The organism is Ralstonia flatus, from assembly GCF_958439105.1.
Lineage (GTDB): Bacteria > Pseudomonadota > Gammaproteobacteria > Burkholderiales > Burkholderiaceae > Ralstonia > Ralstonia flatus.
In genome coordinates this window covers 224,049-403,422 of sequence record NZ_CAUDLI010000005.1, presented here as the reverse complement: position 1 = coordinate 403,422, position 179,374 = coordinate 224,049, and the positions used below count along the sequence as shown (strand labels likewise).

Annotated in this window: 160 protein-coding genes, 1 tRNA gene and 1 other RNA gene; 69 read left to right on the top strand and 93 right to left on the bottom strand. The window is 65.0% G+C overall.

Annotated elements, in window-relative coordinates; genetic code table 11:
* Positions 1 to 453: 453 nt before the first annotated feature.
* Together R2676_RS14695 and R2676_RS14690 are read right to left on the bottom strand one after the other, a co-directional pair.
* Entirely contained in the window at positions 454 to 1,866 is a 1,413-nt protein-coding gene (locus tag R2676_RS14695; protein WP_102064600.1) for a methyl-accepting chemotaxis protein, read from the bottom strand.
* Positions 1,867 to 2,029: 163 nt separating this feature from the next.
* On the bottom strand, positions 2,030 to 4,762 hold the full coding sequence (locus R2676_RS14690; RefSeq protein ID WP_206272675.1) for a sensor domain-containing protein: 2,733 nt from the start codon (positions 4,760 to 4,762) through the stop codon (positions 2,030 to 2,032).
* A 170-nt stretch (positions 4,763 to 4,932) separates the two neighbouring features.
* Between R2676_RS14690 and R2676_RS14685 the strand changes: the two genes are divergently transcribed.
* Positions 4,933 to 6,108, top strand: a complete 1,176-nt coding sequence (locus R2676_RS14685; protein WP_316857230.1) for an alpha-D-ribose 1-methylphosphonate 5-triphosphate diphosphatase — start codon at positions 4,933 to 4,935, stop codon at positions 6,106 to 6,108.
* Positions 6,109 to 6,116: 8 nt separating this feature from the next.
* On the top strand, positions 6,117 to 6,905 hold the full coding sequence (locus R2676_RS14680; RefSeq protein WP_206272679.1) for a DUF1045 domain-containing protein: 789 nt from the start codon (positions 6,117 to 6,119) through the stop codon (positions 6,903 to 6,905).
* Here R2676_RS14680 and R2676_RS14675 read toward each other — a convergent pair.
* The 3 genes from R2676_RS14675 to R2676_RS14665 all read right to left on the bottom strand — a co-directional run bounded on the left by R2676_RS14675 (position 6,895) and on the right by R2676_RS14665 (position 9,501).
* On the bottom strand, positions 6,895 to 7,707 hold the full coding sequence (locus R2676_RS14675) for a hypothetical protein (protein WP_206272682.1): 813 nt from the start codon (positions 7,705 to 7,707) through the stop codon (positions 6,895 to 6,897). The genes R2676_RS14680 and R2676_RS14675 overlap by 11 nt on opposite strands.
* A 19-nt stretch (positions 7,708 to 7,726) precedes the next feature.
* Positions 7,727 to 8,116 (bottom strand): hypothetical protein, encoded by a 390-nt coding sequence (locus tag R2676_RS14670; protein ID WP_206272684.1) that lies wholly within the window; start codon positions 8,114 to 8,116, stop codon positions 7,727 to 7,729.
* Positions 8,117 to 8,316: 200 nt separating this feature from the next.
* Positions 8,317 to 9,501, bottom strand: a complete 1,185-nt coding sequence (locus tag R2676_RS14665; protein WP_206272689.1) for an MFS transporter — start codon at positions 9,499 to 9,501, stop codon at positions 8,317 to 8,319.
* Positions 9,502 to 9,657: 156 nt separating this feature from the next.
* Between R2676_RS14665 and ku the strand changes: the two genes are divergently transcribed.
* The 4 genes from ku to mobB all read left to right on the top strand — a co-directional run bounded on the left by ku (position 9,658) and on the right by mobB (position 15,397).
* Complete coding sequence (gene ku, locus R2676_RS14660; RefSeq protein ID WP_206272697.1) at positions 9,658 to 10,572, top strand: non-homologous end joining protein Ku; 915 nt, start codon at positions 9,658 to 9,660, stop codon at positions 10,570 to 10,572.
* Positions 10,573 to 10,590: 18 nt separating this feature from the next.
* Entirely contained in the window at positions 10,591 to 13,194 is a 2,604-nt protein-coding gene (gene ligD / locus R2676_RS14655; RefSeq protein WP_206272705.1) for a DNA ligase D, read from the top strand.
* Between the two features lie 140 nt (positions 13,195 to 13,334).
* Positions 13,335 to 14,873, top strand: coding sequence for a D-alanyl-D-alanine carboxypeptidase/D-alanyl-D-alanine endopeptidase (gene dacB / locus R2676_RS14650; protein ID WP_316857232.1), 1,539 nt, complete (start codon positions 13,335 to 13,337; stop codon positions 14,871 to 14,873).
* On the top strand, positions 14,870 to 15,397 hold the full coding sequence (mobB, locus tag R2676_RS14645; RefSeq protein ID WP_206272724.1) for a molybdopterin-guanine dinucleotide biosynthesis protein B: 528 nt from the start codon (positions 14,870 to 14,872) through the stop codon (positions 15,395 to 15,397). The genes dacB and mobB overlap by 4 nt, the downstream gene beginning before the upstream one ends.
* 179 nt (positions 15,398 to 15,576) lie before the next feature.
* Here the strand turns inward: mobB and R2676_RS14640 are convergent, their stop codons facing one another.
* The 11 genes from R2676_RS14640 to R2676_RS14590 all read right to left on the bottom strand — a co-directional run bounded on the left by R2676_RS14640 (position 15,577) and on the right by R2676_RS14590 (position 26,630).
* Positions 15,577 to 16,623 (bottom strand): SGNH/GDSL hydrolase family protein, encoded by a 1,047-nt coding sequence (locus tag R2676_RS14640; protein ID WP_206272726.1) that lies wholly within the window; start codon positions 16,621 to 16,623, stop codon positions 15,577 to 15,579.
* 162 nt (positions 16,624 to 16,785) lie between these two features.
* On the bottom strand, positions 16,786 to 17,790 hold the full coding sequence (locus tag R2676_RS14635) for an L-threonylcarbamoyladenylate synthase (RefSeq protein WP_206272728.1): 1,005 nt from the start codon (positions 17,788 to 17,790) through the stop codon (positions 16,786 to 16,788).
* Positions 17,791 to 17,804: 14 nt separating this feature from the next.
* On the bottom strand, positions 17,805 to 19,040 hold the full coding sequence (locus tag R2676_RS14630) for a 5-(carboxyamino)imidazole ribonucleotide synthase (protein WP_206272730.1): 1,236 nt from the start codon (positions 19,038 to 19,040) through the stop codon (positions 17,805 to 17,807).
* Between the two features lie 19 nt (positions 19,041 to 19,059).
* Positions 19,060 to 19,569: a 5-(carboxyamino)imidazole ribonucleotide mutase gene (gene purE, locus R2676_RS14625; protein ID WP_012761264.1), complete on the bottom strand. Its 510-nt coding sequence runs from the start codon at positions 19,567 to 19,569 to the stop codon at positions 19,060 to 19,062.
* A 15-nt stretch (positions 19,570 to 19,584) separates the two neighbouring features.
* Positions 19,585 to 20,520 carry a phosphoribosylaminoimidazolesuccinocarboxamide synthase gene (locus tag R2676_RS14620; protein WP_206272732.1) on the bottom strand — a complete coding sequence of 312 codons (936 nt, stop codon included), beginning with the start codon at positions 20,518 to 20,520 and terminating at the stop codon, positions 19,585 to 19,587.
* A gap of 125 nt (positions 20,521 to 20,645) precedes the next feature.
* Positions 20,646 to 21,710 carry a class II fructose-bisphosphate aldolase gene (fba, locus tag R2676_RS14615; protein ID WP_027678119.1) on the bottom strand — a complete coding sequence of 355 codons (1,065 nt, stop codon included), beginning with the start codon at positions 21,708 to 21,710 and terminating at the stop codon, positions 20,646 to 20,648.
* 87 nt (positions 21,711 to 21,797) lie between these two features.
* A complete protein-coding gene (gene pyk, locus R2676_RS14610) occupies positions 21,798 to 23,237 on the bottom strand; it encodes a pyruvate kinase (RefSeq protein WP_027678120.1) in 1,440 nt (479 codons plus the stop codon).
* 48 nt (positions 23,238 to 23,285) lie between these two features.
* Positions 23,286 to 24,497 carry a phosphoglycerate kinase gene (locus R2676_RS14605; RefSeq protein WP_027678121.1) on the bottom strand — a complete coding sequence of 404 codons (1,212 nt, stop codon included), beginning with the start codon at positions 24,495 to 24,497 and terminating at the stop codon, positions 23,286 to 23,288.
* Positions 24,498 to 24,616: 119 nt separating this feature from the next.
* Positions 24,617 to 25,513, bottom strand: a complete 897-nt coding sequence (gene rarD, locus R2676_RS14600; RefSeq protein WP_206272734.1) for an EamA family transporter RarD — start codon at positions 25,511 to 25,513, stop codon at positions 24,617 to 24,619.
* 2 nt (positions 25,514 to 25,515) lie between these two features.
* Complete coding sequence (locus R2676_RS14595; protein ID WP_024976546.1) at positions 25,516 to 25,839, bottom strand: AzlD domain-containing protein; 324 nt, start codon at positions 25,837 to 25,839, stop codon at positions 25,516 to 25,518.
* Positions 25,836 to 26,630 carry an AzlC family ABC transporter permease gene (locus tag R2676_RS14590; RefSeq protein WP_206272736.1) on the bottom strand — a complete coding sequence of 265 codons (795 nt, stop codon included), beginning with the start codon at positions 26,628 to 26,630 and terminating at the stop codon, positions 25,836 to 25,838. The genes R2676_RS14595 and R2676_RS14590 overlap by 4 nt, the downstream gene beginning before the upstream one ends.
* Positions 26,631 to 26,957: 327 nt before the next feature.
* Between R2676_RS14590 and R2676_RS14585 the strand changes: the two genes are divergently transcribed.
* The 5 genes from R2676_RS14585 to R2676_RS14565 are packed head-to-tail and all read left to right on the top strand — an operon-like array spanning position 26,958 to position 30,381.
* On the top strand, positions 26,958 to 27,155 hold the full coding sequence (locus R2676_RS14585) for a zinc-finger domain-containing protein (protein WP_206272738.1): 198 nt from the start codon (positions 26,958 to 26,960) through the stop codon (positions 27,153 to 27,155).
* Between the two features lie 49 nt (positions 27,156 to 27,204).
* A complete protein-coding gene (gene waaF / locus R2676_RS14580) occupies positions 27,205 to 28,230 on the top strand; it encodes a lipopolysaccharide heptosyltransferase II (protein WP_027678124.1) in 1,026 nt (341 codons plus the stop codon).
* A gap of 25 nt (positions 28,231 to 28,255) precedes the next feature.
* Positions 28,256 to 28,696 carry a YybH family protein gene (locus R2676_RS14575; RefSeq protein WP_009239042.1) on the top strand — a complete coding sequence of 147 codons (441 nt, stop codon included), beginning with the start codon at positions 28,256 to 28,258 and terminating at the stop codon, positions 28,694 to 28,696.
* A gap of 34 nt (positions 28,697 to 28,730) precedes the next feature.
* Positions 28,731 to 29,807, top strand: a complete 1,077-nt coding sequence (locus R2676_RS14570) for a YheT family hydrolase (RefSeq protein WP_206272740.1) — start codon at positions 28,731 to 28,733, stop codon at positions 29,805 to 29,807.
* Entirely contained in the window at positions 29,800 to 30,381 is a 582-nt protein-coding gene (locus tag R2676_RS14565) for a DUF2946 family protein (protein ID WP_206272741.1), read from the top strand. Before R2676_RS14570 ends, R2676_RS14565 begins: the two co-directional genes overlap by 8 nt.
* 20 nt (positions 30,382 to 30,401) lie before the next feature.
* Here the strand turns inward: R2676_RS14565 and R2676_RS14560 are convergent, their stop codons facing one another.
* Complete coding sequence (locus R2676_RS14560) at positions 30,402 to 32,099, bottom strand: beta-barrel assembly-enhancing protease (RefSeq protein ID WP_206272743.1); 1,698 nt, start codon at positions 32,097 to 32,099, stop codon at positions 30,402 to 30,404.
* Between the two features lie 105 nt (positions 32,100 to 32,204).
* Here R2676_RS14560 and moaC point away from each other — a divergent pair, with 105 nt between their 5' ends.
* Positions 32,205 to 32,681, top strand: a complete 477-nt coding sequence (gene moaC, locus R2676_RS14555) for a cyclic pyranopterin monophosphate synthase MoaC (RefSeq protein WP_206272745.1) — start codon at positions 32,205 to 32,207, stop codon at positions 32,679 to 32,681.
* A 46-nt stretch (positions 32,682 to 32,727) separates the two neighbouring features.
* Here moaC and R2676_RS14550 read toward each other — a convergent pair whose 3' ends face one another.
* From R2676_RS14550 to recA, 10 genes are all read right to left on the bottom strand, one after another.
* On the bottom strand, positions 32,728 to 33,252 hold the full coding sequence (locus tag R2676_RS14550; RefSeq protein ID WP_206272747.1) for a pilin: 525 nt from the start codon (positions 33,250 to 33,252) through the stop codon (positions 32,728 to 32,730).
* Between the two features lie 180 nt (positions 33,253 to 33,432).
* Positions 33,433 to 35,169: a PglL family O-oligosaccharyltransferase gene (locus tag R2676_RS14545; RefSeq protein WP_206272749.1), complete on the bottom strand. Its 1,737-nt coding sequence runs from the start codon at positions 35,167 to 35,169 to the stop codon at positions 33,433 to 33,435.
* Between the two features lie 75 nt (positions 35,170 to 35,244).
* The gene (locus tag R2676_RS14540; protein WP_206272928.1) at positions 35,245 to 35,739 is read right to left on the bottom strand and encodes a pilin; all 495 of its coding nucleotides are present in this window, start codon (positions 35,737 to 35,739) and stop codon (positions 35,245 to 35,247) included.
* A gap of 255 nt (positions 35,740 to 35,994) precedes the next feature.
* Positions 35,995 to 36,516, bottom strand: coding sequence for a pilin (locus R2676_RS14535; RefSeq protein ID WP_206272751.1), 522 nt, complete (start codon positions 36,514 to 36,516; stop codon positions 35,995 to 35,997).
* Positions 36,517 to 36,701: 185 nt separating this feature from the next.
* A complete protein-coding gene (locus R2676_RS14530; RefSeq protein ID WP_206272753.1) occupies positions 36,702 to 37,397 on the bottom strand; it encodes a TerC family protein in 696 nt (231 codons plus the stop codon).
* A gap of 156 nt (positions 37,398 to 37,553) precedes the next feature.
* Positions 37,554 to 38,435, bottom strand: a complete 882-nt coding sequence (gene sucD, locus R2676_RS14525; protein WP_009239052.1) for a succinate--CoA ligase subunit alpha — start codon at positions 38,433 to 38,435, stop codon at positions 37,554 to 37,556.
* A 94-nt stretch (positions 38,436 to 38,529) separates the two neighbouring features.
* On the bottom strand, positions 38,530 to 39,696 hold the full coding sequence (sucC, locus tag R2676_RS14520; RefSeq protein WP_027678134.1) for an ADP-forming succinate--CoA ligase subunit beta: 1,167 nt from the start codon (positions 39,694 to 39,696) through the stop codon (positions 38,530 to 38,532).
* Positions 39,697 to 39,762: 66 nt separating this feature from the next.
* On the bottom strand, positions 39,763 to 40,389 hold the full coding sequence (locus R2676_RS14515; protein ID WP_206272755.1) for a DUF2889 domain-containing protein: 627 nt from the start codon (positions 40,387 to 40,389) through the stop codon (positions 39,763 to 39,765).
* Between the two features lie 290 nt (positions 40,390 to 40,679).
* Positions 40,680 to 41,159, bottom strand: coding sequence for a recombination regulator RecX (gene recX / locus R2676_RS14510; RefSeq protein ID WP_206272757.1), 480 nt, complete (start codon positions 41,157 to 41,159; stop codon positions 40,680 to 40,682).
* 96 nt (positions 41,160 to 41,255) lie between these two features.
* On the bottom strand, positions 41,256 to 42,314 hold the full coding sequence (gene recA, locus R2676_RS14505; protein WP_027678137.1) for a recombinase RecA: 1,059 nt from the start codon (positions 42,312 to 42,314) through the stop codon (positions 41,256 to 41,258).
* Positions 42,315 to 42,579: 265 nt separating this feature from the next.
* Between recA and R2676_RS14500 the strand changes: the two genes are divergently transcribed.
* From R2676_RS14500 to R2676_RS14480, 5 genes are all read left to right on the top strand, one after another.
* Complete coding sequence (locus R2676_RS14500) at positions 42,580 to 43,293, top strand: response regulator (protein WP_206272758.1); 714 nt, start codon at positions 42,580 to 42,582, stop codon at positions 43,291 to 43,293.
* A complete protein-coding gene (locus R2676_RS14495; protein WP_206272760.1) occupies positions 43,286 to 44,866 on the top strand; it encodes a sensor histidine kinase in 1,581 nt (526 codons plus the stop codon). Before R2676_RS14500 ends, R2676_RS14495 begins: the two co-directional genes overlap by 8 nt.
* Positions 44,863 to 45,174, top strand: a complete 312-nt coding sequence (locus tag R2676_RS14490) for a DUF4212 domain-containing protein (RefSeq protein ID WP_206272762.1) — start codon at positions 44,863 to 44,865, stop codon at positions 45,172 to 45,174. The genes R2676_RS14495 and R2676_RS14490 overlap by 4 nt, the downstream gene beginning before the upstream one ends.
* A 213-nt stretch (positions 45,175 to 45,387) precedes the next feature.
* The gene (locus R2676_RS14485; protein ID WP_206272764.1) at positions 45,388 to 47,091 is read left to right on the top strand and encodes an MFS transporter; all 1,704 of its coding nucleotides are present in this window, start codon (positions 45,388 to 45,390) and stop codon (positions 47,089 to 47,091) included.
* Between the two features lie 48 nt (positions 47,092 to 47,139).
* A tRNA-Met gene (locus tag R2676_RS14480) sits at positions 47,140 to 47,216 on the top strand.
* Between the two features lie 75 nt (positions 47,217 to 47,291).
* Here the strand turns inward: R2676_RS14480 and R2676_RS14475 are convergent.
* Both R2676_RS14475 and R2676_RS14470 read right to left on the bottom strand, forming a co-directional pair.
* Complete coding sequence (locus R2676_RS14475) at positions 47,292 to 48,248, bottom strand: alpha/beta fold hydrolase (protein ID WP_206272765.1); 957 nt, start codon at positions 48,246 to 48,248, stop codon at positions 47,292 to 47,294.
* Positions 48,249 to 48,271: 23 nt separating this feature from the next.
* Positions 48,272 to 49,822 carry a flavin-containing monooxygenase gene (locus tag R2676_RS14470; protein WP_206272767.1) on the bottom strand — a complete coding sequence of 517 codons (1,551 nt, stop codon included), beginning with the start codon at positions 49,820 to 49,822 and terminating at the stop codon, positions 48,272 to 48,274.
* 107 nt (positions 49,823 to 49,929) lie between these two features.
* Here R2676_RS14470 and R2676_RS14465 point away from each other — a divergent pair, with 107 nt between their 5' ends.
* The gene (locus tag R2676_RS14465) at positions 49,930 to 50,598 is read left to right on the top strand and encodes a TetR/AcrR family transcriptional regulator (protein WP_206272768.1); all 669 of its coding nucleotides are present in this window, start codon (positions 49,930 to 49,932) and stop codon (positions 50,596 to 50,598) included.
* Here the strand turns inward: R2676_RS14465 and R2676_RS14460 are convergent.
* The 3 genes from R2676_RS14460 to R2676_RS14450 all read right to left on the bottom strand — a co-directional run bounded on the left by R2676_RS14460 (position 50,595) and on the right by R2676_RS14450 (position 54,010).
* The gene (locus R2676_RS14460) at positions 50,595 to 51,581 is read right to left on the bottom strand and encodes a M14 family metallopeptidase (RefSeq protein WP_206272770.1); all 987 of its coding nucleotides are present in this window, start codon (positions 51,579 to 51,581) and stop codon (positions 50,595 to 50,597) included. The genes R2676_RS14465 and R2676_RS14460 overlap by 4 nt on opposite strands.
* 31 nt (positions 51,582 to 51,612) lie before the next feature.
* Positions 51,613 to 52,947 (bottom strand): MFS transporter, encoded by a 1,335-nt coding sequence (locus R2676_RS14455; protein ID WP_206272772.1) that lies wholly within the window; start codon positions 52,945 to 52,947, stop codon positions 51,613 to 51,615.
* 139 nt (positions 52,948 to 53,086) lie between these two features.
* The gene (locus R2676_RS14450; RefSeq protein ID WP_316857238.1) at positions 53,087 to 54,010 is read right to left on the bottom strand and encodes a LysR family transcriptional regulator; all 924 of its coding nucleotides are present in this window, start codon (positions 54,008 to 54,010) and stop codon (positions 53,087 to 53,089) included.
* A gap of 121 nt (positions 54,011 to 54,131) precedes the next feature.
* Between R2676_RS14450 and R2676_RS14445 the strand changes: the two genes are divergently transcribed.
* Together R2676_RS14445 and R2676_RS14440 are read left to right on the top strand one after the other, a co-directional pair.
* Positions 54,132 to 55,340, top strand: a complete 1,209-nt coding sequence (locus tag R2676_RS14445; protein ID WP_206272774.1) for an FAD-dependent oxidoreductase — start codon at positions 54,132 to 54,134, stop codon at positions 55,338 to 55,340.
* Between the two features lie 19 nt (positions 55,341 to 55,359).
* Positions 55,360 to 55,935: a hypothetical protein gene (locus tag R2676_RS14440; RefSeq protein WP_206272776.1), complete on the top strand. Its 576-nt coding sequence runs from the start codon at positions 55,360 to 55,362 to the stop codon at positions 55,933 to 55,935.
* Here the strand turns inward: R2676_RS14440 and R2676_RS14435 are convergent.
* The 3 genes from R2676_RS14435 to R2676_RS14425 all read right to left on the bottom strand — a co-directional run bounded on the left by R2676_RS14435 (position 55,919) and on the right by R2676_RS14425 (position 58,444).
* Positions 55,919 to 56,251 (bottom strand): cupin domain-containing protein, encoded by a 333-nt coding sequence (locus R2676_RS14435; protein ID WP_206272778.1) that lies wholly within the window; start codon positions 56,249 to 56,251, stop codon positions 55,919 to 55,921. The genes R2676_RS14440 and R2676_RS14435 overlap by 17 nt on opposite strands.
* Before the next feature lie 76 nt (positions 56,252 to 56,327).
* On the bottom strand, positions 56,328 to 57,068 hold the full coding sequence (locus tag R2676_RS14430; RefSeq protein WP_206272780.1) for a response regulator transcription factor: 741 nt from the start codon (positions 57,066 to 57,068) through the stop codon (positions 56,328 to 56,330).
* A 458-nt stretch (positions 57,069 to 57,526) separates the two neighbouring features.
* Complete coding sequence (locus R2676_RS14425; RefSeq protein WP_027678156.1) at positions 57,527 to 58,444, bottom strand: LysR family transcriptional regulator; 918 nt, start codon at positions 58,442 to 58,444, stop codon at positions 57,527 to 57,529.
* Between the two features lie 149 nt (positions 58,445 to 58,593).
* On the opposite strand from R2676_RS14425, the gene R2676_RS14420 reads away from it, so the two are divergent.
* Positions 58,594 to 59,499: a pirin family protein gene (locus R2676_RS14420; RefSeq protein ID WP_206272782.1), complete on the top strand. Its 906-nt coding sequence runs from the start codon at positions 58,594 to 58,596 to the stop codon at positions 59,497 to 59,499.
* Between the two features lie 33 nt (positions 59,500 to 59,532).
* Here R2676_RS14420 and R2676_RS14415 read toward each other — a convergent pair whose 3' ends face one another.
* The 3 genes from R2676_RS14415 to R2676_RS14405 form a co-directional block, all read right to left on the bottom strand.
* Positions 59,533 to 60,567 (bottom strand): serine/threonine protein kinase, encoded by a 1,035-nt coding sequence (locus R2676_RS14415; RefSeq protein WP_206272784.1) that lies wholly within the window; start codon positions 60,565 to 60,567, stop codon positions 59,533 to 59,535.
* A 5-nt stretch (positions 60,568 to 60,572) separates the two neighbouring features.
* Positions 60,573 to 62,252 carry a DEAD/DEAH box helicase gene (locus tag R2676_RS14410; protein ID WP_206272786.1) on the bottom strand — a complete coding sequence of 560 codons (1,680 nt, stop codon included), beginning with the start codon at positions 62,250 to 62,252 and terminating at the stop codon, positions 60,573 to 60,575.
* A gap of 131 nt (positions 62,253 to 62,383) precedes the next feature.
* Positions 62,384 to 63,388, bottom strand: coding sequence for a LysR family transcriptional regulator (locus R2676_RS14405; RefSeq protein ID WP_063392806.1), 1,005 nt, complete (start codon positions 63,386 to 63,388; stop codon positions 62,384 to 62,386).
* Between the two features lie 131 nt (positions 63,389 to 63,519).
* On the opposite strand from R2676_RS14405, the gene R2676_RS14400 reads away from it, so the two are divergent.
* From R2676_RS14400 to R2676_RS14275, 26 genes are all read left to right on the top strand, one after another.
* Positions 63,520 to 64,827 (top strand): MFS transporter, encoded by a 1,308-nt coding sequence (locus R2676_RS14400; RefSeq protein WP_206272787.1) that lies wholly within the window; start codon positions 63,520 to 63,522, stop codon positions 64,825 to 64,827.
* A gap of 25 nt (positions 64,828 to 64,852) precedes the next feature.
* Positions 64,853 to 65,887 (top strand): histone deacetylase family protein, encoded by a 1,035-nt coding sequence (locus R2676_RS14395; RefSeq protein WP_206272789.1) that lies wholly within the window; start codon positions 64,853 to 64,855, stop codon positions 65,885 to 65,887.
* Between the two features lie 257 nt (positions 65,888 to 66,144).
* On the top strand, positions 66,145 to 67,209 hold the full coding sequence (locus R2676_RS14390; RefSeq protein ID WP_027678163.1) for a TetR/AcrR family transcriptional regulator: 1,065 nt from the start codon (positions 66,145 to 66,147) through the stop codon (positions 67,207 to 67,209).
* A 117-nt stretch (positions 67,210 to 67,326) separates the two neighbouring features.
* Positions 67,327 to 69,837, top strand: a complete 2,511-nt coding sequence (locus tag R2676_RS14385; protein WP_316887263.1) for an acyl-CoA dehydrogenase — start codon at positions 67,327 to 67,329, stop codon at positions 69,835 to 69,837.
* Positions 69,838 to 69,869: 32 nt separating this feature from the next.
* Positions 69,870 to 71,282 carry a 3-oxoacyl-ACP reductase gene (locus tag R2676_RS14380; protein ID WP_206272793.1) on the top strand — a complete coding sequence of 471 codons (1,413 nt, stop codon included), beginning with the start codon at positions 69,870 to 69,872 and terminating at the stop codon, positions 71,280 to 71,282.
* Positions 71,283 to 71,289: 7 nt separating this feature from the next.
* Positions 71,290 to 72,210: a MaoC/PaaZ C-terminal domain-containing protein gene (locus R2676_RS14375; protein ID WP_206272795.1), complete on the top strand. Its 921-nt coding sequence runs from the start codon at positions 71,290 to 71,292 to the stop codon at positions 72,208 to 72,210.
* 4 nt (positions 72,211 to 72,214) lie between these two features.
* Complete coding sequence (locus R2676_RS14370; RefSeq protein ID WP_206272797.1) at positions 72,215 to 73,534, top strand: acetyl-CoA C-acetyltransferase; 1,320 nt, start codon at positions 72,215 to 72,217, stop codon at positions 73,532 to 73,534.
* An 87-nt stretch (positions 73,535 to 73,621) separates the two neighbouring features.
* The gene (locus R2676_RS14365; protein ID WP_206272799.1) at positions 73,622 to 75,361 is read left to right on the top strand and encodes an AMP-binding protein; all 1,740 of its coding nucleotides are present in this window, start codon (positions 73,622 to 73,624) and stop codon (positions 75,359 to 75,361) included.
* 20 nt (positions 75,362 to 75,381) lie between these two features.
* Positions 75,382 to 76,299: a DUF1571 domain-containing protein gene (locus R2676_RS14360; RefSeq protein WP_206272801.1), complete on the top strand. Its 918-nt coding sequence runs from the start codon at positions 75,382 to 75,384 to the stop codon at positions 76,297 to 76,299.
* Between the two features lie 211 nt (positions 76,300 to 76,510).
* Positions 76,511 to 77,431, top strand: coding sequence for an OmpW/AlkL family protein (locus R2676_RS14355; RefSeq protein ID WP_206272803.1), 921 nt, complete (start codon positions 76,511 to 76,513; stop codon positions 77,429 to 77,431).
* Positions 77,432 to 77,567: 136 nt separating this feature from the next.
* Positions 77,568 to 78,566, top strand: a complete 999-nt coding sequence (locus R2676_RS14350; protein WP_206272805.1) for an NAD(P)/FAD-dependent oxidoreductase — start codon at positions 77,568 to 77,570, stop codon at positions 78,564 to 78,566.
* 90 nt (positions 78,567 to 78,656) lie between these two features.
* On the top strand, positions 78,657 to 79,070 hold the full coding sequence (locus R2676_RS14345) for a hypothetical protein (protein ID WP_012761215.1): 414 nt from the start codon (positions 78,657 to 78,659) through the stop codon (positions 79,068 to 79,070).
* Between the two features lie 52 nt (positions 79,071 to 79,122).
* Positions 79,123 to 80,493, top strand: a complete 1,371-nt coding sequence (gene miaB, locus R2676_RS14340; RefSeq protein WP_027678172.1) for a tRNA (N6-isopentenyl adenosine(37)-C2)-methylthiotransferase MiaB — start codon at positions 79,123 to 79,125, stop codon at positions 80,491 to 80,493.
* A 21-nt stretch (positions 80,494 to 80,514) separates the two neighbouring features.
* A complete protein-coding gene (locus R2676_RS14335; protein WP_027678173.1) occupies positions 80,515 to 81,507 on the top strand; it encodes a PhoH family protein in 993 nt (330 codons plus the stop codon).
* A 12-nt stretch (positions 81,508 to 81,519) separates the two neighbouring features.
* Positions 81,520 to 82,332 carry an rRNA maturation RNase YbeY gene (gene ybeY / locus R2676_RS14330; protein ID WP_206272807.1) on the top strand — a complete coding sequence of 271 codons (813 nt, stop codon included), beginning with the start codon at positions 81,520 to 81,522 and terminating at the stop codon, positions 82,330 to 82,332.
* 374 nt (positions 82,333 to 82,706) lie between these two features.
* On the top strand, positions 82,707 to 83,999 hold the full coding sequence (locus tag R2676_RS14325; RefSeq protein WP_316857242.1) for a hypothetical protein: 1,293 nt from the start codon (positions 82,707 to 82,709) through the stop codon (positions 83,997 to 83,999).
* A 162-nt stretch (positions 84,000 to 84,161) separates the two neighbouring features.
* Positions 84,162 to 85,055 (top strand): HlyC/CorC family transporter, encoded by an 894-nt coding sequence (locus R2676_RS14320; protein WP_041667943.1) that lies wholly within the window; start codon positions 84,162 to 84,164, stop codon positions 85,053 to 85,055.
* A gap of 64 nt (positions 85,056 to 85,119) precedes the next feature.
* Positions 85,120 to 86,631, top strand: a complete 1,512-nt coding sequence (gene lnt, locus R2676_RS14315) for an apolipoprotein N-acyltransferase (protein ID WP_206272930.1) — start codon at positions 85,120 to 85,122, stop codon at positions 86,629 to 86,631.
* Between the two features lie 176 nt (positions 86,632 to 86,807).
* Positions 86,808 to 87,794, top strand: coding sequence for a glycine--tRNA ligase subunit alpha (gene glyQ, locus R2676_RS14310; protein WP_206272932.1), 987 nt, complete (start codon positions 86,808 to 86,810; stop codon positions 87,792 to 87,794).
* Positions 87,791 to 88,450 carry a hypothetical protein gene (locus R2676_RS14305; RefSeq protein ID WP_206272809.1) on the top strand — a complete coding sequence of 220 codons (660 nt, stop codon included), beginning with the start codon at positions 87,791 to 87,793 and terminating at the stop codon, positions 88,448 to 88,450. The genes glyQ and R2676_RS14305 overlap by 4 nt, the downstream gene beginning before the upstream one ends.
* 86 nt (positions 88,451 to 88,536) lie before the next feature.
* Positions 88,537 to 90,630, top strand: a complete 2,094-nt coding sequence (gene glyS, locus R2676_RS14300; RefSeq protein ID WP_206272811.1) for a glycine--tRNA ligase subunit beta — start codon at positions 88,537 to 88,539, stop codon at positions 90,628 to 90,630.
* Positions 90,631 to 90,661: 31 nt separating this feature from the next.
* Entirely contained in the window at positions 90,662 to 91,240 is a 579-nt protein-coding gene (gene gmhB, locus R2676_RS14295; RefSeq protein WP_206272813.1) for a D-glycero-beta-D-manno-heptose 1,7-bisphosphate 7-phosphatase, read from the top strand.
* A gap of 12 nt (positions 91,241 to 91,252) precedes the next feature.
* Positions 91,253 to 92,005, top strand: coding sequence for a lysophospholipid acyltransferase family protein (locus R2676_RS14290; protein ID WP_206272815.1), 753 nt, complete (start codon positions 91,253 to 91,255; stop codon positions 92,003 to 92,005).
* Positions 92,002 to 92,880 (top strand): M48 family metallopeptidase, encoded by an 879-nt coding sequence (locus R2676_RS14285; RefSeq protein WP_027678184.1) that lies wholly within the window; start codon positions 92,002 to 92,004, stop codon positions 92,878 to 92,880. Before R2676_RS14290 ends, R2676_RS14285 begins: the two co-directional genes overlap by 4 nt.
* Positions 92,881 to 92,998: 118 nt before the next feature.
* Positions 92,999 to 93,406, top strand: coding sequence for a lactoylglutathione lyase (gene gloA, locus R2676_RS14280; protein WP_206272816.1), 408 nt, complete (start codon positions 92,999 to 93,001; stop codon positions 93,404 to 93,406).
* Complete coding sequence (locus R2676_RS14275; protein WP_316857243.1) at positions 93,390 to 94,295, top strand: DMT family transporter; 906 nt, start codon at positions 93,390 to 93,392, stop codon at positions 94,293 to 94,295. Before gloA ends, R2676_RS14275 begins: the two co-directional genes overlap by 17 nt.
* Here the strand turns inward: R2676_RS14275 and rsmA are convergent.
* From rsmA to R2676_RS14255, 4 genes are all read right to left on the bottom strand, one after another.
* Positions 94,282 to 95,127, bottom strand: coding sequence for a 16S rRNA (adenine(1518)-N(6)/adenine(1519)-N(6))-dimethyltransferase RsmA (rsmA, locus tag R2676_RS14270; protein WP_206272820.1), 846 nt, complete (start codon positions 95,125 to 95,127; stop codon positions 94,282 to 94,284). The genes R2676_RS14275 and rsmA overlap by 14 nt on opposite strands.
* A 31-nt stretch (positions 95,128 to 95,158) precedes the next feature.
* On the bottom strand, positions 95,159 to 96,175 hold the full coding sequence (gene pdxA / locus R2676_RS14265; protein ID WP_206272822.1) for a 4-hydroxythreonine-4-phosphate dehydrogenase PdxA: 1,017 nt from the start codon (positions 96,173 to 96,175) through the stop codon (positions 95,159 to 95,161).
* 88 nt (positions 96,176 to 96,263) lie between these two features.
* Entirely contained in the window at positions 96,264 to 97,766 is a 1,503-nt protein-coding gene (locus R2676_RS14260; RefSeq protein ID WP_316887261.1) for a peptidylprolyl isomerase, read from the bottom strand.
* Positions 97,759 to 100,188, bottom strand: coding sequence for an LPS-assembly protein LptD (locus tag R2676_RS14255; RefSeq protein ID WP_206272936.1), 2,430 nt, complete (start codon positions 100,186 to 100,188; stop codon positions 97,759 to 97,761). Before R2676_RS14255 ends, R2676_RS14260 begins: the two co-directional genes overlap by 8 nt.
* Positions 100,189 to 100,364: 176 nt before the next feature.
* Here R2676_RS14255 and R2676_RS14250 point away from each other — a divergent pair, with 176 nt between their 5' ends.
* The 4 genes from R2676_RS14250 to murU are packed head-to-tail and all read left to right on the top strand — an operon-like array spanning position 100,365 to position 103,187.
* Positions 100,365 to 101,426, top strand: a complete 1,062-nt coding sequence (locus R2676_RS14250; protein ID WP_206272824.1) for an aminoglycoside phosphotransferase family protein — start codon at positions 100,365 to 100,367, stop codon at positions 101,424 to 101,426.
* Positions 101,426 to 102,154 (top strand): AzlC family ABC transporter permease, encoded by a 729-nt coding sequence (locus tag R2676_RS14245; RefSeq protein ID WP_206272825.1) that lies wholly within the window; start codon positions 101,426 to 101,428, stop codon positions 102,152 to 102,154. The genes R2676_RS14250 and R2676_RS14245 overlap by 1 nt, the downstream gene beginning before the upstream one ends.
* The gene (locus R2676_RS14240; RefSeq protein WP_206272827.1) at positions 102,151 to 102,477 is read left to right on the top strand and encodes an AzlD domain-containing protein; all 327 of its coding nucleotides are present in this window, start codon (positions 102,151 to 102,153) and stop codon (positions 102,475 to 102,477) included. The genes R2676_RS14245 and R2676_RS14240 overlap by 4 nt, the downstream gene beginning before the upstream one ends.
* Before the next feature lie 17 nt (positions 102,478 to 102,494).
* The gene (murU, locus tag R2676_RS14235; protein ID WP_206272938.1) at positions 102,495 to 103,187 is read left to right on the top strand and encodes an N-acetylmuramate alpha-1-phosphate uridylyltransferase MurU; all 693 of its coding nucleotides are present in this window, start codon (positions 102,495 to 102,497) and stop codon (positions 103,185 to 103,187) included.
* A 4-nt stretch (positions 103,188 to 103,191) separates the two neighbouring features.
* Here the strand turns inward: murU and R2676_RS14230 are convergent, their stop codons facing one another.
* Positions 103,192 to 105,249, bottom strand: coding sequence for a putative bifunctional diguanylate cyclase/phosphodiesterase (locus R2676_RS14230; protein ID WP_206272829.1), 2,058 nt, complete (start codon positions 105,247 to 105,249; stop codon positions 103,192 to 103,194).
* Between the two features lie 225 nt (positions 105,250 to 105,474).
* Between R2676_RS14230 and R2676_RS14225 the strand changes: the two genes are divergently transcribed.
* The 11 genes from R2676_RS14225 to R2676_RS14175 all read left to right on the top strand — a co-directional run bounded on the left by R2676_RS14225 (position 105,475) and on the right by R2676_RS14175 (position 116,949).
* On the top strand, positions 105,475 to 106,863 hold the full coding sequence (locus R2676_RS14225) for an aminopeptidase P N-terminal domain-containing protein (RefSeq protein WP_206272831.1): 1,389 nt from the start codon (positions 105,475 to 105,477) through the stop codon (positions 106,861 to 106,863).
* On the top strand, positions 106,860 to 108,095 hold the full coding sequence (locus R2676_RS14220) for a UbiH/UbiF/VisC/COQ6 family ubiquinone biosynthesis hydroxylase (protein WP_316857244.1): 1,236 nt from the start codon (positions 106,860 to 106,862) through the stop codon (positions 108,093 to 108,095). The genes R2676_RS14225 and R2676_RS14220 overlap by 4 nt, the downstream gene beginning before the upstream one ends.
* A gap of 3 nt (positions 108,096 to 108,098) precedes the next feature.
* Positions 108,099 to 109,382 (top strand): NAD(P)/FAD-dependent oxidoreductase, encoded by a 1,284-nt coding sequence (locus R2676_RS14215; protein WP_206272834.1) that lies wholly within the window; start codon positions 108,099 to 108,101, stop codon positions 109,380 to 109,382.
* 195 nt (positions 109,383 to 109,577) lie between these two features.
* Complete coding sequence (dusB, locus tag R2676_RS14210) at positions 109,578 to 110,645, top strand: tRNA dihydrouridine synthase DusB (protein ID WP_027678199.1); 1,068 nt, start codon at positions 109,578 to 109,580, stop codon at positions 110,643 to 110,645.
* A complete protein-coding gene (locus R2676_RS14205) occupies positions 110,642 to 110,875 on the top strand; it encodes a Fis family transcriptional regulator (RefSeq protein WP_004635563.1) in 234 nt (77 codons plus the stop codon). Before dusB ends, R2676_RS14205 begins: the two co-directional genes overlap by 4 nt.
* A gap of 96 nt (positions 110,876 to 110,971) precedes the next feature.
* Complete coding sequence (gene purH, locus R2676_RS14200; RefSeq protein WP_027678200.1) at positions 110,972 to 112,546, top strand: bifunctional phosphoribosylaminoimidazolecarboxamide formyltransferase/IMP cyclohydrolase; 1,575 nt, start codon at positions 110,972 to 110,974, stop codon at positions 112,544 to 112,546.
* 83 nt (positions 112,547 to 112,629) lie between these two features.
* Positions 112,630 to 113,175: a crossover junction endodeoxyribonuclease RuvC gene (ruvC, locus tag R2676_RS14195; protein ID WP_045785821.1), complete on the top strand. Its 546-nt coding sequence runs from the start codon at positions 112,630 to 112,632 to the stop codon at positions 113,173 to 113,175.
* Between the two features lie 87 nt (positions 113,176 to 113,262).
* Entirely contained in the window at positions 113,263 to 114,405 is a 1,143-nt protein-coding gene (locus R2676_RS14190; protein ID WP_206272836.1) for a glycerophosphodiester phosphodiesterase, read from the top strand.
* A 99-nt stretch (positions 114,406 to 114,504) separates the two neighbouring features.
* Complete coding sequence (gene ruvA / locus R2676_RS14185) at positions 114,505 to 115,086, top strand: Holliday junction branch migration protein RuvA (protein ID WP_206272838.1); 582 nt, start codon at positions 114,505 to 114,507, stop codon at positions 115,084 to 115,086.
* Between the two features lie 63 nt (positions 115,087 to 115,149).
* Positions 115,150 to 116,226, top strand: coding sequence for a Holliday junction branch migration DNA helicase RuvB (gene ruvB / locus R2676_RS14180; RefSeq protein ID WP_206272840.1), 1,077 nt, complete (start codon positions 115,150 to 115,152; stop codon positions 116,224 to 116,226).
* A gap of 12 nt (positions 116,227 to 116,238) precedes the next feature.
* The gene (locus R2676_RS14175) at positions 116,239 to 116,949 is read left to right on the top strand and encodes a queuosine precursor transporter (RefSeq protein ID WP_206272842.1); all 711 of its coding nucleotides are present in this window, start codon (positions 116,239 to 116,241) and stop codon (positions 116,947 to 116,949) included.
* A 5-nt stretch (positions 116,950 to 116,954) separates the two neighbouring features.
* On the opposite strand, the gene R2676_RS14170 is transcribed toward R2676_RS14175, so the two are convergent.
* Genes R2676_RS14170 through tyrS form a run of 3 tightly spaced genes read right to left on the bottom strand, consistent with a single transcriptional unit; the run spans position 116,955 to position 119,428 of the window.
* A complete protein-coding gene (locus R2676_RS14170) occupies positions 116,955 to 117,635 on the bottom strand; it encodes a histidine phosphatase family protein (RefSeq protein WP_206272844.1) in 681 nt (226 codons plus the stop codon).
* 18 nt (positions 117,636 to 117,653) lie between these two features.
* The gene (gene dtd / locus R2676_RS14165; protein WP_206272845.1) at positions 117,654 to 118,166 is read right to left on the bottom strand and encodes a D-aminoacyl-tRNA deacylase; all 513 of its coding nucleotides are present in this window, start codon (positions 118,164 to 118,166) and stop codon (positions 117,654 to 117,656) included.
* On the bottom strand, positions 118,163 to 119,428 hold the full coding sequence (gene tyrS / locus R2676_RS14160) for a tyrosine--tRNA ligase (protein WP_206272847.1): 1,266 nt from the start codon (positions 119,426 to 119,428) through the stop codon (positions 118,163 to 118,165). Before tyrS ends, dtd begins: the two co-directional genes overlap by 4 nt.
* 175 nt (positions 119,429 to 119,603) lie before the next feature.
* Here tyrS and R2676_RS14155 point away from each other — a divergent pair, with 175 nt between their 5' ends.
* Positions 119,604 to 120,758 (top strand): anhydro-N-acetylmuramic acid kinase, encoded by a 1,155-nt coding sequence (locus tag R2676_RS14155; protein WP_206272849.1) that lies wholly within the window; start codon positions 119,604 to 119,606, stop codon positions 120,756 to 120,758.
* 68 nt (positions 120,759 to 120,826) lie between these two features.
* On the opposite strand, the gene erpA is transcribed toward R2676_RS14155, so the two are convergent.
* From erpA to rplM, 5 genes are all read right to left on the bottom strand, one after another.
* Positions 120,827 to 121,201 (bottom strand): iron-sulfur cluster insertion protein ErpA, encoded by a 375-nt coding sequence (gene erpA, locus R2676_RS14150; RefSeq protein ID WP_004633183.1) that lies wholly within the window; start codon positions 121,199 to 121,201, stop codon positions 120,827 to 120,829.
* 127 nt (positions 121,202 to 121,328) lie between these two features.
* On the bottom strand, positions 121,329 to 121,733 hold the full coding sequence (locus tag R2676_RS14145; protein WP_206272851.1) for a bactofilin family protein: 405 nt from the start codon (positions 121,731 to 121,733) through the stop codon (positions 121,329 to 121,331).
* A gap of 43 nt (positions 121,734 to 121,776) precedes the next feature.
* Entirely contained in the window at positions 121,777 to 122,532 is a 756-nt protein-coding gene (locus R2676_RS14140; RefSeq protein ID WP_206272853.1) for a DUF6776 family protein, read from the bottom strand.
* 231 nt (positions 122,533 to 122,763) lie between these two features.
* On the bottom strand, positions 122,764 to 123,156 hold the full coding sequence (gene rpsI / locus R2676_RS14135; protein ID WP_004633190.1) for a 30S ribosomal protein S9: 393 nt from the start codon (positions 123,154 to 123,156) through the stop codon (positions 122,764 to 122,766).
* A gap of 12 nt (positions 123,157 to 123,168) precedes the next feature.
* A complete protein-coding gene (rplM, locus tag R2676_RS14130) occupies positions 123,169 to 123,597 on the bottom strand; it encodes a 50S ribosomal protein L13 (protein ID WP_009239122.1) in 429 nt (142 codons plus the stop codon).
* A 701-nt stretch (positions 123,598 to 124,298) separates the two neighbouring features.
* Between rplM and R2676_RS14125 the strand changes: the two genes are divergently transcribed.
* Positions 124,299 to 124,745, top strand: coding sequence for an OsmC family protein (locus R2676_RS14125; RefSeq protein ID WP_206272855.1), 447 nt, complete (start codon positions 124,299 to 124,301; stop codon positions 124,743 to 124,745).
* 1 nt (position 124,746) lies between these two features.
* On the opposite strand, the gene rnpB is transcribed toward R2676_RS14125, so the two are convergent.
* From rnpB to R2676_RS14105, 4 genes are all read right to left on the bottom strand, one after another.
* Positions 124,747 to 125,088, bottom strand: an RNA gene (gene rnpB / locus R2676_RS14120) — RNase P RNA component class A.
* A 13-nt stretch (positions 125,089 to 125,101) separates the two neighbouring features.
* Positions 125,102 to 125,902 (bottom strand): DUF3025 domain-containing protein, encoded by an 801-nt coding sequence (locus R2676_RS14115; protein WP_206272940.1) that lies wholly within the window; start codon positions 125,900 to 125,902, stop codon positions 125,102 to 125,104.
* 4 nt (positions 125,903 to 125,906) lie between these two features.
* A complete protein-coding gene (gene pyrC / locus R2676_RS14110) occupies positions 125,907 to 126,941 on the bottom strand; it encodes a dihydroorotase (RefSeq protein ID WP_024976641.1) in 1,035 nt (344 codons plus the stop codon).
* A 33-nt stretch (positions 126,942 to 126,974) separates the two neighbouring features.
* Positions 126,975 to 128,273, bottom strand: a complete 1,299-nt coding sequence (locus tag R2676_RS14105) for a glycerate kinase type-2 family protein (RefSeq protein WP_206272857.1) — start codon at positions 128,271 to 128,273, stop codon at positions 126,975 to 126,977.
* Positions 128,274 to 128,440: 167 nt separating this feature from the next.
* Here R2676_RS14105 and R2676_RS14100 point away from each other — a divergent pair, with 167 nt between their 5' ends.
* Positions 128,441 to 129,271, top strand: coding sequence for a class II glutamine amidotransferase (locus R2676_RS14100; protein WP_024976643.1), 831 nt, complete (start codon positions 128,441 to 128,443; stop codon positions 129,269 to 129,271).
* A gap of 189 nt (positions 129,272 to 129,460) precedes the next feature.
* Here R2676_RS14100 and R2676_RS14095 read toward each other — a convergent pair whose 3' ends face one another.
* The 7 genes from R2676_RS14095 to R2676_RS14065 form a co-directional block, all read right to left on the bottom strand.
* On the bottom strand, positions 129,461 to 130,195 hold the full coding sequence (locus R2676_RS14095; RefSeq protein ID WP_027678214.1) for an amino acid ABC transporter ATP-binding protein: 735 nt from the start codon (positions 130,193 to 130,195) through the stop codon (positions 129,461 to 129,463).
* The gene (gene gltK, locus R2676_RS14090; RefSeq protein WP_027678215.1) at positions 130,192 to 130,875 is read right to left on the bottom strand and encodes a glutamate/aspartate ABC transporter permease GltK; all 684 of its coding nucleotides are present in this window, start codon (positions 130,873 to 130,875) and stop codon (positions 130,192 to 130,194) included. Before gltK ends, R2676_RS14095 begins: the two co-directional genes overlap by 4 nt.
* Positions 130,876 to 130,893: 18 nt before the next feature.
* On the bottom strand, positions 130,894 to 131,622 hold the full coding sequence (locus R2676_RS14085) for an amino acid ABC transporter permease (RefSeq protein WP_027678216.1): 729 nt from the start codon (positions 131,620 to 131,622) through the stop codon (positions 130,894 to 130,896).
* Between the two features lie 99 nt (positions 131,623 to 131,721).
* The gene (locus R2676_RS14080; protein WP_027678217.1) at positions 131,722 to 132,630 is read right to left on the bottom strand and encodes a glutamate/aspartate ABC transporter substrate-binding protein; all 909 of its coding nucleotides are present in this window, start codon (positions 132,628 to 132,630) and stop codon (positions 131,722 to 131,724) included.
* Between the two features lie 523 nt (positions 132,631 to 133,153).
* Positions 133,154 to 134,455: a Glu/Leu/Phe/Val family dehydrogenase gene (locus R2676_RS14075; RefSeq protein ID WP_206272859.1), complete on the bottom strand. Its 1,302-nt coding sequence runs from the start codon at positions 134,453 to 134,455 to the stop codon at positions 133,154 to 133,156.
* Positions 134,456 to 134,606: 151 nt separating this feature from the next.
* The gene (locus R2676_RS14070; protein WP_206272861.1) at positions 134,607 to 135,551 is read right to left on the bottom strand and encodes a LysR substrate-binding domain-containing protein; all 945 of its coding nucleotides are present in this window, start codon (positions 135,549 to 135,551) and stop codon (positions 134,607 to 134,609) included.
* A 15-nt stretch (positions 135,552 to 135,566) separates the two neighbouring features.
* Positions 135,567 to 137,408, bottom strand: a complete 1,842-nt coding sequence (locus R2676_RS14065; protein ID WP_206272863.1) for an ABCB family ABC transporter ATP-binding protein/permease — start codon at positions 137,406 to 137,408, stop codon at positions 135,567 to 135,569.
* Between the two features lie 90 nt (positions 137,409 to 137,498).
* On the opposite strand from R2676_RS14065, the gene R2676_RS14060 reads away from it, so the two are divergent.
* A complete protein-coding gene (locus R2676_RS14060; RefSeq protein WP_037026264.1) occupies positions 137,499 to 137,936 on the top strand; it encodes an acyl-CoA thioesterase in 438 nt (145 codons plus the stop codon).
* A gap of 64 nt (positions 137,937 to 138,000) precedes the next feature.
* Here R2676_RS14060 and R2676_RS14055 read toward each other — a convergent pair whose 3' ends face one another.
* The 27 genes from R2676_RS14055 to R2676_RS13925 all read right to left on the bottom strand — a co-directional run bounded on the left by R2676_RS14055 (position 138,001) and on the right by R2676_RS13925 (position 171,895).
* Complete coding sequence (locus R2676_RS14055) at positions 138,001 to 138,765, bottom strand: enoyl-CoA hydratase (RefSeq protein WP_206272865.1); 765 nt, start codon at positions 138,763 to 138,765, stop codon at positions 138,001 to 138,003.
* A 26-nt stretch (positions 138,766 to 138,791) separates the two neighbouring features.
* Positions 138,792 to 139,757 carry a DegV family protein gene (locus R2676_RS14050; RefSeq protein ID WP_206272867.1) on the bottom strand — a complete coding sequence of 322 codons (966 nt, stop codon included), beginning with the start codon at positions 139,755 to 139,757 and terminating at the stop codon, positions 138,792 to 138,794.
* Between the two features lie 218 nt (positions 139,758 to 139,975).
* Positions 139,976 to 141,175, bottom strand: coding sequence for an acetyl-CoA C-acyltransferase (locus R2676_RS14045; protein ID WP_206272869.1), 1,200 nt, complete (start codon positions 141,173 to 141,175; stop codon positions 139,976 to 139,978).
* A gap of 33 nt (positions 141,176 to 141,208) precedes the next feature.
* Entirely contained in the window at positions 141,209 to 143,689 is a 2,481-nt protein-coding gene (locus R2676_RS14040) for a 3-hydroxyacyl-CoA dehydrogenase/enoyl-CoA hydratase family protein (protein ID WP_206272871.1), read from the bottom strand.
* Between the two features lie 190 nt (positions 143,690 to 143,879).
* The gene (locus tag R2676_RS14035; protein ID WP_206272873.1) at positions 143,880 to 145,667 is read right to left on the bottom strand and encodes an acyl-CoA dehydrogenase C-terminal domain-containing protein; all 1,788 of its coding nucleotides are present in this window, start codon (positions 145,665 to 145,667) and stop codon (positions 143,880 to 143,882) included.
* A gap of 51 nt (positions 145,668 to 145,718) precedes the next feature.
* Positions 145,719 to 146,309, bottom strand: coding sequence for a TetR/AcrR family transcriptional regulator (locus tag R2676_RS14030; RefSeq protein WP_021196492.1), 591 nt, complete (start codon positions 146,307 to 146,309; stop codon positions 145,719 to 145,721).
* Positions 146,310 to 146,713: 404 nt separating this feature from the next.
* Positions 146,714 to 148,378 (bottom strand): acyl CoA:acetate/3-ketoacid CoA transferase, encoded by a 1,665-nt coding sequence (locus R2676_RS14025; RefSeq protein WP_206272875.1) that lies wholly within the window; start codon positions 148,376 to 148,378, stop codon positions 146,714 to 146,716.
* A 44-nt stretch (positions 148,379 to 148,422) separates the two neighbouring features.
* Positions 148,423 to 149,691: a cardiolipin synthase ClsB gene (gene clsB, locus R2676_RS14020; protein ID WP_206272877.1), complete on the bottom strand. Its 1,269-nt coding sequence runs from the start codon at positions 149,689 to 149,691 to the stop codon at positions 148,423 to 148,425.
* A complete protein-coding gene (locus R2676_RS14015; protein ID WP_206272879.1) occupies positions 149,688 to 150,434 on the bottom strand; it encodes an endonuclease/exonuclease/phosphatase family protein in 747 nt (248 codons plus the stop codon). Before R2676_RS14015 ends, clsB begins: the two co-directional genes overlap by 4 nt.
* A gap of 1 nt (position 150,435) precedes the next feature.
* Complete coding sequence (gene nudB / locus R2676_RS14010; protein ID WP_027678229.1) at positions 150,436 to 150,921, bottom strand: dihydroneopterin triphosphate diphosphatase; 486 nt, start codon at positions 150,919 to 150,921, stop codon at positions 150,436 to 150,438.
* Positions 150,922 to 151,023: 102 nt separating this feature from the next.
* Entirely contained in the window at positions 151,024 to 151,884 is an 861-nt protein-coding gene (locus tag R2676_RS14005) for a hypothetical protein (RefSeq protein WP_206272881.1), read from the bottom strand.
* 149 nt (positions 151,885 to 152,033) lie between these two features.
* A complete protein-coding gene (gene aspS / locus R2676_RS14000; RefSeq protein ID WP_206272883.1) occupies positions 152,034 to 153,860 on the bottom strand; it encodes an aspartate--tRNA ligase in 1,827 nt (608 codons plus the stop codon).
* Between the two features lie 95 nt (positions 153,861 to 153,955).
* Complete coding sequence (locus tag R2676_RS13995; RefSeq protein ID WP_012761157.1) at positions 153,956 to 154,693, bottom strand: DUF502 domain-containing protein; 738 nt, start codon at positions 154,691 to 154,693, stop codon at positions 153,956 to 153,958.
* A 31-nt stretch (positions 154,694 to 154,724) separates the two neighbouring features.
* Complete coding sequence (locus R2676_RS13990) at positions 154,725 to 155,072, bottom strand: FmdB family zinc ribbon protein (protein WP_102064500.1); 348 nt, start codon at positions 155,070 to 155,072, stop codon at positions 154,725 to 154,727.
* Positions 155,073 to 155,318: 246 nt separating this feature from the next.
* Positions 155,319 to 156,758, bottom strand: a complete 1,440-nt coding sequence (locus R2676_RS13985) for a high affinity choline transporter 1 (RefSeq protein ID WP_206272885.1) — start codon at positions 156,756 to 156,758, stop codon at positions 155,319 to 155,321.
* Positions 156,759 to 156,989: 231 nt separating this feature from the next.
* The gene (locus R2676_RS13980) at positions 156,990 to 157,619 is read right to left on the bottom strand and encodes a methyltransferase domain-containing protein (protein WP_206272887.1); all 630 of its coding nucleotides are present in this window, start codon (positions 157,617 to 157,619) and stop codon (positions 156,990 to 156,992) included.
* Between the two features lie 23 nt (positions 157,620 to 157,642).
* Positions 157,643 to 159,220, bottom strand: a complete 1,578-nt coding sequence (ubiB, locus tag R2676_RS13975) for a ubiquinone biosynthesis regulatory protein kinase UbiB (protein WP_206272889.1) — start codon at positions 159,218 to 159,220, stop codon at positions 157,643 to 157,645.
* A complete protein-coding gene (locus R2676_RS13970; protein WP_206272891.1) occupies positions 159,217 to 159,873 on the bottom strand; it encodes a ubiquinone biosynthesis accessory factor UbiJ in 657 nt (218 codons plus the stop codon). The genes ubiB and R2676_RS13970 overlap by 4 nt, the downstream gene beginning before the upstream one ends.
* A 146-nt stretch (positions 159,874 to 160,019) precedes the next feature.
* Entirely contained in the window at positions 160,020 to 161,069 is a 1,050-nt protein-coding gene (locus tag R2676_RS13965; RefSeq protein ID WP_027678238.1) for a Tim44 domain-containing protein, read from the bottom strand.
* Between the two features lie 127 nt (positions 161,070 to 161,196).
* The gene (gene ubiE, locus R2676_RS13960; RefSeq protein WP_012761151.1) at positions 161,197 to 161,928 is read right to left on the bottom strand and encodes a bifunctional demethylmenaquinone methyltransferase/2-methoxy-6-polyprenyl-1,4-benzoquinol methylase UbiE; all 732 of its coding nucleotides are present in this window, start codon (positions 161,926 to 161,928) and stop codon (positions 161,197 to 161,199) included.
* Between the two features lie 52 nt (positions 161,929 to 161,980).
* Complete coding sequence (locus R2676_RS13955) at positions 161,981 to 162,397, bottom strand: gamma-butyrobetaine hydroxylase family protein (RefSeq protein WP_206272893.1); 417 nt, start codon at positions 162,395 to 162,397, stop codon at positions 161,981 to 161,983.
* Positions 162,398 to 162,430: 33 nt separating this feature from the next.
* A complete protein-coding gene (locus R2676_RS13950) occupies positions 162,431 to 164,275 on the bottom strand; it encodes an ABC transporter ATP-binding protein/permease (RefSeq protein ID WP_206272895.1) in 1,845 nt (614 codons plus the stop codon).
* 97 nt (positions 164,276 to 164,372) lie between these two features.
* A complete protein-coding gene (locus R2676_RS13945; protein ID WP_206272897.1) occupies positions 164,373 to 164,825 on the bottom strand; it encodes an HIT family protein in 453 nt (150 codons plus the stop codon).
* Positions 164,822 to 168,859 (bottom strand): FAD/FMN-binding oxidoreductase, encoded by a 4,038-nt coding sequence (locus R2676_RS13940; RefSeq protein ID WP_316857254.1) that lies wholly within the window; start codon positions 168,857 to 168,859, stop codon positions 164,822 to 164,824. Before R2676_RS13940 ends, R2676_RS13945 begins: the two co-directional genes overlap by 4 nt.
* Positions 168,860 to 169,059: 200 nt before the next feature.
* Positions 169,060 to 169,641 (bottom strand): YqaA family protein, encoded by a 582-nt coding sequence (locus R2676_RS13935; RefSeq protein ID WP_206272901.1) that lies wholly within the window; start codon positions 169,639 to 169,641, stop codon positions 169,060 to 169,062.
* A gap of 57 nt (positions 169,642 to 169,698) precedes the next feature.
* The gene (locus tag R2676_RS13930) at positions 169,699 to 170,946 is read right to left on the bottom strand and encodes a nucleoside recognition domain-containing protein (protein ID WP_206272902.1); all 1,248 of its coding nucleotides are present in this window, start codon (positions 170,944 to 170,946) and stop codon (positions 169,699 to 169,701) included.
* Between the two features lie 31 nt (positions 170,947 to 170,977).
* Positions 170,978 to 171,895: an ion channel gene (locus tag R2676_RS13925; protein WP_206272904.1), complete on the bottom strand. Its 918-nt coding sequence runs from the start codon at positions 171,893 to 171,895 to the stop codon at positions 170,978 to 170,980.
* Positions 171,896 to 172,037: 142 nt separating this feature from the next.
* On the opposite strand from R2676_RS13925, the gene ilvA reads away from it, so the two are divergent.
* From ilvA to R2676_RS13910, 3 genes are all read left to right on the top strand, one after another.
* Positions 172,038 to 173,558, top strand: a complete 1,521-nt coding sequence (gene ilvA, locus R2676_RS13920) for a threonine ammonia-lyase, biosynthetic (protein WP_027678246.1) — start codon at positions 172,038 to 172,040, stop codon at positions 173,556 to 173,558.
* Complete coding sequence (queF, locus tag R2676_RS13915; protein ID WP_206272906.1) at positions 173,558 to 174,394, top strand: NADPH-dependent 7-cyano-7-deazaguanine reductase QueF; 837 nt, start codon at positions 173,558 to 173,560, stop codon at positions 174,392 to 174,394. The genes ilvA and queF overlap by 1 nt, the downstream gene beginning before the upstream one ends.
* 223 nt (positions 174,395 to 174,617) lie before the next feature.
* On the top strand, positions 174,618 to 175,928 hold the full coding sequence (locus tag R2676_RS13910) for an acetate kinase (RefSeq protein ID WP_206272908.1): 1,311 nt from the start codon (positions 174,618 to 174,620) through the stop codon (positions 175,926 to 175,928).
* 1 nt (position 175,929) lies between these two features.
* On the opposite strand, the gene R2676_RS13905 is transcribed toward R2676_RS13910, so the two are convergent.
* The 4 genes from R2676_RS13905 to R2676_RS13890 form a co-directional block, all read right to left on the bottom strand.
* On the bottom strand, positions 175,930 to 176,466 hold the full coding sequence (locus R2676_RS13905) for a hypothetical protein (RefSeq protein WP_206272910.1): 537 nt from the start codon (positions 176,464 to 176,466) through the stop codon (positions 175,930 to 175,932).
* Between the two features lie 45 nt (positions 176,467 to 176,511).
* A complete protein-coding gene (locus R2676_RS13900) occupies positions 176,512 to 177,195 on the bottom strand; it encodes a C39 family peptidase (protein ID WP_062739083.1) in 684 nt (227 codons plus the stop codon).
* A gap of 16 nt (positions 177,196 to 177,211) precedes the next feature.
* Positions 177,212 to 177,646, bottom strand: coding sequence for a hypothetical protein (locus R2676_RS13895; protein ID WP_045785770.1), 435 nt, complete (start codon positions 177,644 to 177,646; stop codon positions 177,212 to 177,214).
* A gap of 123 nt (positions 177,647 to 177,769) precedes the next feature.
* The gene (locus R2676_RS13890; protein ID WP_206272912.1) at positions 177,770 to 179,056 is read right to left on the bottom strand and encodes a hypothetical protein; all 1,287 of its coding nucleotides are present in this window, start codon (positions 179,054 to 179,056) and stop codon (positions 177,770 to 177,772) included.
* Positions 179,057 to 179,374 lie beyond the last annotated feature (318 nt).

The window sequence follows — 179,374 nt, the reverse complement described above, 5'->3', positions numbered from 1 at the left end:
CTTCCAACTTGAAGCTCGCGTCAAACTGCCGTCTCTCTCTTGCCATTGCTTTTTCCTCGTCGTGGCTCATTGTCCGCCTATCGACTTGTCCGAGGAAATTGGACCACTACAAGACAAAGAAAGTAAGTCGGCCCCGGCAGGGGACGAAACAAGGGTTGCACCATCAACACCAAAAACCCCACAAGCAAGGTCCCAAACCCCACCGACGAGGTTCGAAACCCCACCCCTCGACGTTCCGAACCCCATCAAAGCAGTCCCGAACCCCACCGCTGAGGTTCCGAAGCCGTCCAAAGCAGTCCCAAACCCCATTCACGGCGTTCCAAACGCCAAGAGCGCCAAGGTCCGACCCAGCAAATGCCGTTCTGAACAACACGGATGGAGTTCCGAACCTCAGCAATGCCGTTCCGAGCGCCATCAAAGAAGTTCGGAACCCCACCCCCACCATTACGAACCTTAACCGGCCACCTTGTAACCCATCCGGAACCCACCCCAGTGGCGGCCCCTGACGTAAATCGGCGCCGACACATCCTTCATCATCGCGAACGTCCCGTTCCCCATATCGCGACGATAGGTCTGCAACAGGAACGCCTCGGTATTGCGCGCCGCCCCCAGCCCCGTGCGATCGGTGAACAGCCGGCGGTTCCGGCTGTTGGCCGCATTCCAGACCGGGTCGCTGCCCTGCGGCTGCGAGAACTTCAGGTTGTGCGTCGGCAGATAGCCATTGGTGTCGACCGCCGCACAGAACACCACGCGCGGATCCAACTGGAGCAGCGGTTCCTGCACCGCAGGCAACACGCGGTCCGTGAACGCCGTGAACCGCGCCATATGCTGCGGCGGGTCGGTATTCGGCACGGGCACATAGGCGCGATCAAACAAATCCCCTTCGCTGATATCGCCGCGCGCCAGCGCCGATTCAAACAACGCACTGATCTTGCCGGCCGCCGCTTGCACCGCTTCGATGAACGGCGTATCGGCACTCTGCACACCAGTTGAAGCCGTCAGGCGGATCAACGTTTCCGACGCGCCCAGCAAGCCCGACAATTGCCGCTGTGCGTTGTCGATGTTGTGGCTCGATTGCTTCACGCCCTCGGCCATGGCATCCACCTCACGCGCGAGCGACGCACATTCGTCTTCGATGGCGGCAGTGGATTCCGCAATGCTCGTCGCCTCGACATCGAAGCGCGCGATCGCCTCGCCCGCCACGCCAATTACCGCACCAATCGCCTGCGTGCCGGCATCCACGCGCTGCGCGCGCGCCACGTTGGCGCTGCTGTCGCCGATGAGCTTGTCGGTCTGGCCGGACAAATCGGCCAAGGTGGTTTCGATCCGCTGCGTCGCTTCGGCGGTCTGCCCGGCGAGCTGCTTCACTGCGCCCGCCACCACGGCAAAGCTGCGGCCCGATTCCCCCGCACGGGCAGCTTCAATGGCGGCGTTGATCGCCAGCAGATTGGTCTGCTTGGCAATCTGCGAAATCTGTTCAGACGCCTGCGCCACCTGGATCAGCGCTTCACGCAGTGCAGCAATCTGCTGCTCCATGCTCGCCACGCCCACGGCCAGCTCGCGAATGTCGCGCAGCGATGCATCGACCGTTGCACGCGACCCGCTCACCTCTTCGCTGGCATGCGATGCGACTTCGCGCGCATGCCGCGCGGCGACGGCGATATCGTGGTTGCCGCGCATGGTCACATCGGCGGCGTTGCGCAACTGGTCGAACACGCTGGCCTGCCGGCGCAGGCGCACGGCCACATCTTCCACGTTGCCGGAGACTTCACAGATGCCCATGCCGACGCGGCCGGCCTCTTCGGCAATGCGGGCAACAAGGTCAGGAGAGGCTTTCGGGCCGCGGCCCCAGGCGAATGGCTTCACGTGCGGTTGTCTCCGGTTGTTCGTTGTTGTGTGCGCCCTCGCACGGATGGCGAGCCGGCCCTCTACGGGGTGTATCGGCACGGGTGAATGCGCGCTTGAGCGACGCTACCCGCACAGACTTACGCGGGCATTACAGGCGCTTTGCGCGCCGCCACGTCGAGGCCTAGGCCGGCGCGGGGCGGTTGCGGCGCAGCCGCGCCTCGTAGGCGCCGGCCGTCATGGGCGGGCCAAACAGGAAGCCCTGCAACTTGTCGCACCCGGCGGCCTGCAGGAATTCGGCCTGCTCCAGCGTCTCGACCCCCTCGGCGGTGACCGTCATGTCGAGCGATGCGGCCATGGCGACGATGGCGCGCGAAATCACCACCGAATCGCGGTGGCGCGGAATGCCCGAGACGAACGAGCGATCCACTTTCAGGTTGTCGATCGGGAAGCGCTGCAGGTACGACAGCGACGAATACCCCGTGCCGAAATCATCGATCGAGATGCGGATGCCCAATGCCGTGAGCGCATCGAGCACCGGCATCACCGCAGCGGTGTCGCGCATGAGCAAGCCTTCGGTGATCTCCATCTCCAGCGCGCTCGCGGGCAGGCCCGCTTCGGCCAGGCAGCGCGAGATGGTCGGCACCAACCCCTCGCCAAACTGGCGCGGCGACAGGTTCACGGCGACGAAGAAATCCGGCATGCAGGTGGCGCGCCAGTGCGCGGCCTGATGACACGCCTGCGCCAGCACCCATTCACCGATGTCGCCGATGAGCCCGGCGTCTTCTGCCACCGGAATGAACTCGGCGGGCGACACCTCGCCCAGCTCGGTGCTGTGCCAGCGCAGCAGCACTTCAGCACCGACGATGTCCATCGATGTGGCGTCGACGATGGGCTGGAAGCGCAGCGACAGCTCGCCCGCCGCCAAGGCACGGCGCAGGTGGTACTCCAGCTGGAAGCGTCGCTGCGCCCGCTGCGACAGGCGCGCGGTGTACACGCGATGCTGGTTGCGGCCGTTCTGCTTGGCGTTGTACATGGCGGCATCGGCACAGCGCAGCAGCGTGGCGGCATCGTTGCCGTGTTCCGGGTACACCGCAATACCGATCGACGCGCCCAGGTAGTACTCGGTGCCGCCCGTCGAAAACGGCTGCGCGATCGAATGGACGATGCGCTTGGCCAGGCGCTCGGCCTCGCCCAGCGAGCGCACGTTGTCGAGCAGCACGACGAACTCGTCGCCGCCGAGGCGCGCCAGCGTATCGCTCTGGCGCACGCAGGCCGACAGGCGTTGCGCGACGATGCGCAGCAGGTGGTCGCCCGCCTCGTGGCCGGCCGTATCGTTCACTTTCTTGAAGCCGTCCAGATCCAGGAACAACACGGCGACTTGGCGCGCCTCGCCGGCGTGGCTGGCCTCACTGGTAGCCTGTTCCATGACCGCCTGCATGCGTTGCGAGAAATACGCACGGTTGTACAACCCGGTCAGCGCATCACGCTGCGCAAGAAACGTGAGCTGTTGCTGTGCGGCACGCGCCGGCCCGATGTCGTTGAACGAGATCAGCACGGCCGAGGGGGCATCGTCGCCGGGGCGCACGATGGGCAGCACGTTTTCATGCACCCACACCACGTCGCCGTCCACCAGTTCCAGGCCGACGGTCAAGCCGAGCAGCGGGCGGCCCGTCGTCAACACCACGCGTGTCGGGCGCTCGTTGAACGGGATCTCGCTGCCGTCTTCGCGCAACGAGCGCCGCATCAGCGCCAGGTGGCTGGTGCCCACGGGCGACAGGTTGCCGGCGCGGAGAATGCGCCGCGCGCTCGGGTTGCACGCGAGGATGGTGCCGTCGGCGGCCTGCACGACGATGCCTTCGGTCAGGTTGTCGACGGCCAGGCGGTAGCGTTCTTCGCTCTCCTGCAGCTCGCGCGCGATATGGGCTTTCTGCACCGCCACGCCGATGATGTCGGTAATGCCGTCGAGCAGCCCCATGGCGTCGCGCGTGGGCGCACGCGGGGTGTCGTAGTAGATGCCCATCGCGCCGATCATCTGCGCGTTGTCGCCGCGGATGGGCGTCGACCAGCACGCGCGCAGGCCCAGCGGCGCAACGATGTCGCGGTAGCCGTCCCAGAGCGGGTCGGCGTCGATGTCTTCCACCACCACGGTCTTGTTCAGGAACATGGCCGTACCGCACGAACCGACCGCAGGGCCGATCGCGATCCCCACCAGCACCTGCGAGAGCATGAACGGCAGCGACGGCGCCACGGCGTGCGTAATGTGCTCGCCGTCGCTGCTGAGCAGGACCGAACACATGGCGCCGTCGTCGAGCAATGCCTCGACGAGCCGGCACACCTCGGCCAGCAGGTCCGGCAGCGGCACGTTGCGCGAACTGAGTTCGAGCACGGTCTTTTCGCAGCGCAGCAATTCCTTGGCGCGTGCGGTTTCGGCGGCCAGGGCGCGGTAATTGGCTTCGGATTCGCGCAGCGCCTGTTCGGCCTGCTTGCGCTGGGTGATGTCGCGTGCCACTACCTGGATGGCGGTGCGCCAGCCAAGCTGCACCGGCGCGGAAAGCACCTCGACTTCCACGGGCGTGCCATCGCAACGCAGCAAGGTCTGCTCGACAGGCGGCAAACCCGCCCCGTGCGCGACCATCCACTCGCGGCGCTGCCGGGCGAGGTGCACGGAGTTGTCGTGCACGAACTCGTCCAGCTCGTGGCCGACGATGTCGCGCGCGGATTGCGCCCCAAACAGGCGAACGCCGGCCTCGTTGACGAAAACGATGATGTCGTCCGCCACGATGTACAACGCATCCGGCATTTGCCGGACGAGCGCTTCGTAGCGGTCGTCAGCGAGCGGCAGCGGCCTTGGGTTGTCCTGGTCGATCACATCCGGTTCCGGACGGTCAGGCCGCTCAGCAGAGGTGGCGTCCATATTTGGGTTGTTTTTCACGATATCGACCATCGTGTCGGGAAAGTTAAGGCGTTTGGCTGCCTTTCCCCACTTCAGAGTGGGGCAAATGGCCGATGTGCGGATAAGCGGCACGCAGGTTGCGGCACAATGCCCGCACAACGTTTCTGCGCATCTGATCGCACATTGGCCTTATGCAATCGTTTTCGTCTTCCGTCGGCCACGTGGCTGGCCTGATTTCGCGACGCACCCTGCTGCCGGGCGGCCTGGCTGAGGCCGCCGTGCAATTTCGCGACGGGCATATTGCTGCGTGTGACGCCGACCCCACGCCCGGAATGATGGACTGCGGCGACCTGCTCGTCCTGCCCGGCATCGTCGACTTGCACGGCGACGCCTTCGAACGCGCCGTCATGCCGCGCCCCGGTGTGGCCTTTCCCTACGAGACCGCCCTGGCCGATGTTGACGGCCAATTGCTTGCCAACGGCATCACCACCGAATTCCACGGCGTGACGTATTCCTGGGAAGGCGGCTTGCGCGGCCACGCCTATGCGCTGCGCATGCTGGACACCCTCGATGCGATGCGTCCGCACCTCGGCGCGCAGCACCTGATGCACCTGCGCTTCGAACTGCACCACGCCGACGGCGTTGCCGATGCGCTGGCCTGGATGGACGCCGGCCGCGTGCACTTCCTGTCGTTCAACGATCACCTGCCGATGATGCGCGACAAGCTGGGCGACGCGCGCAAGCTCGCACAATACGCCGATCGCGCCGAGTGCGACATCGACACATTCCTCGCGCGTATGAATGCGGCCGCGGCCAACACGACGAAGCTCGCCGAGGTGACCGGCACGCTCGCGCGTGCGGCGCAGCAACGCGGCATCTGCATGGCTTCACACGATGAACCCGACATCGCCACGCGCAACACCTTCCACGCACACGGCTGCACCGTCACGGAATTTCCGTTGACCGAGGAGGTTGCGCGGGCAGCGCGGGCGCATGGCGGACATACCGTCTTCGGGGCGCCCAACGTGGTGCGCGGCGGCAGCCATAACGGCGCGCCGAATGCGGCGGCCATGGTGGCGGCGGGGCTGGGTACCGTGCTGGCGTCGGACTATTACTACCCGGCGCTGCTGGCCGCGCCGTTCAAGCTGGCCGAGCGCGGCGTGGTGCCGCTGCACGAGGCCTGGGCGCTGGTGGCAGCCAACCCCGCCGAAGCCGCAGGCCTGACGGATCGTGGCACGCTCGCGACCGGCCTGCGCGCCGACGCCATCGTGGTGGATGATCGCCGCCCGGGCCTGCCGCGCGTGGTGGCGGCCGTGGTGGGTGGGCGGCTGCGCCATGCCGCCGCACAGTTGCCGTTGATCGGCTGACCCGCGCCATGGAGCCAGCGCCGGCACCCTTATCGTCGTCTACGCCGCCCGCCTGGCGATACGCGCTCTACCTGCTGCCGCCTGAGCCCTGGTACGGGCTCGGCACACGCTGGCTCGGCCGCTGCGCCCGCACCAACACCGCCATCTCAGCCGATCAACGCGAGGCGTTTCTGCGCGAAGCCGGCATCGACCTTGCCACGCTCGACCGCTGGACGGAAGCGCCGCGCCAGTACGGCCTGCACGCTACGTTCAAACCGCCGTTCCGCCTGGCAGGCGATCGCACGGTCGATGAACTGGACGCCGCGCTGCGCCGTTTTGCACTGCAGCAGCACCCCTTCACCATCGAGCCGGCCCTGCAGACGCTGCGCGGCTTCCTGGCCTGGCGGCTGCGTCATGGCGATCCTGCCCGCGACACGCTCCACGCATTCGCCGATGCGTGCGTCAGCGAATTCGACGGCTTCCGCGCACCGCCACCGCCCGCAGAACTCGCGCGGCGCCGTCGCGTCGGCCTGTCCGATGCGCAGGAGCGTCATCTGCAGCGCTGGGGCTATCCGTATGTGTTTGGCACGTTCACGTTCCACATCACGCTGACGGGCCGGCTCGACCCTACCGAGCAGCTTGCCTGCTATCGGGCGCTAGAGGCCACGAGCGTGGTGCTGCCCGCCGCCATGCCGGTCGACCACATTGCGTTGTTCTCGCAGGCTGCGCCGGAAGCGCCGTTCAACGTGGCGCGTGTGTACCGGTTTGACGGCAGCACGGAAGACTTCGACGCGGCCCAGAGTGCGCTTAGCGCTTGAGTTCGACCACGTCGATCACCTGCGTCTGGCCGTGCTGCTCAACCTCCTGGCGCATCACGACGGCCGCTTCGGGGCAATACCAATCGGTAATGTGCGCCACGGTGGGATCGGGCTCGAGCGTTTCATTGCCCAGCCGCAGCACCCCGAGGCGCGCCGTGCGCGTGTAGCGGATCGGCCGGCACTGCAGCTCACCCACCACGGTGTTCATCGGCTGCGGGGGCCCGACCTCGCGCTCCGAGACCTCCACCTTGGCGCGCTCGGCCCGCATGCGCCCGACCGAAATGCCAAGCCGCGGCGACACCACATCGAAATCGAAACTGGATTCGTACGTATCGCCGGGCAGCATCTGCGCTTCGGGCGCCAGCCCCGCGCCGTACAGGAACATGCCCGAGATGGCGGTGCTGACGGTGCCGACCAGATCGGCATGTTCGCTTTGCGCAAATACGCGGCCATTGATGCTGACAATGCGCGTGACGACGCCGGCTTCGTCCACCAGCAGCTGGTGCTCCTGGACCGTCTCGATCGGGCGGCCGCCCAGCGCCACGAGGCCCGATTTGGCGTAGATGTGCAGGCCGATTTCGCAGCCGTCCTGCATGTCGCGATTGACATCGTGCAGCGTGAACTCGACGATCATCGGCGTCTTGCCGTTGCCGTCCAGGCGCACGCGACTGCCGTCATGCACCCACGGCGCGGAGCACAGCCCCGCCGCATGCGCGGGTAGCGCCAGCGCAAACACCGCCACAGCGGCGGCGTTCCACAAAGAAAAACGCCGATGCATCCGGCGATGCATCAGCGTCTTCATGAACCCGATCGGCACGGGCTTACTGCTTGGGCGCGTCCTTCTTGTTGGCGCCCTCGCTGTACGGGTCGAACTTGCCGCCAGCCTTGGCACCCTGGCTATACGGATCGAACTTCTCGCCGGCCTTGGCGCCCTGGGTGTACGTGTCGTACTTGCCCTTCTCCACATTGGCAGGCTGGGCGCCGGGGTTGAGCGCGCTGGCAGTGCTGTCGTTCTTGTTGGCGCCTTGCGAATACGGATCGAACTTGTCGCCGGCCTTCGCACCCTGTTGGTACGGATCAAACTTGTCGCCGACTTTTGCGCCTTGGCTATAGGGGTCGAACTTCTTCTGGTCGGTCTGCGCGAGGGCCGCGGTGCCGACGGCGGCTACGACAGCGACCGCTGCCACGAGGGTAAGACGTTTGTACGGCATCTGAAGCTCCTTTCCTATGGGTCGTTTGGGCTGGCTGACAGCACAGCCTCGTTTTGAACGCATCCCGATGCCGTGCGCAACTGGCACGTTGGCGCCGGGAAACCCCCTCTCCTCGTCGTACGCTATGGCAAGCGCACAGGAAAGTCAACGCACAGCAACTGCATATTTTTTAGGCAGATTCGTGCTGCAGCGCGGGGCAATCAGCGACGGTCCGGCGGGCGGATCGCCCGGGGCCCCGCCACCGCAATCAACGCCATGGTGAGCGCCACCACCGACAGGCCCCAGCGCAGGTCTGAGCGATGCGCGATCAACCCGATGATGACCGGGCCGATCAGCAAGCCCACGTAGGCAAAGCGCGCCACGGCGGCGATGCCTTCGGCGGCCGGCACACCGGGCAGGCGCGACGCGGTGATGAAGAAGATCGGGACCATGTTGGCGGCGCCCACGCCCATCAGCGCAAAGCCTGTCAGGACAGCCATCGGCGCGGGCCACAGCAGCGCAAGCAGGATCCCGCCCGTGGCCAGCACGCCACTGGCGCCGAGCACACGCATGTTGCCCCAGCGCCCGCGTGCAAAGTCGCCGCCGAAACGCGCCAGCGCCATCCCGCCCGAAAACGCTGCGTATCCCGCGCTGGCAACGGCTTCGGGCGATTGCGCGATCTCGCGCATGTACACGGTCGTCCAGTCGTACATCGCGCCTTCGCCGACCAGCCCGAAGAACGCCAGCACGCCCAGCACCAACAGCGTACGGCCCGTGGTCGGATGTGCGGATTCGCCTTCCGCATGCACGTGGTCCGGCAGCATGAACGGCCCGGCACATAGCGCTGCCGCCATGGTGACGAGCGCCATGCCGCCGCAATGCACGGCCGGCGGCACGCCCAGTTCCAGCAGCACGCCACCCACCGCCGCGCCCACCATGCCGCCCAGGCTGAACATGCCGTGCAGCGAGGAAATGATCGGCTTGTGATGATTGGCCTCGACCGTGGCCGCTTGCGCATTCATGGCGACATCGAAACCGGCGTTGGTGATGCCGAACAGCAGCAGTACCGCCAGCAGTGCCGGGTAGGTCGGCATCAGCATGATGAGCGCGGTCATCACGCCAAATGCCACGCCGCCCTGCACGCTCGCGCGGCGCGTGCCGACGCGCGCCGCCCACTGACCCGCAAACTTCATCGCGACGATGGCGCCGGCCGCCACCATGAACATCGCCAACGACAGCGACGCCTCGGACAGCCCGAAGCGCGCCTTCACCGTCGGAATGTGAATGCCCCACGTCGCAAACGTTGCACCGTTGGCGAAAAAGAGAGCCATCGTGGCCGCGCGGGCCGACAGGGGAAGCCGGCGGGGCCGCAGCGCGCCGGCAGATTGGACGTATTCGGAAGACATGAAGGACAGCTGGGAAAAACGCGCAGCGCGAACGGGTCACGCCGCAAAGGCCTCATGCTACCGCGCTCTGCTGATGAACGTATGACGCCGCCCCGCGCCACGCAGGTATGCGGCTTGCGTCACCACGCTCGAATCCACCGCATCGGGAGACCTGCCATGCCCCGCGTGATCTGGAAGGGCGCCGTGAGCTTCGGCCTCGTCCATATTCCCGTTGCGCTGTATCCGGCCACCCGCAGCGACGACCTCGACTTCGACTGGCTCGACCGTCGCACCATGGACCGCGTCGGCTACAAGCGCATCAACAAGACCACCGGCAAAGAAGTGCCGCGCGAGCAGATCGTGCGCGGCTATGCCTACGAGAAAGACCGCTACGTGATCCTCACCGACGAGGACATTCGCGCCGCCAACCCGGTCTCGACGCAAACCGTCGATTTGCTGACCTTCGTGGATGCAGCGGAGATCCCGTTCCTCTATCTCGATACGCCGTACTTTCTTGCGCCCGACCGGCGCGGCGAAAAGGTCTACGCGCTGCTGCGCGAGGCGCTGACACGGTCGCAAAAGATCGGTGTCGCCAACGTCGTGCTGCACACCAAGCAGCATCTGGCTGCGCTGATCCCGATGGGGCCGGTGCTCGTGCTGCATACGCTGCGCTGGTCCAACGAAGTGCGCGACTGGTCCGAACTCGACTTGCCGGAAGAAGGGGCCAAGGCGGCCAAGCTCACGGCCAAGGAAATCGACATGGCCGAAAAGCTGATCGACGACATGAGCGGCAAGTGGGACCCTGCCGAGTATCACGACACCTTCCGCGACGACATTCTCACGCTGGTCGATCGCAAGGTGCGCGAAGGCCGCACGGAGTCCGTCGAGCCGATGGAAGCCGAAACCGCCGCACCGCGCTCCGGCAACGTGATCGACCTGACCGACCTGCTGCGCCAGAGCCTTGCCAAGCGCGGCAAGGGTAAAGCTGCGTCAAACGACGAAGCGGAAGACGAACCCGCCCCGCGCAAGCGGGCACCGCGCAAGACGGCCGCCAAGACGGCGCGCAAGACCGCCACACGCAAGCGCGCATAACACGACGGAGCCGACGCCATGCCACGCCATCTCGCCGACTACCGCCGCAAGCGCGATTTCACGCAGACCCAGGAACCGGCCGGCGCGCGGCGCAAAGCCGACGAGCAGCGTGAAAACGGCGCCCTGCACTTCGTGATCCAGAAGCACGACGCCACGCGGCTGCATTACGACTTCCGGCTCGAACTCGACGGTACGCTCAAGAGCTGGGCTGTCCCCAAAGGCCCGAGCCTGGACCCCGCCGACAAGCGCCTCGCCGTGCATGTTGAAGACCACCCGCTCGACTACGCCGATTTCGAAGGCCACATCCCCGAAGGCCAATACGGCGGTGGCGATGTGATCGTGTGGGACCGCGGCACGTGGCATCCGCATGGCGATCCGCGCAAGGCGTACCGAGACGGCAAGCTCAAATTCGACCTCGACGGCGAAAAACTGCACGGCGCGTGGGCGCTGGTGCGCACGCACTTGCATGGCACCGGCAGGCATCCGAAAGAACAGTGGCTGCTGATCAAGGAGCGCGACGATCAAGTCCGGCCATCCAGCGACTACGACGTGACGCAGGCACTGCCCGCGAGCGTGATCACCGGAGAGAACGTCGGCGCGAAACCCAAGGCCAAAGGAAAAGCCAAGGCCGACGATGGCAAGACGGAGGGCTCCGAACCGGCGCAAGTCCAACCGCCCGCCGGCGCCGTGCCCGCCACGTTGCCCAGGACGCTGGAACCCCAACTCGCCACGCTCGTCGATGGGCCGCCCACGCAGGGCGAATGGGACTACGAAGTGAAGTTCGACGGCTACCGCATCCTCGCGCGCATCGACGGCAACACCATGCGCCTGTTCAGCCGCAACGGCCGCGACTGGACAGCGAAGCTGCCGCGTCAGGCGCGCACGCTGCAGGCGCTGGGCCTGCGCGAGGCGTGGCTCGACGGCGAAGTCGTGGTGATGGGCGAGCGCGGCGTGCCCGACTTCCAGGCGCTGCAGAACGCCTTCGAAACCGCGCATGCCGAACACATTGCCTATTACCTGTTCGACATCCCGTTCTGCAACGGCATGGACTTGCGCGGTGTGCCGTTGCGCGAGCGGCGGGCGCTGCTGCAACGCATTCTCGAGGCGGCCCCCGGCGATCTCGACCGCGATGCGGTGCTGTTCTCAGGCACGTTCAACGCGGCGCCCGAAGACCTGCTGTCTTCCGCGTGCAGCATGTCGCTCGAAGGCGTGATCGGCAAGCGCGCCGATGCGCCGTACCGCGCCGGCCGCAGCCCCGCGTGGATCAAGCTCAAATGCGGGCAGCGGCAGGAGTTCGTCATCGGCGGCTACAGCGCACCCAAGGGCAGCCGCAGCGGCTTCGGCGCGTTGCTGCTCGGCGTTTATGACGACGCGGGCAAGCTGCGCTATGCGGGGCGCGTCGGCAGCGGCTTCAACGAGACGAGCCTGCACGCTTTGCATCACGAATTGACAGGGCTGACCGTCGACACGCCGCCCTTTGCGAACCCGCCCACCGGCAGCGATGCGCGCGACGTGCAATGGGTCAAGCCGGAGCGCGTGGCTGAAATCGCGTTTGCCGAATGGACGCGCGAAGGCATCGTGCGGCAAGCCGTCTTCCAAGGTTTGCGCGACGACAAACCTGCGCGCAACATCGTCCGTGAACAAGCCAAGCCGCCCAGCGCTGCCGCTCGCAAGGAGACCCGCGCCGTGAATGCTGCCGAACGCAAGGTGCGCCCCGGTGCCGAACGCATCGCCGATGTGGACGTCACGCATCCGGATCGCGTGATCGAGAAAGCGAGCGGCACCACCAAGGCGGATCTGGCGCGGTATTACGCGAGCGTGGCCGAGTGGATGCTGCCGCATCTGCGCAACCGGCCGACGTCGCTGGTGCGCGCGCCCGATGGCATCGACGGCGAGCGCTTCTTTCAAAAGCATTCCGCGGCGCTCAAGCTGCAGGGCATCACGCAGCTGGACCCATCGCTTGATCCGGGGCATCCGTCGCTGCTGGCGATCAACTCGGCCGAAGCGCTGGTCGGCGCAGTGCAGATGGGCACGGTGGAGTTCCACACGTGGAATGCGCTGGCCGACCGCATCGAACAGCCCGACCGCATCGTCTTCGATATCGACCCAGACCCGGCGCTGCCTTTCGCACGCGTGATCGAGGCCACCCAACTCATGCTGGCGATGCTCGATGAACTTGGCCTGAAGGCCTTCCTGAAGACCAGCGGCGGCCACGGCATGCACGTGGTGGTGCCGCTCACGCGCCGCGAGGCCTCGGGCTGGGACACGCTCAAAGCATTCGCGCAGGCCGTGGTGCAGCACATGGCCGCGACCTTCCCCGACCGCTTTGTCGCCAAGATGGGCCCGCAGAACCGCGTGGGCAAAATCTTCATCGACTACCTGCGCAATAACCGCGGCGCGAGCACGGTGGCCGCCTATTCAGTGCGCACTCGGACGGGCCTTCCGGTGTCGGTGCCGATCCGCCATGACGAACTCGAAGGGCTGCAGTCGTCTGCCCAGTGGACGCTGCGCACGCTGCCGGATCGGCTCGCCAAGCTCAAGCGCGACCCATGGGCCGACTATGCCGGCACGCGCCAATCGGTGACGGCCGACATGCGCAAGCGCGTCGGCGCCAAGGACTGAGCCGTCACACCTGCGGAATTCCCAGAGAATTGGGCGGTGAACGCCCCACTGCTTGTCGGCCGAAGTGTGGGGTCGCTGCGTTAACATGCCTGCGTCTGCACTTGGCGCACGCGTGTGCGCCCCACTCTGCCCCCCCGCCGATGGCCCGAACTCGTCCGACCCGTTTGTTGAACCTGTCGCGCGGCGCGCTTGCCTGCGCGGTGCTTCTCGCCATTGCGGCCTCGCCGCTGGCGCATGCCAAGAAGGCCAAGGCCAACGCGACCCCGCGCGCGAGTGCCGCCCAGGCACGCCAGGCGGCGCACAACCCTGCCGGGTTGCCTGCCAACGTGGCGCTGGCCTTTGCGCGCGCGCATATCCCGCTGGATGCAGTGAGCGTGTTCGTGATCCGCACCGGCACCGCCACGCCCATCCTGCAATGGAATGCCGACGCCGGAATGAACCCCGCGTCGACCATGAAACTGCTGACGACCTTCGCGGGGCTGGACCTGCTCGGCCCGGATTTTCGCTGGAAGACCACCGCCTATGCCGACAGCGCTCCCGTCAACGGCACGCTCAACGGCAACCTGTACCTGCGTGGCCAGGGCGATCCGAAGCTGATTCCTGAAGAACTCGTCAAGCTGGTGACCGACGTGCGCCGCGCCGGCGTGGATGAACTGGCCGGCAATATCGTGCTGGATCGCACCTACTTCGAGGGTGGTCTGTCTGAAGCGCCGCCGCTGGACGGCGACAGCGCGCGTGCCTACAACGTTGCGCCCGACGCGCTGCTGTATTCGTTCAAGACGCTGACGTTCACGCTGTCGCCGGATGCGGGCAATGGCGCGGTCAACATCGATGTCTCTCCGCCACTGGCGCAATTGCAGATCGACAACCAGCTGCGCACCACGCGCGGCGGCTGCGGCGACTGGAAGACCGCCGCCGGCGCCAACATCTCCACGCAGACCGACGGCCGCGTGCTCGCCAGCTTCGATGGCCGCTATGCCGCCGCGTGCGGCGAACGCGTTTTCAATATCGCCGCGCTCACGCATGCCGACTTCATCTGGGGCGGCTTCCTCGCGCTGTGGCAGCAGGCCGGTGGCACGACGCGGTTCACGCCAGGCCTGCGCGAAGGCAAGGTGCCGCGTCAGGCCGTTCTGCTGGCCACGCACTACGGCCCGCCGCTGTCGGAAGTCGTGCACGACATCGACAAGTATTCGAACAACGTGATGGCGCGGCAGCTCTTCCTGACCATCGGCGCGGAAATCGGCCGCAAGCCGGCATCGGTACGGCAGTCGACCGAGGTCATCAACCGCTGGCTCGCCAAACAGAACCTGACGATGCCGGAGCTGGTGCTGGAAAACGGCTCGGGCCTGTCGCGTGTGGAGCGCATCAGCGCACGCAACATGGGGCGCCTGCTGCAGCAGGCTGACGCCAACCCGAACGGCGGCGTGCTGCGCGATGCGCTGCCCGTCGTCGGCGTGGACGGCACCATGCGCAACCGCCTCACGCGTGCGGGCGTTGCCGGCAATGCCGAGATCAAGACCGGCACGCTCAACGACGTGCGCGCCATCGCCGGGTATGTCGAAGGCGAAGGCGGCCAGCGCTTCGTGGTGGTCAGCATGATCAACCATCCGAACGCCAGCGGCGGCCAGGCCGCACACGATGCACTGCTGCAATGGATTTACCAGGGCGCACAGCGATGATTTCACGCAAGGCATTGCTTGGCATCACCGGCACGTCGGGCAGCGGCAAGACCACGCTCGTCGAGCAGCTCATCTCGCGCTTCGTGCGCGACGGGCGCCGCGTGGCCGCCATCAAGCACACGCATCACGGCTTCGATCTCGATTCGCCCGGCAAGGATTCGCACCGCATGCGAGAAGCCGGCAGCGCCGAAGTCGTGCTCGTGGGCGGTGAACGGCTGGTGCTGATGCGCGAATACGCCAACGCGCTGGAGCCTGAACTCGACGACGTGCTGGCGCTGCTGTCACCGGGCACCGACCTCGTCCTCGTTGAAGGCTACAAGCGCAGTACCTTTCCGAAAATCGAAGTCTTCCGTCCTTCGCTTGGCCGCCCGCCGCTGTGGCCGGAAATTGGCGGCGTCGTCGCTGTCGCAACCGATGGCCCCGATGCCGTACATCCCCCGGAAGGCGTGGCCGTACTGGATTTGAACGACATCGATGCGGTCTATAAATTTGCCGTACAGCAACTCGCCAGCGCAGCCATATGAAGCGCTCTTAACCTCCGGGCGAGGCAGCTTGGCTATGATGGGGCGACCCAGTTTTCGCCAGCCCCCTCCCAAGAATATGTAGTCCCGTCGATCGGCCGCGCTGCTTGGCGCGGCTTTTTTTCGCCTCGCCATAACAAAAACGCCCGCTTCGCGCGGGCGTTTTGCTCGGTGGTGCACGATCAGTGCGTGACGCCGTCGGCCAGCAGGCGTTGCAGCACGTTGCTGGAGATCAGGCGATGGCCGCCGGTGGTGGGGTGCACGCCGTCGGCAAACAGGTAAGATGTGTCTGCACCTGCAGTCACCAGCGTGTTGGCGGAGCAGAACAGCGAGCTGCCGCCAGCGCCCGGGACCAGCGTGTTGATCTTGGTCGCATTGCAAGCCGGCACGCTGGTATTGCTGAAACCGAACGTCGCACCGTTCTGAATCACTGCCGTCAATTGCGAATTGAAATCGATCACGCGGGCACCGGTACCGGCAAGCCCAGCCTGCAGCGTGGTGTTGAACGCGCCCACCAGCGCATGCAGCAACGCCTGGCCTGCCGCACCGCCCGCCACGCCTTGCGGCGTCAGGCTGCTGTCGGGCAGGTTGAACACGTAGAGCTGCGTCGCGTTCTTGCTGATCATGTCCTTTACGTAACCGACCAGCTCAGTCGCGGCCTGCTGCACCTGTGCGGTGGCGATGGCGGGCGTCACACCCGAATTGGGTGTCGCCACGGCGGCAGCCCAGTAGAAGATGTCGTTGTTGCCGCCAAAGACGAACACCACGTCGTTGTTGCCGTTGAACGTGTTGTTGCTGGCCGCGTAGAAGTTGGCGAGCTGTTGCTTGACCGGATACGTGAGCGCCCCGGCGCCACCGTTGTGACCGATACCGTTCGGATCGGTCACGCGCGAACCGCCTTGCGCGTAGTCGAAGCAACCGGGTTTCGGGCAGCTCTGCACCGAGTTGGCATAACCCATCACGGCCGGTGTGAGCGCCACACCGAGTTGCGCCGCCACCGTTTCCGCCCAGACCGGGCCGGGGTTGGTGGTGAACTTGCCGCCGCCCACGGCAGCCGCCGCCGGCGTGTAGGTCCCGGCGTCGCTCAGGCTGTCGCCGAACACCACCATGCGCTGCACTTTGGCGACGTTGGGGTTGCCGCTCTGATCGCTTTCACCGCCGCCACATGCGGCGAGGCTCAAGGCCAGGGTCGCCGATGCGACGACGCCCATCCATTGACGCAACTTCATGATGTCTGTCTCCGTGTGGAATTTTTATGGTTTGTGGTGCCGCGGTGCGTAACCTCGCCGTGCGCGTTTGAAGCACGCGGAACGACACAACGCCCAAGTGTAGCGAGGTTGCCGGGCGCACGGCGAACGCGCGGCCCGTAAGAATTAGAGGTCCGACTCGAACTACGCGGTGAACGCGGCGGCCGCGCGACGCAGGCGATCGTTGACCGCAGCCCAGGCGGGCGTGTCGGCTAGGGTTTCCACCCAGATGGCGTCGTAACCGCCGCGATCGAGTTCGCGCAACAGCGCGTAGAGCGCATTGGCATAGGCGGCGGGGGTGGCGGGGGCGACGCGCTGGTCGCAGCCGTCACGCAGTGCCACGGGGGCACCGAGCCACACGATGCGCTTGTCCGCGGGCAGTGCGGCCAAGCGCGCAGGCACATCGGCGGACGACAGCAGATACAACGGCGTGCGCGGCGCGTAATGCGCCTTCAATGTGCCAGAAGCACGCGGTGCAGCGGCATCAGGAAGCGCCGGCAATTCGCCGGTCACACGCTCGATGTCTTCAGGCGTGATGGCGCCCGGGCGCAGCAGCACGGGGCCAATACCCTGATCCAGCCGCGACAGATCGATGATGGTCGATTCGATGCCCACGTCCACGCCGTCCCCTTCGAGCACGAAGACGGCATCGCCGAATTCGTCCCGCACATGCTGCGCGGTGGTTGGGCTGACCTGGCCGAACTTGTTGGCCGACGGCGCCGCAATGCCGCCGCGCCCACGCTTGAAGCGCGACAGCAACGCCTGCGCCACCGGGTGCGAGGGGCAACGCAGCCCGATGCTGTCCTGTCCGCCTGCCACGGCGGCCGGGATGTGCGGCGCACGCTTCAGGATCAGCGTCAGCGGCCCTGGCCAGAACGCTTCGATGAGCTGCAACGCGATGCCGGGCACCTCGTCGGTCCAATACGAAATATCGGCGCCATCCACCACGTGCACGATCACGGGGTGATTGGACGGCCGGCCCTTGGCCGCATAGATCTTGGCGATGGCCTGTGGGCTTTCGGCATCGGCGCCGAGTCCGTACACGGTCTCGGTCGGGAAGGCGACCAGCTCGCCCGCCTCCAGCCTGCGCGCGGCCTCTTCGAGGCGTTCGCGCGATGGCATGACGTAGGGGTTGGTCGAGTTGTGCATGATGAAGCCCGCAATCAGTCCGGCTGCAAACCGAGCACGTGCGCGGCGTGGCGGAACGCTTCGTCCACCACTTCCGGCGAGGTGCCGACGCAGTTCACGTGGCCCATCTTGCGGCCCGGGCGCGCATCGGCCTTGCCATACAGGTGGACCTTCGCGCCGCTGTGGCCCATCACCTCGTGCCACGCGGGCGTACGTTCCAGGCCGTATTCGAACCACACATCGCCCAGCACATTCAGCATGCGCCCCGGTGAATGCTGCCGCGTGCTGCCCAGCGGCAGGCGGGCCATGGCGCGCACCTGCTGCTCGAACTGGCTCGTCTCGCACACATCCATGGTGATGTGGCCGGAGTTGTGCGGACGCGGCGCCATTTCGTTGGCGACCAGCGACCCGTCCTGCAGCACAAAGAACTCGATGCACAGCACGCCGACGTAGCCCATTTCTTCGGCAATCATCGCGGCGGCGGCGCGGGTGCGCGTGGCAATGTCGTCCGACACGCTGCGCGACGGCATGATCGTCGAAAACAGGATGCCGTCACGGTGCGCGTTCTCTGCCAGCGGCCACGTGGCCGTGCTGCCATCGGCGCCGCGGGCGGCCAATACAGACACTTCGTAGGCCAGCGGCAGCATCTTTTCCAGCACGCACGGCACGTGCTGCATGGCGGCCCAGGCTGCGCGCAGCTCTTCCACCGTCGAGACGCGCGCCTGGCCCTTGCCGTCGTAGCCCATGCGCGCAATCTTCAGAATGCCGGGCAACAGGTCGGCGGGCAGTTGTTCGATGTCGGCTTCGTGCTCGATCACCCAGCTCGGTGCGGGGTGGATGCCGGTGCGTGCGGCGCACAGCGCGAAGAATTTTTTCTCGGCGATGCGGTTCTGCGCGATCGAGACGCAGTTGGCACGCGGCGCAACGAACGCGCCGAGCTGCTCCAGGCGGTCGAGCGCCATGGCCGGCACGTTCTCGAATTCGGTCGTGACGGCCGGACAGAGCGCAGCCATCTCGGCCAATGCGGCTTCGTCGGTATAGCCGGCGCACAGGTGGCGCTCGGCGATGGTGCCGGCCGGGCTGTTCGGGTCCGGATCGAGCACGCAGACCTTATAGCCCATGGCCTGCGCGGCGTGCGTGAACATGCGGCCGAGCTGGCCACCGCCGAGCATGCCAAGCCAGGCATCGGGCAGGATCGCGTTGGGAACGTTCAGCGCGCGGGATTCCGCGGTGTGGGCTTGCGCCAGGCGCGGGTTCAGGTCGTCGGCCATGAATCGGGTCGTAGGTTACTTAGGCGCCGTGCACAGGGAGCGTCATGCCGCGTGCAACTTCGGTCTGCTGCGCGCGGAAGGCTTCGAGCTTGTCGGCCAGGGCCGAGTCGGTGGTGGCGATGGTGGCGATGGCGGCCAGCGCTGCGTTGGCCGCACCGGCTTCGCCAATCGCGAATGTCGACACCGGAATGCCCTTGGGCATCTGCACGATGGAGAGCAGCGAGTCTTCGCCGCGCAGGTACTTGGACGGCACCGGCACGCCGAACACCGGCACGATCGTCTTCGCGGCGATCATGCCCGGCAGGTGCGCTGCCCCGCCAGCACCGGCAATGATGGCGCGCAGACCGCGGCCGCGTGCGGCTTCGGCGTAACGGAACATGTCGTCCGGCATGCGGTGCGCCGAGACGACCTGCGCCTCGAACGGAATGCCGAACTGCGTGAGCATGTCGACAGCGTGGCGCATCACTTCCCAGTCGGAGCTGGAGCCCATCACCACGCCAACGAGCGGAGCGGATTGCTGTGCGGTCATTGTCATCGCTCCGGTTTAACGCAGGGATTCACCGGTCAGGCAGGTCAGCGCTTCGCGGTATTTGTCAGCGGTTTTTTCGATCACGTCGGCAGGCAGCTGCGGCGCCGGCGCAGTCTTCGGCCAGGGCTTGCCGTCAATGCGCACGGCTTCGAGCCAGTCGCGCACGAACTGCTTGTCGAACGACGGCGGGTTTGTGCCGACCTGGTACGAATCGGCCGGCCAGAAGCGCGACGAGTCTGCGGTCAGCGCCTCGTCCATCAGCGTGAGCGTGCCGTTTTCGTCCAGGCCGAACTCGAACTTGGTGTCGGCGATGATGATGCCGCGCGTGGCGGCAAAGTCGGAGGCTTCCTTGTACAGGCGGATGCTCACATCGCGGATCTGCGCGGCGAGGTCCGGGCCGATGCGGCGTTCGACTTCGTCGAAGGAGATGTTCTCGTCGTGCTCGCCCATCTCCGCCTTGGCGGCGGGGGTGAAGATCGGCTCGGGCAGCTTCTGCGCGTTCTGCAGGCCAGGGGCCAGATGCACGCCGCAGACGGCGCCGGTCGCTTGGTAATCCTTCCAGCCGCTGCCGGCCAGGTAGCCGCGCACCACGGCTTCCACCAGGATCGGCTTCAGGCGCTTGACCACAATCGCGCGGCCGCGCACCTGGTCGACTTCATTCGGGGCCACCACGGTTTCCGGGGCGATGCCGGTCTCGTGCGTTGGCACGATGTGGCGCAGCTTGTTGAACCAGAAATCCGACATCTGCGCGAGCACACGGCCCTTATCCGGAATCGGCTGGCCGAGAATCACGTCAAACGCCGAGAGGCGGTCGGTGGTGACCATCAGCAGCTTGTCGTCGCCGACAGCGTAGTTCTCGCGCACCTTGCCGCGGCCGAGCAACGGCAGGCTGGTGATCGACGATTCGTAAAGGGCGGAGGATGCAGCGGGGTTGTTAGATGCGGCGGACACGGCGGAACCCGGGAGGAGATAAGAAAACGTGGAAGGCCAGCATTATACGTGGCCCATGCGGTGACCCATGCAATGCAAAACGGCTGGCGCAGTGCCAGCCGTTTGCTAAATGTGACGCGAAATGCTTATTGCACCACTTGCGCCAGATCGCCGCTTTGGTACTTCTGCGCCATCACCGACAGGCCGATCGGCTTGATCTTGCCGGCCTGACCTTCGCAGCCGAACTGGATATACCGCGCCTTGCAGATTTGCTTGGCGGCTTCGCGCGCCGGCTTGAGCCATTCGCGGGCGTCGAACTTGTCCGGGTTTTCGGCCAGGAACTTGCGCACCGCGCCCGTCATTGCCAGGCGGATGTCGGTGTCGATGTTGATCTTGCGCACGCCGTACTTGATGGCTTCCTGGATTTCCTCGACGGGCACGCCGTAGGTTTCCTTCATCTTGCCACCGTACTGGTTGATGATGGCCAGCAGCTCTTGCGGCACGCTCGACGAGCCGTGCATCACCAGGTGGGTGTTCGGGATGCGCGCGTGGATTTCCTTCACACGGCTGATCGCCAGGATGTCGCCGGTGGGCTTGCGCGAGAACTTGTAGGCGCCGTGGCTGGTGCCGATGGCGATGGCCAGCGCGTCGAGCTGCGTCGCCTTGACGAACTGCGCCGCTTCTTCCGGATCGGTCAGCAGGGCCGAGTGGTCGAGCTTGCCCTCGGCGCCGATGCCATCTTCCTCGCCAGCCATGCCGGTTTCCAGAGAGCCCAGGCAGCCGAGTTCGCCTTCAACAGTCACGCCGACCTTGTGGGCCATCTCGACCACGCGGCGCGTCACGTCGACGTTGTAGTCGAAATCGGCGGGCGTCTTGCCGTCTTCGCGCAGCGAGCCGTCCATCATGACCGAGCCGAAGCCCAGGTCGATGGCGCCCTGGCAGATGGCCGGGCTTTGGCCGTGATCCTGGTGCATGACCAGCGGGATCTCCGGATAAGCCTCGACAGCGGCCTGGATCAGGTGCTTGATGAACGATTCGCCGGCGTATTTGCGGGCGCCTGCGCTGGCTTGCAGGATGACGGGTGCGCCGGCTTCCTTGGCAGCTTCCATCACGGCCTGGACTTGCTCCAGGTTGTTCACGTTGAATGCCGGCAGGCCGTAGCCGTTTTCAGCGGCGTGGTCCAGCAGTTGGCGCATCGAGACGAGTGGCATGGTTTTCTCCTATGGATCGATCTGTATTCGGTCTCTGGAACGCGTGGGCATCTGAAAGACGTAGCAAACGGCGTTCCGTCGTGGGCGTCAGTGCATGCCGACGCGAACAATCTTGAGCGTGTTGGTGCCGCCAGCCTGGCCCATCGGCTCGCCGACGGTCAGGACGATGAAGTCGCCGCGCTGCACGACGCCGCGCGCGACCAGCAGTTCTTCGGCCTGGTGCAGCGCTTCGTCGCGATCGGTGCTGTTCGCCAGCGGGAGCGACTGCACGTTGCGGTACAGGGCCATCTTGCGCTGCGATGCCACGTTGGGCGTCATCGCATAAATGGGAATGTTGATGCCGTGGCGGCTCATCCAGAGCGCCGTGGCGCCCGAATCGGTGAGCGCGGCAATCGCCTTGACTTGCAGGTGGTGCGCCGTGAACAGCGCGCCCATGGCGATCGACTGGTCGATGCGGCTGAACGTCTGGTCGAGGAAGTCCGCATCCAGATGCACGGTTTGCGACTTCTCGGCTTCCACGCAGATGGCCGCCATGGCTTCGATGGTCTCGACCGGGTAGCGGCCGGCCGCCGTTTCCGCCGACAGCATCACGGCGTCGGTGCCGTCGAGCACGGCGTTGGCGACGTCCGACACCTCGGCGCGCGTCGGCACCGGGTTGACGATCATCGATTCCATCATCTGCGTGGCGGTAATGGCCAGCTTGTTGGTTTCACGGGCCAGCTTGATCATGCGCTTCTGCAGCGCCGGCACGGCCGCGTTGCCGACTTCCACGGCCAGGTCGCCACGCGCGACCATGATGCCGTCGGAGGCGGCCAGGATCTCTTCGAGCACGCCGGGGCGAATGGCCTCGGCACGCTCGATCTTGGCGATCATGCGGGTCTTGTGGTTATGCGGCGCGCCGGCCACAGCGGCCAGTTGGCGCGCCATTTCCATGTCGGTCGCGTTCTTGGGGAAGCTGACCGCGACGTAATCGGCGCCCAGCGCCATCGCGGTCTTGATGTCTTCCATGTCCTTGGCGGTCAGCGCCGGTGCCGACAGCCCGCCGCCCTGGCGGTTGATGCCCTTGTTGTTGGACAGATCGCCGCCGATCTTGACGATGGTCTCGATCTCTTCGCCCACCACGCGCTCGACTTGCAGAACGATCAGGCCGTCGTTGAGCAGCAGCAGATCGCCGGGGCCCACGTCGCGCGGCAGTTCCTTGTAGTCGAGGCCGACGCGCTCCTGGTTGCCCAGCTCGCAGCGGGCGTCGAGCGTGAAGCGATCGCCCGGTTCGAGCGTGATCTTGCCGTTCTCGAACTTGCCGACACGGATCTTCGGGCCCTGCAGGTCGGCCATGATGGCCACCTCGCGGCCCACCGAGCGCGCGACTTCGCGCACCAGCTGCGCGCGATCGATGTGGTCTTGCGCCGCGCCGTGCGAGAAGTTCAGCCGCACCACGTCGACCCCCGCAGCGATCATGCGGGTCAGGACTTCCTGCGTGCTGGACGCGGGGCCGAGCGTTGCGACGATCTTGGTAGCGCGGGTCATGGGCGGCAGTGTCTCGTTGTTGTGGTGGGGATGTTGGCGGCGTTTGCGTCAGGCCACAGCGGCCTGGTTCTGCGCGCGTTGCTCCAGGATTTCGACGGCCGGCAGCGTCTTGCCTTCCAGGAACTCGAGGAACGCACCGCCGCCGGTGGAGATATAGCCCACCTTGTCGGCAATGTTGTACTTGGCGATGGCCGCCAGCGTGTCGCCGCCGCCGGCAATCGAGAAACCCGACGAGGCAGCAATCGCCTCGGCCAGCACCTTGGTGCCATTGCCGAACTGGTCGAACTCGAACACGCCGACCGGGCCGTTCCAGACGATGGTGCCGGCGCTCTTCAGTTGTTCGGCCAGTTGCGCAGCCGTCTTCGGGCCGATGTCGAGGATCATGTCGTCGTCGGCCACATCGGCCACGTCCTTGACGGTAGCGGCCGCGGTGGCGCTGAATTCCTTGGCGCACACCACGTCAACGGGAATGGGTACCGACGCGCCGCGCGCCGCCAGCATCTCGATGATGGCCTTGGCATCGCCCACAAGGTCGGCTTCCGCCAGCGATTTGCCGATCTTCAGGCCGGCGGCCAGCATGAACGTGTTGGCAATGCCGCCGCCCACGATCAGGTTGTCGACCTTGTCGGCCAGCGATTTCAGGATGGTCAGCTTGGTCGACACCTTCGAGCCGGCCACGATGGCCACCAGAGGACGGGCCGGCTGGCCCAGCGCCTTGCCCAGCGCGTCCAGTTCGGCAGCCAGCAGCGGGCCTGCGCACGCGACGGGAGCGAACTTGGCGATGCCGTGGGTGGTGGCTTCCGCGCGGTGCGCGGTGCCGAAGGCGTCGTTGACGTACACGTCGCACAGCTTGGCCATCTTCTGGGCCAGTTCGTCGCTGTTCTTCTTCTCGCCCTTGTTCACGCGGCAGTTTTCCAGCAGCACGACCTGGCCGGGCGCGACCTCCACGCCATCCACCCAGTTCTGGACGAGCTTCACGTCACGGCCGAGTAGTTCGGACAGGCGCTTGGCAACCGGTGCGAGCGAATCTTCCGGCTTGAATTCGCCCTCGGTCGGGCGGCCCAGGTGCGAGGTCACCATGACGGCGGCGCCGGCGTCCAGCGCGGCTTTGACGGCCGGCACGGAAGCGCGGATGCGCGTGTCTTCGGTGATGTTGCCGGCATCGTCTTGCGGCACGTTGAGGTCGGCGCGGATGAACACGCGCTTACCGGCAAGCTTTCCTTCGGAGATGAGATCGGACAGACGCAGGACGTGAGGCATGGCAGCTTCGGAAGAAATCGCGGAAAACAACGATTTTACCCGATGCGCCTGGTCAAAACGTGCGTTTCTCGGCGGAGTCCTCCGGGCTCGGCCGTCTTGCCGAGGCCGATTGGCGGGGTCTACGCCGGCAGCGGCGTGCGGCGGCGCAGTTGCATCCAGCTTTCGGCCGAATACACGGCCAGACCTGCCCAGATCAGCACATAGCCGGCCACCTTGGGGCCCGCAAACGGCTCGTTATAGAGCCAGACGCCGAGCAGCAGCTGCAGCGTCGGGCTCACGTACTGCAGCAAACCCAGCAGCGACAGCGGGATACGCCGCGCGCCGGCACCAAACAGCAGCAGCGGCAGCGCCGTCAGCGGGCCGGCCAGCGCCAGGAGCAGCTGCGTGCCCGGCGATGCGGCCAGGAAGGCGTTCTGATGCTGCGAAGCCAGCCAGCCGAGGTAGGCCAGCGCCAGCGGAAACAGCAGCAGCGTTTCCAGCGTCAGCCCTTCCAGCGCACCCAGCGGCGAAGTCTTGCGCAGCAAACCGTAGAACCCAAACGAAAACGCCAGCGCCAGGGCGATCCACGGCAGCGTGCCAGCCTGCCACGTCAGCCATGCCACGCCCGCGGCGGCCAGCGCCACCGAGACCCACTGCACCGGCCGCAGCCGCTCGCCCAGCACCAGCGCGGCCAGCATCACCACCACGAGCGGGTTGATGAAATATCCGAGGCTGGCTTCCAGCACATGGTCGTGATTGACCGCCCAGATGTAGGTCAGCCAGTTGGCGGCCAACAGGCTGGTGCTGGCGGCGTAGCGCCCCACCACCCGCGGTTGCTTGCGCAACGCCCACAACCAAGCGCCGTGCCGCTTCACGAGCAGGATCACCACCATCACCGCCAATGACCAGATCACCCGGTGCGAAAGAATCTCGACCGGCGACACCGCCTTGAGCAGCTTGAAGTACAGCGGAAACAGGCCCCACATCGTGTAGGCCAGAAACGCGAAGATCACGCCGTTGCGATTGGAAGCCGACATGTTCATCCCCAGAGACGCAGCACGGTAAAAACGCCCATGCCGACGAAGATCATGCCGAGCATGCGCCGCGTCGCAACGTAGAACGCGGTGGCGGCAACGCCAGCCATCAGGCGCGGGTTGGTCCAGCTCGCGTCGAAGTGCCCCTGATTCCAGAGGAGGTCGGGCAGCACGATGGCGACGAGCGCGGCAGCCGGCGCAAAGCGCAGCGCGTGCTGCACGCGGGTAGGCAGGGTCATGCGGTTGCCCACGATCAGGAACAAGGAACGCGTGACGATGGTCACCACGGTCATGCCGGCAATGACCAGCCAGATTTCCAGCGCGCTCATGCGTCGTCCTCGTCAGCTGTCGCCTGCGCGGCCCGTCGGCGCTGCCATTGCAGGCGCGCGGCCGCTTCGTCTGCCGCCAGGCCGGCGGCCATCGCGCCGGTGACGGCAATCACGAGGCTCAATCGATACGGCAGCTTGAAGGCAACCAGCGCCAGCACCGCCGCCACAGCCACCGCCATGAGCGTGGCACGGCTACGAATGGTCGACACCATGACAGGAATGAGCGCAAGCGTCCCGGCCAGCGCCAGGCCCCACGCATCAGGAAACAGGCTCGCCGCGACGATGCCCAGGATGGACGACACCTGCCAGCCCACGAAGCTCAGCAGGACCATGCCCCAGTAATAGCCCTCCTTGCCCGCCTGAGGCGCGGCCGAGGGGTACTGCTGAGTGAACAGCACGAACGGCAGATCGCCGTTGAACACACCCAGAACCACGCGCCGCATGAACGGCAGATGCCCGAAATGCTGCATCAGCCCGGCGCTGAAGATGATGAAGCGCACGTTCACAATGAACGCCGTCAGCAGCACCGTCCAGATCGGCAATCCCGCTGCCAACAGCGGCAGCACCGCCAGCTGCGACGACCCGGCATACACGAAGATCGTCATGCCGATGGCCTGCGGGATGGTGAGCACCGACTTGCTCATCGCCACGCCAGTCACCAGCCCCCAGGTGAGCACCGGCGGCATCGACGGCATATAGGCGCGCACGCCGGCAAAGAAGCCCGCGCGTTCTGCTGGATCAATGGCCTCCCAGCGGCGCTGCAATGCCGCCGCCCAGCGGACTAGCGCCATGGCGCCCCCAAAAGTGGCGAATCAGACTCTTTTTGAGGCGCCGGGCAGGGGCAGCCGGCAGCGCGGGCGCGCAGGAACGTCGGGGGCGACATGGGTGGCTCGTAGGAAACACACGATTATACTTTTGATGTTAAGCATCCGCTTAACGACAAAGCGCGCGCGTCGGACCAATGGAACGATTCATGCCGGGCGCCACGCACTGCAACAATCGGCGTTGGCGCGCCTGCGCCCACCCCTTACAATTTCGCCTTTGTCGGTTCTTGAACCTGCGGCCCATATCACGGCGTGGCTGACCTGCTCAGACCGCGCCGGCATTCCTCACTCACCATGACCACGCAAACCGCACCCACGATCGAAATCGGCGCAGACGACCTGCCGCTGCACTGCCCGACCGCCAAAACGCCGGCCTGGAACTATCACCCGCGCGTGTTCCTCGACATCGCCGACACTGGCGAAGCCAAGTGCCCGTACTGCGGCACTGTCTACAAGCTCGCTGCCGGCGTTGAACTGAAGGGCCACCATTGAGCCCGATTCACCTGCAGTACACCGGTCGCCGCACTCGCCTGGCGATTCGATGATGCGCAAGATTCTCGTCGTCGCCCCCAACTGGATCGGTGATGCGCTGATGGCGCAGCCGCTGTTCGCGCAACTCAAGGCGCGGCACCCGCGCGCGCAGATCCACGCGATCGCCCCGAAATGGGTGGCGCCCGTGCTCGCGCGCATGCCGGAAATCGCCCGCGTGCTGCCGACCGAACTCGCCCACGGCAAGCTGCAGCTCGGCAGCCGCACGATGTTCGCCCAGCAGCTCAAGGGCGAAACGTTCGATGCAGCGTACGTCCTGCCGAATTCGTTCAAGAGCGCGCTGATCCCGTGGCTGGCCGGCATTCCGCTGCGCATCGGCTACAAAGGCGAGTCGCGCCTGGGCGTGCTGAACGTGCGCTACCCGAATCCGCCCAAGAACGCGCGTCCGCCGATGGTGCAGCACTACGCGGCGCTGGCTTTCAAGCCGCACGCCAAGCTGCCCGACACGCTGCCCGATCCGAAGCTGGACGTCGATGTGCAGCGCGTGGCCGCCACGTCCGCCAAGTTCGGCATTCCGGGCAACGCGCGGCTGATTGCCTTCTGCCCCGGCGCGGAATACGGCCCGGCCAAGCGCTGGCCGGCCGAGCATTTCGCAGAGCTGGCGCAGATGCTGCGCCGCTCGTTCCCGTACGCGCAGATCGTTGCGCTCGGTTCAGGCAAGGACCGCGACATGGCCAACGCCATCGTCGAGCGCGCGCCGTTCGTGCGCAACCTGTGCGGCGAAACCTCGCTCGACGAGGCGATCGAACTGCTTGCCCGCGCCGAAGCCGCCATCTGCAACGACTCCGGCCTGATGCACGTAACGGCTGCCCTGGGACGCCCGCAGGTGGCCGTATTCGGCTCCAGCGACCCCCGCCACACGCCGCCGCTGTCGCCCGCTGCGAGTATCATGTGGCTCCATCTGGAGTGCAGCCCGTGCTTTGCACGCGAATGCCCGCTGGGCCACTTGCGCTGCCTGCGCGACATCGGCCCCGAGATGGTGTTTCATGAATTGCGCCGGCTGCTGCAGCCGCAGTAACACGCTCTCCTCAACTTTCATCGCCATGCCACGATTTGCCCGCCTGTTCGAAGCCGCCGAGGACATCCTCGAAGCCTATCGCGATGCGCTTAAGCGCCGCGATGCCGATGGCGCGCTCAAGCTGTGGCTCGACGAGGATTCGGTGAGCTTCATCCTGCCGGACGGCCAGCGCCTGCACGGCCACGAGCAGCTGCGCGGCTGCCTCGATGCGCTGGTCGAGAAGAACCCGGTCTGGATCGAATGCCTTTCGCAACAGGTGCATTCGTCCCTGGGCGTGTCGATCTTCGAAGCCACGGAAGCGCTGCGCTTCTCGGCCACCGCCACCGAGGCTGATCTTTACGTGCACACGACCTACGTCCTGATGCAGAACCACGAAGGCTGGCGTATCGCCCATGTGCATTCCAGCCAGGCCGCCGAAGAACGCGTGGCTGCGTCCATCGCAAGCGTCACGCACTCTCTGCACTAAGCTGCCGCGCTCGGCGTGGCCGCCGTCTCTTTCGATGACCCATCCGTCTCGCCACGCCACTCCCCTTGAACTGAATCTGAGCGCCCTGCTGGCAGGGCCGTTCGAGCCGCACGCGTTCCGCTCGCCGTGGTGGCTGATCGGCGGCAATGCGCAGACGATCGTGCCCGCGCGCCTGTGGCGCTTTCCTCGGATTGCGTATCGGCGTGAACGCTGGGACACGCCCGACCACGACTTCATCGACCTCGACTGGACCACACACGAGACCGACGCGCACGCGCCGCTCGTCGTCATGTTCCACGGCCTGGAGGGCGATTCACGCAGCCATTACGCGCGGCTGCTGATGGACGCGCTGCGCGGCCGCCGCTGGCTGGGCGTCATTCCGCACTTTCGCGGGTGCTCGGGCGAGATGAACCTCGCGCCGCGCATGTACCACTGCGGCGATGGCGCCGAGATCGCGTGGATCCTCGAACGCCTGTACCGGACGGTTTGCCAGCCGCAGGGCCGCAAGCTGCTGGTTGTCGGCATCTCGCTGGGCGGCAATGCGCTGCTGCGCTACCTGGGCGAACACGGCACCGATGCCCGCTACGTGACCGCGGCTGCGACGGTTTCCGCACCGCTGGACATGCGCGCCGGCGGCGCAGCGCTGTCCAAAGGCTTCAACATGGTCTACACGCGCATGTTCCTGCGCACGCTCAAAGCCAAGGCCAATGCGAAGCTCGACCAGCACCCCGGCCTGTACGACCGCGACGCCATGATGGCCACGCGCACGTTGGGCCAATTCGACAACCTCGTCACCGCGCCGCTGCACGGTTTTCGCGACGTGCTCGACTACTGGACGCGCGCCTCGTCGAAGCCCGTGCTGCGTGACGTGCGTGTGCCGGCGCTGGTGCTGAACGCACGCAATGATCCGTTCCTGCCCGGACAGCATCTGCCGGGCGTGGCCGACGTGTCACCCGACATCACGCTGGACCAGCCGCTGCACGGCGGCCACGTCGGCTTCCTGCTGCGTCATGGCAAGACGGGTCGCGTCGATTGGATGCCTGCACGCGTCCTGCGCTTTTTCGATGATGTGCTGGGCCGCCAAGCCAACGCGGAGGATGCTCATGGATGACATCGTCCGCCAGGCCATGGCCAAGTGGCCGAACGTGCCGAATTGCTTTGGCTGGCTGGCGCTGGATCGGCGCGGCCAATGGCGCATGCGCAACGAATATGCGCAGGCCAACAAACTCTCCGGCGAGCCGATTCGCCACACGGCGCTCATCGACTTCATCGTGCGCAACTACGCGCATGACGATGCTGGACGCTGGTTCTTCCAGAACGGGCCACAGCGCGTGTTTGTCGAACTCGATTACACGCCCTGGGTGGCGCGGCTGTCGGCCGATGGCGCGCTGCCAGCGTTCACGACCACCACAGGCGCTGCGTTCTCGCCGACCGGCTGCTTTGTCGACGAACAAGGCAGCGTGCTGCTGCCCGGTTACGTGGGCGGATACGAAGCAGAGGAAACCATCGCCCTGCTGCACGACCATGACCTGGAGCCGTTTTCTTCGTTGGCCCACTGGCACGGAGAGGCGTGCGGAGCCGCGCTGGGACCGCTGACGCTGGGTGACCGGACATTCGACATTGAGCCGATTGCGCGCGCGGAAGTCGCAAAGCGCTATGGCTTCGTTGCGCGGCCAGCGGAATAGCCGCGATAGGCCCACCGGCTCTACTTCGGCAGCGCCTTGTCTTCCGCCTTCTCTTCCCGGTATTGCCGCTCCATCTGGTGCAAGCGCGCATCGACTTCGGATAGCGTGTAGAAATCCGCATCCCCCGCATCGCGGGCGAGCTTCAGTTGCTCCACAGCCGATCCCCACGCCCCATCCCGCGCGTATTTCTCCGCCAGCGCGCGATGCTGCTCAACGCGCTTGCCCTTGTCGGCGTAAGCCCGGGCGAGCATGTCCCACCAGATCGGCTGGGCAGTGTCTTCGCGGGTCTTGTCTTTCAGATAGGGAATCGCGTCATCGGTCCGGCCGGCCGAGAGCAGCGTTTGCGCATAGGTGATGCCCACCGCGCGCGACAGCGGATACGCAGCCAGCGCCGCGCGTGCCAACGTCAGCGCCTCGGGCGCACGGTTACGCGCGCGTGCCAGTTCGATGGCGGTGACATCCAGCTCGACGCTGCCCGACGTGATGCCGGGAATGTTGCCGTACAGACGTCGCGCTTCCTGCAGCGCTTGTTCAGCGTCATCCAGCCGCCCCGCCATCTGATTGGCAACTGCCACGCCGTACCACAAGGCTGCGCGCTTCTCGACCGGCGCATCCGGCGCTGACGACAGCTGCGAGCGCATCGCGTTGCGCACGTCGATATAGCCGCTCGTCGACGTTTCCTGCAGCACGCGCGCACGCACCTTCGCAAAACCAAATTCCGGGCGACGCGGTTGGCGCGGATGCGGCAAGCCACGCGCGCGGTCCTCCATGTCGGCGATGCGCTCGCCGGTCAGCGGGTGGGTGCGCGCATAGCCGGGAATCACGCCCGTATCGGCAATGTTCGTGACGCGCTGCAGGCGACGGAAGAAGTCCGGCATGCCGTCCGGGTTGTAGCCCGCGCCCGTGAGCAGCGTGAAACCGACGCGATCGGCCTCGCGCTCCGCGCCGCGCGAGAACGCGAGCTGGTTCGACACCGCCGCCGCCTGCCCGCCCATCGCCAGGGCCTGCGCGGCGTCACCGCTCTTGGTGGCCGCCAGACCGGCCAGCAGGATCGACGCCAGCGCAATCCACATCGACTCGCCCGATTTATCGATACCGCGCGCAATATGCCGCTGCAGCACGTGACCGATTTCGTGGCCGAGCACCGAGGCCAGCTCCGATTCACTCTCGGTCGCGACCAACGTACCCGTGTTCACGCCGATGTAACCGCCCGGCAACGCAAACGCGTTGATGCCCGGATCCCGCACCGCAAACAACTCGAAGCTCGACGCCGACGTGCTGCCCGCCACATGCTGACGGCGCGCCGCTTCGATCAGCTTGTAGCCGATGGTGTTGAGGTAGTCGGTGATAAGCGGATCGGGTACGAAATCCGGATCGCGGCGGATCTGGCGCATCACGCGGTCGCCCAGGCGCCGCTCCATCTCGGGCGACAGCGACGCCGTCGACGGATCGCCCATATCCGGCAACTCGTACGTCGGCGCGTCAATGACGCTCGGCTCCTTCGGCAAATACGGAGACTGCCGGCCGATCTGTACGCTGCGATTCAGGTTGCTCTGCACCTGATCGGCTGCCCCGGCAGAACCCAGCCCAGCGTTGATCGAAGCCGCCGGCGCGGACGCCTGCGCCAGCACAGGCAACGGCAGGGGCGCCAGCCACGTCGACAACAACACAGCGGCCGTCAGCTTGCGGACGCGCGGCCGAAAAAGGGAAAGCGTCATACGGAAAGCACGGAGAGCGGAATCAGCGCGGCAACATCGCCGCAAGCCGGGTGCTTGCTATCATAAAACGCTTCGTACCCTGCCCCGCAAAACGCGCTGTCACTCATGTCGCAACTCACCCACTTCGATTCCGCCGGACAAGCCCATATGGTCGACGTCGGCGACAAGGCCGTCACGCACCGCGTGGCCGTGGCCACCGGCACGATCCGCATGCTGCCCGAGACGTTTGCGCTGGTGCGCGATGGCAATGCCAAGAAAGGCGATGTGCTGGGGATTGCGCGCGTTGCTGCGATTCAAGGCTCAAAGCGGACGTCGGATTTGATTCCGTTGTGTCATCCGTTGGCGTTGACGAAGGTGGGGGTCGAGTTTGCCTTGGATGAGGCCGCAAGCACTGTCCGCTGTACGGTTCGGGCTGAGACGCGCGGGCAGACTGGCGTTGAGATGGAGGCGCTGACTGCGGTGCAGGTGGGACTGCTGACGATCTACGACATGTGTAAGGCTGTGGATCGCGGGATGGTGATTGGGGATGTGCGGCTATTGGAAAAGCATGGGGGGAAGTCGGGGGATTGGGTGGCGGATTAGAAAGAACAGAGAGCGCCGACGGCGCTCTCATGATTTCGCGATTAAATTAGCGGCATTCTGCAGGAGCAACGTTTGCCGCCAGCGACGGCTTCGTCTCAAGGTCCGCCGTCCCGGCTCTGACAGTGGCGTCCTTTGCATAGCAATCCCAGCGAATCGGACCTATGGGCCGAACGCTGCTCGCGCTTGATCCGCTCATAGCCTCGTCATGGGTTGTCGGCTTAAGTACCAAGACGTTTTCACCGTCTTTCGCCACCGAATCCGTGTATTTGATCTGAATTTCGCCAGTCTTTTGACTGATCACGATGCCCTTGGCCTGGACGTAGCGAGTGGCTTTTGTATCGGAAGCGAAACCTTGGTCGAACGGCACACCTGCGCTGGCGTTCTCTGCCACAGTGGTCTTGGCCGAGGCGGCTAGGGCCAATCCCTCGCTGACGCGCGCGCGTGTGACGTAGTCTTGATAGGCCGGCACAGCGATCGCGGCCAGAATACCGACAATCGTGACGACGATCATCAACTCGATCAAAGTAAAACCGCTCTGGTGTCGCACGTTGAGCTGGCAATGTAACTGCATTTCTCTCCTCCGGAAGCAAATAACACCTCATTGAAATCAATGAGGTGGAAAGAGAGTAGCGAATCAATTGCCTATTGCCTTGAGCTATAACTCATTTTCACAAAATTCGTCTATTTTATTGCACACGCCAAAAAGACACCTCAGTGAGGCATCTGATTCATTCGGCCATTGCAGCAGATATCAATTGGCACCGACAAGTAAACCCTCTGCTCTGAGTTGAGTACAAAATGCCTTTAGATGATCAACATTTCGAGAGCACGCTTGAGTAAGCACCGATGACTGCGACGCATAGTCGATCCAGTATTGATTGTGGAACCGACGTACCTGTACCACGGCCTCTGCGGTTTTCCCTTGCATTGCCAACGCTAAGGCATACCGCTGCGAGGTACCGGCACCAGGATAGAACTGCGTCGCCTGGCGCTCCAGGGCGGCCATTACAGGTGCCATTTCTGGTGTAATTACCGAATTGATGGCAATGGCCAAAGTAGCATACGGAACCAAGAGCATCTGACCGCTCTGCTGATAAATCGGCAGTTCCTTGCTTAAGCCTTGGGGTGCGTAGTAAAGTCGCTCCACAGAGCTATAGTCGGCCCACATACGTGGAAGCAACGCGCTAGCGCACACTACGACCACACCGCTCAAAACCCACGCCATGCTCGGGGAAGGGAAGCGCATCGCTCGGGTGTCGAGATAGCCCAGCACAAAAGAAAACGGCAACAAGAAATAGAGGTAATGCAGTGGGTATTCAAGCATCGCGTGGATACCCAATACCGCAACCAGGGACCACAGAAAAGCGGGCCCAGGCGCCATCTTGGATTTCCATACAAGTCGGATCAACCCCACAGCTGGCAGCACGACCGCCAATAGCCCAGCCACGCCGACTTTGGCCAGCAGGTCCAGCACGATGTTGTGCGCGTTCAATGACATCTCGACATGGCCGAGCAGGTCAGTCTGAACGTACTGGTTCCACGCGTAGTCACCCCACCCTGCACCAAGCCACGGATGAGAGAGGAACATGTGCCATGCGTGGTTCCACAGGAGTGGGCGTAAACCAGCGCCTTGCTGCATACGCTCGCCCAACGAGGTCGGCAGCCCCCATTGAAAAATGACGTTGCCATAGTCCATCAGCCAATTGCATAGCTGATAGGCGATTGCCAATGTCACCGCTGGCAAAACAAGACTAAGCCAGCGACGATGCCCAAACTTTGAAGATGCCCTGTACCAACCAGCAAACGCCCCGATGGCAATGACGTGCAGCCAGGCCATACGAGACACCGTGAGAGCCATTCCGAACAAAAAGATAAAAATCAGAACGCTCAGAAAACTACGCCGACCAAGTGATCGCGCGCCATGCTGAAAGAAGAGGCATGCGGCAATGCTGCATGACAGGTAGGAAGCTACGTGATTTGGTTGATTCAGATTGCCCCACATCCGACGCGCGGCTCCCTCGGGCGCCATGCCAAAAATGGCTTCAGGAAGCCCGGAGACACGAAACAGGTGAATCAACTCGATCGCGAATGTCGCCAGGCCCCCAAGGATCAGGCCCCCTGCGATGGCTTCCAATACGCCTGGGACCGCCCTGCAACGCGCGCCCAAACCGCAAGCTACGGCTGCCGCGAGTAGGAAGACACATGCGACAAATGAGAAAAAGGGATTGAGCGGTGTCGCAACCACCAGTTGCACCAAAAGCACCAAACTCAGCGCAATGGGAGCCAGAGCGATACGTGGCAGCCCTTCTTTGCTTTTCCAACTGAACCCCAGGGTGTTCAAAGCGAGCAAGATCCAGCAACACGCGGCCACAAACTCACTGTAGAACGTGGGGATTGGATACGTGTGGCGAGCAACAAGAAAAGGGATGACCCAACACCCTGCGGCGGCGAACCACACGAGCAGTAGTAAAAATTTTGACCGGGGCATTTGGAAACGAAAGCGGTAACCGGAGAAATAAAAAGAGCGCCCGAAGGCGCTCTCACACTACTTACAAATACTCGCTTAACGGCATTCAGCCGGAGCGTACTTGCTTTGCAGGGTACCAGCCGTAGCATTCGTAACGGCCGTCGACTGCGCGGTCAGACACACCCACTTGATCGGATTGGCCGGCGGCGTGGTTGCGCTGACAGCGCTCGTACCATCCAACGGGGTCAGGATAACGGTGTTTGCGGTGGCGGGTGCCACATTCGAATTGTACGCAATCGTGATTGCGCCAGTACTCGAAGCAATCGAGATGGTACTCACGTTCTTCAGATTGGACGGCGCAGTATAGCCGGTCGACAAATTGCCGGTGGCGTTTGCCGCGTTGTCAGCAACCGTGATCTTAGCTGCCGCAGCCAGTGACAGACCTTCCGTCACGCGAGCGCGGATCGTGTAATCCTGATACGCCGGAATAGCGATAGCAGCGAGAATACCGATAATCGCGACCACGATCATCAGTTCGATCAGCGTGAAACCCTTTTGGACACGCTTGTTCAGACGACGCATCGACTTCATGGATTTTCCCCCGGAAAAATTTTGGTTAAGGATGATGCGAGGTTCATAGAGCAGGGACCGTGCCAGCCAAATTTCCATCCTTTCGCCAAGAAAACTGACGCGATCCGCTGTCATAGCAACCTCGCCCTTGACAGTTTTTGACACCATATGACGCGTTTGGTCAAAATATGCGCGCCAAAGCCACAAATGGCTTTCGCTCTCAATAAAAGGGAAAAGCGCCCCTCAGGGCGCTTTGATTCGACGAGCAGCCCCCATTCAACGACACTCTGAGGGCGCGTACTGGGCCGGCAAGGTGGCAGCCGATATTGTCACGGTAGCTGCTGGCGACTGCTTCCCCGCCGCGGAACAAACCCATTCGACAACGTTCGGCGGCGGCATGTTGGCCTGCAAGTTTGCAAACGGCGATGATCCACCGCCTGAGTAGGGGGTCAACACCAGCGTATATGTGTTTGCTCCACTCACCGCGGAGGCGTACGTGATGGTGATTTCACCAGTGCCTCCGTTGATGCTCAAGCTACTTACGTTCTTACTGGCAGGAATCGAGGCGGAACCCGTTGATAGACTACTCTGCGCGTTGGCAACGTTCTCCACCACCAATGCCTTAGCCTGGGCGGCCATCACCAACCCCTCCGTCACCCGCGACCGAATCGTATAGTCCTGATACGCCGGAATCGCCAACGCCGCCAGAATCCCAACAATCGCCACCACGATCATCAGCTCGATCAGCGTAAAACCGCCCGCCCGCCGCCTTGTTCCCTTGCTGTGCTTGAAGCCCATGACCTCTCCCCAAAAGGCATTTTGTTGTTGGGAGGCCACCGTGCACGGACTATGCCAAGGCACACACCATATTTCGGGGAAAAAACTGGCGCGCTTTGTCGAAATTTGCGGCGCAAATCTGACCGTTCTTGACAGAATTCCGGACAGAACCCGTCATCACCTACTTTCGAGGGGATCCGTTCGGATTAGGCCTGGCGCAACGTTCGCCGGCTGAGCCACCGGCCTACGCCCACGACGAGCAGCGCCCCTACGCACCCCACCACCACGTCCGGATACGGCACCGAGCGCTCAAACCACGCCGCATCGATCGGATCGGTGACGAGCATGTCGCCCGCCAGATAGCCAAGCAGCGCCGCCCCGAGTGTGATGATGACGGGAAAGCGCGCCATGATGCCCACCAGCAACGTGCTGCCGAATACGATCAGCGGTACCGACAACCCAAGCCCCAGCGCCAGCAGCAGAAACGTCGTGCCCGGCGGTCCCTTCTCGGCCGCGGCGGCCACGGCGACGACGTTATCGAGCGACATCACAAAGTCGGCGATGAGGATGGTTTGGATGGCCGCCCATAGGCCGGCACGCTGATGGCGATCGGCGGCCTCCTCGTCGGCTTCCGTCAGCAGCTTCACGCCGATATAGACCAGCAGCACCGCGCCAATCGTTTTCAGGTATGGCAACGCAAGCAGCTTGACGGCCAGCACGGTCAACACCACGCGCAGCACAATGGCCCCGGCGCTGCCCCAGAAAATGGCCTGCTTCTGCTGACGCTTGGGCAGGTTGCGCGCGGCCAGCGCGATGACCACCGCGTTGTCGCCCGACAGCACGATGTTGGTCAGGATGATGGAGCCAAGAGCGAACCAGAATGCGCTTGAGGTGAGCGCCATAGTGTTCTCGAAGATGTCCTTGCGGGTTGGCGGGAAATCGGTTTGCAGCGTCTTGTGTGCTTATACACATGTCATACCTGGATCGCATGCTGCATCGCGATCAAACAAAAACGGGAGCCGAAGCCCCCGTTCTCGCACAACCTCGAACCTTGTCGATTACAGCATCGCCTTGAGCAGACGTGCCATTTCCGACGGGTTCTTGGTGGTCTTGATCCCGCACTCTTCCATGATGTCGAGCTTGGCTTGCGCGGTGTCGGCACCGCCCGAGATCAGCGCGCCGGCGTGGCCCATGCGCTTGCCCGGAGGCGCGGTCACGCCAGCGATGAAGCCCACCACCGGCTTCTTCATGTTGTCCTTGATCCAGTAAGCCGCGTTGGCTTCGTCCGGACCGCCGATCTCACCGATCATGACCACGGCGTCCGTTTCCGGATCGTCGTTGAACATCTTCATCACGTCGATGTGCTTCAGACCGTTGATCGGGTCGCCGCCGATACCGACTGCCGACGATTGGCCCAGGCCCAGCGCGGTCAGTTGACCCACAGCTTCGTACGTGAGCGTGCCCGAGCGCGACACCACGCCGATGCGGCCCTTGCGGTGGATGTGACCCGGCATGATGCCGATCTTGATTTCGTCCGGCGTGATCAGGCCCGGGCAGTTCGGGCCCAGCAGCAGCGTCTTGCTGCCGGCCTTACGCATCTTGTCCTTGACCATCATCATGTCGCGCACGGGGATGCCTTCGGTGATGCAGACCACGAGGTCCAGCTCGGCTTCGACAGCTTCCCAGATGGCATCGGCGGCGCCTGCGGGCGGCACGTAGATCACCGACACGGTTGCGCCGGTTTGTGCCTTGGCGTCCTTGACGGTTGCGTAGATGGGAATGCCTTCGAAGTCTTCGCCGGCCTTCTTCGGGTTCACGCCGGCGACGAAGCAGTTCTTGCCGTTGGCGTAGTCGCGGCAGCCGCGGGTGTGGAACTGGCCGGTCTTGCCGGTGATCCCCTGAGTGATGACCTTGGTGTCTTTGTTGATCAGAATCGACATGCTGTAATCCTTTTATGCAGCGAGCCGCGCCGTCGTACGGTTGCGTACTTCGAGGCGCCGCCCGCGTTCGCGTATGGTTGGGTCAGCGGGCGGCTTACTTGCCGGCGGCTGCGGCCACGACCTTCTCGGCGGCCTCTGCCATCGTGTCTGCGGCGATGATGGGCAGGCCCGACTCGGCCAGCATCTTCTTGCCGAGGTCTTCGTTGGTACCCTTCATGCGCACGACCAGCGGCACCGACAGCGACACAGCCTTCGACGCAGCGATCACGCCTTCGGCGATCACGTCGCAACGCATGATGCCGCCGAAGATGTTGACCAGAATGGCCTGCACGTTCGGGTTCTTCAGCATCAGCTTGAAGGCTTCGGTCACCTTCTCGGTGGTGGCACCGCCGCCCACGTCGAGGAAGTTGGCCGGCTCGCCGCCGAACAGCTTGATGGTGTCCATCGTGGCCATGGCCAGACCGGCGCCGTTCACCAGGCAGCCGATGTTGCCGTCGAGCGAGATGTAGGCCAGGTCGAATTTCGAGGCTTCGATTTCGTTGGCGTCTTCTTCATCCAGATCGCGGTAGGCGACGATTTCCGGGTGACGGAACAGCGCGTTCGAGTCGAAGTTGAACTTGGCGTCCAGTGCGATGACCTTGCCGTCGCCGGTCAGGATCAGCGGGTTGATTTCAGCTTGCGAAGCGTCGGTTTCCCAGAACGCCTTGTACAGGCCTTGCAGGGCTTGGCGAGCTTGCGCGATCGAAGCATCCGGCACGCCGATCTTGCGGGCGATGTCGTCAGCCTGCGCGTCTTGCAGACCGGCTTGCGGATCGATCAGCAGCGTGTGGATCTTTTCCGGGTGCGATTCGGCGACTTCTTCGATGTCCATGCCGCCTTCGCTCGAGGCCATCAGCGCCACTTGCTGCGACACACGGTCCACCACCAGCGACACGTACAGTTCCTTCTTGATGTCCGCGCCTTCTTCGATCAGCAGGCGGTTGACCTTCTTGCCTTCCGGACCGGTCTGGTGCGTCACCAGCGTCATGCCCAGGATGCTGCTGGCGTATTCCTTGACCTGCTCCATGCTCTTGGCAACCTTCACGCCGCCGCCCTTGCCACGGCCACCCGCATGAATCTGCGCCTTCACGACCCACACCGGGCCGCCCAGGGTTTCAGCAGCCTTGATGGCCTCGTCGACCGAGAAGGCCGGAATGCCGCGCGGAACCGGCACATTGTATTTGCGCAGGATTTCCTTGCCTTGGTACTCATGGATATTCATGCGTGTTTCCTTTGCTAGGCAGAGTGAGTGTGATGAGTATTGAAAACGCGAACGGCGCGGTGCCCTTCAGGACGAGGGCTCAGGCGTGAGTTCGGTGGGTGGCGGTTGGATCTTGGCTTCGGGCTGGTATGCAAACCAGCGCGGGTAATGCTTGCGGACCACCTCGCCCTCGAGATGCAGGGCATGGCAGCCATGGAGTTGATACGGCGGCTTCTCGCCGGGCTCGATCGGACGCAGGTCGTCGGAGTTATCGCGCACCGGAAAGACATCGCCGGCGAAGGCCTGGATGGCGGCGGTCGGCAGCACGCCACACAGCTCAGTCAGATGCGTACAACCCGCCACGCCGCCGAGTCTCTCACGCGAGGCCTTTCGAAATCCCTTCATCAGGTTCAGGCCGATGAGTTTGCGGTAGGCCGGGCCAATCGTGTCGCAATGTGTGGGGTACGGCACCCAGTCGGAACACGCTTCGGCATCCACGACGTTCATGCGGGTATCGATGGTCACGCGCAGCCACAGGTCATGCAGCGGCTGGCCTTCGGGACGCACGCCGCCGCTGGCCAGGGGGATATCGCGAGGCTTGGTGTCGGTCAGGTGCGCTTCAATGTCCCACAGGCCGTCTTCCCGCAAATAGGCCTCCACCGTGATGGCACGGCGGTGGCGCATGACGCGCGGGACGGGGGCAGACAGAGGCATGGACCAGACAGACCGATAGGACCGATGGAGGCGGCACACGCGGATCGCGCGCATCGCCTACGGGACGTATGCGACAGCGCATCAGCCGCCACACACGAACATACCGCCCTGCAACCGAAAATAAGGTAGGGGCGGTATCAAAGACCGGTATTTTAACACGTCGTCACGACCAAGCCGGTCGCCTGCTGCAATGCAGTGTGAAAGCGGTTGCAACAACCGCGTGAGGTGCAACCAACGCGATTCGTGCGCAGCCGGATTGTCCGAGCGAATTGTTGGGAGATCGACGGCATTCAGACCGACTCGTCGCCATCTTCCAACAGTTCATCAGCCCCGGCGATGATGCGCGATACGACGGAACGAGAGAAACCGCGGGCCATCATGTAGCGCACCTGCTTGGCGCGTTCGGCCAGGTCCGCCGGCGGGCGGCCGAAGCGCTTTTCCCACAAGGCTTTGGCTCGCGCCGCCTCCGTACTTTGCAGTAGCGCCTTGACCTCGCCCAGGGTTTCTTCGCCGAGTTGATGGGTTTTCAGCTCCTGCATCAGACGAGCCGTACCGTAACGGCCAGCGCGGCGGTGCACCATGCTCTCGGCAAAGCGCGTGTTGGAGAGCCAATTCTCGCCTTCCAGCCAATCCAGCAGCGCGTCGACCTCTTCGACGGACTCGGCGTGCGGCACCAACTTACGGCGCAATTCGACGCGACTGTGCTCGCGCCGAGACAGATAGCCCAGCGCACGAGCCTTCAGCGATAACGGTGGGCGCGGCAACGGCATACGATTTCAGGCTCAAAAAGAAAACGCCCGCCGTTGGGGGACGGCAGGCGTATGAAGCTCGATAGAGCCGTCGATCTGCGCCGACGGCCAACCCAATTACTCTTCTCCGATTTCCTCGGCCACTGCGACGGCGCCCATCGGCGTCACGCCCAGTGCTTCGCGGACCTTGTTCTCGATGTCACGGGCGAGGTCCGGGTTCTCGCGCAGGTATTCACGGCAGTTGTCACGGCCTTGGCCGATGCGCTCGCCACCGTAGCTGTACCAGGCGCCAGACTTTTCAACGATCTTGGCTTCCACACCGAGGTCGATGATTTCGCCTTCGCGCGACACACCCTGGCCATAAAGGATGTCGAAAATGGCTTCGCGGAACGGCGGCGCCACCTTGTTCTTGACGACCTTGACCTTGGTTTCGTTGCCAACGACGTCGTCGCCCTTCTTGATCGAGCCGATACGGCGGATGTCCAGACGCACCGAAGCGTAGAACTTCAGTGCGTTACCACCCGTGGTCGTTTCCGGCGAGCCGAACATCACACCGATCTTCATGCGGATCTGGTTGATGAAGATGACCATGCAATTGGTCTTCTTGATGGTGCCGGTCAGCTTGCGCAACGCCTGGCTCATCAGACGTGCCTGCAGGCCGGGCAGCGCGTCGCCCATTTCGCCTTCAATTTCAGCCTTCGGCACCAGCGCGGCCACCGAATCGATGACGATCAGGTCGACCGAGCCCGAGCGCACCAGCGCGTCGGCAATTTCCAGAGCCTGTTCACCCGTATCCGGCTGGGAGATCAGCAGGTCCGGCACGCTGACGCCAATCTTGTCGGCGTAAGTGACGTCGAGCGCATGTTCTGCGTCGATGAAGGCACAAGTGCCGCCCAGCTTCTGCATCTCGGCAACCACTTGCAGTGTCAGCGTGGTCTTACCCGACGATTCCGGACCGTAGATTTCAATGACGCGGCCGCGCGGCAGACCGCCAACGCCCAGCGCCACGTCCAACCCGAGCGAACCCGTCGACACGACCTGGACCGGCTCGACCTCGGCGTCGCCCATCTTCATGATGGAGCCCTTGCCGAACTGCTTTTCGATCTGCGCGAGCGCGGCAGCCAGCGCCTTCTGCTTTTCTGCGCTCATCGCGGCTGCCTTCTTACCGTCTTCCATGGTCGTCCTTCGTGCAAATTGGTGTATAAATGGGCCGCAAGGGCTTGCGATTCCAGCGGTTGCCTGCAACAACGGGCCGCTGGCTGATTGCCCCGACGCGACCCATTCCATGACTTTAGCGCCGCCAAGACTACAGCACCGCGAATTCGGAGTACTGTATAAAAAACCAGTGGTTTTGACAAGTCTCCAGATCAGTTGTCGCGCGAAAACAATGTAGCGGGCGGGATGGGCAAGACATCTTGCCCGGCATCGCGGGGAGACACGCATGCGCATCCTGATTGCCGAAGACGACGCCACGCTGGCTGACGGGCTTACACGCTCGCTGCGCCAGGCGGGCTATGCCGTCGACCAAGCCTCCGACGGGGCGACTGCCGACGCGGCGCTGTCCGCGCAGACGGCCCAGACCTATGACCTGCTGATTCTCGACGTGGGCCTGCCCCGTATGTCGGGGCTGGAGGTCCTCAAGCGCCTGCGTTCGCGGGGGGCCATGCTGCCGGTGCTGATCCTGACCGCCGCGGACAGCGTGGAAGAACGCGTCAAGGGCCTAGACCTGGGCGCCGACGATTACATGGCCAAACCGTTCGCGCTGTCCGAGCTGGAAGCACGCGTGCGTGCGCTGGTGCGACGCGGCACGGGCGGCGGCGCCACACTCGTGCGCCACGGGCCGCTGGCATTCGACCAGGTCGGGCGCATTGCCTATATCCATGACCAAGTGGTGGAACTCTCGGCGCGCGAGATCGGGCTGCTGGAGATTCTGCTGGCGCGCGTCGGCCGCCTGGTGTCGAAAGAGCAGCTGGTCGACCACCTCTGCGGCTGGGGCGAGGAAGTGAGCAACAACGCCATCGAGGTCTACATCCACCGGCTGCGCAAAAAGATCGAAGTGGAAGGCATCCGTATCGCGACCGTGCGCGGGCTGGGCTATTGCCTGGAACGCATGGCCACGCCAGCGACCACCACCGCAGCCGCTGCCCATGGGTGATCGGCTGGCCTGGCCGTGGCGTCGGCATCGCGCATCGCTGCGCGAACGTGCCGGCACGGCGCCAGGGGCAGACGACCGCGATGACGGAGGCGATGGCGGCGGCAGCCTCACCGACACCCTCCCCCACCTCGAAGACGACGCCACGCGGCCCGTCGCCCGATCCCTCTTCGGCGAAATTCTCGACTGGATGCTCGCGCCGCTGCTGTTGCTGTGGCCGATGAGCATTGCGGTGACGTACCTGGTGGCCAAGTCGATTGCGAATGCGCCATACGATCGCGCGCTGGAATCGAGCGCGATCGTGCTCAGCCAGCAACTGCGCGAAGTCAACGGACGCGTGACGCTGCAGTTGCCGATCTCGGCGCGTGAGATTTTGCGTGCGGACGAAACCGACAACATCTATTACCAGGTGCTCGGCACCAACGGCGAGTTTGTCTCCGGGGACCGCGACCTCCCGCTGCCGCCCGAAGAAGACGCCAACGCGGGCGGCCTCGTGCAGCTGCGCGACGACCACATCCACGGCACAGAGATTCGGGTCGCGTATACCTTCGTGCAGCGGCCGGGCTCCGGCGACAAGCCCGCGCTGGTGCAGGTGGCGGAGACGCTCGACAAGCGCGCGCAACTGGCCAACGAAATCATCAAGGGCGTGATCCTGCCGCAGTTCGTGATCCTGCCGTTGGCGGTGATCCTGGTGTGGTTTGGACTGACGCGCGGGCTAGCGCCGCTCAACGCGATTCAGGAACGCATTCGCGCGCGCAACCCGGGCGACACCAGCCCCATCGACGAAGGCGCCGCGCCGCAGGAACTGACGCCGCTGGTGGCGTCGTTTAATGATTTGCTCGGGCGGCTGGAGCAATCGGTGCATACGCAGAAGCGTTTCATTGCGGATGCCGCGCATCAGATGAAGACGCCGCTGGCGGGTCTGCGCATGCAGGCCGAGCTGGCACAGCGCGAACAGTCGCCCGACGAACTGCGCCGCACGCTCGCGCACATCGCCGACAGTTCGGATCGCACCGCGCACCTCGTCAAGCAGCTGCTTTCGCTCGCGCGCATGGAAAACATGGGCACCACCGACGGTATGGTGCCGCTGGATATCTGCGCGCTGTCGCGCCAGGTGGTGGCCGACTGGCTGCCCAAGGCGTGGGCCAAGCAGATCGACCTCGGCTTCGAAGAGCCGGGGCCGCCCGTCACGATTTCGGGCAACGCGACGATGCTCGCTGAGATGCTCAACAACTTGCTCGACAACGCGATCCGCTACACGCCGGACGGCGGACATGTCACCGTGCGCGTGACCACCGCGCCGTTCGAGCCGTTCGTCTTCATCGACGTGGATGACACCGGCCCCGGCATCCCCGTGGCCGAGCGCGAACGCGTGATGCAGCGCTTTTACCGCATCCTCGGCACGCAGGCCGAAGGCAGCGGGCTGGGTCTGGCCATCGTGCGCGAAATCGTGCAGCAGCACGGCGGCGACATCGAGGTGCTCGACAACGTGTATCAGGCGTCGCCGCGGCTGGCGGGGGCGCGCTTTCGCATCACGCTGCACCGCGCCTCGTCCGGCGAAGAGGCCACCGCATGAGCATCACGCCCGGAACGCCGGCGCGCCGCCGGTGGATTGCCAACATGCGCTGGATCACGGCGCTGCTCGCGGTGTGGTTTGTGGTGACGTTCGTGATCGCGTTTTTTGCACGCGACCTGTCGATGCACGTCTTCAACTCGGACTGGACCTTCGCGTACTGGGTCGGCGCGCAGGGTGCGCCCATCGTCTATGTGCTGATTACGGTCGTCTATGCATGGCGCACGAATCGCGCCGCGGATGCTGCATCGCGGGATGCCGATGCGCCGCGCGAAGGTGCCTCTCCGCCTCCCGCGCCACCCTCCATTTGATGCGCCGAAGCATACGAGTCGTGCTGTCGCGCTAGGCGCACATCTGAGCGTATACCCCGATGCAATTGGGTCGTTTGCCGGGTGTTTGTGTCAGAACGCAGTAAGTTTCGCTTTCCACAATCGCTCACAATTCCGCGGGCAAAGGGGCGGTGATGCGTTGCCTTGTCATGTCCATGCCCAGCGGGACGACCTACGAAAAGAACAGGAGACAACATGGCAACCGTGCAAAGTGCACCGAACACGCCTGTCGGGCGTGTGCAGCCCGCGCCCATGACGAAGGAGGAGAAGAAGGTCATCTTCGCCTCGTCGCTGGGAACGGTGTTCGAGTGGTACGACTTTTATCTCTACGGCTCGTTGGCGGCCATCATCGCCAAGCAGTTCTTCTCGGGGCTGGACCCCACGGCGGGCTTCATCTTTGCGCTGCTGGCGTTTGCCGCCGGCTTCCTGGTGCGCCCGTTCGGCGCGCTGGTGTTCGGCCGTCTGGGCGACATGATCGGGCGCAAGTACACGTTCCTGGTCACCATCGTCATCATGGGTACGTCGACGTTCATCGTCGGCCTGCTTCCGTCATACGGCACGATTGGCGTTGCCGCGCCGATCATCCTGATCGCGCTGCGCATGCTGCAAGGCCTGGCGCTGGGCGGTGAGTACGGCGGCGCTGCCACGTATGTCGCCGAGCATGCCCCGCACGGCCGCCGCGGCGCGTACACGTCGTGGATCCAGACGACGGCCACGCTGGGCCTGTTCCTGTCGCTGGTCGTCATCCTGGCCGTGCGCGAGCTGACCGGCAAGGCGTTCGACGACTGGGGCTGGCGCATTCCGTTCCTGGTCTCGATCCTGCTGCTCGCCACGTCGGTGTACATCCGCCTGTCGATGAGCGAATCGCCGGCATTCCAGAAGATGAAGGCCGAGGGCAAGACCTCCAAGGCTCCGCTGACGGAAGCGTTCGGCCAATGGCGCAACCTGAAGATCGTGATCCTGGCGCTGATCGGCCTGACCGCCGGCCAGGCTGTGGTCTGGTACACGGGCCAGTTCTACGCGCTGTTCTTCCTCACGCAGGTGCTGAAGGTCGACGCCTTCACGGCCAACGTGCTGATTGCCGTGGCGCTCGCCATCGGCACGCCGTTCTTCGTGTTCTTCGGCTCGCTGTCGGACCGCATCGGTCGCAAGAAGATCATCATGGCCGGCTGCCTGCTGGCGGTGCTGACCTACTTCCCGCTGTTCAAGGCGCTCACGCACTACGCCAACCCGGCGCTGGAGCGTGCCCAGCAGACCGCGCAGATCACCATCACGGTCGATCCGAAGGAGTGCTCGTTCCAGGGCAGCCCGATCGCCCGCGAGGTGGACTTCCGCTCGTCGTGCGACATCGCCAAGCGTACGCTGGCGCAAGCGTCGGCCAGCTATGAGACGGTCGAAGGGCCGGCCGGCACGGTGGCCTCGGTGTCGATCGCGGGTAAGCAGATCAGCTCGCTCAACGCCACGCGCACGGCAGACGGTCAGAGTTTCGACGCCGACAGCAAGACGAAGATCGCCGACTTCAAGAAGCAGGTGAGCGAGTCGCTCAAGGCGGCCAACTACCCCGCCAAGGCCGATCCCGCCCAGATGAACACGGTCATGGTGCTGGTGATCCTGGTGATCCTGGTGATCTACGTGACCATGGTCTACGGCCCGATCGCGGCAATGCTGGTGGAGATGTTCCCGACGCGCATCCGGTACTCGTCGATGTCGCTGCCGTATCACATCGGCAACGGCTGGTTCGGGGGCCTGCTGCCGACCATCTCGTTCGCCCTGGTGGCCCAGAACGGCAATATCTATCACGGTCTGTGGTACCCGATCTGGATCGCGGCCATCACCTTCGTGATCGGGGTGCTGTTCGTGCGCGAGACCAAGGATGTGGATATTTATCGCAACGACTGACGCAGGGGGTTGACATATTCGCCGAAGACGGTAGAATCCCGCTTCTTCGGCGAATTAGCTCAGTCGGTTAGAGCGACGGAATCATAATCCGCAGGTCCGGGGTTCGAGTCCCTGATTCGCCACCAAATACCAAAAAGCCCTGCTTCGGCAGGGCTTTTTGCTTTTCTGCTGTAGCCCTGGCAGCCGCCAGGGTCATCACATTACGCAAGCGCCTCGGCTTGCACAGGCGCCTCGGCGGCCACCGCCAACACCCAATCCGTCGTCAACACCGGTTGCGTCACGGGCAGCATATGGCCGCCGTCGATGATGCGCAGGTTCACACGATCCAGCTTCTGCTTGAGCGCTTCGCCCTGGCGCTTGACGTTCAGGATGCGGTCTCCGCGGCCGTACAACACGTCGACAGGCACCGTCATCGAGGCATAGCGGCGCTCCATGTCGGGCAGATCTTCCGGGGCGGCGACCAGATCCGACGACGCCGCATAGAACACGTGCGGACGCAGCCCCAGCAGACCGCCGCCCTTGAACGGGAAATCCTTCGGCATGGCCTCGGGCGCGAACACCGCAGCGATGGCCTTGCGGGAGTTGATGATCGACAGGGGAATCGCCAGCGTCCATGACACCAGCCTGCGCACCAGCGGCGACGGCAACACCAGGCCTCCGAACGCACCCGGAGGCGCGCTCTCTGCATGCGTGAGCGGCGCGATCAACGCAAGCCGGCGAATGACTTGCGGATGGTTCAGCCCCACCGCCAGTGAAATCGCCCCGCCAAGCGAATGCCCCACCAGCACGGGCTTGTCGAGCCCGAGCTTCTCGATGCACTGCGCGACCATCCGTGCCTGCGCGTAGATGTTGGCCGGCGAATCCGCACCGCGCACGGATCGCCCTGCCCCGGGTCGGTCGATCACGATCACGCGGTGTGAGCGCGCCAGCCGATCCATATCCAGGTAGGCAAAGTTGCGCAGATTCCCGCACAGGCCGTGCACGAACACGATGGCCGGCCCCTTGCCCCGATCGGTGTAATGCACGCGATCTGCCCCGACATCGAGGAACTTGCCTTCGGGCGGAAACCCCTTGGTGACGCGGCGAGCGATGAAAAACGTGAACGCAACAGGCGCCAGGATGGCAAGCGCGATGACGCCAAGAACGATGCTGGTCATAGTGTCCCCAAAGCGGGAGGCGGTTAGGCGGGCTGCGCCGCGCCGATCGGCTGAGCGCGACGCTCGAACTGCATGGCGCTGTCGGCCAGTGTGCCGAACTTCAGCATCATCAGATCGCGTGCGTAGTTCTGATACGACTTCCACGGCTGCTTGTCACCCTGTTTGGGCAGGATGGCCGCCGCGCGTTGGATGTAGCCGGACGTCAGATCGACGGCGGGCTCGCGGCTCATGGCTTCGTCATCAAGACGCGGCATGCAGGTATCGAAACCGTTGGCCTGCATGTGGTTGAGCAGCCGGCAGACGTACTGCGCGATCAACTCGGCCTTCAACGTCCACGACGCATTCGTATAGCCGAACGACGACGCCAGGTTCGGCACGCCGCTGTACATCATGCCCTTGTACGACACCGTCTCGGCCAGATTCACGGCACGTCCGTCGACGGTGATGGCCGCCCCGCCCAGCACCTTCAGCTTGAGCCCCGTGGCCGTGACGATCACGTCGGCGTCGAGATGTTCACCGCTCTTGAGCTGCAGACCGGTCGGCGTGAAGCGTGCGATTTCGTCCGTCGCAATCGAGGCCTTGCCCGCGCGGATCGTCTTGAACAGATCGCCATCCGGCACGAGACACAGGCGCTGGTCCCACGGGTTGTAGCGCGGGGTCAGGTGTTTGCGCACGTCGAAGCCGGGGCCGATCTGCTTGCCGGCCATGCGGATGATGAAATCTTTGAATGCCTTGGGCTTGCGACGCGCGAGGCTGTAGAAGTACATCGTCAGCAGCACGTTCTTCGTACGCACCAGCCGGTGAGCGAGGCCCGACGGCAACCAGCGGCGCAACGTGTTGGCCACGGCATCCTGCTCGGGCCGTGACACGATGTACGTGGGCGAGCGCTGCAGCATCGTCACGTGCTGCGCGGTGCCGGCCATCGCGGGCACCAGCGTGACGGCCGTGGCGCCGCTGCCGATCACCACCACGCGCTTGCCCGCGTACGACAGATCGTTCGGCCAGTGCTGCGGATGGACGATGCGGCCCTGGAACGTATCCATCTCGGGCCACGTCGGCGCGTGGCCCTCTTCGTAGTCGTAGTAGCCGCTGCACATGTAGAGGAACTTGCAGGTGAACTGCACCGGTTCCTCGCGCGTGCCATCGCTGCGCAGCGCCTGCACGGTCCAGCGCGCGGCGGTGGAATCCCAGCTCGCGCCCGTCACCTTGTGGCGGAAGCGGATCGACTTGTCGATGCCGAACACGCGCGCGGTGTCGCGGATGTAATCGAGAATCGTCTGACCGTCGGAGATGGCCTTGTTGCTGTGCCACGGCCTGAAGCTGTAGCCGAGCGTGAACATGTCGGAGTCCGAGCGGATGCCCGGATAGCGGAACAAGTCCCACGTGCCGCCGATGGTTTCACGCCCTTCAAGGATGGTGAAACGCGCCGACGGGCAGCGCTCGCGCAGGTGATACGCCGCGCCAATACCCGAAAGGCCCGCGCCGACGATGAGCACGTCGAGGTCGGTATCCGGCGCGGCTGCCCGGTTGCGGGGCGCGGCCCGGCTGGCGCTGTGCTCCATCGTCGTGTCCATGCGATCTCCTGTTCGCGGCCCGGCTGCGGGCGTGGCAAATTTCGCCTTAAATGTGGTGTGATTCGTCACCACTTTAATTTTCGAGCGTCCTGACGTCAAATAGCGAAATGGAGAAAACACTTGAAACAGCCGACGCACCCGCCAGAAAAGGCCGCCCGTATGGCGGTGTGGCGCCGGAAGCACGCGCAGCTGAGCGCCGCGATGCGTTGATCCGCGCTGGCACGCGCGTGTTCGGCACGGTGGGCTTTCGGAAGGCCACCGTGCGCGCGATCTGCCAGGAAGCGAAGCTCAATGACCGGTACTTTTACGCCGCGTTCGACAGCACCGAAGCCCTGCTGCGTGCGACCTACCAGCAACATGCCGAAGACCTGCGCACGCAGGTGTCGGAGGCCACCGCCGCTGTCAGCGGCACGCTCGAGGCACGTGTCGACGCTGGCCTGCACGCGTTTTTCGCGTTCTTGCGTGACCCGTGCGCGGCGCGCGTACTGCTGCTGGAAGTGATGGGCGTGAGCCCCGAAACGGATGCGACCTACCAGCGCAACCTGCTCGAGTTTGGCAGGCAGATCATGGCGAATGCCCAACTGCCCGGCGTCCACAATGACGACGACGCAGAGCTGCGCGCCGACCACCGCATCATCGGCCTGGCGCTGGTGGGCGCCTTGACCAACGTCGGTGCAGCGTGGCTTCTGACCGGCTATCGAGACCCCGAAGAGAAGATGGTGCGCAACTGCCGCCAGGTCGTGCTCGGCACGTTGCGCGCCATGCTCGGCGCTTAAGCCCCGCCTTCCGGTTTGCCGAGCCGGACCACGGTCACGCCGGGCGCCAGGTGCCGCAGCGACGGCTGCAGCAGCACGCAGTTGTCGTATGGCGTGACGATGTTCGATTCACCATCGGTGGCGATGACGGTGCCGGCGCGCGCGATGGTTTCCATGCCGCGATAGTCGTCCACAAAGCGGAACGCCGTGGAGTTGGCGACCACCGGATCGGTCACGCGAATGCAGCGCACGTCCAGCGCAGGCGCCACGCCCAGCCATTCCGATACCGCAGACGCATCGACGGTACCCAGCGCCACCAGGAAGCGCGCGCACGCATCCAGCGCCACATCGCGGCTCACGCGCTCGAAGTGCTGACCGCATTCGATCAGCAACGCGTTCTTGGGACTGGCGGCATCGCCAAAGCCGCCGTAGTCGCGCAGGCGGCGGCCGGCAGCATGGCCGGCATCGATCATCAGATGCGAAGGCGCACCGACCTGCCGACCCAACGCGACGCCTTTCGGATGCGGACCGGTCAGCATCAGCGGCTCGGCCTTCTCGTGCATCGAGTGGATATCGAGCAGGTAATCGACCGTGTCGATCACCGGGCGCAACTCGCGCGCGCGGCGCAGTTCCAGCGTGTTGCCGGGGCCATCCAGCTTGTCCGCAGACCACACGCGATTCAGGTCTTCGTCGATGAAGCGCGTGGCATCCGGGTCGTTGATATCGAAGCGCTCATACGCCTCGACGTTGGCGAATGACAGCGTAAGCCTGCCACGTGCCGGACGCACGCCGGCAGCCAGCAGCGCATCCACGGCAATCGCACCGCACAGCTCGTTGCCATGCGTGAGCGCGTTGATCATGACGTGCGGGCCGGGCATTCCGCTGTCGAACGTATGGACGTAATCAATACCGTGCGTACCGGTTTTCCAACGGCGGATATCAGGCTTGTGCAACTCGATCGGGTAGACCGGGAGCGTGGCGCGCAGCGCCTCCAGGGTCATCATGCGAAATCCTTCGGTGTGACGAGAAGTCTGTTCAGGTTCGAACCGCACGAGCGCGCCCGCGCAGCATCCACAGCGAGGCCAAGCTGATCAGCGTGGTCGCAAACACATAAAAACTTGGCGACGTCTTGATGTGCGTGACACCGATCAGCCAGGTGACGATCAGCGGCGAGAATCCGCCGAAGATTGTTACCGACAGGTTGTAGCTCAGCGCCAGGCCCGTGCCGCGTGTACGCGTCGGGAAAATGTCGGCGAGCAACGCAGGCAGCGGCGCCAGGATGGCTGCGAGCAATACACCAACGATGGCCTGCATGACCAGCAGCGTCCAGAACGTCGGCTGTGCGACCAGCGTGGCAAACATCGGATACGTCGACAGCGCAATCACCACCATCGCAATCGACACCACGCGGATGCTGCCGAAACGATCTGCCAGCAGGCCGAACGTCGGCGCCATGATCATCAGCATCGCGCCCGTGATCATCGTGCAGACCAGCGATGCACTGGTCGCGATGTGGAGTTGATTGATGGCATAGGTCGGCATGTAGACCTTCTGCACATAGTTGAATGCAGTGACGGCCACGACCACGCCCGCGCCCAGCAGCAGCCCCGGCAAACCCTGCGTGAGCGTGTCGCGCAGCGGCGAGCGCGCTTGCAGCGCGGCCGGCGCTTCCGCCTGCATGGCGACGAACTCCGGCGTTTCCGGCGTATGGCGGCGGATATAGACGCCGATCGGCCCGATCAGCAAACCGAACAGGAACGCCACGCGCCAACCCCATGACTCCACCTGCGCGGTGGTCAGCGCGTAGGTGATCCACGCGCTCAGGCCTGCCGCCAGCAAGGTGGCGAGACCCTGCGTGGCGGCCTGCCAGCTTGCGTTGTAGCCCATGCGCTTGCCGTTGGCGTGCTCGATCATGAACGCCGTGGCCGAGCCGAATTCACCGCCGGCCGAAAAGCCCTGCAGCAGTCGCGCCACGATCACGATGGCCGGCGACCACAGACCGATCGACGCATAGGTCGGCGCAAACGCGATCATCGCCGTGCCCAGCATCATCAGCAGGATCGACCACGTCAGCGCGGCCTTGCGGCCCACGCGGTCGGCATAGCTGCCGAGCACCATCGAGCCGAGCGGCCGCATGATGAACGACACGCCAAACGTGCCGACAGAGAGCATCAGCGAACTCCACGCATCGCCCGTCGGGAAGAACAGCTTGCCGATGGTGATGGCGAAATAGCCGTAGATCAGCAGATCGTAGTATTCGAGCGCGTTGCCGACGCTGGCAGCCAGAACGGCACGCCAGGGCGCGGGGTGTCGATGGGTGTCGGCGGCGCGTGCTGCTGCGCCGCTCGCGTTGAGGGTGTGGGCTGGCATGGTTGTCTCCCCGTGGTCTGTGCCGATCCGCCTGTTTTGCCGAACGGCGCTGGCGGGCGAAGGTTGCGGAGGAGTCTAGGTGCCGCGCCGCGGCGGCTTGTGCCGTTTCGGCACAAGGTTGGGCTTTTTGCGATGCGCGTCAGGCGAGATCGGCGCGGACGTTGGCATTGGCGTTTTCGACGGCCCGTTGCCACACCTCGTCAAGCAGCGCGCTCTGGTTGCTGCGCACGCGCATCATGCGGATGTTGACGTGGATGTGCCAGGCGTCGTCGCCGGCGGGGCGCAGTTCACCCGCGTTCAGGTGCGGCCTGGCCAGCCGATACGGCAGCCACGCCATGCCGAATCCACGCAAGGCCATCTCTTCCACCGCTTCGTAAAAATCGGCTTGGAACACCGGCTGCAGATGCGCCTTGCGATCGGCGGCGGCCAGATGGCTGTCCAGCATCTGCCGCAACGTCAACCCCCGCGCAAAGGCCAGCCACGGCAGCGGTGCGGCGGCTGAACCCGGCAGCGTGAAGCGCGGGCGGCCGCGCTTGTCGGGGGCGCTCACCGGCACGAGCGTCTCGCTGCCCAGGAGGCAATGGTCGTACTTGCGCGGATCGAGCAACGCATCGGCCTGCGGGCTGGCGTAGGCGATCAGCAAATCGACGGTGCCATCGGCAAGTGCCAGCACGCCTTCCTGCGTGCCGCCCGTCGTCACGCTGAGCGGAAAGACGCCGCGCTGGCGCGCCAGCGTCTCATACCACCCGGGGACAAACGTGCGCGCCAGCGTGCGCCCCGTGCCGATCTTGAGCGCCACGGGCAATTGCGCCTCCCGCAGCAGCAAGCGCGCATCGTTCAGGCCGTCGACGGCATTGGCCGCTGCATCCAGAAACAGGCGCCCTGCCGCCGTGAGCGTGACCGGGTGCTCGTTGCGCTCGACCAGCGCGGTGCCCACCCATTCTTCCAGCGCCTTGATCCGCCGGCCGAATGCGGGGTGCGTGACGTTGCGGTTCTCGGCGGCGCGGCTGAAGCTGCGCGTCTTGGCCAGTTCCTTGAAGTCTTCCAGCCATTTGATCTGCATGGCGCGTCCGGTCTTGTGGGGTGGGCGGGAGGTCTGCGCATTATCTCCGCAGCCTGCGCGAACAGCCTTAACGTGCGTGCCGTATCGTTATCATCTTGAGCAAACGATCCGCCACGCCTTCATGACCGCACCCCGTCCGCTGTCCATCGGCATTGCCGGCGCCGGTAACGCCGGCCTCGCCGCCGCCATCGCGTTTGCCCGCCAGGGGCACGACGTGCACGTCTTCGAAAAGCACCCGCAGCTGACCGCCATGGGCGCGGGCCTGCTGATCCAGCCGCAGGGCATCCGCGCGCTGGAAGCGCTCGGCGTGGGCCGCGAGCTTGAGGGCATCGGCGCGCCGATCGATCGGCTGATCGGTCTGAGCCATCGCGGCTGGCGTCTGCTCGACATCGACTACGCCGAGACGCCCGGCCGCGCCGTCACGCGGCATGCGCTGTCGTCCATGCTGTACGGCGCCGCCTTGCACGCGGGCGCAGCATTCCACTTTGGTTGCGCGATCCAGCAATTGCTTGGTGATGGCCCGCGCGCGCGGGTCGTGCACACGCAGGGCGAATCCACCTTCGACCTGTTTGTGATTGCCGATGGCGCGGCCTCTGCGCTGCGTGAGCCCGCAGGCCTGGCCGGCCCGTCGAGCACCTACCGATGGGGCACGCTGTGGTTCCAAGGATGGGTGGATGGCTGGAACCCGCGCGTGCTGCAGCAGCGCTTTCGCGGCACGCGCGAGATGATGGGCCTGCTGCCCACCGACGTGGATGGCAGCCGCACGCGCCTGTCGATGTTCTGGAGCCTGCCCAGCGATGCCGTCGACGCCTGGCGCCAGACCGACATCACACAGTGGAAGGCGCATGTGCTCAGCCTGTGGCCGCAAGCCGCGCCCATGGTCGAGCAGATCGGCTCGCACGACGATATGCCTTTCGCCGTCTATCGCCACACATGGCCGCGCGCGTTGGCCAAACCGCCCTACTGCGTCATCGGCGATGCCGCGCATGCCATGAGCCCGCAACTCGGCCTGGGGACCACGCTGGCCGCGCAGGATGCGCTCGCACTGGCGGCCTGCGTGCAAGTCCATGGTGCCGCCGACGGCGCGCTCGCCTACCACGCCCGTCGTCTGCGTACCGTGCAGGCCTACCAGACACTCAGCCGCGCGCTCACGCCATGCTTCCAGGCGCAATACGGCGGTTGGGTGCGCGACGTGGTCTTTGCGACCGGCTTGCGCGTACCCGGTGTCGCATGGCTGATGAAACGCAGCCTGGCAGAACCGCCCGCTCGCGATGCTGCATTCGCTCCGGCTGCGGCTTCCACGGCTGCGAGCGAAAAGCCCCAGGCATGACACCACACCCTCCATCCGCATGAGCCTGTTGCACACCTTCCTTCCTGAGCATCAGTTCAGCGAGCAGCACCACATACGGGTCAATGCATCGCCGGCGCGCGTGCTCGACATGGCGTCGCAACTTGACGTCACGGATTTCGCGGTGGCCCGGCTGTTCCTGCATCTGCGTGGCATCCCGGCGCGCATTGCCGCCGCGCTGGGCAGGCCCAGTGCGCGACGGATCGACGCCGGATTCGGACTACACGATTTCACCGTTCTAGGCAGAAACGGAGATCACGAATTCGCGCTCGGCCTGGTCGGCCGCTTCTGGGAATCGGCCGGCGGGCTCATCCACGTTGAAGCCAGCGCATTTCGCACGTTCTCCGCACCCGATATCGCCAAGCTGGTCATGACGTTCGTCGCTCAGCCCGAGGGTGCCGGCACGCTGCTGACCACGCGCACGTGCGTGCATTGCTCCAGCACCACGGCGCGCCGCCGCTTCACGCCTTACTGGATACTGATCCGCGTGCCCAGCGGGCTGATCCGCCGGATGATGCTGCAGCGGATCAAGCAGCTCGCGGAGTCGGACGACGCTGCGCTTACACGTCCAGAATGACCAGCGTGCCCCCGCTGCCGGCGTCCACGCTGTGCGGCACGCCGGCAGGCACCACGTACAGCTCGCCGCGCGAGACCGTCACCGCTTCGTCGCCGATGCGCAACCGCAGCTGCCCATCGATGACCAGCAGCCCTTCGGCATAGTCGTGCACCTCGCTGGGATACGACGTGCCATCCATGCGCAGCACCTTAAAGTTGCCGCCACCAAACCGCTCCAGCACGCGAGACGACCACGCGCGCGGCAGCGCTTCGGCCTCTGCATTGAGATTGACAAGCGGCACACCGGCCTCGCCCAAAGATTGAGAAGCGCTGAGCATACCAGCCGGTGACCACAAAAAAAGAGCGCTGCCGCGTTCCCACGGTAGCGCTCCTTCTGCACGCCGGTCAGTGCGTTTATAGGTCGTACGACGCGATTTCCATCTCGGACAGGCTTCCCATGTCATCCGCAGGCTTCAGGTGGTCCACCCGATAGCCGTGCTTGTACACCGCCACCAGGCGCACCTCGTTCTCCGGTTCGACATTCAGCTTCATACGGATGCGCGATACATGGCTATCGATCGTGCGGGTGTACTCCGACGAGTCACGGCCCCACACCTGGCCGAAGATGTGGTCTCGCGACAGCGTGCGGCCCACGTTCGAGAACAACATCAGCGCCAGTTGGAACTCGATGCCCGTCAGCGTGACCGGCTCGCCGTGCAGGGTGACCTGCTGGCGCTGGGGGTTGAAGTGATAGGGCCCTACCGCAAATGGCAGGCGTCCATACGGGACGGGATATGCACGGCGCAGCAGCGCATCGACGCGCGCCCGCAGCTCTGCAATGCGGAACGGCTTGGCGATGTAGTCATCGGCGCCGTGCGTGAGCGCGCGCACGAGGCTTTTCTCGCCTTCTTCAGCCGTGACGAACAGCACCGGCAATACATCCTTGTGGCGGCTGCGCACGACGCTCAGCACGTCGATACCGAGCATGCCCGGCGTATGCCAGTCGAGAATCAGCATGTCGTACGACGATCGGCCCAGCATGCGCAGCAAGGTGGCGCCGTCGGTGTAGGTCACCACGTCGTGGCCGGACTGAGACAGGATCTGGACGATGACTTCGCTTTGGAAGGGATCGTCTTCAAGCAAGGCGATACGCATGTTCGGCTCCATGAAAATTCGCACATGCGTCGCGGGTGGGCGCCGGAATTGATGGCGCTTATTCAGGCGCGGGCAGCGCGTTCCGTTGCATGTGTTACGTGGCTGCAATTTTCATGGCGAGGTGTGCTACGAACCATGAGAAGAGTCCTAATTTGTGAAGGCCGTTGAAGCACAGTTGGGACACGCGTTCGTGAAACAGGCAAAAAAAAGCCCGGACAACGAGGTCCGGGCGGCGGTGCTTCCCACAACTGTGTGACGGGATCAGAAACACCCAAGGGTCGCATGTGCCAGACACATCGCAGCGCACCGGGGGGAAGCACTGCAACGCTTACGGGGTGACGTCATGGAGGGTCAGACGTACTAGTCCGGCACACGTGAATCGCATGATGCCGTGCGATACGTGCAACGGGCGCAGTCGTGACAACATTTAACGTGCCCAGCGTCTTTGCCGCGACAATTCAGGTGGGATCGGCGTTTTCCAGCTCTTGCCGAATCGACTCGGTCAGCATGTCGATCAGCAGGCGAACGCGTTTGGGAACGAACCGAGCGGATGGCGTGACGAGGTTGATCGGCTCTCCGCTGGTCGCATAGTCGGGCAGCACGCGCACCAAGCGGGGCAGCGGCGCGTTGGCACGCGCGACGGCACTCGCATACAACGGGAGCGGGCCGATCCCGGCGCCCGACGCTATCAACGTTTCCAGGTAGATCAGGCTATCGGCATTCAGGCGAGCGCGCACGGCCACGGTTTTGAGGCCATCGGGACCGACGAGGCGCCATTGCGTTTCGCCACGGCCGGTGCCGCGAAAATCGAGGCAGCAATGGTCGGCCAGCCCTTGCACGGAGTCGGGCGCACCGCGGCGCTGCAAGTAATCGGGCGAGGCGAACAGGCCGATGCGCAACACGCCCAGCGACCGTGCCACCAGCGAGCTGTCGGCCAAGCGTCCGACGCGGACAGCGAGGTCAAACCCTTCCTGCACGAGATCGACATTGCGCGGCGTCAGCACGACGTCCAGATCGATCTCTGGATACTGCTGCATGAAGCGCGCCGCCACCGGCGCTACCAGCAGACGGCCGACGTCTTCGGAAGACGTGATCCGGACCTTGCCGCGCGGCAGGTCCTGGAGTTCACCAGCGCAGGTCGTGGCGCGTTCAATGTCTTCCAGCGCATGCGACGCCACCTGGTACAGGCTCTGGCCCGCGTCCGTCAGATGGAGCGTGCGCGTGGTGCGCTGTAACAGTCGCACGTTCAAATCCTGTTCAAGTGCGGCAATGCCGCGGCTGACGGACGATTTCGGCAAATCGAGCCGCGTTGCCGCTGCCGTGAAGCTCCCCGCTTCGACCACGCGCACGAACAGCGCCAATTGGTTCAGATCCATGGTTTCCTCCTCTTATCGTGATGCGCGCTGGCCGGAATGGTTATTGTCTCGCCAGGAGCAACATTTTTTCCCACAATAACCGACTAGTGCAAACGAAGCAACTACCCTACATTTGGCGTATGACAAATGCCGAATTTCAGGAGAACAACATGGAAACCCTCGTGCAACCGCAAGTGCAGGCCGTGCAACGTGGCCGCCGCGTGGAACGCATCATCACCGGCCGTCCCACCTCGGACGGCGCGGGCGTGAAGCTCACCCGCGTGCTGACGAACAATCTGCAACGCCGGCTCGATCCGTTCCTGATGCTGGACGCATTCCGCAGTGACGACCCGAACGACTATCTGGCCGGTTTTCCCGACCATCCGCACCGCGGCTTTGAAACGGTGACGTACATGATCGCGGGCCGCATGCGCCACCGCGACAGCGCCGGCCACGAAGGCTTGCTGCAACACGGCGGCGTGCAGTGGATGACGGCCGGCAGCGGCGTCGTGCACTCGGAAATGCCGGAACAGGAAGACGGCGTGATGGAAGGCTTCCAGCTGTGGCTGAACCTGCCCGCCCGCGACAAGATGACGACGCCGTGGTACCGGGACATTCCGTCGAACGAGATCCCCGAGTTCACGACGGAAGACGGCGTGGCCGTGCGCGTGATCGCCGGTGAATCGCACGGTGTGCAAGGCGCGATGACGCGGGAAGCGACACAGCCGCTGTACCTCGACATCACGCTGCCGGCGGGCGCGTCGTTTGCGCAGGTACTGCCGGCCGGACACAACGCATTCGTCTATGTGTTCCGTGGCAGTGCGCTGGTGGGCGACGCCGAAGCGGTCGGCAACGCCGCGCTGCAGCGCGTGGAAGACAAGCAGATGGCCATCCTCGCCAACACGGAGGGCAGCGACGGTGTGGTCATCCGTGCAGACGATGCTGAGGCGCGCGTGCTGCTGGTGGCCGGCAAACCGCTGAACGAGTCGATCGCGCAATACGGCCCGTTCGTGATGAACACGCAGGAAGAAATTTTCCAGGCCGTGCGTGACTTCCAGGCCGGCAAGTTCGCCTAAACCCAAGCCTCAAAGAAAAACCGCCGCTCGGTTTCACCAGAGCGGCGGTTCGTCCAACAGCGCGATCTGCTCGCGCAATTCCAACACCCGGTCCTGCCAGTAGCGTTGCGTGTTGAACCACGGAAACGCAGCAGGAAACGCCGGATCATTCCACCGGCGGGCCAACCACGCGCTGTAGTGCAGCAAGCGCAGCGTGCGCAGCGCTTCCACCAGATACAGCTCGCGCGTGTCGAATTCGCAGAAGTCCTCATAGCCGGCGAGCAGGCTGGCGAGCTGCGATTGCATCGATGCGCGATCCCCCGAGAGCAGCATCCACAGGTCTTGCACGGCGGGGCCAGTGCGGCTGTCGTCAAAGTCGACGAAATGCGGGCCGGCGCTGCGCAGCGGATCGCCCTGCTTGGCGTCGGCCTCTTCGATCCACAGCACGTTCGAGGCGTGGCAATCGCCGTGCAGGCGCAGCAGCGAAACGTCGCCCGCGCGGTCGTAGCAGCGGCGCACGCCGTCGAGTGCGGCGTCGGCCACGCTGCGCCACGCCGGCAACAAATCGGGCGGAATGAAATCGTGTTCGAGCAGCCAGTCGCGCGATTGCACGCCGAACGTGTCGATGTCGAGCGCCGGACGGGCCATGAACGGCCGCTGCGCGCCGACGGCGTGGATGCGGCCAAGAAAGCGGCCCATCCATTCGAGCGTGTCGTCCTGGTCGATGGCGGGCACGCGGCCGGCGCAACGCGGGAAGACCGCGAAGTGCCAGCGTTCGAACGCATGCAGCGTGCGGCCATCGATTTCGAGCGGCGCAATCACGGGGATTTCCGCCGCTGCCAGTTCCGCCGTAAAGGTGTGCTCTTCGACGATCTGCGTGTCGGTCCAGCGGCCGGGGCGGTAGAACTTGGCCACCACCGGCGCGCTGTCTTCCACGCCGACCTGGTACACGCGGTTTTCGTAGCTGTTGAGCGCGAACATGCGGCCGTCCGGCATCAGCCCGACCTCCGCCAGTGCATCCAGGATGCTGTCTGGCGTCAGGCCGTCGTAGGGCGCGTCAGCTGATGCGGGTTGGCCGTCGTCGTGCATGAACGTCAGGCTTTACGACCGCCGAGCAACGCAGCCGCCTTGGCGAACAAACCATTGAACGGCTGCTTGGCCGGCTGTCCCTTGTGGGCCGGCTGCGCGGCTTGCGTGTTCGATGCGCGGCGTTGTTGACCGCCCTGCCCGCCTTGTCCATTGCCATTGCCTTGGGCCTGGCCTTGACCGTTGCCCTGTCGCTGGCCGCGCGCTTGCGATTGGCCGTTGCCGGCACCGTGGCCATTGCGCGGCTTCGGCGCGGCTTGACCGTCGCGCTGGCCTTGCGCCTGGCGCTGGCGGCTGCCGCCACCATTTCGACCCTGGCCTTGGCCTTGATTCTGTGCCTGCCCCTGACCGTTGCCGCTCGACTCGCGACGCGGTTCGCGAGGCTCACGCGGAGCACGCGGCTCGCGCGGGGCAGCGTTGCCGCTGGCCTGGCGTGGCTGCTGGCTGCGGCCACCACCCGGACGGCCACCGCGCGCGTTACCACCACGGCCCGCCGAATTGCGCCCGTTCGGAATCGGCTCCGCCGCGATGGTCGGGTCCGGCTCGAAACCTTCCAGCACGGTACGCGGCAGTTCGCGCTTGATGAGGCGCTCAATGTCGCGCAGCAGGCCATGCTCGTCCACGCAGACCAGCGAGATCGCCTCGCCCTGCGCACCCGCGCGGCCCGTGCGGCCGATACGGTGCACGTAGTCTTCCGGCACGTTCGGCAGGTCGAAGTTCACCACGTGCGGCAGTTGGTCGATGTCGATGCCGCGCGCGGCGATGTCGGTGGCAACCAGCACGCGCAGCGTCCCGGCCTTGAACTCCGTCAGCGCGCGCGTGCGTGCCGATTGGCTCTTGTTACCGTGAATGGCCAGCGCGGGGATGCCGTCGCGGGTGAGCTGCTCGGCCAGGCGGTTCGCGCCGTGCTTGGTGCGCGTGAAGACCAGCACCTGGTGCCAGTCGTTGTCGCGCACAAGCTTGGCGAGCAGTTCGCGCTTGCGCTCGCGGTCGACCGGATAGATGCGTTGCTCGACCGTCTCGGCCGTCGTGTTGCGGCGCGCGACTTCGATCAGCGCCGGCTTGTCGAGCAGACGGTCGGCCAGTTCGCGAATGTCGTCGGAGAACGTTGCCGAGAACAGCAGGTTCTGACGCTTCGGCGGCAGAATGTTGAGGATCTTGCGGATGTCGTGGATGAAGCCCATGTCCAGCATGCGATCGGCTTCGTCCAGCACCAGCAGTTCAATGTGCGACAGGTCGATGGTGCGCTGACCGACGTGGTCGAGCAGGCGGCCCGGCGTGGCCACGACGATATCGACGCCGCGCTTGAGCGCATCGATCTGCGGGTTGATGCCGACGCCGCCGAACATCACCATCGACTTCAGCGGCAGATATTTGCCATAGGCGCGCACGCTTTCTTCCACCTGCGCGGCAAGCTCACGCGTGGGCGTCAGCACCAGCGCACGGATCGGGAAGCGCATGCCCTGCGGCGTCTGCACCTTGTTGGGCTGCGAAGCAGACAGGCGGTGCAGCATCGGCAGCGTGAAACCGGCGGTCTTGCCGGTGCCGGTCTGTGCACCGGCGAGCAGGTCACCGCCCTTGAGGATGGCGGGGATGGCCTGGCGTTGAATCGGAGTGGGTTCTGCGTAGCCGAGTTCGGCCACGGCACGTACCAGCTTGTCTGACAAGCCGAGTTCGGAAAACGACATGGAAAAGCGATTGGACCGGCGTGCCCCGCGCATTCGTTCGTGCGCCAATCGTGGACAAAGCCTGGGTAGGTGACGGGGCGACTGGACCCCGGGGACTGCAAGAAGGGCGCTAGTTTAACAGGTGATGGTGTTTACCCCACCGGTGCCCGCAATGCCGCCAAGGGCGCATTCACCACATCGCCCAACCGTTCCGCCAGCGAATACCGCGCCATATACCGCCGGAAATGCGCCAGGAACGCTTCTTCGGCCGGGGCCAGACGGCGCTCCCTGTGCCACATCAGGTACAGGTCGATGTCGGCGACGCCCTCTTCTGGCGGCAGCCGCCACAAGCGCTGCTGGGCCAAATCGTCCGCCACGATGTGCTCCGGCAGGCAGCCGATCCCATAGCCCGCAAACACGAGCCGCTTGATCTCGTCCAGGCTCGGCGACGTGGCGACGATGCGGCCGGTGAATCCCTGCTGATCGCGAAACACCGCGAGCGGCGACAGCGCATCGCCCAATTGGTCGCTCATGAACGAGACAAAGTTTTCGCCGAGCAAGTCACTGATCGACAAGCCCGTCCGCCCGAACAACCGATGGTGCCGCCCGCAGAACACGGCGTAGCGCTGGCGCAGGAACAGTTGCCGCTCCAGCTTTTCGCTCGGCGTGCGGCACAGGCTGAGCCCAATGCCGGCGCGCTTTTGGGCGAGGGCATCGAGGATGTCCGTGCTGCGCATGACTTCCACCTGCAGATCCACGCGCGGGTGATGTCGGTGAAACGCCGCCAGGCATTCGTCGTACACGCCCGATTGGATGCGGCTGACGGTCAGCAGATGCAGCACGCCGCTCACATCGTCTTGCGGTTCGCCAAGCTCCGAGCCGAGCCGCGCGACATTGCCATAGACGTCGGTGGCGATGCGCAATACGTCTTCGCCGACGCGCGTGAGGCGAAAGTGCGAGCCACGCCGCTCGATGAGCGTGTGGCCAAGCTGATCTTCGAGCCGCCGCAGCGCGAGGCTGACCGCCGGCTGCGTGATGTGCAGCCGCACCGCCGCACGGCTGATGCTGCGCTCGTGGACGATGGTGAGAAAGGTGCGCAGCAGGTTCCAGTCAAGCCTGTCGCTGACGAGGGCGGGATCAAGAGCGGACGGGTCCATGGCGGGGAATATGAGTCCAACTTATACAAACAATAAGTATTCAGAATTTGACTAATACCCGTCAACCGGCAATAAACACGCATCGTCGCCTTGAAGCGGCGGGCTAAAAAAAACCTGTGAGGAGCTACACCATGCAACCGTCTCAACCTGGCGGGCGCCAGCCTGCGCGTGCGGCCACCGCCGCCTTTGTCGGCACCATGATCGAGTGGTACGACTTCTACATCTACGCCACCGCCGCTGCGCTCGTGTTCGGGCCGCTCTTCTTTCCGGGTGGCGATCCGTTCCTCAGCACGCTCGCTTCGTTCGGCACGTTTGCCGTCGGCTTTTTCGCGCGGCCGCTGGGCGGCATCGTGTTCGGCCACTGGGGCGACCGCATCGGCCGGAAGAAGGCGCTGATGATCACGCTCACGATGATGGGCCTGGCGACGATCGGCATCGGCCTGCTGCCGACGTATGCCACCGCCGGTGCGCTTGCGCCCGTGCTGCTGGTGCTGCTGCGTGTGGTGCAGGGCGTTGCGGTCGGCGGCGAATGGGGCGGCGCGGTGCTGATGGCAGGCGAACACGCGCCCAAGGGCCGTCGCACGTTCTTCGCGTCGTTCGCGCAACTCGGCAGCCCGGCTGGCTTGATTCTCTCGTTGCTGGCCTTCCGCCTCGTCACGTCGATGGAGAAAGACGCATTCATGGACTGGGGCTGGCGTCTGCCGTTCCTTGCCAGTGCGGTGCTGCTGCTCGTGGGCGTGGCGATTCGCCTGGGTGTGAACGAGTCGCCCGAGTTTGCGCAGGTGCAGGCGCAGCGCAAGACGGCCAAGCTGCCGATCGCAGAAGTCTGGCGCACGGCGCGCGTGCCGGTGCTGCTGTGCATTGGCGCCAACACCATCGGCATTGCGGGCGTGTACTTCACCAACACGTTCATGATCGCCTACACGACGCAGTACCTGTCGCTGTCGAAAACGCTGATTCTCGATTGCCTCTTCGTGGTGGCGTTCATCCAGTTTCTCGCACAGCCGCTGGCGGCATGGCTGGCGGAGAAGCTTGGCGGCGCGCGCTTCCTCAAGCTGATGGCGTTGATGGCGATGGCATCGCCCTACCCGATGTTCCTGCTGGTGCAGACGCGCCAGGCTCCGCTGATGGTGCTGGGGATTGCCCTGGCCGTGGTCTGCATGGCGAGCTTCTATTCGGTGATTGCGGGCTTCGTGTCGGGCGTGTTCGAGACGCGCGTGCGGTACTCGGCGATCTCGCTGTCATACCAGGTCTGCGGCGCGGTGGCGGGCGGGCTCACGCCGCTGGTCGGCACCATCCTCGCGCAGCGCTTCCATGGCGAATGGTGGCCGCTGGCGGTGTTCTACACGCTGCTCGCCGGTATCTCGCTGCTGTGTATCGCGGCCATCGATGGGCGCCAGCGCGGTCGCGCAACGGCCGGCGACACCGTCGGCGCATAACGGTTTTCCCCACCCTGTTTCACCCATGCTGACGTTCTTTCATCCTGAACAGCTTCTGCACCATCCGCAGAGCTACTACTCGCGCGGCAAGATGCGCACGCCGCAGGAAGTGCCCGAGCGCGCGCTGAATTTGCTGCAGGCGGCGCGCGATCTCGGCTTCACCATTGCGCGGCCCGAAGACCACGGCATTGCGCCACTCACCGCCGTGCACGGCGAGCCCTATCTGCGCTTCCTGCAGGACGCCCATGCCGAGTGGCAACGCCTGCCCGAAGACTGGGGCGACGAGGTCATGTCCAACATCTTCGTGCGCGAGCCGAATGCGCTGCGCGGCGTGCTGGCCCAGGCCGCGCGCTATCTGGCAGACGGCAGCTGCCCCGTCGGCGAGAACACATGGCGATCGGCGTATTGGTCGGCGCAAAGCGCGGCGGCCGGCGCCCTGGCCATCCTCAATGGCGAGCGCATGGCCTACGCGCTGTGCCGCCCGCCCGGCCATCACGCGCGCCGCGAGGCAGCGGGCGGCTTCTGCTACCTGAACAACGCCGCCGTGGCCGCGCAGGCGCTGCGGAGCAAATTCAAGCGCGTCGCCATCCTCGATACCGACATGCATCACGGTCAGGGCATCCAGGAGATTTTCTACGACCGTGCCGACGTGCTGTACGTCTCCATTCATGGCGATCCGACCAACTTCTATCCGGTGGTTGCCGGCTTTGACGACGAGCGCGGCACGGGCGACGGCCTCGGGCTGAATGTGAACCTGCCGATGCCGCACCGCTCGCCCGAATCGGTGTTCTTCGACAAGCTCGGCGATGCGATTGCCGCACTCGAAAGGTTTCAGCCCGACGCGCTAGTGCTGTCGCTCGGCTTCGACATCTATCGCGAAGATCCGCAATCGCAGGTGGACGTTTCGACGCAGGGCTTCGGCCGACTTGGCCAAGCCGTCGGCGCGATCGGCCTGCCGACGCTGGTCGTCCAGGAAGGCGGCTATCACCTCCCCACCCTTGCACAAAACGCTGCCGCATTCTTCGGCGGCCTGAAGACGCCCCATCAGCCGGCAGGCTGACTCCGCCCCCCGGCGCAAACCTCCCTTCAGGCTGGGGGATGTTTGCGCCCACTCACCTCTGAGCCCCGGCGTTTTATACGCTGCCGGGGCAACCTCCTCGTCTCTAGAGTCGTTGCTCGAATTGGGCACTTGGCGTTTTCAAACGTCTGTTCCTAACATGCCCGGGCAACCCCATACACATGTTTGAATCGTACGTTCGAGCGCTGCACCGCAGCAATCGCGCCCGATATCAGGCCTAAAAAAACGAGGTAGGAGACATGGGACGTCCTGGAGCAGGAGACACCAAGGGCCGCATTCTGGAAGCCACCGAACTGCTGTTCATCGAGTTCGGCTACGAGGCGATGTCGTTGCGGCAGATCACGGCGCGCGCCAAGGTCAATCTGGCAGCGGTCAACTATCACTTCGGCAGCAAGGAAGCGTTGATGCAGTCGGTGCTGGGCCGGCGGCTCGACCCGCTCAACACGCGCCGGCTGGCGCTGCTGACCGCGTGCGAAGAACGCTGGACGAAGGAACAGCTGACCTGCGACCACGTGCTCGGCGCGCTGTTTGTGCCGGCGCTGCAGATGGCGCGCAACCCCGACACCGGCGGCCCCGCGTTCCTGCGGTTGATGGGGCGCGTGTATTCCGACACCTCGCCGTTTGTGCAGAACTATCTGCTCGGCCACTACGCGCTGGTGTTCGATCGCTTCTTCGAAGCCTTCTCGCGTGCGCTGCCGCACCTGCCGCGCGCTGAACTCGGCTGGCGCCTGCACTTTGCGCTCAAGGCGCTGGCCGGCGTGCTGGCCGGCGACGACCTCAACAACCTGCTGCCGCTGTTCACGCAGGGCAAGACGATGAACGATGCCTCGCTGCTGGCGCGCCTGACGGCGCTGGTGGTGGCCACGCTCAACGCCCCGCTGCCCGGCGAGGCCGGCGCGCTCGACCAGGTGGTCGAACTGGCCGAAGCACAGGTGCCCACACCCGTGGCCGTGGCGGACGACGCGCCCAGCGGCAACGACAGCGGCCACGGCGGCTCGGGTCGCCACGCCGGGCACGGCAACGGCCGCAGCACCGAACGCAGCGCGACGCCTGCCACGGCCTCGCCCTTTGCCGGTGACCTGTTCGGCCGCACGCCGGGTTCTCGCGCAAGCGCAGACGATGCCGCGGACGACCACGACGACCTCAGCGCCGACGAGCACGACGATCACCACGGCGCCGACAGCGATAGCGACGGCCCCGCGCCGTCTGCGCGCACCCGGGCATTGGCCATTCGCCGGAGCAACGCAGCACGCGCCATCTTCCCGGCCAACCCGATGCGCCCCTGGCGCAGCCCCAGCGCCTGACAACGCAGGCGCCGCGCGGCGCTCCCGTGTGCAGGCACGGGAGTCGCTCCGGCATTCGGCAGTTGCCGCCGCATGTTCGAGACATCCGGCACATCAACGCATCGAATGGAGACCCTCATGACGACGATCTGGATCGTCCTGCTTTGCATCGGCGGGCTCGCCCTCGCCAGCATGGAAGCCTCGGCATTCGCCTGGCTCGTCGCAACCGCTGTGTGGCTTGTGGCCGGTGCCTGGCTCGGCCTTGTTGGGCCGGTGATGACCACGGTGCTTGCCATCGTCTTTGTGCTGCCCGCGCTGGTGCTGGCGCTCAAGCCGCTGCGCCGGGCGATCATCACGCGCCCCGTGCTAGCGATGTTCCGCAAGATCATGCCGGAGATGTCGCAAACGGAGCGCGACGCCATTGAAGCGGGCACGGTCTGGTGGGATGCGGAGCTGTTCTCAGGGCGGCCGAACTGGTCGCGGCTGCTGTCTTCGCCGCCGCCGCGGCTGTCGGCGGAAGAGCAATCCTTCCTCGACGTCGAAACCGAAAAACTCTGCGACCTTGCCAACGATTGGGAAAGCACGCAGATCTGGCAAGACCTGTCGCCCGAGGCTTGGGACTATGCGAAGCGCGCCGGCTTCCTGGGCATGATCATCCCGAAGGAATACGGCGGCAAAGGGTTCTCGGCATACGCGCATTCGCAGGTGATCATGAAGCTGTCGACGCGCTGCTCTGCGGCGGCCGTGTCGGTCATGGTGCCCAACTCGCTCGGGCCCGCCGAGCTGCTGCTGCACTACGGCACCGAAGCGCAGAAAAACCATTACCTGCCGCGCCTCGCACGCGGTGAAGAAATCCCCTGCTTCGCGCTGACCAACGCGTATGCCGGCTCCGATGCTGCTGCCATTCCCGATGTGGGCGTGGTCTGCCGCGGCATGCACGAAGGCCGCGAGACGCTCGGCTTTCGCGTGACATGGAGCAAGCGCTACATCACGCTCGGCCCCATCGCCACGGTGTTGGGGCTGGCCTTCCGCGCAGTCGATCCGGACGGCTTGCTCGGCGGCGACAAGGAGCCCGGCATTACCTGCGCGCTCATCCCGACGAAGCATCCGGGCGTGAACATCGGACGCCGCCATTGGCCGCTCAACGCGGTGTTCCAGAACGGCCCGAACTCCGGCAAGGACGTGTTCATCCCCATCGACTGGGTGATCGGCGGCCAGGCGCAGGTCGGCCGCGGCTGGCGCATGCTGATGGAGTGCCTTGCAGCCGGCCGCGCGATTTCGCTGCCCTCATCCAACGTGGGCATGGCCAAACTGGCCGTGCGCAGCACCGGCGCCTATGCCGCCGTGCGACGCCAGTTCCGTACGCCCATCGGCAAGTTCGAAGGGATCCAGGAAGCGCTGGGCCGCATGGGCGGCAACCTGTACATGATGGATGCGGCGCGGCGTTTGTCTGCGCTGGCCGTGGACCTGGGCGAGAAACCTTCGGTCATCTCGGCCATTGCCAAGTACCACGTCACCGAACGTGCGCGCGACGTGGTCACCGACGCGATGGACATCGTCGGCGGAAAGGGCATCTGCATGGGCCCGAACAACTTCCTGGCGCGCGCGTATCAGCAGGTGCCGATCGCCATCACGGTGGAAAGCGCGAACATCATGACGCGCTGCCTGATCATCTTCGGGCAGGGCGTGATCCGCTGCCATCCGTATGTGCTGCGCGAGATGACGGCCGCGCAAGGCACCGATTCACCCGAGACGCTGCGCGCGTTCGACGCGGCACTGTTCGGCCACGGCGCGTTCATCGCGGGCAACCTCGTGCGCGCCTTCCTGCATGCGCTCACGGGCGGGCGCGTGGCAAGCGCGCCGGGCAATGCCGCTCCGGAAATGCAGCGCTATTACCGCGCCGTGAATCGCTTCTCGACAGCGCTGGCACTGCTGTCGGATGTGTCGATGTTCACGCTGGGCGGCACGCTCAAGCGCCGCGAAAGCATCACCGGGCGGCTGGGCGACATCCTCTCGCAGATGTATCTGATTTCGTCCACGCTCAAACGCTTTGAAGATGAAGGCCGCCCTGCAGAGGACGCGCCGCTCGTGCATTGGTCCGTGCAGGACGCGCTGGTGAAGGCGCACGATGCGCTCGACGGCGTGCTGGCCAACTTCCCGAACGCGGGCATCGCGGCGCTGCTGCGCGCGCTGATCTTCCCGTTCGGTACGCCGTATCGCAAGCCGTCCGATGCGCTGGCCGCGCAGGTGGCCGAGCTGATGCAGACACCGGGCGCCGTGCGCGATCGCCTGCTGGCCGACTCGTACTGCCCGACGCCCGAGGTCGACCCGATCGCCTATGGCGAAGCGGCCTTCCGCCTGCAGCCGGCTGTGGATGCAATCGAGCAACGCTTGAAACCGGCCATCCGCGCAGGCAAGCTGCCGCCCGTGCCGCAAAGCCTGCCCGACTTCGAAGCCTGGACAGCGCAAGCCGTGGCACAAAACCTCATCGACGAAAGCGAACGCAAGCAGCTGTGCGATTACGCACGCTACGGCGAACACGCGGTCGCCGTGGATGACTTCCCGCCCGACTTCAACCTGATGGCCGACCTGCAGCGCCGCAAGGATGCGCTCGATGCCCTGCAGGCCGCCGAGCGCCGCGCAGCCTGAAGGTCCGGGCCTGACCAACGACAACAACAACGATGCAAGACAAGTACCTCGATTTCGTCGGCTCCGGTTTCGGCAAGTGGCTGTCGGCCAACCTCGGCCTGCCGCAGCCGGTGCCGTTGCGCCGTTATGTGCCCGGCGAACCGGAATTTGTCGGGCCGTTCCTGGTGGGCGCGGCGCCGGGCGGCTCCATGCGCGAAACGCTCGCCGCGCTGTTTGCCGAGACCGGCGTCCCCACGCGCTTTCATGAAAGCGATCCGGAATGGCTTGGCGCCGCCAACCGGCACGGGCAGATCACGGGCCGCTTTGTCGCCCCCACTGGCAAAGAAGGCGAAGCGTTTGATCGCATTGGCGGCATCGTCTTCGACGCAACGGGCATTGCGACGGTCGACGGCCTCGATGCGCTGTATCACGTGTTCCACGATGGCGTCCGGGCCATCGGCCGTTGTGGGCGCGTGGTCGTGATCGGCCGCCCGCCGGAGGGCTGCAAGACACCCGAGGCCGCGATCGCGCAGCGCGCGCTTGAAGGGCTGACGCGATCGCTCGGCAAGGAAGTCCGGCGCGGCTGCACGGCGCAGCTCGTCTACGTGGCCGAGGGTGCGGAAAACGTAGCGGCATCAACGCTGCGCTTTCTGTTGTCGGCACGCTCGGCGTATGTCTCGGGGCAGGTGGTGCGCGTGCATCGGGCGCCCGCGGTTTCGGTGGACTGGCAGAAGCCGCTGGCCGGGCGCACCGCGCTGGTGACCGGCGCGTCGCGCGGCATCGGCGCGGCCATTGCGCACGTGCTGGCGCGTGACGGTGCGCGCGTGCTGTGCCTGGATGTGCCCGCCGCGCAGGAAGCGCTGAACGCGGTCGCGCAGGATATCGGCGGTGAGGCCATGGCCTACGACATTGCCGCGCTTGAGACGCCCGCTTTGCTCGCGCAGCAACTTGCTGCCTTGGGCGGCATCGACATCCTCGTGCACAACGCCGGCATCACGCGCGACAAGACCATCGCCCGCATGACCGAACCCGCGTGGCGCAGCGTGCTCGATATCAACCTCGCCGCGCAGTTGCGCATCAACGACGCGCTGCTTGCCGCCAATGCGCTGCTTGCGGGGGGCGCCATCGTGTGCGTGTCGTCCATCAGCGGCATTGCGGGCAACCTCGGGCAGACCAACTACGCGACGTCCAAGGCCGGCGTGATCGGGCTCGTGCAGGCAGGCGCGCCGCTGCTGGCCGAGCGCGGCATCACCCTCAACGCTGTTGCGCCGGGCTTTATCGAGACGCAGATGACCGCGGCCGTGCCGTTTGCCATCCGCGAAGCCGGCCGCCGGATGAATGCGATGAGCCAGGGCGGCCAGCCCGTCGACGTGGCCGAGACGATCGCCTGGTTCGCCAACCCCGCGTCGAATGGCCTGACGGGCAACATCGTGCGCGTATGCGGACAAAGCCTGCTCGGAGCCTGAGACGACCATGCGCACGTTGGCCCTGTCCTGTCCGATGACCGCAACCCAGACGCTGGTGACCGAGCCGCCATCGCCGGGGACGCTGGCCTGGCGCGCGCTGCTGTCGCAACGCAAAGGCAGGCGCGGGGGCCCGCTGCCGCGCCACACCCTGGTGCGGCAGGAAGTGCCGCTCGACGCCGAACACATCGCCAAGTACGCGGCGGTGTGCGGATTCTCGGCTGCGCATGGCGTACCGATGACGTATCCGCACCTGCTCGGCTTTCCGCTGCAGCTCATGCTGATGACGGAATCGGCGTTTCCCTATCCGGTGATCGGCCTGGTGCATCTGTGCAACACGATCCGCCAGCACCAACGCTTGCAGGCCGGCGAGCGCGTGCGTGTGGAAGTGCGCCCGCGCCGGCTGTTCCAGCATGCACGCGGACAGGCGTTCGCCATCGAAACCGCGATCGTCAAGGCCGGCGCGGTGGTGTGGGAATCGCTGTCGACCTATCTGCGCGTGGGCGTGCCGTCTCCGCAAGGCGCACCGTTGATCGCGCTGCCCGGTGCGCACAACTTGTCGCCCGACGGCCAATGGGATGTGCCCGCCGATACCGGCCGACGCTACGCCGGCGTGTCGGGCGACTGGAACCCCATCCACGTATCTGCCATCGGCGCGAAGCTGTTCGGCTTTGCGCATCCCATCGCCCACGGCATGTGGACGAAGGCGCGTGCGTTGGCCGCGCTGCTGCCCGCCGCACCGCTCACGCAAGGCGAAGTGGTGGCCGAATTCAAGACGCCGCTGTCGCTGCCGGGGGCGGCAACGCTGTGGCAGGCCCACGAGGCCGCGCCCGGCCGCGCATTTGAAGTGCGCAACGCCGCGGGCGACAAACCCTATCTGCGCGGCATGCTGACGTTGCCGCAGGCACAACAAGAAAACTCGGGAGATTGAATCCATGCTCGTCAACGCGCAGCTGCGCCGCGTCGCCATCCTCGGCGGTAACCGCATTCCGTTTGCCCGCTCGAACACGGCCTACGCCACGGCGTCGAACCAGCAGATGCTGACCGCCGCGCTGCAGGGCCTCATCGACCGCTTCAACCTGCACGGCCAGCGCCTGGACGAAGTCGTGGCCGGCGCGGTCATCAAGCATGCGCGCGATTTCAACCTGACGCGGGAGACGGTGCTCTCCACCACGCTGGCCAAGCAGACGCCCGCTTACGACATCCAGCAGGCCTGCGGCACGGGGCTGGAGGCCGCCATCCTTGTCGCCAACAAGATCGCGCTCGGGCAGATCGACGTGGGCATTGCCGGCGGCACGGACACCACCTCCGATGCGCCCGTCGGCCTGAACGAGAAGATGCGCAAGATCCTGCTGGAGGCCAACCGGGCCAAATCCACCGGCGCGCGTGTCAAGGCGCTGGCCGGGCTGCGGCCGTCGATGTTCGTGCGCCCGCTCCTGCCGCGCAACAGCGAACCGCGCACCGGCCTGTCGATGGGCGAACACTGCGAGCTGATGGCCAAGCGTTGGGGCATCCGCCGCGAAGATCAGGACGCGCTGGCCCTGCGCAGCCACCACAACCTCACGGCCGCCTACGCGCGCGGCTTCTTCACCGATCTGATGACCGCGCACCTGGGGCTCGATCGCGACAACAACCTGCGCAGCAACCTGACCCTCGAGCAACTGGCGAAGCTGCAGCCGGTCTTTGATCGCAGCGCGGCCGGCACCATGACGGCCGGCAACTCCACGCCGCTCACGGATGGCGCATCGTGCGTGCTGCTCGCGAGCGAGGACTGGGCCCGCGCGCACAACCTGCCCGTGCTCGCCTACATGACCTGCGCGGATACGGCTGCCGTCGATTTCTTCAGCGGCACGCCCGAGCAAAACGAAGGGCTGCTGATGGCGCCGGCCTATGCCGTCTCGCGCATGCTGCAACGCGCGGGGCTCACGCTGCAGGACTTCGACTACTACGAGATCCACGAAGCCTTTGCCGCACAAGTCCTGTGCACGCTAGCGGCGTGGGAGTCGCCAGAATACTGCCGTGAAAAGCTCGGCCGCAGCGCCCCCATGGGCAGCATCGACCGCAGCAAGCTGAACGTGAATGGCAGCTCGCTGGGCACGGGCCATCCGTTTGCCGCCACCGGCGGGCGCATTGTCGCGACGCTGGCCAAGATGCTGGCGCAACGCGGCAGCGGACGCGGTCTGGTGTCGATCTGCGCGGCAGGCGGCCAAGGCGTGGTCGCCATCCTGGAGCGCCCCGAAAACATGTCGCACTGAACCGACGGGCCTACGGGAACGGCCCGCTCATCCAACCCGCGCGGCACATAACAAAACCACGCCGCGTCTTTCATGGACGGAGACACCATGAACACCGTTGCCGACCGCAGCAATCTGACCGATCGCATCTGGCTGAAGTCGTACCCCGAAGGCGTGCCCGCCGAAATCAACCCCGACCGCTATCACTCGCTGGTCGAGGTGTTTCGCGAATCGGTGGAGAAGTACCGCACCCGCGTCGCCTACGTGAGTGTCGGCACCGAAATGACGTACGGCGAGTGCGAGCGCCAGGCCAAGCAGTTTGCGGCGTGGCTGCAGTCGCGCGGCGTGAAGAAGGGCGACCGTGTGGCGATCATGCTGCCCAACAGCCTGCAGTACCCCGTGTGCCTGTTCGGCACGCTGCTGGCCGGCGCCATCGTCGTCAACGTCAACCCGCTGTACACGGTGCCGGAGCTGGCCCATCAGTTGCGCGATTCCGGCGCACAAACGATCGTCGTGCTGGAGAACTTCGCGCGCACGCTGGAGCAGGCTTTGCCCGGCAGCCAGGTGCGCAACATCGTCATCACCGGCATCGGCGACCTGATGGGCGGTGCGCTCAACCTCAAGGGCCGCGCGCTGAACTTCGTGATGCGCCACGTGCAGAAGCAGGTGCCGCCGTACAAGTTGCCCTCGCCGGTGTGGCTGCGCGATGCGCTGGCCGCCGGAGGCTCACGCGCGCTGCAACCGGTACAGCTGACGCCGGAAGACATCGCCTTCCTCCAATACACCGGCGGCACCACGGGCGTGGCCAAGGGCGCAATGCTCACGCACCGCAACATCATCGCCAACCTGCTGCAGGCCGAGGAGTGGTCGAAGAGCATGCTCAACGGCGGCGTGGAAACCAACGTCACGCTGCTGCCGCTGTATCACATCTTCTCGCTCACGGTGAACCTGCTGATGTTCATGACGCTGGGCGGGCGCAATATCCTGATTGCCAATCCGCGCGATACCAAGCGCGTGATCTTCATCCTGCGCAACGAGCGTTTTTCGGGCATTGCCGGCGTCAACACGCTGTTCAACGCGCTGCTGGAAGATCCGGACTTCGCCAAGCGCGATTTCTCGGCCATGAAGATCACCATCGGTGGCGGCATGGCGGTGCAGCGTGCGATTGCGCAGCGCTGGAAAGAAGTCACGGGCCACACCATCGTCGAAGGCTACGGGCTGACGGAATGCTCACCTGTCGTGTCGATGAACCCGCCGCACGTGACCGAATTCAGCGGCACGATCGGGCTGCCCGCGCCGTCCACCGAGGTGCGCTTCAAGCGCGACGACGGCACCATCGCGCCGCTGGGCGAACCCGGCGAGCTGCAGGTGCGTGGGCCGCAGGTCATGCGCGGCTACTGGCAGCGGCCCGATGAAACCGCCAAATCCATCGACGCCGAAGGGTGGTTCTCCACCGGCGATATCGGGGTGATGGACGCCAACGGCTACATCCGCCTGATCGACCGCAAGAAAGACATGATCCTGGTCTCGGGTTTCAACGTGTACCCGAACGAGATCGAAGACGTGGTGGCCCTGCATCCTGAGGTGCTGGAGGTGGCGGCCATTGGCGTGCCCGATCCGGTGGCCGGCGAGCGCGTGAAGATCATCGTGGTACCGCGCACCGGCGCCTTGACAGAGGCCGCGCTGCTCGAACACTGCCGCGCTCATCTGACCGGCTACAAGATGCCGCGCATCGTCGAGTTCCGCCACGAAGAGCTGCCCAAGTCGACGGTGGGCAAGATCCTGCGCCGCGAACTGCGCGACGCCGACCCCGACATCAAGCGCGCCCGCGCGCAAGCGCAGCAATAACGCCAACACCGGAGACCCGTATGCATTTGCGTACCCTCGCCCTGGCCACGGTGCTGGCCGGCACCGCGCACGCCTGGGCCCAGCCTGCAGCGCCGGAGGCTTCCGCGCCTGCCGCGGCCGCACAGACCACCGCACCGACCACCGCACCGCAATCGGCGGCCATCGGCAGCTTTGCTTCCATGGACATCGCCAGGCAGACGGCGTGGCTCACCAGCCAGGTCAACGCCAACGCGTTTGCGGCCTGGTCCGACGAAGACGTCCTGGCCATGGCGCAGGCCATGAAGCCCGAAACGCTGGTGCGTTGGCTCAAGGCCGAAGTGGCCAAGCTGCCCGAGTATGAATACCGCATGCGCCGCCAGGAACGCGTGAAAGACCAGTGGCAAAGCCAGCCGGCGCTCATGCTGATCCGCTACCGCAACGCACCGCGCCAGGTCTACGCGCGCTGGCTCAAGGGCGGTGCGCACGCCGGCCAGGAAATCATCTACGACGAAACCGTGCGCAAAGACGAGATGTACGGCCACCTTGGCGGGCTCGTCGGTTTCGTCGCGATCTGGAGCGCGCTGGATGGCTCGCTGGCCAGATCGCAGTCGAACCACACGGCGCGTGAGCTGGGGCTGCAGTTCATCGTCGATACGGTCGAGCGCGACGGACGCGCCCACGTGGCGGCCGGCGGCAGCGGCAAGTTCAACGAGGCCAAGATGGTGACCGAAGACGGCGAGCGCATGTTGCGGCTCACCTGGGACGCGCCAAGCGGCCCGCCCACGTTTTACGCCAAGCGCGTGCGCCTGTATTTCGACCTGAAAAACCCGTGGGTGCGCATTGAAGAAGCGTGGGACGAATCGGGCAATCAGCTCGAGAAAATCGTCATTGAAAGCGTCACGCGCAAGACCTGGAACGACCAGACTTTCAATCCCAAGAATCCGGAATACAAGTTTTAGACTGCCGCCCGTAGACCGTTGTGGGCCAAGGCTCCGCCGACCGGTGGAGAGTATGAAACGAGACTAGGGGAAACCCCTTGTTGCGTGCGTACACGCTAGAGGAAAACTTCGGTCATCGCAGCGCAACCGAACAAAAGCGCTGCGTTATGCTGCCGAAACACAAATCGCCACACCAAGGCGTGATAACAATCCAATCCAGAGAGACAACCACATGAACCGCACTGCCCGCCGCTTTGCTGCAGCCCTTGCCTGCGCTGCCGCCAGCACCCTTGCTGCCCCCCTCGCCCAAGCCCAATCCACCGCAGAGGCCAACGTGGCCGCAAGCGCCAGCAGCGGCAGTAGCACCGGCGGCGGTGGCGGCTTCAGCGGCTTCATGGACAACTACGTCTGGGGCCGCAACGTCATGGCGCTGGGCTGGTTCTACATCCGCCCGATGGATTCCGCCACGCCGCTGACGACCACCACCAGCGCGCTCGGCCTTGGCACCTATCAGTCGCCAGGAACTGACGTGAAAGTCAGTAACGCGAATACGCTGTCGCTCACGTTCACGCACTTCTTTAACGACAACATCGCCGGCACGTTCGTGGGTGGTGTTCCGCCCAAATTCAACCTGTATGGCAGCGGCAATGTGATCGCCCCGGTGCCGGTGGTCGGGCCGCTGACGCTCATCAACCTGGGCCTGCCGCAAAACAACCCGGTTGCCACTGTGCGTGAATGGAGCCCGGCGATCGTCGCGCAGTACTACTTCGGCACCAAGGAAAGCAAGCTGCGCCCGTTCCTCGGCGCTGGCGTCAGCTACAACTTCTTCACCAATCTGCGCCTGAATTCCAACTTCGTGAACGCGCTGCAAAACCTGGGGCAGGTGCTGCAGCTGGGCATGGGACAGGTGCCGACGGGCCCGGCCAAGGTGACGGCGGAGACGTCCAGCTCCTGGACGCCGGTCGCCAACGTGGGCGTGTCGTATGAGTTCGCCAAGAACTGGACCGCCATCGGCACGGTGTCGTACCTGCCGCTGAAGACGACCTCCACCATCACGATCCGCAGCCAGCAAGGCCAAGTGCTGGCAGTCAACAAGACCGACATCAAGGTCGACCCGATCGTGTTCGGGCTGGCAGTGGGTTACAAGTTCTAAGCGGCAGAATTGCTCCATCGCAAAACGCCACCTTCGGGTGGCGTTTTTCATTGGGGCGCGACCCGATATCATGGCGGACTGTTACCCGCCGATCACCGCGCCGATTTCCGGATTCCTGCCCCACACCCACACATCCATGACCCAGCCTTCCATCGCCATCGTCGGAGCCGGCATTGCCGGCGTTGCCTGTGCCAACGCGCTTGCCGCCGAAGGCATTGCCGCCACGGTCTATGAGCAGGCCGCAGGCGTAGGCGGCAGGCTGGCGACTACGGTATTGCCCGAGGCCGCCCCGGCGTATGCGTTCGACCATGGAGCGCAGTCGTTCAACGTGCGCAGCGAGGCCTTCCGCCGCGCGGTGGACGCCGCTGGCCGTCAGGGCTCGGTGTTGCCGTGGCCCGCGCGCTGGGGCCATCGCACCGCCGATGCGCTGGAAGCCGACTCGCGCGATGAAGCCCGCTATGTCGGCCTGCCCGGCATGGGCGCGCTGGTGCGCAGCCTGGCAGCACCGCTGGATGTGCGCTTCGGCCACGCCGTCACGCGCGTCGCGCACGACGGCCGGCGCTGGACGATCGACCGCAACGGCACGGACGCCGCCCACGCCGACATCCTCGCCCTGGCGCTGCCCGCGCCGGAACTGCCGGCGCTGTTTCACGGCGCGACGCCGGCTTCGCTGCAGGAGACCATCGCCCGGGTGCGTTACGCCCCCTGCTGGGCGCTGATGATGGGCTTTGCGCAACCGCTTAGCTTGCCGTATGACGGCATCCGCGTCGACGACGACATGCTGGCGTGGGCCGCCCGCGACAACACCAAGCCCGGCCGCGTCATGGTCGATGAATCGTGGGTCGTGCATGCATCGCCGGACTGGTCAGCCGCCCATGCCCACGACACCCCCGAGCAGGCGCTGCACGCCATGCACGCCCGCTTTGCGGAGGCCTTCCCGGGGACGCCGGAGCCCGATCTGATGGCCGCGCACCTGTGGCCGCATGCGCTGGTCGAGCAGTCTGCCGGCATGCCCTGCCACTGGGACGCGGCCGACCGCCTGGGCGCCTGCGGTGATTGGTGCGAAGGCCCGCGCGTGGAAGCCGCGTTCCTGAGCGGTGTTGCCCTGGCCGCCAGGATTGCCGAAGCGCTATAAGAGTTCGGCGCGGAACGTTACAATATCGGGTTGTCTCGTGTTTCGTGTGCCGGGTCGCTCACCCGGCGGTGGCTTTCTCCTGACGACGCCATGCGCACCCGACGCCAAGTCCTCGCCCTAGCCTTTGCTGCCGTTGCTGCGGCATCGGCGCCGTTGCTGTCTCATGCGCAAGTCCTGCGCAACATTCCGGCAACGGCCCCGGCGGCCCAATTGACCGTCAATTCGGCCAATACCGGCACGCTGAGTACCGGCAGCACCGGCATCGTCCGCATCCTGCTGCTGGGCTTCGGAAGCAGCAGCGCCGATATCCGCTTTGCCCCCGGCGTGCGGATCCTGTCCCTGGACGGGCGGCTGCTGCCGCCGGGTTCGGTGGTCGGCCAGACGTTCAAGGTGCGCTATCAGCTCGACCTGTATCAGCAGTTGCTGACGGCCTGGGTTGTCAGCGATGACGACTACAAGGCTGCGGTGGCCGCACAAAGTCAGGCGCAGGCGCAGTCCCAGTAGTCAGAACACCCCACGAAGCACGTGCCCCCAGGTCAACCACTGTGAACGGCACATGAAAAAAGTCTTCATCAAAACCTACGGCTGCCAGATGAACGAGTACGACTCGGACAAGATGTCCGACGTGCTCAATGCAGCCGAAGGTCTCGTCCCCACCGACACGCCCGAAGACGCGGACGTGATCCTCTTCAACACCTGCTCCGTGCGCGAGAAGGCGCAGGAGAAAGTGTTCTCCGAACTCGGCCGTGTGAAGGCGCTCAAGGCGCTCAAGCCTGACCTCGTGGTCGGCGTGGGCGGCTGCGTGGCCAGCCAGGAAGGCGCATCCATCGTGGCGCGCGCTCCTTACGTGGATGTCGTGTTCGGCCCGCAGACGCTGCACCGCCTGCCCGACCTGATCGCCGCGCGCCGCCGCACGGGCCGCTCGCAGGTCGACGTGTCCTTCCCCGAGATCGAGAAGTTCGACCACCTGCCGCCCGCGCGCGTGGACGGCGCCAGCGCCTTCGTATCGATCATGGAAGGCTGCTCGAAATACTGCAGCTACTGCGTGGTGCCCTACACGCGCGGCGAAGAGGTCTCGCGCCCGTTCGACGACGTGCTGGCCGAAGTGGCCGGCCTGGCCGAACAGGGCGTGCGCGAAGTCACGCTGCTCGGCCAGAACGTCAACGCGTACATCGGCAAGATGGGCGACACGAGCGAGCGGGCGGATTTCGCGCTGCTGCTCGAATACGTGGCCGAGATTCCGGGCATCGAGCGCATCCGCTACACGACCAGCCACCCGAAGGAATTCAGCTCGCGCCTGATCGAGGCCTATGCCACCAACCCGAAGCTCGTCGACCACCTGCACCTGCCCGTGCAGCACGGCTCCGACCGCATCCTGATGGCGATGAAGCGCGGCTACACGGTGCTCGAATACAAGAGCAGCATCCGCAAGCTGCGCGCGATCCGGCCGAACATCTCGATCGCCACCGATTTCATCGTCGGTTTCCCGGGCGAGACGGACGCCGACTTCGCCAAGACGATGGACCTGATCCACGAGATCGGCTATGACACGTCGTTCAGCTTCATCTACAGCCCGCGCCCCGGCACGCCGGCCGCCAACCTGCCCGACGATACGCCGCAGGCCGTCAAGCTCGAACGCCTGAAACATTTGCAGGCCACCATCGAAGAAAACGTGGCGCGCATCAGCCAAGGCATGGTCGGCAGCGTGCAGCGCATTCTGGTGGAAGGCCCGTCACGCAAGGATCCGACGGAACTGCACGGCCGCACCGAGAACAACCGCGTCGTCAACTTCGCGCTGCCCGATCTGCCGCAGGCGCGCCGCGACCAGCTGATCGGCCAGATGCTGGACGTGCGCATCGTGCACGCCTTCCCGCATTCGCTGCGTGGCGAAGTGGCGGAACAGCGCACGGCCAGCACGACTCACTGATCATCAACACGACCCGATTTGATGAAACCCACCATCGCAGAATTCACGGCGCCCAAGAACGACAACACGCGCCTGCAGAACCTGTGCGGTCCGCTGGATGAAAACCTGCGCCAGATCGAGCAGGCGCTGGATGTGACCATCAACCGGCGCGGCAGCAAGTTCACCGTGCGCGGCGCCAACGCACAGGGCGCAGCCAACGCATTGGAGACGTTCTATAACGCCGCGCGCGACCCGCTGTCGGTGGATGACATCCAGCTCGGCCTGGTGGAAACGCGCCAGGTGGCTGCACACGGCGCGTATCTGCCGGAATCGAGCGCGGACGTGCCGGACGGCAATGATCTGTCGCCCGTGCTGCATACGCGGCGCACCGATCTGCACGGCCGCACGCCGATGCAGCGCGCGTACCTGCGCAACATCCTGTCGCACGATTTGTCGTTCGGCATTGGCCCGGCGGGGACGGGCAAGACGTATCTGGCCGTGGCCTGCGCGGTGGACGCCCTCGAGCGCGACGCCATCAAGCGCATCGTGCTGACGCGCCCTGCCGTGGAAGCCGGCGAACGCCTGGGCTTCCTGCCCGGCGACCTCGCCCAGAAAGTCGACCCATACCTGCGTCCGCTGTACGACGCGCTGTACGACCTGCTCGGCTTCGACAAGACGCAGAAGATGTTCGAGCGCCAGATGATCGAGATCGCGCCGCTGGCCTACATGCGCGGACGCACGCTCAATCACGCGTTCATCATCCTGGACGAAGCCCAGAACACCACGCCGGAACAGATGAAGATGTTCCTTACGCGGATCGGCTTCGGCTCCAAGGCGGTGATCACCGGCGACACCACGCAGATCGATCTGCCGCGCGGCCAGAAGAGCGGCCTGATCGAAGCGCAGCACGTGCTGCGTGACGTGCGCGGCGTGGCGATGACGCGCTTCACCAGCGTCGACGTGGTGCGGCACCCGCTGGTGGCCCGCATCGTCGAGGCCTATGACGAATTCCATGCCCAGCATAAAGATGCATAAGGACGCCTGAACGTGGCTAAAGCAAAAACCCAAACCAAAGCAAAAACCAAAAAGACCCAGGCCGCGGCCGCCGAGTCATTCAGCCCGCGCGTCGACGTATTCGACGCCCAAGGCAAACCCAAGACGGTGGATGCAAGCGCCCTGCGCATTGCCTTTGCCGATGGCCGCAGCCTGATCCTGGGCCTGCCGAATACCGTCGATGGTGCGATCACCCTGGTTGCCGAACATGCCGACGCCGACATGCACGCCATGCTCGCGCTGCGCCCCGAGCACCACGACAGCATCACGTTGCGCATCGAAACCCAGCCTGCCGAATTGGCCGACTCCACGGAAGAAGCCTTCGATGACGACACCGCCGGCGCCGAGATGCTCACGCTGGATCTCACGGTGCAGTACGGCGATGAACTGAAGGCTGCCGCTCGCAAGGCGCTGCCGAAAGAACGCGACATCGAAGGGTGGATTGCCCCCGCATTGTTTGCCGACGCGCAGCTCAACGTGCGCTTTGTCGGCGAAGAAGAAGGCCGCACGCTCAACCGCACCTACCGCGGCAAGGACTACGCCACCAACGTGCTGACCTTCTCCTACGCCGAGAGCGCGGAAGACCCGGTCTCGGCCGACATCGTGCTGTGCTGCGCGGTGGTGGAAAAGGAAGCGAAGGAACAGAAGAAGCCGCTGCTCGCGCATTACGCGCATCTGATCGTGCACGGCGCGCTGCACGCCCAGGGCTACGACCACGAAGACCCGGCCGATGCGAAGGAAATGGAAGGCATCGAAACGGAGATCCTCGGCGACCTCGGTTTTGCCGATCCGTACGCAGATCGTTAAAGCGCAACGCACTTGCTGCTCAAACGCCGGCCTCGCGCCGGCGTTCTGCTTTTTGCATGTTCCATTCCTGCAGCACGCTGTTTCAACGATGAATCAACCCGCATTGACGCAAAACCAGTCCTGACAACGGTTTGCGGGTTTCCCTCCGCCATTTGGCGCAGGCTCGCGCCGTTCGAACCGCGCATACCCATCGCACAGGCCGTCCGCCATCCGGCACCCCCGCCGCTCTCCGTATGGCGCATGGGTTTTGCCGTAGCGATTTCTATCCTCGACGCATAAGCCGCCACGCGAGCGCGCTTAGCGAACTCGGCGCAAACGAGCGCCATTGGCCAAATCCGCGCACAGACGGGTCCGGCCACTCCGGGGAGGTCATCATGCGTCAACGCTTCATGGACAGCATTCCGTGGACCACGCTGCTGGTTGGCGTGGGTGTCGGCACGGCGCTCGCGGTCACGCCGCGCCTCGCCCACGCGGATCACAAACAATCGTGCTATGCCGGCATCGTCGTCGTATTCGACGGCGCGTGGCATCCGGGCGCGGTGGTGGGCTGCCGGACCGTCAACATCTCCGACAACAACAACGTGGTGGGCGCCGAGGTGAACCTGATGATCGCGCAAGGCACCCTCCGGCCGCGCGTGCAGGCAGTCGTCGGCAGCACGAGCGTGCAGGCGCTCATTGGCGGCGGCTACGACTTTGCAAGCAGCAAGGCACTGGTGGGCGTCGGCGCCACAGGCGACCACTGGCTCGCCGGTGTCGATAGGGAAATCGCCGGACGCTGGACGGCCTACGGCGGCGCCAGCACGCTGGGCCGGTATCACAGCAATTCGCATCCCGCAGACCCGGCACCGGCGGCAACCACGCAGACCAGCAACAACGACGCGCCGCCCCCGAACGGCAACAACACGCCGCCGTCCAAGCCCAGCCCGACACCGGCGCCTGCACCCGGTGCGTCGCCCAGCCCTGGCCCGACTCCAGCCCCAACACCGAGCCCCGGGCCCAGCCCGTCGCCGACTCCGTCGCCGAGCCCGGCGCCAAGCCCAACGCCGACACCCGCCCCGACGCCGACGCCAACGCCGAGCCCATCGCCCGTCCCGTCGCCGTGCGGAAGCTGCCACGGAGGCGGTCACCATCACGGGCACCACCATGATCACGACCACGATCATGACCACGGCGGAAACCACGGCGGCGATCACGACCACGGCGGTGACGGACACCACGGCGGCGACCACGACCACGGCGGCGACGGACACCACGGTGGCGATCACGACCACGGCGGCGACGGACACCACGGCGGCGATCACGACCACGGCGGCGACGGAAACCACGGCGGCGAGCACGACCACGGCGGCGACGGACACCACGGCGGCGATCACGACCGTGGCGGTGACGGACACCGCGGTGGCGATCATGGCCACGGCGGTAACGGACACCACGGTGGCGATGACAACCACAGCAACAACGGCCATCACGACGGCGAGGGCCACGGGCGTGGCAACCCCGGAGCGGATCACGATCGCGGCGGCGAGGGCGACGACTCGGGCGGGCATGGTCAGCATCATGATCAGGGCGACGCCAACCCAGGTCGGAACGACAATCACCCAGGCAACGAAGGCAGCAACGCGCACGACAACGGCCAGCAACGCGGCGGCGAAGGCGGACACGACTGACCGCTTCCCCCTCGGCAGATCGTCCGTCTCAACGCGCCCGAACCCGACCTCCAGATGTGAAATAGAAGCCACTTCTGGAGGCTGGGCGGCCACCCCGCGTCATCGGGACGGCAGGGCTTTTGGTGTATCCTGGCCCGATGTTTAACGACGCGCGACCGCGCCATGAATGATCCGTATCCCAGTCCGAAGCCAGCCGACAAACCCCGCTCGCTGCTGGAACGCCTGACCGACCTCATCTCGCCCGAGCCCGAATCGCGGGCCGAGCTGCTCGAAATCCTCCAAGACGCCCATGCGCGCAGCCTGATCGACGCCGACTCCCTGTCGATGATCGAAGGCGTCTTCCAGGTCTCGGACCTGTGTGCGCGCGACATCATGATCCCGCGCGCGCAGATGGATGCGCTGAACATCGCCGACGCGCCGTCAGAATTCATCCCGTTTGTGCAGGAAGCCGCGCATTCGCGCTTCCCCGTCTACGAAGGCAGCCGCGACAACATCATCGGTATCCTGCTCGCCAAGGATCTGCTGCGCTTCTACACCGACGAAGGCTTCGACGTGCGCGACATGCTGCGCCCGGCCGTGTTCATCCCCGAATCCAAGCGGCTGAACGTGCTGTTGCGCGACTTCCGCGTCAACCGCAACCACATCGCCATCGTCGTTGACGAATACGGCGGCGTGGCGGGCCTCATCACCATCGAAGACGTGCTGGAGCAGATCGTCGGCGACATCGAAGACGAATACGACTTCGACCAGGAAGAAGACAACATCCTGCCGACCGCCGATGGGCACATGCGCGTGCGCGGGCTGACCGAAATCAGCCAGTTCAACGAAGCGTTCGGCACGCATTTCTCCGACGAAGACGTCGATACCGTGGGCGGGCTGCTGTCCAACCACCTGGGCCGCGTGCCGCACCGCGGCGAGAAGATCGTCATGGGCACGCTGCAATTCGACGTGCTGCGCGCCGATGCGCGCCAGGTGCAGGTGCTGCTCGTCCGCCGCCTCACCACGCCGGCCGGTGGCAATGCCACGGCCGACACCTCTGGTTCTCACCCCGCCTGATCCCTCCGTGCCCGCTCAGTTCTCTTCCCCTGCCGCACCGTCCCCTCGGCAGGATGCCCAAGCTGTGCCGCTCGCGCGGTTGCGTCTTGCGATGCCGCTGGCGGCATTGCTCGGCGTCATGCATACGCTGTCGTTCGCGCCGAACCACTGGTGGTGGCTGCAGATCCTCTCGCTGACGGGGCTGGCTGCGCTCGTACAGCGCGCGCCGCGCCTGCGTGATGCGGCGTACGTTGGCTACGCCTTCGGGCTCGGCTGGTTCCTGTCGGGCGTCTGGTGGCTCTATATCAGCATGCACGTCTACGGCGACATGCCGGCATGGATGGCCGCGCTGGCGGTGCTGCTGTTTGCCGGGTACCTGGCGCTGCATCCGGCGCTGGCGGTGTGGGCATGGCAGTGGCTCACGAGACGCGGGCGGTGGTCCGGTACCGCATCCGCGCTGGTATTCGGCGCGGCATGGGCCGTTACGGAATGGCTACGCGGCACGGTCTGGACGGGCTTCCCCTGGATCAACGGCGGCTACGCGCATACCGATGGCCCGCTGGCCGGCTACGCGCCGCTGGTGGGCGTCTACGGCATCGTGCTGATCGCCGCCGTGCTGGCCGGCCTGCTATGCGTCGCAGCCGAGCGCCGGCTGCATTGGCTGGCGGGCCTCGCCGGTGCTCTTGTGCTGGTGGCCGGCTGGCCGCTGCACGGCATTGCGTGGACGCAGCCGAGCGGCAAGCCGATCTCCGTGCGCCTTCTGCAGGGCAATGTGCCGCAGGACGTGAAGTTCCAGCAGACCGGCATCGAGCGCTCGCTGGAGCTGTACACGAAGATGGTCACCGAGAAGCCCGCGCAACTCGTGGTCACGCCCGAGACGGCCTTCCCGATCATGATTCAGGAGATGCCGCAGGAGATCGCGCTGGCCATCCGCACCTATGTGGATACCACCGGTTCCAGCGTGCTGTTTGGCGCAGCCAGCGAGGACTCGCGCGTCGACTACACCAACAGCGTATTCGGCGTCGGCCCGCAATTCCAGGGCGTGTACCGCTACAACAAGCACCATCTCGTGCCCTTCGGCGAGTTCATCCCCTTCGGTTTCCACTGGTTCGTCAACATGATGAACATGCCGCTGGGCGACTTCCGGCGCGGCCTGCCCGTGCAGCCGGCCATGGCGGTGGCCGACCAGCGTATCGCGCCCAACATCTGCTACGAGGATTTGTTTGGCGAAGAAATTGCCGCCTCGCTGCGGCACGCAGACCAGCCCGCCACGATGCTCGCCAACGTGACGAACCTGGCATGGTTTGGCGACACGATCGCGCTGGACCAGCACCTGCAGATCTCACGCATGCGCGCGCTCGAAACGGGCCGGCCGATGCTGCGTGCCACCAACACGGGCGCGACCGCCGTAGTGCGGCCGGACGGCAGCGTTCAGGCGCGCCTGCCGGTCTTCACGCTGGGCACGCTGCAGGTTGACGTGCAGGGCACGCAAGGCCTCACGCCTTTCGTGCGGGCCGGCAACGCGCCCGCGCTGGGCCTGGGCGCGCTGGTTCTGCTGCTGGCATTCGTGCGCCGGCGCCGGGCTACGGCGGATTGATCGTTCAGCGCCCGGAGGGCTTTCGAGCCACTTTCCGGAGTCGCTGACAAAAAACGCTAAAATTCAACGTTTTACGGCGGGCAGGGAGCCAGGCGCTTCCCGTGCCCGCCGCTGCATTCCACCGTCGCGCGGCGCAACGCATCGTTCCGTGCCGCCGCGGACCAACGGGTACCACCATGCTCACCTTCCAGCAACTCATCCTCAAGCTGCAGTCGTACTGGGACGCCCAGGGCTGCGCCCTGCTGCAACCGATCGACCTTGAAGTCGGCGCCGGCACGTCGCATGTGCACACCTTCCTGCGCGCGATCGGCCCCGAGCCGTGGCGTGCCGCCTACGTGCAACCGTCGCGCCGCCCCAAGGACGGCCGCTACGGCGAGAACCCGAACCGCTTGCAGCATTACTACCAATACCAGGTGGTGCTCAAGCCGGCGCCGGAAAACATCCTCGACCTGTACCTCGGTTCGCTGGAAGCGCTGGGCCTGGACCTGAAGCAGAACGACGTCCGCTTTGTGGAAGACGACTGGGAGAACCCCACGCTCGGCGCCTGGGGCCTGGGCTGGGAGGTCTGGCTCAACGGCATGGAAGTGACGCAATTCACCTACTTCCAGCAAGTCGGCGGCCTGGACTGCAAACCCGTGACCGGTGAGATCACCTACGGCATCGAGCGCCTGGCGATGTACCTGCAACAGGTCGAAAACATCTACGACCTGGTCTGGACCGAGTGGGAAGAGCCGGGCCCGAACGGCCCCGTGAAGCGCCGCCTGACCTATGGCGACGTCTATCACCAGAACGAAGTCGAGCAATCGACCTACAACTTCGAGCAGGCCGACACGACCGTGCTGTTCCGCCGCTTTGCCGAGCACGAAGCCGAAGCCAAGCGCCTGATGGGCGTGCGCGCAGAAGGCGAAGCCGCGGCCGAGGGCGACGCACCTGTCGTGCAACTGGCCCTGCCCGCCTACGAGCAAGTGCTCAAGGCCGGCCACACCTTCAACCTGCTGGACGCGCGTGGCGCGATTTCGGTGACGGAGCGCGCAGCCTACATCGGCCGCATCCGCAACCTGTCGCGCCTCGTCGCGCAGGCTTACTACGATTCGCGCGAACGCCTCGGCTTCCCGATGTGCGGCACCAACGCGGCGGCCGCCAAGACCACGGAGGCCGCATGACGGCCAACCGAGCACGGCGTGGCCTGGCGCTGCTGACGGCAGCGTCCATCGCCGCGCTGGCGCTACCGGCGAGCGTTGCGCAAGCGGCACGGCATCGCACGTCCAAGGCCGCATCGACAGAGAAGGTTTTTGTCGTGCCCAACACTTTGACGCAGCTTTGCGTGGCCGACTCCAAGCCGCTCCAGCAAGCGCTGAGCACGGCGTGGACGCCGCCTCCGCCGTCGCTCGATCAATGGACGAGCCTCGTGCGCACGATGGCCTGCGACCTGTCCGGCGCGCGTGACCTCGGCTGGCATCGCGTGCCGCTGCGCACGTATGCGACGGCCCTGCGCTTCCCGCTCACGTGGGTCGAATGGCAAGGCACGGGCGCCAAGGCACAGCGCCGTGCGCGCGTGTTCCGCTCGGCCGGCCAACTGCCCAGCCGCTTGGAATTCAACGTGTCGGGCACGCTGCAAGAGGTGCGCTACGACGCGCGACGCGGCTTGCTGTCTGCGCGATTCCTGCGCCGTGATGCCGCTGCGCCAGGCACCACGCCCGCCCCGATTGCACCGCCTCCGCCGCCGGGCCAGTGCGCCGGCACGCAATTGCAGTTCCAGCAGCAGAACGGCGTGTGGCTGCTCTCGGGCGTGGAACCCGTGCCCGGCTCGCCCTGCTGATCACTGAACCGAACCACACAACGTACCGCCGCACCTGATCTGAATACCGCGCGGCGCAGAACAACGACGTCACCGATTCAAACGCTATGTCCACCCTCCTGATCGAACTGCTGACCGAAGAACTGCCGCCCAAGGCGCTGGCCCGCCTGGGCGAGGCGTTTGCGCGCGGCCTGTTTGACGGTCTGTCGGCGCAAGGCCTGCTCGAAGAGGGCGCCGCCGTGGAAGGTTTTGCCACGCCGCGCCGCCTGGCTGCATCGATCACCGGCGTGCGCCGCACCGCGCCTGATCGTGAATTGCGCGAGAAGGTGCTGCCCGTGACCATCGCCTTCGATGCCGAGGGCAAGCCCGCCGCGCCGCTCGTCAAGAAGCTGGCCGCGCTGGCCAAGACCGTGGGCGTGGACGCCATCGCCCCCGAATCGCTCGAGCGCGCACCCGACGGCAAGGCCGAAGCGCTGTTCTATCGCTATACCGCGCGCGGCGCCGTGCTGGCTGACGGCCTGCAGACTGCACTGACGCAGACCATCGCCAATCTGCCGATTCCGAAGGTGATGACGTATCAGCGCCCGAACGGCGATAACGTGCAGTTCGTGCGCCCGGCGCACAAGCTGATCGCCCTGCTCGACAGCGAAGTCATCCCCGTCAGCGCATTCGGCCTGCAAGCGGGCAACGTGACGCTGGGCCACCGTTTCCTGTCGGCTGGTGAGATCGTCATCCAAGACGCTACGTCGTATGCCAGCACGCTGGAGTCGCAGGGCAAGGTCATGGCCGGCTACGGCAAGCGCCGCGAAGCCATCCGCGCCGAGCTGCTCAAGACGGCCGGCGCCGATACGGTGGTCATGCCCGAAGCGCTGCTCGACGAGGTGAACGCGCTGGTCGAATGGCCCGTGGTCTACCCCTGCCATTTCGAGGAAGCGTTCCTCGCCGTGCCGCAGGAGTGCCTGATCCTGACCATGCAGACGAACCAGAAGTACTTTGCGCTGACCGATGCACAGGGCCATCTGCGCAACCGCTTCCTGATCGTCTCGAACATCGCCACGAGCACGCCCGAGGCCATCATTCAAGGCAATGAGCGCGTGGTGCGTCCGCGCCTGGCCGACGCCCGCTTCTTCTTCGAGCAGGACAAGAAAAAGCCGCTGGCCGACCGCGTGCCGCTGCTTTCGCGCGTGGTGTATCACAACAAGATCGGCACGCAGCTTGAGCGTGTGTCGCGCCTGCAGGCCATCGCGGGCCAGCTGGCCGAGAAGCTCGGCGCGGATGTTGCCCACGCCTCGCGCGGCGCGCTGCTCGCCAAGGCCGATCTGCTGACCGACATGGTGGGCGAGTTCCCCGAGCTGCAAGGCACGATGGGCACGTACTACGCCCGCCACGACGGCGAACCCGACGACGTGGCGCTGGCCTGCTCCGAACACTACCAACCGCGCTTTGCCGGCGACGCGCTGCCCAGCACCGCCACCGGTACCGTGGTGGCGCTGGCCGACAAGCTGGAAACGCTGGTCGGTATCTGGGGCATCGGTCTGCAACCCACCGGTGAGAAAGATCCGTTCGCGCTGCGCCGCCACGCGCTGGGCATCCTGCGCATGCTGATCGAGAAGCCGCTTGCGCTCACGATTGACGATGCGCTGCAGATTGCCGCCGCCAGCTTCGATGGCATCGCCGCCGTCAAGCCGGACCTGGCTGCCATCTCCGACTTCCTCTACGACCGCCTGCGCGGCTACCTGAAGGACAAGGGCTACAGCAGCAACGAGGTGGAAGCCGTGGTCAGCCAGCGCCCGCAGCGCCTGGACGACATCGTCGCGCGCCTCGACGCCGTGCGCGCCTTCGCCGCCCTGCCGCAGGCCGAAGCGCTGGCTGCCGCCAACAAGCGCATCACCAACATCCTGAAGAAGACGGACGCAGCGGTTGGCGCAGTGCAGCCGCAACTGCTCAAGGAAGACGCCGAGCGCGCGCTGCATCAGGCCGTGGCGTCGTCGGAGCCGCAGGTGCACGATGCCTTCGCACGCGGCGATTTCACCACCGCGCTGAAGACGCTGGCCGGCCTGCGCGAAGCGGTCGACACCTTCTTCGACGGCGTGATGGTGATGGCCGACGACGCCGCGCTGCGCGACAACCGCCTGGCGCTGCTGGCTGAACTGCACGGACTGATGAACCGCGTGGCGGACATCTCCAAGCTGGCCGCCTGATCGGCACCCCAAGCACCGTTCGGAGCCCACCATGCCCCACGTTCCCAAACTGGTGATTCTCGACCGCGATGGCGTCATCAACCACGACAGCGATCAGTTCATCAAGTCGCCTGGCGAGTGGATCGCCCTCGACGGCAGCCTGGAAGCCATTGCCGAACTGAACCAGGCCGGCTACCAGGTGGTGGTGGCCACCAACCAGTCCGGCATCGGACGCGGCCTGTTCGAGGCTGCGGCGCTCAACGCCATGCACGAAAAGATGTACAAGGCGCTCGCCACCTACGGCGGACGCGTCGATGCGGTCTTCTTCTGCCCGCACACCGCCGCCGATGCCTGCGACTGCCGCAAGCCCAAGTCCGGCATGCTGCGCGAAATCGCCCGCCGCTTCGACGTGGACCTCACCGGCGTGCCGGTCGTGGGAGACTCGCTGCGCGACTTGCAGGCCGGCGTGGAAGTCGGTGCCGTGCCGCACCTCGTATTGACCGGCAAGGGCATCAAGACCCGCGATGCCGGCAACCTGCCCCCGGGCACCCAGATTCACGAGGACCTGCGTGCGTTCGCGCGTGCGCTGCTGTCCCCCGTGCCCCAGGGCACGCCCACGCGCGCCCCTTGAATTCGCCCCCCAATGACTTTTATCCGTTCGCTGCTGTACCTGGTTTTCCTGATCGTCTGGACGCCGATCTACGCGGTGGCCTGCTTCATCGTGTTTCCGTTCATGAATCCGGCACGCCGGTTCTGGATGGTGTCGGGCTGGACCAAATCCGCCATCTGGATGGCGCGCTGGCTGCTTGGCATCCGCTGGCAATACCAGGGCTGGGAACACATCGAAGACGCCGTCGCGACCAACAAGCGCGTGGTGCTGCTCTCCAAGCATCAGTCGGCATGGGAAACCATGGCCTTTGTGGCGACCATGCCTAGGCCGCTGTGCTACGTGTTCAAGCGCGAGCTGCTGTATGTGCCCTTCTTCGGCTGGGCGCTGGGCATGCTGAAAATGGTGCACATCAATCGCAAGGACGGCGCCAACGCGTTCGCCTCGGTCGCCCGCCAGGGCAAGGAACGCCTGGCCGAAGGCGCCTGGGTGATCATGTTTCCCGAAGGCACCCGCACGCGCTCGGGCGACCCAAAGCCACGCTACAAGAGCGGCGGTGCGCGGTTCGCCGTGGACACCGGCGCATGGGTCATCCCCATCGCGCACAACTCCGGCCGCGTGTGGCCGCGTAACTCGTTCCTGAAGCATCCGGGCCTGATTACGCTGTCGGTCGGTCCGGCCATCTCGACGGCCGGCAAGACCAGCGACGAACTCAATCGCGAAGTCGAAGCGTGGATCGAAACAGAAATGCGTAGAATCGACGCCGATAGCTACCGCGAGCACGCATGAAACTGCTGCGCCCACCGACTTCGCCCACCACCGCCGACAGCGTCCAGCTCGAGCTGCCGCTGCTCGCGCCCGAAGCCGCGTCGCCATCGCAGCCGCCTGATGCGTCCCTCCTCGCCCCGCCCGCACTCGATTTTTCCACCGCACCGCTCGGCCCCAACCAGCGCCGGCTGACGCTCGGCGAGCGCGCGCTGATCTATAACCTCAAGCGTTCGTCGCGGCGCACCATCGGCTTTGTCATCGATGACCGCGGCTTGTCGATCACGGCTCCGCGCTGGGTGACGCTCGCCGAGATCGAACACGCCATCGCCGAAAAGCAGAAGTGGATTTTCGCCAAGCTGGCCGAATGGCGCACGAGCGCCGCACGCCGCATGCTGCCGCCGATGGAGTGGCAGGACGGCGCCGCGCTGCCCTTCCTCGGCAAGACGATCACGCTCAAGCTGGAATCGCCCATCGGCGCATTGATGTTTGATGCCGACACCAGCGTGCTGCACCTGGGCCTGCCGCCCACCACCACCGAGCAGCAGATCAAGGACCGCGTGCAAGGCTGGCTGCAGACGCAGGCTCGACGCCTCTTCGGCGAGCGCCTTGAGGTGTATGCCGAGCGCCTGGGCGTGCGGCATAGCGCGTATGCGCTGTCCTCCGCCGCCACGCGCTGGGGAAGCTGCACCGCCGACGGCAAGATCCGCCTGAACTGGCGCCTCGTGCATTTCCCGCTGAGCTTGATCGACTACGTGGTTGCGCACGAGCTGGCGCATCTCAAGGAGATGAACCACAGCCCGCGCTTCTGGGACACGGTGGAGTCGATTTTTCCTGAGTTTCGTGAGGCGCGCGAGCAATTGCGCTCGCATCCGCCGGAATACTTGCCGGCGTTCTGACGCGTCCCGCCGACGCCGCTGCGACGGATGCGTCGGCGGCAGAACATGCCTGCCCTGCAGGCTCCGCCACACCCCCCTACAATATTGCCTTCCCGCAGTTCTCCAGGAAGGAAACCCCATGCGAATGCTCCACACCATGCTGCGCGTTGGCGACTTGCAGCGCTCGATCGACTTCTACACGAACGTGCTCGGCATGCAGCTGCTGCGCACGAGCGACAACCCCGAATACAAGTACTCGCTGGCATTCGTCGGCTACGGCCCGGAAGCCGGCAACACGGTCATCGAACTGACCTACAACTACGGCGTGAGCGAGTACGAACTCGGCACGGCATTCGGGCACTTGGCCATCGAGGTCGACAATGCCGCGCAGGCCTGCGACCAGATCCGCAACGCCGACGGCAAGGTCACGCGTGAGGCTGGCCCGGTCAAGGGCGGCAGCACCATCATCGCGTTTGTGGAAGATCCGGACGGCTACAAGATCGAGCTGATCCAGGCACGCTCGATGCCCGATGGCAACCGCCACTGACGCGATCCGCCGGCCGCTGGACGGCACCGCCATCGGGCTGATGGTGGTGCTGTGCATGTGCTGGGGCTTTCAGCAGGTCGCCATCAAGGTGGCCGCGCACGACGTGGGCCCCGTCATGCAGGCCGGAGTGCGCTCGGCCATCGCGTCGGTCCTGGTGTTCGCGTTTGCGCTCTGGCGCGGCACGTGCCTGTCGTTGCGCGACGGCACGCTGACGGGTGGCCTGATGGCCGGCGTGCTGTTCGGCGTCGAGTTCCTGTGCATCTTCATCGGGCTGGGCTACACGACCGCCTCGCGCATGGCGGTGTTTCTCTACACCGCGCCGATCTTCACGGCGCTCGGCCTGCACTTCTTTGTGCCCGGCGAGCACCTGCGGCCGCGCCAGGGGGCCGGAATCGGCATTGCATTTGCGGGGATCGTGCTGGCGTTCGCCGACGGCGTCCTGCACCCGGCGGCGGGGCCATCGACGTCATTGGGCGACGCGCTGGGCGTGGTGGCCGGCGCGCTGTGGGGCGCGACGACCATCGTCGTGCGGGCAAGCAAGCTTTCCGAAGCACCGGCGGCGAAGACGCTGCTGTACCAGCTGGCCGTCTCAGCCGTGCTGCTGCTGTTGATGGCCGCCGGCACTGGCCAGGCCTTCACCGCCAACCTCACACCGACCGCGCTGGCCAGCCTCGCCTACCAGTCCGTGCTGATTGCGTTCGCCAGTTACCTGACGTGGTTCTGGCTGCTGCGCCGTTATCTGGCGTCGCGGTTGTCCGTGTTCTCGTTCCTGACGCCGCTGTTTGGTGTGGCGTTTGGCGTGCTGCTGTTGCACGAGCCGGTGGGCCTGCGGTTTGCGCTGGCGGCAACGCTCGTGCTATCGGGCATCCTGCTCGTCAATCTTCGCTGAGATCGGAAGTGCTGCCGGCAATGCGGTTGGCCGGCAGCGCGTTCGCCACGGCCACGAAGTCTGCCACCGGCACTTCCTCTGCGCGGCGGCCCAGGTCAAAGCCAAGCGCTTCAAAATCGATCACATCGCGCAGTGCGCCGAGGGTGTTGCGCAGCACCTTGCGCCGCTGCGAAAACGCCATCGTCACCACCGTGCCCAGCGCGCGCATGTCGACCGGCGCATACGGCGACTTATCAGCCGGCCACGGAATCATCCGCACCACCGCCGAATCCACCTTGGGCGGCGGGTTGAACGAGCCCGGCGGCACATCCAGCACCAGCTCCATGTAATAGCGCACCTGCAGCATCACCGAGAGCCGGCTGAACGCCTTGCTGCCCGGCGCGGCAACCATGCGTTCGACCACTTCTTTCTGGAGCATGAAATGCTGATCGCGCACGCGGTCGGCAAACGTGGCCAGATGGAACAGCAGCGGGCTCGAGATGTTGTACGGCAGGTTGCCGACGATGCGCAGCGGCCGATCCGCCTCCAACAGCGAACCGAAATCGAACGCCAGTGCATCGCCTGCATGCACGATCAGCCGATCGCCGAAACGCTTCTGCAAGCGTGCAACAAGGTCCCGGTCCAGCTCGACCACCTGCAACGTGCGCACGCGCTCCATCAGCGGCACCGTGAGCGCGCCCAGCCCCGGGCCGATCTCGACGAGCACATCGTCGGGCTTTGGGTCGATGGCGGAAACGATGGCGTGGATCACGCCGTCATCGACCAGGAAGTTCTGGCCGAAGCGCTTGCGGGCCTGATGCCCCTGGTGAACGCCGGTCGTGGATCGTGCCATTGCGAACTCGAAATCGAAAAGGTGAAGAAACTCAGGAACGCGCCGTGTGCCGTGCCATGGCGATGGCGGTATCGATCGCCTCAATCATGCTGCCGAACTCGGCGCGGCCCGTGCCCGCCAAGTCCAGCGCCGTACCGTGATCCACCGACGTGCGCACGAACGGCAAGCCCAGCGTGATGTTCACGCCATGGCCGAACGTGCCGTACTTGAGCGGCGCCAAACCCTGGTCGTGGTACATCGCCAGCACGCAATCGGCGTCGGCCAACAGGCGCGGTTGGAACAGCGTATCGGCCGGATACGGGCCGCGTGCATCGATCCCGCGCGCACGCGCACGCGCGATGGCAGGCTCGATCACTTCGATCTCTTCGCGGCCGAGGTGGCCGGATTCGCCCGCATGCGGATTCAAACCGGTCACGAGAATACGCGGAGCCTTCAGCCCAAAGCGTGCGCGCAAATCACGCTGCACGATGTCGAGCGTTTCGTCGAGCACCGTGGGCGTGATGGCGTCCGGCACCTCGCGCAGCGGCAAATGCGTCGTCGCGAGCGCCACGCGCAGCATGGCGTGGTCGTGCGCCGGCTGCGGGCCAGCGAGCATCATGACTACGCGCGGCGTGTGGCTGCGCTCGGCCAGATACTCGGTGTGGCCGGTAAACGGCACCCCGGCGTCGTTGATCGTGCTCTTCTGCACCGGCGCTGTGACCATCCCGTCGTAACGGATGCCGTCTGCCGTGCCGATCAGGCAGCCGTCGATGGCCGCGTCGAGCAGGTCCAGCACATAGCGGCCGTTGGCGGCATCAAGCACGCCGGCGCGCACAGGCGCACCCAGCGGGCGCGCCACGACAGTCAGCGCCGTAGAGACAACGCGCCAGAAATCGCCCTGCCCGATCGCATCAGCGCGCGCCTGCAGCAATGCCGCGTCGCCCATCACATGCCACTGCACATCGGCGTAACGCGGCGACGCCTGGCGCGCCAGATGCAGCAGCGCAGCCACGGTGATGTCGGGGCCGATACCGGCAGGTTCGCCGGTGGTGATGGCAATGTTCAGCATGCAGCGCTTTCCTGCGATGGTTTTCGAGGCGATCTAGAAACGCCACGGCCGCCCGCAGGCGGCCGTGAGCGATGCGGATGTCCGTAGCTTACTGCTGACGGTTCACGCGGTATTCCACGTGTGCCGAATCGCGCAGCTCACGCAGCCAGTCTTCGTAGGCGGCCTGGACCTTCTGCTCGCGAATCACCGAGCGTGCGTAGTCGCGCTGGCGGTCGCCGGACACCTCGGCTTCGCGGCGGCCTTCCACCTGGATCAGGTGCACACCGAACTGGCTCTGCACCGGCTGCGACACATCGCCCGGCTTGAGCTGGTTCATCGCCTGCTCGAATTCCGGCACCAGCTGGCCCGGCGATACCCAGCCCAGCTCGCCACCCGCACCGGCCGAGCCGTCTTGCGAATACCGACGTGCCGCATCGCCAAAGTCGTAGCCGTGAACGATACGATCACGCAGGCCCGTCAATTGGCGGCGCGCGTCGTCCGCCGACATCGTCGGACCGGTCTTGATCAGGATGTGGCGCACTTGCGTCTGCTGCACCTTGGCGGCAATCGCGGTGCCCGGTGCGCGCTTCTCCAGCAGCTTGATCACGTGATAACCGGCCGGGCTTTCCACCACTTGGCTCGCCACCTGGCCGGCCTTCATGTCGACCACGGCGTTGGCAAACACCGCCGGCAGGCGACCGATCGGACGCAGCCCAAGCTCGCCGCCTTGCGATGCATCCTGCGCGCCCGAATTGTCACGCGCCAGCTTGGCGAAATCGGCGCCGCCCTGCGCTTGTTTGAGGAGGCTTTCGGCCTTGCTGCGCGCTGCGGCCTTCTCGGCGTCCGAGGCGCCTTCGGCCACCGGCACGAGAATCTGCGCGACGTTGTATTGCTGCTCGCCGGCCGGGGCCGCGCCGCCGCCCTGCTGCGCCAGATAGTTGTCGATCTCGCCGTCGTAGACCTGCACCTTGGAGTCGACCTCGCGCTCACGCAGGCGCGCCAGGAGGATTTCCTGACGCAGGTCGTCGCGGTACTTGTCGTACGTCATGCCGGCGTCCTTCAGCTTGCTCTTGAGCTGCGGCACCGACAGGTTGTTGCGCTGGGCCACGCTTTCCACCGCGCGGTCCACATCGGCGTCGGACACGCGGATGCCGCTCTCCTTGGCGGTCTGCGCCTGGACGCGCTCCAGGATCAGCTGCTCCAGCACTTCACCGAGCAGATCCGCACGCGGCGGCAGCGGGCGGTTCTGTGCACGGAACGTGCGTTCAACCAAGTCGGCGCGGTTGAGCAGTTCCCGGCGAGTGATGACGTCGGTGTTGACCACGGCCACCACCTCGTCGACGAGTTGGCTACGCGGTGCACCTGGCGCCGTCGGCTCGGGCAGCGTGCCCTGCAGCAACGGCTGGCTCGGCGACGAACCCGGGTTGGCAAAGATGCCGCGCACCGGTGCGGTCTTCTTTGCCGATTGCGCCTGCTGCGCGTGGACAGCGGTCGACAGCGTGGTCCCTGCCAGCAGCGCAAGCAGTACGCCGGTGGCAACCCGCAAGCGGCCCAGAGGAGCCACACGCGTGGCGAAAGCGGTCGATTGGAAAGCCATGATGTCGTTATTCATATTGATCCAGCACGGACGGCGTGATCGGCTGCGCGGTCACCGGCTGATAGCCAGGCACGTTCAGACGAATCACGTCGATCGGATTGTTCCCCACCTTCGACAAACCCTTGAATTCGATCTGGGCAAAGATATGCGTCGTATAGCCCGAAACCGCATTGCTGTAGCGCTGCACCGCCAGTCGACCGACCCAGCAGTCCGCCACATATTCGAGGCCAAGCAGCATATCCGACGGCTTGCGCGCATCCAGGTCGTAACCAATGCGGCCCAGGCCGTAGAGGCGCCGCGTAATCGGCCACTGCGTGGAGATATCGGCCTGTTCCAGCGGCAGCTGACCGGTATTGGCATCTTGCCGGTAATAGCGGTAGCCGAGGTTGATCACCTTGTTGGCTTCAGGCTTCCAGCTGAACGCGACCGTCGACCGCATGATGCGGTCGATGTCCTGATTGTACTGAAGGTTCGTATCGAAAAAGATGCCGCGGAACATCTGGATCGTGGTCGCACCCAGAAGGTCCGAATAGCGGCGCACCGACGTCGGCGCCGCACCCGCCAGCGTCACGCGCTGGCCGTCGAGATCGATGCGCTGTGCGATCGTGGCACGCAGGCGCTCGATGCCTGACTCGGCCTCGATGAAACGCGTGGTCACACCTGCCGTCACCTTGTTGTTGTCGGCAATGCGGTCGTAACCGGTGTACGGGTTCTCGGTAAAGATCTGGCCGAGGTTGTAATCGGACTGGCCGGTATCGAACAGCGGAATCTGCGACTGGTCGCGATACGGCGTGTACACGTAGAACACGCGCGGCTCCAGCGTCTGGATGTAGCTCACACCAAAAAGTTTGGAGACCAGCGGGGCATCACGCTCGAAGGTCATGCCCGAATCGAGCGAGAACGTCGGAAGCGTGCGATTGATCTGCGTGTCCTGCGTATCGCCAGCTGGGCGGTCCAGGCGGTATGCGGTGGTGTTCAGGATGAACTTCGGCGTGACGTACCAGCCGGGGCGGACGATCGGGTAGCTGATCGTCGGCTGCATGAATAGGCGCTCGCCCTGCACGGTATTGGCCGTCGGGATCGAGAACCGCGTGTAATCGGTCACGAAATTGACGTCAAAGCCGCCAACGTCGTACCGGTTATACGTCAGGCTCAACTGCGGCAAACGCTCGTATGGTGCCGAGAGCGGCGTGGTGGCCGTCGACAATGTTTGGAACTTCTGTACGCGCGCCTGGGCCACCCAGTCGCCGATCGAGTACGTGACGCCGCCTTCCTGCGTGTACTGCCGCTGCGTCGCCGTGACGATGCTGCGGCCGAGGTCATCCGGGTAGGTATTATCGGAAACCTTGTTGTAGTTGATGTAGCCGGTCAGGCCCGGCGCCAGGCGCTGGGTATGTACCGCCGAAATCGACCAGCGGTTGCGGCCTGCCTCACGATCATCGGGCAGGAATTCGCCACGCAGAACGCCGCTGTACGACGCATCGAGATAGCGGTATTCGGCGCCGAGCTGCAAGCCGCGCTGGCTCAGCAGACGCGGATACAACGTCAGATCGCGGTTCGGCGCGATGTTGAAGTAGTACGGCAGCGTGACGTCGGCCCCGCTGCGGCTGTTATAGCCGAACACCGGCGCAAGGAAACCGCTGCGCCGATCGTCATTGAGCGGAAAATCCATGACCGGCGCGGCAAACACCGGCACGCCGAAGAAGTGCAGCACGCCGTTGCGGCCGGTGCCGACCTGGCGGTCGCTGTCGATGTCGATGCGGCTCGCGCTGAAATACCAGTCGACATTGTCCGGCGAGCACGTGGTGTACGTGCCGCGCGTGATGCGACTGTTGTCCTTGTCGATGAAATCGATGCGCTCCGCGGTGCCATGGCCACCGGTCGAGTGGAACTCGTACGTGGGTGTGCTGATGGTGCCTTCGTTGGCGGTGACCTTCAGCTTGGCGTCCGGGCCGGTGACGAGCGTGCCGCCCTTGAACAGACGCACGTTGCCAGTGGCGGTGGCAACGTCGGTGTCCTGGTTGTAATCGAGCGTGTCGCCCTTCAGCACCGAACCGTTGCGGCGCAGTTCGCCATTTCCGCGCAGGTGGATGTCTTCGTTGGTGCGGCCGTCCATCCTGTCGGCCGCGGTAAATGTGGGGACGGTGTTGTCCGGGCGCTGGACGGGCTCGGCCATCTTGGGCACCAGCGGGCTGCCGCCGGGCGTGGTCGGACCGGACGTCGCCAGCGCCGTGACCGACGAGGCCGGGGTGACAGCAGGCGCTGTCGCCTGTGCAGTGCCCGCGCTCTGCGCCGCGGACGTCGCCGTCCAGACACCGGCCACCGCAAATACCAGCGGGCGCAATGCCAGCGTGCCACGCCGGTTGGCGGGCCGCTGATCGGGCGCGGCAACAGCAGCGCGCTGCCGGTTTTTCCTGGCTCGGTTCGGTTCGGTCATGCAGATCGGGAACAGGGCCGCGCGCGCAACGGCACGCACAGGCACAAAATCAGTCAGTACTGCGGTCAATCCCGCCGCCGGACGCGGCCTGGACAAGGCCGGCGCTCGTTCGCGGCGAAACTCGGTCGGGTATTATACGGGGCTTCCTTCCAGCCTCATTCCAGCATTCTCTCAGCATGGCTTCGACCCCTGGCGCCGCAGCAGGCGCAACCGACGCACGCCTCAGCCAATTGCGCGACTGGCTCGGCACATTGCCCGCCGCCCACGGCCTGCGCATCGACACGCTGCAACCTGCCTCGGCCGATGCCAGCTTCCGCCGCTATTTCCGTCTGGACAGCTCCAACGGCACGCTGATCGTCATGGACGCCCCGCCGCCGCAGGAAGACTGCCGCCCGTTCGTTCATGTGGCTGGCCTGCTCAACGGTGCGGGCGTGCGTGCGCCGCAGGTGCTGGAGCAGGATCTCGCACAGGGCTTCCTGCTGCTGACCGATCTGGGCCCGCAAACGTATCTGCAATCGCTGCGCGAGCGCAATTTCGACCTCGCCTACGCCAATACGCTGTTCCGCCCGGCCATCCATACCCTGGTGCGCTGGCAGTCGGCCTCGCGCGAAGGCGAACTGCCGCCGTACGACGAAGCGCTGCTGCGCCGCGAGCTGTCGCTGTTTCCCGACTGGTATGTCGACCGCCACCTGCAACGCCCGTTGGACGCCGCGCAGCGCGAATCGCTCGACAAGGTGTTCAAGCTGCTGGTCGACAGCGCCTTGGCCCAGCCGCGCGTGTACGTGCATCGTGACTACATGCCGCGCAACCTGATGATCAACGCGGCCGACCCGTCGCAGCCGGGTGTGCTGGACTTCCAGGACGCCGTCTACGGGCCGATCACCTACGACGCCGCCTCGCTGCTGCGCGACGCCTTCCTGTCATGGGATGAAGAACAGGAGCTGGATTGGGCCGTGCGCTACTGGGAAGCCGCCCGCGCCGCCAAGCTGCCGGTCGATGAAGATTTCGGCGAGTTCTACCGCGCGCTCGAATGGATGGGCGCGCAACGCCATCTGAAGGTGGCCGGCATCTTCGCGCGCCTGTGCTACCGCGACGGCAAGACCGGCTACGTGGAAGACACCCCGCGCTTCATCGCCTACCTGCGCCGTGTGTGCAGCCGCTACAACGCGCTGGCACCGCTGGCCCGCCTGCTCGATCAACTCGAAGATCGCGCGCAGCAGATCGGCTACACGTTCTGATGGCCTCCCCCCGCGCCGTTGAGTTTCGCGCCGGCATGCTGGCGCTCGCGCCCATGCTGCTGGGCGTGGTGCCGTTCGGCATGATTTACGGCGTGCTCGCCACGTCGGCCGGCATGCCCGCGTGGCTTGCCGTGGCGATGAGCGCCATCGTTTTCGGTGGCGCCTCGCAGATGATCCTCGTGCAGTTGTGGACCGGTGGCGCGCCCGCGCTGGTCATTGCGGCGACCGTCTCGATGGTGAACCTGCGGCACGCGCTGTATTCGGCCAGCATTGCGCCGGCGCTGGCGCACCTGCCGCGCCGCTGGAAATGGCTGATCGCCTATCTGCTGACCGACGAAGCCTTCGCCGCCATGAACCGCCGCGTTGTCACCGCGCAGCCCGGCAGCGCGGAAGCGGCCTACCGTCATTGGTATTTCCTCGGCGCCGGCGTGGCGCTGTGGTCGAGCTGGCAGGCGTCGACGATCGTCGGCGTGGTGCTGGGCGCGCAGGTGCCGACCTCGTGGCCGCTTGATTTCTTCCTGCCGCTGACGTTCATCGCCATCGTGGTGCCGGCACTGCGCACACGCGCACAACTGGCCGCGGCCCTGACCGGCGCCGCGCTGGCCGTGGCGTGGACGGGCTGGCCGCACAAGCTCGGGCTGATGAGCGCGGCGTGCGTGGGCATTGCCGTCGGTGCGCTGGTTGAGCGCTTGCTGGCCCGGCCGTCCGACAAGGGGGCTGCCGCATGAAAGCCCTCATCCTCTTCGGCGTGCTGCTGATTGCCGGCGCGGCGACCTACCTGATCCGCCTATCGTTCATCGCGCTCGAAGGGCGCATGAACCTGCCGATGTGGTTCCGCAACGCCCTGCCGTACGTGCCGGCCGCGATGCTGACCGCGCTCATCGCGCCCGACCTGCTGATGCGCGACGGCGCGCTCGCGGTGTCGATCGACAACCCGCGCCTGCTTGCCGGCATCGTCGCCATCGTCATCGCACGGGTGACGAAGAGCGCGATGTGGACCATCGTCGGCGGCATGGCTGTGCTGCTGATTCTCATGAAGGTGATGGCTTGAATTCGACGACGCGCGCCATGATTTTCGCGGCGGGCCGCGGCGACCGCATGCGCCCGCTGACCGATCACACGCCCAAGCCGCTGCTCACAGTGGGCGGCAAACCGCTGATCGTTTGGCAAATCGAGCGCCTGGCTGCGGCCGGCGTGCGCGACATCGTCATCAACCACGCATGGCTGGGCGCGCAGATCGAAGCCGGGCTGGGAGATGGCAGTGCGTGGGGCGTGCGCCTCGCGTATTCGCCGGAAGGGCAGGCGCTGGAAACGGCGGGCGGGGTCGCGCAGGCCATGTCGCTGCTGCATGCCGGCGAGGGCCACAGCGTATTCATCGCCGTCAGCGGCGATGTGTTCTGCGATTACGACTACGCCTTGCTGCGCGACCGGGCGCCGGCAATGGCCGCGCAAGTGGCACCCAGCATGCACCTGGTGATGGTGCCGAACCCGCCGTACCACCTGCGCGGCGATTTCGCGCTGGATAGCGAAGGCGTGCTCCACGCCGACGGCGCCGAGCGCCTCACGTTCGGCAACATCGGCTTGTACGACACGCGCCTGTTTGCCGGCATCACGCCCGGCACGCGGCTGGCGATGACGCCGCTGTACCACCAGGCCATCGCCGAAGGCCGCGCTACGGGCGAGCGCTTCGACGGTCGCTGGGAAAACGTCGGGACGCCGGCCCAGCTGGCCGCACTCGACGCAGAACTCGCGTCGCGCTAGGCGCTTACGCCATCGCGGCGCTCAACGATTCCGCCGTCATCGGGCGGCCCAGCAGGTAGCCCTGCAGCGAGTGACAACCGAGCCGCGTGAGAAATGCCTGCTGCTCGGCCGTCTCCACACCTTCTGCGACGATGCGCAGGTTCAGCGTCTGACCCAGCGCCACGATGGCCGAGACGATGGCCGCATCTTCCGTGTCGTGCGCCAGGTCGCGCACGAAACCGCGGTCGATCTTCAGCTCGCTGGCAGGCAAACGCTTGAGATACAGCAGGCTCGAATAACCGGTGCCGAAATCGTCGATCGAAATCCGCACGCCCATCGCGTCGAGCTGCTGCAGGATCTGCAGGCTGGCATCGACGTCGCGCATGGCGGTCGATTCCGTGATCTCCAGCGTCAGGCTGCGCGGGTCCAGCGCGTGGCGCGCAAGCGTGTCGCGCACGGTGTCGATGAGCGCGGCGTGGCTGAACTGCAGCGCGGAGAGATTCACTGCGACGGTCCAGCCGGTGTGCCCCTCGCGGTGCCATTGCGCCATCTGGCGGCAGGCCTCGTCCAGCACCCACGCGCCGAGCGGCACGATGAGGCCGGTCTTTTCGGCCAGCGGGATGAATTCATCGGCGGGCACCAAGCCGCGTTGCGGATGCTGCCAGCGCACCAGCGCCTCGACGCCCATGATCGGCCCGTTGGGCGCGTTGAATTTCGGCTGGTAATGCAGCACGAGTTCGTGCCGCTCGACCGCGCGGCGCAAGTCCTGCACGAGCTGCAACTGCTGATGCACGTTGGCGTTCATCGAGGGCTCGAAGAAGCTGTAGGCATTCCGGCCCAGGCCCTTCGCGTGGTACATCGCCGCATCGGCATTGGTCAGCAGATCGTGCTGGTTGCCGCCGTCGCCGGGGTAGACCGCGATGCCGATGCTGGTCGAGACGCGCAGCTCGTGACCGCCGGCCATGAACGGCTCGCGCACCACTTCCAGAAGCGCGTCGGCCAGGGTGCCGGCATCTTGCGGATCGTCCACGTAGGCGAGCACGACGAATTCGTCGCCGCCGACACGCGCCACGGTGTCCTGCTGCCGCACCCGCGCGCCGATGCGCTGCGCGACATCGATCAGTAGCAGATCGCCCACGTGGTGGCCATAGACATCGTTGACGGCCTTGAAGCCGTCGAGGTCCATGAACATGAGCGCGAAGCGGCGCTTCTCGCGGTCAGCCGTGCGGATCGCCTGCGCCAGGCGGTCTTCGAGCAGCACGCGGTTCGAAAGTTTGGTGAGGTTGTCGTGCAGCGCAAGGTAGGCCAGCTCCTTGTTGGCCGCCGCCAGCGAGTTCGCCAGCAAGGCGGTGCGCGCCTCCATGCGCAGGTCGAGCACCGAGATGATGAGCGCGATAGCCAGCACCGCCAGCGTGACGATGATGATGACCAGCGCCAGCCATTCAGCACTCGCGCCGGTGTGCGCAGCGCCACACACGCTGCCAAATGGAAACGCCGCCGCGGCCATCCCCGTGTAGTGCATGCCGACGATGGCCACGCCCATCACCACCGCCGAACCGGCACGCAGCGCACGAACGCGTCGCGACTGCCGCCGCAGGCGAAACGCGATCCACAGCGCTACGCCCGAGGCCAGCACGGCAATCACGATCGACAGCCCAAATCTGGCGGGGTCGTATTGAATGCCGGGGTTCATGCGCAAAGCCGCCATGCCGGTGTAGTGCATACCCGCCACGCCCGCACCCATCAGAAGGGCGCCGCCCACCAGGCGTGGCCAAGGCAATTCGCGCCGGCTGACGAGCCACAACGCAAACATCGACGCCCCGATGCCGATGGCGAGCGAGGTCAGCGTGATTCCCACGTCATATCCAACCGGGATCGGCAGGCTCAGCGCCAGCATGCCGACAAAGTGCATCGACCAAATGCCCAGTCCCATGGCCGACGCACCGCCGATGAGCCACCACAACGCCGCGCGGCCTTGCGCTGTAACGACACGTCCTGCCATGTCCAGCGCCGTATACGACGCCAAGATGGCCACGAACAGGGAAAGCAGGACGAGAAGAGGGTTGTAACTGGTGGCGAGCATCGGTTCTCCTGGGCAGGCCGATCCAATGCGGCCAATCCACTGCAGGCGGAGGTCGCAACCGGGATGCATACAGCTCCGTATTAACGGCGGCGGCCGCCCGAGACTTTAGGAGAGGCCGTCCGGACCGCACAAGTCTCCTTTCGGGTGTGGCCATGCCCCTCCCCGAATCCCTGCCAGGCGCGGCGTTACAATCGACGCATCCTTTCTGCTGCTGGAAAACACGCCATGTCCGCCACCGAACTCGCTTTCCTCCAGACCTATCGCCAGCGCCGCGAGCGCGTCGCGCAGTGGCTGCGCACGGCATCGGGCGGTCGTGGCGGGGTCGCCATCGTGCCGACCGCACCCGAAGCAATGCGCAACCGCGACAGCGACTACCCCTACCGGCACGACAGCTACTTCTATTACCTGACCGGCTTTACCGAGCCCGAAGCGGTGCTGGCCATCGTGGTACCCGCGGGCAACGCGCCGGCGCGCAGCGTGCTGTTCTGCCGCCCCAAGCATGAAGAGCGCGAAATCTGGGACGGCTTCCGCTTCGGCCCGGAAGCCGCGAAGGAGGCCTTCGGGCTGGACGAGGGGCACTCCGTGGAAGACATCGACGCGACGCTGCCCAAGCTGCTCGCCAACGCCGGTGCCGTGGCCTATCCGCTCGCCGATAGCAGCGCGTTCGACCGCCGCATGCGCCGCTGGCTCGATGCGGTGCGCATGCAAGGCCGCGCCGGCGTGTCGTCGCCCCACCAGGCGCTGGACGTGCGCGCCATCCTCGACGAGATGCGGCTGTTCAAGGACCCGAGCGAACTCGACATCATGCGTCGCGCCGGCCGCATCTCCGCCGGAGCGCACGTGCGCGCCATGCAGGCCTCGCGTGCCGGCTTGCGTGAATACCATCTCGAAGCCGAACTGCTGTACGAATTCCGCCGCCATGGCGCGCAAAGCGTCGCCTACAACTCCATCGTCGCCACGGGCCCGAATGCGTGCGTGCTGCACTACCGCGCCGGCAACGCCGAACTGCGCGACGGCGATCTATGCCTCATCGATGCCGGGTGCGAGCTGGACGGCTACGCGTCGGACATCACGCGCACGTTCCCCGTCAATGGCCGCTTTACCGGCCCGCAACGCGAGCTGTATGAGCTTGTGGTTGCGGCGCAGGAAGCGGCCCTTGCCGAAACACGCCCCGGCGTGCCTTACAACGTGCCGCACGACGCCGCCACGCGCGTGCTGGCGCAAGGCATGCTCGACACCGGCCTGCTCGACGCCAACAAGGTCGGCACGCTCGATGACGTGATCGCCGGCGGCCAATACCGTCAGTTCTACATGCACCGCACCGGCCACTGGCTCGGCATGGACGTGCACGACGTGGGCGAATACCGCACGCCCGGCACCGCCGCACCGGCCGAAGGCGAACGCCCGTGGCGCCCGCTGCAAGCCGGCATGGTGCTGACCGTCGAACCCGGAATCTACGTGCGCCCCGCGCCCGGCGTGCCGGAACAGTATTGGCACATCGGCATCCGCATCGAAGACGACGCCATCGTCACGCCGCAAGGCTGCGAAATCATCACGCGCGACGTGCCCGTGGCCCCGGACGAAATCGAACTGGTGATGCGGAGCCAGGCATGACCGACAGCCTCACAGCGAACAGCGCGGCGCCGGACTTCGACGTCGCCATTGTCGGCGCGGGGCCTGTCGGGCTGGCGCTGGCGAACTGGCTGCTGCGCGACACCGACTGGCGCATCGCCCTGTTCGATGCGCGCGATAGCGAAGCCGCCGCGCGCGACCCGCGCGCACTGGCCCTGTCGCACGGCTCGCGCGTGCTGCTGCAGGAGATTGGCGGCTGGCCCACGCGCGCCACGCCCATCACGCACATCCACGTCTCGCAGCGCGGCCACTTCGGGCAGGCGCATATCCGCCGCGAAGACTACGATGTCCCCGCGCTCGGCCACGTCGTGCAATACGGCGACCTGAGCGCCGCGCTCAACGCCGCGCTCGCCACGCTGATGGCGCGTTACCCGAACCGCCTCACCCGCTACGACCACACGCCCGTGGAGCGCGTCGAACAACTGCCGCGCGCCGACGGTACGGTCGCCCCGGCACGGGTGCGCGCGCTACGCGAGGGTCGCCATCCGCTGGCCATCGAAACGGAAGTCGTCATCCAGGCCGAAGGCGGGTTGTTCGACGACGCACGCAAGCAGCAACGCAGCATCGCCCAGGCGCGCCGGCGCGATTACGGCCAGACCGCCATCGTCGCGCACGTGCGCTGCAGCGCCCCGCTGGACGGCTGGGCATGGGAGCGTTTCACGCCCGAAGGCCCGCTCGCCTTGCTGCCGCAGGATGACGCGCAAGGTCCCGGCTACGCGCTCGTATGGTGCTGTGCGCCCCACGAAGCGCGCCGACGCGCAGCGTTGCCAGACGACGCCTTCCTCGCCGAACTGGGCGCTGCCTTTGGCGAGCGCATGGGCCGCTTCACGCACGCCAGCCCGCGCCACACGTTCGCGCTCGGGCTGCACGCTCAGCGCATTCCGGTCGACCGCCGCGTCGCGGCCATCGGCAATGCCGCGCAGACGATCCACCCCGTGGCAGGCCAGGGCTTCAACCTCGGCCTGCGCGATGCGTTCGAAATGGCGCGCGCGCTTCGGGATGGGGCAACGGCGGCGACCCTCGCCCGTTTCGCCCGCGAACGCGCGTTTGACCGCGCCGTCACCATCGGCCTGACCGATTTGCTGCCACGTGCGTTTGCCGTGCCCGGCCGGCCGTTTGGCCACCTGCGCGGCGCCGCGCTCACGCTGCTGGAATGCCTGCCGCCGCTCAAGCACGGCCTGGCCCGGCAGATGATGTTCGGGCAGCGAGGCTAGCGCGTGTCGACTCCCGAGGTCAGCGCTGCGGGCGATCGTCAGCAGATCACCGTGGTGGGCGCCGGCATTGTCGGCACGGCCTGTGCGCTGCAGCTGCAGCGGGAGGGCCACCAGGTCACGCTGCTCGATCAGGCGGGCATTGGCGAAGGCTGCTCGTTCGGCAACGCCGGCTGCCTGAGTGTGGCGTCGGTCGTGCCGATGGCGCTGCCGGGCATGCTGAAGCAGGTGCCCAAATGGCTGGCCGATCCGATGGGCCCGCTGACGGTCCGCTGGCCCTATCTGCCGCGCGCGCTGCCGTGGCTGCTGCAATGGGTGCTTGCGGGCAACGAAGCGCAGGCCCGTGCGACGGCGCAGCCGCTGGCGAGTCTCTTTAGCGCGACCTTCCCCGGCTATCGCAACCTGCTCGACGCCGCGCAATATGACGACCTAATCCGCCAGACGGGCCACCTGTATGTATGGCGCACGCTGGCGCGTTCGTCGGGCGATGTGCTGGCGCAGTCCATTCGCGATGCGACGGGCGTGCGCTCGCAAGCCCTGAGCGGCGGTGAAGCGCGCGAACTGGAGCCTGCACTGGCCGCCGACATCCAATCCGGTCTGCTGCTGCCCGACAACGGCTTCACGATCAACCCGGAACGACTGGTCAAAACGCTCGCAGCCAACTTCATGGCCGCGGGTGGCACGTTCCTGCGCCGCAAGGTGCTGGACGTGGAGTTGGGCCGCAGCGACTACGGCGGCCCGACGCGGCTGCACACCGATTGCGGCACGCTGCCGGTGTCGAAACTGGTGCTGTGCGCGGGCGCGTGGTCGATGCGGCTGGGCGCGAAACTCACCAGCATCCGCATTCCGCTCGACACCGAACGCGGCTATCACGCCACGCTGCGCGCCCCTACCATCCAGCCCTCTCGGCCGATCATGGATTGCGAGCGCAAGTTCATCGCCACGCCCATGGAAGGCGGCTTGCGCATTGCCGGCACCGTGGAGATCGGCGGGTTGGACGCGCCGCCCGACTACCGCCGCGCCCGCATCCTCATGCAACAGGGCCAGCAGCTCTTCCCGGGCCTCAGATTCTCGGATGACAGCCAATGGATGGGCCATCGCCCCTCGTTGCCCGACAGCTTGCCCGTCATCGACCGCTCTGAGCGCTACCGCAACGTGTTCTTCGCGTTCGGGCACGGCCATCTGGGCATGACGGGCGCGCCCGGCACCGCCCGACTCATCGCCGATCTGCTCAGCCAGCGCACGCCTTTCATCGACGCCCGCCCCTACGGCCTGCAGCGGTTCCGCTAGCGCCAGCCACGGCAAGAACCCGACCGCCGACCGCACTGCCGCATAGTTTGTGCACAACATTTAGGCAATCCGGCGGTTTGGCGGTAAAATGCCGTCCTCGCATTTTTCACTCCCGTCGCTCCGCCCGATCGTCCTCCGACGCTGGGCGGAAGGGGTGATTTTTCGTTTCTTTCAGCCGCTTCTTCCTCGCCAGCCTTGCAGATCGGACCGCATACCCTTCGCAACAACCTGTTCGTCGCCCCCATGGCGGGTGTGACGGACCGCCCGTTCCGCCAGCTCTGCAAGCGGCTGGGCGCGGGCTATGCGGTGTCCGAGATGGTCGCGTCCAACGCGCAGCTCTGGAAGAGCGAGAAGACCATGCGGCGCGCCAACCACACCGGCGAGGTCGAGCCGATCGCCGTGCAGATTGCCGGCGCCGAGCCGATGATGATGGCCGAAGCCGCACGCTACAACGTCGATCGCGGCGCGCAGATCATCGACATCAACATGGGCTGCCCGGCCAAGAAGGTGTGCAACGTCGCCGCCGGTTCTGCCCTGCTGCAGAACGAGCCGCTGGTCCAGCGCATTGTCGAAGCCGTGGTCGGCGCAGTTGGCGATCGCGTGCCGGTGACGTTGAAAATCCGCACCGGTTGGGATCGCGAACACCGCAACGCATTGAGCGTGGCGCGCATTGCACAGGACGCCGGCATCAGCATGCTGACCGTGCACGGCCGCACGCGCGCCGATCTGTATCACGGTGAAGCGGAATACGACACCATCGCCGCGGTCAAGGCGTCGGTGCGCATTCCGGTGGTGGCCAACGGCGATATCACCACGCCGGCCAAGGCCAAGCACGTGCTGGCCGTGACCGGCGCCGACGCCATCATGATCGGCCGCGCGGCGCAGGGGCGCCCGTGGCTGTTCCGCGAGATTTCCCACTTCCTGCAGACCGGCACGCTGCTGCCCGCGCCGGAAGTGGAAGAGATTCGCGGCATCATGAACGCGCATCTGGAAGAGCACTACGCGTTCTATGGCGAATACACCGGCGTGCGCACCGCGCGCAAGCACATCGCCTGGTACACGCGCGGGTTGGCGGGGGCCAACCTGTTCCGCCACCGCATGAACACCATCGAGGACACCGCGGCCCAGCTGGCCGCTGTCAATGCGTTCTTCGACGAGCAGCGTGCGCTGTCCGACCGCCTGGTCTACGAAGACCAGGCGACCGGTGGCGACCACCCCACGACGGGCAACAACGACAACAACAAGGAACTGCTTGCCGCATGAGCCGCAACCCCATCGAACGTTGCATCCGCGACAGCCTGGATGCGTATTACCGTGACTTGGACGGAGAGAACCCGTCCAACGTCTACGACATGGTGCTGCAGGCCATTGAACGGCCGCTGCTGGAAACCGTGATGGAATGGGCTTCCAACAACCAGTCGCAGGCGGCCGACTACCTCGGCATCAACCGCAACACGCTGCGCAAGAAGTTGCAGCAGCACGGCCTCATCTGAGGTTGCGGGCCGGCCTTTGAACCGATTTCCTTTCTGACGGCGCCTCCTGCCAGTTCGGCAAACCCAGCGCCACACCCGCCCACCGGCGTTTCCACCATGATCCAGCAAGCCCTGCTTTCCGTTTCCGACAAGACCGGCATCGTCGACTTTGCCCGTGCCCTGCACGAGCGCGGCGTCAAGCTCCTCTCCACCGGCGGCACCGCCAAGCTGCTCGCCGAATCCGGCCTGCCCGTGACGGAAGTGGCGGACTACACCGGTTTTCCGGAAATGCTCGACGGCCGCGTCAAGACGCTGCACCCGAAGGTGCACGGCGGCATCCTGGCCCGCCGCGACCTGCCCGAGCACATGGCCGCGCTGTCCGAACACAGCATCCCGACCATCGACCTGCTGGTGGTGAACCTGTACCCGTTCCAGCAGACGGTGGCCAAGGACGAATGCACGCTGGCCGACGCCATCGAGAACATCGACATCGGCGGCCCGACCATGCTGCGCTCGGCGGCCAAGAACCATCGCGACGTGACGGTCATCGTTGACCCGGCCGACTACGCCACCGTGCTGGCCGAAATGCAGGCCAACAACAACACGGTCGGCTACGAAACCAACTTCATGCTGGCCAAGAAGGTGTTCGCGCACACCGCGCAGTACGACGGCGCGATCACCAATTACCTGACGAGCCTCGGCGCCGACAAGTCGCACAGCACGCGCAGCGCCTATCCGCAAACGCTGAACCTGGCCTTCGACAAGGTGCAGGAGATGCGTTACGGCGAGAACCCGCACCAGTCTGCCGCCTTCTACCGCGACCTGAAGGCCGTCGACGGCGCGCTCGCCAACTACACGCAACTGCAAGGCAAGGAGCTGTCGTACAACAACATCGCCGACGCCGATGCCGCGTGGGAATGCGTGAAGTCGTTCGACCCGGCCAAGGGCGCCGCGTGCGTCATCATCAAGCACGCCAACCCCTGCGGCGTGGCCATTGGCGGCACCGCGCAGGAAGCGTATGAGAAGGCCTTCAAGACCGACTCGACCTCGGCCTTCGGCGGCATCATCGCCTTCAACGTGCCGCTGGATGAAGCAGCCGCACAGGTGGTGGCCAAGCAGTTCGTGGAAGTGCTGATCGCCCCGGGCTTCTCGGAAGGCGCACGGGCGGTGTTCGCCGCCAAGCAGAACGTGCGCGTGCTAGAGATTCCGCTAGGCAAGGGCGTAAATGCGTACGACTTCAAGCGCGTGGGCGGCGGCCTGCTGGTGCAGAGCCCGGACGCCAAGAACGTGCAGCCGAGCGAGCTGCGCGTGGTGACCAAGCGTCACCCGACCCCGAAGGAAATGGACGATCTGATGTTCGCCTGGCGCGTCGCCAAGTTCGTCAAGTCGAACGCCATCGTCTTCTGCGGCAGCGGCATGACGCTGGGCGTGGGCGCCGGCCAGATGAGCCGTGTGGACTCGGCCCGCATCGCGAGCATCAAGGCGCAGAACGCGGGCCTGACGTTGGCCGGTTCGGCTGTGGCGTCGGATGCGTTCTTCCCGTTTCGCGATGGCCTGGACGTGGTGGTCGACGCTGGCGCCTCGTGCGTGATCCAGCCGGGCGGCTCGGTGCGCGACGATGAAGTCATCGCCGCTGCCGACGAGCGCAACGTGGCGATGATCTTCACCGGCACCCGGCACTTCCGCCACTAATCGGCACGGTCGTTCGACCGATCAGCGGGGCAAGGCGTAGACTGGCGCCTGCCCCGTTTTTCTTTTCTGCTCCGCTCCATTTCATGCGCATCCTCGGCATCGATCCCGGCCTTCGCACCACGGGTTTCGGCGTGCTCGAACGGCACGGCCACAAGCTCGTCTACGTGGCCTCGGGCACGATCAAGAGCAACGGCAATGCCGACCTGCCCAGCCGTCTGAAGACGCTGTACGACGGTGTCTCCGAACTGGTGAGCACCTACCGGCCGGACTGCGCTTCCATCGAAAAGGTGTTCGTCAACGTCAACCCGCAATCGACGCTGCTGCTCGGCCAGGCCCGCGGCGCGGTGATCTGCGGCCTGATGAGCGGCAACCTGCCCGTGTTCGAATACACCGCCCTGCAGCTGAAGCAGGCCGTGGTCGGCTACGGCCGCGCCAACAAGGATCAAGTGCAGGAAATGGTCGTGCGCCTGCTCAACCTCGAAGGCAGGCCGGGCGCCGATGCGTCCGACGCGCTGGGCGTGGCGATCTGCCATGCGCACGGCGGCGAAACGCTGGCCGCCATGGCCGGGCTGGCGCCGCAGCTTGCGCAAAAGGGGCTGCGCGTGCGGCGCGGGCGCCTCGTCGGCTGACAGGATTCTCAAAGCCGGCAGGTAGCTGCACCAACGCACGGCGACTACCATGCGGGGTACCCGTCTTCAGGATTCAGGAGCCCCCCGATGCTGCGCCGTCTCATCCTGCTGAGCCCGTTCGTCTTGAGTGCCTCGCTGGCGTTATCCGCCTGCCGGCTGGAATACCACCACGGTGGCGGCAACGGCGGTGGCAACACCACGCCCATCGCGAGCGTGCAGGTGATCGGCCATCGCGGTGCCTCCGCATTGCGGCCGGAGCACACGCTGGCCTCGTACCAGAAAGCCATCGACGACGGCGCCGACATCATCGAGCCGGATCTCGTCTCCACCAAAGACGGCGTGCTGGTTGCGCGCCACGAGAACGAAATCTCCGGCACGACGAACGTGGCCGACGTGGCAGCATTTGCCGGCCGCAAGACCACCAAGACCATCGACGGCCAGAGCGTCACCGGCTGGTTCACCGAGGACTTCACGCTCAGTGAATTGAAAACGCTGCGCGCACGCGAGCGCATCCCCAGCATCCGCCCCGACAACGTCGCCTACAACGACCAGTTCGACATCCCAACGCTCGACGACATCATCGCGCTGGCCCGGGACCAATCCGCCAGGCTCGGCCGCAACATCGGCATCTATCCCGAGACGAAACATCCGACGTACTTCCAGTCGATCGGTCTGCCGCTCGAAGACAGGCTGATCGACGGCCTGCGCCGCGACGCTTTCACGGCCAGTCGCACGACGGTCTACATCCAGTCGTTCGAGGTCGCCAACCTCAAGGCCATCCGCAACAAGATCGGCAACAGCCAGCCGAACTGGAAGCTCGTGCAGCTGATGGGTACATCCGGACGGCAGCCCTACGACTTTGTTGTTGCCAAAGACCGCCGCACCTTCGGCGACATGATGACGAGCCAGGGTATGCGCGACATCGCCGCGTACGCCAACGGCGTCGGCCCGGACAAGAGCAGCATCATGGGCCTCGACGCGAACGGCAAGCTGACCGATCCGACCGACTTGATCCGCAACGCGCACAACGCTGGGCTGGTCGTTCATCCGTACACCTTCCGCCCGGAGAACACCTTCCTGCCGCCGTCGCTGCGCAGCGGTGCCGATAACACGCGCAACGTCAACGGCTCGATCGCGGAGATCCAGACATTCCTGCGCGCGGGCGTCGATGGCTTCTTTACCGATGATCCGGCGGTGGGACGGCAAGCCGTGTCGACCTTCAAGCGCTAGTTGTTGCGCATCGGAACCGTAGCGCGCGGCTGACCCTGGATCGGCCGTGCAGTGGGTTTCGGCTACACTGCGTCCCGTTTTGGAGGAGGAACCCCACCCATGATCGGACGCATCGCCGGGACGCTGATCGAAAAGAACCCGCCGCACCTGCTGGTCGATTGCCACGGCGTCGGCTACGAGATCGACGTGCCGATGAGCACGTTCTACAACCTGCCCGCCACCGGCGAAAACGTCGTGCTGCTGACCCAGCAGATCGTGCGTGAGGACGCCCATCTGCTCTACGGATTCGGCACCGCCGCCGAGCGTGAAACCTTCCGCCAGCTCATCAAGATTTCCGGCATCGGCGCGCGCATTGCGCTGGCGGTGCTGTCGGGTATGTCGGTAGCCGAACTCGCGCAGGCCGTCACGCTGCAGGAAGCCGGGCGGCTGACGCGCATCCCGGGGATCGGCAAGAAGACGGCCGAGCGCCTGCTGCTCGAACTCAAGGGCAAGCTGGGCGCCGACCTCGGTGCCGTGCCCGGCGGCCCGGCCGTCTCGGACGACGCGGTCGACGTGCTCAACGCCTTGCTGGCGCTGGGGTATTCCGACAAGGAAGCAGCGCTCGCCATCAAGCAGGTGCCGGCCGGCACGGGCGTATCCGACGGGATCAAGCTGGCGCTCAAGGCGCTGTCCAAGGGCTGACGCCCCGGCGCGGCAAGACGGTAGAATGGCCTGCTCGCGCCTTCCCGGCGCCGTCTGCCCGTCATGATCGAAACCGACAAGCTCGCCGCCAAGGCTGTCTCTGCTGAGCGCATCATCTCAGCCTCCCCTGCCTCCCCCAACGAGGAGGCCTTCGAGCGCGCGCTGCGCCCCAAGCTGCTCGACGAATATGTCGGCCAGGAAAAGGTGCGCGGCCAGCTCGACATCTTCATGACCGCGGCCAAGAACCGCAGCGAAGCGCTGGACCATGTGCTGCTGTTCGGCCCGCCGGGTCTCGGCAAGACGACGCTGGCGCACATCATCGCGCGCGAAATGGGCGTCAACCTGCGCCAGACTTCCGGCCCCGTGCTGGAGCGCCCGGGCGACCTGGCCGCGCTGCTCACGAACCTCGAAGCCAACGACGTCCTCTTCATCGACGAGATTCATCGGCTCTCGCCCGTGGTGGAAGAAATCCTGTACCCGGCGCTGGAGGACTACCAGATCGACATCATGATCGGCGAGGGCCCGGCGGCGCGTTCGGTCAAGCTCGATCTGCAGCCGTTCACGCTGGTGGGGGCCACCACGCGCGCCGGCATGCTGACCAACCCGTTGCGCGACCGCTTCGGGATCGTCGCGCGGCTGGAGTTCTATACGCCGGCCGAACTGGCGAAGATCGTCACGCGCTCGTCGGGCCTGCTGAACGCCCATATCGTGGACGAAGGTGCACTGGAAATCGCCAAGCGCTCGCGCGGCACGCCGCGTATCGCCAACCGCCTGCTGCGCCGCGTGCGCGACTACGCCGAGGTCAAGGCCGACGGCGTCATCACGCGCGAAGTCGCCGATGCCGCGCTGGCGATGCTGGATGTGGATGCAGTCGGCTTCGACCTGATGGACCGCAAGCTGCTCGAAGCGATCCTGCACAAGTTCAACGGCGGGCCGGTCGGCATCGACAACCTGGCGGCAGCCATCGGCGAAGAGCGCGACACGATTGAAGACGTGCTTGAGCCCTACCTGATCCAGCAGGGCTACCTGCAGCGCACGCCGCGCGGGCGGGTGGCTACGGCTTCTGCGTACCAGCACTTCGGAGTGGGCGCACCCAAGAGCGGCCCGGTCCCAGACCTCTGGGATGACAACAACAACTGACGAGCCGCCGCCATGACCGTCCAAAGTCCGCCGCGCAACTTCCGCTATTACGACTTCGTCATGGCCGCCTTCGTCACGGTGCTGCTGTGCTCGAACCTGATCGGTGCGGCCAAGGCGGCGCAGATCACGCTGCCGATCCTCGGGCCGGTCACATTTGGCGCGGGCGTGCTGTTCTTCCCGATCTCGTACATCTTTGGCGACATCCTCACCGAGGTGTACGGCTACGGACGCGACCGGCGCGTGGTGTGGGCGGGTTTTGCTGCGCTGATCTTCGCGTCGTTCATGTCGCTGGTCGTGCTGGCGCTGCCGGTAGCGCCGTTCATGGCCGGTTATCAGAAGAGCCTGAACGACGTGTTCGGCAACACGCCGCGCATCGTGGCGGGGTCGCTCATCGCATTCTGGTGCGGCAGCTTTGCCAACAGCTACACGCTGGCGAAGATGAAGATCGCGACGGAAGGGAAATGGCTGTGGACGCGCATCGTCGGGTCCACGGTGGTGGGCGAGGCGGTCGATTCGTCGCTGTTCTACGTGATCGCCTTCTATGGCATCTGGCCGCACGAACAGGTGCTGCACGTGGCTATCGCGCAATACATCCTCAAGACCGGCTGGGAAATCGTCGCAACGCCGCTCACCTACCGCGTCGTCGCGTTCCTGAAGCGTGCCGAGAACGAGGATTACTACGACCGCGATACCGACTTCACGCCGTTCCGGCTGAAGGTGTAGCGCGTTCAGGGAACGCGGCGGTCCACCTCGTCGAGCACCAGCAAATCGAGGTGCGCGACATCGCCCCACTGCAGCACGGTCAACTGATGACCGTCGGATGAAAGCCGGTTGATGCTCGCGTTGCGCAGCTCATGCCGGCGTGGCTCCGTGAGCGTCATGGCGTTGGCGTGGCGATACAGGCAATCCAGCACGCCGCCGTGGCTGACCAACGCGATGCGTTCGCCGGGGTGACGGCGGATCAGGCGCAACGCAGTCTCGACAGCGCGTTCATGGAATGCAGTGAGGGTTTCGCCGCCGGGCGGCGCAAATTCCGGCACGCGGTTTTGCCAGGCATCAAACTCCGCCGGATGCTGGGCAGCAACTTCAGCGTACGTCAGGCCTTCGAACTGGCCGTAGCAGCGCTCGCGCAAACCCGCGTCATCCCGCACCGTCACACCGACTTCATCTGCAAGCGCCTGCGCCGTCTGCCTGGCGCGCGACAGATCGCTCGCATAGACCGCATCGAACTGCTCGCGCGCGAGTGCCTTGCCCAACTGCGCAGCCTGCTCCAGCCCTTGCGTGTTCAGCGGCACGTCGAGCTGGCCTTGCAGGCGGCGCTCACGGTTCCAGTCGGTCTCGCCGTGGCGGATGAGCACGATGTGCGTGATCTGCGGCATCGGCAGGGGAATGGCGGCGGCGCGTGGCATCTCAGGGTCCTGGACGAATCAGACGGATTTGGCCGCTTCCGGCGTGGCAGTCTTGGCAACAGCTGCAGCGGGTTGCGGCGCAATCTGCAGCCAGAACGTGACCGGACCATCGTTGACGAGCGACACCTTCATGTCGGCGCCAAACTCGCCGGTCGCCACGATGGGATGCTGGGCACGCGCGCGCGCCACGAAGTGTTCGTACAGGCGGCGGCCATCTTCGGGCGCGGCGGCAGGCGTAAAACTTGGCCGCGTGCCGGACTTGGTATCGGCCGCCAGCGTGAACTGCGACACGACCAGCAATCCGCCCGCCTGTCCGTTGCCGTCGATGTTGCGCAGGGGCAAATTCATCTTGCCCTGCGCGTCGGAAAACACGCGATAGTTCAGCAGCTTCTCGAGCAGACGATCGGCCTCGGCGGCGGTGTCCCCACGTTCGGCACAGACCAGTGCGAGCAAACCCGCGCCGATCTCGCCGACGACGCGGCCGTCCACACGGACAGCCGCCTCGGACACACGCTGGATCAGTCCGATCACTTCAGCACCACGCGCGCAAAGCGACGCTTGCCGACCTGCATCACAAACGTGCCGGCGTCGATCTTCAGGGCCTTGTCGCTGATGACGGTGCCGTCGATCTTCACGCCGCCCTGCTCGATGTTGCGGTTGGCGTCCGACGTGGATGGGCAGAGCCCAGCCTGCTTGAGCAGTTGCGCGATGCCCAGCGGCGCACCCGACAGCTCGATCTGCGGAATGTCGTCCGGCACACCGCCGCGTGCGCGGTGGTTGAAGTCTTCCAGTGCGCGCTCGGCATCGGCCTGACTGTGGAAGCGGGCAACGATCTCCTGCGCCAGCAGCACCTTGCAATCGCGCGGGTTGCGGCCCAACGCGATCTCTTGCTTCATCAGGTCGATCTCGGCCAGCGGGCGGAACGACAGCAGCGTGTAGTACGTCCACATCAGGTCGTCAGAGATGCTCATCAGCTTGCCGAACATTTCGTTGGGCGCCTCGCTGATGCCGACGTAGTTGCCCTTGGACTTGGACATCTTCTCGACGCCGTCCAGGCCCACCAGCAGCGGCATCGTCAAGATGCACTGCGGCTCTTGGCCGTATTCCTTCTGCAGTTCGCGGCCGACCAGCAGGTTGAACTTCTGGTCGGTGCCGCCCAGTTCCAGATCAGACTGGAGCGCGACCGAGTCGTAGCCCTGCATCAGCGGGTAGAGGAATTCGTGCACCGAGATCGGCACGCCGGCCTTGTAGCGCTTGGTGAAGTCGTCGCGCTCCATCATGCGGGCGACGGTGTACTTGGCGGCAAGCTGGATGATGCCGCGCGCGCCCAGCGGGTCGCACCATTCGCTGTTGTAGCGGATCTCGGTCTTGCTCGGGTCCAGCACCATGCTGGCCTGGCGGTAGTACGTCTGCGCGTTCGCTTCGATCTGCTCGCGCGTCAGCGGCGGGCGCGTGGCGTTGCGGCCGGACGGATCGCCAATCGTCGACGTGAAATCGCCGATCAGGAAAATCACCTGATGCCCCAGGTCCTGCAGCTGGCGCATCTTGTTGAGCACCACGGTGTGGCCGATGTGGATATCGGGCGCCGTCGGGTCCAGGCCCAGCTTGATGCGCAGGGGCACGCCGGTGGCAGCGCTTTTGGCCAGCTTCTGCTCCCACTCGGCGGCGATCAGCAGTTCGTCGCAGCCGCGCAGCGACACTTCCATCGCGTGCGCCACCTCCGGGGTGACCGGATACTTGGGTTTGCCCGGCGTGGCGTTGTCGGAAGCGGCGGAAGTGGCAGATGCAGTCATGGCAAAAGGAAAGGTCACCGCGCCGCACATGGAAAACGGCGCGAACGGATCAACAATCGGGGAAACGGTGCGTGCGCGATGACCGACATCGATGCAGGCGTGCCGGCAGCGCAATCCCGCGATTTTACCGTGATGTGTCCATTTGGCCCGCCATTGCGCTGGTAAGCTGTCGTGCATGAGCCATCCCAACCACACCGCACTCCCCGCCGATCGCTACATCGGCCTGATGTCGGGCACCAGCCTGGACGGCGTCGACGGCGTACTGGCGGACTTTTCCGGCGAATACCCGGCCGTCCTCGCCGACGCCTACGTGCCTTTCTCGCCCGAACTGCGCCAGCGCTTTCTGGACCTGCAACACGCCGGCCACGACGAGATCCATCGCGAAGCGCTGGCCGCCAACGCGCTGGCCGAGGTCTATGCCGAATGCGTTGCCAAGCTGCTTGCCGCCGCCGGCCTGGTCGCGTGCGACGTGCGGGCCATCGGCGCGCATGGACAAACAATCCGTCATCAGCCCGGCGCGCATGACGGCATCGGCTACACCCGCCAGAGCCAGCACCCTGCGGTGTTGGCCGAACGCACCGGCATCGATGTCGTCGCCGATTTCCGCAGCCGCGACATCGCCGCCGGGGGCCAAGGGGCGCCGCTCGTACCGGCGGTGCATCGCGCGCTGTTCGGTCTGCCGCATGCATGGCGCGTGGTGTGCAACATTGGCGGCATCGCCAATCTCACCGTCTTGCCGCCGCAGGCTTTGGCCGCGCGCGACGCCGTGCTCGGCTTCGATTGCGGCCCGGGTAACGCGCTGATGGACTATTGGGTCCATACGCACCGCGACACCCGCTACGACGCCGACGGCGCCTGGGCCCGCACCGGACGCATCGACGAAACCCTGCTCACGCGTCTGAAGGCCGAGCCGTTTTTTGCGGCGCCACCGCCCAAAAGCACCGGCCGCGACCTGTTCAACCCGGCGTGGCTGCAACAAACCCTCGGGGATGCGTTGAACGCCGCCCGCCCCGAAGATGTTCAAGCCACGCTGCTCGCACTCACCGCTGACACCATCTCCGATGCCGTACGTGCCCATGCGCCACAGGCGGAATCGGTGTTGATCTGCGGCGGTGGTGCCCGCAATGGCGCGCTGATGGCACGTATCGCGCAGCAATTGCCAGGCGTGCGGGCCGCGCCGACCGATGACTTCGGCGTGCCCGCGCATCAGGTCGAGGCATTGGCCTTCGCGTGGCTCGCGCGACAGTGCGTGCTGCGCGCCCACGGCAATCTGCACACCGCAACCGGCGCATCGGGTGGCCGCATCCTCGGCGCGATCTACGCGGCGTGAGCATCATCCATCTGCAGGCAACAAAAAAGCGCACCGAAGTGCGCTTTTTCTTTTACAGCGATGCGGCGTCAGACCGAGAACGACGAGCCGCAACCACACGTGGTCGAAGCATTCGGGTTCTTGATGACGAACTGCGCGCCGTTGATGTCTTCCTTGTAGTCGATCTCGGCGCCCACCAGGTACTGGTAGCTCATCGAGTCGATCAAGAGCGACACGCCATTCTTGGTCATGGTCGTATCGTCTTCGTTGGTCTCTTCGTCAAAGGTGAAGCCGTACTGGAAGCCCGAGCACCCGCCGCCTTGCACGAACACGCGCAGCTTCAATTCCGGGTTGCCTTCTTCTTCAATCAGTTGCTTGACCTTGTCCGCAGCGCTGTCGGTAAAGACCAGCGGAGCCGGAACCTCGTTCACATCGGGCGTGGCTGCCTGCGCGACTGCGTTCATGAAAATCTCCTGTGGGAACGTCTGAAACTTGCCTGTATTTTAAGCGCAAGCTGCAAATCGTGCCGAAGCCCCGCGTTTCAAGTGGGCATTGTGCGGTGCGCCAGCAACGGGCCGGCGCGGGATGTGATCAATCCTGATTGGATGCCAGCTTGAGGTTGGGCAGCAACTTCACATCGCCGGGCGCTGCGTGCGTCAGCGTGCCCATGACGACGGCACCCTGATGCATTTCCAGCGCCGCATATTGAACGTTGCCCTCGATGCGCGCCTTCGGCTGCAGCTCCAGCAGCTCCGCAACATGCACGGGGCCGACTACCGTGCCGTTCAGGATCAGGTGCCCGACGTGCACTTCACCTTCCACGCGTGCGCTGTCGGTAATCACCAACATGCTCGGCTTGTCCGCATCGCCGTAGACGTTGCCTTTGATCTCGCCGTCGATCCGCAGACCGCCCGAGAAGCGCAGATCCCCCTCCAGCTTGGTGCGGGCGCCAAGTAGCGTTTCAATCGCCAGCCCTTTCTTTTTGCCAAACAGCATCGTCGACTCCTCTGTGTACGGATCCTCGACAGGACAGCGCCCGTCAGATGGAAAAACTCTGGCTCGCTTTGATCTTGCCGTTCTGCAGCACCTTCACCAACACCGATTGCACCGTGGTACCGGGAGGCACGTCCACCCAGCCCTCGAGGCGCTGGTAGTGCGTGAGTTTGACGCGGGCACTGGCGGCGGGTGATCCGCTGGCCGCTGAACCCGGGAAATCGATCGTAGCAGGTTTGCCACCTTGCACCACGTTCAGCGTGAGCGCCAATTGCCCCTCGAATTCTGAGACCGGTGCGAAGGCCTTGCCGCCGCCCTGCATCAGCAGAACCCGGAAGCGCATGCGCGTCGGTTGCGCCTCGTCCGGTGCGATGCGGAAGCTGCGCACGTAAATCCCGGCGGAATTGGTGGGCGCAGGCAAGAGGCTGTCAAAGAAGGCCAGATCCTCCTTCAACTGTGCGTTTTCAGTCTCCAGCGCCTTGAGTTGCTCGGCCATCTGCGCCTGGGCGCCTTCGGCGATACCCAGACGGGCATCGACCGTGCCGGCAGATGCAGCGAGCTTGTCTCGCTCGGCCTGCACGGCGGCCAACTTGGCGGTCAGCTCGCGGTTCATGGCGCGCAAATCCGCATCGTGCGGACCAGTCAGGCGGCGCCCTTCTTCAAAGGCCCACAGCGCTGCAGCCGCCGCGAGCCCAAATACCACCGCAATCAGCAACACCGTGACGGGCCAAGGCAGGCGCGAACGTACAGTGACGTTCGGGGCAAGCACGGAAGCGCGACGCAACAAGCGACGCGCCTTCATGCGCCCGCCTCCTGACTCGCGTGGCGAATCAGAATCGGATTAGGAGAAACAGCGGATTGCATCATACGGCCCGAACGCTAACGAAATGTGAATTGTAGTCCCGCCGACATGTCGGAGCTGTTGCAAAGGGTAAGCAAGGGGCTGAAAACATCACACCGTTTGGTTCGAACGCTCCAAAACAAAAAACCACACCCGAGGGTGTGGTTCTTTGCTGAAGCAGCAGGAAGCAGATTAACGCTTCGAGAACTGCTTGGCGCGGCGCGCCTTGCGCAGACCAACCTTCTTACGCTCGACTTCACGTGCATCGCGCGTCACCAGACCGGCCTTCGACAGGGCGGGCTTGAGCGTTGCATCGTAGTCGATCAGGGCGCGGGTGATACCGTGACGCACGGCACCGGCTTGGCCGGTTTCACCGCCGCCAACCACGTTCACCTTGATGTCGAACGTAGCTGCGTGGTTGGTCAGTTCCAGCGGCTGACGCACGATCATCAGCGAGGTTTCACGAGCGAAGTACTCGTTGATGGCCTTGCCGTTGACGATGATGTCGCCCTTGCCGGACTTGATGAAGACACGTGCCACAGCGCTCTTGCGGCGGCCGGTGCCATAGTTCCAGTTTCCGATCATGGATTAGGCCCCTTAGATTTCCAGCGCTTTCGGCTGCTGAGCTTCGTGCGGATGCGAGCCTTCGGCGTAAACCTTCAGCTTCTTGATCATCGCGTAGCCCAGCGGACCCTTCGGCAGCATGCCCTTCACAGCCTTCTCCAGGGCGCGGCCCGGGAAACGCTGCTGCATCTTGCCAAACGTCGTTTCGTAGATACCGCCCGGGTAACCCGAGTGGCGATAGTACTTCTTGTCGGTCGTCTTGGCGCCCGTCACACGCAGCTTGGCTGCGTTGATAACGATGATGAAATCGCCGGTATCGACGTGCGGAGTGAATTCGGGCTTGTGCTTGCCGCGCAGTCGGTGTGCCACTTCGCTGGCGACACGCCCGAGGACCTTGTCCGTCGCGTCAATCACGTACCAATCGCGCTTCACCTCATGGGGCTTTGCGGAAAAGGTCTTCATGATTTTTCCAAATATTGAGTCAGTGCCCGAGTGGACCCGTATCGCGCTGAGAACTTGCGTTCAGACTGCTCACGAACGGATCGTCTTGCGGACGCCTGCGCAACCTCATGCGTGGTCATCGCCGGCCCGCCTTCCCGCTTGTTGGTGCGGGCTCTCTGGATTTCTTTTCCGCGGGCAATCCGGAAAAGATTTCGATTGTACCCCGCGGAGACCCCTTGGCACAAGAAAAAAGGCGCGCCCGAGGGTAAGGGGCGAAAAAAAACCCAAGCCATGAAGCTTGGGTTTGAATCCACCAAAGGAGGAGGGTGGAGGAGACACCTGCTGATCGTTGACTTGGTGGGTTGCACCGCATCAGCCGATCCAATGGTGCAAATTATACCCAGTTCTGGGGCACGCGCAAGGAAATTTGCACTACGAAATCGCATTTCGTAGTGCGGAATGTAAATCGCATGATCCACAGGCCTTCATTTCCGTTTTAAATCAATAGGTTACGAAAAATGTGAATCCACCGATCTGCTGCACACTAGAGATATCCTTCGAATTCTGGCGCGATTTGGGTGCAGAAGAGACGGGTTGCACCTTTTCACGCGGGTAACACTGTCAAGCGGCGTTCACCCTAGGATGGCAACGCGGGCGCGGGCCGGTGGCTACAATGTGGCTTTTCGTCGGCGCTGGCCGACCTTCTGCACAAGGATTTGGACATGGACTGCACAGTGAGCTGGACCGGCCCGGACGGCATGGCGTTTTTGGCGGAAACCGGCAGCGGCCATCTCGTCACGATGGATGGCGCGCCGGACGGCGGTGGCCGCAATCTGGCACCGCGCCCGATGGAAATGGTCTTGCTGGGCACCGGCGGCTGCACCGCTTATGACGTGGTGCTGATCCTCAAACGCGGTCGCCAGGACGTACAGGGCTGCAGCGTCAAGCTGCACGCCGACCGCGCCGACACCGACCCGAAGGTCTTCACGCGCATCCACTTCACCTTCACGGTGACGGGGCGCAACCTGAAGCGGGAAACGGTGGAGCGTGCCGTGCAGCTCTCGCACGAAAAGTATTGCTCGGCGTCGATCATGCTGGCCAAGACGGCCGAGATCACACACTCATTGGAGCTGGTGGACCTGGCCAGCCAGCCGACGGGATCGGAATAAGAAGCGAAGCGGACCGATAAGCCGGATTCTGTGCGCCGCGTGGCCGAAACCAGCGGCGTGACAACCATTCCTCTAGACCGGCTGTTGCCAGCCGGCTCAAGCTCCCTACCCGCAGACTCAGCGAGCCGCTTCATCGCCTGCTTACTTGGGATTGCTCCGGGTGGAGGTTACCGCGTTTCACCCTTCGCCCTGGCCGAAGCCTGGGCGAAGACTCGTCTCTGTGGCCCTATTCCGCACGTCACCGTGGATGGTCGTTAGCCATCACCCTGCTCTATGGAGTCCGGACTTTCCTCCCCTTCCGCTCGCACGAGGCGGCGGAAGCAGCGGTTGTCTGGTCCGCTTCGCGAGGCGCGAGTCTAGCACTGTTCAGGTAAGAATCGCCGCCGGCCCGGGCGAAAGACCGTCGTGTCCAGATAGAAGCCGGCGTCTTCGTTGGCATCGCACCACCCCGGGATCCCCATGACCGGCAACGGGCGGAAATGGCGGGGTGCGAGATCGGCGTGCAGCAGCGTCTCGGCCAGTGCAGCGTCGAGCGACGGGCGGTCCGCCTGCAACGCGGCCACGTGTACCGGCCACGCATGCGCAGTGATCGACTTGTAAGGCGCGACCAGCTTCTCCAAGACTGCATGGCCGAACGGCAGAACCGCGCACGTGGCGCCCCACGCTGCCCTGCCCTCGACGAACAAACCGCGCCAGTCGAACGCGGTCAGGCAGCGCTCCGGCGCGTCTTCGGTGTGCAGGAAGATCAGGGCGTTTTCGTCGAACAGCGTGGCGGCATCGCGAACGGTGCCGCGCGCCGCGCCAATCCCGTCCTGCGTAATCGCCCGCGCCTGGCGCGCGTTGAGCGCTGCCTTCGCACGCGGCCAATGCAGCCAGATCAGGGCGTTGAAAAAGTCGTGGAGATTGTCCCGCGTCGGCACCTCGCCGGTGGCGGCGATGTGTGCTTCGTAAGCGATGCCGGCCGGCAGTGCATCTTGCGGGACGAAGCGCAGAGCATGACCGCCGCACGTGCAGATGGCTTGTACCGCCGGCTGCGCGTTCAGTGCGTCTCGAAGATCGGCGCCCCGCGCGATTGCGTCTGCAAGCGGCGCGCCCACTGCAGCGAGCGGTGCGAACGCCGGATGCGCCCAGGCGATCGCACCGAGATCAGCGGCCAGCAACTCAGACAGACTTCCAGCGCAGCATCTCGCCGCCGCGCAACGGCACCAACGTCTGCTCGCCGAACGGGACTTCGGCGGGAAGCTGCCATTGCGAGCGCGTGAGCGTCAGCGTGCCGGCGTTGCGCGGCAGGCCGTAGAAATCCGGCCCGTGGAGGCTCGCGAAACCTTCGAGCTTGTCGAGGGCGTTGGCGTCTTCAAAGGCCTCGGCGTACAGCTCCATGGCGTGCAGCGCGGTGTAGCAGCCGGCGCAACCGCAGGCGTGTTCCTTGACGCCTTTGGCGTGCGGCGCGCTGTCGGTACCGAGGAAGAAGCGCGGGTGGCCCGAGGTGGCCGCGGCCACCAGCGCCAGGCGGTGTGTTTCGCGCTTGAGCACCGGCAGGCAGTAGTAATGCGGGCGGATGCCGCCGACAAACAGGGCGTTGCGGTTGTACAGCAGATGATGCGCGGTGATGGTCGCGCCGACCGGGCCTTCCGCATCGCGCACGTATTCGGCGGCGTGCTTGGTGGTGATGTGCTCGAACACGACTTTCAACGCGGGGAAGTCGCGGCGCAACGGCAGCATCACGGTGTCGATGAAGACGGCCTCGCGATCGAAGATGTCGACGGTCGGGTCGGTCACCTCGCCGTGCACGAGCAGCGGCATGCCGACTTCCTGCATGGCTTCGAGCGTCTTGGCGCAGCGGCGCAGGTCCGTCACGCCGGCATCGCTGTTGGTAGTGGCGCCGGCCGGATACAGCTTCACGCCGTGAATGAAACCGCTGGCGCGGGCCTCGCGAATGACGTCCGGCGACGTGTTGTCGGTCAGGTACAGCGTCATCAGCGGTTCAAACTGCGTGCCGGCCGGCAGCGCAGCGAGAATGCGCTCGCGGTAGGCGCGTGCCTGGGCGGTGGTGGTCACCGGCGGCTTGAGGTTGGGCATGATGATCGCCCGGCCGAACTGGCGCGCGGTGTCGCCCACCACATCGGCGAGCGCATCGCCGTCGCGCAGGTGCAGGTGCCAGTCATCGGGGCGGACGATCGTAAGAGTGTCGGTCATGGTGCGTGCGGAAGCGGTCAGCAAAAACGTGAATCAGAGAATGAGGATGACGCGGTAGTCGTTGACGTTGGTGCGCGTCGGGCCGGTGACGATCAGGTCATCGGCGGCGGCAAAGAAACCGTAGGCGTCGTGTGCGTCGAGCGCGGCGCGAGCGCCGACACCCTTGGCCGCAGCGCGGGCGATGGACTCCGGGTCTAGTAGCGCCCCCGCATTGTCCTCCGATCCGTCGATGCCGTCTGTATCGGCGGCGAGCGCGTAGACGTTGTCCATGTCTTCGAGCGTGACGCCGAGCGAGAGCAGGAACTCCGCGCAGCGCCCGCCACGGCCGCCGGTCAAGCCTGGCGGAATCGTCACCGTGCATTCGCCGCCGGAGATAAGCGCCACCGGCGCCACAAACGGCGTGCCGTGCTGGCGCACCTGCCGCGCCAGCGCGCCGTATACCTGGGCGACCTCGCGCGCCTCGCCGGTCACCGTATCGCCGAGGATGGCCGTTCGGATGCCGCGCGTCGCAAATACCTGCGCGCCAGCCTGGAGGCTTTGTTGCGCAGTGGCGATAACGTGATTGGCCACGCGTGTAAAGCAGGCGTCGCCGGGCTTGGGTGTTTCGGCAATCTCGCCGCGTGCGCCGCGTTCGAGATGCGCGCGCACGCTATCGGGCATCTGGGCGCCCCAGCGCTTGAGGATGGCCAGCGCATCGGCGTAGGTGCTCGCATCCGGCACGGTCGGGCCGCTGGCAATGGCGCTCGGGTCGTCGCCCGCCACGTCCGAGACGATCAGCGTCGTGACCGGCGCGCGCGATGCGGCGGCAAGCCGCCCGCCCTGAATGCGCGACAGGTGCTTGCGCACGATGTTCATGTCGGTGATCGGCGCACCGCAGCGCAGCAACTCGCGCGTCACGGCTTTCAGATCGGCCATCGGGATGCCCTCGGCGGGCAGGGACAGCAGGCTGGAGCCGCCACCTGAAACGAGCACGATCAGGCGGTCACTCTCGGTCAGCGCGCAGACGCGATCCAGGATTTCCTGCGCGGCCTGCTCACCCGCCTCGTCCGGCACCGGATGTCCGGCTTCGATAACGCGGATGTGCTCGGTCGGCAGGCCATGCGCATAACGCGTGACGACCAGGCCTTCCATCTGTGCGCGGCCGGCATAGGCCTGCTCGACCGCCAGCGCCATCGACGCAGCCGCCTTGCCGGCGCCGACCACGAGCGTCTTGCCGTCGGCGTGCGGCGGGGGGAGGAAGTCAGCGACGATCTTCAGCGGGTCGGCCGCGCCCACGGCGGCGGCGTAGCTCTCCAGCAGGAGGGCACGGGCGGCGGTGCGATCGAGCTTCATGGGAAGGGCTTCCGGTTAAGGCAGTGGGGACGCACCGCGACAGGCGCCGTGCAGCGTGTGCGCAACGGCTTGCAGGCGAGTGCGGCGCCGTGAAGACGAAGGCGCTTGGCACCCCCGGCGGCCGGCTGGATAATGTCTATTTTATTGCATCTGACTTTTCCCCCACCATGTGCCAGCTGCTGGGCATGAACTGCGCCGAACCGACCGATGTGACGTTCTCGTTCACCGGGTTCGCCGCGCGCGGTGGCGTGACCGACCACCATGCCGACGGCTTCGGCGTCGCCTTCTTCGAAGACAAGGCGTGCCGCCTGTTCATCGACAATCAGTCGGCCGGCACCTCGCCGGTGGCGGAGCTGGTCAAGCGCTACCCGATCAAGTCCAAGAACGTCATCTCGCACATCCGTAAGGCGACGCAAGGCACGGTGCGGCTGGAAAACTGCCACCCCTTCATGCGCGAGCTGTGGGGCCGGCACTGGATCTTTGCCCACAACGGCGATTTGAAGAACTTCTCGCCGTTCCTTTCGGGCGTCTACCAGCCCGTGGGCGATACCGACAGCGAACTCGCCTTCTGCTTCATCATGCAGGCGCTGCGCAAGCGCTTTCCGGGTTCGCAGCCGCCGCTCAATGAGCTGTTCTACGCACTGTCCGATATCACGAAGGAAATCACCCGCTACGGCGTGTTCAATTTCCTGCTGTGCAACGGGCAGGCGCAGTTCGCCCATTGCTCCACGCGGCTGTATTACATCGTGCGGCAATGGCCGTTCTCGACGGCGCATTTGATCGACGCCGACATGACGATCGACTTCGCGAAATACACCACGCCCGCCGATCGCGTGGCCGTCATCGCCACCGCGCCGCTCACCGACAACGAAGTCTGGACCCAATTCGTGCCGGGCGAACTGCTGATGTTCGAATCGGGCCAGGCGACGATGGCGACAAAGGTGCCGATTCCGGAAGCCGTGCAGATCGCCAACGCAGCGAACACCGCCTGCACCTGACACGATCGTCTCCCAACAAAAAGCCGCTCCTGAGAGAGCGGCTTTTTGTTGCCTCCAACCCGGCGCTTAAATCGCTTCACGATCCGTAGCGAGCGGCCTGAGGTTGGTCCGAGAAGCGCAGCCGTACATGGGTACGGCGAGCATCGCAGGGGCAGGATCGGGTCGCGCAGTAGGATCGTGAAGCGATTTTCAGTGCGACAGGATCTTCGACAGGAACTGCTTGGCGCGATCCGAACGAGCGTCGATGTTGCCGAAGAACTCTTCCTTCTCGCAGTCTTCAACGATGCGGCCTTGATCCATGAAGATCACGCGGTTGGCGACCTTCCGGGCGAAGCCCATTTCGTGGGTCACGCACATCATGGTCATGCCTTCCTTGGCCAGTTCCACCATCACGTCGAGCACTTCGTTGACCATCTCCGGATCCAGCGCGGAGGTCGGCTCGTCGAACAGCATGCAGATCGGGTCCATCGACAGCGCGCGGGCAATCGCCACACGCTGCTGCTGACCGCCCGACAGCTGGCCCGGGTATTTGGCGGCGTGCGCCTTCAGGCCCACACGCTCCAGGTACTTCAAGCCCTTGGCGGTTGCCTCTTCCTTGGACCGGCCCAGCACCTTTTGCTGTGCGATCGTCAGGTTCTCGGTGATCGACAGGTGCGGGAACAGCTCGAAGTTCTGGAACACCATGCCCACGCGCGAACGCAGCTTCGGCAGGTTGGTGCCCTTGCCGCCCACCGAGGTGCCGTCGACGAGGATTTCGCCCTTCTGGAACGGCTCGAGCGCGTTCACGGTCTTGATGAGCGTGGACTTGCCCGAACCCGACGGGCCGCACACCACCACCACCTCGCTCTTCTTCACGCTGGTGGTGCAGTCGGTCAGCACCTGGAAGCTGCCGTACCACTTGGAAACGTTCTTGATCTCGATCATTGGGTCACCTTCTTCTGAAGTCGCTTCACCAGCACGGAGGCGCCGAAGCAGATCACGAAATAGCACAGGCCGGCAAACAGCAGCAGCTCGACGATACGGCCGTCGCGCTCACCAATGTTGTATGCCTGCGTAAAGAAGTCCGACAGCGCGCTCACATACACCAGCGACGTATCCTGGAACAGGACGATGGCCTGCGTGAGCAGTAGCGGAATCATGTTGCGGAATGCCTGCGGCAGGATCACCAGGCGCATGGCCTGGCCGTACGTCATACCCATCGCGTAGGCCGCGAACATCTGCCCGCGCGACACGCTCTGGATACCGGCGCGGATGATCTCGGAGTAATACGCCGCTTCAAACAGCGCAAAGGCGACAAGCGCGGACGTCATGCGCATGTCGGTGGCCGGCGACAGGTTGAAGATTCTCTGCAGCACCTGCGGCACGATCAGGAAGAACCACAACAGCACCATCACCAGCGGGATGGAACGGAAGAGGTTCACGTATCCCTGCCCAAACCACTGCAGCGGTTTGATGCCCGACAGGCGCATCATCGCCAGCAGGGTGCCCCAGACGATGCCGACCAGAATGGCCGTGCCGGTGATCTCGAGCGAAAGGAGCATGCCCTCGCCGAGCACGCGCATGTTGTCGGCGTTGATGGACGAGAAATCGAAGTGATAAGCCATGAAGAGTCCTCGCCTCGATTACTTGCCACCGATGAAGCCAGGCAGCCGGGAACGTGCTTCCACCCAGCGCATCAGGCCCATAACGGTCAGGTTGATCAGCATGTACATCAGCGTCACGGCGATGAACGATTCGTACGGCTGAGCGGTGTAGTCCACCAGTTGGCGGCCTTGTGCGGCCAGCTCCAGCAAACCGATCGTCGACGCCACGGCCGAGTTCTTGAAGATGTTCAGAAACTCCGACGTGAGCGGCGGCACGATGATGCGGAACGACATCGGCAGCATCACATAGCGATACGTCTGCGCCAGCGTGAAGCCCATCGCCAGCCCGGCGTTGCGTTGACCGCGCGGCAGCGAGTTGATACCCGAACGCACCTGTTCGCACACACGCGCCGCGGTAAAGGTACCGAGACACAGCATGGCGCACAGGAACATCGACGTATTGGGGTTCATCTGCTTGATGTAGTCGCCGCCCGGCACGAGTTCAGGCACGACGAAATACCAGATGAACAGCTGCACGATCAGCGGAATGTTGCGGAACAGTTCCACATACGCTGCGGCAAGGCCCGACAGCCACTTGTTCGGCACCGTTCGCAGCACGCCGAGCACGGAGCCGATGACGAGCGCGATGATCCAGGACGAGAGGCCGAGCACGACAGTGGTTTTCAACCCCGCGAGCAGCCAGTCCAGGTAGGTCTGATTCTGGGCGGCTTCCGTAAAGAAGACGCCCCAGTTCCAGTGGTAATTCATGATGGTTCCCTCAAAAAGAAACGGAAGGGAGAAGACCTGTTAACCGGCCTTTGCCTTCCGTTTCGGTGACGCTTGTATCAGGCCCGTTGAGGGAGCCGATCAGTCAAGAGCCTTGTCGTTCGGGTTCTTGATCAGCGCCTTCATGTCGTCCGACAGCGGGAACTCCATGTTCACGCCCTTGGGCGGAACCGGCTGCTCGAACCACTTCTTGTATTCGGCGTTGATCGTGCCGTCCTTCATCATGCCGGCAATGGTCTTGTCAGCCAGTGCCTTGAACGGAGCATCATCCTTGCGGACCATGCAGCCGTAGGATTCACGCGATTGCGGCTTGGCAACGACCACCCAGTCGGCCGGGTTCTTGGCCTTGGCGCGCTCGCCGTACAGCAGAGCGTCGTCCATCATGAACGCGACAGCGCGGCCCGATTCCAGCGTCAGGAACGACTGGCCGTGGTCTTTCGTGCTGATGATGTTCATGCCAAGCTGCTTCTCGTCGTTCATCTTGCGCAGCAGGCGTTCAGACGTCGTGCCGGCGGTGGTCACGACGTTCTTGCCCTTCAGGTCAGCCCAGTCCTTGATGCCCGAATCCTTCTTCACCATGATGCGGGTGCCGATGATGAAGATGGTGTTCGTGAACGATGCCTGCTTCTGGCGCTCGAGGTTGTTCGTGGTCGAGCCGCACTCCAGATCGATGGTGCCGTTCTGCAGCAGCGTGATGCGGTTCTGCGACGTGACCGGAATCTCGTTGATCTTCAGATCCTTCAGGCCGAGTTGCTTCTTCACGTCCTCGGCAATCTTGGTGGCGACGTCGTACGAATAGCCAATCGTGCGGACACCGCCGACGTTGTAGCTGAACGGAATCGACGAATCGCGCACGCCCAGCGTGATGGTGCCGGTGTCTTTGATCTTCTTGAGCGTACCAGTCAGCTCTTCTGCGTGGGCAGCGCTGCCGAACGTACCAACGGCGACACCAACGGCTGCAACCACGGTTGCCAGCTTGGCGAGGTTCATGAAAGTCTCCTTTTGACCATGAAAGAGAAAGACGGGACTGTACCAAAAAACGTTTGGCGACAGTATTGGTGTTGCCACTAAATCGTTGAATCCAACGGAGTTTTTCCTCTGGCGCGGACCCTGCCGCAATCGCATTTTCCGAGCAACCGGATACCTTACGTTGTGCTTTTCCGGAAAACCGGAAAAGACGCGCAGGACCAGACACGGCGACGCTCTGCAACATCGGCACGCAGGCGCGGTTGCTTGAGCGGAACGACCGCCAATTGCTAAGGAAAAACCAGGGGAAATAAAGCCCGCCCGATGTGCGCTCTCTGTCGCTTAACGAACCCGACTTGAGGATGGGAAGGACGACGATGCTGCCATCGCCCTTCTCATGGTGCGACGCTCCGGAACGTTATGGTCCGTCCCATGAGCACCGGCTTTCTTCAACCGTCGCGCATGGCCGCCTGATCGGCAGCAACGCGATAGACCGGTGCGGCGCCCTGTTGGAGCACCGCGCCGGTATTGACCAGCGCGTTGCCGATCAGGGGTACAGACCGCGCTCTTGGCGGGCCTGCAGAATCCGCGTGCAGGCGATGATGAACGCCGCCGTACGCAGAGTAACCTTGTTGTCCTGCGCCACTTGCCAGACGCCACGGAAGGCATCTTGCATGATCCGTACCAGGCGCTGGTTGATCTCGTCTTCGGTCCAGAAGAAGCTCGAGAAATCCTGCACCCACTCGAAGTAGCTGACCGTCACGCCGCCGGCGTTGGCGATCACGTCCGGGCAGACCAGGATGCCGCGGTCGCGCAGGATGTCGTCCGCCTCGGGCGTCGTGGGGCCGTTTGCACCTTCCACGACAATTTTTGCCTTGATATGGGGCGCGTTCTTGGCGGTGAGCTGGCCTTCCAGCGCGGCCGGGATCAGGAATTCGCAGTCCAGCGCCCAGAATTCGTCTTGCGAGACGGTCTCTGCCGCAAAGCCGGCCACGCTGCCGTTGTGATCGACGTGCTGGATCAGCGCGTCGACATCCAGGCCGTTGCTGTTGAACACGATGCCCTTGTGGTCTTGCACGGCAATGACCTTGGCGCCGGCGTCGTGGAACAGCTTGGCAGCCACGCTGCCGACGTTGCCGAAGCCCTGCACCACCACGCGCGCGCCCTTGACGTCGATGCCAAGGTTGCGCGCGGCTTCGCTGCCGACCACGAACACGCCGCGGCCCGTGGCTTCACGACGGCCCAGGCTGCCGCCCAGCGCGATCGGCTTGCCGGTCACCACGCCGGTGGCGGTGGAGCCTTCGTTCATGGAGTACGTGTCCATCATCCACGCCATGATCTGCGCGTTGGTGTTCACGTCCGGAGCCGGAATGTCCTTGTTCGGACCGATGATGATGCCGATCTCGCTGGTGTAGCGGCGGGTCAGGCGTTCGAGTTCACCGGAAGACAGCTTGCGCGGATCGACACGGATACCGCCCTTGGCACCGCCGTACGGCACGTTCACGGCCGCGTTCTTCACCGACATCCACGCCGACAGCGCCATTACTTCCGACAGCGTCACGTCCTGGTGGAAACGCACGCCGCCCTTGCCCGGGCCGCGCGACGTGTTGTGCTGCACGCGGTAGCCCTCGAAGTGGGCGATGCGGCCGTCGTCCATCTGGATGGGCACGTCGACGATCAGCGCGCGCTTGGGGCGCTTGAGCGTTTCAACCCAACGTGCGAGCGAGCCGAGGTAGGGGGTGACCCGGTCGACCTGCTGCAGATAGATGCCCCACGGGCCGAGGTTGTCGGCCGGCAGATAGGACGGGATGGCGTGCTGGAGTGTCGACGGAGATGCGACATTGGACATGGCTGTCTTCCTTTTTTGGACCTCGGTAAGGTCCTTCAAGTCCCACAAAATGCCCGCCAGCTTAGGGACCGGCCAGAACGAAATCCAATGCCGTTTTTACATCGGGTTATGCATCTGGCGCATAACCCTCTACTCGAATCCGGGTGTCCGTTCAGTCCGCCAGCGCGCTCCATAACGTGTCGATCAGCTCGCGTTTGCGCTTGGACTGGGGGTGCCGACGGTCATGGGCGCCGCTCTGCGGGTGCTCGCGGTAAAGCCGGATTTCCATCTCGATCGACAACGTGCCGCCGCCCTTGCCTTCCGCGCGCACGAGGCGCCCGGCCGCCACGTCGTCGCGCACCGCACTCTCAGGCAGGAAAGCCACGCCATGGCCCGCCAGCGCCATCACCTTGAGCGCTTCGGCCATGTCGGTTTCGTAGCACTTGTCGAGCAGCGGCGCCACCGGTGAGTTTTCCAGCAGCACATCCACCATGCGCCCGAGAAAGGCGTTGGGCGTATAGCTCAGGTAGGCGATGGGCTTGCGTGCGGTGGGAACGAGCCGATAAATCGGCCGCCCGCTCGCGTCGGGCTTGGAAAACGGCGAGAGCCGCTCGGTGCCCAGCACCAGCATGTCGTAGCGCGTGGGGTCGAGCTGAATCATCTGCCGCGCGTGGTGATAGACCATCACGAGGTCGCAGCCGCCCTCCACCAGCGTCATCACCGCATCGTGCACGTTGAGCGCGCGCAGCCGGCATTGCAGCTTGCCGATCTTTTCTTCCACCTGCGCGAGCCATCCCGGGAAGAACGTCAGCGAAAGCGTATGGGGCACCGCAAAGTCGATCGTCGACGCGCTGGCAGGACGCTGGCCGCGCATCAGCGCGCGCGTCTCACTCACTTGGGCGAGCATCGCCAACGCCTGTTCGTAGAACACTTCGCCGGCGGGCGTGAGGCGTGTGGGGTAGCTTGATCGGTCGATCAGCTCGTTGCCGAGCCACGCCTCGAGCGATTGAATCCGCCGCGAAAACGCCGGCTGCGTCACGTGCCGCAATTCGGCCGAGCGCGAAAAGCTGCGCGTTTCGGCCAGGCTGATGAAGTCTTCCAGCCATTTCAGTTCCATCGTGTTGTCTCCCCCTCAACCTGCCCGGGCGTCTTCTTCTGCTTCTTCGGCCACGCGCTCAGGCTCGCGCGCCTGCATGCGCCACATCTGCGCGTAACGGCCTTCCGCGCGCAACAACGATTCATGCGTGCCGCGCTCGATGATGCGACCGTGCTCCATCACCAGAATCTGGTGCGCACGCACGATGGTCGACAAGCGGTGTGCGATGACCAGCGTGGTGTGGTTCTGCGCCAGGCGCATCAATTCTTCCTGGATGGCGTGCTCGGTGCGCGAGTCCAGCGCAGATGTCGCTTCATCGAAGACGAGAATCGGCGGACGCTTGAGCAGCGTGCGCGCAATCGCCACGCGCTGCTTTTCGCCGCCCGAGAGTTTGAGGCCGCGCTCGCCGACTTGCGTCTCGTAACCGTCGGGCAGCGACTCGACAAAATGGTGGATCTGCGCCGCGCGGGCGGCTTCGATCACCTCTTCGCGGCTTGCATCGGGGCGGCCGTAGGCGATGTTGTAGTAGATGCTGTCGTTGAAGAGCACCGTGTCTTGCGGAACGATGCCGATGGCGGCGCGCACGCTGGATTGCGTGACATCGCGCAAGTCCTGTCCGTCGATCTGGATGGCGCCGGACTTCACGTCATAGAAGCGGAACAGCAGGCGGGCCAGCGTCGACTTGCCCGAGCCGCTCTGTCCCACCACCGCCGTGGTCGTGCCGGCCGGAATCGTGAAATCCACATCGAACAGAATCTGGCGATTGGCCTCGTAGCTGAAGTCGACATGCGCGAAGCGCACTTCGCCCGCGTGCACCGCCAACGGTTTGGCGTCGGGCTTGTCGGCCACTTCGCGGTTGGTCTGCAGCAGGTTGAACATGCGGTCCATGTCGGTCACGGCCTGCTTCAGCTCACGATAGATCACGCCCAGGAAGTTGAGTGGAATGTAGATCTGCAGCATCAGCGTGTTGACGAGCACGAGGTCGCCCAGCGTCATGTGCCCCGCCGCGACACCCTGCGTGGCGCGATACAGAATCAGGATGAGCGCCGTAGCGACGATGAACTGCTGGCCGAAGTTCAGCACCGACAACGAGTTCTGCGAGCGGATGGCCGCGGCGCGGTAGTGCTTCAGGTTCTCGTCGTAGCGACGCGCTTCGTAGTCTTCGTTGCCGAAGTACTTGACCGTTTCGAAGTTGAGCAGCGAATCGATCGCCTTCTGGTTCGCGCGCGAATCCAACTCGTTCATCTTGCGACGGAAGTGCGTGCGCCAGTTCGTCACCGTCACCGTAAAAACGATGTAGCTGACCAGCGCGCAGAACGTGATGAGCGCGAACCACACGTCGTACTTCACGAAGAAATATGTGATGACGAGGCCAACCTCCACCAGCGTCGGCAGGATGCTGTAAAGCGAATAGGAGATGAGCGACTGGATACCGCGTGTGCCGCGTTCGATATCTCGGCTCATGCCGCCGGTCTGGCGCTCAAGGTGAAAGCGCAGTGACAACGCATGCAGATGGCGGAACACCTGCAGTGCGAGCGTGCGCACCGAACTCTCCGTGACCTTCGCGAACAGGATTTCGCGCAGCTCCGAAAACAGCGACGTCGACAGCCGCAGCAGGCCGTAGCCGATGATGATGCCCACCGGCACAACCAGCAGCGCGCGGGGGTCGGACGGCGACACGTTCATGGAATCGATCAGCCGTTTCATGACCATCGGCACCCCAAGGTTTGCCACCTTGGCTGCGATCAGGAACGCCAGCGCCAGCGCCACACGCCATTTGTAGGCCAGCAGATACGGCAGCAGGCTCTTAATGGTGCGCCAGTCGCCGCGGGCAGCCCCCGGCGGAGGCGGTTCGGAAGAGGCGGGAAAGCGGCGCATGTGCGGTGCAATAAAATGGCGGATTGTGTATTCTCCCACCGATCACCTGCGCGCGCCCTGGCCCCGCTGGTGGGCCCTCCCTCCGCTTCAATGCTGCCCTGCATCATCATGTCCGATACCCAAGCCACCACTGAAACCGTCACGCTGCCCGCCGACAAGCAGCCCGCCGTGCGTGTGATGCCCATGCCGTCCGACGCCAACGTCCACGGCGATGTGTTTGGCGGCTGGATCATGTCGCAGGTGGACATCGCCGGGTCGATCCCTGCGGTGGTGCGTGCCAACGGCCGCGTCGCCACGATCGCCGTCAACTCGTTCGTCTTCAAGCAACCGGTGTACGTGGGCGATCTGGTGAGCTTCTACGCCAACGTGGTGAAGACGGGCCGTACGTCGATCACCGTGGACGTGGAGGTCTATGCACAACGCATGCACGCCAACGGCCGGCACGCCACCGTCAAGGTGACGGAAGCCACCCTCACCTATGTGGCGACCGACGAGACCCGCAAGCCGCGCGTGCTGCCGCCGCTCTGAACGGCTACGCCCAACAAAAAACCCGGCTTCGCGCCGGGTTTTCTTTTGCAGGGGAACGATTGGCTCAGTTGAACTTGGAGAAATCCGGGCGGCGCTTTTCGAAGAACGCCGTGAACGCTTCGCGCGCTTCCGGAGCACGCAGCATCTCGCCGAATTGCTTGCCTTCCACCGACATGCGCTCGGCGATCTGCGGCGTAGCGCCCTCTTTCATCAGGCGCTTGGTGGCGCGCAGGGATGCGGGCGGCAGCAGCGTCAGCTTGCGCGCCTGCGTCCGCACGAAAGCCTCCAGCTCCCCGGCGGGCAGCACGCGATTGACCAGGCCCAGCTCGCGCGCTTCCTTCGCGTCGAACGGCTCGCCGAAGAGCAGCTTGTCCGCCGCGCGGTGATAGCCGGCCAGTTGCGGCAGCAACAGGCTCGATGCGGCTTCCGGACAGAGTCCCAGCTGCGCGAACGGCATCGACAGCTTGGCCGTCTCGGACGCGTAGACGAGGTCGCAATGCAGCAGCATCGTCGTGCCTACACCCACCGCCGCGCCGCTCACCGAAGCGATCAGCGGCTTGGTCGCCGTGCTGATCGCCCTCAGGAACTGGTGCACGGGGGCGCTTTCGTCCTTGGGCGGATTCTTCATGAAGTCTTCGAGATCGTTGCCCGCCGTGAATACGCTCTCGTGGCCGGCCAGCACAATCACGCGGATGGCGGGATCGGTCTCGGCGGCCACCAGGGCATCGGCCAACGTTTGATACATCGCGGCCGTGATGGCGTTCTTGCGGTCCAGGCGGTCAAACGTGAGCGTCAGGACGCCGTCTGCGGTCTCGGTACGAATCGACATGAAAACTCCAGGTGAAGCCTGCGCGGCTAAATCGGCACAGGCGAGTCAGATAGATAACCGACGGAGAACGCGTTGGCCCCCACGTTCAACGCCACGGTCAGGCTCATCGGCGCGAGCAGCACTTCCACGCCGTGGTCCTGTGCGGTTCGCATCAATGCCTGCACGGGCTCCATGCGGCGCACGGTGTCGAGCGAACCGGAATACGTGATCGCCACCACGGGCGTGGCCAGACGCTCCTCGGCGATCATGGTTTCGGTATGCGCAAGCAGGCGGCGAATGCCTTCCTCGGAGCCCCGCACCTTGGCGATGGCTTCCGTCTCGCCACGATGCATATGGATGAGCGGACGCACGTTGAACGCCGTGCCCATCATGTAGCGGCTCCAGGTGATGCTCTTCTCGCCCTTCTGCTTGGCGCGCGTGTACATGTACAGCAACTCGTCGGGCACGAGGTAGACGTGCGAGGCATCGCGCAGGCGGTTTTCGATCACGTGGACCACGTCGCGCACCTCCGCGCCTTCGCGCAGCATGCGGGCGGCCTCGTGCACCATCAGCGCCTGGCCGGGGCCAATGGCGCCGGTGTCCACCACCGTCAGCTCGAACAGGCCTGAGCGGCCGGCATCCTTGCGTGGCTTGAAGCTCTTGGCCGTGGTGCCCACCACTGCGCCGGTGGCGTGGCTGTAGAAATGGCTGCGCGAGCTGGCAATCGTCAGCAGCAAGGCACGGTCGTGCTGCGTGACAACGTGCTTGAGCAGGAAATCTTCGATCTCGCGTTCGAGCAGCGGGATCGATTCGGCATAGTGATCCTGCTTGTCGACGAGGTACTTGCGATAGAGCTGCGGGAGCGCCGCCTCGTCGCGGCGGTCTTCAACAAACAATTCGCCCGCACGAATGCGGAACGGCACTACGCCCAACCCTAGCTGATCGATCATCGAGCGCGGCATGTCGCATGCCGCGTCGGTCAATACGATTGTGTCGCCGATAGTGTTGCCCATCGCGCGCCCTCCTCTTGGTGCACCGCCGGTGACCCGGTGGTGTGTCTCCTCTGTCGCGGAATCATGGTTCCGCTTCTGTCGCGATGCCGGCCTTGTGCCGGCTGCGGTCTTCGGCGCGCTTGTTGATGTAGTACTGCGCGCGCCTGCGCAATCATGCGTGTTGAGACGGGCGATTTACAAGCAGGGGGAAGAACTTAATCCTTCCCCCTGACGTGGGGTCACATGCGTTCGAAAATGCCCGCGGCGCCCATGCCGGTGCCGACGCACATCGTCACCATGCCGTACTTCTGGTTGCGACGGCGCAGGCCGTGCACCACCGTGGCCGCACGAATGGCACCCGTGGCGCCCAGCGGGTGGCCCAGCGCGATCGCGCCGCCCAGCGGGTTGATCTTGCTGGTGTCCAGGCCCAGGTCCTGGATCACGGCCAGGGATTGCGCGGCAAACGCCTCGTTCAGTTCGATCCAGTCGATCTGATCCTGCGTCAGGCCGCCGGCCTTCAGCGCGGCAGGAATCGCTTCTTTCGGACCAATCCCCATGATTTCCGGCGGCACACCGCGCACGGCAAACGACACAAAGCGCGCCAGCGGCACCAGGTTGAACTGCTTGAGGATCTTTTCCGACACCAGGATCAATGCACCCGAACCGTCCGACGTCTGCGAGCTGTTGCCGGCCGTCACGCTGCCCTTGTTGGCGAACACGGCGCGCAGCTTGCCCAGGCCTTCGACCGACGTATCGGCACGCGGGCCTTCATCCAGCGACATCGTGCGGGTCTTGACATCGATGGCGCCGGTGCTCAGGTTCGGGAACTTCTCGATGATCTCGATCGGGGTGATCTCGTCCTTGAATTCGCCGGCTTGCTGCGCAGCGAGCGCCTTCTGATGCGAAGCGAGCGAGAAAGCATCCTGCGCCTCGCGCGAAATCTTCCACTGCTGGGCGACCTTCTCGGCGGTCAGGCCCATGCCGTAAGCGATGCCGACATTCTCGTCACGCGTGAAGATGTCCGGCGACATCGACGGCGAGTTGCCCATCATCGGCACCATGCTCATCGATTCGACACCGGCGGCGATCATCACGTCGGATTCGCCCACGCGGATGCGGTCTGCAGCCATTGCCACGGCGGTCAGGCCCGAGGCGCAGAAGCGGTTGACGGTGACGCCGCCCACGGTGTTGGGCAGGCCGGCCAGCAGCGCACCGATACGCGCGACGTTCAGGCCCTGCTGCGCTTCGGGAATCGCGCAGCCGACGATGGCGTCTTCGATCAGCGCCGGATCCAGGTTCGGCACCTGGGCGACAGCGCTCTTGAGGATGGTCGCCAGCAGGTCGTCCGGACGCAGGTTCTTGAGCGTGCCCTTCGGCGCCTTGCCGATCGGGGAACGCGTCGCGGCGACGATGTAGGCGTCTTGCAGTTGCTTGGTCATGATGAAACTCCTGTCTCTCTGTCGTCGCGGCAATTAGTTGCGCACCGGCTTGCCGGTCTGCAGCATGCCCATGATGCGTTCCTGGGTCTTGGAGCTGCCGAGCAGATCCACGAAGGCCTTGCGCTCCAGCGCCAGCAGCCATTCTTCATCCACCAGCGCACCGGCTTCGACATCACCGCCGCACACGGCTTCGGCAATGCGCGCAGCGATCGTGAAGTCGTGCTGAGAGATGAAGCCGCCGTCACGCATGTTCACCAGCGACGCCTTGATCGTGGCGATGCCCGAACGGCCCGCCACCGGAATGCCCACCGGGCGCAGCGGCGCGCGGTAGCCCGAATCGGACAGCGCACGCACTTCGTTGCGTGCAACGTGCAGCAGCTCATGCACGTTGAAGACGATGGTGTCGGTCGGTTGCAGGTAGCCGATCTTCTGCGCGTCCAGCGCGGAAGACGACACCTTCGCCATGGCCGCCGCCTGGAAACGGTTGGTCAGGAACTGCAGGATGTTCGTGCTGCCGGCTGCCTGCGCAGCCTTGGCTGCCGCCAGAGCCGCCTCCTTCAGGCCACCACCTGCCGGCACGAGGCCCACGCCCACTTCCACCAGGCCGATGTACGTTTCCAGCGCAGCCACACGCTTGGCCGAGTGCAGCAGCAGCTCGCAGCCGCCGCCCAGTGCGATGCCCGATGCGGCGGACACAACCGGCACGCCGGCGTACTTCACGCGCATCATGCCGTCCTGGAACTTCTTGACGAACGGCTCGATGCCCTTGGCGCCGCCCATCATGAAGGCCGGCATGGCTTCTTCCAGGTTTGCACCGGCCGAGAACGGACCACCCGGCGCGCCCAGCTTGAGCGACGTCGGCTGCCACACCACCAGACCCTTGTAGCCGGCTTCCGCCAGATCAACCGCGCGCGTCAGACCGTCGATGACGCTCGGTCCGATCGTGTTCATCTTGCTCTTGAACGAGACGATCAGCACGTCGTCCTGGCCGGCCGCGTCGTCCACCCAGATGCGCACGGCGTCGGTCTCTTCGATCGTCTTGCCATACGTGAGCGGATTGACCGCGGTCGCACCCTTGATCGGTGCACGGAACACCTGGCGGCCGTATACCGGCAGCGTGCTGCGTTGCAGGAACGTGCCCTGCTTGGCCGACCACGAACCCTGTGCTGAATGCACACCGCCGTTGTCTGCGACCGGACCGGAGAACACCCACTGCGGCAGAGCTGCGTTCGACAGCGCCTTGCCGGCTTCGATGTCTTCCTTCACCCACTCGGCCACCTGCTTCCAGCCGGCCTCTTGCCAGTCTTCGAACGGGCCGCTGTTCCAGCCGAAGCCCCAGCGGATCGCCAGATCGACTTCCGCAGCCGAATCGGCAATCTGCTCCAGGTACACCGCGATGTAATGGAACACATCGCGGAACACAGCCCACAGGAATTGCGCCTGCGGGTTGGTCGATTCGCGCAGCAGCTTCAGACGCTCGGCCGGCTCCTTCTTCAGGATGCGCACAACGATGTCGTCAGCCTTCTTGCCACTCGGGCCGTACTGGCCGCTTTGCGGATCCAGCACCTTGATTTCCTTGCCTTCCTTCTTGTAGAAACCGGCGCCGGTCTTCTGACCCAGGGCGCCCGCCTCCACCAGCTTGGCCAGCACGGGCGGCGTGGCGTAGACCGGAGCGAACGGATCGTCCTTCAGGTTGTCCTGCATCGTCTTGATGACGTGCGCCATCGTGTCCAGGCCCACCACGTCCGCCGTGCGGAACGTCGCCGACTTGGCACGGCCCAGCTTCGAGCCCGTCAGGTCATCCACCACGTCAAACGGAATACCGTACTTGGCCGACTCCGCAAACACCGCCAGGATCGAGAAGATGCCGACGCGGTTGGCGATGAAGTTGGGCGTGTCCTTCGCGCGCACCACGCCCTTGCCGAGCGCGGAGGTGAGGAACGTTTCCAGCTTGTCGAGAATGTCGCCGCGCGTGTGGGCAGTCGGGATCAGCTCGACCAGGTGCATGTAGCGCGGGGGGTTGAAGAAGTGCACGCCGCAGAAGCGCGATTTCAGCTCGGCGTCAAAACCGTCCGACAGTTCGGTGATCGACAGACCCGACGTGTTCGACGCGAAGATTGCGTGCGCAGCAATGTGCGGCGCGACCTTCTTGTACAGGTCGTGCTTCCAGTCCATGCGCTCGGCAATCGCTTCGATGACGAGATCGCAGTCGCGCAGCTTCTCGATGTCGTCTTCGTAGTTGGCAGCCTGGATGAGGTTCGCGTCATCCTTGATGCCGAGCGGTGCCGGCGACAGCTTCTTCAGGTTTTCGATGGCCTTGAGCGCGATACCGCTCTTCGGGCCTTCCTTGGCCGGCAGGTCGAATAGCGTGACAGGAACCTTGGCGTTGATCAGGTGCGCGGCAATCTGCGCACCCATCACGCCGGCGCCCAGCACGGCAACGCGCCGGACGAGGAAGTTGGAACGCTGGCCGGCCTGCGGCTGCGCGCTGGTGGGGAGTTCAGTGCGGGTCATGGTGTCCTCGCGGAAAGAAGAGGAGTCGTCACCCCCGCACAAGCGGGAGCAACAAAAAGAGGCTTTGAAACCTGCTCGCGATCCGTAGCGAGTGGTTCGAGGTTGGCGGGAGAAGCGCAGCCGTACATGGGTACGGCGAGCGTCGCAGGGCCAAGATCGGACCGCGCAGTCGGATCGTGGGCAGGTTTCCTTAGAACAGGTCGGCTTCGAGTGCCATCAGCGTCGCACCGCCGGCACGTGCCATGCGGATCTGCGAAGCCGTCTCAGGCAGGAGCTTGGCGAAGTAGAAGCGCGCCGTTGCCAGCTTGACCTTGTAGAAGGAATCGCCGCTGTCTTGCTTTTCCAGGGCGATCTTGGCCATGCGGGCCCAGAAGTACGAAAACACCAGGTGGCCGACCACACGCAGATACGGCACAGCGGCGGCGCCGACTTCGTCCGGGTTGGCCATGGCCTTCATGCCGATTTCCATGGTCAGCTTCTGGACCTTGTCGCCAATGTCGGCCAGCGGGTTGATGAATTCCTGCATGGCTTCGTTGGTGCCTTCGGCTTCCACAAAGTCCTGGACCAGCTTGCCGAACTTCTTCATCTTGGCGCCCATGTCGCCCAGGATCTTGCGGCCCAGCAGGTCCAGCGACTGCACGGTGTTCGTGCCTTCGTAGATCATGTTGATACGGGCGTCGCGCACGTATTGCTCCATGCCCCACTCGGCGATGTAGCCGTGGCCACCGAACACCTGCATGCCTTCGTTGGTGGCGATGAATGCGTTGTCGCTCAGGAAGGCCTTGGCAATCGGGGTGAGCAGCGCGACGAGGTCGGCGGCGTCCTTGCGTACGGACTCGTCTTCGTGCGACAGCTCGCGGTCAATCTGCAGGGCGATCCAATAGCTGAATGCGCGGCCGCCTTCGGCAAACGCCCGCTGGGTCAGCAGCATGCGACGCACGTCCGGGTGCACGATGATCGGGTCAGCCGGCTTGTCCGGTGCCTTCGGGCCCGAGAGGCTACGCATCTGCAGGCGTTCCTTGGCGTAGGCAGCGGAGTTTTGGTAAGCGACTTCGGTCAGACCCAGGCTCTGCATGCCGACGCCCAGACGCGCCGCGTTCATCATCACGAACATGGCGTTCAGGCCCTTGTTCGGCTCGCCGACCATCCAGCCCTTTGCGCCATCCAGGTTGATCACGCAGGTGGCGTTGCCGTGGATGCCCATCTTGTGTTCGATGGAGCCGCACTTCACGCCGTTGCGCTCGCCCGGGTTGCCATTGGCATCGGGAATGAACTTCGGCACCACGAACAGCGAGATGCCCTTCGTGCCGCCCGGCGCGTCCGGCAGACGTGCCAGCACCAGGTGAATGATGTTCTCGGCCAGGTCGTGTTCGCCTGCCGAGATGAAGATCTTCGTGCCGGTGATGGCATACGAGCCATCCGCCAGCGGTTCAGCCTTGGAGCGCAGGATGCCCAGGTCGGTGCCGCAATGCGGCTCGGTCAGACACATCGTGCCGGTCCACACGCCCGACACCAGCTTCGGCAGGTAACGCTGCTTGAGCTCGTCGGTGCCGTGCGCGTGCAGGGCTTCGTACGCGCCATGCGACAGGCCCGGATACATCGTCCAGGCCTGGTTGGCCGAGTTCAGCATCTCGTACAGCGCGTTGTTGATCAGGATGGGCAGGCCCTGACCGCCGTACTCCGGATCGCAGCCCAGCGAGGGCCAGCCGGCCTCGACGTACTGTTGATACGCTTCCTTGAAGCCCTTCGGAGCGGTCACCACGCCGTCGCCATGGTACGTGCAGCCTTCGCGATCGCCGGACTGGTTGAGCGGGAAGATGACTTCGGAGCAGAACTTGCCGGCTTCCTCGATCACCTGGTTGATGGTGTCGGCATCGATCTCCGCGTGCTGCGGCATCTCCTTCAGGTGGTTCTCCACGCCGAGAAGCTCGTGGAGAACAAACTGCATGTCACGCAGCGGTGCGGTGTATTGACCCATCTTGCAACTCCTTGGTGTGTACTGCGCGACCGCTAGGTGTGCGATGCCGCGTCAGGTTCGGTAAGACTGAATGAGTTTGTTGAGCGCCACCATGGCCAGTTCGGCACTGTTCGGCAACCGCAGGAAACGCGCATCGTGATGCAGACCCAGCTCCAGGCTGTACATCTCGAAGAGCATCAATTGCGGGTCCGCTTCTGCACGCAGATGGCCTTCTTCCTTCGCCTGTGCGATCGCGCGGGCCAAAGCTGCACGCCAGATCGTCACGCTCTTGACGAGTTCGTCGCGCACCGGGCTTTCGGCACGATCGTCGTACTCCACCGCGCCGCTGATATAGATGCAGCCCGTGGTCACCTCCTGAATGCGGCGCTCCATCCAGCGTCGCACCATGCTCCACAGGCGCGGCAGACCGCGCGGTTCCGTCAAGCTCGGGTAGAAGACTTCCTGCTCGAACCGTTTGTGATACTCGCGAACCACTTCCACCTGCAGATCCTCACGCGAACCGAAGTGTGCAAACACCCCGCTCTTGCTCATCTGCATGCGCTCCGCGAGCACACCGATCGTCAATCCTTCCAGTCCGTCGCGCGAGGCCAGTTCCAGCGCGGCATCGAGAATCGCTGCACGTGTCAGCTCGCCCTTGCGCATCGGCGTAGCTGCTGCGTGATTCGATTCGAGACGAGCGGTCGGGTGACGCATGATGATTTCTCTCCGTTCTTTTCTGGGGCGTGACACGCGAGAAAATTGGCTTGCTGCAGGGCGCCTTTTGCGTGCCGGGCAGGACTGTAAACCAGCCTGCGCAAACACTCTAGCCCAAAATCGAACGGTCGTTCAATTATTTACAGGGGGCCTTTGAGCGGCAAGTGTTTTATTAGAAAGCGCCATCTAAATGGCGACATTGAATCGTCACCTTGCGCGGCGCAGCGCGAATCCCGCAAACCCTTTAAAGCAAAGGCTTTGCGGGGTGTGCGCCGCACCCATAAGACAGACCTGGCGCAGCATATCTGACGGATTTTCTAGTGCTACCCATCAGTAAATAAACGGCCGAAAAATCAGTCAGGCGTGATGCCGGCATGCATGGCGCCGCGGCGGAAGATGCGCGCGTCCATTTCACGCAGGTCGGCTGCCACGGCAACGTCCGCGGCGCATTGATCCAAGACGTCCCGCTGCAGATCGATACCGGGCGCGATTTCCGTGAGCGTGAGGCGCCGACCGCCGCGGCCATCGTCGCGCATCTCAAAAACGGCGCGCTCGGTCACATAGCGCACGGGAATGCCCGATCGCGCCGCATATTCACCGTTGAAGGTGAGGTGCGACACAGCCGGCACGATCTTCTTGAGTCGTCCTTCACGCACGATGCGCAGCTTGCCGTCTTCGGCTTCGACCTGCAGGCCGCCGGCGGTGAGCGTGCCCATGAACACGACCGAACGCGCGCTCTGCGTGATGTTGATGAAGCCGCCAACGCCCGCGACGATGGTGTCGCCGCCCTCGCCGAACAGGCTGACGTTGACGTTGCCGGCGCCGTCCAGTTCTGCCAAACCGAGGATGGCGAGATCGATGCCGCCACCTTCGTAGAAGTCAAACTGCGCGGGTTGATCGACGACCGCTTCGGGATAGGCCGACGCGCCAAAGCTGAGGCCATCTGCCGGGGTGCCGCCAATCGGGCCTGCCTCCACGGTAAGAGTGAAGCCGCGCGCGCCCTCCTGTTCAGCGAGGGCGCCGACGGCCGCGGGCATGCCCACGCCGAGGTTCACGACGCGTGGTTGCTGCGCGATCAGTTCCAGCACGGCGCGGCGTTGCACCAGCGTGCGAGCGTCGAGCGCGCCGTGCTGATTGGCCTCCAGCGCCTCGCTCGCTTCGATGACGTCTTGCTTAAGCTGAATCGCCTCGCCTTGCCAGGGGCGAATGTAGGTCGGGTTGAACGCTTCCCCGAAGGTCATCTGGTGTTCGGCTTCATCGTCGGCAACGACCACGTAATCGACGAGGATGCCCGGCACGTGGATCGCCTGCAGGTTGTCATGCCGATCGACGAGCCGGCGCACCTGCGCGATGACGATGCCTCCCGAGTTGCGGGCGGCCTGCGCCATGGCCAGCAGCTCGTGATGAAAGGCTTCTTCGTGCGTGCTGATGTTGCCGCGCGGGTCGGCAGCGGTGCCGCGCAGGAAGACGCAGTGCAGCGGGAAGCTCGGGTAAAAGAGATAGTCTTCGCCGCGAAAGCGCTCGTACTCAACCCACGACGCCTGACCGGCCGCACGCGCCGTCTTGGCGCGCTGATTGATCGCGCCACCGTGGTAGCGCGGGTCAAGCTCCGTGCGTGGGTCGACGAAGGTGTGCAGACCCATCTTCGTCAGCACACCGGGCTTGCCGCCTGCGATGGCGCGGTACAGATGCGTGAGCACGCCCTGCGGCAAATTGAATGCATCGCACTGCTCGGCGAGCGCCATGTCCGCAAGCCGCGTGGCGGAGCGCCAATGCCCACCGACAACACAGCGCGTCATCCCGGGATTGCCGAAGTGGTTGACGCCACGCGTGGCGCGATCGCCCTGTCCGGCCGAGTAGACAAGCGTCAGATCGCGCGGCTCGCCTGTGGTCAGAAACCGGCGCTCCAGCGCGTGCGTGACGGCCTCTGCATGGCCTGCGCCGACAAACCCTGCGCATGCCACCGTCCACCCCGGCTGCACCAAGCGCGCGGCCGCATCCGCTGTGATGACTTGCATGTCTCCTCCGTCTTGTTGTGTCTTGTAGGCCTGTACCGCTACTGCTAATACTGTGCTGCGCGCCCGCTGATGACCACGCCCAGGCGCACGAGGCGATAGGCGCACCAATCCGCCAGGCGCCACCACCAGCGGCGCGCGGCGTGCGCGTCGGCCAGCACGCGGCGTGCGTGATGGGCGATGGCATCTTCCAACGCGCCACGCAGTTCGTTGGCCACGGTGGCGTCCCACACCACCACGTTCGCTTCACGGGCAAGCAGCAGGCTGAATGGGTCGATGTTGCTGGAGCCGACCGTCGCCCAGCGGTCATCCACCACGGCCACCTTGGCGTGCAGGAAGCTGGCGGTGTATTCGTAGATCTCGACGTCGTCGCGCAGCAGCATGTGATACAGCGAACGCGTCGCGTAGTGCTGCAGCCGATATTCGACCTGCCCCTGCAGCAACAGGCGCACGCGCACACCGCGCCGTCTGCATGCGGCCAGTGCGCGCATGAAACGCACGCCCGGCAAGAAGTACGCGTTGGCGATGATCACCTCTTGTCGTGCGACGCCCAGCGCGCGCAGATATTCGCGTTCGATCGCACGCCGGTTGCGGACGTTGTCGCGCAGCACCAGCGAGGCCAACACGGTGCCCGGCGCACGCTCACTTTCTCGTCCCGACGCTCCGCGATGTCGGGGCCGCGGCGTATCCGTCATCACCGGAAACTCGGCGGCGACGCCCGTGACGCCCACCTCGCGCATGCCGGCGCGCACGCCCATCTGCCACCAGAGCCGGTCGACGGTCAGCGCAATCTGCGCGACCAGCGGCCCGCGCACCCGCACGGCGAAGTCGTAGCGCGGCCCCAGCGCGGTGTCGTTAAACGGCGCGTGGTTCAGGTCGTCGATGATGTTGATGCCGCCCACGAACGCCACATCGTCATCAATGACGGCGATCTTGCGATGCAGCCGTCGCAAATGGCGGCGTTGCAGGCGGAAACCCCGCAACGGACGATAGATGCGCAGACGCACACCCGACGCTTCCAGCATCGCGGCGATCTTGGCTGGCAGCAGGCCGGTGCCAAAACCGTCAATGGTCAGGTGGACATCCACGCCGCGCTGTGCAGCGCGGGCAAGCGCTTCCGTCACGCTGTGGGCGGTGGCGTCGTCGGTGTAGATGTAGGTTTCGAGTGCGACGCGGCGTTGCGCTGCGTCGATGGCTTCGATCAGGGCGGGGAAGAACTCGGCGCCGCCGCACAGCAGGTCGACGTCGTTGCCCGGCAGGGGCTTACCCCGCCGCCATTCGGAGCGCAGCGGGCCCGCATCGCGCGCGACCTTCATGGATGCGCCAGTTCAGCCAGCAGGGGCACGTGGTCGGAGCGCTGTGCCCATTCCCGGCCGGTCAGCGCGTGCGCACGTTCGATATCGAAACCGCGCACATAGATGCGGTCCAGCCGCAGCCACGGCATATGGCTGGGGAACGTGCGGACCGGGCGCGCATCGGCAGCCTTGTCGGCCACTTCGGTCGCACCCAGCGCCTGGCAAATCATGCGGTCGAGGCGGTTGTTCCAATCGTTGAAGTCGCCCGCCACCACGAGCGGCGCATCGGGCGGCACGACGGAACGCACGCGATCGACGAGCGCCTCCGCCTGCCGCCGCCGGCTGCGTGCAAACAAGCCGAAGTGTGCGCAGAGCAAATGCACCTCGCCAAAACCGAGATCGGTCACGGCGTGCAGCAGGCCGCGCTGCTCGAAACGGTGGTCGGAGATATCGAGATTCTCCGACAGCAGGATCGGAAACCGCGACAGGATGGCGTTGCCGTGGTGGCCGTGCTCGTACACGGCGTTGCGGCCATAGACCGTGTGCGGATAGACGTCCGTCGCGAGATAGCGCAGCTGCGTGTAATTCGGGTCGAACAGTTCTGCGGCGACGAGGCGGTCGTTGCGGTCTTGCACCTCCTGCAGGAAGACGATGTCGGCGTCCATGGTGTGCAGACCCTGCCGCACGTCATGCACGCGCACACGCCGCGCAATGCCGGTCACGCCCTTGTGGATGTTGTAGGTGGCAACGCGCAAACGCAGCATGTCAGGCCTGGTCCTTTGTCAGTGCCGCTTGACGCGCGTGATAGGCAGCAAGGCGTTCGGGCAACTGCAGAATGGCCTCGGCGTTGCTGCGCGAGAAGCACCGCGCGGCGGCCTCTTGGTAGGGCAGCCATTCGGCCTGCACATGCTCGCGCGGGGACATCCGCACCGGCACCTTGCCGCTCACCAGCAGGCCGAACCAATGCTCCGTGTTGCGCGTCACGCCCGGCGCGTAGCGATGGCGCCAGCGCGGGTAGATTTCGTATTCGATGTGGTGGCCCCAGTCGATCAGATGATGCTGGGCCGCGTCGATACCGGTTTCTTCCAGCGCCTCGCGCCGGGCCGTATCGGCCAGGGGCTCGTCGAGTGTGTCGCAACTGCCCGTCACGGATTGCCAAAAGCCCGGATGATCGGCCCGCTCCATCACCAACACATGCAAATCAGGCGTGTGAATGACGACGAGAACGGAGACGGGGATCTTGTGCGGCATGGGTGCGTGCTTCAATGGGCGGCGCGATCGCGCTGCAAGGCAATAGCTTACCGCAGCCAGAAGCGTGCCACCGTGACGCTCGCTGCGCTGCCGTGACAGCAATCAGGCCGCGCGCAACGGCCCTTGTCCGGCGCGGGTGTGGGCGAGCCACAGTACCGTCTCGTCGGTCGCCGTTTCGTGACCCAGCTCTCGGCGAGCCACCGCCAGCAGCGGATCAAGCATCGCAGCATAGTCGTCGGCCGCGCGCTGCGATTGCGCCCACAACGCTTCCGTACGCTCGGCGAGTTGTTGGCGCAGCGCAGCGAGCTGCGCGGTCAACTCGCGTTCGCGATTGCCAAGGGTGTTGAATTTCTGGATGAGAAAGCGCTGCACATCGGTCTGCTCGGATTGCGCGTTGGCCTGGTCGAAGCGCTCGACAATGGCCGAGGTCTCACGCTCGATGCGATGCAATTCGCTGGTGCCCTCACGCTCGGCAGTTTCCAGCGCTTGGAGGGCGCGGCGTTCCGCCTGCAGAACGCGCGCGTGATCGGCAAAACGGCGTTCTGCCGCCAAGTGGGCTTCGGCCAACGGACGCGGTGTGTCGTAGACGAGCGGATGCACCGGCACGCCCGGTGCGGCTGGCGGCAGTGCCGCCTCGGGCAAACGCAGGTTGGCGACCGCATGCAGCCATTGCATCCGCTCCGCCGCGAGGTGGCCCAGTGCGCGCATGGCCTCAGCCAAACCGGCAGACACCGCCGATGCGGGTGCGCCGGGATGTGCGCTCTGCGCCGCCGCGGCAATTTCGGGCACGCACGCTGCCACCGTGGTGGCCACGGCCTCGGTCATCGCCATGGCGGCGCGCCGGGTGGCGCGGCGGATTTCGATCCACGCCAGCACTATCACCACCAGCGCGGCGACCAACCACGTCAGCAGAAACTCCGCGTGGGCGACGACCCATGTGCGCGCAAAGTCGATGTAGTCCATCTAAACACTCCTCCTTCGTGTCACACAACGTGACAGAAACGAAAGATTCGGTTTAGCACGCAATGTTCCCAACGGAAGGCGCTCAAAAAAAAAACCGCGCCGCCCTTAATCAGGCGGCGCGGTTTGTCGCGGAGCGTCAGCGCGGGCGCTTAGGCGGTCGTGGCAGCCGTCGGTGCGGCAACCTTTGCCTCGGCAGCGCGCAGGCGGATGTGCAGCTCGCGCAATTGCTTTTCGTCGACCGGGCTCGGTGCCTGCGTCAGCAGATCCTGCGCACGCTGCGTCTTCGGGAAAGCAATCACGTCGCGGATCGAATCGGCACCGGCCATCATCGTGACAACGCGGTCCAGGCCGAACGCGATACCGCCGTGCGGCGGCGCGCCATACTGCAGTGCATCGAGCAGGAAGCCGAACTTGGCACGCGCTTCCTCATCGTTGATCTTCAGCGCACGGAACACCTTGCTCTGCACTTCTTCGCGGTAGATCCGCACCGAGCCGCCGCCGATTTCCCAGCCGTTGAGCACCATGTCGTAAGCCTTGGCGAGGCACTTGCCCGGATCGGTTTCCAGGTATTCCAGGTGCTCGTCCTTCGGGCTCGTGAACGGGTGGTGCATGGCCACCCAGCGCGCGTCTTCCTCGTCGTACTCGAACATCGGGAAGTCGATCACCCACAGCGGCTTCCAGGCGTCTTCGAACAGGCCGGTGCTCTTGGCGAAGTCCGAATGGCCGACCTTCAGGCGCAGCGCGCCCATCGCGTCGTTGACGACCTTGGCACGGTCGGCACCGAAGAACAGGATGTCGCCATCCTGTGCGCCGCTGCGCTTGAGGATCTCGGCGATGGCCGCGTCGTGCAGGTTCTTCACGATCGGCGATTGCAGGCCGTCGCGGCCCTTGGCGACTTCGTTGACCTTGATCCAGGCCAGGCCCTTGGCGCCGTAGATTTCGACGAACTTGGTGTACGCGTCGATATCGCCGCGCGACAGCGAAGCACCGCCCGGCACGCGCAGTGCGACCACGCGGCCGCCTTCAGCGTTGGCCGGGCCGGAGAACACCTTGAAGTCGACGTCCTTCATGGCGTCGGTCAGCTCGGTGAATTCCAGCTTGACGCGCAGGTCCGGCTTGTCCGAGCCAAAACGGGCCATCGCCTCGCGGAACTCCATCACCGGGAACTTGGCATCCAGCTCGACCGACATGGTGTTCTTGAACACCGTGCGGATCATTTCTTCAAATAGGTCGCGGATTTCCTGCTCGCTCAGGAACGACGTTTCGCAGTCGATCTGGGTGAATTCGGGCTGGCGGTCAGCACGCAGGTCTTCGTCGCGGAAGCACTTGGTGATCTGGTAGTAACGGTCGAAGCCCGACACCATCAGCATCTGCTTGAAGAGCTGCGGCGACTGCGGCAGCGCGAAGAACTGGCCGGCGTTCACGCGCGACGGCACCAGGTAGTCGCGCGCACCTTCCGGCGTGCTCTTGGTCAGCATCGGCGTTTCGATGTCGATGAAGCCCTTGTCGTCCAGGTACTTGCGCACTTCCATCGCGACCTTGTAGCGCAGGCGCAGGTTGTACTGCATCTGCGGGCGGCGCAGGTCCAGCACGCGGTGCGTCAGGCGCGTGGTTTCCGACAGGTTGTCGTCGTCCAGCTGGAACGGCGGCGTGACGGAGGCGTTGAGCACGGTCAGCTCGTGGCACAGCACTTCGACCTTGCCGCTGGTCAGGTTGGCGTTGGTGGTGCCTTCCGGGCGGGCGCGCACAACGCCCTTCACCTGCAGGCAGAACTCGTTGCGCACGCCTTCGGCCACCTTGAACATCTCCGGGCGGTCCGGGTCGCAGACGACCTGCACCAGGCCTTCACGGTCGCGCAGGTCGATGAAGATCACGCCGCCGTGGTCGCGACGACGATGGGCCCAGCCCGACAGCGTAACGCTCTGGCCGAGCAGTTGTTCGGTGACCTGACCGCAGTATTGAGTACGCATTTGCATGTTGTGGTTTTCCGCGAAGCGCGCCGCCACTACAGCGTCGCGCGTGAAAGTTGATTGGGGGGCCGGCGTCGATTCGACTTCGTTCTGTCGCCGGCTCAGGGTGCCGCGATGGCGCCGCCCTCTGCAGGCAGCGCGGTCGGATTCGAGGGGTCGCGCGGCCCTTGAGCCGGCGACCGGTCCTCCGTCTGTTGAGAGGCATCGGGCGGGTCCATGCGGCGCGGCAGCGCTTCAGGCGCCACCACACCCATCGACACGATGTACTTGAGCGCCGCGTCCACCGTCATGTCCAGCTCGATGGTGTCGGCCTTGGGCATCATCAGGAAGAAACCCGACGTCGGGTTGGGCGTGGTCGGCACGTACACACTGACGTACTCGCCTTGCAGGTGGTTCTCGACATCACCGCCAGGGCGGCCGGTCAGGAAGGCGATCGTCCAGGAGCCTTCACGCGGATACTGCACCAGCAGCGCCTTGCGGAACGCATTGCCGTTGGACGACAGCAGCGTGTCCGACACCTGCTTCACGCTCGAATAGATCGGGCCGACCACGGGAATGCGGCCCACGAGCGCTTCCCACCACAGCACCAGTTTCTGGCCGATGAAGTTGTGCGCCAGAACGCCGACGATCAGGATGAACGCCAGCGTGAGAATCGCGCCGACGCCAGGAATGCGCCGGCCGAACAGCTGATCCGGCTGCCATGCCGACGGCAGCAGCGCCAGGCTCTGGTCCATCGTGCCGATGATGAGCGACAGCACCCACAGCGTGATCGCAAGCGGGACAAGCACCAGAAGACCGGTCAGGAACCATGTCTTGAGTGCGCTGGTTTTCTGTTTCATGAGGCGATGGACCGAAAGGTGAGCGATGCGATCAGTGGCAAGCGCACGACGTGCCGCAACCACCGGACGCCGCCGGGGTGCTGGCGCTGGACGACGCACTGTCCGACGACGCGGCCGGTGCAGCAGCGGCTGGTGCTGCGGCATCTGCCTTGGCCGCCGTACCGGTGCCGGCCGCGGCAGCCGATGCGCCACCCGAGCCGCCACGGAAGTCCGTCACGTACCAGCCCGAACCCTTGAGCTGGAAGCCGGCAGCAGTGAGCTGCTTCTTGAACGCCGGCGCGCCGCATGCGGGGCAATCCGTCAGCGGGGCGTCGCTCATCTTCTGCAGCACATCTTTGGCGTGGCCGCAGGCGTCGCATCGATAAGCATAGATCGGCATGGTGTCCTCACCCTGGAACAAACAAATGACAAGAAAGCGATGGATTGCCCGCGCTGGCCGCAAACGCGGTGCGAGAAACGCGCACGACAGGCTCACGGAAGATTGGGGCAACTGCACGCCGTACAAGTGCTGGCGCGCAAAGCCTTGAATTATAAACCCTTTTGAGGGAATTCCCGACCGCAGATTCGGAGCCGCCGACGGCGATGCGCGACAAAGTGGCACACCGCGCACGCCCTCACAAGACGCTCAGGCTTGCGTAGCCGCCTTCGTGGTCGGCGCGCGGTTCTCGATCCACTGCGGGCCGAGCGAGCCCAGGACCATGGCGCCAAAGCTGGCCAGGAGACCGACCAATTGTGGCGGGAGCATCGCATTGGACAGGAAGACCTCGCACCAGATCCACGCCGCCAGACCGAAGATGATGGCCAGCAGACCGCCCTGCTTCGTCGCGCGCTTCCAGAACAGGCCGAAGGCCAGCGGCACAAACGCCGCCACCAGCGTCACCTTGTAGGCGCTTTCGACCATGTGGAAGATCGACAGATGCGAGTTCAGCGCAAACAGCGTCACCAAGACCGTGAACGTCAGCACCACGGCCTGCATCACGCGCAGGAAACGCTTGTCGTCCATGTTGGGCAGCAGCGGACGCAGCACATTTTCGGCGAACGTCACGGAGGGTGCGAGCAGCGTTGCGCTCGCGCAGCTCTTGATGGCGGAAAGCAGCGCGCCGAAGAACATCACCTGCGCGAAGATCGGCGCATGCTGCAGCACCAGGTTCGGCAGAATCATCTGCGAATCGGTATCGATGTACTTGGCCACCATCTGCGGGTCGATGAGCGTGGCGGAATACGCCAGGAACATCGGCACGAACGCGAACATGAAGTACAGCACACCGCCCAGCACCGACGCCGTGCCGGCGATGCGCTCGGTGCGCGACGACGTCACCCGCTGGAACACGTCCTGCTGCGGAATCGAGCCGAGCATCATCGTGATCCACGCCGTCACGAAGCCAATGATTTCGATCGGATTGAACGCCGGCCAGAACGAGAACTTGCCCGAAGCGGCCGCGTGCGCCACCACCGTGCCGACGCCGCCGGCCTGCCCCGACACTTCCCAGCCGATGTACAGCATGCCGATCACGATGATGATCATCTGGATGAAGTCCGTCACCGCCACCGACCACATGCCGCCGAACAGCGTGTAGACGAGCACGCTGCCCGCGCCGATCATCATCCCGAGATCCTGAGAAACCGCGCCGTCGGACACGGTGTAGAACACCAGCCCCAGCGCCTTGATCTGCGCGGCCACCCAGCCCAGGTACGACACGACGATGCACAGCGTGGTCAGCGTTTCGGCCACGCGGCCAAAGCGGTTGCGATAGAAGTCGCCAATGGTGAGCAGGTTCATCCGGTACAGCGGCTTGGCGAAGAACAGACCCACCAACACCAGGCACAGCGACGAACCGAACGGATCGGCCACCACACCGTGCAGGCCGTCCTTGAGAAATTCTGCGGGAATCCCGAGCACCGCCTCGGAGCCGAACCAAGTGGCGAACACCGTGGCAGTCACGACGTAGAACGGCAGGCTGCGGCCAGCCACAGCGAAATCGGCGGTATTGCGCACGCGCAGGGCAGCCCAGAGGCCGATCCCGACCGAAATCACCCAGTAAACAATGACAAACCAGATCAGCATGGCAGCGCGGAGAGAAGCGGGAAGACCCCATGGCGGCCCGACTTGCGGCCGCGGGGCGCCGGGCAAAGTGGCCGGATTATAGCGATGGGACCGCGCGCCGGGGCATCGGTGCGACCACGAATGCCGCCCCGTTTGCCAGATTTTTGCGCAGCGGCCCGCAACGGGCGTCGGCAGGCTTTTCGTTGACCAGGGCCCATGTTGCTTCGCACCAACACTGGCCCGGACGACGGATCAATCGGCGCGGCGGCGCCAGACCTGCCAGCGTTCGCGCCCGGCGAACACCGGAATGGAATCCGCCTCGGCAATGGGGATATCGCTGAGGCGCTCGAATGCCGGCAACAGCAGCGCATCCAGTTCGGGCTGCGTGGTCTCGAACGGCGGTCCCTTGGGCACCGCCTCGCGGCCTTCCACCACGGCAAAGAAGCCCGCCAGCAAGCCGCCCGGCGGGAGCAGCCTCGCCACTTGCGCGGCGTAGTCTGGCCAAAGGCGGCGCGGCATCGCGCACAGGAAAGCGCGCTCGTAGATCCATTGCACCGGCCGGGATGGCGAAAAGCGGAAGAAATCCGCCAATTCCACCACGTCAGCGTGCGGGCCCAGCACGGCCTTGGCCGAGGCGACGGCGCTCGGCGCAAAGTCGATGGCCGTGACGGGCCAGCCGCGCTCGGCCAGCCAGCCGGCTTCGTAAGCGTTTCCGCAACCGGGAATCAGCGTGGAAAGCGGCGCAGGCTGCGCTTCGCAAAATTGCCGGAAGGCGACGGGCACCCCTGCCGCGTCCCACGGGGTGTGCTCGCGGGTGAAGCGCTCGTCCCAGAAGGCAGGATCGGCGGCGTCGCGGGATTGGAAGACGGGCGGTTCGGCCATGGCGCTCAGAACGTAAACAGAAATCAGTAGCGAGCCATCCAGGTCAGCACATGCGTCGCGACGATCCCGACCGCGAAGCCGCCGACGAACAGCAAAGCGGCAGACAGCAGCCGGTTCGTGCGCTTCTGCTCGGCAAGCAGCGCGGTGAGCGCCGCGGTCTGCGCATTGCCATCCTCGCGGGAGTGGCGATCCAGAATCTGGTGCATCAGGCGCGGGAAGTCCGGCAGCTTGTTGGCCCATTGCGGCGCCTCGACCTTCAGGCGCTCGACAAAACCGCGCCAGCCGATCTGCTCGTGCATCCAGCGTTCGAGGAACGGCTTGGCCGTCTTCCACAAGTCCAGATCCGGATCGAGCTGCCGGCCAAGACCTTCCACGTTGAGCAACGTCTTCTGCAGCAGCACCAGCTGCGGCTGCACTTCCACGTTGAAGCGACGCGAGGTCTGGAACAGCCGCATCAGCACGAGGCCGAGCGAGATTTCACCCAGCGGCCGATCGAAATAAGGCTCGCAGCACGCGCGGATGGCGCCCTCCAGCTCTTCGACGCGCGTCTCTTCCGGCGCCCAACCGGACTCGATGTGCAGCACGGCCACACGGTGGTAGTCGCGCTGGAAGAACGCCAGGAAGTTCTGCGCGAGGTAGTTCTTGTCGAACTCCGACAGCGCCCCGACGATGCCGAAATCCAGCGCGATATAGCGGCCCAGCGTCTCGGGTGCCACGCTCACGAGGATGTTGCCGGGGTGCATGTCGGCATGGAAAAAGCCGTCGCGAAAGACCTGCGTGAAGAAGATCTCCACACCGTCGCGCGCGAGTTTATGCATGTCGACGCCGGCAGCACGCAGCTCATCGGTGTGCGAGATCCGCATGCCGTGCATGCGCTCCATCACGAACACTTCAGACGTGCACCAATCCCAGAACACTTCGGGGACAAGCAGCAGGTCGGACTTGGCAAAATTGCGGCGCAACTGGCTGGCGTTGGCCGCCTCGCGCATCAGGTCCAGCTCGTCGTGCAGGTACTTGTCGAACTCGGCGACCACCTCGCGCGGCTTCAGGCGCTTGGCGTCGGCCCACAGCTTTTCCATCCAGGTCGCGAGGTCGCGCATGAGCGCGAGGTCGCTGTCGATCACGGGCAGCATGCCCGGGCGCAAGACCTTGACGGCGACCTCGCGACCATCGTAGGGGCCGCCGCGCAACGTGGCGAAATGCACCTGGGCAATCGACGCGCTCGCCACGGGGTGATGATCGAAACGATGGAACAGCGCCGAGAGCGGCTTGCCGAGCGATTTCTCCACGATGGCCGCCGCCACCTTCGGATCGAACGGCGGCACGCGGTCCTGCAGCTTGGCGAGTTCGTCGGCCACATCGGGCGGCAGCAGATCGCGGCGCGTCGACAGCACCTGCCCGAACTTCACGAAGATGGGTCCAAGCTGCTCCAGCGCCAGGCGCAGGCGCACCCCGCGCGGCAGCTTCGGCTTGCGCCCGAGCGTCAGCAGCCAGACCAGCGCGCGAATGCGGCGGCTCTTGAAGCCCGACAACGCGAGCTGATCCAGCCCGTAATAGAGGATGACGAAAACGATCTTGCCCAGCCGGAAGAAGCGCGTCATGCCGATTCACCCTGACGTGCGCCCCGGATCGCCGGCTGCGGGCGTTTTTCGAGCCGCTCCAGCCGCTTGACCAGACGCGCTTCGGCATCTCGCAGCGCCGCCACGTCGGCGGCGAACTGCGCAAGGCGCGCGTGCCGCACGAGCGTCGGTTGCTCATCGGTCAGGTAAGACGCCACCGATTCCGCCAGCGAACGGCCCACCCGCGTGGCTTCGGTGCGGGCAGCCTGCGCGCCGCTCACCATGCGCTGCGCGATCACATCGCCAAACACGCGCGAGAGGTCCTCCGCCGCATCCCAGCGCAGGTTGCGCAGCAGCGTCGACAGCACGTTGGCAAACTCGGCCTCGCCCTCGATGCGCACGTGCTTGAGCACGGCGGCCTGCCCGCCTGCGGCGTAATCGGCTGCGGCGGCCGCAAGCGGCACGACAACGGTCACGGCCGGTTCAACGTCAAGCTCGGGAGCGGTCACCAGGCCGGCGGCGTCCACCTGCAACGTCATCGACATCGGCGCCAGGTCAAAGCGCGCCACGCGGCCCGCAAACGGGCGCAGCGTCTCCTGCGCCCAGGGCTCCTGGCGCAGCAGATGGTTGAGCGCGAGCAGCAGCGGCTGCATCAGCACAAGCGGAAATGGAGACGAAGTGGCTGTCGAAGACATGCGGTGATGGTGCGCAAAAACAGCAGGAAAGCAGCAAGAAGCGGGCTAGCCGCGGGCAACAAAAAGGGCCCGCACCAGACGGTCGGGCCCTATTTTACGGGGAATGTTGAAACGGCCGTTCTGCGCCGCTTCAAGTTGTTACGACATCACTGCAACTGCTGAATACCCGCCAACACCCAGCCGCCTGCGCCCTGCGTCGGCTTGGTCAGGTTCCAGACCTCGGCAAACGGCTGGGCGGGCGCGTTGGCTTCTTCGCGGATCATGCCCGAGAAGCGCACGCTGGCAAGGTACTCGGCGGCCTGCGTTTCGATACCCAGCATTTCGGCTTCGACCGAGACCACGTCGGTCTTGTTGGGCGAAGTGCCACGGTCAGCCAGGTCCATCTTGATCTCGGCGAACATCTCGGGCGTGGTGAACTCGCGGATGTCGTTGAGATTGCCGGCATCCCAGGCGGCCTGCAGGCGGATGAAGTAGACCTTGGCGTTGCGCAGGAACGCTTGCGTGTCGAAATCTGCCGGCACGCCCCACGGTTGCTGCGGCGCGGCTGCGGCCGGTTGAGCGTTGACAGCCTGCGCGGTCGAGGCGGCCGGACCACCCAGGTTCCACGACTGTGCAGCGGTTGCGGCGCCTGCACCCAGCCCCGACGTGTTGCCGGTGTTGAGCGATGCGGCCGCCGGCGCAGAAGCCTGCGGAGCCGGTGCGGCAGGTTGCGGCACGTATGGCTCGCGGTCGCCGCCCAGCGACGGGCCACCCGTGGCGTAGGCCGGGCCTTGCGGACGGCTGCCGCGCACCTTGCGGATGATCCACATCACCACGAAGGCGACGAGCGCGATCAGGATCAGGTTGGACAGCAACGAGGCGAGGCCCGCGCCGAGACCGAATTTCGACAGCAGATAACCGATGCCCAGACCGGCGGCGAGGCCGCCGAGCATGCCACCCCAGTTACGGCCTGGCTTTGCGGCAGGCGCGGCAGGGGCCGGAGCAGCCGGCGAAGGTTGTGCGGCAGGCGCGGCCTGCTGCGTCGGCGACGGCGTCGTGGCCGGCGGCGTCTGTTGGCGTTGCGTCACGGTGGACGACTGCTTGCCGATGCTGCGGCTGCCACCCATGCGCTTGGCGTTGGCGTCGATTGCCGTGCCCAGTGCGAGCGTCGCGACCAGCGCGCCCGCCATCAATTTTCCACCCCAATGCAAACTCATCGCTGTCTTCTCTCCAGTGGCAGTGACGCCATTAGATGAAGACGTCAATGCCGAAATTCAATGTGAAGGATCGTGGCATATCGCCGCAGCGCGCTACATCGCCCATCTGGTGGAACGACGGAAACACTTAAAGGCGACGGCCGACGTGCAGAGCCACGACACCCGCTGTCAGATTGAAGTATTCGACCGAGTCCAATCCGGCCTGTTCCATCATCTGCTTGAGCGTTTCCTGATCCGGGTGCATGCGGATGGACTCGGCCAGGTAGCGGTAGCTCTCGGGGTCGCCCGCCACTTTGCTGCCCAACCACGGCAGCACCTTGAACGAGTACAGGTCGTAGGCCTTCTCCAGCGGCTGCCACACCTTGGAGAACTCCAGCACCATGACCTTGCCGCCTGGCTTCACCACGCGACGCATTTCAGCAAGCGCGCGATCCTTGTGCGTCATGTTGCGCAAGCCGAATGCCACTGTCACCACGTCGAAGTAAGCATTCGGAAAGGGAATGTGCTCGGCGTCGCACAGCGCGGTGGGGGTCAACACGCCGGCATCGAGCAGGCGATCACGGCCCACGCGCAGCATGGACTCGTTGATGTCGGTCAGCCACACCTCGCCGGTGGGGCCGGCCTGGCGGGCAAAGGCCTTGGCCAGATCACCCGTGCCGCCGGCGATGTCGAGCACCTTGTAGCCAGGGCGCACCGCTGCCTGGGCGATGGTGAACATCTTCCACACGCGGTGCAGGCCGCCGGACATCAGGTCGTTCATCACGTCGTACTTGCTCGCGACGGAATGGAACACGCCGGCGACCTTGCCGGCCTTCTCCTGCTCATCGACCTGCTGGAATCCGAAGTGGGTTTGGCTCATGACAGAAAAGGATGCGGATGCAGCGCACAGGCGCCGCAAAGTGAATCGAGAATCAGTGGCTGTGGCCGCAGGCGTGGCCAGCGTTCTCGGCCATCGGGGCGTCGCGGTCGAGGCCGGCAGCGGCCAGACGATCGAGATACGCCTGCCAGAGCGTGGCCTGCTCAACGCCGAGGCGGTACAGATACGCCCAGTCGAAGATGCCGGAATCGTGGCCATCGGAGAACAGCGGCCGGATCGCGTAATTGCCCACCGGCTCGACGCCGACGATGCCGACCTCCCGCTTGCCGGTCTGCAGCACTTCCTGGCCGGGCCCGTGCCCCTGCACTTCAGCCGACGGCGACAGCACGCGCAGGTATTCGAACGGCAGGCTGAACTGTTTGCCATCGGCAAAGGCGATCTCCAGCACGCGCGATTGCGTGTGGACGGTGATGCCGGTCGGGTGCGGGGTGTCGGCGGAAAGTCCGGCCATGAAAACGTCTCGTCGAGTCAGAAAAACGGTGTTTCAGGAAGCGGCCAGCGCAACGTGCGCGGGCTCTTCCACCACCCGATAGCTTACCGCAGTCAACGGGTCGCCTTCGGGGACGTAACGCAGTCGGCGATGGTGGAAACGTGCCACGGTGCTGCGGTGCGCCACGCTGACGATGGTCACATCGGGCATCGATTCGAGCATCAGGCTGTACATGAACGCCTCGGTGTCTTCGTCGAGTGCGCTGGTGGCCTCGTCGAGGAAGAGGTAATCGGGGCGCTGCAGCAAAGCCCGCGCAAAAGCCAGGCGCTGCTGCTCGCCGGGCGACAGGCGCAGGCTCCAGTTGCTCACCTCGTCCAGGAGGCCGGCCAGCGCCGGCAAGCGACAAGCGATCAGCACCTGGGTCAGACGCTCCGCGGTGTATTGGGTGGCCAAATCCGGATACGAAAGTGCGTCAGCCAGCGTGCCGGATGGCAGATAGCTGCGCTGCGGCAGGAACAGCACGCGGGCGTCCTGCGGGACTTCGATGCGGCCGCTGCCATAGGGCCAGATACCGGCCACGGCGCGCACCAGCGTGCTTTTGCCGCAGCCGGACGGACCGTTGACAAGCACCCGCTCACCGCGCGAGAGCGTCATGTCGAAGGGCTCGACCAGCACGTCTTCGGGCTTGCGGTTCGGCAGGTTCAGCGCGAGACCGCGCGCTTCGATGGCGGGTATGGGGGCGGTCTCGACCTCGACATCGCGGACGCCGGCGCGGTGCTCTTCTTCACGCTCTGCGGCGCGGATCGCGCGCTGGAATTCGATCAGACGGTTGGTGGAGGCTTTCCAGGTGACCAGCGTGCGGTAATTCGTAACAAACCACGACATCGCGTCCTGCACCTGGCCGAACGCGGTGGCGACCTGCATCATCCCGCCCAGCGTGAGCGTGCCGCCAAAGTAGCGCGGCGCCGACACCAGAAACGGGAAGATGATGGCGAACTGTCCATAGCCGGAACTGGCAAAGGTCAGGCGCCGCGTGTAGTCCATCAACTGGTTCCAGTTGGCGCGGATGCGCTCGAAGCGGCCGCGCAGGATGGCTTTCTCGGTCGGCTCGCCGCGGTACAGGGCGATGCTCTCGCTGTTCTCGCGCACACGCACAAGCAGGAAACGGAAGTACGCCTCGTAACGCTCCTGCTGGAACGACAGCCCGATCAGCGGCCGCCCCACGAAGTGGATGATGATCGAGCCCACGATCGAATACAGCAGCGCAAACCAAACCATGTAGCCCGGAATGACGAAATCGTGACCGCCCACGCTGAACGCCAGCGGCCCCGACACCGCCCACAGAATCCCGAAGAACGACACCAGCGTCACAGCCGAATTCAGGAAGCCCAGCGCCAAGGTGAGCGTTGCATCGGTAAACGTGCGCAGGTCGTCGGCAATCCGCTGGTCGGGGTTGTCAGCGCTGTGCGTTTGCTCCAGGCGGTAGAACGCCTGCTTGCCGAGCCAGTCATCGAGGAAGCTGCCGGTAATCCAGGTCCGCCACCGCATCTGCAGCATCATCGAGTAGTACAACCGCATGATGGAGCCAAAGATCAGCAATGCGGCGATCCATGAAAAGCGGCCCAGTTGCGTCCAGAATTCGCCGTAGTTCTTCTGCTCGAGCGCATTGTAGAAAAGCCGATTCCAGTCCGTGAACAGCACGTTCATGTAGACCAGAAACAGGTTCAGGCCGATCACCAGCGCCAGCAGCCCCCAGGCCTTGCGGCGATCTTCCGAAAACCAGTACGGACGAATCAGTTGCCAGGTTTCCGACAAATTCAGCCGCCCATGGTGGACGGTCAGTTCGGAGATTGAATCCTTGTGGGAATCGGGCGTGGCGGCGGTGCGCGGTGTCGTCATGGCGAGGGCTGGGTCACGACAGAAAAGAGAATCAGACGGCCTATGCGCCACGTGGGTTCCGCACAGGCCGCGGGGATGCGTTACCGGTGGTTACCGGTCAGACATCCGCAAGCGCGGCCTGCAGCGCGTACGACAGCGCCGGCAACTTGGCCGTGATCTCGGCCATGCGCGCGGTATCGGGCGCGCGTTGCTCGGGGCCCCACACGGCTTCCGGAAAATGCGTGTCCCACCGATAGCGCGGGATGACGTGCCAATGCAGATGCGGCACAAAATTGCCGAAGCTGGCGAGATTGATCTTGTCCGGCGCCAGTTCGGTGCGCAGCACGCGCTCAACGCGGGTGACAACCTCCATCAGCCAATGGCGATCTGCGTCGGACAAGTCGGTCTGCTCGGCCACGTGGTCGTTCCAGATGACGCGGCAGAAGCCCGGAAAGCGCGCGTGCTCGACCAGCACCACGCGCGCGCGGCCATTGCGCCAGACGGGCTCGCCGCCGTCCGTCTCGCACAGCGCGCAGCCGGGCGCCCGTTCGCCGGTCGTCGCAGTCGTCACACGAGAACCCGCTCAATGCCGCCGGCGTTGGCCTGCGCGACGTAGTCCTGCAGCCAGGTTTCGCCGAGCACGTGACGCGCCATCTCGACCACGATGTAGTCGGCCTGCACCGAAACATCTTCGGTGTAGCGCGACAGGCCCTGCAGACATGCCGGGCAGCTCGTGAGGATCTTCACGTCGCCGTTGAACGCCTCGCCGCCCTGGCCGCTGGTCTGGCCGAGACTGCGCAGCTTGTCGGCGCCCTTTTGCATCTCTTCTTCCTTGCGGAAGCGGACCTGCGTGGAAATGTCGGGGCGCGAGATCGCCAGCGTGCCCGACTCACCGCAGCAGCGGTCGTTCTTCTCGATCGCGCGGGTCTGGCCATCGGCACCGATGTTGCCGCCCATCAGCTGGTTGACCAGCTTGGTCGGGTCCATCGTCTTAATCGGGGTGTGGCAGGGGTCGTGGTACATGTACCGCGTGCCTTGCACACCGTCGATCTTCACGCCCTTCTCGAGCAGGTATTCGTGAATGTCGATGATCCGGCAGCCCGGGAAGATCTTGTCGAATTCATACCCCGCGAGCTGGTCGTAGCAGGTGCCGCAGCTCACCACCACCGTCTTGATGTCGAGGTAGTTGAGCGTGTTGGCCACGCGGTGGAACAGCACGCGGTTGTCGGTGACGATCTTCTCGGCCTTGTCGAACTGGCCAGTGCCACGCTGCGGGTAACCGCAGCACAGATAGCCCGGCGGCAGCACGGTTTGCACGCCGGCATGCCAGAGCATCGCCTGCGTGGCCAGGCCCACCTGCGAGAACAGGCGCTCCGAGCCGCAACCCGGGAAGTAGAAGACCGCTTCGCTATCCGGCGTGGTGACCTTCGGGTTGCGGATGATCGGGACGATCTCGTTGTCCTCGATATCCAGCAACGCGCGCGCCGTCTTCTTGGGCAGGTTGCCCGGCATCTTCTTGTTGATGAAGTGGATCACCTGCTCGCGCACCGGCGGCCTGCCCACCGTGGCGGGCGGATGCGCGGTCTGCTTCTTGGCGAATTTCTTCAGGATGTCATTGCCCAGACGCTGCGCCTTGTAGCCCCAGTCGAACATCACCTTGCGGGTGAGGTTGATCGTCTCGGGATTGGTCGCGTTCAGGTAGAACATCGCTGCTGCGGTGCCGGGGTTGAATTTCTTCTGCCCCATCTTGCGCAGCAGGTTGCGCATGTTCATCGACACATCGCCGAAGTCGATCTTGACCGGGCACGGCGTCACGCACTTGTGGCACACGGTGCAGTGGTCGCCCACGTCGGCAAACTCTTCCCAGTGCTTGATCGACACGCCGCGGCGCGTCTGTTCTTCGTACAGGAAGGCCTCGATGAGCAGCGACGTGGCGAGGATCTTGTTGCGCGGGCTGTACAGCAGGTTGGCGCGCGGCACGTGCGTGGCGCACACCGGCTTGCACTTGCCGCAGCGCAGGCAGTCCTTGATCGACTCCGAAATGGCGCCGATGTCGCTCTGCTGCATGATGATCGACTCGTGCCCCATCAGGCCGAACGACGGCGTATAGGCGTTGCGCAGATCAGCGGCCAGGCCTTGCGGGTCGTTGATATCGCGCAGCAGCTTGCCCTTGTTGAAGCGGCCGTTCGGATCGACGCGGCGCTTGTAGGCAGCGAAGTCGGCGATCTCTTCGTCGGTCAGGAATTCCAGCTTGGTGATGCCGATGCCGTGCTCGCCCGAAATCACACCGTCCAGCGAACGCGCCAGCGTCATGATGCGGGCCACCGCCTTGTGGGCGTCCTGCAGCATGTCGTAGTCATCCGAGTTGACGGGGATGTTGGTGTGCACGTTGCCGTCACCGGCGTGCATGTGCAGCGCCACGAACACGCGGCCGCGCAGCACTTTCTTGTGGATCGCCTGGGCCTCATCGAGGATCGGCTTGAACTCGCCGCCGTTGAAGATCTTGCGCAGCTCGGCGCGAACCTCCGCCTTCCACGACACGCGGATCGTCCGATCCTGCAGCAGGTGGAACAGGTTGGCGTCAGGCTGATTCACCAGACGGTCGTCGATGGTCTGCGCGAGGTAGCCCAGGCCGAGGCCAATGAGGCTGGCGCGCGCCGTGGTGACCGGCGTGTCGAGATGGTCCAGTAAATACTGCCAACGTGCGCGCGTGGCACGCAGCAGTTGCTGCGCCTGTTGCACGCGGTCTTCCAGCAGTTCAGCGCTGGGGATTTCGTTGGCGTCGTCGGTGCGGCCCAGCGGCAGGTTGCTGCCGGCAAAGAAATCGAGCAGCGCGTCGGTCAGCTTGAGCTTGCTCTTGATCGACAGCTCGATGTTGATGCGCTCGATGCCGTCGGTGTACTCGCCCATGCGATTGAGCGGGATCACCACGTCTTCGTTGATCTTGAAGGCGTTGGTGTGCTTGGCAATCGCGGCCGTGCGCGAGCGGTCCAGCCAGAACTTCTTGCGGGCCTCGGGGCTCACGGCCACGAAACCTTCGCCGCTCTTGCCGTTGGCCAGGCGGATCACTTCCGAGGTGGCGCGCGCCACGGCGTCATCGTCGTCGCCGACGATGTCACCGATCAGCACCATCTTCGGGAACGCGTTGCGCTTGCTCTTGGTGGCGTAGCCGACCGCGCGCAGGTAGCGCTCGTCCAGGTGTTCCAGGCCCGCGAGGATGGCGCCGCCGGGCTTCTTGGTCTCGGCGTCGAGGTAATCCTTGATCTCGACGATGCTCGGGATCGCGTCACGCGCCTGGCCGAAGAACTCCAGGCACACGGTGCGGATCGACTTCGGCATGCGGTGGAGGATCCAGCGCGCGCTGGTGATGATGCCGTCGCAGCCTTCCTTCTGCACGCCGGGCAGACCGGCCAGGAACTTGTCGGTAACGTCCTTGCCGAGGCCTTCCTTGCGGAACTTGCGGCCTTCGATGGTGAGCGTCTCGGTGCGCAGCAGCTTGGCGCCGACCGGCGCGTTGCCGTCGAACCACTTCAGCTCGAAGGTGACGACCGGCGCATCGTGAATCTTGCCGAGGTTGTGATTCAGGCGCTGGACTTCGAGCCAGTTGCCGTCCGGGTCAACCATGCGCCACCAGGCGAGGTTGTCCAGTGCGGTGCCCCACAGCACGGCCTTCTTGCCGCCCGCGTTCATGGCGACGTTGCCGCCAATGCACGACGCGTCGATCGAAGTCGGGTCCACAGCGAAGACGAGACCGGCCTTGTCCGCCGCATCGGCTACGCGACGCGTGACCACGCCGGCGCCCGAATAGATGGTCGCCACGGGGTGATCGACGCCCGGCAGATCGGTCATCTCGACCGCATCCAGACGCTCCAGCTTTTCCGTATTAATGACGGCCGAGAACGGCGTGAGCGGCACGGCGCCGCCGGTGTAGCCGGTGCCGCCTCCGCGCGGAATGATGGTCAGACCCAGCTCGAAACAGCCCTTGACGATGCCGGCGATCTCTTCTTCCGTATCGGGCGTGAGCACGACGAACGGATATTCGACACGCCAGTCGGTCGCGTCGGTCACGTGCGACACGCGCGACAGGCCGTCGAACTTGATGTTGTCCTTCGCGGTCACGCGGCCGAGCACTTTCTGGGCGCGGCGGCGCAGGTCATACACCTGGGCGAACTCTTCCTGGAATGCCTTGACGGCGCGGCGGGCATGCACGACCAGCTGCTCGACCTTGCTGGCGCGCTCGTCGCCCACGGGGTCGTGATGCGAATCGTGGTCGGCCACACGGCGCTTTTCGATCTCCGCCAGGCGGTGATTGAGTGCGTCGATCAGCATCTGCCGGCGCTTCGGGTTGTCGAGCAGGTCGTCCTGCAGATACGGGTTGCGACGCACCACCCAGATGTCGCCCAGCACTTCGTACAGCATGCGCGCCGATCGGCCGGTGCGACGCTCGGCGCGCAGTTCGTCCAGGATCTGCCACGCAGACTCGCCCAGCAGACGGATGACGATTTCCCGATCCGAGAACGAGGTGTAGTTGTAGGGAATCTCGCGCAGCCGGGGCGCAGCATCCTGCGCCGTGAGTTTGGCGTCGATCAGAAGTGGGGCATTCATGGCGTGCCGCTGGGGAGGAGGTCGCGGCAAGGAGGACAAGAGCCGCGCGGTCTTTAAAGGGCGATTGTACTGCAACGCGCGCCGTTGATGCGTTGCAGCAACGGTATCCCTGCGGCTGATATGGGCGGGAAAAGCGTCGCGTTTTCAATGGCTTGCGAAAAGCGCGGAGGCCTGCGAGTGCGTCCAACGCCACGCAAACGTCAGATCATTACAGCCTTGATCCAGCCAAAGATGCCGTGCCAGAAGCCGTCGGGCAAGGTCATGAGCGCGGCGGTCATCGCCAGATAGCGCAGGAATTTGCCGATGGCCATGTACATGACGCTGGGCCAGAACTTCAGGCGCAGCCAGCCGGCCAGCGTGCAGAGCGGGTCGCCGATACCGGGCAGCCACGACACCAGCAGCGACACCGGCCCGATGCGGCGCATCCAGCGGAAGTATTTCTTGTCGAGCGGAGGCTCGCGGTGCCGCTTGGGGTGTGGCACGCGCTGGGCGTGCTCGGCGTTGTGCTGCCGGCGGCGGCGCGCCAGATGGTAGCGCACCAGCGCCAGCTTGGCCGCATAGCCCATCCACCAGTCGACCATGCCGCCCAGCGTGTTGCCAAGCGTGGCCACCACGATGGCCGGCCAGAACATGTCCGGATTGAGCTTGATGTACGCAAAGACCGCCGGCTCGGAGCCCAGCGGCAGGAGCGTCGCCGAAATGAAACTGACGACGAAGATGGCAGGCAGCCCGACCTTGGGCAGGGCGAGCGTGGCAAAAAGCGTGTCGATCCACTGTTCCATGCGATCGATTGTAGAGGGCGGGCGGCCGCGGCGTCGCTTGGGGGCCGCCCTAGCCGGTCAGGCGAAGAACAGGTAGGCGACAAGCACGGCGCCGACGAGGCCGATCAGGTCGGCCCACAGCCCGCAGGCCAGCGCGTACCGCGTGTCCTTGATGCCGACGCTGCCGAAGTACACGGCAAGCACGTAAAACGTGGTCTCGGTCGAACCCTGGATGATGGCGGCCAGCTTGCCCTGGAAGGAATCGACGCCGTAAGTGGTCATCACGTCGACCATCAGGCCGCGCGCGCCGGCGCCCGACAACGTCTTCATCAGCCCCACGGGCAGCGCCGGCACAAAGCGCGTATCGATGCCCAGGTGCGTGAACAGCGCAGAAAGCCCCTGCATCAGGACATCCATGCACCCCGCCGCGCGAAACACCGCAATACCCACCAGCACCGCGACGAGGTACGGAACGATGCCGATGGCGACATGGAAGCCGTCCTTGGCGCCATCGACGAAGGTTTCGTACACGTTGATGCGACGAAATGCCCCACAGACCAGGAACGCCACGACGATGGTGAGGATGGCGCCCGCGCCGATCAGGCCGATCCACGCGGCCATCTGCTGCGGCGGAAACTGGCGCAGCCACGCAAACAGCAGCCCCATCGCCGCGACAAAGCCGCCGAAATACGCCAGCAGCGCCGGCTTGAACAGGTTGATGCGCTGATACCACGCTACCGCCGCAATACCCGCGCAGAAGCCGATGAACGTGGACAGCAAGGTCGGCAGGAAAATGTCCGCCGCGTTGAAACCCACCAGCCCCTGCTTGACAGCCATGGCCTGGCGGATGGCGATGACGGACGTCGGTACCAGCGTCACCCCCGCCGTGTTGAGCACCACAAACATCAGTTGCGCATCGCTGGCGCGCTGCGGCTGCGGGTTGATCTGCTGCAGTTCGCGCATGGCCTGCAGGCCGAGCGGCGTGGCGGCGTTGTCCAGACCGAGCACGTTGGCCGACACGTTCATCATCATCGCGCCGTTGGCGGGATGGCCGGCCGGCACGGAGGGAAACAAGTGCCGCATCACCGGGTTCACGAGCCGCGCAAACAGATCGACCACGCCGGCGCGCTCGCCCACGCGCATGATGCCCAGCCACAGCGCCATCATGCCGGTCAGGCCGAGGGCGATTTCGAAGCCGGTGCGGGCAGCATCGAACATGCCGGTCAACATGCGCGAGAAGACTTCCATGTCGCCCTGCACCACCTGCACGCACGCGGTGACGAAGGCGACGAGAAAGAAGGCGAGCCAGACGAGGTTCAGGGCCACGGGGGTTGCGCGTTGGAATCGGACAAGCCGCTCATTGTGCCTGCGGGGGCGTCTCGATCGGGTGGATCAGGTGGAAGTTGTCGTAGTCGACCGACGTGACACCGCCCTCGTCGCGGATGAGGTCGGCATAGCGATAGTTCCAGCGGATCTCGTCGTGCCGCCAGGAATAGCGCGCCTGCACGGTCTGCGCGGCGGTCTCGTCGGCGCCCTCGATGGTCAGCAGCAGCAAGGCATCACCCGCGGCGAGCGACTCCGCCGTGGCGCCATGCAGCGGGCTGGTCTCGTCGATGACGTGCATCATCACCCAGCCCAGCAGGAAGATCGGGTGCTCGCTGCGCTCCAGCTTCAGGTCGTGGATCTTGTAGATCGAGTAGCCCTCGGGCGAGACCTCGTCCTGCATCAGGCGCAGCCGGGCGGTGGCCTCCGCGATGACGTTCTGGCGCGCATTGGCGGCGCGCAGCATCAGCGTGGACTTGCCGTTGAGCGGCCGCACGACAACGTTGCGGGCAAACATGATCTTGGCGCGTGGGCGTGAGAACCGCGCAAACACCAACCCCGTCGCCATGGCGATGCCCGACATGCCGATGAAGATCTCCAGCGTGGCGATGACGTGGGCGTAGAGCGTTTGCGGGTGCATGTCGCCGTAGCCGACTGTGGCCAGCGTCTCGACGCTGAAGAAGAAGGCCCCGACGAAGCCGGGCGGCGACTGGTTCGCGATCGCGCCGTCGCCGAGCGAATACAGCCCCGCGAATACCGCATTCAGCGCCAGGAACATCGTCGCCAGCAACGCGAAGAAGGTCGGCCAATTGACCTCCAGCGCATGGTGATAGACGTCGCGCCAGCCCAGCGGCGGCATGCCGTAGGCGATGACGTGCTGCGTGCCGGACCAGACTGTGCGGCCCCGGCGCGCGCGTCCGGCACGCTCGGAGGAAGACGACGGGGTGTTCATGGAGGCCTCTCGCCGATGATGCGCCGCGCCCGCCCGGACACGGCCGGGGCAGTGTACCGACCGGCACGCCAGTCCGGCAAGGCGGGCCAGGCGCCGCGTGATAGGCTTACGGGCTCTGTTCACGTCCAACCCGGTCCGCACCATGGCCATCGATTACCTCAAGAAAATCCTGACTGCGAAGGTCTATGACGTCGCGGTGGAAACCGAGCTGAAGTTCGCGCCGAACCTGTCGGCGCGCACCGGCAACCGCGTCTACCTCAAGCGCGAGGATGACCAGCCCGTGTTCTCGTTCAAGCTGCGCGGCGCCTACAACAAGATGGCCTCGCTCACGCCGGCCGAGCGCAAGCGCGGGGTGATTACGGCATCGGCGGGCAACCACGCGCAGGGCGTGGCGTTCAGTGCGGCGCGCATGGAATGCAAGGCCGTGATCTGCATGCCGGTGACCACGCCGCAGTTGAAGATTGACGGCGTGCGCTCGCGCGGCGGCGATTGGGTCGAGGTCGTGCTGCACGGTGAAAGCTATTCCGATGCCTACAACCACGCGGCCAAGCTGCAAGAGAAGCACGGCTACACCTTCGTCCACCCGTTCGACGACCCGGAAGTGATTGCCGGCCAGGGCACGATCGCCATGGAAATCCTGCGCCAGCATCCGCAGCCGATCCATGCGATCTTCTGCTCGATCGGCGGCGGCGGGCTGATCTCGGGCATTGCGGCCTACGTGAAGGCCGTGCGGCCGGACGTCAAGGTCATCGGCGTGCAAAGCGTGGATTCCGACGCGATGGCGCGTTCGGTGGCCGCCGGCAAGCGCGTCGAACTGAAGGAGGTGGGCCTGTTTGCGGATGGCACGGCGGTCAAGCTGGTCGGCAAGGAGACGTTCCGCCTCACGCGCGAACTCGTCGACGAGATCATTACCGTGGATACGGATGCCATCTGCGCGGCGCTCAAGGACGTGTTCCAGGACACGCGCAGCCTGCTGGAGCCGTCGGGCGCGCTGGCGCTGGCCGGCCTCAAGCAGTATGCCGAGACGCACAAGCTGAAGAACGAATCGCTCGTGGCCGTGGCCAGCGGCGCGAACATGAACTTCGACCGCCTGCGCTTCGTGGCCGAGCGCGCCGAAGTGGGCGAGGCCCGCGAAGCCGTGTTTGCCGTGACGATTCCCGAAGAGCGCGGCAGCTTCAAGCGCTTCTGCGAACTGGTCGGCTGGTCGCGCAACGTGACGGAGTTCAACTACCGCATTGCCAGCAAGGACGCCGCGCATATCTTCGTGGGCGTGCAAATTGCGTCGCGCGCAGAGGGCGACAAGATTGCCGAGAACTTCCGCAAGCACGGTTTCCCGACGCTGGATCTGTCGAACGACGAACTGGCCAAGCAGCACATCCGCTACATGGTGGGCGGCCGCTCGCCGCTGGCGGAAAACGAGCATCTCTACCGCTTCGAGTTTCCCGAGCGGCCGGGCGCGCTGATGAAGTTCCTCTCGAGCATGAGCCCGAACTGGAACATCAGCCTGTTCCACTACCGTAATCAGGGCGCGGATTCGAGCAACATCCTCGTCGGCATCCAGGTACCGAAGAACGAGAAGCGCGAGTTCAAGGCGTTCCTCGCCACGCTGGGCTATACCTATTGGGACGAAAGCGAGAACCCCGTCTACAGCCTGTTTTTGTGATGAGCAACCAACCCGAACATTCGCCGCTGGGCAAGACGTCCGCCTACAAGACGGAATACGATCCGAGCCTGCTGTTTCCGATTCCGCGCCAGGGCAAGCGCGACGAAATCGGCCTGGCCGCCGGCACGGCCCTGCCCTTCTTCGGCGTGGACCTCTGGAACCTGTACGAGCTGTCGTGGCTGAACCTGCGCGGCAAGCCGCAGGTGGCGCTTGGCACCGTGATCGTGCCGGCCGATTCGCCCAACATCGTTGAATCGAAGTCGTTCAAGCTGTATCTGAATTCGTTCAACCAGACGAAGGTGGCGTCGCACGAAGCGCTGCAGCAGTTGATCCACCACGATCTGTCGGAAGCGTGCGGTGCGCCGGTGCAGGTCCGCATCGTCACGCACGAAGAATTTGCCCGACAACGCATGGGCGAACTCGACGGCCTGCTGCTCGATCGGCTGGACATCGAAACGGATGTCTATCAGCCCACGCCCGAGCTGCTGCATGCCGACGAGGAACAAAGCCCGGTCGAAGAAACGCTGGTGTCGCACCTGCTGAAGTCCAACTGCCTGGTGACGGGCCAGCCTGACTGGGGCAGCGTGCAGATCCGCTACGTGGGCGCGCCGATCAACCAGGAGGCGCTGCTCAAATACCTGATCTCGTTCCGCGAGCACAACGAATTTCACGAACAATGCGTTGAGCGGATCTTTACGGACATCCTGCGCCAATGCCGGCCCGTCAAACTGGCCGTCTATGCACGCTACACGCGGCGCGGCGGGTTGGACATCAACCCGTTCCGCACCAACTACAACACGCCGTGGCCGGATAACCTGCGCAACGCGCGTCAGTGAGCGCTGACGCTGCGCAAGACACACGAGGCGCCTCCGGGCGCCTTTTTCTTGCCCGGGCGATCCGCCAAACGGGCATGCGTCCCTCGTCCATTTTGTGGACGCCAACGCCCTGTCGTTTCGCGTTCGCTCGCCTATAGTGGTATCCGCAGTACGCCACCCGGGGGAAATCGTGAAGGGCCCATCCGCTTTTCGTGGACAGGGCGCTCTCGACGGGGACATTGCCATGAAGAACGCACCATGGGGGCCGCTTCGCGCGGTTGCGTGCGCATGCCTGCTGCTTTGCGGCAGGTCGGCACTTGCACAGACCAACGAGCCGGTGGACGACAAGCCACCGAGCCTGGACGCGCTGCAGCGCGAGCTTATCGATACGCAGGCGCGGCTGCAGGAACTCAAGCGCTCGATTCAGCAACAGGAAGCGCATCTTCGGCGCATGCGGCGCGCGCTCGGCATGAGCGAGGGCCGACTCGATACCGTGCGCGGTGCCGGTGCTCCCGGCGCGGCGGGCGATGCATCGCAAATTGCGCAGAACGACGAGCCCGGCACCACGCCAGTCGGCAAACCGCCGGAGCCGCCTGACCGACCGCCACGCATCGCGCAGATCTTCGACGAGCCCAGTGCCCTCACTCCGCCAGGCAAGGTGGTCGTCGAGCCGTCACTGCAGATGGCGTATTCGTCGTCGGACCGCGTGGCGCTGGTGGGCTACACCATCATCCCCGCGCTGCTGATCGGGCTGATCGACGTACGGCAGGTCAAAACGACCACGCTGACCGGCACGATGGCCGTGCGCTACGGCCTGGCACGGCGCTGGGAACTGGAAGCGCGCGTGCCCTATGTCTACAGCGCGAGCGACACCGTCAGCCGCGAACTGTTCACCGGCACGGCCACGGACAACGCTTTCAGCTCGCACGGCCGCGGCATCGGCGATGTGGAGCTGACCGCGCGCTACCAGCTCAATGCGGGCGGCGTCGACAAGCCGTTCTACATCGGCTGGCTGCGCTTTAAGACGCGCACGGGCAAGGATCCGTTTGACGTCACCACCGATTGCGTGACGCGCTGCGTGAGCAATACCACGGGCACCGGCCTGCCGCTGCAGCAGCCGACGGGCTCGGGCTTCTTCGCAGTACAACCGGGGCTGACGTGGCTGTTCCCGACGGACCCTGCCGTGTTCTTCGGCAGCATCAGCTACCTGCACAACTTCGAGCGCAAGGATGTCAGCCTGAACCTCGTGGACGGCTCGAAGCAGTTCCTGGGCAACGTCAAGGCCGGCGACATCATCGGCCTGAACTTCGGCATGGGGCTGGCGCTGAACGAAAAGGCGTCGTTCTCCATCGGCTACGACCAGAGCATCATCGCGCCGACCAAGCAGAACGGCCAGCGCGTGCCGGGCTCGGTGCGAACCATTCTCGGCACGTTGCTGGTCGGCTATTCGTACCGGCTCTCGCCCAAGATGACGCTGAACCTGTCGGTGGGTGCAGGCCTCACTCGCGACACGCCGGACCTGACCGTCACGCTGCGTCTGCCGATCCAGTTCTAGCTCAGTGCAGCAGGGTGACGACGTTGGCCAGGGCGCCCTGCAGCACGTTGGAAAGATTCAGCTGACGGAACTGCGGCAGGCTGTTGACCGCTGCGTTGATGGTCGTCACGGCTTGCAGCGTCTGGTTGTTCAGACTGTTCTGGATGACCGTGGCAGCGGCAGCCGCGCCCGGGGTCACATCGGGCGGCGCGACATTGTTGGGCCCGTTCTGCACAAGGTTGACCGTGTTGACCACCGAGGCGAGTTGCTGCGCCTGCGTGGCCGTCATGCGCGCCACATCGGGGATGTTCACCGATGCACTCGCCACCAGATCACCGTTGATGTAGACCGCGCGGTCGATGCCGAACGAGATGTGCAGCCCTGCAAGCGCGGGTACATCGAAGCCGCCGCGCATGTCGTCGAGCTTGTCTTCGGACACGGCGTGCCAGGCATGGACCGGGTTGTTGTCCATGCTGTCTGCGCCGGCCGCACACGCATGCCCGGCCGCCGCCAGCGCGAGCCATCCCGCAGCGCGCGCCACCTTGCCAAACCGCTTCATGATGCCCTCCTGCCCGACCACCGCTGGGCTACGCGCGCACGACGTTCAGAAGTCGGACGGACCATGCTTGGGAACGACGATGTTGCCCAGGCCGCTGCGGTCCATGCCTTCCTCCAGCGGCGCACGCGGTGCCACGCGCCAGTCCGATGAAGCGTTGAACGTCGCCCCCGCCTCGCGGTTGTGGACGACGAACAGCAAATGGTTGTCCCACATGCTCTCGAAGCTCGCACGCGGAATCGCACGCGTGCCCATGGCCGGATCGCCCACGAGCACGCGCCCTTCCTGCACGCCCTTGACCACCACGAAGTGGTGATAGCCGTTCTCGGTCAACAGCACGATGGCCGGCAAGTGGGCGTCCTTCAATGCATCCAGCGGCTGCTCGAAACCATCCGCCTCAAAGCCCAAAGAGGCCAGATAGCGTTTGATGTCGAGCAGCGAAAAGCCTTCTCGCCGGATCTTCTCCTGGTTGCCATGCTCGTACATGGCCTGGAACACGGTCTGCTCGCTCACGGGGTAGCCGTACTGATACGTGAGCAGCGTCGCCACCGCAGCCGACCCGCAACTGAAGTCGAAACGCTGATGCACGGTGCGCAGGTAGCGCGCGGCCTTCATGCTCGTCACCGGCACGGCATAGGTGCCGCCGCCCGTGCCGAGCATGTCGATCGCGCCCGCCCACGCGGGCCCGCACGCCAGCGCCATCAGCACCGCACCCAACGTCTTGCGCATCATTCCGTCCTTCACAAGCTCAAGGCCGGAACTGCACGTTGACGATGGTGGCGTTCTGGATCAGCACGTTCGCTCCGCTGTTCTGGATGACCGTGGGGATCCCGCTGGCATTGGCAAACGAGCCGTCGCGCACGATGTTCGACCCCGTCGCCACGTTCACGGCGGCGTTGTCGCTCACGGTGCCCGACAGGCGCGCGTCATTGACGGTCTGGTAGAGATCCTGCGTGCCGCCGCGATAGCTGTCGAGCCGATCGGCGCCCACCGCATGACCGAACCCAGGCACCGACACGGCTGCGGCGACCGGGGGACGCGCCGCTTCCGTGTTGGCGACCTGCGCACCGTCTGCGATCGGCACATCGTCCGCCGCCATCGCTGCTGCCGCTGGCCACACTGCCAGGCCGCATGCCAACCACCATGCCGCCCATCCTGCTGTGGTTCTTCTGTCGGATCGCATCGAGTGTCTCCTCTACGCTCCAACTGCGGGCCGGACCGCCGCTGCAGTCCGGCCCCATCCACCGTCATGCGCAAAGCTTCATCGCTTGCGCCGCGGCACTTCCCCGCTCATGCCCGTACCGGGCTACTTGCCCACATTCAGGTTGGCCTGCACGTTGATGCTCTGCTGGATGAGGGAAGCGAAGCCGCTGTTCTGGTTCGCCACCATCACGCCTGCTGCAGACTGGCCGACGCTGGTCATGGCGTTGGACATGTTGAACGTGCCTGCATCCACCACGACCGTACCGCCAGCGCCGCCCGTGCCACCCACAGCGCCATTGCCGACGCCGCCGTTGCCAACGCCGCCTGCGCCGCCGGCCGCACCGACTGCACCCACCGCGCCATTGCCTGCCGTGGACGACGCCGCGCCGTTAGTCGCGCTGCCATTCGTGGAAGTACCGCCTGCGCCGCCAGTACCGGCCACATTGGTAGAGGCCCCACCTGCGGCACCTGCGCCACCAGTGCTGGTGCCCGTGGCCGTGCTCGTGCCGGTGCCTGCGCCGCCCGAGGCGGTAGCGGTACCACTGGTGCCGGTGCCGCCCGCCGCGCCGTTTCCGCCGGCTGCCGCTGCTGCGCCGCCCGTTGCCGAGCCTGAGCCATGATGGCGGTTGGCGTCACCGCCATCGGAGCCGCCAGCACCGCCGCCGCTGCCTCCAGCGCCGCCGCCTGCCGCACTGCTGCTGCCTGCCAAGCCACCGAGACCCGCGCCAAGGCTCGCCGACAGCGTGCCGGAACTCCCGCCGCTGCCGCCACCGCCAGCGTTGCCACCAGCATTGCCGCCGTTGCCGCCATTGCCGGCGGTCGCGCCGCCATTGGTTGCGCTGCCATGCGTGACGCTGCCTGAGCTGCCGCCTGCGCCGCCGCCGCCTCCGGCACCGCCCGCGCCGCCGTTACCGCCAGAGCCTGTGCCGCCGTAGCCGTAGCCGCCACGTCCGCCAGCGCCGCCGTTGGCCGTGCCGCCATTGTTGGTAGCGACGTTACCGATGCCAGATACGCTGATGTTGGTCACGGTGCCGTCCAGCTTGGAGACGGCAATCGCCTTGCTGGTGTTGAAGGAGTTGGTGAATGTTGCCGTTGCCGTGCCGCCGTTGTTGGCAGCTGCGGTGCCGTAGCCCTCAGCGTTGGCCCAGCCGCTGTTGTCGCGGTTGCTGCCCTGGCTTTGGTTGTTGTGCTGATTCGAGTTGTCGGTTGCCGTGGTGGTTGTGGTGGTTGCCGTGCTTGTCGTCGTCTCAGTGCTGGTTCTGTTGATGGTCGACGTGTTGGTCTGGGTCTTGTCACCCGCGCCGGACGCCGTATTCCCGATGTCGGCCAATGCAACGCCAGAGACCCCCAATCCCATGGCGATCGCGGTGGCCAGTAAGGTCTTCTTCATAACGCACTCCATAAAGGTGAGAGGGACGGCTGGAAACGCTGCCAGTCAGGCCGGCGCGCTCTGCCTGTGGGAAAAAACATGACCCACCCCGGGGCGCTCGTTTGCATAATCGGTGCCAAGTTCCGGGCACGCTTTACACGGCTGTTCTAAGTGGTTGAAAACGCGACAGATTCACCGACACGCGTGCGCATAGGCTCACGCTGTACCGCGTAATCGTGTCGAGAGGTGCATTTCTGGTGGCCTGTTTTGGCCCTTTCCGTTGCAGCGCTGATACATCGCCATGGCACGCAGGGCAGACACGCCGCACATGACCTTCGC

Excerpts from the sequence above, each read along its gene's own strand:
- recA (WP_027678137.1), bottom strand. The coding sequence starts at position 42,314 with ATGGAAGACGGTAAGAAGGCAGCCGCGATGAGCGCAGAAAAGCAGAAG.
- recX (WP_206272757.1), bottom strand. The coding sequence starts at position 41,159 with ATGCCGTTGCCGCGCCCACCGTTATCGCTGAAGGCTCGTGCGCTGGGC.
- rpsI (WP_004633190.1), bottom strand. The coding sequence starts at position 123,156 with ATGATCGGAAACTGGAACTATGGCACCGGCCGCCGCAAGAGCGCTGTG.
- R2676_RS13940 (WP_316857254.1), bottom strand. The coding sequence starts at position 168,859 with ATGAATGCCCCACTTCTGATCGACGCCAAACTCACGGCGCAGGATGCT.
- R2676_RS14560 (WP_206272743.1), bottom strand. The coding sequence starts at position 32,099 with ATGACGCTTTCCCTTTTTCGGCCGCGCGTCCGCAAGCTGACGGCCGCT.
- R2676_RS14470 (WP_206272767.1), bottom strand. The coding sequence starts at position 49,822 with ATGGACACGACGATGGAGCACAGCGCCAGCCGGGCCGCGCCCCGCAAC.
- miaB (WP_027678172.1), top strand. The coding sequence starts at position 79,123 with ATGAAAAAAGTCTTCATCAAAACCTACGGCTGCCAGATGAACGAGTAC.
- R2676_RS14250 (WP_206272824.1), top strand. The coding sequence starts at position 100,365 with ATGGCTTCGACCCCTGGCGCCGCAGCAGGCGCAACCGACGCACGCCTC.
- moaC (WP_206272745.1), top strand. The coding sequence starts at position 32,205 with ATGTCGCAACTCACCCACTTCGATTCCGCCGGACAAGCCCATATGGTC.
- R2676_RS13965 (WP_027678238.1), bottom strand. The coding sequence starts at position 161,069 with ATGAGTTTGCATTGGGGTGGAAAATTGATGGCGGGCGCGCTGGTCGCG.
- R2676_RS14435 (WP_206272778.1), bottom strand. The coding sequence starts at position 56,251 with ATGCTCAGCGCTTCTCAATCTTTGGGCGAGGCCGGTGTGCCGCTTGTC.
- rplM (WP_009239122.1), bottom strand. The coding sequence starts at position 123,597 with ATGAAGACCTTTTCCGCAAAGCCCCATGAGGTGAAGCGCGATTGGTAC.
- R2676_RS14255 (WP_206272936.1), bottom strand. The coding sequence starts at position 100,188 with ATGACCGAACCGAACCGAGCCAGGAAAAACCGGCAGCGCGCTGCTGTT.
- R2676_RS14205 (WP_004635563.1), top strand. The coding sequence starts at position 110,642 with ATGAGCCGCAACCCCATCGAACGTTGCATCCGCGACAGCCTGGATGCG.
- R2676_RS14665 (WP_206272689.1), bottom strand. The coding sequence starts at position 9,501 with ATGTCTTCCGAATACGTCCAATCTGCCGGCGCGCTGCGGCCCCGCCGG.
- purH (WP_027678200.1), top strand. The coding sequence starts at position 110,972 with ATGATCCAGCAAGCCCTGCTTTCCGTTTCCGACAAGACCGGCATCGTC.
- R2676_RS14305 (WP_206272809.1), top strand. The coding sequence starts at position 87,791 with ATGACGGCCAACCGAGCACGGCGTGGCCTGGCGCTGCTGACGGCAGCG.
- R2676_RS14565 (WP_206272741.1), top strand. The coding sequence starts at position 29,800 with ATGGATGACATCGTCCGCCAGGCCATGGCCAAGTGGCCGAACGTGCCG.
- R2676_RS13935 (WP_206272901.1), bottom strand. The coding sequence starts at position 169,641 with ATGGAACAGTGGATCGACACGCTTTTTGCCACGCTCGCCCTGCCCAAG.
- R2676_RS14605 (WP_027678121.1), bottom strand. The coding sequence starts at position 24,497 with ATGCCTCACGTCCTGCGTCTGTCCGATCTCATCTCCGAAGGAAAGCTT.
- R2676_RS14050 (WP_206272867.1), bottom strand. The coding sequence starts at position 139,757 with ATGGGCAACACTATCGGCGACACAATCGTATTGACCGACGCGGCATGC.
- R2676_RS14425 (WP_027678156.1), bottom strand. The coding sequence starts at position 58,444 with ATGGATCTGAACCAATTGGCGCTGTTCGTGCGCGTGGTCGAAGCGGGG.
- pyrC (WP_024976641.1), bottom strand. The coding sequence starts at position 126,941 with ATGACCGACACTCTTACGATCGTCCGCCCCGATGACTGGCACCTGCAC.
- R2676_RS14500 (WP_206272758.1), top strand. The coding sequence starts at position 42,580 with ATGCGCATCCTGATTGCCGAAGACGACGCCACGCTGGCTGACGGGCTT.
- R2676_RS14400 (WP_206272787.1), top strand. The coding sequence starts at position 63,520 with ATGCAACCGTCTCAACCTGGCGGGCGCCAGCCTGCGCGTGCGGCCACC.
- R2676_RS13925 (WP_206272904.1), bottom strand. The coding sequence starts at position 171,895 with ATGAACACCCCGTCGTCTTCCTCCGAGCGTGCCGGACGCGCGCGCCGG.
- R2676_RS13900 (WP_062739083.1), bottom strand. The coding sequence starts at position 177,195 with ATGATGCGCAAGACGTTGGGTGCGGTGCTGATGGCGCTGGCGTGCGGG.
- R2676_RS14455 (WP_206272772.1), bottom strand. The coding sequence starts at position 52,947 with ATGCCAGCCCACACCCTCAACGCGAGCGGCGCAGCAGCACGCGCCGCC.
- R2676_RS14285 (WP_027678184.1), top strand. The coding sequence starts at position 92,002 with ATGAAACTGCTGCGCCCACCGACTTCGCCCACCACCGCCGACAGCGTC.
- R2676_RS14100 (WP_024976643.1), top strand. The coding sequence starts at position 128,441 with ATGTGCCAGCTGCTGGGCATGAACTGCGCCGAACCGACCGATGTGACG.
- R2676_RS14535 (WP_206272751.1), bottom strand. The coding sequence starts at position 36,516 with ATGGGCTTCAAGCACAGCAAGGGAACAAGGCGGCGGGCGGGCGGTTTT.
- R2676_RS14245 (WP_206272825.1), top strand. The coding sequence starts at position 101,426 with ATGGCCTCCCCCCGCGCCGTTGAGTTTCGCGCCGGCATGCTGGCGCTC.
- R2676_RS14045 (WP_206272869.1), bottom strand. The coding sequence starts at position 141,175 with ATGACCAAGCAACTGCAAGACGCCTACATCGTCGCCGCGACGCGTTCC.
- R2676_RS14175 (WP_206272842.1), top strand. The coding sequence starts at position 116,239 with ATGACCGTCCAAAGTCCGCCGCGCAACTTCCGCTATTACGACTTCGTC.
- R2676_RS14475 (WP_206272765.1), bottom strand. The coding sequence starts at position 48,248 with ATGACCAGCATCGTTCTTGGCGTCATCGCGCTTGCCATCCTGGCGCCT.
- R2676_RS14220 (WP_316857244.1), top strand. The coding sequence starts at position 106,860 with ATGACCGACAGCCTCACAGCGAACAGCGCGGCGCCGGACTTCGACGTC.
- R2676_RS14275 (WP_316857243.1), top strand. The coding sequence starts at position 93,390 with ATGGCAACCGCCACTGACGCGATCCGCCGGCCGCTGGACGGCACCGCC.
- R2676_RS13990 (WP_102064500.1), bottom strand. The coding sequence starts at position 155,072 with ATGCCGATCTATGCTTATCGATGCGACGCCTGCGGCCACGCCAAAGAT.
- glyS (WP_206272811.1), top strand. The coding sequence starts at position 88,537 with ATGTCCACCCTCCTGATCGAACTGCTGACCGAAGAACTGCCGCCCAAG.
- clsB (WP_206272877.1), bottom strand. The coding sequence starts at position 149,691 with ATGAAGGTCGCGCGCGATGCGGGCCCGCTGCGCTCCGAATGGCGGCGG.
- tyrS (WP_206272847.1), bottom strand. The coding sequence starts at position 119,428 with ATGACTGCATCTGCCACTTCCGCCGCTTCCGACAACGCCACGCCGGGC.
- R2676_RS14550 (WP_206272747.1), bottom strand. The coding sequence starts at position 33,252 with ATGCAGTTACATTGCCAGCTCAACGTGCGACACCAGAGCGGTTTTACT.
- murU (WP_206272938.1), top strand. The coding sequence starts at position 102,495 with ATGATTTTCGCGGCGGGCCGCGGCGACCGCATGCGCCCGCTGACCGAT.
- R2676_RS14125 (WP_206272855.1), top strand. The coding sequence starts at position 124,299 with ATGGACTGCACAGTGAGCTGGACCGGCCCGGACGGCATGGCGTTTTTG.
- R2676_RS14570 (WP_206272740.1), top strand. The coding sequence starts at position 28,731 with ATGACCCATCCGTCTCGCCACGCCACTCCCCTTGAACTGAATCTGAGC.
- R2676_RS14055 (WP_206272865.1), bottom strand. The coding sequence starts at position 138,765 with ATGTCGATTCGTACCGAGACCGCAGACGGCGTCCTGACGCTCACGTTT.
- R2676_RS13910 (WP_206272908.1), top strand. The coding sequence starts at position 174,618 with ATGAAGAACGCACCATGGGGGCCGCTTCGCGCGGTTGCGTGCGCATGC.
- R2676_RS14075 (WP_206272859.1), bottom strand. The coding sequence starts at position 134,455 with ATGTCCAATGTCGCATCTCCGTCGACACTCCAGCACGCCATCCCGTCC.
- nudB (WP_027678229.1), bottom strand. The coding sequence starts at position 150,921 with ATGCCGCACAAGATCCCCGTCTCCGTTCTCGTCGTCATTCACACGCCT.
- ligD (WP_206272705.1), top strand. The coding sequence starts at position 10,591 with ATGCCACGCCATCTCGCCGACTACCGCCGCAAGCGCGATTTCACGCAG.
- R2676_RS13895 (WP_045785770.1), bottom strand. The coding sequence starts at position 177,646 with ATGCGATCCGACAGAAGAACCACAGCAGGATGGGCGGCATGGTGGTTG.
- R2676_RS14445 (WP_206272774.1), top strand. The coding sequence starts at position 54,132 with ATGACCGCACCCCGTCCGCTGTCCATCGGCATTGCCGGCGCCGGTAAC.
- R2676_RS14410 (WP_206272786.1), bottom strand. The coding sequence starts at position 62,252 with ATGTCGTTTTCCGAACTCGGCTTGTCAGACAAGCTGGTACGTGCCGTG.
- R2676_RS14680 (WP_206272679.1), top strand. The coding sequence starts at position 6,117 with ATGGAGCCAGCGCCGGCACCCTTATCGTCGTCTACGCCGCCCGCCTGG.
- R2676_RS13985 (WP_206272885.1), bottom strand. The coding sequence starts at position 156,758 with ATGCTGATCTGGTTTGTCATTGTTTACTGGGTGATTTCGGTCGGGATC.
- R2676_RS14690 (WP_206272675.1), bottom strand. The coding sequence starts at position 4,762 with ATGGACGCCACCTCTGCTGAGCGGCCTGACCGTCCGGAACCGGATGTG.
- ku (WP_206272697.1), top strand. The coding sequence starts at position 9,658 with ATGCCCCGCGTGATCTGGAAGGGCGCCGTGAGCTTCGGCCTCGTCCAT.
- R2676_RS14360 (WP_206272801.1), top strand. The coding sequence starts at position 75,382 with ATGCATTTGCGTACCCTCGCCCTGGCCACGGTGCTGGCCGGCACCGCG.
- R2676_RS14415 (WP_206272784.1), bottom strand. The coding sequence starts at position 60,567 with ATGCACGACGACGGCCAACCCGCATCAGCTGACGCGCCCTACGACGGC.
- R2676_RS14545 (WP_206272749.1), bottom strand. The coding sequence starts at position 35,169 with ATGCCCCGGTCAAAATTTTTACTACTGCTCGTGTGGTTCGCCGCCGCA.
- R2676_RS14225 (WP_206272831.1), top strand. The coding sequence starts at position 105,475 with ATGTCCGCCACCGAACTCGCTTTCCTCCAGACCTATCGCCAGCGCCGC.
- R2676_RS14590 (WP_206272736.1), bottom strand. The coding sequence starts at position 26,630 with ATGGCGCTAGTCCGCTGGGCGGCGGCATTGCAGCGCCGCTGGGAGGCC.
- R2676_RS14095 (WP_027678214.1), bottom strand. The coding sequence starts at position 130,195 with ATGATCGAGATCAAGAACGTTTCCAAGTGGTACGGCAGCTTCCAGGTG.
- R2676_RS14335 (WP_027678173.1), top strand. The coding sequence starts at position 80,515 with ATGAAACCCACCATCGCAGAATTCACGGCGCCCAAGAACGACAACACG.
- R2676_RS14025 (WP_206272875.1), bottom strand. The coding sequence starts at position 148,378 with ATGCAAGTCATCACAGCGGATGCGGCCGCGCGCTTGGTGCAGCCGGGG.
- R2676_RS14635 (WP_206272728.1), bottom strand. The coding sequence starts at position 17,790 with ATGCACAACTCGACCAACCCCTACGTCATGCCATCGCGCGAACGCCTC.
- R2676_RS14080 (WP_027678217.1), bottom strand. The coding sequence starts at position 132,630 with ATGAACCTCGCCAAGCTGGCAACCGTGGTTGCAGCCGTTGGTGTCGCC.
- R2676_RS14260 (WP_316887261.1), bottom strand. The coding sequence starts at position 97,766 with ATGAATAACGACATCATGGCTTTCCAATCGACCGCTTTCGCCACGCGT.
- R2676_RS14170 (WP_206272844.1), bottom strand. The coding sequence starts at position 117,635 with ATGCCACGCGCCGCCGCCATTCCCCTGCCGATGCCGCAGATCACGCAC.
- pyk (WP_027678120.1), bottom strand. The coding sequence starts at position 23,237 with ATGACCCGCGCTACCAAGATCGTCGCAACGCTCGGCCCCGCGTCCAGC.
- R2676_RS14430 (WP_206272780.1), bottom strand. The coding sequence starts at position 57,068 with ATGCGTATCGCCTTGCTTGAAGACGATCCCTTCCAAAGCGAAGTCATC.
- R2676_RS14155 (WP_206272849.1), top strand. The coding sequence starts at position 119,604 with ATGAGCCATCCCAACCACACCGCACTCCCCGCCGATCGCTACATCGGC.
- sucC (WP_027678134.1), bottom strand. The coding sequence starts at position 39,696 with ATGAATATCCATGAGTACCAAGGCAAGGAAATCCTGCGCAAATACAAT.
- R2676_RS14085 (WP_027678216.1), bottom strand. The coding sequence starts at position 131,622 with ATGAATTACCACTGGAACTGGGGCGTCTTCTTTACGGAAGCCGCCCAG.
- dacB (WP_316857232.1), top strand. The coding sequence starts at position 13,335 with ATGGCCCGAACTCGTCCGACCCGTTTGTTGAACCTGTCGCGCGGCGCG.
- R2676_RS14060 (WP_037026264.1), top strand. The coding sequence starts at position 137,499 with ATGCTGCCCTGCATCATCATGTCCGATACCCAAGCCACCACTGAAACC.
- pdxA (WP_206272822.1), bottom strand. The coding sequence starts at position 96,175 with ATGCTGAACATTGCCATCACCACCGGCGAACCTGCCGGTATCGGCCCC.
- R2676_RS14145 (WP_206272851.1), bottom strand. The coding sequence starts at position 121,733 with ATGCTGTTTGGCAAAAAGAAAGGGCTGGCGATTGAAACGCTACTTGGC.
- R2676_RS14325 (WP_316857242.1), top strand. The coding sequence starts at position 82,707 with ATGCGTCAACGCTTCATGGACAGCATTCCGTGGACCACGCTGCTGGTT.
- glyQ (WP_206272932.1), top strand. The coding sequence starts at position 86,808 with ATGCTCACCTTCCAGCAACTCATCCTCAAGCTGCAGTCGTACTGGGAC.
- R2676_RS13970 (WP_206272891.1), bottom strand. The coding sequence starts at position 159,873 with ATGTCTTCGACAGCCACTTCGTCTCCATTTCCGCTTGTGCTGATGCAG.
- ubiB (WP_206272889.1), bottom strand. The coding sequence starts at position 159,220 with ATGACGCGCTTCTTCCGGCTGGGCAAGATCGTTTTCGTCATCCTCTAT.
- R2676_RS14595 (WP_024976546.1), bottom strand. The coding sequence starts at position 25,839 with ATGAGCGCGCTGGAAATCTGGCTGGTCATTGCCGGCATGACCGTGGTG.
- R2676_RS14450 (WP_316857238.1), bottom strand. The coding sequence starts at position 54,010 with ATGCAGATCAAATGGCTGGAAGACTTCAAGGAACTGGCCAAGACGCGC.
- R2676_RS14420 (WP_206272782.1), top strand. The coding sequence starts at position 58,594 with ATGGAAACCCTCGTGCAACCGCAAGTGCAGGCCGTGCAACGTGGCCGC.
- R2676_RS14140 (WP_206272853.1), bottom strand. The coding sequence starts at position 122,532 with ATGAAGGCGCGTCGCTTGTTGCGTCGCGCTTCCGTGCTTGCCCCGAAC.
- R2676_RS14355 (WP_206272803.1), top strand. The coding sequence starts at position 76,511 with ATGAACCGCACTGCCCGCCGCTTTGCTGCAGCCCTTGCCTGCGCTGCC.
- R2676_RS14405 (WP_063392806.1), bottom strand. The coding sequence starts at position 63,388 with ATGGACCCGTCCGCTCTTGATCCCGCCCTCGTCAGCGACAGGCTTGAC.
- R2676_RS14640 (WP_206272726.1), bottom strand. The coding sequence starts at position 16,623 with ATGAAGTTGCGTCAATGGATGGGCGTCGTCGCATCGGCGACCCTGGCC.
- R2676_RS13905 (WP_206272910.1), bottom strand. The coding sequence starts at position 176,466 with ATGAAGCGGTTTGGCAAGGTGGCGCGCGCTGCGGGATGGCTCGCGCTG.
- queF (WP_206272906.1), top strand. The coding sequence starts at position 173,558 with ATGAGCAACCAACCCGAACATTCGCCGCTGGGCAAGACGTCCGCCTAC.
- R2676_RS14530 (WP_206272753.1), bottom strand. The coding sequence starts at position 37,397 with ATGGCGCTCACCTCAAGCGCATTCTGGTTCGCTCTTGGCTCCATCATC.
- R2676_RS14540 (WP_206272928.1), bottom strand. The coding sequence starts at position 35,739 with ATGAAGTCGATGCGTCGTCTGAACAAGCGTGTCCAAAAGGGTTTCACG.
- R2676_RS14460 (WP_206272770.1), bottom strand. The coding sequence starts at position 51,581 with ATGATGACCCTGGAGGCGCTGCGCGCCACGCTCCCGGTCTACCCGATC.
- ruvA (WP_206272838.1), top strand. The coding sequence starts at position 114,505 with ATGATCGGACGCATCGCCGGGACGCTGATCGAAAAGAACCCGCCGCAC.
- mobB (WP_206272724.1), top strand. The coding sequence starts at position 14,870 with ATGATTTCACGCAAGGCATTGCTTGGCATCACCGGCACGTCGGGCAGC.
- R2676_RS14375 (WP_206272795.1), top strand. The coding sequence starts at position 71,290 with ATGCGCACGTTGGCCCTGTCCTGTCCGATGACCGCAACCCAGACGCTG.
- R2676_RS14490 (WP_206272762.1), top strand. The coding sequence starts at position 44,863 with ATGAGCATCACGCCCGGAACGCCGGCGCGCCGCCGGTGGATTGCCAAC.
- R2676_RS14380 (WP_206272793.1), top strand. The coding sequence starts at position 69,870 with ATGCAAGACAAGTACCTCGATTTCGTCGGCTCCGGTTTCGGCAAGTGG.
- R2676_RS14675 (WP_206272682.1), bottom strand. The coding sequence starts at position 7,707 with ATGAAGACGCTGATGCATCGCCGGATGCATCGGCGTTTTTCTTTGTGG.
- R2676_RS14290 (WP_206272815.1), top strand. The coding sequence starts at position 91,253 with ATGACTTTTATCCGTTCGCTGCTGTACCTGGTTTTCCTGATCGTCTGG.
- R2676_RS14105 (WP_206272857.1), bottom strand. The coding sequence starts at position 128,273 with ATGAAGCTCGATCGCACCGCCGCCCGTGCCCTCCTGCTGGAGAGCTAC.
- gmhB (WP_206272813.1), top strand. The coding sequence starts at position 90,662 with ATGCCCCACGTTCCCAAACTGGTGATTCTCGACCGCGATGGCGTCATC.
- waaF (WP_027678124.1), top strand. The coding sequence starts at position 27,205 with ATGATGCGCAAGATTCTCGTCGTCGCCCCCAACTGGATCGGTGATGCG.
- R2676_RS14395 (WP_206272789.1), top strand. The coding sequence starts at position 64,853 with ATGCTGACGTTCTTTCATCCTGAACAGCTTCTGCACCATCCGCAGAGC.
- rarD (WP_206272734.1), bottom strand. The coding sequence starts at position 25,513 with ATGTCGGCTTCCAATCGCAACGGCGTGATCTTCGCGTTTCTGGCCTAC.
- R2676_RS14365 (WP_206272799.1), top strand. The coding sequence starts at position 73,622 with ATGAACACCGTTGCCGACCGCAGCAATCTGACCGATCGCATCTGGCTG.
- R2676_RS14005 (WP_206272881.1), bottom strand. The coding sequence starts at position 151,884 with ATGGACTACATCGACTTTGCGCGCACATGGGTCGTCGCCCACGCGGAG.
- R2676_RS14485 (WP_206272764.1), top strand. The coding sequence starts at position 45,388 with ATGGCAACCGTGCAAAGTGCACCGAACACGCCTGTCGGGCGTGTGCAG.
- erpA (WP_004633183.1), bottom strand. The coding sequence starts at position 121,201 with ATGAACGCAGTCGCGCAGGCAGCCACGCCCGATGTGAACGAGGTTCCG.
- R2676_RS14035 (WP_206272873.1), bottom strand. The coding sequence starts at position 145,667 with ATGGGTCAATACACCGCACCGCTGCGTGACATGCAGTTTGTTCTCCAC.
- R2676_RS14240 (WP_206272827.1), top strand. The coding sequence starts at position 102,151 with ATGAAAGCCCTCATCCTCTTCGGCGTGCTGCTGATTGCCGGCGCGGCG.
- R2676_RS14440 (WP_206272776.1), top strand. The coding sequence starts at position 55,360 with ATGAGCCTGTTGCACACCTTCCTTCCTGAGCATCAGTTCAGCGAGCAG.
- R2676_RS14190 (WP_206272836.1), top strand. The coding sequence starts at position 113,263 with ATGCTGCGCCGTCTCATCCTGCTGAGCCCGTTCGTCTTGAGTGCCTCG.
- R2676_RS14385 (WP_316887263.1), top strand. The coding sequence starts at position 67,327 with ATGACGACGATCTGGATCGTCCTGCTTTGCATCGGCGGGCTCGCCCTC.
- ruvC (WP_045785821.1), top strand. The coding sequence starts at position 112,630 with ATGCGCATCCTCGGCATCGATCCCGGCCTTCGCACCACGGGTTTCGGC.
- R2676_RS14685 (WP_316857230.1), top strand. The coding sequence starts at position 4,933 with ATGCAATCGTTTTCGTCTTCCGTCGGCCACGTGGCTGGCCTGATTTCG.
- R2676_RS14670 (WP_206272684.1), bottom strand. The coding sequence starts at position 8,116 with ATGCCGTACAAACGTCTTACCCTCGTGGCAGCGGTCGCTGTCGTAGCC.
- aspS (WP_206272883.1), bottom strand. The coding sequence starts at position 153,860 with ATGCAAATGCGTACTCAATACTGCGGTCAGGTCACCGAACAACTGCTC.
- R2676_RS14320 (WP_041667943.1), top strand. The coding sequence starts at position 84,162 with ATGAATGATCCGTATCCCAGTCCGAAGCCAGCCGACAAACCCCGCTCG.
- R2676_RS14390 (WP_027678163.1), top strand. The coding sequence starts at position 66,145 with ATGGGACGTCCTGGAGCAGGAGACACCAAGGGCCGCATTCTGGAAGCC.
- R2676_RS13890 (WP_206272912.1), bottom strand. The coding sequence starts at position 179,056 with ATGAAGAAGACCTTACTGGCCACCGCGATCGCCATGGGATTGGGGGTC.
- R2676_RS14345 (WP_012761215.1), top strand. The coding sequence starts at position 78,657 with ATGCGCACCCGACGCCAAGTCCTCGCCCTAGCCTTTGCTGCCGTTGCT.
- purE (WP_012761264.1), bottom strand. The coding sequence starts at position 19,569 with ATGACCGCACAGCAATCCGCTCCGCTCGTTGGCGTGGTGATGGGCTCC.
- R2676_RS14370 (WP_206272797.1), top strand. The coding sequence starts at position 72,215 with ATGCTCGTCAACGCGCAGCTGCGCCGCGTCGCCATCCTCGGCGGTAAC.
- R2676_RS13950 (WP_206272895.1), bottom strand. The coding sequence starts at position 164,275 with ATGACGACACCGCGCACCGCCGCCACGCCCGATTCCCACAAGGATTCA.
- R2676_RS13980 (WP_206272887.1), bottom strand. The coding sequence starts at position 157,619 with ATGGCCGAACCGCCCGTCTTCCAATCCCGCGACGCCGCCGATCCTGCC.
- sucD (WP_009239052.1), bottom strand. The coding sequence starts at position 38,435 with ATGTCGATTCTGATCAACAAAGACACCAAGGTCATCACTCAGGGGATC.
- R2676_RS14630 (WP_206272730.1), bottom strand. The coding sequence starts at position 19,040 with ATGGCCGACGACCTGAACCCGCGCCTGGCGCAAGCCCACACCGCGGAA.
- R2676_RS14465 (WP_206272768.1), top strand. The coding sequence starts at position 49,930 with ATGGAGAAAACACTTGAAACAGCCGACGCACCCGCCAGAAAAGGCCGC.
- R2676_RS14040 (WP_206272871.1), bottom strand. The coding sequence starts at position 143,689 with ATGACCCGCACTGAACTCCCCACCAGCGCGCAGCCGCAGGCCGGCCAG.
- R2676_RS13955 (WP_206272893.1), bottom strand. The coding sequence starts at position 162,397 with ATGGCCGGACTTTCCGCCGACACCCCGCACCCGACCGGCATCACCGTC.
- R2676_RS13995 (WP_012761157.1), bottom strand. The coding sequence starts at position 154,693 with ATGAAACAGAAAACCAGCGCACTCAAGACATGGTTCCTGACCGGTCTT.
- rsmA (WP_206272820.1), bottom strand. The coding sequence starts at position 95,127 with ATGGCACGATCCACGACCGGCGTTCACCAGGGGCATCAGGCCCGCAAG.
- R2676_RS14515 (WP_206272755.1), bottom strand. The coding sequence starts at position 40,389 with ATGCCTCTGTCTGCCCCCGTCCCGCGCGTCATGCGCCACCGCCGTGCC.
- gloA (WP_206272816.1), top strand. The coding sequence starts at position 92,999 with ATGCGAATGCTCCACACCATGCTGCGCGTTGGCGACTTGCAGCGCTCG.
- R2676_RS14350 (WP_206272805.1), top strand. The coding sequence starts at position 77,568 with ATGACCCAGCCTTCCATCGCCATCGTCGGAGCCGGCATTGCCGGCGTT.
- R2676_RS14575 (WP_009239042.1), top strand. The coding sequence starts at position 28,256 with ATGCCACGATTTGCCCGCCTGTTCGAAGCCGCCGAGGACATCCTCGAA.
- R2676_RS14230 (WP_206272829.1), bottom strand. The coding sequence starts at position 105,249 with ATGCTCGCCACCAGTTACAACCCTCTTCTCGTCCTGCTTTCCCTGTTC.
- ilvA (WP_027678246.1), top strand. The coding sequence starts at position 172,038 with ATGGCCATCGATTACCTCAAGAAAATCCTGACTGCGAAGGTCTATGAC.
- R2676_RS14030 (WP_021196492.1), bottom strand. The coding sequence starts at position 146,309 with ATGCGCAAGGGCGAGCTGACACGTGCAGCGATTCTCGATGCCGCGCTG.
- R2676_RS14015 (WP_206272879.1), bottom strand. The coding sequence starts at position 150,434 with ATGCTGCGTTTGCGCGTTGCCACCTACAACATCCACAAGGGCGTGACC.
- fba (WP_027678119.1), bottom strand. The coding sequence starts at position 21,710 with ATGCCACTCGTCTCGATGCGCCAACTGCTGGACCACGCCGCTGAAAAC.
- R2676_RS14070 (WP_206272861.1), bottom strand. The coding sequence starts at position 135,551 with ATGGAACTGAAATGGCTGGAAGACTTCATCAGCCTGGCCGAAACGCGC.
- gltK (WP_027678215.1), bottom strand. The coding sequence starts at position 130,875 with ATGGCTTATCACTTCGATTTCTCGTCCATCAACGCCGACAACATGCGC.
- R2676_RS14585 (WP_206272738.1), top strand. The coding sequence starts at position 26,958 with ATGACCACGCAAACCGCACCCACGATCGAAATCGGCGCAGACGACCTG.
- ruvB (WP_206272840.1), top strand. The coding sequence starts at position 115,150 with ATGATCGAAACCGACAAGCTCGCCGCCAAGGCTGTCTCTGCTGAGCGC.
- ubiE (WP_012761151.1), bottom strand. The coding sequence starts at position 161,928 with ATGAGCCAAACCCACTTCGGATTCCAGCAGGTCGATGAGCAGGAGAAG.
- R2676_RS14495 (WP_206272760.1), top strand. The coding sequence starts at position 43,286 with ATGGGTGATCGGCTGGCCTGGCCGTGGCGTCGGCATCGCGCATCGCTG.
- R2676_RS14065 (WP_206272863.1), bottom strand. The coding sequence starts at position 137,408 with ATGCGCCGCTTTCCCGCCTCTTCCGAACCGCCTCCGCCGGGGGCTGCC.